The organism is Streptomyces sp. NBC_00568, from assembly GCF_026341855.1.
GTDB lineage: Bacteria > Actinomycetota > Actinomycetes > Streptomycetales > Streptomycetaceae > Streptomyces.
Map to the genome: position 1 here is coordinate 3,738,711 of NZ_JAPENW010000001.1, position 230,686 is coordinate 3,969,396.

Here is a 230,686-nt window from a genome sequence, read left to right on the forward strand (position 1 = left end):
GGCGCGGTTGGCCCTGCGCCTATGGTTGCCCCAGCACTCCAGGACCGCCTGCCGCTCGCGTTAGGACAGCAAGGACAGCGATGCCCCCCAACACCACCGCCTCTTCCGGCCAACAGCCCGGCAAGTCCGGCAGGAAGAAGGGGCGCAAAGCCCGACTGTTCTTGATTGTCCTGGTTCTCGCCATCATCGGAGGCATCGCCTTCGGCGCGTACTGGAGCATCAGCACTGTGCGCGCCTCCTTCCCGCAGACCAAGGGCTCCATCCAGCTCGACGGACTGTCCGGGCCCGTGGACGTGAAGCGCGACGGCAACGGGATCCCGCAGATCTACGCCTCGTCCGACGAGGACCTGTTCATGGCCCAGGGCTTCGTCCAGGCGCAGGACCGGTTCTACGAGATGGACGTGCGCCGTCACATGACCTCGGGCCGGCTGTCCGAGATGTTCGGCCAGGGCCAGGTCAAGAACGACGAGTTCCTGCGCACGCTGGGCTGGGACCGGATCGCGGAGAAGGAGTACGACACCAAGCTGTCGGCCTCCACGAAGAAGTACCTCCAGGCGTACGCCAAGGGAGTCAACGCCTACCTGAACGGCAAGGACGGCGAGGACATCTCCCTGGAGTACGCGGCTCTGGGCTTCACCAACGACTACAAGCCCACGGAGTGGACCCCGGTCGACTCGGTGGCCTGGCTCAAGGCGATGGCCTGGGACCTGCGCGGCAACATGCAGGAGGAGATCGACCGCTCGCTGATGACGAGCAGGCTCGGCCCGAAGCAGATCTCCGACCTGTACCCGGAGTACCCGTACAGCCGGAACAAGACGATCGTCCGGACGGGCTCGTACGACAGTGTCACCGGGACGTACACGCAGGCGGACGCCACCACGGCGGGCGCGGCGGGTGCGGCGGGCACGGGCCTCACGGGCGACACCGATGCGCCCGCCGGGTTCCAGAGCCAGCTCTCGGGGCTCTACGACGTCCTCGACGACCTGCCCACCGCGGTCGGCGTGAACGGCAACGGCATCGGCTCGAACTCCTGGGTCGTCGCCGGAAGCCACACCATCACCGGCAAACCGCTGCTGGCCAACGACCCGCACCTGTCGGCGTCCCTGCCCTCGGTCTGGTACCAGATGGGCCTGCACTGCACCAGCGTCTCCGCCAAGTGCCAGTACGACGTCTCCGGCTACACCTTCGCGGGCATGCCCGGTGTGGTCATTGGCCACAACCAGGACATCGCCTGGGGCATGACCAACTCCGGGGTCGACGTCACCGACCTCTACCTGGAGAAGATCACCGGCCAGGGCTACGAGTACGACGGCAAGGTGCTCCCCTTCGCGATCCGCAAGGAAACGATCAAGGTCGCGGGCGGCACCGCCAAGACCATCGTCGTCCGGGAGACCGAGGACGGGATGCCGCTCCTCTCCGACCGTGACGACGAACTGGTCAAGGTCGGAAAGAAGGCCACCGTCGGCGCCGGGGCGCCCGACCGCGGCGACGGCTACGCGATAGCGCTGCGCTGGACCGCGCTGGACCCGGGCAAGTCCATGGACGCCGTCTTCGAGATGGACAAGGCGTCGAACTGGACAGAGTTCCGCAAGGCGGCCGCGTCCTTCGAGGTGCCGTCCCAGAACCTGGTCTACGCCGACGGAGCCGGCGCCGACGGCAACATCGGCTACCAGCTGCCCGGCAAGATCCCCACGCGCGCCAAGGGCAACGACGGCTCGCTCCCCTCGCCCGGCTGGGACTCCAAGTACCGCTGGACGGGATACATCAAGCAGTCCGCCCTGCCCTACGAGTACAACCCCAAGCGCGGGTACATCGTGACCGCCAACCAGGCGGTCGTGGACCCGGACAAGTACCCCTACACCCTCACCACGGACTGGGGTTACGGCACCCGCAGCCAGCGCATCAACGACCTGATCGAGTCGAAGATCAACGGCGTCGGCAAGATCTCGACCGACGACATGCGGCAGATGCAGCTCGACAACAGCAGCGAGATTGCCAAGCTGATCGTGCCCAAGCTGCTCAAGATCGACGTGCCCGACAAGGACGTCCGCGAGGCGCAGAGGCTGCTGGAGGGCTGGGACTACACCCAGGACGCCGACTCCGCGGCCGCCGCCTACTTCAACGCCACCTGGCGCAACATCCTCAAGCTCGCCTTCGGCAACAAGCTGCCCAAGGAGCTGCGGGTCAAGGGCCAGTGCCTGTGGGTCGACCGGATCGACACCACCGGTCCCGCGGACGAGGACCAGTCGGTACGCGAGTGCGGCCAGCGCGACGCGGACCAGGCGCAGCCGGACGGCGGCGACCGCTGGTTCGAGGTCGTCCGCAAGATCATCGACGACGAGCGCAACTACTGGTGGAAGTCGCCCAAGACGCGCAAGACGCCCACCGACAATCCGATCGACACCCGGGACGAGCTGTTCGGCCAGGCCATGACGGACGCCCGCTGGGAGCTGACCGCCAAGCTCGGCAAGGACATCGACACCTGGAGCTGGGGCCGGCTGCACCGCCTGTTCCTGAAGAACCAGACCCTCGGTACCGAAGGCCCCCGCTTCATCCAGTACATGCTCAACCGCGGCCCCTGGAAGCTCAGCGGCGGCGAGGCGACGGTCAACGCGACCGGCTGGAACGCGGCGGGCGGCTACGGAGTGGTCTGGGTGCCGTCGATGCGGATGGTCGTCAACCTCGGGGACCTCGACAAGTCCAAGTGGATCAACCTCTCGGGTGCCTCCGGGCACGCCTACAGCGCTCACTACACCGACCAGACGGACCTGTGGGCCAAGGGTGAACTCCTGCCCTGGGCCTTCTCGGACAAGGCCGTCGACAACAGGACGAGCGACACTCTGGTCCTGAAACCGTGACGCTCCGACGGGCGTCGAGGTCCTGACGCCCTGAAGCCGGTGCCTGACGGAAGTGGCCCTCCACGCGTGCGTGGAGGGCCACTTCGCGTCCGCCGTCCTCAGCGGAAGCGGCGCACCCCGGAGGGGGTCACCGCCGCGTGGACGGGCCGGTCGTGCGCCTCCGCCGGTACCCGCTCGACGACTTCGGTGTCGTACAGGAGCACCACCAGCGCGGGGTGGGCGCCCGAGCGCTCCAGACGGGCCAGTACGCGGTCGTACGAGCCTCCGCCGCGCCCCAGCCGCATGCCGCGCGCGTCGACGGCGAGACCGGGCAGCAGAACGGCGTCCGCGTCCTGGACGGCCTCCGGCCCCGACCGTTCGCCCGCGGGCTCCAGGAGGGCCATTTTCCCGCCGTGCCGGACGCGTTCGAGGGAGTCCGCTCCCGAATAGGTCCCCCAGTCCAGGTCGTTGTCCGCCATCAGGACCGGCAGGAGCACGCGCACCCCGCGCGCGCGGAGCGCGTCCAGGAGCGCGAGGGTGCCCGGCTCGCTCCCCACGGAGACGTACGCCGCCACCGTTCCCGCGTGCGCCAGTTCGGGCAGTTCCAGGGCGCGGGCGGCGAGAGAGGCGGCGGTTTCCCGCACGTCATCGGCCGTCAACCCGTTTCTCACCGACAGGAATCCTCGCCGCAACATTCGCTTGTCAGGCTCTGGTTGACGTCCGGCGTGGCTCACAGGTGACTCCATGGTTTTTCTAATGGGCTCATATGAGAGCGAATTAACCGGAGCCACAGATTCAGCACATAGCCACCGGTTATGGTTGCGGGCATGACTGAGTCACACCCCAGGATCACTAAGGCTGTCATTCCCGCGGCAGGCCTCGGCACCCGGTTCCTGCCGGCCACCAAGGCCACTCCCAAGGAGATGCTGCCGGTCGTCGACAAGCCGGCGATCCAGTACGTGGTCGAAGAGGCCGTGTCGGCGGGTCTTGACGACGTCCTGATGATCACGGGGCGCAACAAGCGCCCCCTCGAAGACCACTTCGACCGCAACTACGAGCTCGAGTCGGCGCTCCAGAAGAAGGGCGACGCCGACCGGCTCGCCAAGGTCCAGGAGTCCAGCGACCTCGCGACCATGCACTACGTGCGCCAGGGCGACCCCAAGGGCCTCGGGCACGCCGTCCTGTGCGCGGCCCCGCACGTCGGTCGCGAACCCTTCGCCGTCCTGCTCGGTGACGACCTGATCGACCCCCGCGACCCCCTGCTGGCCCGCATGGTCGAGGTCCAGGAGCGGCACGGCGGCAGCGTCATCGCCCTCATGGAGGTCGCGCCCGAGCAGATCCACCTCTACGGATGTGCCGCCGTCGAACCCACCGGCGAGGGCGACCTCGTGAAGGTGACCGGTCTGGTCGAGAAGCCCGACGCGGCCGACGCCCCCAGCAACTACGCGGTCATCGGACGCTACGTCCTCGACCCGCACATCTTCGACATACTGCGCAAGACCGAGCCGGGCCGTGGCGGAGAGATCCAGCTCACCGACGCGCTCCAGCAGCTCGCCTCGGACGAGAAGGTCGGCGGCCCGGTGCATGGCGTCGTCTTCAAGGGCCGCCGCTATGACACCGGGGACCGTGGCGACTACCTGCGTGCCATTGTCAGACTCGCATGCGAACGTGAAGACCTGGGCCCGGACTTCCGGACCTGGCTTCGCAGTTACGTAGCCGAGGAGATGTAGGGACTTTGAGCAGCGCCGCGACCCGCACCGCCGGCCAGGATCACCTCTGGTCGGTGGACGACCACCTGGAGGACATCCTCACCACCGTCCGCCCCCTCGAACCCATCGAGCTGCAACTCCTCGACGCCCAGGGCTGTGTCCTGGTCGAGGACGTCACGGTGCCGGTCTCCCTGCCGCCGTTCGACAACAGCTCGATGGACGGGTACGCGGTCCGGGTCGCGGATGTGGCGGGCGCGAGCGAGGAGTATCCGGCGGTCCTGACGGTCGTCGGTGATGTCGCGGCCGGCCAGGCCGAGCAGCCCTACGTGGGCCCCGGCCAGGCCGCCCGCATCATGACCGGCGCCCCGCTGCCGCCCGGCGCCGAAGCCGTCGTCCCCGTCGAATGGACGGACGGAGGCCTCGGTGAGGGCCCGGTCTCCGGGATGCGCGCGCACAGCGCGTCGCCCGAGGGGTCCTTCGGGCAGGTGCACGTCCACCGCCCGGCCGAGGCACGCGCGCACGTCCGCGCCACGGGCAGCGATGTGAAGGCGGGCGACCGCGCCCTCGAAGCGGGCACCGTCCTCGGCCCGCCGCAGATCGGCCTGCTCGCCGCGATCGGCCGCGGCACCGTGCGGGTGCGCCCGCGCCCGCGCGTGGTCGTCCTCTCCACCGGCAGCGAACTCGTCCAGCCCGACGAGCAGTTGGGCACCGGCCAGATCTACGACTCCAACAGTTTCGCCCTGTGCGCGGCCGCCCGCGACGCGGGAGCCATCGCCTACCGGGTGGGCGCGGTCGCGGACGACGCCGAGACGCTGCGCTCGACCATCGAGGACCAGCTCGTCCGCGCGGACCTGCTGGTCACGACCGGTGGAGTGAGCGTCGGCGCCTACGACGTCGTCAAGGAGGCGCTGTCGTCGGTCGCCGACGAGGACGAGGCGGGCAGCGGCATCGACTTCCGCAAGCTCGCCATGCAGCCCGGCAAGCCCCAGGGCTTCGGCTCCATCGGCCCCGACCACACGCCGCTGCTCGCGCTCCCCGGCAACCCCGTCTCGTCGTACGTCTCCTTCGAGCTCTTCGTCCGCCCCGCGATCCGCACCCTGATGGGGCTGAAGGACGTTCACCGGCCGACGACCAGGGCCACGCTCTCCACGGACAAGGCACTGACCTCGCCCGAGGGCCGTCGGCAGTTCCTGCGGGGGACGTACGCGGACGGTGCCGTGACGCCTGTCGGCGGCGCCGGATCCCACCTGGTCGCGGCCCTCGCGCACGCCGACGCGCTGATCGTCGTCCCCGAGGACGCCACCTCGGTCGAGCCCGGCGCCGAGGTCGAGGTCGTACTGCTCGGCTGAGCGGCCGGGCGGGCGGGGCGCCCGCCGCCGCGGCCCGGGGCGCGGGAGGGGCGCACAGCTCCTCGCGGGGGGCGTAGCGGTGGACGGACGGGCGGTAACGTGTCGCGCACACCAGGCCCACGCGCCGCACCGCGACGGGCCCTGACCGGGAGCGCCCACGCACATGACTGTTCCGTCCCGGGGGGAGACCTCCGGACCCTCTGTGCAGGACCGACTGACCCACATCGACGAGGCGGGTGCCGCCCGTATGGTCGACGTGTCCGGGAAGGACGTGACCGCCCGCACCGCGCGCGCGAGCGGCCGTGTCCTGGTCTCGCCGCGCGTCGTCGAGCTGCTGCGCGGCGAGGGAGTTCCCAAGGGTGACGCCCTCGCCACCGCGCGCATCGCGGGGATCATGGGAGCCAAGCGCACACCGGATCTGATCCCGCTGTGCCACCCGTTGTCGGTGTCGGGTGTCAAGATTGATCTGTCGGTCGCGGACGACGCCGTCGAGATCCTCGCCACCGTGAAGACGACCGACCGCACGGGCGTCGAGATGGAAGCCCTCACCGCGGTCAGCGTGGCGGCCCTCACCGTGATCGACATGGTCAAGGCCGTCGACAAGGGGGCGGTCATCACGGACGTACGGGTGGAAGAGAAGACGGGCGGAAAGTCGGGCGACTGGAGCCGGGCATGAGCGCAGACACCTTCATCGGCGGGGCCCTCACGGCGCCCTACAGCGCCCTGGTGGTCACCGCCTCCAACCGTGCCGCGGCCGGCGTCTACGAGGACAAGGGCGGTCCGCTGATCGCCAAGGGTCTCGCGACGTTCGGCTTCGCGGTCGACGGGCCCCTCGTCGTCCCGGACGGAGACCCCGTGGAGTCGGCGCTGCGCACCGGTGTCGAGGCGGGCTACGACGTCATCGTGACCACCGGCGGCACGGGGATCTCGCCCACCGACCGCACCCCCGAAGCGACCCTGCGGGTACTCGACCACGAGGTCCCGGGCATTCCGGAGGCCATCAGGGCGTTCGGAAGGGACAAGGTGCCCACGGCGGCGCTCTCGCGGGGGCTCGCCGGAGTCGCCGGAGGGACGCTGATCGTGAACCTGCCGGGCTCCACCGGCGGGGTGAAGGACGGCCTGGCCGTTCTGGAACCCCTCCTGATCCACGCCGTCGACCAGATCCGCGGCGGCGACCACCTCAGACCCGTCGGCAGTGGGGGTGCGAGCTGAACAGCCCATCCTGGCCGGTCGAGCTGGTGGACGGCGATGTCGTCCTCCGGCCGATAAGGCTGCGCGACCAGCGGGCCTGGCGTGAGGTGAACCGGCGCAACCGCGACTGGCTGCGCCCGTGGGAGGCGACCATCCCGCCCCCCACGCCGAGCGGCCCGATCGCGCACCGGCCGACGTACCGGCAGATGGTCCGGCACCTGCGTGCCGAGGCCAACGCGGGCCGGATGCTGCCCTTCGTGATCGAGTACCAGGGGCGGCTGGTCGGCCAGTTGACCGTGGCCGGGATCACCTGGGGATCGATGTGCTCCGGGCACGTCGGCTACTGGGTGGACCAGTCGGTGGCGGGCCGCGGAGTGATGCCGACGGCCGTGGCGCTGGTGAGCGACCACTGCTTCCGTACCGTCGGACTGCACCGCATCGAAGTCTGTATTCGCCCTGAGAACGGGCCCAGCCGCAGGGTCGTGGAGAAACTCGGATTCCGCGAGGAAGGGCTTCGCCCGCGCTATCTCCACATCGACGGTGCCTGGCGGGACCATCTCGTCTTCGCGCTCACCGCGGAGGAAGTGCCCGAAGGGCTGCTCGAGCGCTGGCGCCGGGCGCGCGCGGCACAGACCCGTTCGGAGCAGGTGGGATCGGAGCAGGCCGGCCCGCAGAACCCGAGCAAGCCGGGGAACGCCGGAAAATGAAATAGGTGTTCGAAAATGATCGGCAGGCGATCGCCTGGGGGCATTAAATTCGCGCTCCGGGCGGCCTGCTGATCGCATCGGTCACAAAAAAAGCTCGAAATATCAGCCGGATCGTGCGACACACCGGCGCAATTGGCAGATGGCCTCACGCAAACCCCTCTACCGTGTGAGGCGTGAGCAGCAGCGGCCTCATCTACGCAGTCATCGTCGGGGCCTGGGCCGCCTACTTGGTGCCGATGTGGCTCCGTAGGCAGGACGAGCTGAACGAAGCCCGTCCGACGGAACGCTTCAGCACCGCCATCCGGCTGCTTTCCGGACGGGCGGGCATGGAGCGTCGATACGCCAAGGACCTGCGCGCGCGCTCCGCCGAGGAGGGGGAGCCCAGCGCCGACCCGGACGGCGTCACCGATTCGGTGGACGTCCGGGCCTTCGCCGTGCCTCCGACCCGGCCCCAGGCGACCGCCCAGCGCCGTCCGGTCGTCCAGGAGCGGGTGCAGGTGCCGGAACCGGCCCAGGCGGAGCAGAAACCGGGCGCGCGGGCGGCCGGCCGGGAGAGCGGCACGTACGAGACCTCGGGCGCCGCCCGGTCCGTACCGCAGCAGCCGGGACCGTCCGCGCCGAGACCCTCGGTCAAGCCCGCGTCCCAGCAGGCCGCGCCGTCCACGGCGGGGCGCACCCCGGGCGCACGCCGGGCACCCTCGGCGGAGGCTGCAGCGCGTGCCCGGCGTACGAAGGTCCTCGCGCGCCGTCGGCGTACGACGGTCCTGCTCTTCCTCGCCTTCACCCTCGGCGCGATCGTGGCGGCGGTCGGCGGCCTCGCGTTCCTCTGGGCGCCGGGCGCACCGGCCGTGATGCTGAGCTCGTACATCGTGTACCTGCGCGCCCAGGAGCGACGGCGCTTCACCTACACCATGGACCGGCGCCGGGCCGAGGTCGCGGCGCAGCGGCTTCGGGAGCGGCAGCCCCGCCGGCGGGCGGCCGTCGACCCCGGGGCGGACGAAGCGGAGGAGGGCCCAGCGCCCGACACCGATACCGGCCTCTCGGCGCTCGCGGCCGACCGCCGTGCCCTGGTCGAGCAGACCGACCACGCCGAGTGGGTCGACCAGCAGCGCGAGCGTCAGCGCGGCCCCGGCCAGGGGGACAGCTGGGACCCGGTGCCGGTTCCGCTGCCGACCTATGTGACCGCGCCGGTCGCGCCCCGGGCGACGTCCAGCGTCGACCTGGGGGCGCCGGACGCGTGGAGCTCCGCGCGGTCCAGCGCGGTCGAGCCGAGCGCGCACGAGGCGGAGCCGGTGGCCGATGACCCCTCCGACGCCTGTGACGGCGAGGAGGCCGGGGACGACAGCCGCAGCGACGCGCGGCGGGCCGCGTCCGCGCGACGCGCTCGCGAGCGGGGCCGGACGCCGCTGTTCGACCAGTACGACGACGGGGACCGGCCGCGCGCGGCCAACGAGTGACGGGTGCGGCGACGGGTGCTCGCGAGGGGCTGGCTGACCAGCCCGGAACGGATTTCCAAGCACCTCGATCGGGATGCTAGAGTTTCACTCGTTGCAAGGGCCTGTGGCGCAGTCTGGTAGCGCACCTCGTTCGCATCGAGGGGGTCTGGGGTTCAAATCCCCACAGGTCCACCGCAGCCAAGAGGCCCGTTCCCAGCAGTGGGAGCGGGCCTCTTGCCATGTCCTGGAAGCCGGCGGTGGCAACTCCCGCCGGTGGCCCCGGGGCTGGCGGTCCCTCCGGCCGGTGTCCGACGGAGAGAGCCCGGCGAATCCCGGACGGGGCCGTCACGGTCACCGTCGCGCGGCCGGATGGGCACCGCCCCGATGGCTAGAGGGCTTTGGCGTAGCAGAGGCTCAGTTCGTGGAAGCGGTAGTAGCCGAATTTGACGCACGGCTCGTAGCCGCTCGACGTGTAGAGGGCGACCGCCTCGGGCTGCTTCGTGCCGGTCTCCAGGACCATGCGGACGCGGCCGGCCGCGCGGGCGTCGTCCTCCAGCGCGGCCAGGATGCGCCGGGCCAGGCCGAGGCCGCGGGCCTCGGGGACCACGTACATGCGCTTGAGCTCCGCGTCGCCGTCCGTGTAGCCCTCGTCGTTCTCGTCCTGGGTGCGCCAGCCCCCTGTGGCCACCGGGCGGTCCCGCTCGTCGTACGCGATCAGGTACAGGCCGAGCGGCGGGGCGAACATCCTCGCGTCCAGGTGCGTGGCGTCGCCGTCGTCCTCGTAGCGCTCGGCGTATTCGGCCTGAACCTGGTCGTTGAGCTTCACGGCGTCGGGGTGGTCGAAGGGGACCGGGCGGATATGCATGCGAACTACCGTACATCTATGCGTCGGGTGGGATCGTCCCGCTCGGATGATCGAGTTCGGGTCGGCGGTACCGATTAAGTATCGTGCCCCGAGTGCTGACTGTGACCTCTGTGAATGTGAACGGGCTCCGGGCCGCCGCGAAGAAGGGCTTCGTGGAGTGGCTCGCGGAGACCTCCGCGGACGTGCTGTGCCTCCAGGAGGTGCGGGCCGAGCCCGCGCAGCTCTCCGAGGAGGTGCGCGCCCCCGAGGGGTGGCACGTCGTGCACGCCCCCGCCGCCGCCAAGGGGCGCGCGGGTGTGTCCCTTTACACACGCCGCGAGCCCGACCGCGTCCGGATCGGCTTCGGGTCCGAGGAGTTCGACTCCAGCGGACGGTACGTCGAGGCGGACCTGCCCGGTGTCACCGTCGCGAGCCTCTACCTGCCCTCGGGTGAGGTCGGGACCGAGCGGCAGGACGAGAAGGTCCGGTTCATGGGGGAGTTCCTGGCCCACCTGAAGGGGCTCAGGGAGCGGGCCGCCGCCGACGGGCGCGAGGTCGTCGTCTGCGGCGACTGGAACATCGCCCACCAGGAGGCCGACCTCAAGAACTGGCGCGCCAACAGGAAGAACTCCGGCTTCCTGCCCGAGGAGCGGGAGTGGCTGGGCCGGGTCCTGGACGCGGGCGACGGCGGCTACGTCGACGTCGTGCGCGCGCTGCACCCGGATGCCGAGGGGCCGTACACCTGGTGGTCGTACCGGGGGCGGGCCTTCGACAACGATTCGGGATGGAGGATCGACCTTCACGTCGCCACCCCGGGGCTCGCGGGCAAGGCGGTCAAGGGGTTCGTGGAGCGCGCGGCGACGCACGAGGAGCGCTGGTCCGACCACGCGCCGGTCACGGCCGTGTACGACCTCTGAGCTGCCCGGGCCGCGCTCCGGCGGCCCGGTCGCGGTGATCCGCGATCTCCGGGCGGACCGGCTGCGGCGGCTCTAGGCCCGGTGGTCCTTGCGATCCCCGTGATCCCCGTGATCCCTGTGGTCCTTGCGATCCCGGTGCTCCCGGAGCCGTCGGTCCAGCGCCATCGACAGTTCCGCCTCCACCACGTTCTTCGCGAGGGGGCGCAGGCGTTGGAGGTCCTCGGGTGTGCGGTCCTCGGTGAGGACGAGGGTGGTGAAGAGTTCGGCCAGCGCGTCGGTGTGTTCCCGTACGCGGCGCGCGGCCGTCAGGACGTCCGCGAGCGGTATGCCCTCGCGGACCAGGGCGGCCGAGACGTCGAGCAGGCGGCGGCTGATGTGGACGATCTCGCCGCCGTCGGTGCCGAGATAGCCGAGGTCGAGCGCCGCGGCGAGGTTCTCCGGGGTGGCCTGGCCCGCGAAGACGTCGGCGAGTTCCTCGGGGGAGAGGCGGACCGGGGTCTCCTCGGTGGGCTCGCCCAGTCCGAGCAGTTCGCCCACGTCACGGCCGTGGTCGAAGGCCTCGGCGAGTTCGGCGATGCCGTTGAGGGTGTGGCCGCGTTCCAGCAGCGCCGAGATGGTGCGCAGGCGTGCCAGGTGGGTGTCGTCGTACCAGGCGATACGGCCCTCGCGCCGGGGCGGCGGGATGAGCTTGCGCTCCCGGTAGAAACGCAGGGTGCGCACGGTGATGCCGGCCTCCTCGGCCAGTTCCTCCATGCGGTACTCGCGCCCGCCGGGCTCCGGCGTGGACCGGGCGGCGCTCGTGAGCGGGCCGGGGCCGGACTCCCGGGCTCCGCGCGTCCGCGCGTTCGTCCGGCGCGTGCCGGATTCCCGCGTCTCCGCGCTCCGTGCTCGCGCCTCCGCGCCCCGCTGTCCTGATCCCTCGGCCACCTGCGCACCCTACGTCGTACCCCCGGTAACTTTCCCGGACGCGACCCCTACCCATCAGTACGAAGCTGCTCTACTCTCCCGATTGTGCCAGTGTTCACTGGCAGAGTCGCGGGGACCAGGGAGGCGTCGGGATGACCGAGCACGAGCATGTACGGGTGGCGGTGATCGGGTCCGGGTTCGGCGGACTGGGGGCCGCTGTGCGGCTGCGCCGCGAAGGGATCACCGACTTCGTCGTCCTGGAACGGGCCGGCGGCGTGGGCGGCACCTGGCGCGACAACAGCTACCCCGGGTGCGCCTGTGACGTCCCGTCGCACCTGTACTCGTTCTCGTTCGCGCCCAACCCCGAATGGCCGCGCACCTTCTCCGGGCAGGAGCACATCCGCGCTTACCTGGAGCACGTGGCGGACGTCTTCCGGCTGCGGCCCCATCTGCGGTTCGACTCCGAGGTCAAGATGATGACCTGGGACGCGGAGAAGCTGCGCTGGGGGATCGAGACGAGCAGCGGGTTCCTGACGGCGGATGTCGTGGTGTCCGCGACCGGGCCGCTCTCCGATCCCAAGATCCCGCGGATCCCGGGGATCGACACCTTCACCGGCAAGGTGTTCCACTCGGCCCGCTGGGACCACGACTACGACCTGCGGGGCAAGCGGGTCGCCATGGTCGGCACCGGGGCCTCGGCCATTCAGATCGTGCCGGCGATCCAGCCGGACGTCGCCCGGCTGACCCTGTTCCAGCGCACACCGCCGTGGGTGATGCCGCGGGTCGACCGGGCCATCAGCGGTGCCGAGCGATGGCTGCACCGGCAGCTGCCGTTCACGACCCAGGCCAGGCGCGGGCTGCTCTGGGGCATCCGGGAACTCCAGGTGCAGGCGTTCACCAAGCGGCCCGACGAACTCGGCCTGGTCGAGCGGCTCGCCAAGCGGAACATCTCCCGCGCCGTCAAGGACCCGGCCCTGCGGAAGAAGCTGACGCCCGACTACCGGATCGGCTGCAAGCGGATCCTGCTCTCGAACGCCTACTACCCGGCGATCACCCAGCCCAATGTGGACGTCGTGGCCTCCGGACTCGCCGAGATCGACGGCTCCACGGTGGTCGCCGCCGACGGCACCCGGGCCGAGGTCGACGCGATCGTCTTCGGGACCGGCTTCCATGTCACCGACATGCCGATCGCCGATCGGGTCGTCGGAGCGGAGGGCAGGACGCTCGCGCAGGCGTGGGAGTCCGGCATGAAGTCGCTGCGCGGCGCCACCGCGGCGGGCTTCCCCAACTGGATGACGATCATCGGGCCCAACACCGGGCTCGGGAACTCGTCGATGATCCTGATGATCGAGTCCCAGCTGAACTACATGGCCGACTTCGTACGGCAGTTGGACGTCCTCGGGGGACGTGCCGCGCTCGACGCGCGCCCCGGCGCCGTGGACGCCTGGAACCACCGGGTCCAGGAGCGCATGAAGCGCACGGTGTGGAACACCGGCGGCTGCACCAGCTGGTACCTCGACGCCAACGGCGTCAACACGACCGTATGGCCCGGTACGACGACCGAGTTCCGCAACGCCACGCGCCGTGTCGACCTGGCGGAGTACGACGTGTTGCGCGCGACGGAGCCCGCATCCGGAGCCGCGCCCGGGCCGCGTGCCAAGAGCACCCGCAACAAGAAGGTGGAGGCAGGAGCGTGAGCCGACTGACGCAGGAGGCACACGGGGCGTACGCGCCTCCCGTGCCGGCGCTGGAACTGATCGCGCACTCCGCCGACGGCGCCCGGCTGCACGTCGAGGTGCACGGGCCCGAGGACGCGCCCGCCGTCGTCCTCGCGCACGGCTGGACCTGCTCGACGGCCTTCTGGGCGGCCCAGATCCGGGACCTCGCCGCCGATCACCGGGTCATCGCGTACGACCAGCGCGGGCACGGGCGCAGCCCCGCCGGTGAACTCTGCAGCACGGAAGCGCTCGCGGACGACCTGGAAGCGGTGCTCGCGGCCACCCTCGCGCCGGGCGAGAAGGCCGTGCTCGTCGGGCACTCCATGGGCGGGATGACGTTGATGGCGGCCTCGGCGCGGCCGCGGTTCAGGGAGCACGCGGCGGCGGCGCTGCTGTGCAGCACGGGCAGCACGGGGCTGGTCGCGGAGGCGCGCGTGCTGCCGTTGCGCGCCGGGCCGCTCCGGACGCGTGTCACCCAGGCCGTCCTCGGATCGCGCGCGCCGCTCGGGCCCGTCACACCGGTCGCCAAGCGGATCCTCAAGTACGCCACCATGGGCCCCGGTTCGTCTCCGGTGATGGTGGCGGCCTGCGCGCGGATCGTGCACGCCTGTCCGCGCACCGTGCGCCACGCCTGGTCGGCCGTGCTCGCCACGCTCGATCTGGAGCACGGCGTCCGGGAGTTGAGGGTGCCGACGGCGGTGATCGCGGGCACCGTGGACCGGTTGACACCGGTCGTGCACGCGCGTGCTCTGGTGGCGGGCCTGCCGAACTGCGTCGGCAGCACCGAGCTGCCGGGGGTCGGGCACATGACTCCGGTGGAGGCGCCGGAGCTGGTGAGCGCGCGGATACGCGAACTCGTCTCCACGTACATCCGGACCGCCGAGGCGCCGACGGCCGTGGAAGGCCTGGCGGGCGCAGAGATCAAGGAGGGCGCATGAGCAAGGTGAGCCTGGAAGGACAGGTCGCGGTCGTCACGGGGGCGGCGCGCGGTGTCGGTGAGCTCCTCGCGCGCAAGCTCTCCGCGCGCGGGGCGAAGGTCGCGCTGGTCGGACTCGAGGCCGACGCGCTGAAGCAGGTCTCCGAGCGGCTGCACAGCGAGAGCGACCACTGGTACGCCGACGTCACCGACCACGAGGCGATGGCGCGGGTCGCCGAGGAGGTCAAGCAGCGGTTCGGCAAGGTGGACATCGTCGTCGCGAACGCCGGTGTCGCGAGCGGGGGGCCCTTCGTGGACTCCGACCCCGTCGCCTGGCGGCGGGTGATCGAGGTGAACCTGATCGGATCGGCGGTGACCGCGCGGGCGTTCCTGCCGGTGCTGATGGAGAGCCGCGGGTACCTGCTGCAGATCGCGTCGCTGGCCGCGATCACCCCCGCTCCGATGATGACGGCCTACTGCGCCTCCAAGTCCGGTGTGGAGGCGTACGCGCACAGCCTGCGCGCGGAGGTCGGCTACAAGGGCGTACGCGTGGGCGTCGGGTATCTGTCGTGGACCGACACCGACATGGTGCGGGGCGCCGACCAGGACGAGGTGATGCGGGAACTGCGGCAGCGGCTGCCGTGGCCGTCCAACAAGACGTATCCGCTGGGACCGGCCGTCGACCGGATCGTCGCCGGGATCGAGCGCCGCTCCAGCCATGTGTACGCGCAGTGGTGGCTGCGCGGGATGCAGGGCATCCGCGGGTATCTGCCCGGGATCATCGGGGCGGTCGGGCAGCGCGAGATGCGACGCTTCGAACCGCGCCTCGCCAGTGTGCGGACCGGGCTGGTCGGGGCCGGCGGGGCGGCCGACGAACAGGAGCGGAACCCGGCGGCTCCGTGAGCCGTACGGAGCGTCCCATCAGCGGATCTCACGGTGCGTGACTGATCGAAATGCGTGCTCTGTCCCTGCGTGTAAGTCTGGTCGAGGCCCGAAACCCCCTTAACCACAAGGGGGTCGGGGCCGAATCCCTCACCCACTACGGGAGTGAATCGCATGAGCATGCAGGACCAGTTCAAGGACAAGGCCGAGCAGCTTAAGCAGCAGGCCAAGAAGCAGAAGAAGATGGGCGAGCCGCGAGACAAGGCGAGCGAGCGTTCCTCGGTGGGGCGTGACCGCACGATGCCCGAAGCGGACCGTGCTCAGCGCGAGGCCCAGGACCGCTTCGACCAGGACTACGACGCCTGATCGGTTCGCCGGCTCGGCCGAGTGGGGTGCCCTCTCCCAAGAGGGCACCCCACTCTTGCGTTTGCCCTCCGGTGTTCTGCCGTCCGGCATCCTTTCCGGGAGCCGGGAGCCGGGAGCCGGGAGCCGGGAGCCGGGAGCCGGGGGGCACCCGGCTCCCGGAGGCGGTCGGCCCGACCGGAGGCGGTCGGGCCCTTCTCGGGCGCGCTCGGGGTCGCCGTCAGCCCGATCGCGGCGGGAGTTTCGGTCGCGTTCTGTCCGGCACGTTCGAGTGGTCCGGCGGGGACGCCGGGGGATGGGTGCGGAGCAGGTCCAGGGACAGCTGGATGGCGTCGTCCAGCTGGGCGTGGCGGCCCTCCGCCCAGTCGAGGGGCGTGCGCAGGATCTCCAGGTCGGGGGCGACGCCGTGGTTCTCCACGGACCAGCCGTACGCGTTGAACCAGGCGGCGTTCATGGGCACCGTGATGACCGTGCCGTCGCCGAGACGGTGGCGGCCGGTCATGCCGACGACACCGCCCCAGGTGCGCTGTCCCACCACGGGGCCGAGCTTCAGCAGTTTGAAGGCGGCGGTGATCATGTCGCCGTCCGACGAGGTCGCCTCGTCGGCCAGCGCAACCACCGGGCCGCGCGGGGCGTTGGAGGCGTACGACACCGGCTGCGCGTCGCGGGTGAGGTCCCAGCCGAGAATCGTGCGGGTCAGCTTCTCGACGACCAGTTCGCTGATGTGGCCGCCCGCGTTGCCCCGCACGTCGACGATGAGGGCCGGTCGCGAGACCTCCATCCGCAGGTCGCGGTTGAACTGGGCCCAGCCCGAGCCGCCCATGTCCGGGATGTGCAGGTAGCCGCAGTGGCCGCCGCTCAACTCCCGTACGACCTGGCGTCGTTTGGCCACCCAGTCCTGGTAGCGCAGGGGGCGTTCGTCGATCAGCGGGACCACCGCCACCCGACGCGGGCGGCCCTCGCCCTCCGCCGGGATGAAGGTGAGTTCCACCGTCGTGCCGCCCGCGCCCGCGAGCAGCGGATACGGGCCGGTGACCGGGTGCACCGGGCGCCCGTCGACATGGGTGAGGACCGCGCCCTCGCGGATGCCGGTGCCCGCCAGCGGTGAGCGCGCCTTGGAGTCGGACGAGTCACCGGGAAGAATCCGCTTGAGCATCCAACTTCCTTCGCGGCATACGAAGTTGGCGCCCAGCAGGCCCTGCCAGCGCTGGTAGTGGGGCGGTCCCTCGTTGCGGCGCGCGGGGGTGACGTACGCGTGCGAGGTGCCCAGTTCGCCGAGGACCTCGCGCAGCAGGTCCGCGAACTCGTCCGGGGAGGCGACCCGTTCGACCAGGGGGCGGTACTGCTCCAGGATCGCGTCCCAGTCGATGCCGCACATGTTCGGGTCCCAGTAGTAGGCGCGGATGATGCGGCCGGCCTCGTCGTAAGCCTGGCGCCATTCGGCGCGCGGGTCCACCTCGTGCAGGATGCGGCGCAGGTCGATCCAGACGGTCGAGTCGCTGTCGCCGGACTCGGTGGAGGGGACGGCGCGCAGATCTCCCTCGTCGACGACGACCAGCCGGGAGCCGTCGCCGCTCACCGCGAACCAGTCCAGGTGGTCGACGAGTTCGGACTTCTTCGCCTTGGTGATGTTGAAGAACTCCAGGGTCGGACGGCCGGTCGTGTCGTCCGGGTTGGCGAACGTCTCGCCCAGCGCGCCGGAGATCGGCCAGCGCAGCCAGACCAGGCCGCCGCCCGAGACCGGGCGCAGCGCCGAGTACTTGGAGGCGGTGACCGGGAAGGGCGTCACCCGGCTCTCCAGGCCTTCGAGCTCGACGGTCGTCGTGCTGCCGTCGCCGGGTTCCTCCTCGGCCGGGTCGAGGCCGCCGGCGGCGGGCCGCCCGTCCGGGTTCAGCGCGAAGGGGGAAGGCGTGGCCGAGGACAGCGGGACGAGGTACGGACGGCAGCCGAGCGGGAAGGACAGGTCCCCGGTGTGCACGTCGTACACCGGGTCGAAGCCGCGCCAGGACAGGAAGGCCAGATAGCGGCCGTCCCGCGTGAACACCGGATTCTCGTCCTCGAAGCGGCCGTTGGTGACGTCGACGACGAGGCGGTCCTTTATGCGGGCCATCTTGATCTGCCGCAGGGAGCGTCCGATCCCGGGATGCGACCACGTCAGCCAGGCGCCGTCCGGGGAGAAGGCGAGGTCCGTCACCGGGCCGTTGATCGAGCGGATGAGCTCGGTGACCTCGCCTTCCGCGGCCCTCGCTCCGGAGGTGTCGCCGGACTCCGTCCCGGAAGCGTCACCGGACTTCGCTCCGGGGGTGCCGTCGGACTCCCTGTCGGAGGTGCCCCCGGACTCCGTGTCCAGGTCGTCCTCGGACTCCGTGCCGGAGAGACCGGCGGATTCCTCCGTCGCGTCGAGGAGGAGCAGCCGCCCGTCGTTCGAGGCGATGGCGAGACGCTCGCCCCGAGGGTCCGCCACCAGTTCCTGTACGCGGCCCAGCGCGCCGGAGGCGAGGCGGCGCGGGGCGCGGTCGCCGGTCGCGCGCGGCAGATAGGCGATCTCGACGGCGTCCTCGCCGTCCGCGTCGGTGACATAGGCGACCTGGCCGCCCGAGCCGAGCATCTCCGGGAGCCGGACCCGCACGCCGGGGGTGTCCGCGATGGTGCGCGCGGGGCCGTCGCGGTGGGTGAGCCAGTACAGGCTGCCGCGTACGACGACGGCGCTGGCCCGGCCCGTCTCGTCCACGGAGATGCTGTCCACGTGCTGGGTGGCCGGCACCTGGTACGTACGCCGTCCGGCCCGCGGACCGCCCAGGCGGACATCGAGACGGCGCGGAACCGACTCGGGGGCCAGGTTGTCGACGATCCACAGGTCGCCCGCGCACTGGTAGACGACCCGGGTGCCGTCCGACGCGGCGTGCCGGGCGTAGAAGGCGTCGTGGTCGGTGTGACGGCGCAGGTCGGAGCCGTCGTACGCGCACGAGTAGAGGTTCCCGATGCCCTCGTGGTCGGAGAGGAAAGCGATCCGGCCGCCGACGAACATCGGACAGGCGAGGTGGCCCTCGAGGTCGGCGACCAGTTGCCGGCCGTGCAGCCAGAGACGGCCCATCGCCCCGCCCCGGTACCGCTTCCAGGCGGCCGGTTCGTGCGGCGGGGTGCCGGTGAGCAGCAGGGTCCTGTGCCCGCCGTCGATGTCGGCGACGCCGATGTCCGAGACCGGGCCCCAGGGGAGCTTGCGGCCGGGGTCGCCGTCGGTGGGCACGCTGTAGGCCCAGGTGAAGTACGAGAAGGGCTGGCCGTGCGAGGCGACGGCGAGGATGTCGCCGTCGGGGGACCAGCCGCAGACCTGGGTGTCCGCGCTGCCCCAGTAGGTGAGCCGTCGGCCCGATCCGCCGTCCACCGGCGTCAGATGGATCTCGGGGACGAAGCTGCGCCAGCTCGTGTACGCGATGTGCCGGCCGTCGGGGGAGAAGCGGGGGTGGCCGACCTTGGTCCGGTCGACGGTGAGCCGCCAGGCGCGCCCCCGGCCGTCGAGCGGGGCCAGCCACAGGTCGTCCTCGGTGACGAAGCACAACCGGTCGCCGCTCAGGTGCGGGAAACGCAGATAGCCGGGGGAGTTCTCGTCCGTGGTCGCCTTCTCGTACTCGTCGCTCACCTCCCCATGCTTTTCCGCTGGACGGGCCCCGGCAACTCGTGGAACCGGGGGCGCGTTGCGGGATGTGGGTGCGGTCGGTGGTGCGGGAGGTGCGCGCGGGGCACATTCACGACCGGACGCGCCCCCTCATCCGCCGTCTCCCCGCCTCCGCCTCCGTCTCCCCACCTCCCCATTTCCCGCCTCCCGCCTCTCGTCTCTCGCCGCCGTCTCCACGCCTCCGTCGCCGCCTCCCCGCCTCCGCCTCCGCCGCCGTCTCCCCGTCACCTTTCCGTCCCCGCGTCTCCCTTCCGTCCCCGCGTCTCCCTCCCGTCCCTGCGCTTCCCGTCCCCCCACCTCCCGTCCCCCCTCGCTCCTGCCCCGGCACCCCCGCCGCCCACGTCCGACGTGACTCAGCACACGTACGAAACGGTTTCGTTTCGTTGACGTCGGGGGTATCTTCAGAGACATACGAATCCGTGTCGTTCGAAGCAGGAAAGGTGAGTGGGATGGCTGAAGCCGCAACGGTGCGTCGCAGTCGGATCACACCCGAGCGTGAGGCCGAGCTGTACATGGCCGTGCTCGACCTGCTTCGGGAAGTCGGCTACGACGCCCTCACGATGGACGCCGTCGCCGCCCGTACCCGTTCCAGCAAGGCCACCCTCTACCGCCAGTGGGGCGGCAAGGCCGAGCTCGTCGTGAAAGCGCTGCGGCATCAGAAGCCGCTGAAGTTCTCCGACGTGGACACCGGAAGCCTGCGGGGCGACTTCCTGGCCCTCGCCCTCCGGCAGGACGACTGCCAGATGGAGCAGGACTCCGCGCTGATGCGGGGTCTGGCCATGGCGGCGCACGGAAATCCGGATCTGCTGAAGGCGTTCCGGGAGTGGCTGATCGAGCCGGAACTGGAAGAGCTGCGCCGGGTGCTCCAGCGCGGTGTCGAACGCGGTGAGATCCGCGCGGACAATCCGGCGACGCAGTACGTGATGCACATGCTCATCGGTGCCTTCGCGGCTCGCACGATGATCGACGAACTCCCGCCGACGCAGGCCTTCCTGCATTCGTACATCGACGCCGTGGTTCTCCCCGCTCTCGGCGCCTGAATCCCACCCCTTCGCCCTTTCACCACCGCAAGTCGCTGTAGTCGCACCTGACGCGCCGCTCACGTCGTCGGGCTGATCCCCCCTGCCCCCACTCGGGTGATCACACCAGCCCCTGCCATCCCACGACCTGACCGGGAGTACGCCCTCGTGGCCACGTTCCTCTACAAACTCGGCCGACTCGCCTTCCGGCGACGGCACTTCGCCGCCCTGATATGGGTGGCCCTGCTGACGCTCGCAGGCGTCGGCGCCGCCTCCGCGCCCGTCGCCGGATCGTCCTCCTTCTCGATCCCCGGCACCGAGGCCCAGAAGGCCTTCGACCTGCTGGAGAGCCGCTTCCCCGGCATGGCCGCCGACGGAGCGACCGCGCGGGTCGTCTTCAAGGCGCCCGCCGGCGAGAAGATGGCGGACAAGGACAACAAGGCGACGGTCGAGAAGGCCGTCAAGGTCCTCGGCACCGGATCCGAGGTCACCTCGGTCGCCGACCCGTTCAAGACCCACGCCGTGAGCAAGGACGGGTCGATCGCCTACGCCTCGGTGAAGTACGAGGTCTCCGGCATGGAGCTGAAGGACGCCTCGAAGGACGCCCTGAACGCCGCCGCGCAGGACGCGCGGGACGCCGGACTGACCGTCGAGGTGGGCGGTGACGCGCTCCAGGCGACGCCCGAGACCGGTTCCACCGAGATCATCGGCATCGCGATCGCCGCGGTCGTCCTCGTCATCACCTTCGGTTCCCTGATCGCGGCCGGGCTGCCGCTGCTGACCGCGCTGATCGGCGTCGGCATCGGCGTCTCGACGATCACCGCGCTGGCCAGCGTGCTCGACCTCGGCTCCACCACCTCCACCCTCGCGATGATGATCGGCCTCGCGGTCGGCATCGACTACGCCCTGTTCATCGTCTCGCGCTACCGGGCCGAGCTGGCCGAGGGCCGCGAGCGCGAGGAGGCGGCCGGACGGGCCGTCGGCACGGCGGGCTCGGCGGTGGTCTTCGCCGGACTGACCGTCGTGATCGCGCTGGTCGGTCTCTCGGTCGTCAACATCCCGATGCTGACGAAGATGGGTGTCGCGGCGGCGGGCACGGTCGCCATCGCCGTCCTCATCGCGCTGACGATGATCCCCGCGCTGCTCGGATACGCGGGCCGCAGGGTCCAGCCGGCCGGCAAGAAGAGCAGGCTGCTGGGCGGCGCCCGTGCCGCCAAGAAGGCGGGCAAGCCCAACATGGGCACCCGCTGGGCGAGCTTCGTCGTCCGCCGCCCGCTCGCCGTGCTGCTGCTCGGCGTGGTCGGCCTCGGCGCGGCGGCGATCCCGGCGGCCTCGCTCGAACTGGGCCTGCCCGACGACGGTTCACAGCCGACGTCCACCACGCAGCGCCGCGCCTACGACCTGCTCTCCGACGGCTTCGGGCCCGGCTTCAACGGTCCGCTGATGGTCGTGGTCGACGCCAAGGCGAGCGACGACCCGAAGGGCGCGGTCGCCCGGGTGACCGACGACGTGAAGGACCTCAAGAGCGTCGTCTCGGTCAGCCCGGCGACGTACAACAAGGCCGGCGACACCGCGATGATCACGGTGATCCCCGACGCGAAGCCGTCCTCCGTCACGACCGAGAACCTGGTCCACTCCATCCGTGACGCGGGCGGCGAGATCAGGGCCGACACGGACTCGACGGTTCTGGTCACCGGGTCCACGGCCATGAACATCGACTTCTCGCAGAAGCTCAACGACGCGCTGATCCCGTATCTCGCGCTCGTGGTCGGTCTCGCGTTCCTGCTGCTGATCGTGGTGTTCCGCTCGATCCTCGTCCCGCTGAAGGCGGCCCTCGGCTTCCTGCTCAGCGTGATGGCGGCGCTCGGCGCGGTGGTCGCGGTCTTCCAGTGGGGCTGGCTGTCCGGCCTGATGGGCGTCGAGGAGACCGGCCCGATCATGTCGATGATGCCGATCTTCATGGTGGGCGTCGTCTTCGGTCTGGCCATGGACTACGAGGTGTTCCTCGTGACCCGCATGCGTGAGGCCTACGTCCACGGGGAGAAGCCCGGCCAGGCGATCGTGACCGGGTTCAAGCACGGCGCACGGGTTGTCACGGCGGCCGCGGTCATCATGATCGCCGTCTTCTCCGGGTTCATCGGCTCCAGCGAGTCGATGATCAAGATGATCGGCTTCGGTCTCGCGATCGCCGTCTTTTTCGACGCGTTCGTCGTGCGGATGGCGCTCGTCCCGGCGGTGCTCGCGCTGATGGGCAAGAAGGCCTGGTGGCTGCCGAGGTGGCTGGACCGCGCGCTGCCGAACGTGGATGTCGAGGGCGAGGGCCTGCGCGCGCTCGACGAGAAGCCGCGCGACGGTGACGACGACCGGGAACTGGCCCGCGTCTGAGCCTGCGGACCCCGCTCTGAGTCTGCGGACCCCGCTCTGAGTCTGCGGACCCCGCGAGGTCTCACCGGTGATGCACCGGTGAGACCTCGCCGATCACTCGGCGAGGTGCCGACGGGCCGCCAGTGAGCCAGGGCAGTCAGTGAGCCACCGGGGTGGCGGCCGTGTACGTACGGCGGAGAAAGCGCATGAGCGCCTTCGTGTCGAGCTGCACGACCGCCACCCCGTGCGCCGAGTGGAACTCGAGGACGGCCTGGACGCGGCCGCACGGCCAGATGCGGACGTCGCCGCTGCTCACGGGGACGCGCAGGCCCTGTTCGAGGAGTTCGCGGTCGAAGATCCACTCATGGGGGCCGGGCAGCGTGATGTGCACCTGGCGGGGGTCGGTCTCCGGGTCGTACCGGAGGGCCACGGGGACGGCTCGGTGTTCGTCGTCGGCGGAGTCGGCGGTGTCGGTGACGATATGGGCGCGTGCGTACTGTTCGACAGCATGCATGAACCGACTCCTTACGCTGTGTCACATATGTGGAAGCTGTGAATCCGTCACTATTCCAATGTCGCACATCTCACGGAAACCGCTCTCCGGCCGCCCGTGACCATCTCCTTCGAGAACGCCTGCCCGGTCGCGGCGCGCGCATGTGTGCGTCGGCGGTCACATCCGTTCCGCGGGGCGGATCATGCCGACGGTGGCCGTGCGGACGGGGTCGTTCCCGCGGGCCCGTCCGCCGCCGCATCCGCCGCGCCGGCGTGAACTGCTCGCGGGTTCACGCCCGTCGTGGGCTATTCGTGGTCTCATCGCTCTTGCAAGTCATTCGCAACAAGGCACTATCATCGAACGGTGCATGTGCCTGACGGATTCATCAACGCCCCGGTCTCCGCCGTCACGGGAGTGGTCGCCGCCGGCGCCATCGCCGTGAGCCTGCGGGGTGCCCGCCGCGAACTCGACGAACGGACCGCGCCGCTCGCCGGCCTTGTCGCCGCCTTCATCTTCGCCGTGCAGATGCTGAACTTCCCGGTCGCCGCCGGGACCAGCGGACATCTGCTCGGCGGCGCCCTGGCCGCGATCCTCGTCGGCCCCTTCACCGGTGTCCTCTGCGTCTCCGTCGTCCTGCTCATGCAGGGCATCCTCTTCGCGGACGGAGGCCTCACCGCGCTCGGCGTGAACATCACCGACATGGCGATCGTCACCACCGTCGTCTCGTACGCCTTCTTCCGCGGCCTGGTGAAGGTGCTGCCCCGCAAGCGGCGTTCGGTCACCGTCGCGTCCTTCGTCGCCGCGCTGCTGTCCGTTCCGGCCGCCGCCCTCGCCTTCACCTTCCTCTACGCGATCGGCGGCACCACCGACGTCGCGATCTCCAAGGTCGCCACGGCCATGATCGGCGTCCATGTCCTCATCGGCGTCGGCGAGGCCGCGATCACCGCGCTCACCGTCGGCGCCGTCATCGCCGTACGGCCCGATCTCGTGTACGGCGCCCGCGGCCTCCAGCAGCGGCTCAAGCTGCGGGTGAACGGGGAGCTCGTCGACGCACCCACGGCCGCCGCCCCCGTCGCCGCCCGCTCCTCGCACCGCAAGCTGTGGATCACCGGCCTCGTCACCTCCCTGGTCCTCGCAGGATTCGTCAGCTTCTACGCCTCCGCGAGCCCCGACGGCCTGGAGAAGGTCGCGAAGGACAAGGGCATCGACGCGCGAACCGGGAAGCACGCCACGGAGGACTCGCCGCTCGCCGGATACGGCGTCAAGGACGTCTCCGACCCCCGTGTCTCCGGTGGTCTCGCGGGGGTGATCGGCGTCGGTGTCACCGTCGTCGCCGGCACCGGTGTCTTCTGGACGGTCCGCAGGCGCCGTACGTCCGACAGTTCGCCCGTCTCCGTGCCGGAAGGCGTCTGAGGTGGGGGCGGGCCACACGCACAAGCTGTACCGGCACGGGCACTCGCCGGTCCACGCCCTCCCGCCGCACACCAAACTCGCCGCCGCCTTCGGCTTCGTGATCGTGGTCGTCTCCACCCCGCGCGAGGCCATGTGGGCGTTCGCCCTGTACGCCGCGCTGCTCGCGGTGGTGGCCCGCCAGGCCCGCGTACCGGCGGGCTTCCTCCTGAAGCGGCTGCTGATCGAGATCCCGTTCGTGGCGTTCGCAGTGCTGCTGCCCTTCGTGGCGGAGGGCGAGCGGGTGGACGTGCTGGGAATGTCCCTGAGCGTCAACGGCCTGTGGGGTGCCTGGAACGTCCTCGCCAAGGGCACCCTCGGCGTCGCCACCTCCGTCCTCCTCGCCTCCACGACCGAACTGCGTGAACTGCTCCTCGGCCTGCAACGGCTTAGGCTCCCGCCGCTCCTCGTGCAGATCGCGTCCTTCATGATCCGGTACGGCGATGTCATCACCGGCGAGATGCGGCGCATGCGGATCGCCCGGGAGTCGCGCGGCTTCGAGGCGAGCGGCGTGCGGCACTGGGGAGTGCTCGCCAAGTCGGCGGGCGCGCTGTTCATCCGTTCCTACGAGCGCGGGGAACGCGTGCATCTCGCCATGGTGAGCCGGGGGTACGCCGGTTCCATGCCCGTCATCGACGAGGTGACCGCGTCCCGGGCGCAGTGGTCGTACGCCCTCGCCCTTCCGTTCGCCGCCCTTGTCGTATGTCTGTTGGGATGGACGCTGTGATGTCTGCCGGTACACCTGGGGAGACGGCTGTGGAGAGCGCTGAGGGGATGCCCGAGCGGATGACCGAGGGCAGGTCCGGAGGGACGCCCGGGGGGACGCACGCCGTGCCCGCTTCGCTGGAGGTCTCCGGCCTCGCCTTCGCCTACCCCGACGGGCACCAGGCCCTGTTCGGCGTCGACTTCACCATCGGGCGCGGCGAGCGCGTCGCGCTGCTCGGCCCGAACGGCGCCGGCAAGACCACCCTCGTCCTGCACCTCAACGGCATCCTGACCGGCGGCGCCGGGACGGTGACGGTCGCCGGACTCCCGGTCGGCAAGCGGCACATGGCCGAGATCCGGCGCAAGGTCGGCATCGTGTTCCAGGACCCGGACGACCAGCTGTTCATGCCGTCCGTGCGGGAGGACGTCGCCTTCGGTCCTGCCGCCGCGGGGCTGAAGGGTGACGCACTGGAGGAACGCGTCCGTACGGCTCTGGAGCGCGTCGGCATGGAGGCCTTCGCCGACCGCCCGCCGCACCACCTGTCCTTCGGGCAGCGGCGCCGCGTCGCCGTCGCGACGGTGCTGGCGATGGAGCCCGAGATCCTCGTCCTCGACGAACCCTCGTCCAACCTCGACCCCGCCTCCCGGCGCGAACTCGCGGACATCCTGCGCTCGTTGGACGTCACCGTTCTCATGGTCACCCACGACCTGCCGTACGCCCTCGAACTGTGCCCGCGCTCCCTCGTCCTGAGCGACGGCGTGATCGTCGCCGACGGCCGCACCGGCGACCTCCTGTCCGACGACGAGCTCATGCGCACCCACCGTCTGGAGCTGCCCTTCGGGTTCGACCCGCGCTCCGTGACAATGGGGGCGTGACCAAACAAGAGGACGTCGGGCCGCCGGACGGTTCGCTGCTGCTCGACGACCAGTTGTGCTTCGCGCTGTACGCCGCCCAGCGCGCCGTGACCGCCGCGTACCGCCCGCTGCTGGAGGAGCTCGGTCTCACCTACCCGCAGTACCTCGTCCTGCTGGTCCTCTGGGAGCGGGGCGAGACCACGGTCAAGGAACTGGCCGGTGCCCTCCACCTCGACTACGGCACGATGTCTCCGCTGCTCAAGCGGCTGGAGTCGGCGGGGCTGGTGCGCCGTGAGCGCTCGGCGCACGACGAACGCTCCGTGCGCGTCGCCCTCACCGGGCGCGGCGAACTGCTGAGGGAGCGCGCGGAGGAGGTGCCGCAGGCCCTGCTGACGGCGACCGGTATGAGCGGGGCCGACGTCACGCGCCTGCGCGAGGAGCTCCGGCTGCTGACGGAGCGCGCGGAGAGCGCGGCGGCCCGGGGCCGCTGACCTGCCGGGGCTTCGGGACCTCGCCCCGCCCAGGGCTTCGGGCCTTGCCCCGCCCAGGGCTTCGTGACCTTGCGCTGGCGGGGGCTTCGGGGCCCTGCGCTGCCGGCTGTCCGCGGTTTCCGCCCCCCTGGGCATTCCGGACTCCGTACCGGCCAGTACCTTGTGCACGATGTACTTGTGCACTTCTGTGTTGTCCACTCAGGGGGAGGTCCTGCCGTGATCGACGGCGCCGTTGTCGACACCCGTCCGACGAAGATCATGTATGTCGCCGAGGCCACCGCGCACGGCGGCCGGGACGGCTATGTGACCAGCCAGGACGGGCAGCTCGAACTGAAGGTCGCGATGCCGCCGGCGCTCGGGGGCGACGGGAACGGCACCAACCCGGAGCAGCTGTTCGCTGCCGGGTACAGCGCCTGCTTCCACAACGCGCTGGTGCTGGTGGGCCGCCGCGCCGGCTACGACCTCTCGGGTTCCACGGTCGCGGCGAAGGTCGGGATCGGCCCCAACAAACAGCGCGGCTACGGACTGGCGGTGGCCCTGAGCGTCTCGCTCCCCGTCGTCGACCAGGAGGTGGCGACCAAGCTCGTGGACGCGGCGCACGAGGTCTGCCCGTACTCGAACGCCACCCGCGGCAACATCGAGGTCACGATCGTGCTGGGCTAGGGGCCCTAGGAATCGAAGGCCGCGGACGCGTGTTGCACTCAGTGCTGGCAGTGGTGAGGCGACAGGGAGCGCGGGCGTGGACGTGAACGGCACAGTGGCCGAGGGCTTCGAGCCGGTCAGGGAGGCGTTCGCGGGCAACTTCGCGGCGCTGGGGGACCGGGGCGCCGCCGTCACCGTCTACCGCGACGGGCGCAAGGTCGTCGACCTGTGGGGCGGCACCCGCGACGTCGACGGCACCGAGCCCTGGCAGCGCGGCACCGCGCAGATCGTGCGCTCCGCGACGAAGGGCGTCGCCGCCGCCGTACTCCTGCTGCTCGCGCAGCGCGGCCACCTCGACCTGGACGCGCCGGTCGGCGCCTACTGGCCCGAGTACAAGGCGCGCGGCAAGGAGCACACGCGTGTGCGGCACCTGCTCGCGCACCGGGCCGGAGTGCCCGTCCTCGACCGTCCGCTCACCCCCGCCGAGGCCGCCGACCTCGACCTCGCGGCCGCCGCGGTGGCCGCGCAGACGCCGGTGTGGGCGCCCGGGGCCCAGCACGGGTACCACGCGCAGACGTACAGCTGGCTGACCGGCGAGCTGGTCCGGCGGGTGACCGGGCGCACGATCGGCCGGTGGATTGCGGACGAGATCGCCCGGCCGCTGGACCTGGACCTGTGGATCGGGCTTCCGGAGGCGGCGGCGGGCCGGGTGGGGCGGGTCGCACAGGTCGAGGCGCTGTCGACGCCCGGCGGTCTGAAGACCCGTCCGAAGCGGGCGGTCTCCGAGGCGTACGCCGACCCGGACAGCATCACCCGCCGCGCCTTCGCCGCGATCACCCCGATGCCCGACGAGAACGATCCCGCCTACCGCGCGGCCGTCCTGCCCGCCTCGAACGGCATCGCCACGGCCGACGGTCTCGCCCGCTTCTACGCCGCGCTGATCGGTGAGGTGGACGGCGTACGGCTGTTCACGCCGGAGACGGTGGCGGCCGCGCGGGCGGAACAGTCCGCGGGACCCGACCGGGTCCTCGTCGTCAACACCCGGTTCGGCCTCGGCTACATGCTCCACGGCGGGGCGTCGCCCCTGCTCTCCCCGGGCTCCTTCGGCCACCCCGGCCGCGGCGGCGCCCTCGGCTTCGCCGACCCCGAGTCGGGCATCGCCTTCGGATACGTGACCAACGGCTTCCGCACGAGCGTGACGGCGGACGCGCGGGCGCAGGCGCTGGTACGGGCGGTACGGACGGCCGTCGACGCGTAGCCGCCCGACCGAGGACGCCTCCCCCGGAGGAAGCAGGGGGGGTGGGGTGCGGCTGCTCCCGATCCCCGAGCCGGACGGTGATCTTGAAACGCGTGAACCGGCGGGCTCACGCGGGGTAGGTGCCGGGTCGCGCTCGCCGCCCGGCACCTACCCGGCGTGCAGCATCAGCCCGATCCCCACGACCAGCAGGCCCGCCGCCGCGATCCTGGGCGCTCCGAACCGCTCCTTGAAGAACACCGCCCCGATGGCGGCGCCCACGATGATCGAGGACTCCCGCAGGGCCGCGATCGGAGCCAGTTCGGCCCGTGTCTGGGCCCACAGCACCAGCCCGTAGGCCGTGACGGAGAGCGCGGCGCCGAGGAAGCCGACGGCGGCGAACGGCCTGAGCGCCGAGACGGTCCCACCGCGCCAGCGGTACAGCGCGTACGCCGGGATCACCACGCCCTCGATCGCCATCAGCCAGGCGATGTACCCGAGAGAGGTGCCGGACGCGCGTACACCGAGACCGTCGACCACGGTGTACGCGGCGATCGACACGCCCGTCGCGAGGGCGGCGCCGATCGCCGCCCAGTTGGGCCGACGGCCGCGCAGCCCCCACAGGGCGACACCCGTCAGCCCCGCGCAGGACAGCGCGACGCCGGAGGCCGCCCACCCGTCGGGCACCTCGTGCGCGAAGACCGCCGCCAGCACGGTGACGATCAGCGGGGCGGTGCCCCGCGCGATCGGATAGGCCTGCCCGAAGTCGCCGAGCCGGAAGGAACGCATCAGCAGCACGTAGTACGCGATGTGGATGAGGGCCGAGGCGATGAGGTACGGCCAGGCCCCGGACGCGGGGAACGCCACGAACGGCACCATGACCAGGCCGATCAGCATGCCGCCGCCCGCGATCAGCGTGAAGCCGACGAGCTTGTCGGTGATCCGGTGCGCGATCGCGTTCCAGCTGGCGTGGGTGACCGCCGCGAGCAGCACCGCCGCCGTGACGAGGGGGGTCACGCGATGGTCTCGCGCACGTCCACCAGCGTGCCGCCCGCGTGGGCGATCAGGCTCTTCGGGTCCATCGGGAAGATGGTGAACGGGGTGCCCGCCGAGGTCCACACCGTGTCGTGGTCGAGCAGCGAACGGTCCACCAGGACGCGGATCTTCGTACGGTGCCCGAAGGGCGGTACGGCGCCGGTCGCGTATCCCGTCGACTCCCGCACGAGGTGTGCCCCGGCCCGGGTGATCTTCTCGGCGCCCAGCTCCCGCTGTACGAGCTCCATGTCGACCTGCGCCGAGCCGTCCAGCAGCACCAGCACCGGAGCCCCGTCCGCCGCGAAGAACAGCGATGTGCAGATCTGGCTCAGCTCGCAGCCGATCGCGGCGGCGGCCTCGGCGGCGGTGCGGGTCGGGTCGGGGAAGCGACGGACGCGCCCGGTCACCTCGTCGAGCCCCAATTCCCGCAGGGCCTCGGCGAAACGGGGGTGGGCGGCGTACTCGGCGGGGGACCGCTCTTCGCCGGCGTTCTCTTCGGTGGCGTTCATGAACGGCACGCTAGCGGTCGGTGTACGCGCCACGCGACCGGGTCCCGGACAACTCCCCGGGGCCGTTCGGTCCGGGGACGGTCAGCTCCCGGCCTTCAGCAGGGCCGCCACGATCGGGCCCGCCGTACTGCCGCCGTGACCGCCCTGCTGGACGACGCCCGCCGCCGCCAGGTCGCCCTTCCACGCCGTGAACCAGCCGTTCGGCTTCTTCTGGTTGTCGACCTCGGCGGAGCCGGTCTTGGCGCCGTAGTCGGGGCCGAGACCGGACATGGCCTCGGCGGCGGTGCCGGCGGCGGCCGTGTACTGCATGACCTCGCGCAGCTGGGAGAGCGTGGACGCCGACAGGGTGCGGGACGCCGTGGCCAGGGTGCGGTGGTCGACCGACGGGGCCACCAGGTACGGCTGGTGGAAGGTGCCGGACTTGACGGTGGAGGCGACGGACGCCATGTTCAGCGGGCTCATGCGGACCCCGCCCTGGCCCATCAGCGACGCGGCCATCTGCGCCGCGCTCTGCACCGGCACCGCGCCGTCGAACGACGGCACGCCGACGGCCCAGTTGTTCATGCTCAGGCCGAAGACCTGCTGGGCCTGCTTGGTCAGGTCGTCGTTCTCCAGCTTCTTCGCCTGGCTGATGAAGGCCGTGTTGCAGGACCGCGCGAAGCTCGCCTTGAACGTGCCGTTCTTGATCTCGAAGTCGTCGTCGTTGTGGAACTTCCACCCGCCGTACGTCGACGTCTTGGGGCAGGGGTGCGCTTTGTCGGCCGAGGCCAGACCCTTGTCGAAGAGCAGCGACGCGGTGATGACCTTCATCGTGGAGCCGGGCGCGAGGGAACCCTGGAAGGCGGTGTTGAAGCCGTGGCCGCTGTTCGCGACGGCGAGGATCTCGCCCGTCGAGGGGCGCATCAGGACCACGGACGCCTTCTCCTTGGCGGCCACCCGGCGCTCCGCCTCCGCCTGGAGGGTCGCGCTGAGCGTCGTCTTCACGGTGCCCGGGGTGCCCTCGCTGAGCGTCACCAGGGTCTTGTCGGGGGTCTTCTGGGTGCCCTTCTTCGCGGCCTTGCGGATCACGCGCAGCTCGATGCCCGCCTTGCCGCCGGCCGTCTTGCCGTACTTCTCGCGCAGTCCGTCGAGGACCGTCCCCAGGGAGGGGTACTCGGCGGCGGTCAGCTCACCGCCCTCGCTGTCGAGCGCGGTGACCGGCGGGGTCCCCGACGCTCCGGTCACCAGCCGGTCGCCGTCCTGAAGGTCCGGGTGGACGACGGACGGCTTCCAGCCGACCAGCGCCACGCCGTCCTTCGCCCGGCGCACGACCGTCATCTTCGACGTGTACGTCAGGGGCTTGGTCCTGCCCTTGTAGGTGACGGTGGCCTTGACGTCGAACGGGACGTCGGCGCCCGACGGCTTGCCGCGCTTCAGTGCCACGCCGGTGATGTGGGCGTCCTTGCCGTAGCCGGTCAGCGTGGTCGTGGCGGCCGCCGAGTCGTCGGTGGCGGCGGCGGCCGCGGTGACGTCGCCGCTCTGCCAGGCGGTGAGGAAGGCGGAGGACGCCAAACGGATCTCGGCCGCGGACAGCGGGCCCGTCTTGACGGCCTTGCGGGTGGTGGCCGTGGTCCCCTCGTCGGCGGCCGCGCCACTGCCGTACAGGCTGTACGCACCGAACGCCCCGCCGACGACGGCCACGGCGATCACTCCGCCGAGTACGGCGGGCTGCTTGGTCTTCCGCCGCTCGGCGACGCGCCTTCTCTTGCCCACAGCTTTCAGCCCTCCGCCGTCCCCTGATGCCCCGTGACACACCCCCGTGCCTCTCGTTCCTCAACGAGAGGCACCACCCTAGGGTCCCGTCCTGTGCGGGGCGACTTCAGCCGCCCGTTCGTAGCACAGCTGCGACGATCGGACCGGCCGCGTCCCCGCCGTGGCCGCCCTCCTGGGTCATGGCGGCGGCCGCGATGTCGTTCCGGTATCCGGTGAACCAGCTGTTGGACACGGCCTGGCCGTCGACCTCGGCGGAGCCCGTCTTGGCGCCGACGGAGCCGCCGAGGCCGGCCATCACCTGGGCGGCGGTGCCGCTGACCGCCGTGCGGTTCATCATCGAGCGCAGCTGCGCGACCGTACTGCTGGACAGACCCTTCGCGGTGGCCAGTTCACGGTCGTCGAGAGAGCGCGGCACGATGACCGGCTGCCGGAAGACGCCCGTCATCGCGGTCGCCGTCACCGACGCCATGTTCAGCGGGCTCATCTGCACCTGGCCCTGGCCGATCATGTTGGCCGCGGTGTCCGGGCCTCCGGAGGCGGGCACCGAGCCGTCGAAGGACGCGATGCCGGTCTTCCAGTTGTCCTGACCGAGCCCGAAGCGCTGCTGGGCCTCGGTGGTCAGCGAGTCGACCTTCACCTCGTCCGCGTAGTTCACGAACGCGGTGTTGCACGAGCGCGCGAAGCTGTCGGAGAGCGTGGCGTTCTCCTGCGGCTTCATGCCCGTGAGGTTGTGGAAGGTCTGGCTCTGCCAGACCCCGGTGTCCGTGCAGGGCGCGGGACCGTTCGCCGTCGTGATGCCGTTGTCGATGAGGGTCGCCGCGCTGATGATCTTCATCGTGGAGCCGGGCGCGAGCTTGCCGAGGAAGGCCGCGTTGAAGCCGTCCTGGCGGTGGTTGGCGACGGCCAGCACCTCGCCGGTGCTCGGCTTCACCGCGACCACGGAGGACTCGGAGTATCCCGTGACCGCCTTCTCGGCTGCGGCCTGCGCGCTCGCGCTGAGTGTCGTACGGACCTTGCCCGCCCGCCCCTTGGCGAGGGTGACCAGCGTCGTGTCGCCGCCGCTCTCCTCGCCCCCGTGCCGGATCGCCAGCTCGATGCCGGGGGAGCCGCCCGCCGTGTCGCCGTACTTCTCGCGGAGCGCGTCCAGGATCGGCCCCAGCGACGGGTACTTCTCCTTCGTCAGGACAACGTTGTTCCGGTCCACGGCCTCGATGGCCGGGTTCGACGACTCGCCCGTGACCAGGGTGTCCCCGTCCTTCAGCTCCGGGTGGAGGACGGACGGTTTCCAGGCGACCAGCGCCTTCCCGGTGGTCTCTCCCCGGACGACGGTCAGTTCGGAGTCGTACGAGAAGGGCTTGCGCTTCCCGTCGTAGGACACCTCGGCCTTGACGGAGAACGGCACGGTCGCCCCGGACGGCGTGCCCGGCGTGATCCCTACGTGGGTGAGGTGCGCGTCGTCGCGGTAACCGGCGAGCAGTTGCTCGGCGTTCGACGCGTAGTTCGTGTGGGCCGCGGCGTCGGCCGCGTCGCCCTTCTCCCAGGCCGCGAAGAACGCGCGGCTGGTCTCCTTGATCTCGGTGCCGCTCGGTGGTCCGGTCTTCACCGGAGCGGGCCCGTCGGCGCGACCGCCGCCGTCCCCGCTGATCGAGGTCACCACGTTGTAGGCGCCGTACCCGGCGCCGCCCACCATCACCGCGAACACACTGCCGATGACGGCAGCTTTGGCCCCCTTGCGCATCGCGCGATCCCTCCCCGTGAACCCTTCTCCGAACTTCTGAACGCGTTCAGAAAAGCCGGTCCACCCCGCACTGTAGGCGCGGGTGGGGCTCATGGTGCAGACCTTCGCCGAATCGTTAGCCCTATGCATCGATTCACATACGTGACCAATATTCGCCAATGGGGATCACGGCACTTCGTGACCCTCCGCTCCGCCCCGGGCCGAGGCTCTACCAGTTGGTCAGGTCGACCAGCAGATCGCAGTGCGGGTCCTCCGGGGCCGGCCGTTGGTACTGCTCTTCCTCCACGAGGGAGGGGAGTGAGGCGATCAGTGCCGTGGCCGGCGTTTCGGTCAGGCGGATGTCCGCGCCGATGATGCCGGGCCGGTCGGGACGCTGCACGTACAGGCGCAGCAGGCCGTCGCCGTGCATCAGGAAGCCGATCAGGAAGGGGTTCTCGTCGTCGCCGGGGCCGGCCAGGGCGCGCACGACGGTGAGCGCCCTGCCCTGTTCGGGTTCCGGGTCCGGGGTGATCTCCTCCGGGCGCAGGCGGATGAGCGTCATCCCCATGACCTCGTCGACATCACTGCTGCTGTAGATCTGAGGTCCGGTCAGGACGGTACGCAGCAGGCCGGGGATCCAGTAAGGGGTCACGGTGTCGTTGGGGATCTCGTAGAGCAGGTTCATGACGTGCTCGCCCTCTCCGGCCCGGATGGCGATCCGTACGGCGCCGGGCGCGGGCAGGACACCGAGCAGGCGGCAGTGTTCCGCGACCGGGGCGTTCAGGTGGTACAGAAGCCGGCGGGTGACATCCGCCTGCTGCTCTCGGTCCTCCGGGTCTGTCACGGATGCATCCATGCGGGGCAGTTGTCGTTCCGTTGGTTGCGGCGGAAAGCGTTGATGACGCCGATCTTCTGTCCCCTGCCGGCGTCGTACAACCGTCCTTCGCCTGTCGCGTGCCGCCGGCGGCCGAAAACGACCAAGAGGGCCCGGCGGGTTCCCGGGCCCTCTTGGTGTGTCCGTACAGCTAGACCCAGGTGTCCAGCCACATCCGGGATCTCCATTGGTCGATGGGGATCGCCTGGCCCGTGTAGATCGGCCAGAAGTAGATGAAGTTCCAGGCGATCAGGAGGACCAGGACGCCCGCTCCCGCGGCGCCGACGACCCGGCGGCGTTCTCCGGAGCCGGGTGGGCCGAGGATCGCGCCGATCATCATCGTGACCGCGAGGCAGAGGAACGGCACGAAGACGACGGCGTAGAAGAAGAAGATCGTGCGCTCCTGGTACATGAACCAGGGCAGATAGCCGGCCACGATGCCGCAGGCGATCGCGCCCGCCCGCCAGTCCCGGCGGAAGGCCCAGCGCCACAGCACGTAGAGGATCGCGAAGCAGGCGGCCCACCACAGCAGGGGCGTGCCGAGCGCCAGCACCTCACGGGCGCACTTGTCACCCGCGTCGGCGGGGCAGCCGTCCTTGCCGGGCAGCGGGGACTCGTAGAAGTACGAGACCGGGCGGCCGAGGACGAGCCAGCTCCACGGGTTGGACTGGTAGGTGTGCGGCGACGACAGCCCGACGTGGAACTTGTAGACCTCGTGCTCGTAGTGCCACAGGCTGCGCAGCCAGTCCGGGAGGAAGGCGAAGGTGCCGCCCTTGCCGTCCGTCACGGCCCAGTTGCGGAAGTAGCCGCCCTTGCCGTTGTCCGGCGACAGGATCCAGCCGGTCCAGGAGAGCAGGTACACGGACAGGGCGACCGGGACCGTCGCCAGGAACGTGATGCCCGTGTCGTGCTTGAGCGCCGCCAGGTAGGGGTGGCGGGCGCCCGCCACCCGGCGGGAGGCCGCGTCCCACAGGACCGCCATCACACAGAACGCGGCGAGGATGTACAGCCCGTTCCACTTGGTGCCGATGGCCAGGCCCAGCATCAGGCCCGCCGTCCAGCGCCAGGGCCGCCATCCCAGACGGGTGGTCTCGGCGGTGTCCGCGTCGGGGTGGGCCACGCCGTCCGCGTCGGTGGGCAGCGCCGCCGCCAGTCTGGCCCGTGCCTTGTCGCGGTCGACGACCAGCGCGCCGAAGGCCGCCAGCACGAAGAACATCAGCACACCGTCGAGCAGCGAGGTGCGGCTCATCACGAAGTGCAGACCGTCCACCGCCATCAGCGTGCCCGCGAGACAGCCGAGGAACGTCGAACGGAACAGCCGCCGCCCGATCCGGCACAGCAGCAGCACCGACAGCGTGCCGAGCAGCGCCGTCATGAACCGCCAGCCGAAGGGGTTGAACCCGAACATCCATTCGCCGAGCCCGATGACGTACTTGCCGACCGGCGGGTGCACGACATAGGCGGCGTCGGTCGGGATCCGCACGTTGCCATTGCCCTGGAGGACCAGGTCGTTGGCGTCCTTCGCCCAGTTGACCTCGTACCCGCGGTGGATGAGTGCCCAGGCGTCCTTCGCGTAATACGTCTCGTCGAATATCACCGCCTTCGGGCTGCCCAGGTTCCAGAAGCGCATCAGCCCGGCGAGCAGGGTCACCAGGATCGGGCCGCCCCATCCCGACCAGCGGTTGAACCGGTCGGCGACCTCCCGGCGCAGCCCGAGGGCGCCCCAGATCCGGGGGCCGGGCTCGGCGTACGGCGGTACGAGCCGGTCGCGCACATCACTTCTGGGCGGCGCCGTGTAGCCGAATCGGCGCAGCCGCTGCTGCCACGACGGCCGCTGCTCATCGGCGGCCTGGCCCTGCCGGGTGTCCGTGGAGGACGCGGTACTGGTCACCGCGCCATCGTAGGGAACACGTCTGTGGGAGTCCCGTGCCCGGGCCCTTCCGGTCGGATGAGCTTGTCGGGCCGCGCCCCTGCGAGGATGGAACCGTGACAGGAATCCTTGTGTTGGCAGGCACCCCCATCGGCGACATCTCCGACGCTCCGCCACGGCTCGCCGCGGAACTGACCGGGGCCGATGTCATCGCCGCCGAGGACACCCGCAGGCTCCGCCGGCTCACCCAGGCCCTGGGTGTCCAGCCGACGGGGCGCGTCGTGTCGTACTTCGAGGGGAACGAGGCCGCCCGGACCCCGGAACTCGTCGAGGCGCTGGCCGGCGGGGCGCGGGTGCTGCTGGTCACCGACGCCGGGATGCCGTCCGTGTCGGACCCCGGTTACCGGCTGGTCGCCGCCGCGGTCGAGAAGGACATCAAGGTCACCGCCGTACCGGGCCCGTCCGCCGTGCTCACCGCGCTCGCGCTGTCCGGCCTGCCCGTCGACCGCTTCTGCTTCGAGGGCTTCCTGCCCCGGAAGGCGGGCGAGCGGCTGTCCCGGCTGCGGGAGGTCGCCGAGGAGCGCCGGACGCTGGTCTACTTCGAAGCGCCCCACCGGCTCGACGACACCCTCGCCGCCATGGCGGAGGTCCTCGGCACACAGCGCCGCGCCGCCGTCTGCCGCGAGCTGACCAAGACGTACGAGGAGATCAAGCGCGGCCCGCTGGGCGAGCTGGCCGCCTGGGCCGCCGAGGGGGTCCGCGGCGAGATCACCGTGGTCGTCGAGGGCGCCCCCGACAAGGGTGCCGAGGAACTGGACGCCGACGAGCTGGTGCGCAGGGTGCAGGTGCGCGAGGAGGCGGGGGAGCGGCGCAAGGAGGCGATCGCCGCCGTCGCCGCGGAGGCCGGAATTCCCAAGAGGGACGTCTTCGATGCGGTCGTCGCGGCAAAGAACGCCGCACGAAGCGCCCCATAGAAGGGCAAAGGACTATCGTGAAAAGCAAAGCTCAGGCCGGGTAGGAGGAGCCTTCCGACAAGGAAAGGCCAAAACGCCTCCAACACTCGACAGGCCTGATGCTTTCGCGCCGGGAGAAGCGTCCACTGGAAGCAGGGACGCACCCGTCCCTCGCCTTCGGCGCATCGACGGAATTCAGGGGGAATTCCGTCGACGAAGGCGCTTGTCCAGCGGACAAGAGGAGCTGGCATGAGTGAGACCACAGGACGGACCGGCGGTATCGCCGCCGGTCAGGTCACCGAACAGACCGGGCATCGCAGCGCGGCGACGGCCGTTGTCCACGAATCGTATTCCTTCGCCTGCATGCGCTGCGGGCACGGCTGGGAACAGTCGTACGACATCGAGCACCACCGCGACGCGGGAGGTGGCGAGTTCGTGATGTACGTGGCGAACGGGCATGTCGTGCCGTCGCCGCTCAGCCGGCCCACCTGCCTGAACTGCGACAGCCACGTGGTGCGCATCATGCGCGCCGGCCAGGTGTCCTCCGTTCTCGACTCCATGCACTCCATGACGCACCGGCAACCTCGCCCGGCAGCGCCCCGGCGGCCCGGGAAGGGCCCCGAGGAGGCCGCACCGGCCGAGTCCTCCGCCACCCCCGAGGAGCCGCACCACTGGCATCTGTCGGACCTTCTGCACCCGTTCCAGCACCGCAGGGCGGGCTGACCCGCGAGGTGAGGCCGGGCATGCCCCCTTCGTAGGATCGGGGCATGCCTTCCTCCGCTTCCGCCGCCCCCGACAAGAACGCCGCACCCCCGCTCCCCGAGCCCCTGCGTGTTCCCGTCGCCGACTCGCACACCCACCTCGACATGCAGTCCGGCACGGTCGAGGAGGGCCTCGCCAAGGCCGCGTCCGTCGGCGTGACGACGGTCGTCCAGGTCGGCTGCGACGTGAACGGCTCCCGCTGGGCGGCCGAGACGGCGGCCGCGTACGACGCCGTCCACGCTACCGTCGCCCTGCACCCCAACGAAGCGCCCCGGATCGTGCACGGTGACCCCGAAGGCTGGTCCCGGCAGGGGGTCCGGCAGCCGGGTGGAGACGCCGCGCTGGACGAGGCACTCGCGGAGATCGACCGTCTCGCCGCCCTCCCTCAGGTCAAGGGGGTCGGCGAGACCGGCCTGGACTACTTCCGCACCGGCCCCGAGGGCAAGGAGGCGCAGGAGCGCTCCTTCCGCTCCCACATCGAGATCGCCAAGCGGCACGGCAAGGCCCTGGTCATCCACGACCGCGACGCCCACACCGACGTCCTGCGCGTCCTCAAGGAGGAGGGCGCCCCCGAGCGGACCGTCTTCCACTGCTACTCCGGCGACGCCGACATGGCCGAGATCTGCGCTCGCGCCGGCTACTTCATGTCCTTCGCCGGCAACATGACCTTCAAGAACGCCCAGCCCCTGCGCGACGCGCTGGCCGTGGCCCCGCTCGAACTCGTCCTCGTCGAGACCGACGCGCCCTTCCTGACCCCCGCGCCGTACCGCGGACGGCCCAACGCGCCGTATCTCATTCCGGTCACGGTGCGCGCCATGGCCGCGGTGCGCGGCATCGACGAAGACACGCTGGCGACCTCGGTCTCCGCCAACACCGCGCGCGCCTTCGATTACTGACCCATAACGGTCCCCGGGGTTCTCCCTGGTCGAACGAGCGTCTTTCGCAGGGGAGTGTCGCGACACAGCGTAGTCGCGTTGCTTGGGAGAGTGACGACCGCTCCGCTAGGTTCTGGTCGCCCGATCCGGACCCCTGGAGCGTGTCGTCGTGAGCAGCTCGCGGTACGAGCAGTACGAGACGTATGGACCGACCGGTGGCTCAGAAGCCACCACGGTCGTCGTCGGTGTCACCGGCGTCGCCCCCGTGACCGGTGCGCCCGCCGCGCCGGACGCACCGACCGTGCCCCTCGTGCCCCTCGGGCTCGACGGGCTCGAGGGGGACGGCATGGTCCGTGTGTCTGGCGTGTCTGGCGTGTCTGGTGTGACCGGTGTGACGGCGGCTGCGTACGCGGAGCGCTCCGGCTACGCGGAGCGCTCCGGCCACCAGGAGTACTCCGGCCATGCGGACCACGCGCGGTACGAGCCGTACGGCCAGGGCTACCCGGACCCCTACCGCCCGGTGTACGAGGCGCGCACACCCGAGCCCGCCGTGCCCGACGGGCCTCCCGCGCCAGGAGTGCCCGGCGTACCCGGAGCCTTCGGTGCGCGCGGTGCGTTCGCTGTGCGCCGGGTGTCCGGCGCGCCCGACGCGCCGACCGAGCCCCGCCTCCCGCGTCAGTCGGCGGACACCGTGACCGTCGCGAACCCCGCGGGCGGAGGTGCCCTGCCGGGGGCGCGTGAGGCGTACGGGGACGCCGGGAGCCCTGACGGCACGGACAGGCCCGACGGCGTGCGCGCGACCGGCGGGCGGGCCGAGGCGCGCCGCGCGGCCCGCCGCAAGCGCGCCACCGAGCGCCCGGACGCCCTGCGCCGGCTGCTCCCGCAGGCTCTGGTCGTGGCTTTCCTGGCCGGCGGCACCTCCGCCTTCGTCGCCAACGACAAGGCGATCGAGCTCAGCGTCGACGGCAGGCCGCGCACGCTGCACACCTTCGCGGACGACGTGACGGAACTGCTCGCCGACGAAGGCGTGAAGGTGGGGCCGCACGACGTCGTCGCGCCCGCCCCCGGCACGGCCCTCGCCAGCGGGGACGAGGTCGCGGTGCGCTACGGGCGCCCGGTGCACCTCACGCTCGACGGAGACCGGCGCAGGGTGTGGACGACCGCGCACACCGTGGAGGGTGCGCTCAGACAGCTGGGGGTGCGCGCCGAGGGCGCCTATGTGTCCACCTCGCGCTCCCAGCGCATCGGACGCGAGGGCCTGGCGCTCCACGTGCGGACCGAGCGCACGGTCACGATCATGGCCGACGGCCGGGCGCGGACGATCCGCACCAACGCCGCGAGCGTCGGGGAGGCCATCGAGGAGGCCGGGATCACCCTGCACGGACAGGACACGACCTCCGTGGCGGCCGGGAGCTTCCCGCGGGACGGCCAGACGGTCACCGTCCTGCGCGTCACCGGGACCAGAGAGGTCCGCGAGGAGCCGATCCCGTTCGAGGTGCGGAGGACGGACGACTCCTCGCTGTTCAAGGGCATCGAGGTCGTCGAGCGCCCAGGTCGCTTCGGAGCGCGGCGCGTCACGTTCACCCTGCGGACCGTCAACGGTGTCCGGCAGAGGCCGCTCCGCGTCCGGTCCGAGGTGGTGCGGGAGCCGCAGGTCCAGCTGGTCAGGGTCGGTACGAAGCCCCATCCCGTGGCCGTCGACGGCGCCGACCACCTGGACTGGTCCGGCCTCGCCGCGTGCGAGTCGGGCGGCCGCCCCGGCGCGGTGGACCCGTCCGGCACATACGGCGGCCTCTACCAGTTCGACACCCGCACCTGGCACGCCCTGGGCGGCAGCGGGCGCCCCCAGGACGCCCCGGCCGCGGAACAGACCCTCCTGGCGAAGAAGCTGTACGTGCGGCGCGGGGCGAGTCCCTGGCCGCACTGCGGGCCACGGCTGCACGGCTGACCCGAGTCCCCCCGTACCCTGGGCTCGTGACCAGCCCCACCCCCGACGCCCTCCTGGGCCCCGCCGACATCCGCGAACTCGCGGCAGCCCTCGGCGTACGGCCCACCAAGCAGCGCGGCCAGAACTTTGTGATCGACGCGAACACGGTGCGCCGCATCGTGCGGACCGCGGAGGTGCGGCCCGACGACGTGGTCGTGGAGGTGGGACCCGGCCTCGGCTCACTGACGCTGGGCCTGCTGGAGACGGCGGACCGGGTCGTCGCCGTCGAGATCGACGACGTCCTCGCGAGCGCGCTCCCCGCGACGGTGGCGGCGCGCATGCCGGACCGGGCCGAGCGGTTCGCGCTCGTGCACTCGGACGCGATGCACGTCCGGGAGCTGCCGGGCCCGCCCCCGACCGCGCTGGTCGCGAACCTCCCGTACAACGTCGCCGTGCCCGTCCTGCTGCACATGCTCGACACCTTCCCGACCATCGAGCGCACCCTCGTGATGGTCCAGGCGGAGGTCGCCGACCGGCTCGCCGCGGCGCCCGGTTCGAAGGTGTACGGCGTGCCGTCCGTGAAGGCGAACTGGTACGCCGAGGTGAAGCGGGCCGGCTCCATCGGACGCAATGTCTTCTGGCCGGCCCCCAACGTCGACAGCGGGCTCGTGTCGCTCACCCGGCGCGCCGAGCCGATCTCCACGACCGCGGCGAAGAGCGAGGTGTTCTCGGCGGTGGACGCGGCCTTCGCGCAGCGCCGCAAGACCCTGCGCGCCGCCCTCGCCGGATGGGCCGGTTCGGCCCCCGCCGCCGAGGCCGCGCTCGTCGCCGCCGGTGTCTCCCCGCAGGCACGTGGCGAGTCGCTGACGGTCGAGGAGTTCGCCCGGATCGCGGAGAACCGCGGCGAGGTGAACGGCGGGGACACCAAGGGCGCCCGCCGGTACCGCGACGCGAACGCCGACGGCAGCGGCGCCGGGAAGGCCGAGAACGCCGAGAACGAGGAGTCGACCCAGCCGTGACGGTGACGGTACGCGTCCCTGCCAAGGTCAACGTCCAGCTCGCGGTCGGCGGCGCACGCCCCGACGGCTTCCACGACCTGGCCAACGTGTTTCTCGCGGTCGGCCTGTACGACGAGGTCACGGTCACCCCTGCCGACGAGCTGCGCGTCACCTGCGCGGGCCCGGACGCCGCCCAGGTGCCCCTCGACCGGACGAACCTCGCGGCCCGCGCGGCCCTCGAACTCGCCCGCCGGTACGGCATCGACCCCGCCGTCCACCTCCACATCGCCAAGGACATCCCCGTCGCCGGGGGCATGGCGGGCGGCAGCGCGGACGGAGCGGGCGCGCTGCTCGCCTGCGACGCGCTGTGGGGCACGAACGCCTCGCGCGACGAACTCCTCGACATCTGCGCCGAATTGGGCAGCGATGTGCCGTTCTCCCTGGTGGGCGGTGCGGCGCTCGGCACCGGGCGCGGTGAGCAGCTGCGCGCCCTGGAGGTCGGCGGGACCTTCCACTGGGTCTTCGCGATGGCCGAGCGCGGGCTGTCGACCCCGGCGGTCTTCCGGGAGTTCGACCGGATGAACGAGGGCGTACGCGTCCCGGAGCCGGCCGCCTCGCAGGACCTGCTGGACGCGTTGGCGAAGGGGGACGCGGGGGCCCTCGCGCGCACTGTGTCCAACGACCTCCAGCCCGCGGCCCTCTCCCTCTTCCCGGCCCTCGCCGACACCCTCGCCGCGGGCCGCACGGCCGGCGCCCTCGCCGCGCTCGTCTCCGGCTCGGGCCCGACCACGGCGTTCCTCGCCGCGGACGCGGGATCCGCGCGGACGATCGCCGAGGCCCTGCTCGCGTCGGGCACCTGCCGTTCCGCCCGCGTCACCGGGAGCCCGGCGCCCGGCGCGACGGTGCTCTGACGCAGGCCGGACGTCCGCCCTGGTCACCGGCCCCGGCTTCCCGGACGCCCGGCTCCGGCCTCCCTGGGGCACCACCCCGGCCCCCTGGGCGTGCGGCTGGGGCGGGGCGGGGTACGCCACGGCTCGGTGCCCCTGCGGCGCGGACTACCCTTGAGGGTCGATCGTCCCCCTTGTCAGGAGAGAAATGGCCGTCAACCTGGTCAATGTCGAGTCCGTCAGCAAGGTGTACGGCACCCGTGCACTGCTCGACGGAGTCTCCCTCGGCGTCAGCGAGGGGGACCGGATCGGCGTGGTGGGCCGGAACGGCGACGGCAAGACGACCCTGATCCGCATGCTCGCCAAGCTGGAGGAGCCCGACACCGGCCGCGTCACGCACTCCGGCGGCCTCCATGTCGGCGTGCTGACCCAGCACGACTCGCTCGACCCCACGGCCACCGTCCGCCACGAGGTCATCCGCGACATGGCCGACCACGAGTGGGCGGGCAACGCCAAGATCAGGGACGTACTGACGGGCCTCTTCGGCGGTCTCGACCTGCCCGGGTTCCCGCAGGGGCTCGACACGGTGATCGCCCCGCTCTCCGGTGGCGAGCGACGGCGTATCGCGCTGGCGAAGCTGCTCATCGAGGAGCAGGACCTGATCATCCTCGACGAGCCCACCAACCATCTGGACGTCGAGGGCATCGCCTGGCTCGCCAAGCACCTGCGCGAGCGCCGTTCCGCGCTCGTCTGCGTGACGCACGACCGGTGGTTCCTCGACCAGGTCTGCACCCAGATGTGGGACGTGCAGAAGGGCGCGGTCTACGAGTACGAGGGCGGCTACTCCGACTACGTGTTCGCCCGGGCCGAGCGCGAGCGCATCGCCGCGACCGAAGAGGTCAAGCGGCAGAACCTGGTCCGCAAGGAGCTGGCGTGGCTGCGGCGCGGAGCACCCGCCCGTACCTCCAAGCCGCGCTTCCGCGTCGAGGCCGCCAACGAGCTGATCGCCGATGTGCCGCCGCCCCGCGACAAGAGCGAACTGATGAAGTTCGCCAACTCGCGGCTCGGCAGGACCGTCTTCGATCTGGAGGACGTGACCGTGCAGGCCGGGCCCAAGGTGCTGCTCAAGCACCTGACCTGGCAGCTCGGCCCCGGCGACCGCGTCGGCCTCGTCGGTGTGAACGGCGCGGGCAAGACCTCCCTCCTGCGCGCCCTGGCCGAGGCCGCCCGCAGCGAGGGCGAACAGCAGCCCGCCGCCGGCCGGATCGTCACCGGCAAGACCGTCAAGCTCGCCTACCTCTCCCAGGAGGTCGGCGAACTCGACCCGAACTGGCGCGTGCTCCAAGCCGTCCAGGCCGTCCGTGACCGGGTCGACCTCGGCAAGGGGCGCGAGATGACCGCCGGGCAGCTCTGCGAGACGTTCGGCTTCAACAAGGAGAAGCAGTGGACGCCGGTCGGGGACCTCAGCGGTGGTGAGCGCCGGCGGCTCCAGATCCTGCGCCTGCTGATGGACGAGCCCAACGTCCTCTTCCTCGACGAGCCCACCAACGACCTCGACATCGAGACCCTCACCCAGCTCGAGGACCTCCTCGACGGCTGGCCCGGCTCCATGATCGTGATCTCCCACGACCGCTTCTTCATCGAGCGCACCACGGACAACGTGTTCGCGCTCCTCGGCGACGGCACCCTGCGGATGCTCCCGCGCGGGATCGACGAGTACCTGGAGCGGCGCCGGAAGATCGAGGAGGCGGCCGCGGCCGCCGTGCTCGCCGCCGCCCCGGCCCCGGTCAAGGCCGCTTCCTCCGCCGACGCCCGCGCCGCCAAGAAGGAACTCCAGCGGATCGAGCGGCAGCTGGACAAGATCTCCGAGAAGGAGACCAAGCTGCACGCCCAGATCGCCGACAACGCGACCGACTTCGGGAAGGTCGCCCAACTCGACGCCGAGTTGCGCGAGTTGGCCGGGGAGCGCGAGGAACTGGAAATGCGCTGGCTGGAGCTGGCGGAGGACGCGTAACGGCGACGGGCGCACAGCCCTCCTCGACCGGGGTGCCCTCTCGTGCGAACGAAGGCACCCGGGCGGTGGTTCGCGAGGGCGCTCACCGGGCGCGCTCGCCAGGCGCGCACGGCCCCTCAGGAGGGCGTGCGCCTCGCGCTCGACGCTCCGGGGTTCCAGGACGCGCCCCTCGTCACGGCGCCCCTCGCGGCGATGAAGGCACCGTGCGTGCCCGGCGTGAAGGGCGCGTGAAGGCGCGTAACGACGGCATCACAGCCCGGTCCTCCCTTGGGAACAGGGCGCGCACCGGCCCCCTGCCCGCGCCCCCCCAAGTGATAGAAAGAGCCGTCTGAGAACAGTCTGAGAACCACCCGGAGCGGCGCGAATCCAGCGCCCCCGGTGGGGCGCCACATCAGTGAAGAGGGGGAAGCGCTGATGAGTCAGCCGCCGAATCAGCCGCCGCAGGGCGGTTTCGGAGCACCGCAGGACCAGCCGCCGACGGGCGGTGCGAACCCGCCGCAGGACCCGCGGTCGCAGGGTGGTTTCGGCGCGCCCCAGGGCGTACCGCAGGGCACGCCGCCCAACACGCCTCCCGCGCCGCAGGGCCCGCCCCCTGCCCCCGCGGGCCCGCCCCAGCCCACTCCGCCCGCCGGGGCCCCGCAGCCCGGCTACGGGTACCCCCAGCAGCCCGGCCCCTACGCCCAGCCGGGCCCGTACGGCCAGCCGCAGCAGCCGGGGCCCTACGGGCAGCCCGGGCCGTACGGATACGGGCAGCAGCAGCCGGGGTACGGGTATCCGTCCCAGGCGCCGTACCCGGGCGCGCCCGGCACCCCGCCGCCCGGCGGTCCGGGCGGGGGCTCGAAGAACCCCTTCAAGGGCCGGCCCGCGCTCGTCATCGCCGCGGCGGTGGCCGGACTCCTCGTCGTCGGCGGCACCGTATGGGCCGTCACCAGCGGGGGTGACGACGGGAAGAAGCCCGTCGCGAAGGAGTCCCCGAGCCAGAGCCCGAAGACCTCCGCGTCGGACGATCCGGTCAACCCCGGTGACGGCAGCGGTGACGGCGGTGAGGACGAGGAGAACCTGAACGCGGACCGCAAGCCGGGCGAGGCCAAGGTGCTCTGGTACAAGTCGGCGCCCGACGCGCCCGGTTCCGGCGCCGACGCCCCCGGCCTGTGGGTCACCGACAAGGCCGCGGTGAAGGCGGCGTACAAGCAGCTCTTCGCGTTCAATGTCGGGGACGGAAAGCCCGCGTGGGACGCGCTGACGTTCCCGCAGAAGATCTGCGCGGTCACCCCGCAGAAGACGGCCGACGACAAGGTCGTCATCGCCTACATGAGCGGCTCCAGCAGCAGCGCCAAGTGCAACCAGCTCCAGCAGATCGACCTGAACACCGGCGCCAAGGGCTGGACCGGGAAGGTCGCGGACGGCGCCCTGTTCGACAGCGCGATCTCGATCGACCTGTCCATCGCCGGCGACACGCTGACGGTCGGCCGCTCGATGTCGGGAACGGGCTACGACGTCTCCAGCGGCAAGAAGCTGTGGGACAAGGAGAAGTACGGCGCCAGCTGCTACCCGGCGGGATTCGCGGGCGGCTCCAAGCTGGTGGCCGTCTCGTCCTGCGGGGCCGGCAGCGACACCGAGCACGACGAGGTGCAGGAGCTGGACCCGGCCACCGGCAAGGCCAAGTGGACGAAGAAGATCCCCGAGGGCTGGCGGGTCGAGCGCGCCTACTCCGTGGACCCGGTCGTGATCTACATGACCAACGAGAAGAAGAAGACCGTCAACGTCACCACGCTGACGGACAACGGCGACCTGCGCTCGCAGCTCAAGAGCGACGACGGCTTCGCGCCCGAGTGCGGCTTCGCGATCCTCAGCCGTGACCTGACCGGATGCTTCGGCGCCGTCGCCGACACCGACACGCTCTACCTGCCGACGGACGAGAAGACCGGAGCCAACGAGATCGTCGCGTTCAACCTGGCGACCGGCAAGGAGAAGTGGCGCGTCAAGTCCCCCGTGGACGCGGCGATGATGCCGCTGAAGATGGACGGCACGAACCTCATCGCCTATGTCGAGGCGTCGTACGACGGCGGCGGCCGCATCGTGTCGGTTCCGACGACCGGCGGCAGCCACACGCTCACCAAGCTGCTCCAGAACCCGCAGGGCACCGCGAACATCGAGAACGGCTTCTACTCGAAGGCCGTCGACTACGTGGACGGACGCTTCTACATCTCCACCACCCGGCTGACGGGCAATGACGAGGCGAAGGAGAAGCTGATGCTGGCCTACGGCAAGTGACCCTCGCCCAGACCCAGTTCCTTCGCGCCCCGCACGCACACCGGCCCGTCGTCCCAACGCATCCCGAGGTAGTCACGTCATGAGCCAGCCGCCCCCGCCACCGCCGAACCAGCCCCCGCCCGGTGGTTTCGGCGCACCGCAGGACCCGCCCCCCGGTGGTTTCGGCGCACCGCAGGACCCGCCCCCCGGTGGTTTCGGCGCACCGCAGGACCCGCCCCCGGGCGGTTTCGGAGCGCCGACGCCTCCGCCGCCCGCGCAGGGTCCGGGCTACGGCTACCCGCAGACGCCCCCGCCCCCGCAGACCGCTCCGCCCGCGAGCCCGCCGCAGCAGCCGTACGGCTACCCGCAGACGCCGCCCCCGGCCCAGCCGGGCTACGGCTACCCGGGCCAGCCGCAGGCCCCGTACGGCGCCCCGGGTCAGCAGCCGTACGGCTACCCGCAGCCGCAGACCATGCCGATGCAGCCGCAGGCTCCCAAGGGCGGCGGCGTGCGGAAGCTCAACAGCCAGATGCTCATCATCGTGGCGGCCGTGGTGGCCGTCGCGCTGATCGTCGGCGGCGGCGTCCTGTACACGAACACCTCCGGCAAGGACGACAAGAACAACTCCGGGGGATCGAGCGGCGGCACCGGCGGCAAGGGCGACGACGCCAAGGGCGGTGACGACAAGGGTTCCGGCGGCAAGGAGAAGGCGCCGGCCAACACCAGTTCCTCGCTGCTGTTCCAGATCCCCGCGCCGGCCGTGCCCAAGGGCGACACGAGCGTGACCACGGCCGGCTCCTGGCTCACCGACAAGGTGTACGCCAAGAGCGGCGTGGCCGAGATCAACGGCTACGACCCGGACTCGGGCGCCAAGAACTGGACGCTCAAGCTCCCCGGCCCGGTGTGCCAGGCGAGCCGTCACACCACGGACGCCGACCGCACGGCGATCATCTACGAGCCGGCCATGCCCACCAAGGCGCAGCCCTCGCACGGGTGCAGCCGGCTCGCCGCCATCGATCTCGACACCGGCAAGAAGCTGTGGACCCGGACGATCAAGTCCGGTGATGAGCCGATCAACATCGACAACGTGACGGTCAGTGGCAACACGGTCGCCGCGGGCAGCACCAGCGGCGGCGGTGCGTTCGACATCTCCACCGGCAAGGCCCTGTGGGCTCCGAAGTCGGGCGACAGCTGCTACGACGCCGGTTACGGCGGCGGGGACAAGCTGGTCGCGGTCCGCAAGTGCGGCGAGTACGGCAGCACGCGCCAGCTGCACATCCAGACCATCGACCCGAAGACCGGGAAGGTGATCTCCGAGTACAAGATGTCGCCCGGCATCGAGTACGCCAGCGTCGTCTCCACCGACCCGCTGGTCGTGGCCGCCGACGTCGGCGACTCCGCCGGTGACGGCAGCGGCATCTCGGACTTCTTCTCCATCGACAACAAGACCGGCAAGCTGCGGTCGAAGGTCTCCGCGCCCGGCAAGACGTACGCGGCCCGCTGCGACGGCATCTCGAGGATCGAGTACTGCTCCGGGCTCGCCGTCGGCAACGACAAGCTGTACATCCCGACGGAGGAGCACGACGGCACCGGCGAATACAGCCGGACCAACGAGATCGTCTCCTTCGACCTGGCCACCGGAAAGCAGACCGGCCAGCGCGGGGACGCGGGCGACGGCTACACCATCACCCCGCTGCGCATGGACGGCACCAGCCTTCTCGCGTACAAGCGGCCGCCGTACGACAAGGGCGGGCAGATCGTCTCGATCGACGGAACCTCCTTCAAGGCGACCAAGCTCATGGAGAACCCGGCGACCGAGGCGACGCGCGACGCGGAGTCCAGCATGCTCCCGGAGTACTCCGAGATCCTCTACGGCGACGGCCACCTCTACATGTCCCAGGTCTACGCGGGCAAGCCGTCCTCCGTGGACGACAAGGAGTACCTGGCGATCGCCTTCGGAACGAAGTAGCCGGTCCTTTCGGAGCGTTCGCCTTCGAAATGATCACCATGGAACGGTCATCTTTGGAGTGAAGTAAGGCGATCATCTTCGAAAGAATGCGTTGATCGTTCTCCGACGGAATTCGTTCGGTCCGAGACAACGTGTGCGGCCCCGTCCCTGCTCAGGGGCGGGGCCGCACACGTACCCCTCATCCCTCCCTAATGGGAGGGATTTCGATATTCCGGGGCACTTCTCTCCAGTAGGGGAAGCGCAACGTCGAACAAGCGTGTAGCTTCCGGGGGATGGAGAGCCGGGGGGCTCCTAATCCACGGGGAACCAGTGGGGATGCTTGGGGGGACTGGGGGGTTGCCTGATGGGAGTGCGGCTCATGGTGGTCGACGACCACCGACTGCTCGCCGAGGCGTTGGCCTCGGCTCTGAAACTGCGCGGGCACCGGGTGCTCGCCGCGGCGGCGCCCGCCGCGGGGGCGGCGGAGCTGGTGATCACACGGGCACCCGAGGTGTGCCTGATCGGCACGGCGACACCCGCCGAGCCGGGAATCTTCGACCCGGTGGTGCGGATCAAACGGGAGCGCCCCCAGGTGGCGGTCCTGGTGCTCGGCCCGGTACCGAACCCGCGCGGCATCGCCGCCGCGTTCGCCGCCGGAGCCTCCGGTTACGTACGCCATGACGAACGCATAGAGGGCGTCGAGCGCGCGATCATGAAGGCGAGGGCGGGCGAGGCGGCGGTGGCCCCGCAACTGCTCCAGGGCGCGTTCAGCGAACTGCTCAACCCCGCCGGCCAGCCCGACGACGAGGGCCAGCGGCTGCTCCAGATGCTCACACCCCGCGAGGTGGAGGTCCTGGTGAGGGTCGCCGACGGGGAGGACACCCGGCTCATCGCGGCCGGCATGGGCATCGCCCCGTCGACGGCTCGCACCCATGTCCAGCGGGTCCTGATGAAACTGGGCGTGGGCTCCCGTCTCGAAGCGGCGGCGCTCGCCGCCCGCACGGGCCTGCTGGACCGGGCGGGACCGCTCCCGGCGTCGGCACCGCACGGAGGCGCGGACGACTCCCTCTGAGGCGTATCCCTCCGAGACGTACGGCGTGCACGGGCCCCTGAACCTTCGGGGCCCGTCCACGGGTCTCCCGGGTCTACGAGGAGGAGTCCGGGTCTACGAGGAGGGGGGCTTCCCCTCCTCGAAGCTCGCGAAGTACGCGGCGGCCATGTCCTCGTCCCCGTGGCCCAGAGCGCCCGCGCGGCCAAGGCGTTCGGCGGCGGCTTCGGCGACGTCGAGACGGACACCGTGCCGCCGCCCGTCCCGCACGATCAGACGGGCGTCCTTCTCGGCGGTGGTGACCGCGAAGCTGGCCGGGGACAGCCGGTCCTCCAGGACGAGGGCCGCCTTCGCGTGCAGATAGCCCATGTCGAGCGGGCCGCCGGCGATGAGGTCGAAGAAGCTGCGCGGGTCCACGCCGAGGCCCTGCGCCAGGGCGAGGACCTCGCCGGTCGCGGCGGTGGCGGCCAGGACCCAGCTGTTGGCAACGAGCTTGAGCCGGGTGGCGCTGCCCGCCGAGCCGTCCTCGCCGGTCCACACGGTACGGGCGCCGACGGCGTCGAAGACGGGTGTCACGGTGTCCCGCGCCGCGCTCGGACCGGCGGCGAGCACGGTCAGCCGGCCGGCCTCGGCGGGTGCGCGCGTCCCGAGGACGGGAGCGTCGAAGAAGACGAGCCCGTGCGCGCGGGCGAAGTCGGCCAGCTCGCCGAGTGCCTCGGTCCCCGCGGTCGTGGACTGCACCCAGACGACCCCGGCGCGCAGCCCGGGTGCCGCCCGGCGCATGACATCGAGGGCGGCGGGGCCGTCGTACAGCATGGTCAGGACGACATCGGCGCCCTGTACGGCCTCCTCCGGGGTGTCCGCGACGTGCACGCCGTCGGCGGCCAGCGGCTCGGCCTTGGCACGGCTGCGGTTCCAGACGCGGACGCCGTGTCCGGCGCGGGCGAGGTTACGCGCCATGGCGGCACCCATGATTCCGGTGCCGAGGACGCTGACGGTGAGTTTTTCGGTCATGCGGTCAGCTTCCCTCCTCTGCGGCAGGCCCGGCATCACCTGCGGACGTGGTGCCCGATGTCCTCCGCCGCTCACACCGCAGGTGCGCCGAGTCCGCCGGACTTTATGTGGTGGACGAGTTGGGCGAGGGGACCGGGGGCGGTCGAGAGGTGGGTCGCGGGGGTGTCGCTCTCGCGGAGGTGGATGGTGCCTGGGGTGGCGGCGAGTTCGACGCAGTCGTTGCCTTCACCGCCGCCGGAGAAGGATGACTTCTGCCAGTTGGCGGGGATGGTCATGACGTCGCCTCACAGTTCCTTGGCCATCTTCCGGATGAAGTCGCGTGAGTGCCCGGGGCTCAGCGATGCTTCCTCAACTTTACGGAAGAGTGTTCGGAAGTGGGCCAGTTGGGCCTCGGAATCGACGAACGCGGTGCCGTGTGGTGCGTCGCGTACGACGGTGTCCAGGCGGGGCACGGGACCTCCGAGGTAGCCCATCGCGCTGCCGCCGCCCGCGAAGCCGTCCATGTCGAAGGGGATGACCCGAACGGTGACGTGCTCCCGTTCGGAGTACTCCAGGATGCGTTCCAATTGAGCTCGCGCGACCGGACGGTCGCCTACACGGATCCGCAGCGCGGCCTCATGGATCACGGCTTCGTACGTGATCGGTCCGGGTCGTTCGATGACCACGCGACGTCGCATTCGGTGGCTCACCCGAGGGTCGACCTCGCTCCGAGGCAGCTCCGGTGCCATGTAGGAGAAGAGGGCGCGCGCGTAGTCCTCCGTCTGGAGAAGTCCCGGAACGTGGATGACGGCCACGTCGTGCCGGAACGCCGCGTGATGGTCGAGCTCGGACAGGTCGAGAAAGGGGGTGGGGAGCACACCTCGGTACTCCTCCCACCAGCCCCGCGTACGGTCCGCCGCCATCCCGACCAGTGCCTCGATCAATTCCTGGTCCGTGCAGGTGCAGTGAGCCGCCAACCTGCGCAGGCGTTCTTCGCTGATACCAGAGCTGCCCGCTTCGATCTGGCTCATGTGGGTCGAGCTGGAGCCGAGCAGCCCGGCCACCTCCCGCGCCGACTTGCCTGCGGCCTCCCGCAGTCTGCGCAGCTCGGTACCCAGACGTACCTGTCGTGCCGTGGGCTGGTTCCGCATCGTCATCCGGTGCCGCCTCCTCAACGACCCTGAGAACGGGTGGGGTTGACCTCCCCGTTCGGGTGTCAGATTACGTGAGTGGCTTGCCGGGGTAGGAATTTCTACCCTACCGTCAGTGACGCGACGCACACGCTGCGGAACCCCGGGACTCCGGAAGCGCACCACTCCGTCCTGCCACGGCGGCGTGACACTGCCACCGCCCGCGCCCACGGCGACCTCTCGACTCCCCACACCAGAATCGGAGTTCACGCATGTCCGGAACCGAACCCTGGACCTATGTGCTGCACATCCCCCAGGACGACCGTGCGGTGACCGTCTGCCGTCGTACCGTCCGTCTGATCCTGACCCTGCACGGTCTGATCCGTCTCGTGGACGTGGCCGAGCTGCTGGCGGCGGAGCTGGTCTCCAACGCCGTACGGCATACGAAGGGGCCCGCGGCGCTGCGGCTGCACTGGCGGGACGGGGTGCTGCGGATCGGCGCGTGGGACGCGAGCCCGGTGCCGCCGTCGCACGACCTGGTGGCGGTACCCGACGCGGAGGCGGGCCGGGGTCTCGTCCTCGTCCGGGCCTGCGCGGACGACTGGGGCTGGCATCCGCTGCGGCAGGGCGGCGACATCGGCAAGTACGTGTGGTGCGACCTCGTTGCCGCCTAGGGGCGGAGCATCTCCGTCATGGGCGACTGCGACGGGGTCAGGCCCGGCAGCAGCCAGGGCTGGAAGAGGCTCAGTACCGCGAGTACCAGGAAGGCGGCCCCGACGACCTGCGAGAAGACGGGGCCCAGCCGCCAGAGCTTCTCCACGAAGATCACCACGGCCACCGCGGCCATCGCCAGGACGTTCATGACGCCCAGCGGGACGAGCACGACCATCAGCCCCCAGCAGCAGCCCACGCAGTACGCCCCGTGGTGCGCCCCGACCCGCAGATCGCGGGCCCGGGGCCGGAAGCCCGCGTAGCGCACGAGCTGGCCCATCGGGCTCCGGCAGTGCCGCAGGCAGATGTCCTTCCACGGGCCGAACTGGTAGAGCCCGGCGACCAGGAAGGCCCCGGCGCCGATCCAGCGCCCGGTGCCCGGGTGCTCGTCCACCAGGGCCCCGGTCCCGGCGAGGAGCCCGTAGGCGATCAGGCCGAAGGCCGTCCAGGCCAGCAGGTATCCGCCGGCGAACTGGGCGGTACGAGCCACCCGCACGACTCCCGTGGGCGACTGGCGCCCGATGGCCCGCGCCCAGGTGAGGGCCACCGGGGCCACCGACGGGAACATCATGGCGATCATCATGACCAGCCACAGCAGCAGGAACAGCGGGACGCCCATACCCATGGTTCCCGGCTCGACCCCCATGTCACGGGCCTGGTCGACCACCAGCACCCAGGCGAGGAGGGCGATCGACGCCATCACGGACCAGGCGAACGCAAGCTGCCGGGCCGACAGCAGATTTGCCGGACGCAGAGGGGGTGACAGGGCCTTCCGGTCGAGGCGCACACCTCCAGCACATCACGGCGGACCCGCGCGTGCGCGCGGGAACGCGTGTATGCGGAAGACACCTCCTCCGGGTGACCCCTGCGGTGGGACAATCGGAGTGAATGCGCACGACCCGGGCGTGGGCCGGCGATGGCTCCCGGGGGCTCTGCCGTCCTCCCGAGACCGACGCCCCGGCACGGTCACGAGGAGGCAGGGAGATGTCCGAGACGACGGCGACCGTTCCCCGGTGGCACGCGGCGGGCGACTGGTTCGACACCTGCAAGTGCAACGTGCCCTGCCCCTGCTCGTTCGCACAGCTGCCCACCCACGGCGATTGCGACGGCATCCTGGCCTGGCACATCCGCGAGGGCCGCTACGGCGATGTACGGCTGGACGGCCTGAACGTGCTGATGGTGGCCTCGTTCGTCGGCAACATCTGGGCCGAGCACACGGACACGTACGCCGCGGTCTTCGTCGACGAGCGCGCCGACGACCCCCAGCGCGAGGCGCTTCAGATGATCTTCGGTGGGCAGGCGGGCAGCTGGCCCGCCGAGATGGTGACCATGATGGGCGCCGAGATGCGCGGCATGGAGTTCGCCCCCATCGAGATCGAGGTCGCCGACGACCTCGCGAGCTGGCGGGCCGTGGTACCGGGCCGGGTCGAGGCGAGCGCGGTCGCGCTCACGGGACCCACGACCCCGGAGGGCGCGCGCGTCCAGTCGACCAACCTGCCGGGTGCGGAGACCGGACCGGGCCAGGTCGCGACCTGGGGCCGCTCGACGGTGGACCGCGCCGATGCCCACGGCTTCCTCTGGAGCCGCGAAGGCCGGTCCAGCAAGCACATCACCTTCGACTGGACCGGGCCCGGCTAGCCAGGTCGTCTCTTTCGGATACGCCGCGGGGCGCGGTGCCCGGGGGCACCTCCCAGCGGTGGCTGGGGGAGCGTCGCGGGTCAGCAAGATCCGGAAAAGACGGCCCGGCCGCGAAAGCGCCAAGGGCCGGAGTCCTCTCGGTGAACCCCGGCCCCCCGCAAGGGCGCTACTCCTCCGGCCCCTCGTCCTCGGACGCCGGTACCGGTACCGCCAGTGGGCGCAGCCACAGCCACACCAGGAAGAACAGGCCGAGGGCGAGCATGCCGAGGCCGGTCCAGAGGTTGATGTTGACGCCGTCCGCCTTGGCGAGGGCGGCGTCGGAGGCCGTGATGCCGGCGATGGTGACGATGACGCCGTAGACCACGAACAGGCCGCCGATGATGCGGCGGATGTCGAACAGACTGGCGGCGGTCGCGGACTTCTTCTCGAGTTCCGAGACCTCGCGCTGGGCGTCGCTTTCCGAATAGTCGGACATGGTTTCTTGATTCTCCCTCGTCGGAACGGGTCGGGACTCGTCAGAACGAGAACGGGATGTAGCAGGCGGTCGCCAGGATCAGCGCGCCCCAGCCCAGCAGGGCGGGCTTGCGGTACCAGGCGTCGTCGCCGGGGGCCGGCGGCTCGGCCATGCCGGGGGACACGGTGCCGTAGACCAGGCCCTGCAATTCCGCCGCGGGCTTCGGGGCGGTGAAGAGCGAGACCCCGACCATCACCACGCCGCCGGCCACGAAGGCGACGATCGCGGAGACGAAGTTGGCGCCCTGGTCGGAGGGGAAGCCGACGATGTCCTGCTTGTAGAGGACGAAGTAGTTCACCATCGCCGCCGTGGTGCCGGCCAGCAGGCCCCAGAAGCCCGACTTCACCGATGCCCGCTTCCAGAACATGCCGATGATGAAGACCGCGAACATCGGCACGTTGAAGAAGGAGAAGAGCGTCTGGAGGTAGCTCATGATGTTGGAGAAGGACGAGGCGAGGAAGGCCGTGCCGATCGACGCCAGGACGCCGATCACCGTGATGAGACGGCCGAAGCGGACGTAGTAGGAGTCCTCGCGGTCCGTCACCACGTACTTCGCCCAGATGTCCGTGGTGAACACCGTGTTGAAGGACGAGACGTTGGCCGCCATGCCCGCCATGAAGGCGGCCAGCAGACCGGTCACCGCGATGCCGAGGACACCGTTCGGCAGCAACTCCTGCATCAGGTAGGGGATCGCGTCGTTGTACTGGAGGTCCGAGCCGCTCGTGCCGATCTTCGGGACCAGGACGGCCGCCACCAGGCCCGGGATCATCACCAGGAAGACGATGAAGATCTTCGGGTAGGCCGCGATGAGCGGGGTGCGCTGGGCCGCGGAGAGGTTCTTGGCCGACAGCGCGCGCTGCACCTCGGCGAAGTTCGTCGTCCAGTAGCCGAAGGACAGCACGAAGCCCAGACCGAGCACGATGGTCAGCCAGTTGGCGCCGAGCGGGTTGTCGCTGCCGATGCCCGTGCCGCCCCAGGCCGTCGTGAAGTCGGCGCCGTGGGTCTTGTCCAGGGAGTCCGTCAGGCCGTCCCAGCCGCCCACCCGGTTCAGGCCGAGCGCGGCGATCGGGATCAGCGCCGCGAGGATCACGAAGAACTGGAGCACTTCGTTGTAGATCGCGGAGGAGAGACCGCCGAGGGTGATGTAGGCGAGGACGAAGAAGCCGGCGACCACGATCGCGACCCACTGCGGCCAGCCGAGCAGGGCCTCGACGACGATCGCGAGCGAGTAGAGGTTGACGCCGGCGATGAGGACGGCGGCGAAGGCGAACAGGATCGAACTCAGCAGGTGCGCCCATTTGTCGAAGCGCAGGAGCAGGAACTCCGGCACCGAGCGGACCTTGGAGCCGTAGTAGAACGGCATCATCACCAGGCCCAGGAAGACCATCGCCGGGATGGCGCCGATCCAGTACCAGTGCACGGTGTAGACGCCGTACTGGGCGCTGTTGGCGGCCATGCCGAGGATCTCGGTGGCGCCCAGGTTGGCCGAGATGAAGGCCAGGCCGGTGATCCAGGCGGGCAGTGAGCGCCCCGACAGGAAGAAGTCGAGGCTCGTCTTCACCGAGCGGCGGGCCGCGAAGCCGATGCCCAGGACGACCACGAAGTAGATGCCGAGGATCGTGTAGTCGAGTGCGTTCGTGGGGAGACGCAGCTCGGCGGCGAGCAGGGTGCCCGGTTGTGGCAGGTGTGTGGGGGACTGCATCAGAACTCGCTTCGTCGCGTGAACGTATCGGACCGGAACCTACGCCTCCGCATCTAAGAAATGAACACTTCTGATGGTGTCCTTTGTTTGATTGTGATGTTGACTGCGGTGGTGGCTTGTGGTTTGTTGTGTTCGGTTATGTTTGAAGGTTCGGGTGTGGATGGGGAGTCCGACTGTGAAGAAGACCTCGACCCGGCTGGCCGACGGTCGTGAGCTCATCTACTACGACGCGGGCGACGACACGGTGCGCGACGCGGTGGACCGGCGCCCGCTCGACCCGACCGTCACCACTTCGGAGGTGCGTCGCGACCCGCTCCTCGGCGACTCGGTGGCGATCGCCTCGCATCGGCAGGGACGCATCTACCACCCGCCGGCGAACGAGTGCCCGCTGTGCCCGTCCTCCGGTGGCCGGTTGAGCGAGATCCCCGACTCCTCGTACGACGTCGTGGTCTTCGAGAACCGCTTCCCTTCGCTGGCCGGCGACTCCGGCCGCTGTGAGGTCGTCTGCTTCACCTCCGACCACGACGCGTCCTTCGCCGATCTGACGGAGCGACAGGCCGGGCTGGTCCTGGAGGCGTGGACCGACCGCACCGCCGAACTGTCGCATCTGCCTTCCGTCCAGCAGGTCTTCTGCTTCGAGAACCGTGGCGCCGAGATCGGTGTGACACTCGGTCACCCGCACGGGCAGATCTACGGCTACCCCTTCACCACCCCCCGTACCGCACTGATGCTGCGCTCGCTCGCCGCGCACAAGGCGACCGGCGGCGCGAACCTGTTCGACGAGGTCGTCGCGCGCGAACTGGCGGACGGCTCACGGGTCGTCCTGTCGAGTGACCACTGGGTCGCCTTCGTTCCGTACGCCGCCCACTGGCCGTACGAGGTCCACCTCTACCCGCGCCGCCGCGTGCCCGACCTGCTGGGGCTCGACGAGGACGCGCGCACAGAGTTCCCCCAGGTCTATCTGGAACTCTTGAGGCGCTTCGACCGGATCTTCGACGGCCCGGACGGTGGAAAGGAAGGGGCGGGCGAGCCGCCGACGCCGTACATCGCGGCCTGGCACCAGGCACCCTTCGGCCCGCTGGAGGAGTTCGAAGGCGTCAACCGGGACGACTTCGCGCTCCACCTCGAGCTTTTCACCATTCGCCGCACTTCCGGCAAGCTGAAGTTCCTCGCGGGTTCCGAGTCCGGCATGAACGTGTTCATCAACGACGTGCCGCCGGAGACCGCGGCTCAGCGACTGCGAGAGGTAGCGAGTTCATGAGTGGGAAGTACCTGGTCACCGGTGGAGCCGGCTATGTGGGCAGTGTGGTCGCGCGCCACCTGCTCGAGGCGGGCCACGAGGTCACCGTCCTCGACAACCTCTCGACCGGGTTCCGCGAGGGCGTCCCCGCCGGTGCCGCCCTCGTCGAGGGCGACATCCGCGACGCCGCCAAGTGGCTGGACCCCTCGTACGACGCCGTCCTGCACTTCGCCGCGTTCTCGCAGGTCGGCGAGTCCGTGGTCAAGCCCGAGAAGTACTGGGACAACAACGTCGGCGGCACCATGGCGCTGCTCGCCGCGATGCGCGAGGCCGGCGTGCGCAAGCTCGTCTTCTCCTCCACGGCCGCGACGTACGGCGAACCCGAGACCACCCCGATCGTGGAGTCCGCGCCGACCAGGCCCACCAACCCCTACGGCGCCTCCAAGCTCGCCGTCGACCACATGATCACCGGCGAGGCCGCGGCGCACGGACTCGGCGCCGTCTCCCTGCGGTACTTCAACGTGGCGGGCGCGTACGGCGAAAGCGGCGAGCGCCACGACCCCGAGTCCCACCTCATCCCGCTCGTCCTCCAGGTCGCCCAGGGCCGCCGCGACGCGATCTCCGTCTACGGCGACGACTACCCGACCCCGGACGGCACCTGCATCCGTGACTACATCCACGTCGCGGACCTCGCCGAGGCGCACCTGCTGGCGGTCGCCGCCGCGACCCCCGGCGAGCACCTGATCTGCAACCTCGGCAACGGCAACGGCTTCTCCGTCCGCGAGGTCATCGAGACGGTGCGCCGGGTGACCGGGCACCCGATCCCCGAGGTCGTGGCACCGCGCCGCGGCGGGGACCCGGCGGTGCTGGTCGCCTCGGCCGACGCCGCCCGGGAACGGCTCGGCTGGAACCCGTCCCGCGCGGATCTCGCGGGGATCGTCGCGGACGCGTGGGAGTTCGCACAGAACGTAGCGAAGGGGTAGCAGGTGGAGCAGGTGGGGGTACGTGAGGGCTTCGAGGAGCTGTACGGTGCCGCGCCCGAGGGCGTCTGGGCGGCGCCGGGCCGGGTCAACCTGATCGGCGAGTACACGGACTTCAACGAGGGGTTCGTGATGCCGCTCGCGCTGCCGCACACGGCGGTCGCGGCGGTGTCCCGCCGGTCCGACGGGGTGCTGCGGCTGCACTCGGCGGACATCGACGGACCGGTCGTCGAGCTGCGCGTCGACGAGCTGGTGCCCCGGTCGGACACCGGCTGGGCCGCGTACCCGGCGGGCGTGGTGTGGGCGCTGCGCGAGGCGGGTCACGCCGTCGGCGGCGCGGACATCCATCTGGCCTCCACGGTCCCCACCGGCGCAGGGCTGTCCTCCTCGGCGGCCCTGGAGGTCGTCACGGCTCTCGCCCTCGACGACCTGTACGAACTCGGGCTCACCCGCCCCGAACTGGCACGCCTGGCACAGCGCGCCGAGAACGACTTCGTCGGTGTGCCGTGCGGTGTCATGGACCAGACGGCGTCGGCGTGCTGCACCGAGGGCCACGCCCTGCACCTCGACTGCCGCGATCTGTCCATCCGCCAGGTCCCGTTCGACCTCGCCTCCCAGGGCCTCGAACTCCTGGTCGTCGACACCCGGGTGAAGCACGCGCTCGGGGACGGGGCCTACGCGGAGCGGCGCGCGGGCTGTGAGGAGGGGGCACGGCAGCTGGGTGTGTCCCATCTGCGCGATGTCGCGTACGAGGACCTCGAAGCGGCCCTCGCCCGGCTCTCCGACGAGCGCGTCCGCCGTTACGTCCGCCATGTCGTCTCCGACGACCACCGGGTGGACCGGGTCATCACCCTGCTGGACGCGGGCGATGTCCGGGCGATCGGGCCCGTCCTGACGGACGGTCACGCCTCGCTGCGCGACGATCTGCGGATCTCCTGCGACGAGCTGGACCTCGCGGTCTCCACCGCGAACGCCGCGGGTGCGCTGGGTGCGCGTATGACCGGCGGTGGTTTCGGGGGCTCCGCCGTCGTGCTGGTGGAGTCGGCCGACGTCGACACCGTCACCAAGGCGGTCATGGAGGCCTTCGCCGCGGCAGGCTTCACGGCACCCAGGGTGTTCCCGGCGGTTCCTTCGGCCGGGGCCCGGCGTATCGGCTGACCCTCCGGGTTCTCTTCGCCTCCTCCGCCCCTTCCCGTCCCGTGTTCAGGGGGCTCCGCCCCCTGAACCCCCGCTCCTCAAACGCCGGAGGGGCTGAAATTCTCGCCGGAGAGGGGCGAGAGCCGCTTCGTCAGCGTGTACTCCGTGATCCCCGGTGGGTAGTCGGGGATCACGCACACCACCTCGTACCCCCGCTTCCGGTAGAAGTCCGGGGCCTGGAAGTCCCAGGTCTCCAGGCGGGCGGCGTGGCAGCCCCGCTCCTCGCGTGCGACGCGCTCGGCCTCCGCCAGGAGGCGGCTGCCGAGGCCCGTGCCCCGGGTCCGGGCGTCGACCCACAGGTATGTCACGTGGAGCCAGGTCGTCCAGGTGTGGCCCGCCAGACCGCCGGCCAGCTCGCCGGCCTCGTCCAAGGCCCAGAGATGGAGCGGACGTTCACGTTCCCCCGGGGTTCCGCGCAGGGCGCGCAGCACCGGGGAGGCCGCCGTGTTCGTGTCCAGCAGGCGTCTGCGGAGCAGATCCCGACGGTCTTTGTCGTCTCCTGTCTCGATACGAAACATACGGCTCACCATAAACGCGCTGGCCAACCAGTTCTGCAAATTACCTTCCGCTCCCCGCCCCCGGCCTTACCCTGATGAACAGTGCCGGTGGGGGCCGGTGCTGATCAGGGGGCGAGACGGTCGGGTACGACGCCCGAAGTGGGGGTAGCACTTCCAGCACGGCGGCGGCCGTGCGGCTGCGGCACCCCGTATTCCGGGTCGCAAGCGGGCTCGGGATCACTTCGGGCGCCGTACCTGCACGGACCGTCCCCCGACAGTGGGGGTTTCAGTGGTTCGCATCCGAGTACTGGTCGTCGACGACCATCGCATCTTCGCCGAGTCGCTCGCCGCCGCTCTCGCGGCCGAGCCCGACGTCGACGTGTCCGCGGCGGGCAGCGGCCCCGCCGCGCTGCGCTGCCTCGAGCGCGCGGCGGCGGAAGGCCGCCGCTTCGACGTGCTGCTCGTCGACGCGGACCTGGGCGGCAATCTGCCCGGCATGCGTCCGGCGGTGCCCGTCCAGGAAAGCAACGAGGACGGCCTGGTGGACGGCATCTCGCTCGTGGCCGGGGTGCGTTCCGGGCAGCCGAGCGTACGGATCGTCGTGCTGGCCGAGAAGGACGATCCGCGCCGTGCCGCGCTGGCCCTGCAGGCCGGGGCCTCGGGGTGGGTCGCCAAGGACTGCTCGCTGTCGCGGCTGCTCACCGTCATACGGGGTGTGCTGCGCGACGAGACCCATCTGCCCCCCGCCCTGCTCACGGGGGTGCTCCGGGAGCTCACCGCCGCGCGCAAGCACCGGACCGAGAGCGAGCGGCTCGTCGAGTCGCTGACGCCCCGGGAGCGTGAGGTGCTGCGGTGCATGGTCGCCGGACTGGGGCGCAAGGCGGTGGCCGAGCGGCTGTTCCTCTCGCCGCACACCGTCCGCACGCATATGCAGAACGTCCTCGGGAAGCTCGGGGTGCACTCCACCCTCGCCGCCGTGGCACTGGCCAGGCGCGCCGGGGTCGGGCCCGTCGACCTAACCGGGGATGTTGTCGAACGGGGCGGTCAACTGGCGTAGCAGTCCGGCCAGTTCACCGCGCTGAGCCCTGCTCAGTTCCGCGAGGATCGCCCGCTCCTGATCGAGCAGACCGGCCAGCGCCTGGTCGGCGCGGTCGCGTCCCTCGTCCGTGAGACGCACGAGCACGCCCCTGCGGTCGCTCGGGTCCGGGAGGCGCTCCACCAGGCCCTTCTTGGTCAGGCGGTCGATGCGGTTCGTCATCGTGCCCGAGGTGACAAGCGTCTGGGTGAGCAGCTGTCCGGGGGAGAGCTGATACGGGGATCCCGCGCGCCGCAGCGCCGTCAGGACGTCGAACTCCCAGGGCTCCAGGCTGTGCTCGGCGAACGCCAGCCGGCGCGCGCGGTCCAGGTGCCGGGCCAGCCTGCTCACCCGGCTGAGCACCTCGAGCGGTTCCACGTCGAGGTCCGGGCGCTCCCGGCGCCACGCAGCGACCAGCCGATCGACCTCGTCCTCCATGACGATCAGTGTAGTGGTTGTGTCGACATGAAGTCTCTTGATGTGGAGTCTCTTGACGTCAAGAGACTTTGTCTGTGAGGCTGGAGATCCAGAACGGTCCGGCCACCGCCGCCCCTTTTGCGGTCCGCGACCTCTCCGGCGACTTCCGAGGAGACCACCCATGGCTGCCGCAACCACCCCCACCTGGGACCCCGGCCAGTATCTGCGCCACTCCCGGCACCGGGCCCGCCCCTTCGCCGACCTCCTCGCCCAGGTCCCGGAACTCCCCGGCGACCCGGCCCGCATCGCCGACCTCGGCTGCGGTCCCGGCAACGTCACCACCCAGCTCGCCGCCCGCTGGCCCACCGCCCGCATCACCGGCTACGACAACTCCGCCGAGATGCTCGCCCGGACCGAGGAACACGCCGGCCCCACGGCCGGCGGCGGACGGCTCGACTTCGCCCACGCCGACCTCACCGACTGGGCCCCCACCGAGACGTACGACCTGATCGCCTCGAACGCCGCCCTCCAGTGGGTGCCGGGACACCTGGAGTCGCTCCCCGGCTGGCTCGACGCCCTCGCGCCCGGCGGCACCCTCGCCTTCCAGATGCCCCACAACATCGACGCCCCGCTGCACGTCCTGATGCGCGAACTCGCCGCCTCCGCCCGCTGGAAGGACCTCCTCGGCGACGCCCTGCGCCCCACCGACTCGGTCCACGACCCGCTCGTCTACTTGGACCGGCTCGAGGCCCTCGGCTGCGCGACGGACGTCTGGGAGACGACGTACATGCAACTGCTGACCGGGCAGGACGCGGTGCTCGACTGGGTGAAGGGCACCGGACTGCGGCCCGTTCTGACCGCCCTCGCGGACGACCCCGAGGCCCGGGACGCCTTCGTCGCCGCATACCGGGACCTGCTGCGCGACGCCTACCCGGCGCAGCCCTACGGCACGGTGCTGCCGTTCCGCCGACTGTTCGCCGTGGCCCGGAAGAAGGCCTGATGCTCGCCGCCGTCGACCACGTCCAGCTCGCCGCCCCACCGGGCTCCGAGGACCGCCTGCGCGCGTACTACTCAGACGCCCTCGGAATGACCGAGATGCCCAAGCCACCCGTCCTCGCCGCCCGCGGCGGCTGCTGGTTCCGGGCCGGAGCCGTCCAGCTGCACCTGGGGATCGAGACCGGCTTCCGGCCCGCGAAGAAGGCCCACCCCGGACTGCGCGTCACCGGCATCGACGCCTTCGCCGCGCGGATCGCCGCGACCGGCGCACCCGCCATCTGGGACGACGCCCTGCCCGGCCACCGGCGCTTCTACTCCGAGGACCCCGTCGGCAACCGCCTCGAATTCCTGGAACCGCTCCCCGGCCCGGACTGAGCCGGGGCGGGAAGCGACAGCGGCGGGGCGCTAAGCCTTGCGATGCCCGATCAACCGCGGCTTCGGCTCCAGCCCGTCCAGGCCGTGCCACGCCAGATTCACCAGGTGCGCGGCCACCTCCGCCTTACGCGGCTTGCGGACGTCCAGCCACCACTGGCCCGTCAGCGCGACCATGCCCACCAGGGCCTGGGCGTACAGCGGAGCCAGCTTCGAGTCGAAGCCGCGGCTCTTGAACTCGCGGCCCAGGATGTCCTCCACCTGGGTGGCGATGTCCGAGATGAGCGACGCGAAGGACCCCGTCGACTGAGGGATCGGGGAATCGCGCACCAGGATGCGGAAACCGTCCGTGTACTCCTCGATGTAGTCGAGGAGGGCGAACGCGGCCTGCTCGCACAGCTCGCGCGGGTGGCCCGCCGTCAGCGAACTGGTCACCATGTCCAGCAGCCGGCGCATCTCGCGGTCCACCACCACCGCGTACAGACCCTCCTTGCCGCCGAAGTGCTCATAGACCACCGGTTTGGAGACGCCGGCCTTCGCCGCGATCTCCTCCACCGACGTGCCCTCGAACCCCTTGGCCGCGAACAGGGTGCGGCCGATCTCCAGCAGCTGCTGACGGCGCTCGGCGCCGGTCATGCGGGTGCGGCGCGCACGCCGCGGCTTCTCATTGCTGCTCGGGGTGCTGCTGGAGTCGGTCGCCACGCCGTCAATCATGCCGCTTCAGCGGTTTCCGTCTTGCCTCGGGAGCCGTTCCCGTCGGCGTTCCGGCGGGAATCGATACGAGAGCGTGACGGCCAGCGCACGTCGTACGCCCAGCCGAGCTGCTCGCACCAGCGGATGATCCGGGCCGACGAGTCGATCTGGCCCCGGTCCACACCGTGCCGGGCGGACGTCGGGTCGGCGTGATGCAGGTTGTGCCAGGACTCGCCGCACGAGAGCACGGCCAGCCACCACACGTTGCCCGAGCGGTCACGCGACTTGAACGGGTGCTTGCCGACCGCGTGGCAGATCGAGTTGATCGACCAGGTCACATGGTGCAGCAGGGCCACCCGGACCAGGGATCCCCAGAAGAATCCGGTGAACGCGCCCCACCACGACATCGTCACCAGACCGCCGATCAGCGGCGGCAGAGCCAGCGAGAGCAGCGTCCAGAGAATGAACTGACGCGAGATCGCACGGATCACCGGGTCCTTGACCAGATCCGGCGCGTACTTCTCCTGCGGAGTCCGCTCCTCGTCGAACATCCAGCCGATGTGCGCCCACCACAGGCCCTTCATCAGCGCCGGAACCGTCTCGCCGTAACGCCACGGCGAATGCGGGTCACCGTCCGCGTCGGAGAACTTGTGGTGCTTGCGGTGGTCGGCGACCCAGCGCACGAGAGGGCCCTCGACCGCCATGGACCCCGCGATCGCGATCGCGATCCGCAAGGGACGCTTCGCCTTGAAGGAACCATGCGTGAAGTAGCGGTGGTAGCCGATCGTGATGCCGTGGCAGCCCAGATAGTAGAAGAAGACCATCAGGCCGAGATCCAGCCAGCTCACTCCCCATCCCCAGACCAGCGGCACAGCCGCCAGCAGCGCGAGGAACGGAACGGCGATGAAGAGAAGGAGCGTGATCTGTTCGAGTGACCCCTTCTTCTCCCCGCCGAGCGTGGCGGCGGGCAGCCGGGTGTCGTCGTTGTCCGCCTGCGGGGCGTCGTCGATCACATCGGAACTCGTGGTCATGGGCGTCCCCTGTGGGGTTCGAGGGTGAGGAAGCGTGGGGAAGAGTGACCGGGTGCGGCCCCCGGAGTTCCCCCGTCGTCCGACGGGAATCCCTACGGGTCCGTAACCTACGGCGTCGTAAGTATGTCAGCGCGTCGCCCGGCGGCAAGAGCCCGAGAGCTGCGCGTCCGCGAGGACACCTATCCTTGGAGTCGGTCGGACAGCGCGGTCCGTTCTGATTTCTTCCCGGATGCCACCTCCCTAAGCGGCACCCGCCGCGCGCGGTCGCCACCCGGGTTCCCTCCCAGACGAGCTTCAGACGAGATTCCCCACTCTTCAGACGAGCTTCAACACTGCAAGGAGCCGCACCTGTGAGCAGTGCCGACGACCAGACCACGACCACCAGCAGCGAGCTGCGCGCCGACATCCGCCGCCTGGGCGATCTGCTCGGTGAGACCCTCGTTCGGCAGGAGGGCCCCGAGCTCCTGGAACTGGTCGAGAAGGTCCGCCGCCTGACCCGCGAAGACGGCGAGGCCGCCGCCGACCTGCTGCGCGGCACCGAACTGGAGACCGCCGCCAAGCTGGTCCGCGCCTTCTCGACGTACTTCCACCTCGCCAACGTCACCGAGCAGGTGCACCGCGGCCGCGAGCTGCGCGCCAAGCGCGCCGCCGAGGGCAGCCTCCTCGCCCGTACGGCCGACCGGCTCAAGGACGCCGACCCCGAGCACCTGCGCCAGACGGTCAAGAACCTCAACGTCCGCCCGGTGTTCACCGCCCACCCCACCGAGGCGGCCCGGCGTTCGGTCCTCAACAAGCTGCGGCGCATCGCCGCGCTCCTGGAGACCCCGGTCATCGAGGCCGACCGCCGCCGCTACGACACCCGCCTCGCCGAGAACATCGACCTGGTGTGGCAGACCGACGAGCTCCGGGTCGTCCGCCCCGAGCCCGCCGACGAGGCCCGCAACGCCATCTACTACCTGGACGAGCTGCACGCCGGCGCCGTCGGCGACGTCCTCGAGGACCTCACCGCCGAACTCGAGCGCGTCGGCGTCGTCCTCCCGGACGAGACCCGGCCCCTCACCTTCGGCACCTGGATCGGCGGCGACCGCGACGGCAACCCGAACGTCACCCCCGACGTCACCTGGGACGTCCTGATCCTCCAGCACGAGCACGGCATCAACGACGCCCTGGAACTCATCGACGAACTCCGCGGCTTCCTGTCGAACTCCATCCGCTACACGGGCGCCACGGAGGACCTGCTGGAATCCCTCCAGAGCGACCTGGAGCGCCTGCCGGAGATCAGCCCCCGCTACAAGCGCCTCAACGCCGAGGAGCCCTACCGCCTCAAGGCCACCTGCGTCCGGCAGAAGCTGGAGAACACCAAGCAGCGCCTGGCCAAGGGCACGCCCCACGAGGACGGCCGCGACTACCTCGGCACCGCCGAACTGCTCCGCGACCTCACCCTCATCCAGACCTCGCTGCGCGAGCACCGCGGCGGCCTGATCGCCGACGGCCGGATGAACCGCACCATCCGCACCCTCGCGGCGTTCGGCCTCCAGCTCGCCACCATGGACGTACGCGAGCACGCGGACGCCCACCACCACGCCCTCGGCCAGCTCTTCGACCGCCTCGGCGAGGAGTCGTGGCGCTACGTGGACATGCCGCGCGACTACCGCGCGAAGCTCCTCGCCAAGGAACTGCGGTCCCGTCGCCCCCTCGGCCCGACCCCCGCGCCGCTCGACGCCGCCGGCCAGAAGACCCTCGGCGTCTTCGAGACCGTCAAGAGGGCCCTGAAGATCTTCGGGCCCGAGGTCATCGAGTCGTACATCATCTCGATGTGCCAGGGCGCCGACGACGTCTTCGCCGCCGCCGTCCTCGCCCGCGAGGCCGGACTGCTCGACCTGCACGCCGGCTGGGCGAAGATCGGCATCGTCCCGCTCCTGGAGACCACCGACGAGCTCAAGGCCGCGGACACGATCCTCGAGGACATGCTCTCCGACCCCTCGTACCGCCGCCTCGTGGCGCTGCGCGGGGACGTCCAGGAGGTCATGCTCGGCTACTCCGACTCCTCCAAGTTCGGCGGCATCACCACCTCGCAGTGGGAGATCCACCGCGCCCAGCGCCGCCTGCGCGACGTCGCCCACCGCTACGGCGTACGCCTGCGCCTCTTCCACGGCCGCGGCGGCACCGTCGGCCGCGGCGGCGGCCCCTCGCACGACGCGATCCTCGCGCAGCCCTGGGGCACCCTGGAGGGCGAGATCAAGGTGACCGAGCAGGGCGAGGTCATCTCCGACAAGTACCTGGTCCCCTCGCTCGCCCGCGAGAACCTCGAACTGACGGTCGCCGCGACCCTCCAGGCGTCCGCCCTGCACACCGCGCCCCGCCAGTCCGACGAGGCGCTGGCCCGCTGGGACGCGGCGATGGACGTCGTCTCCGACGCCGCGCACTCCGCCTACCGGCGGCTCGTCGAGGACCCCGACCTGCCGACGTACTTCCTCGCCTCCACACCGGTCGACCAGCTCGCCGACCTGCACCTGGGCTCGCGGCCCTCCCGCCGCCCCGGCTCGGGCGTCTCGCTCGACGGACTGCGCGCCATCCCGTGGGTCTTCGGCTGGACCCAGTCCCGGCAGATCGTGCCCGGCTGGTTCGGCGTCGGCTCCGGCCTCAAGGCACTGCGCGAGGCCGGCCTTGACACCGTGCTCGACGAGATGCACGAGCAGTGGCACTTCTTCCGGAACTTCCTCTCGAACGTCGAGATGACCCTCGCGAAGACCGATCTGCGGATCGCCCGCCACTACGTCGACACCCTCGTCCCCGACGAGCTCAAGCACGTGTTCGCACTCATCGAGGCCGAGCACGAGCTCACCGTGCGCGAGGTGCTGCGCATCACCGGCGGCGACAAGCTGCTCGACTCCAACCCGGTGCTCCAGCAGACCTTCGCCATCCGCGACGCCTACCTGGACCCGATCTCCTACCTCCAGGTCGCCCTCCTCAAGCGCCAGCGCGACGAGGCGGCGGCCGGCCAGGACCCGGACCCGCTGCTCTCGCGGGCCCTGCTCCTGACGGTCAACGGTGTCGCGGCGGGACTGCGCAACACCGGCTGAGCATGAGAGAAGGCGCCCTCCGCACTCGTACCCGTACGAGCGCGGAGGGCGCCTTCACGCCTGGAGGGGCCACGCGAGGCATGCCTACAGGGCCACGAAGGTGAGTGTCAGCAGCGCGAGCCCCGTCCCCGCCATCAGCCACGCCGTCCGCGTCAGCCGCAGACCGCCCGCGACCACCACCGAGGCCAGCAGCAGAGCGCCAGCCAGAGGGACCCAGGCATAGAGCAGACCGGCCGGACCACTGCGCACCACCTCGTCGCTGCCCGGCTTCACCGTGACCGTGTACGTCCGGCCCTTCTTCACCGCCACCGACTGCTCGATGACCACCCGGGCCCGCACCCGCGAACCGTGCGACGCAGGCGTGTACGGCCCCGTGCACGCCCCGTCCGAGCACGCCGTCACCACGATCGTGCCGTGCTCCCGGCCCTTGCCCAGCATCACGTGCTGCGCGGTGCCCCAGGAGGCCCAGACACCCGCGATCAGGATGAGCCCGGTCACCACACCCATCGCCGCGAGCTGCCCGAAACGCAGCGCCGCGAACGCGCTCTGACTGGAGGTGACGGCACGCATGGCGGGGATCATTGGCCATGGCCGCGCGCTCGGTCAACCCCGACGGGGGACAAGTCGGCAGTTGTACGCGTACATCGCCCCTCAGGAGTTGTACGTGCCCTGAGCCCGCTCCAGACCCTCGATCACCAGACACTCCACCGCGTCCGCCGCCCGGTCCACGAAGTAGTCCAGCTCCTTGCGCTCGGCCGACGCGAAGTCCTTCAGCACGAAATCCGCGACCTGCATACGCCCCGGAGGGCGCCCGATACCGAACCGCACCCGGTGATACTCCGCGCCCATCGCCTTCGTCATGGACTTCAGCCCGTTGTGGCCGTTGTCGCCGCCGCCCAGCTTCAGCCGCAGCACGCCGTAGTCGATGTCGAGCTCGTCATGGACCGCCACGATGTTCGCCGTCGGAACCTTGTAGAAGTCCCGCAGCGCGGTCACCGGACCACCCGACAGGTTCATGTACGACATCGGCTTGGCCAGGATCACCCGGCGGTTCCCCGGACCGGGCGGCCCGATCCGCCCCTCGATCACCTGAGCCTGCGCCTTGCCCGCCCGCTTGAACTTCCCGCCCACCCGCTCCGCCAGCAGATCGGCCACCATGAAGCCCACGTTGTGCCGGTTCATGGCGTACTCCGGGCCCGGGTTGCCGAGGCCCACGATCAGCCAGGGCGCGTTGGCGTCGGTCGTCACGTCCGTGTCTCCCATGTGTCCTTGATACGCGGCAGCCGCCGCCCCTGACAGGAGCGGCGGCTGACACAGATGAAGATTCCGGGGGGATCAGGCCTCGGCGGCCGCGTCGCCCTCGCCCTCGGCGGCCGGCTCCTCGGCCTGCGCCGACAGCACCTGGATGACGACCGCGTCCTCGTCGATCGCCAGCGTGGTGCCCTTGGGGAGCTTGATGTCCTTGGCGTGGATGGAGGCACCGGCCTCCAGGCCCGCGATGGAGACGGTGACCGATTCCGGGATGTGGGTGGCCTCGGCCTCGACCGTCAGGGTGTTCAGCACGTTCTCGACGAGGAAGCTGCCCGGGGCCAGCTCGCCCTCGGTCTGCACGAAGACCTCGACGGTGACCTTCTCGCCGCGCTTCACGAGGAGCAGGTCGACGTGCTCGAGGTGGCCCCTGATGGCGTCGCGCTGGACAGCCTTCGGGATCGCGAGCTCGGTCTTGCCGCCCAGGTCCAGGGAGAGCAGGACGTTCGGCGTACGCAGCGCGAGAAGCAGCTCGTGGCCCGGCAGCGTGATGTGGACCGGGTCCGTGCCGTGGCCGTAGACGACCGCGGGGACCTTGCTCTCGCGGCGGATGCGGCGGGCGGCGCCCTTGCCGAACTCCGTGCGGGACTCGGCGGCGAGCTTGACCTCGGACATGTTCACTCCTCGTAGATCTGGGGAAAGTGGTCACCCGGCCAAACCATCGGCCTGCTACGAAGAGCGCGTCGATAACGGACCGCCGCACAAAAAAGTGCGGCCTCCCTCGCCGAGCAACTTTGGCAGTCTACTCGGCAGGGAGGCCACACCCAAAAGGATCTCTACTGCTCCTCGAACAGGCTCGTCACCGAGCCGTCCTCGAAGACCTCACGCACCGCGTTCGCGATGGTCGGCGCGATCGACAGCACCGTGATCTTGTCGAGCTCCAGCTCGCCCGGCGTCGGCAGGGTGTCCGTGAAGATGAACTCGCTGACCTTGGAGTTCTTCAGACGGTCGGCCGCCGGACCGGAGAGCACACCGTGCGTGGCCGTCACGATGACGTCCTCCGCGCCGTGCGCGAACAGCGCGTCGGCGGCGGCGCAGATGGTGCCACCGGTGTCGATCATGTCGTCGACGAGCACACAGACGCGGCCCTTCACGTCACCGACCACCTCGTGGACGGTGACCTGGTTCGCGACGTCCTTGTCGCGGCGCTTGTGCACGATCGCCAGCGGAGCGTCGAGACGGTCGCACCAGCGGTCGGCCACACGCACCCGGCCGGCGTCCGGGGACACGACCGTGAGCTTGGACTTGTCGACCTTGGCGCCCACGTAGTCGGCGAGGATCGGCAGCGCGAACAGGTGGTCCACCGGGCCGTCGAAGAAGCCCTGGATCTGGTCCGTGTGCAGATCGACCGTGAGGATGCGGTCCGCGCCGGCCGTCGCCATCAGGTCGGCGACAAGACGCGCCGAGATCGGTTCACGTCCGCGGTGCTTCTTGTCCTGACGGGCGTAACCGTAGAAGGGCACGATCACCGTGATGCTCCGAGCGGAGGCCCGCTTCAGAGCGTCGATCATGATCAGCTGCTCCATGATCCACTTGTTGATGGGAGCCGTGTGGCTCTGCATCAGGAAGCAGTCGGCGCCGCGGGCGGACTCCTGATAGCGAATGTAGATCTCGCCGTTCGCGAAGTCGAAGGCCTTCGTCGGGACAACCCCGACACCCAGCTTGTGGGCGACCTCCTCGGCAAGCTCGGGGTGGGCGCGGCCGGAGAAGAACATCATCTTCTTCTCGCCGGTCGTCTTGATCCCGGTCACAGCACTGTCTCCTCAGAGGTCTTCTCAGTGGGCATGAGAGTCTTCTCAGCTGGGTTGCGAGAGGGCGTCTCAGCTGGGTGCGGGTGTGCACTTATCACGGTACGCCGTCCCAGACGCACCGCTTTCCGGTCAGCCTTCGCTTTCCGTCACCCGGGAAGCCGTCTCCGCGGCCTTCGCCGCCGCGCTTCCCGGACGCTTGCGAGCCACCCAGCCCTCGATATTCCTTTGCTGGCCACGGGCCACGGCCAGCGAGCCGGGCGGCACATCCTTGGTGATGACCGAGCCCGCCGCGGTGTACGCGCCGTCCCCGACCGTGACAGGAGCCACAAACATGTTGTCCGAACCCGTACGGCAGTGCGAGCCGATCGTCGTGTGGTGCTTGTCCTGCCCGTCATAGTTCACGAAGACACTGGCGGCACCGATGTTCGAGTACTCGCCGATCGTCGCGTCACCCACGTACGACAGGTGCGGGATCTTCGTGCCCTCGCCGATCGTGGCGTTCTTCGTCTCGACGTACGTACCGACCTTGGCCTTCAGACCGATCCGCGTGCCAGGACGCAGGTAGGCGAACGGGCCGACCTTCGCCTGCGGACCCACCTCGGCGGTGTCGGCCACGGTGTTGTCGACGCGGGCACCGGCACCCACCCGGGTGTCCTTCAGGCGGCAGTTGGGCCCCACCTCGGCGCCCTCGGCGACATGCGTGGCGCCCTGGAGCTGCGTCCCGGGGTGGACGATCGCGTCCTGCTCGAAGGTGACCGTCACATCGACCCAGGTCGTCGCCGGGTCGATGACGCTGACGCCGGCCAGCATGGCCGCGGTGAGCAGCCGGTCGTTCAGGATGCGGCGCGCCTCGGCGAGCTGCACGCGGTTGTTGATGCCGGCGATCTCGCGGTGGTCGGCGGCGACGGCCGCACCGACGCGGTGCCCGGCCTCGCGCAGGATGCCGAGAACGTCCGTCAGGTACTCCTCGCCCTGGCTGTTGTCCGTGCGGACCTTGCCGAGCGCGTCCGCGAGCAGCTGCCCGTCGAAGGCGAAGACACCCGAGTTGATCTCACGGATCGCGCGCTGTGAATCGCTCGCGTCCTTGTGCTCGACGATCGCGGTGACCGCGCCGCTGGCGCCGTCCCGCACGATGCGGCCGTAACCGGTGGCGTCGGGGACCTCGGCGGTCAGCACGGTGACGGCGTTGCCGTCGGCGGCGTGGGTCGAGGCGAGCGCGCGCAGGGTCTCGCCGCTGAGCAGGGGGGTGTCGCCGCAGACCACCACGACGGTGCCGTCCACACGGTCGCCGAGCTCCTCGAGGCCCATCCGTACGGCGTGCCCGGTGCCGTTCTGCTCGGCCTGCACCGCGGTCCGGACGCCCGGGTCGATCTCCGCGAGGTGCGCGACGACCTTCTCGCGGGCGTGCCCCACGACGACGACCAGGTTCTCGGGGTCCAACTCGCGTGCGGCGGCGAGTACATGACCGACGAGGGAGCGTCCGCAGATGTCGTGCAGGACCTTGGGTGTGGCCGATTTCATACGGGTGCCCTCACCCGCTGCGAGAACGACGACGGCTGCCGGGCGATTGGCGCTCACGGGGTATGCCCTTCGGCTTCGGATGACTGGGGTGTGGACATCCGCAGGATACCGGGGCGAATCAGGAGGGACATGAGAGTGGGCCCTGACAGTGCTGTCAGGGCCCGAACCAAGGCCTTGTGTGCTGTGGCTCCCCCGCAAGGATTCGAACCTTGTCCTACTAGTACCAAAAACTAGTGTGCTGCCAGTTACACCACGGGGGATGGCCCTTGAGACCTTACCCGAGTCGGGTCTGGGTCTGGGCCACGATTCTGCCCCACCAGCCTTCGATGCGGCAGTACAACTCGGCTCCTTGCAGAACCCGCACGACGAGGCAGCCGCGGTACGCGGCGCCGACGTTCTTGCGGACGGTTCTGGGGTTGTGCTTCTTGAGCGTCGTCGACTGGAGGGCGGTGGCGTTGATGCCGACGAGGTCGGCCCAGTACCGCTCGGCGGCGGCCACATCCGCGGTCTCATGGATCATGACGCGGAAGCGCAGCCGTTCTCGTGGCACGTCCAGCAGATCCAGCCACGCGAGGTATACCTGAATCACGCCGGGATCGCTGTTGATGAAGACGACGGATTCCCGGCGTTGGTACGGTTTGCTCTTCTGTCCCTCGGCCCAGTAGAGGGCAACTCCGGCCATGAACAGTTCCCGGTCGGACAGTTCTCCGATGGACTCTGCGGCCTGCCGCTTGGTTTTCTCACGTTCCTGATCCTGCTCGGCGCGTAGCCGCGCGAGCCCCGCGTTCATGCGGGCTCGCTGTTCTTCCGGGGTGCAGCGGGGTGCCGGACGGGGCAGATCCCGTACCCAGAGCGACACGGAACTCTTCGAGCAGCCCAGTTCCGTCTGGATCTCGTTGTACGTCCAGCCCTGTCCCCGAAGCTCACGTGCCCTTTCTCGCAGGGCGTCCTTCGCGTTCGGGCGCTTCGTCCACTCCGGGGGCGGCTCGCCCGCGACAAGGCGTTGCAGGGTCTCCTTGTTGTGGACCTGAAGTTCGTCCCGGATCTGCCGGAGGCTGAGTCCCGCCCGGCGCAGCGTGATCGCTTGTTCGCGCAAGGTTTCGAAATCCGCGTACTTGCTCGGTGAATGTGTCATGGGCATACCGTCCGGCCGGAATGCGGGCTTCCGGGGTCGAACGGTGATCGATTCAGCAGTTCGAGGTATATCGGTTGGTTTCGCTTCTGTTCGAGGGTGGGGTGTGGTGTAGGCCAGTAGCAGAAACTCACCGGAAATGGGCCGGGGGGCGACCGTAGGCTGGAGCCATGACCACGACGGGGGAAGAGCACACCGCGGCCGGGACCGGGCCGTGGTGGTGGGTCGGATGGCGGAGTGCGGTGCTGGACGCGGGGCTGGCTCTGGCGTCCGCGGTCGAGTGCGGCGCCGAAGGGGTTCGGTTCGCGCACGACGCGGGACTGCCCGTTCCGGTGGGCGTCGGGTTCGGGATGATCGCCGGGTCCGTGCTGCTGGTGCGGAGGAAGTGGCCGATCGCGGTCGTCCTGGTGTCCATCGCGATCACGCCCGCCCAGATGGGTTACCTGATGGGACTGGTCGGGCTGTACACGCTCGCCGCGTCCGAGCTGCCGCGGCGCATCATCGCGGCGCTGGCGGGGATGTCCTTCGCCGGCATGCTGATCGTCACGTTCGTCCGGGCGCACCAGAGCGTGGTGCGCGGGGATGTGCCGATGGGGGACTGGCTGGTCCCGTTCGCCTCGATCACGACGGCGATCGGGATGACGGCGCCGCCGGTGCTGCTCGGGTTGTACATGGGGGCCCGGCGGCGGTTGATGGAGAGCCTGCGGGAGCGGGCGGACTCGCTGGAGCGGGAGTTGCAGCTGCTCGCGGAGCGGGCGGAGGAGCGGGCGGAGTGGGCGCGGAACGAGGAGCGCACCCGGATCGCGCGCGAGATGCACGACGTCGTCGCGCATCGGGTCTCTCTGATGGTCGTGCACGCGGCGGCCCTGCAGGCGATCGCCCGGAAGGATCCCGAGAAGGCCGTGAAGAACGCCGCGCTGGTGGGGGACATGGGCCGGCAGGCGCTCACGGAGCTGCGGGAGATGCTGGGGGTGCTGCGTACCGGGGACGGGCTGGGGGCGCGGGTGCCGTCGGTGCCGCTGGCGGCGGTGGGGGCGGCCGCGGCCGCGGCGGCGTCGCGGGCCGCGGACGATTTCGGGGCCGGTGAGGGGCCGTCTCTGGCGGAGATCGATGAGCTGATCGGGCAGTCGGCCGCGGCGGGGATGGTCGTGGATCTGTCGGTCGAGGGGGACACGCGTGCGTACGCCCAGGAGATCGAGCAGACCGCCTACCGGGTGGTGCAGGAGGCGTTGACGAACGTCCACAAGCACGCGGCGGGGGCGAAGACGTACGTCCGGGTGGCGCATCGGGTGTCCGAGATCGCGATGCAGGTGGAGAACGAGTGTCCGCCGGAGGTGGGGGCGGGGTCGTCCGTGCGGTTGCCCAGTGGGGGGAACGGGTTGCTGGGGATGAAGGAGCGGGTGGCCGCGTTGGGGGGCGTGTTCGTGTCGGGGCCCACGGATGCGGGTGGGTTTCGGGTGTCGGCGGTGATACCGGCGTAGCCGCCGGGGTTCTCCCGGGTGCGGGTGCCTCTGTGGTCCCGGGTGCGGGGTCCGGTTCGGTTCGTGCGGGCCGGTGGGTGGGGCCGAGTGCGGGCCGGTGGGTGGGTCGGGGCCGTGCCGGTACATCCCAGTCCGTCGCCGCTGGATCAGACGTGGGCTACCTGTGCGAACTGCTGCTCGATCCGAACGTAAGCGACGGACATAGGGATGTACCGCCACGGCCCCTCCCGCCGCATCCCGGCTGCGGGTGCAAGATCCAGCCCCTCCGGCGTTTGAGGAGCGGGGTCTGGGGCGGAGCCCCAGGGGTGGGTCGGGTAGGGGCGGAGGGGGCGAAGGAAGGGCTGGGGCCGTCAGGTGGAGGTGAGGCGGGTGGGGGCTGTGCCGGTGAGGAGGGTGGTGATGGCGGCGTCGATGTGGGGGCCGAGGAACCAGTCGCCGGTGTGGTCCAGGGTGTAGACCCGGCCCTCGGCGTCGATGGCGAGCAGGGCGTGGGAGTCGGACTCCTCGCCGAGGGGGCAGACCTCCGTGTCGAGGGCGCGGCCGAGGTCGCCGAGGGTGCGGGCCATGTGCAGCCCGTGCAGGGGGTCGAGATGGAGCAGGGCGGGGGCGAGCTGGCGCCCGGGCCCCGTGGCGCCGACGCGCAGACCCCCGAACTCCGCCCATGCCTCGACCGCCGCGGGGAACACGGCGTGCCGGTGTCCGGCCGGCGACGCGTGTCCGCGCAGCGCGTCGGCCCAGTACTCGGCCTGCTTTATGTCCCAGCGTCCGGGCTGCCATCCGGCGGTGCGCAGTGCGGCGTCCACGGGTTCGGAGAAGCGTGACGTGGGTGCCCCCTGCCCGGGTGGAGAGGGGAGCTTGGTGGAGGAGCGGTCGGAGTGCATCTGCCCTTCGTTCGTCGAGGGATGGGACATCGGCGTCGCGGGACGCCGTCAGAGGTACGTGTGCGGGGACGGGGGAGTTCAGGCGTCCGGTGCCGCCGGGTCGACGATGCGTACGCCGAAGTGGTCGCTGAGCGCTGTGCAGGAGCGGCAGGGCGCGGCGAAGCTGCCGTGCAGCGGGTCGCCGTCCTCGCGGATGCGGCGCGCGGTGAGCTTGGCCTGCTTGAGGGCTTTGCGGGCCTCGCCGTTGGTCATCGGTTTGCGGGCCGCGCGCTTGCTGCGTTCGGCGTCGATGGTGGCGATGTGCCGGGAGATCAGGATGGCCTCGGCGCAGCGGCCGGTGAAGCGGTCGCGTTGTGCGTTCGTGAGGGTGTCGAGGAAGTCCTGGACGAGCGGGTGAAGGGCGGGGGGCTGGTCGCCGCGGGCGGCGGTGCCGGTGAGGGTGGCGCCGCGGACGGAGAGGGCGGCGGCGACGGTGGGGAGTATGCCGTCGCGGCGGTGCAGCAGGATGGGGGCGTGGGTCGCCTCGGTGCTGCTCCAGCCGACCCGGGGGTCCCCGGACGTGCCCGTATGCGTCGCATTCATGATCATTTTTCCCTCCCATGCATCCCCCGGTGCGGAGACAGACTGCCAAATGCCGTGGCGGGAGCGGAAGCTGGGGCGCCGCGACACGCCAGGTCTTCGGCTTACGGTCACGGCGGGGTGACGGCAGGTCACGGAACCGGAGGCCCGGTGACCGGTGTCGTACAACCGAATAGGCTGTCGACATCCGCGATCCATCCAGCTACTGAGAACGCCGCAGGGGGCAACCGCCATGACGACAGGTCGGCTCGGGCAGCAAGCCGCGCCGCCGAACGCGGCCTACGCCGGGCAAGTCGTGCACTTCCCGGATCCGGTCCGGGCCGCCCGCCACCCCAGAGGTGTGCGGATCGACGAGCGCGGCTATCCCGACTTCTCGCTCTACGCGCGCGGCGCTGCGGAGATCGCCGAGCCCCCTGAGGGTTTCGGCGTCGACGAGTTGCGGTTGACGGATTACGTCTCCGCGAACGCCGCTCTCGCCGCGTCGGGGCACGAGCTGTGGGACACGATTCCGTCGGTGGCGACGCCGCACGGCTGGACGTGGCATCACGTGGCGGGTACCCGGCGGCTGGAGTTGGTGCCCGTCGAGGTGAAGGCGTTGCTGCGGCATCACGGTGGTGTCGCGACCACGGCTGTCGACCATTCGAAGCGGGGGACGCGGCCGTTGCAGGAGACGCGGCCCGCGCACTTCGGGCTGCCGAGGTCGTCGGTCGCGGTGACGGAGCAGCAGGTGCTGGGGGTCGAGGAGGATCTCGGCTACCGGCTGCCGGGTGCCTATCGGTCGTTCCTGAAGGCGGCGGGCGGCTGCGCGCCGGTCGGCGCGGCGCTCGACGCCGAGCTGGGGCTGCTGGTGGACCAGCCGTTCTTCACCGTGCGCGACGAGGCCGCCGTCAATGACCTCGTGTATGTCAACAAGTGTCTGCGCGACCATCTGACCAAGGATTACCTGGGTGTCGGGTTCGTGCAGGGCGGTCTGCTGGCCGTGAAGGTGAAGGGCGACGCGATCGGTTCGGTCTGGTTCTGCGCGTTCGACGACGCCCGTGACCAGGACGCCTGGCCGCCGGCCGAGCGGGTGCAGCGGCTGCTGCTGCCGTGCGGTGACGACTTCGACCAGTTCCTGTCCCGGCTGGCCGGCAATCCGCCGGAGCTGGAGACGGTGGCGAATCTGATGGTGGACGGCGGTTTCGCGTACGCCGTGCCCGTCTCTTCGGTGTCTTCGGCGTCTTCGGTGGGGGAGTGAGGTTGCGATGGTGACCTTCGCGCAGGCGCAGGAGCGCGCGGAAGAGTGGATCAACGGGGATGTGCCCGGGTATCAGCACCGTGAGGTGCGGGTGCGCGAGTTCGAACTCGGGTTCGTCGTGTGGGCGGAGGACCGTGCCGAGGGGCCGCGTTCCGACGGGGGCGGGCAGCGGCTCGTCATCGCGCGGGACAGCGGGGAGGCCACGCTGTGGCCCGCGCTGCCGGTGGGTGAGGTCATCCGCCGGTACGAGGAGGAGTACGGGGTGCCGGACGGGCCCCCGGAACCGGCGCCGGCGCCCGCGGCCCGGGTCGACCTGAATCAGACGTCGTTCCTGCTGAGTCCTCCGGAGTGGTTGCAGGAGGCCGCGGACCGGATGGGGATTCCGGACCGGCGCACGGGCTCGGGATCGTCTCCCTCCGACGGGGAGGGATCCCGTCCGGCCGCCGCTTCGAACGGAGCTTCCGGGAGCGGGAGTTCGCTTCCGGGTGCGCCGGGAGACGCGGGGGCGCACGCGGTGCCGTCCGCTCCCTTCTCGGCCACTCCCGCGCCGGGTGTGCCGTCGGCTCCCGGTGGGGCCACGCCGTGGCCGGCCGCCGCGACCGACGACGACGTGGTCCCGGTTCCGCAGGACGCGCGGCCCGACGTACCCGCGGACGCGACCCCGTGGGCGGGGACGGACACGAACGGCGATGCCGGGGACGACCGTTCCGTACCGCTGCCGGCGACCGTGTTCGCGCCGCAGCTGACGGATGTCGGCGACTCCGACACCCCGCCGCCCGCCGCGGCACCGGACGCCAAGACCGCCCTGATCTCCGGGGGCAGCCAGCTTCCGCGTACGACGCTGTCCCCCGTGGCCGGCGACCCGAACTCTCCCGCGCCGTCCGGTGCTTCGCAGGGCCATGGCCTGCCCGGCGGTCCGCCGCCCGCGCAGGGGACCGGTGCCCACCAGGGCACACCGCCGCCCGGTGCGCCTTCGTACGGCTATCCGCAGGGTCCGGGCGCGGGTCCGGGGACGCCTCCGCCCGGTGCGCCCGTTCCCGGTGGCCCGCAGGGGACGCCTCCTCCGGGAGCGTCCGGGTACGGCTTCCCCCAGGGGCCCGGCACGCCGCCGCCGGCTCCGGGTGCCCCCGGTACGCCGCCGCCCCCCGCGCCTTCGCGCCCGCTGCCGCCCAACGCCGGTGACATCGCCGACGCCGCGACCAGCAAGGCGCAGGCGCCGCCCCGCGGGGCCCGCGGGGGCGGGGCGAGTGCTCCGCATCCGCCGAGCGCCCCCGGGGTGCCGGGTGCGCGGCCGGGCAGCACGCCTCCGCCGTCCGGGCCGGGTGCTCCGGGTGCGTCCGCGGGCGGCTATGTGCCGACGCAGCTGGTTTCGCAGCTCGGGCCGGACGGGCCCGACGGTGCCCCGGGTGCGCCCGGTACCCCTGACGCTCCCCGGCCTCCCGGCGCCACGCCGCCGGGCGGTGGGGTCCACCACGCCGCGACGATGCTCGCGGGTCCCTCGGTGGGCGGTCCCGGTGCGCCGCAGCCTCCGGGTGCCCCTGGCGCGCCGTGGCAGCAGGGCGCTCCCGCCGGCCCGAACCCGCCGGGCGCTACGCCTCCGGGTGAGGTGCACCACGCCGCGACCATGCTGGCGGGTCCCTCGGTGGGCGGTCCCGGTGCGCCGCAGCCTCCGGGTGCCCCTGGCGCGCCCGGTGCGCCCCAGCCTCCCGGGGGCACGCCTCCGGGTGGGGTGCACCATGCCGCGACGATGCTGGCGGGGCCTTCCGTCGGGGGTCCGGGTGCGCCGCAGCCTCCGCAGGCTCCCGGTGTGCCGCCGGGCGTGCCTCAGCCGATGCCCGGCCAGCCGATGCCGGGGCAGCAGCCGCCGGCCTACGGCTATCCGCAGGCCGGGCTGCCGACCGTCGGGCCCGGCTACCAGGCCGTGTTGCGCTACCGGGCGCACGACGGGTCGGAGCAGCAGCTGATCCGGCGGTCCGCGCCGGGCACGCCGCATCCGGAGTGGCAGATCCTGCACGAGCTGCGCGCGATGAACGTGCCGCCGCAGCAGGTGCTGGAGCTGCACACGGAGTTGGAGTCCTGTGAGCTGCCGGGCGCGTACTGCGCGCGGATGATCAGGGAGACCTTCCCGCAGGCTCGGATCACGAGCATCGCGCCGTACGGCACGGACCACGCGAGCCGGCAGCAGGGGATGCATCAGCTCCTCGCGCACCAGGGCGAGTTGCACCAGGTGGCGGACGGCCCGGCGCGTCCGGCACCGGTACGGGCGCCGATTCCGCCGGTGCAGCCCGCGCCGCCGATCCCGCCGGAGGCGATCGGGCAGGAGCTGGCGGCGGCGTTCGGGCCGGGGCTGTTCCGGTTCGACCAGGCGGCCGTGTCGCGGCAGGGGGTGCCCAACATCGTGGCGCACACCCTGGTCGTGGCCGGACTGCCGGTCGACATGGGGCCGTTCTTCTGGGCGCAGGCCCAGCCGGGCCGTCCGGTGCCGACGCTCGCCGAGCTGGCGCAGGAGCGTGGCGTGGCGGCCGCCCCGGACGCGGGTTCCTACCTCGTCATGGGCAGCGACTTCGGCAAGGCGATCTGTGTCCAGTACGGGACGGCGAACATCGTCGCCGTGCCGGTGGAGGCCGGTCCCGGGGGTGGGCCGGTGCCGCCGCAGTTCGTGAACACCGGACTGCCCGAGTTCGCGCGCTGTCTCGCGCTGCTCGGCCGGATGTGGCGGCTGAGGTTCGGCCTCAACCAGGAGCAGGCGGGCCGCTGGACCGTCGACTTCCAGGCGCAGCTCGCCGCGCTCGACCCGGCGGCGCTCGGTTCCCCGGAGAGCTGGTGGTCGGTCCTGCTGGAGGAGATGTGGGACGGGCTGCTCTAGGACCTGTCCCGGCCGCGGTCCGGTAGGAGAGCGGCGGGACGGCCAGGACGACGGCAGGACGGATGAGGCGCTCGACCCGCGTGACGGGTCGGGCGCCTCGTCCGTGTGCGCGGCGCGTGCGGCCCGTACACCGTCGAAGGCCGCGCGCGGCCCGTACACCGTCGAAGGTGGCGTCGAGCGGGACCGTACGAAGGGTCGGACCGTGTTTCTCCGGGTGTCGTTCCGGCATCGCGCTTCGGGCCTCTGACCTCAAATGACTCGCCTGGGATCCATCTCTGGCCGAACGGGTGGGCGGAGTGTCGCGTTATGAACACTTCCGTGCGATCCATCAAGATGTGCGCGAAATCGTCTTTTCGTGTGTGTCGGGCGGAGAGGGGTCCAAGGATGAGCAGCACATCGGTGTCGCCGCACGGCTTCGTGGCCGTACGGGGGCGCGGCTACCGTCCCGAGCAGGTCGACGCGTACGCCGCGGCGCTCTCCCGGGACCGCGACGCCGCGTGGGAGCGGGCCGCCCGGCTCACCGTGCTGGCGAAGGACATGGAGGCGGAGTCGGAGCGGTTGAGGGAGGCCGTGACACGGCTCGCGCCGCAGACGTACGAGGAACTCGGCGAGCGGGCGCGGCGGATCTTCCAGCTCGGCGAGGAGGAGGCCGAGGCCCTGCGGGACGAGGCGCGGCGGGAGGCCCGGGCGGCCGTGGAGGAGGCCGAGGCCGCGGGGCGCGAGGTGCGGGAGGCCGCGCGGGCGTACGCCGACGAGGTGCACGCAGAGGCCGAGGAGCGGGCCCGGCAGCGGCTGCTCGCCGCGCGCGGTGAGGCCGACGAGGTACGGATCTCCGCGCGGCGGGACGTCAAGGAGAACCGGGGAGAGGTGCTGGCCGCGCTGCGCGAGGTGCGCGGGCGCACGGAGGCGCTGCTCACCGGTCAGGACAAGGAGCACACGGCGCGCTGGGCGGAGGCCGAGCGGGCCGCCGCCGAGCGCGAGGCCGCGTTCGACGCGCACCAGGCCGAACGCGTGGCGCGCGCCGAGGAGTCGGCCGCCGAGGCCGAGCGGGCCCTCGCCGAGGCCGCGGAGTCGGACCGCCACCGGCAGGAGGACGCGGCGGCGCGGGCCGCCGAGCTGCTCGCCGAAGCCCGGGTCCAGGAGGAGCGGATCGCCCGGGAGACCGAGCGGGTGCTGCGGGAGCACGGGGAGCGGTGGGACGACGTACGGGCCCATATGGACCACGTACGCAGCAGTCTCACGTCGCTCACGGGGCGGGCTCCCGCGGAGTAGTGAGCGGGTCTCCGCCAGTCAGCGTCCTCTGCGCACCGCCCCCGCCAGGATCCATCCCTCCACCGCCTCGTACTGCTTGCGCTGTTCCTCCGCCTTGCGGCGGCCCGAGGCCACCGTTCCGAGCCACCCGTAGGCGAACCCCAGCGGGATCGACACGAGGCCGGTCGTGGTGAACGGGAACCAGTTGAAGTCGGCGTCCGGGAACGCGGCGGCGGGGGAGCCGGAGACGAGGTTGGTGCCGGGCATGAGGAGGAGGACCGTGAGGGTGCCGCCGATGAGGGTGGCGAGGAGGCCGGTGCGGGTGTAGCGGCGCCAGAAGAGGCTGTAGACCAGCGCGGGCGCGATCGCGGAGGCTCCGATGCAGAAGGACAGGGTGACCAGGGGCTGCAGGCTGCGGTGCTGGGCGAGGGTGGCGAGCAGGATGGCCGGCGCCCCCACGGCCAGCGCCGAGATGCGGGCGAGGAGCATCTCGCGGCGCGGTGACATGCGGTCGTCGTGGCGGCGGCCCCGGAAGAGCCGGCTGTGCGCGAACACGTCGTGGGCGAGGGAGTTGGCGCAGGCCAGGATCATCCCGGCGACGGAGGCGAGCAGGGTCAGGAAGATCGCTGTCGTCACGGTGGTGAACAGGAGCGTCTCGGCCGTGGAGACGGACGCGCCGAAGACGGCCTTGGAGCCCAGCAGATAGGCCGTGTTGCCCTGGGGATCGGCCGCGGCGATCACGTCGCGGCCGACCATGGCCGTGGCGCCGAACCCGATGACGCTGATGATCAGCACGAACAGCGCCACGCACGGCACCGCCCAGGACAGGGACCGGCGCACCTGGCGGGCGCTGTCCGCCGTGTACATGCGCATGGTGATGTGGGGGAGGCAGGCGCCGCCGAGGACGACCGTCAGCTCCGAGGTGATCATGTCCAGGCGGGGGCTGGAGCCGCCGGTGAACTGGAGTCCCGAGTGGAGGAAGGCGGGGCCCACGCCGCTGTTCCCGGCGGCGGCGTCGAGGAGCGCGCCGGGGTTCCAGTCGAAGCGCTGCAGGACGAGCACGGCGACCACCGCGCCCGAGCCGAGCAGCATCACGATCTTCAGGATCTGGATGAGGGCGGTGCCCTTCATGCCGCCGATCGCCGCGTAGCTGATCATCAGCGCGCCGAGGCCGATGACGCAGCCGGTCTTGAGGGAGTCGTTGGAGAAGCCGAGGATGAAGGCCAGCAGGTCGCCCGCGCCCGCCAGTTGGACCAGCATCAGCGGCAGCAGCGCCACGATGGTCACCGCGCAGGCCGTGTTGCGGACGGCGCGGCCCGGTGTCCGGCGCGCGAGCGCGTCGCCCATGGTGAACCGGCCCGCGTTGCGCAGCGGTTCGGCCAGCAGGAACATCAGCAGCATCAGGGACAGGGCCGTGCTGAGGGCGAGGACGACGCCGTCGTAGCCGGCCAGCGCGATGACGCCGCCGGTGCCGAGCACGGTCGCCGCGGAGATGTAGTCCCCGGCGATGGCGAGGCCGTTGCGCATCGGTGAGAGCGATCCGTAGCCGGTGTAGAACTCGTCGAGGTCGTCACGGTCCGGGCCGGTCATCACGCACAGCAGCAGGGTGATCGTGGCCACGGCCGTGAACGCCACGAGTGACATGGTCTGCGCGGAAGTGCTGAACCCCGTCATCGTGCGGTCCCTCGCTTCGCTTCCAGTTCTGCCTGCTTGCGGAGCCGGTCCGCGATCGGGTCGACGCGTCGGCGCGCGGTGTGCTCGTACAGTCCGATGGCCAGGCAGGTGACGGGGACCTGGAGCAGACCGAGCAGCAGGCCGGTCGACAGTCCGCCGGACACCGTGCTCGTCATCAGTGCCGGCGCGAAGGCCGACAGGAGGAGGAAGACGGTGAAGTAGCCGAGCGCGGTGAGGGTCGCGACGCGCCGCTGCCAGCGGTAGGCGCCGCGCAGGAGCCTGATGTCGCTGTGCCGGCCGAGCGGTTGGTGACGCGGCATGCGCGGTGGCGCGGGCGCGGGCGGCCGGGGCTGGGGCTGCCAGGGGTAGGTCAGCCGGGAGGGGGCGGGGCCGGGCGCCGGATATCCGGGTTGCTGGGGCTGCTGGGTGTACGGCGGGTACGGGGGGTTCCGCGGGACCTGCTGCGGCGGGTACTGCGGGGCTTGCTGTGGCGGGTACTGCGGCTGGTGCGGGCGCTGCTGACGTGGCCTTGGGTGCTCGGGGGACGAGAACGCGTCGGGCATCCCGGTTCTCCTTGCGTGGCTCGGGTCCGGTGCGGGACCGCAGGGAGCGGGGGGTGAGCAGCGCACGCTACTCGTAGGTAGCAGGGACGCGCGAGCGTTTCACCAAACTGGGCGGTCGGTACGCGCTTACTTCGTTGACCTGGAGTGTTACCCGCGTTTACCTGTGGAGTTCCCCTGGAGTTCGCGTGGGGGAAGGGAGTGGCCGCGGTGACCGATGGGTGGTCTTCGTACCGCGGTCGGTCCGCGGGAGCGCGCCGAGGACGCGCGAGGCGTCGGGGTGCCGTCGGAAGCGGGCGTGCCGCCGGCTCGTGAGCCGGTGTCAGTCCGTGGGGTCCGTGAGCACCGGGAAGCGGCGCGGTGCGACGAACAGCAGGACCAGGAAGGCGAGGGCGGCGGCGCAGGCGGCCCCCAGATAGACAGCGTGGACCGCGTCCGCGACCGCGTGGCGCAGCTGCCCGGCCGGTGCGCCCGCGTCCAGGGCGCGGGTCACCGCGTCGAGATCCCCGGCGCCGCCGAGCCGCGCGGCCAGCACCCCGTTGGCGACGGCGCCGAACAGGGCGGCGCCCATGGTCTGTCCGGTCTGCCGGCAGAAGAGGACGGAGGCGGTGGCCGTGCCGCGTTCGGCCCACCCGACGGACGACTGGACGCCGATGATCAGGGGGAGCTGGAAGAGCCCGAGCGCGCCGCCCAGCAGCAGCATCAGCAGGGCCGGCTGCCACGGCTCGCCCGGATAGGGCAGGAAGGGGAAGGCGAGCAGGAGCAGGCTCGCCGTGCCGATGCCGAGCATGGCGGTGTTGCGGAAGCCGATGCGGCGGTAGACGTGCTGGCTCAGTGCCGCGGACACCGGCCAGCTCAACGTCCATACGGAGAGCACGAATCCGGCGGCGACCGGGGCGAGGCCGAGGACCGCCTGCGCGTAGGTGGGCAGGAAGACGGTCGGCGCGACCATGAGCAGGCCCAGCGCGCCGAGCGCCAGATTGACCGCGGCGATCGTCCGGCGGCGCCACACCCAGCCCGGGATGATCGGCTCGGCGGCCCGCCGCTCGACGGCCACGACGACCGCGACGAGGACAAGCCCCGTCCCGAACAGGGCGATCGAGGGTGCCGAGAGCCAGTCCCAGGCGACGCCGCCCTGCACCAGCGCGGTCAGCAGGACGCCGCCGCAGGCGAAGACGGCGAGGGCGCCCGCCCAGTCGATCCGTGGCCGCCGGGTGAGCGGGGCCCGCTGCGGTTCGTGCAGATGACGGGCGATCAGCCACAGGGCGAGGGCGCCGACCGGCAGGTTGATGAGGAAGATCCACCGCCAGTCGGCGTACGCCGCGAGGACTCCGCCCAGGGCGGGACCCGCGATCGCCGAGGTCGCCCACACGGTGGACAGCTTGGCCTGGATCTTCGGGCGCTCCTCCAGCGGGTAGAGGTCGGCGGCGAGTGTCTGCACGGTGCCCTGGAGGGCGCCGCCGCCCAGGCCCTGCACGACGCGGAAGGCGATGAGCGCGGCCATGTTCCAGGCGGTGGCGCAGAGCAGCGAGCCGAGGAGGAAGACGGCGGCGCCGGCCACCAGGACCGGTTTGCGGCCGAAGGTGTCGGAGAGCTTGCCGTAGACGGGGAGCGTGACCGTGACGGCCAGCAGGTAGCCCGAGAACAGCCAGGAGAAGACGGAGAATCCGCCGAGGTCGCCGACGATCTGCGGAACGGCGGTCGACACGATGGTGGAGTCGAGCGCGGCCAGACCCATCGCCAGCATGAGCGCCGCGACGACGGCGCGGCGCCGCCGGGTCTCGGCGCCGGTCGCCCGGGGCGGGTCCGCCCGCACGACCGGTATCTCGGTGTCCCCCTCGCCCACGGGATTCCTTCCCCCTGCATCTATCTGCCGGGACCAGCTTCCCACTTGAGCCTCACCTTGGGGGAGGGTGGACGCTGAGTGGGCCCGAGGGTGGAGGTGAACCCTGGGAACTTGTCCACCGGAAGGTGGAGGCCCCTAGGGGGATCTCCGTACTGCGGCTCGGGGAGGGTTCGTCCCACCGGAGGATGAGGCGGGGCGGTGGCCGTCCTTAACCTGGCTTTACGCCGCCGGGAGGGCGTCAGGTCGTACGGACCGCACCAACGGGGGTGGGGTTTTCCCCAGCAGAAGACGGGGCCGTGCACCAGCGCGTCCGACCCCCTCCCGGCACCAGACTTACGGACGTGGCCGACGCACCGCGTCCCAAGGGACGCGGGCCTTTTGGCCCTTCGCAACCGCTCGCCGACTTTCGCCGCCCAGCAGTTTCCCCTGCTGACCGACTTAGGAGACATACCGTGACATCGGCTGTAAGCATTCCCAGGCACGAGGGCACTGGAGGGCGTACGGCCGTTGCCGCGCGGGCGCGGCAGGTCGTCAAGGCGTACGGGTCGGGGGAGACCCGTGTCGTCGCCCTCGACCACGTCGACGTGGACATCGCGCGGGGGCGGTTCACCGCGATCATGGGCCCCTCGGGGTCCGGCAAGTCCACGCTGATGCACTGCCTCGCCGGGCTCGACACCGTCACCTCCGGCCAGATCTTCCTCGACGAGACCGAGATCACCGGACTCAAGGACAAGAAGCTGACGCAGCTGCGCCGTGACCGGATCGGCTTCATCTTCCAGGCGTTCAACCTGCTGCCGACGCTGAACGCCCTGGAGAACATCACGCTCCCGATGGACATCGCGGGCCGCAAGCCCGACAGGGCCTGGCTGGACCAGGTCGTCAAGACCGTCGGGCTCGCGGACCGGCTCAAGCACCGCCCGAACCAGCTCTCCGGCGGCCAGCAGCAGCGCGTCGCGGTGGCCCGTGCCCTGGCGGCCCGCCCCGAGATCATCTTCGGCGACGAGCCGACCGGGAACCTCGACTCCCGGGCCGGCTCCGAGGTGCTGGGCTTCCTGCGCCGCTCGGTGGACGAGCTCGGCCAGACCATCGTGATGGTCACGCACGACCCGGTGGCGGCCTCGTACGCGGACCGCGTGCTGTATCTCGCGGACGGCCGGATCGTCGACGAGATGCACCAGCCGACGGCCGATCAGGTCCTGGACCGCATGAAGGACTTCGACTCCCGCGGGCGGACGTCATGACCGTCCTCAGGACCTCGATGCGCAACTTCTTCGCGCACAAGGGACGCATGGCGCTCTCCGCCGTGGCGGTCCTGCTGTCGGTGGCCTTCGTCTGCGGCACGCTCGTGTTCACCGACACGATGAACACGACCTTCGACAAGCTCTTCGCGGCCACCTCCTCCGATGTGACGGTGAGCGCGAAGAGCGCCTCGGACACCGGCGAGACGACCTCCGGGAACGGCAAGCCGCCGGTCATGCCGGCCTCCGTGCTCACCGAGGTCCGCGCGGCGCAGGGCGTGAAGTCGGCGGAAGGCACTGTCTTCTCCAGCGCGGTGACCGTCGTCGACGCCGACAAGGACAGTCTGTCGCCCTCCAGCGGCGCACCCACCATCGTCGGCAGCTGGAACGCCAACGAAGCCCGCACCATGAAGGTCACCTCCGGTGCGGCGCCGAAGGGCTCCGACCAGGTGATGGTCGACAAGGACACCGCCGACAAGCACCACCTGGGGCTCGGTGACGAGATCGGCGTGATCAGCGCCGTCGGCACGCACACCGCGAAGATCTCCGGCATCGCCACCTTCACCGTCACCAACCCCGGCGCGGCGATCTTCTACCTGGACACGCCGACCGCCCAGAAGACGCTCGTCGGCCAGACCGGCGTGTACACCAACGTGAACGTCACCGCCGCCGCCGGAGTCAGCGACGCCCGGCTCAAGCAGGACGTGACGGCTGCGACCGGCGGCCACTACAAGGTGCAGACCGCCAAGGAGACCGCCGACGCCAACAGCCAGGACGTGGGCGGCTTCCTGGACGTCATGAAGTACGCGATGCTCGGCTTCGCCGGGATCGCCTTCCTGGTCGGCATCTTCCTGATCATCAACACCTTCTCGATGCTCGTCGCCCAGCGCACCCGCGAGATCGGTCTGATGCGGGCCATCGGCTCCAGCCGCAAGCAGGTCAACCGCTCGGTCCTGGTCGAGGCACTGCTTCTCGGCACGGTCGGCTCCGTTCTCGGTGTCGGCGCGGGCGTCGGCATCGCCGTCGGCCTGATGAAGCTCATGGGCATGACCGGCATGAACCTGTCCACCGACGACCTGACGGTGACCTGGACGACCCCGGTGATCGGCATGGTGCTGGGCATCGTCGTCACGGTCCTGGCGGCCTATCTGCCCGCCCGCCGGGCCGGCAAGGTCTCCCCGATGGCCGCCCTGCGCGACGCCGGCGCCCCCGCCGACGCGAAGGCCGGAGTCGTACGGGCCGTGCTCGGCCTGCTCCTCACCGGCGCCGGCGGCTTCGGCCTCTACCTCGCCGCCGACGCCACCAAGGCGAGCGAGGGCTCGATGTGGCTCGGCCTCGGAGTGGTGCTCAGCCTGCTCGGGTTCGTCGTCATCGGCCCGCTGCTCGCGAGCGGTGTGGTGCGCGTCCTGGGCGCGGTCCTGCTGCGGGGGTTCGGCCCGGTGGGACGCCTGGCCGAGCGCAACGCCCTGCGCAACCCGCGCCGCACCGGCGCCACCGGCGCCGCCCTCATGATCGGCCTCGCGCTGGTCGCCTGCCTGTCGGTGGTCGGCTCCTCCATGGTCGCCTCCGCGACCGACGAGCTCGACAAAACCGTCGGCACCGACTTCATCATCCAGAATGACGGCGGTCAGCCGATCACGCCCCAGGCCGTGCAGGCCGTGAAGAAGACACCGGGGCTGTCCCGGGTCACCGAGTACCGGGTCACCGAGGGCGACTACACCACCCCCGACGGCAAGACGCTCAAGGACACCGACATCACGGCGGCCGACCCGTCGTACGCCACCGACCTGCGGACCAAGACCGTCGCAGGCGACCTGAAGGACGCCTACCTGCCCGACTCGATGTCCGTGCACGACAAGTTCGCCAAGGACCACGGCATCCACCTCGGGTCGAAGATCAAGGTCGCCTTCAAGGACGGCGCCACCGCGAACCTGACGGTCCGCGCCATCACCAGCAGCGACGCGGTCATCGACAAGGGCTCGAAGTACATCTCCATCGCCACGCTCGCCAAGTACGTGCCGGCCGACAAGATGCCGCTGGACGAGCTGGTCTTCGCCTCGGCCAAGGACGGACAGCAGGACAGCGCGTACAAGGCCCTGAAGTCCTCCCTGCACGACTACCCGCAGTACCAGGTCCGCGACCAGACCGACTACAAGCAGGCCATGAAGGACCAGATCGGCCAGCTCCTGAACCTGATCTACGGCCTGCTGGCCCTCGCGATCATCGTCGCGGTGCTCGGCGTGGTGAACACCCTCGCCCTGTCCGTGGTCGAGCGCACCAGGGAGATCGGCCTGATGCGGGCCATCGGCCTCTCGCGCCGCCAGCTCCGCCGCATGATCCGGATGGAGTCCGTGGTCATCGCCCTCTTCGGCGCGCTGCTCGGCCTCGGCCTGGGCATGGGCTGGGGCGCGACGGCCCAGAAGCTCCTCGCCCTGGAGGGCCTGAACGTCCTGGAGATCCCCTGGCCGACGATCATCGGGGTCTTCGTCGGATCCGCCTTCGTGGGCCTGTTCGCCGCCCTGATCCCGGCGTTCCGGGCCGGCCGGATGAACGTACTGAACGCGATCGCCACCGACTAGCCGCGGCGGACGGTCGGAACGAGCCACCGCGTACGGGGGTTGCGGGGGACGGGCCCGGCCCGGGGAGAGTCACTCTCCTCGGGCCGGGCCCACGGCATGTCCCGGGCCGTCCCCGGAGTGCCCGTCCCGGACCGTTCCCGGAGCGCGGGGTCCGGTCCGGCGCCCGACGCCGGACCGGCGGCAGCCCTGCGACCGGCCGCGCCGGCGGCGTGTGCGGAGGGTCACCGGTAGCGGGCCGGGCCCTCAACGGACGGCCACGCGCGAGCGGGCGCGGAGTCGTAGGCTGGGTTACCCCCGGCCCGTCCCACGTGTCGGGCGTCTCGCGTTGCCCACTCCCCGGGATGGAAGCCCTTCATGAGCCTGCACGGTCTGCTCGACGCCGTCGTCAAGGACGCCGCCCTCAAGGAAGCGGTGAAGGCCGCCGCCGACGGCAACCGGATGTACGTCGACCTGGTCGGCCCACCCGCGGCGCGCCCCTTCGCCATCGCCGCGCTCGCCCGCGAGACCGGCCGCACGGTGCTGGCGGTGACGGCCACGGGACGCGAGGCCGAGGACCTGGCCGCGGCTCTGCGCTCCCTGCTCCCGCCGGACGGCGTGGCGGAGTACCCGTCGTGGGAGACGCTGCCGCACGAGCGGCTCTCGCCCCGGTCCGACACCGTCGGCCGGCGCCTCGCCGTGCTGCGGCGCCTTTCCCACCCCCGCCCCGACGACCCCGAGACCGGCCCGGTGTCCGTCGTCGTCGCTCCCGTCCGCTCGGTCCTCCAGCCGCAGGTCAAGGGCCTCGGCGACCTGGAACCCGTCGTCCTGCGCTCCGGAAGTACGGCCGACCTGGGCGAGACCGTCGAGGCGCTCGCGGCAGCCGCGTACTCCCGCGTCGAACTCGTCGAGAAGCGCGGCGAGTTCGCCGTCCGCGGCGGCATCCTGGACGTCTTCCCGCCCACCGAGGAGCACCCGCTGCGGGTGGAGTTCTGGGGCGACGACATCGAGGAGATCCGCTACTTCAAGATCGCGGACCAGCGCTCCCTGGAGGTCGCCGACCACGGCCTGTGGGCCCCGCCCTGCCGCGAACTGCTGCTCACCGAGGACGTGCGGGCGAGGGCCGCGGCGCTCGCCGAGGCCCACCCGGAACTGGGCGAACTCCTCGGCAAGATCGCCGAGGGCATCGCCGTGGAAGGCATGGAATCGCTCGCCCCGGTCCTTGTCGACGACATGGAGCTGCTGCTCGACGTCCTGCCCAAGAACGCGATGGCCGTCGTCTGCGATCCGGAGCGGGTACGGACGCGGGCGTCGGACCTGGTGGCGACCTCACAGGAGTTCCTTCAGGCGTCCTGGGCCGCGACGGCCGGGGGCGGCGAGGCGCCCATCGACGTCGGCGCCGCCTCCCTGTGGTCCATCGCGGACGTACGGGACCGGGCGCGCGAGCTGGACATGATGTGGTGGTCGGTGTCGCCGTTCGCCGCGGACGGGGAGCTCACGGACAGCTATGCCGGAGGCGTGGGAGACACCCTCAAGCTGGGCATGCACGCCCCCGAGACCTACCGGGGCGACACCGCCCGCGCGCTCGCCGACACCAAGGGCTGGCTGGCCGACGGCTGGCACACGGTCTACGTCACCGAGGCGCACGGCCCGGCGGCCCGCACCGTCGAGGTGCTGGGCGGCGAGGGCATCGCCGCCCGCCTGGACACCGACCTCACCGAGATCGGCCCGTCCGTCGTGCACGTGGCGTGCGGCTCCATCGACTACGGCTTCGTCGACCCGGCGCTCAGACTCGCCGTCCTGACGGAGACCGACCTCTCCGGCCAGAAGGCGGCGGGCAAGGACGGCGTCCGGATGCCGGCCCGCCGCCGCAAGACGATCGACCCGCTCACCCTGGAGACCGGCGACTACATCGTGCACGAACAGCACGGTGTCGGCCGCTACATCGAGATGGTGCAGCGCACCGTCCAGAGCGCGACCCGCGAGTACCTGGTCGTCGAGTACGCCCCCGCCAAGCGCGGCCAGCCCGGCGACCGCCTCTACATCCCCACCGACCAGCTGGAGCAGATCACCAAGTACGTCGGCGGCGAGGCCCCGACGCTGCACCGCCTGGGCGGCGCCGACTGGACCAAGACCAAGGCGCGCGCGAAGAAGGCGGTCAAGGAGATCGCCGCCGACCTGATCAAGCTGTACTCGGCGCGGATGGCGGCCCCGGGCCACGCCTTCGGCGCCGACACGCCCTGGCAGCGCGAGCTGGAGGACGCGTTCCCGTACGCGGAGACGCCCGACCAGCTGACCACGATCGCCGAGGTCAAGGACGACATGGAGAAGACGGTCCCGATGGACCGCCTGATCTGCGGCGACGTCGGCTACGGCAAGACGGAGATCGCCGTCCGCGCCGCGTTCAAGGCGGTGCAGGACGGCAAGCAGGTCGCGGTCCTGGTGCCCACGACCCTGCTCGTCCAGCAGCACTTCGGCACGTTCTCCGAGCGCTACTCGCAGTTCCCGGTCAACGTCCGCGCGCTGTCCCGCTTCCAGACGGACACCGAGGCCAAGGCCGTCCTGGAGGGGCTGCGCGAAGGCGCGGTGGACCTCGTCATCGGCACCCACCGCCTGTTCTCCTCCGAGACGAAGTTCAAGGACCTGGGCCTGGTCATCGTCGACGAGGAGCAGCGCTTCGGCGTCGAGCACAAGGAGCAGCTGAAGAAGCTGCGCGCCAACGTCGACGTCCTGACGATGTCCGCGACGCCGATCCCCCGCACCCTGGAGATGGCGGTCACCGGCATCCGCGAGATGTCGACGATCACCACCCCGCCGGAGGAACGGCACCCGGTGCTGACCTTCGTCGGCCCGTACGAGGAGAAGCAGATCGGCGCGGCGATCCGCCGTGAACTGCTGCGCGAGGGCCAGGTCTTCTACATCCACAACCGGGTCGAGTCCATCGACCGCGCGGCCGCCCGGCTCCGGGAGATCGTCCCGGAGGCGCGGATCGCGACGGCCCACGGCCAGATGGGGGAGCAGGCCCTGGAGCAGGTGGTCGTCGACTTCTGGGAGAAGAGGTTCGACGTGCTGGTGTCCACGACGATCGTCGAGTCGGGCATCGACATCTCGAACGCGAACACCCTGATCGTGGAGCGCGGCGACAACTTCGGTCTCTCGCAGTTGCACCAGCTGCGCGGCCGGGTCGGCCGCGGCCGGGAGCGCGGCTACGCCTACTTCCTGTATCCGCCGGAGAAGCCCCTCACGGAGACGGCCCACGAGCGTCTCGCGACCATCGCCCAGCACACCGAGATGGGCGCGGGCATGTATGTGGCGATGAAGGACCTGGAGATCCGCGGCGCGGGCAATCTGCTCGGCGGCGAACAGTCGGGTCACATCGCCGGCGTGGGCTTCGACCTGTACGTACGCATGGTGGGCGAGGCGGTCGCGGACTACCGCGCCTCGCTGGAAGGCGGGGTGGAGGAGGAGCCGCCGCTCGAGGTCAAGATCGAGCTGCCGGTCGACGCGCACGTCCCGCACGACTACGCGCCGGGCGAGCGGCTGCGTCTCGCCGCGTACCGGTCCATCGCCTCCGCGAACACGGAGGAGGACGTCAAGGCCGTACGGGAGGAACTCGTCGACCGCTACGGCAAGCTCCCGGAGCCGGTCGAGAACCTGCTCCTCGTGGCGGGCCTGCGGATGCTCGCGCGCGCCTGCGGGGTCGGCGAGATCGTCCTGCAGGGCAACAACATCCGCTTCGCGCCGGTGGAGTTGAGGGAGTCCCAGGAGCTGCGCCTGAAGCGTCTGTACCCGGGAACCGTCATCAAGCCGGCCGCCCACCAGATCCTCGTCCCCCGCCCGAAGACCGCGAAGGTCGGCGGAAAGCCGCTGGTCGGGAGGGAACTGCTCGGCTGGACCGGGGAGTTCCTGGCTTCGATCCTGGGGTCCTAGGCCCCGGGGCCGTCAGGGGACCCGGCCGCGGGGATGGCCACGCTCCGGGGATCGCCGGCCGCCGGGCCATCCGGCGGAACCGGTCCGGGGACGGCCGAGCTCTCCGCCGGAACCGGGTCCGGGGACGGCCGAGCCCTCCGGCGGACGGCTCCTGTGGGGTGGGACGTCCGCCCGGAGCCTTCCGCCGGTCAGGGCCGCGGGGAGCGGAACAGCATGCCCGTCAGGGCGTGGAAGACCTCGCCGGGGTCCTGCTCGCCCACCTGGGCGTCCAGATTGTGGCTGAGCAGGAGCGTGGCGAAGCCGTGGGCGAGGGACCAGGCCGCGACGCCGGCGAGGCGGGCGTCGGGGCCGCGGCCCTCCGAGGGGAGCGCGGAGACGGCGGCGCGCAGACGCTCGCCCGCGAGCGCTCTCGCCGCGGTGAGCTCCACGTCGTTCTCGCGGAGCAGCTCCGGGGAGAACATGACCTGGAAGTGGGCGGGATGCTCCCGCGCGAAACGTACGTAGCGCACGCCCGCGTCCCGCAGGTCGTCGGCCGCGTCGAGCGCGGTCGCCAGGAGGCCGTAGCCCTCCGCCGCGATGGCGGTGAGCAGGCCGGTGCGGTCCTTGAAGTGGTGGGCCGGGGCGGCGTGCGAGACGCCCGCGCGGCGGGCCAGGTCGCGCAGGCTCAGCGCGGAGGGCCCCTCGACGGCGATGACGTCGAGAGCGGCGCCGAGGATGGCGCGGCGCAGGTCCCCGTGGTGGTACGGGCGCGCGGAGCCGCTGGTCTTCGCGGGATTCATGACAGCAGCGTACGCCGAATCTAGTCATTGCCAAGTTCGAAGGCTCCCGGTTCTCGGGCCGATGGATCTAGTCATTGACAAGTTGGGTCGGGTCGGGCAATCTTGGCAGTGTCAAGTTGTGGAGCGTGTCGTTACGTGACGAGGGGTGGAGTCATGTCGGGGAACGTCAGCGAGACAAGCGGGGCGAGCGTGGCGGAGGAGGGCGCGGGCGTCGAGCTCGGCCGGGTGCGCCAGCTCTGGCATCTGCTGGAGCCCCTGCACGCCGTGCTGTATTACGCGCCGGAGGCCTTCGAGGAGGCGGCGGCGCTCGGATACGGGACCGAGGAGCGCTGGCCCAGCTACTTCCCCTACCGCGCGGCGCCGTTGGGGGCCGTCGGCGGCGGGCGGGTGGCCTCCGCCTTCTACAGCTTCAGCCCGCGCATGGTCGACGAGCACATCAAGTCGGCGTGGGAGAAGGTGAGTCCGGACCAGGTGCTCGCGGCGCGCGAGCGGGCCGTCGACCGGGCGTACCGCGCGATATTCGGCGACCGCGTCACCAGCCCCGAACTCGCCGAGGCCGCCGCGCTGGCCCGCCGCGCGGCCGAGGCCGTGAATGCGGCGGGGCGTCAACTCGCCGCCGCGAATGCTGACTTGGTGTGGCCCGAGGCCCCGCACCTCCAGCTGTGGCATGCGGCGACGATCCTGCGCGAACACCGCGGCGACGGCCACCTCGCGGCCCTGCTGGTCGCCGGGCTGGACCCGGTCGAGTCCCTGGTCTCCTTCGCGGCGATAGGGGCGGCCTCCGTGGAGCGTTTCGAGAGCCGCGGCTGGAGCCCCGAGGAGTGGGGAGCGGGGAGAGATCGCCTGATCGCCCGTGGCCTGGTGGACGAGGACGGTGTCGCCACGGACGCCGGCCGCGAACTGCGCCGCCAGGTCGAACTGCACACCGACCGACTCGCCTCCGCCCCATGGCAGTCGCTCGGCCCGGACGTCGTCGCCCGCCTCGCCGATCTGCTCGGCGAGTTCTGGGTCGCGGTGCTGGGCTCGGGACTGCTGCCGTCGGAGACGACGCTGGGGATCGGCAAGGTCTGACGGCCGATCGGCAAGGTCTGACGGCGACGGTCGGTCGGGAACGCGCGGGCAAGGGCCGGGAGCACCCCAACGCCCCCGGCCCACCCGGCGAAGGATCGGTGCCAGCCCCCGGCGAGAGTGCAACGCCCGCAGCCCCAGCCCGCGGAGGTGTAACGACTCCAGCCCCACCCGGCGAGGGTGCGACGACCGCCGGCCTCACCCGGCGAGAGTGCAACGCCCCCAGCCCCAGCCCGCGGAGGTGTAACGACTTCAGCCCCACCCGGCGAGGCGCCGTGATGGGGCTGAAGTGGACGTACTGGGAGTGGACGTACTGGGCGCACCAACCGCACCGCGCTCGCCGCCACTGATCGGCTTCATCGGCCGGTCGGCGGACCTGTTGGGGGAGCCGACCTGCCGCCTCGGTTCCGAGTGGAGTGGCTCGGCGCCTTCACACGGCACCTCGGGTGCGGTGCGCGGCGGCCGACGGCGGGCCGATCGGTGCGCGTTCTCGGATCGCTCCGGCTACGGCTGTCCGGGCCGGTCACGGTTGCGGTCCATGCCCATCGCGCCTTCGGCCTTCTGTTGCGCGTCGTCGACCTTGTCCGTGTATTTGTCGCCGGTCTTCTTGTTGACCTGCTTCTCTGCGGCGTCGGACATGTCTCCTGCCTTGTCCTGTGCCGCCCGGCTGCTCTTGAACCTGTCGAAGATGCCCATCCAGAGCTCCTTCCGGGGGTGACTCACGACCGACGATACGCCCGGCATGCCCCGATTGCCCATCGATGCCTGGTAGGGCCGAGGAATGGCGGCCGCTACCTTGGGCAGACGGGAAACACGCCCGAGCGGGGCGGATCCGGGGAGGCGAAGGGGAGGGGCGTCGTGGCGCGTCTGAGGGGTGGGGCGGCTGCTGCCGCGGTGGTGCTGGTCGTCATAGGGGCCGGAGTCAGCGGCTGCAAGAAGGATGCCATCGGTTCCGCGGGACCGGAGGAGACGAAGGCCGGCGGCGGTGGCGCCGCACTCACCGCCGTGGACTCACTGACCGTCAAGGGGCGCGCGCCCAAGACCGGGTACAGCAGGGAGCGGTTCGGTACGGCGTGGGCCGACACCGACTCGAACCACTGCGACACCCGCGACGACATCCTCAAGCGGGACCTGAAGGAAGTGAAGTTCAGCGACGGCACGTGCAGGGTGTCCCGTGGGGTCCTCGAACCGGATCCGTACGGCGGCAAGGACGTCACCTTCACCCGCGGGCGCAGCCTGGTCGACATCGACCACCTCGTCGCGCTCTCGGACGCCTGGCAGAAGGGCGCCAAGTACTGGGACGCGAGCAAGCGGATCGCGCTGGCCAACGACCCGCTCAACCTCCGTGCCGTCGGCGCCAGCGCCAACCGCAGCAAGGGTGACGGCGATACGGCGACCTGGCTCCCGCCCAACAAGGGGTACCGCTGCACGTATGTCGCCGCACAGGTGGCCGTGAAGAAGAAGTACGGGCTGTGGGTCACCGGCGCCGAGAAGGCGGCCATGAAGAAGGTGCTGGCCGGCTGCCCGGGCCAGAAGCTCCCCTCGGGCGGAAACTCGACGACGGCGCCGAAGAGGTTCCACGCGAACTAGGCGTAAGGGGGCGCGCGTTGACGTGTACCCCCGGCCAAGCCTGGTGGGATGCGCCTGTGACCGAGGCCGAGGCCGGGACCGAGGCCGGGACCGGGACCCGATGCACGGCGTGTCAGGCCTCGTTGCGGAGCCGGGCGAATTCGGGTTTCAGCCGATCGTCGTCGCCCCGCACGTCCAGGGCGGCGGACTGTCGGCCCGGATGCTCTCCGCGATGCGGGACAACGCCCGGGCACGCGGCTTCGACGAGGTGGCGGCCCCCGTCCGCCCCAGTGCTGCGGCACTCCGTCTGAGCTCGACGCGGGGGCGGTGAACGGCGGGTCGTCAGCTGCCCAGCTTGTCCAGGTCGAGGATCTGCCCGGCGGGCTTGTCGGCGGCGACCGGCTTGTCGTACTCGCTGAACGTGATCGTGCCCGGGTCCTTGGCGGAGGTGCTGTCGACCCGCAGCAGGTAGGGCTTGCCCTGGGTGGCGACGTACAGGGTGTACCGGTCCTTGCCGTCCTTCTCGTGCAGGACGATCGCCGGGGTCCCGTCGACGGTGGTCGTCCTGCCGCGGGTGGCATCGGAGTTCACGTCCCCCGCCTCGGCGAGCACGGAGTCGAGGTCGCAGAAGCCCGCGATGTCCTTGGCGTCGGAACCGGTCGCGGACATCTTGGTCCACTTGCCGGCCAGCATGTCCACGACCCCGTCCGTCTCGGCCTTGGAGTCGCTCCCGGCCTGGGCGCGCAGGAACGCCTCGTCGTACTTCATGTAGACGGTGTCGCCGGTCTTGATGAGGTCGGCCTTGCCCTGGCCCTTCATGTTCATCGTTCCGGCGCACTCGCCCTTCTTGTCGAGTGCCATGTCGATCCGGATGGTGCCGCCGTCCTCGTCGTCGGGTACGTCGCCCTTCATCCGGAGCGAGGTGGCACCCGTGGTGGCCTTCACGGCCCGGTCGGCGATCTCGCCCCCGGACAGCCCGGCGAACGGTCCCTTCGGCTTGCTGTCCGCTTTGGTCTCGCCGGGCAGGCAGCCGGTGAGGCCCGCGGTGGCCGCGGCGGCGAGGCAGAGAGCGGCAAGTGCGGTGCGACGCATGAGAGTTCCTTGGCGTGGTGTCGGGTGATGGAGAGGGTGGGGGGAGCGGTTTCCGGGGTGGCGGGACGGCGTCAGCCCGTCTTCTTCCAGTCCCCGCAGCCCGCCGTCTTGAAGTAGGCGTCGCCGGCGCCGATGGTGACGACGGCGGTGCCGGACACGTTGTTGTTGGCCACGATGGAGTTCATGGAGTGCGAGGCGTCCTTGTCGCGCTCCCAGTAGCAGGAGTCGTCGGCGTTGCCGCTGGACTTGTAGGTGCCGGGGGCGATGTCCGCGCCGACTCTGTACATGCCGCCGTCGCCCTTCATCCGCGTGGCGGGCGATCCGGACGCCTTCGCGTCGACGGCCTCCCAGTCCTCGCAGTCCTTGGTCTGGAAGAGCTTGTCGCTCGCCTTGACGGTCACGTAACTGGTGCCGCTGACGTTGTCGTTGGCGATCAGGGAGTCCATCTCGCCCGAGGCGTCCTTGGCGCGCGCCCAGTAGCACATGCCGTCGGTGTTGCCCGTGGTCCGGTAGGTGCCGGGCTTGATGTCGCTGCCGACCTGGAAGTCGCCGTCCCCCTCGAAGGCGACCTTCTTCGCGGCCTTGTCCGCCGTGCCGCCCTTCTTCGTGTCCGCCTTCTTGCCGGACTCGTGCTGGGCGGCGGAGGTTTCCTTGCCGTTGTCGCCGGAACCGCTGTCTCCGTTGTTGCTCCCGTTCGCCGACACGGCACCGATCACGACGATGCCGACCACGGCCCCCAGTCCCAGCTTGACCTTGATGCCCATGACTGCGCCCTCCCCTGGCTGTGAACAGATTGCGCGAACACGCACGGCGACCGGTTCGTCCCGGCGACTTGCCCGTTCGATGGGTCAATAACAGCAGAGCGTGTGAACCGAGTCAACACGATGCACGAGAAAGGCTGTGTACACGGGCGTGAAGGGGTAGATCTTGCATTCGTCGGTATGCTCGGCGTCACAGACCGGGACGGTGGGCCACGGGTGTCACGAGCCGTGTGGCGCGTGCGGGCCGGACCGGCGCCACGGGTGCCACGAACGTCCGGACGCCGCAGCAGGGACGGGTGTCTCGGGCCGCAGATGTGCCACAAGGGCCCACAGGGGTCGCCGACCAGAACGAGGGGAGCCGGGCGGGTGCAGCACAACGCGACAGAGGTGACCGCCGCCGGAATCGCACGGCTCGCCGGAGTCGGCCGCGCGGCCGTCAGCAACTGGCGCCGCCGGCACGCCGACTTCCCCAAACCGGTCGGCGGCACCGAGAGCAGCCCCTCCTTCGCCCTCGCCGAAGTCGAGGCCTGGCTGCGCGACCAGGGCAAACTCGCCGAGGTCCCGCTGCGCGAACGCGTCTGGCAGCAGCTCGCAGGCCACCCCGAAGGCCCGGTCACCGCACTCGTCCACGCCGGATGCGTGCTCCTGCTCATCCACGACCGCCCCACCGACTGGCTGGAGCTGAGCGCGGGATCCGACGAACGGCTCGCCGCCCTGCTGCCCGCCGCCCTCGACCAGGTGATCACCCCGCGCTTCGGCGTCCCGCGCGAGCGCGCTGTGAACACACCGACCGGCCCCGCGCTGCTCGCCTCCGCCCCGCTGCTGCGCGGAGCCGCCGAGCTCGCCGCGGAACTGGGCGCCCGGCAGACGTACGAGTTCCTGCTCGGGCGCCACCTCGACGCCAACCCGCGCCAGTACACGCTCACGCCGGGCGACCTCGCCGCGCTGATGGCCGAGCTCGTCGGACCGGCCCGCACGGCGCTCGATCCGGCGTGCGGTACCGGTGCGCTCCTGCGCGCCGTGGCGCCCCGGCCGGACCAGGAGCTCTACGGCCAGGACAGCGCGCCCGAGCTCGCGGCGCTCTCCGGGCTGCGGCTCGCGCTCCAGGGGAAGGCAGCCGTCCGCACCGCCGCCGGCGACAGCCTCCGCGCGGACGCGCACCCCGTGCTCAAGGCCGACGTCGTCCTGTGCCACCCGCCGTTCAACGAGCGGAACTGGGGGCACGACGAGCTCGCCTACGACGCCCGCTGGGAGTACGGCTTCCCGGCCCGTACGGAGTCCGAACTGGCCTGGGTGCAGCACGCGCTGGCCCACCTCAAGGACGGCGGCGCCGCCGCCGTCCTCATGCCGCCGGCCGCCGCCTCGCGCCGCTCGGGCCGCCGTATCCGCGCCGACCTGCTGCGCCGCGGTGCCCTGCGTGCCGTGATCGCCCTGCCGGTCGGCGCGGCGCCCCCGTACAACATCCCGCTGCACATCTGGGTGCTGCGGCGCCCCGAGAAGGCGCCCGCGCAGCCCGAGCTGCTCGTCGTCGACAGCGGCGCGTCGGCCGGGGAGGGCCGCGGCGGCCTCGACTGGGCGGCCGTTCGCAGCGCGGTGCTCGAGGCGTGGCGGCCCTTCGAACGGACCGGCACCGCGCCGGAGCGGCCGGGCTTCAGCCGTTCGGTCCCGGTCATCGAGCTCCTCGACGACGACGTCGACCTGGCACCCGCGCGCCATCTTCCGCCGGCCGCCGCCGGAGGCGGCACCGAGCGGCTCGCGAGCGTGCGGGAGCACCTCGGCGACACCCTGCGCCTCACCGCCGATCTCACGCCCGCCGAGGCGCAGCGCATGCCCCCCGTGCGCTGGCCGCTGATCACCGTCGGTGAACTCGCGCGCGGGGGAGCCCTCTTGCTGCGCACGGGCGGGAACAGCGCCCCCGGGCGCGCGGCGGTGCTCACCGACCATGACGTGCTCGCCGGAACCGCGCCGTCCGGAAGCCTCCCCGAGGGGGAGGAGGAAGCCGTCCTCGTCGAGACGGGCGATGTCGTGGTCCCCGTGCTGGGCGGCGGTTCCATGGCGCGCGTGGTCGACGAGGACACGGCGGGCGCCGTCCTGGGGCGCAATCTCACGCTCCTGCGCCCCGATCCGGCCTCCCTGGACCCGTGGTTCCTCGCGGGCTTCCTGCGCGGCACCGCGAACAACCGGCAGGCCAGCAGCTACGCGTCCACCGCCACCCGGCTCGACGTGCGGCGCCTGCAACTGCCCCGGCTCGCGCTGGACGACCAGCGCCGCTACGGGGAACGCTTCCGCGCGCTCGCCGAGTTCGAGGAGGCGCTGCGGCGCGCGGGGCGGCTCGGGGAGCAGCTCGTGCGGGGGATGTACGACGGTCTGACGGACGGGACGGTCACGCCGGGCTGACGGAACGGGAGTTTCCCGCAGGGGCTCCCGGAGACCGCCGGGGCACGCGAAGCGATCAGCACGACAACGGTTCGGTACAACCCGGGACCGGTTGTCCTCGTCGGCCTATACGCTCGGACTCCCAACTCGTACGTCCGTCCCCATCAGGCCTCCAGGAGCAGTCATGCACGGCCACGGCTACGCGCCGCCTCCGCCGAAGCGCCCCTCGACCGGGGTGCTGGTCGTGCTGCGCGTGATCTTCGCAGCGGTGCCGCTCCTGAGCATCGGCTTCCTGGCGTGGGTCGCCACGCTGCGCGTCGCGCTCGTGACCCGCAAGGCCGCCGACTGGTGGATCTTCGTGGGTTCGCTCGCGGCCATGGGGATCAGCTTCGGCTACCTCAGCACCGACCACACCGACGACTTCAGCAGCCCGAACGGCAACGTCGGAATGATCATCCTGCTGCTGAACGCCGCTGCCTGCACGGGCTACTTCCTGTTCGCGGACATCCGCCACTACAGCCGGCCGCGCCCGTTCGTCTATCCGCAGACCGCCCACCCGGCCGAGGGCTACGGGTATCCGCAGGCCGCGTCCCCGTACGCGACCCCGGTCCCCCAGCAGCCGGTGGCGCCCGTGCAGCAGGTCCCCGTGATGCCGCCTCCGCCGCAGCGGCCCGCGCCCGCGCGGATCGACCAGGTGCGGGCCGAGCTCGACGAACTCAGTGACTATCTCCGTAAGCGCGACGGTCAGCACGAAGACGGCAGGGACGGCAGATGAGTGTGGCGACGAGCCGTGTGATCGCGGACCGCTACGAACTGTCCACGCTCATCGGGCAGGGCGGCATGGGTCAGGTCTGGACCGCCTACGACCAGCGCCTGGACCGGCGGGTCGCGGTCAAGCTGCTGCGTCCCGACAAGGTCGCGGGCCAGGAGGCGGACGAGCTGCGCCGCCGCTTCGTGCGGGAGTGCAGGGTGACCGCGCAGGTCGACCACCCCGGTCTGGTCACCGTCCACGACGCGGGCAGCGTGGGCGAGGAACTGTTCCTCGTCATGCAGTACGTGGACGGGGCGGACCTCTCCGACCATCTCGCCGAGCACGACCCGTATCCCTGGCAGTGGGCGGTCGCGGTCGCCGCCCAACTGTGCGCGGTGCTGAGCGCGGTGCACGCCGTCCCGATCGTGCACCGCGACCTCAAGCCGCGGAACGTGATGGTCAAGCAGGACGGCACGGTCACCGTGCTCGACCTGGGCGTCGCCTCCGTCATGGACACCGACACCACGCGGCTGACCCACACCGGCTCCCCGATCGGCAGCCCCGCCTACATGGCCCCCGAGCAGGCGATGGGCGGCGCGGTCGGCCCGTACACCGACCTGTACGCGCTCGGTGTGCTGCTGCACGAACTCCTCAGCGGTGACGTGCCGTTCTCCGGTTCGACCGCGCTCGGCGTGCTGCACCGGCACCTCTACGAGCCGCCGCTCCCGGTGCGCCGACTGCGCTCCGAGGTGCCTCCCGCGCTGGAGGACCTCGTGCTGCGCCTGCTCTCGAAGGACCCGCAGCACCGGCCGGCGTCCGCGCAGGAGACGTACGAGCAACTGCTCCCGCTGCTGCCGGCCCGCGGCATGCCCACCGGTGCCCCGCTGGACCCCACGCGTCCCTTCCTGCGCCCGCACGCGCCGTGGCCGGACCGGGCGCGCACGCCGGCGACCCAGCCGCAGGCCGCGCCCGCGGTGGAGAAGCCCGATGTCGCGGGCGCCGTCGACGAGGTCAAGCGGCTGCTGGGCGAGGGCCGCATCACGCAGGCCGTGGACATCCTCGGTTCGATCCTCCCGGCGGCCGCCGCCGAGCACGGGGAGCACTCGCCCGTCGTGCGCACGCTGCGCAAGCAGTACGCGGCCACGCTCATGGACGACGGTCAGTACCGCCGCGCGCTGCCCGAACTGCGCCGTCTCGCCGACGAGCGCGCCGCCGAGGCGGGCCAGGCCGACCCGCAGTCCCTGCGCTTCCGCTACGACGCGGCCCAGTGCCTGGAGCAGCTCGGGGAACCCGCCGCCGCGCTGGCGGAGTACCGCGCCCTGCTGCCGTACTACGAGAACCAGTACGTCGCCGGGGACCCGGAGATCTCCCTCGAAGTCCGCCGCAGGATGGGCCACTTGCTGCTCGCCCTCGGTGACCGCGGCGCCGCCCACGACACGCTGGCCAGACTCCTGCACGACGTGGAACGGCTGCGCGGCCCCGGGTACCCCATGGCTGCGGAGATCCGGCGGACCCTCCAGTGGCTGGGGCAGGTGAGGGGCTAGGCCCCGGAACCGGGTGCTCCTGCCGGTCCAGCCTCGAAGGCTTTGCGCCGGCTTGGCCGAAGCTTGTGATGATCGAGGTGCGCTGTTTCCCGAACGGGGGCGGCGCGCTCGGTACGGTGCGATCCGCTTTCGTGCGCCGCACGCGCGCGGCGCCCACTCGATGCGCGCCGCACGCCCGCGTGACCCGCGCACCCGACACATGAACCATGGGGTGGGAGTTTCATGTCCAGCCATCGGCATTCCAAGAAGCGCAGATACGCGGCATGGGCCGCGGCGGGCGCCGCTGTGGTCGCCGGCGCGGGGGCAGCCGCGCAGAACTCGATGGCCGCGACCACGTGGCCCGCGCAGAAGACCTTCACGGGCCGCGCCTTCGACACCTGCGCCGCGCCCTCGCTGAACGCGATGAAGGCCTGGCACACCGGCTTCTACGGAGCGGCCGCCGTGTACATCGGCGGCAAGAACCGCGGGTGCAGCCAGCCCAACCTGACCGCGTCCTGGGTGAAGTCGGTCAGCACGGTGGGCTGGAAGCTGATCCCGCTGTACGTCGGCGCCCAGCCGTCCTGCCAGACCGGGAGCAGCCCCGAGAAGCTCACCGCAGCGACCGCCGCGTCCCTGGGCGCGACCGACGGCGCGGACGCGGTCGCCAAGGCCTCCGCCCTCGGTATGAAGGCCGGCAGCCCGATCTACCTCGACATGGAGTCGTACGACGTCACGAACAAGGCGTGCAACGACGCCGTGCTGACGTACGTGCGCGCCTTCGACAAGGCCCTGCACGCCAAGACGTACCGCACCGGCTACTACGGCTTCACCAGCTCCAGCGCCAAGGCCGTCGCGACCGCGACCGACAAGACGGATCTGCCGGGCAACCTCTGGTACGCGCTGTGGGACAAGAAGAACACCACGACCACCGACTGGCCGTGGGGCGCCACCCAGTTCACCGGCCACAGCCGCGCCCACCAGTACATGGTCAACAGCAAGGAGTCCCGCGGCGGTTACACGATCACCGTGGACCGGGACGCGTGGGACGCGCCCGTGGCGATCACGGGCTGAGGACGATGTGACGTGCGGCGGTGCCCGAAGTCGTCGCGAATCGTTGGTCGAATGGCTGGCCGAGAGGCGGGCCACTGCCTACCATCGATCACCGCAAGACTTTGTGCACCGCCGCACAATCTCCTCGGGAGGCTTCCTTGCACCGCCGCCGTCGCACCGCGCTCGTTCTCTCCGCCGCGATCGTCGCGGCGGCCCCTCTCCTCACCGGCTGTGGCAGTGAGGCCCATCCGGGCGCCGCGGCCGTCGTCGACGGCCGGCGGATCACCGTCGCGCAGCTGGAGAGCCGGGTGAACGAAGTGCGCTCGGCGCAGCGGGCCGCCAGCAAGGACGACGCCCAGTACGAGCAGGTCGTCGCCAACACCGGCACCCTCACCCGCGACACCCTGCACGGCATGGTCCTGGACCGGGTGCTGGACCGGGCGGCGAAGAACGCCGGGGTGAGCGTGACCCGCAAGGACTCCCAGCAGATGCGGGCGGCCCTCGAACAGCAGGCGGGCGGCTCGGAAGCGCTGGAGACGGCCTGGCTGACGAACTACGGCGTGGCCCCGCAGCACCTCGACGACAGCCTGCGCACCGAGATCGAGGCCCGGAAGCTCGCCTCCGCGCTCGGTGCCGACATGAACACCACCGACGGCAAGGCCGCCTTCTGGAAGGCGATGTCCGCCGCCTCCAAGCAGCTCGACGTCGACCTGAACCCGCGTTACGGGTCCTGGGACGTCCAGAAGAGCAGCCGCGTCGACGCGAAGACGCCGTGGCTGCGGGAGGTCACGGCGACGGGGACCCAGCAGCCGGCGTGACCGTCTCCGGGCCGTCGGCCGACCGACGGTGCCCCCGGGCCTGTGGACGGCTTCGGGGGCTGTCGGCGGTGTGGGTTACGTTCGAGGGGTGAACGCAACCAGCAGCTTCGACGGCGACGAGCGGACCGCTGCCGACGCGACCGTCGTGGACCCAGGCCCCGGCCGTATCGTCCTGCTCACCACCAGCCACCGAGTCGCGCCCGGGCTGTTGTCCTGGCCCGCCTGGCAGGCGCTGCACGGCGCCGACCGGGTTCTGTGCGCGGACGGCGCGCACCCGCAGATCCCGTATCTGCGCGAGGCCGGCATCACCGTCGACGAGGAGTCCCCGACCGCGGAGGACCTGGTCGACGCGTGTGCCGGCGGCCGTTCGCTGGTGGTCGTGGCCACCGGCGAGGGCGAGCCCCGCCTCACCGACGGCCTGGCCCGGCTGGCCGGCTCGGGCCGCGTACAGATGCCGGACCTGGAGCTGCTCCCCGCCTCGTACGACCTGCCGGGCGCCCGCCTGCTCGACCTCGTCCAGGTGATGGACCGCATCCGTGCCGAGTGCCCCTGGTCGTCCCAGCAGACCCACAAGGGCCTGGCGAAGTACGGCATCGAGGAGGCGTACGAACTCGTCGAGGCCATCGAGGAGGGCGACCGGGACGAGCTGCGCGAAGAGCTCGGTGACGTCCTGCTCCAGGTCGTGTTCCACTCCCGGATCGCCGAGGACGACGAGGAGGCCCCCTTCTCGATCGACGACGTGGCCGGCGGCATCGTCGCCAAGCTGATCCACCGTCACCCCCATGTCTTCGGCGACGAGACGGCCACGACGCCCGAGGAGGTCAAGGCGCACTGGCTGCGCACCAAGGCCGAGGAGAAGCGGCGCACTTCGGTCACCGACGGCGTCCCGCTGGGTCAGCCGGGCCTGGCCCTGTCGGCCAAGTTGTCGTCCCGGGTGCGTACGGCGGGACTCGAGGTCCCGCTGCCCGCCGGGGAGGGCGTGGGGTACGAGCTGCTGGCGATGGCCGCGCGCGCCGAGGCCGAGGGCGTGGACCCGGAGGCGGCGCTGCGGGCGGCGGCCCGGGCGTACCGGGACGCGATCCGCGTGGCGGAGGGCTTCGTGGGGACGGACCAGGACGGGGACCAGGACGAGGAAGGGTGAGGGGCGAAGACGGGGAGGGCGAAGGGGAGGACTGACGGCGGCCGGAGTCACGGCCCCGTGGCGCGGTCCGCCGGGTTGTGCCAGTTCGGCACGGGGCGGTCGAGCAGCCACTCCGCCGCGCCCAGCGGGCGGGGCCGGCTCTCTCCGGTCGGCGGCAGCAGGTCGTGGAAGACACGGTCGGCCGGTGCGCCGAGGGCGGGAAGGGCCTCGCCGACCTCCTCGACGAGATCGGGCGGACCGGCGATGTAGACGTCGTGCCGGGTCCAGCCGGCCCGGTTGCCCAGCGCGGTGAGCAGCCGTTCCGTCGCCTGCGCCTTGGGGCGGCCGGGCGCGGGCGTGATGAAGGTGACGGCGAGCCGGGGGAGCCGGGCCCGCAGGCGTTCGACGGCGGGCCGGTCGTAGAGGTACGCGATGTCGCGGGCGACGAGGAACAGGCGGGCCTCGTGGGATGTGTCGAGCTGTTCCAGCAGGGCCTTCACCGGGGCCCAGCCCGTGCCGGCCGCGATGAGGGTCAGGGGCCGGTCGGCCGGCGTCCGCAGGGTGAGGCCGCCGCCGGGCGCGCCCAGCCGCAGTACGTCGCCCACGCGGGTCTGCCGGACGAGGGCGGTGGAGAGCACCCCGTCCTCGACGCGGCTGATGTGCAGGTCGACGGTGCGGTCGGCGCGGGGCGCGTTGGCGAGGGAGTAGGGGCGCCAGACGCACGGCAGCTGGGGCATGTTGACGCTGACGTACTGACCGGGGGAGTAGGTGAGCCGCTGCCGTGGCCGCAGGGTGAGGACGACGAGGTCGTCGCCGTGCCGGGTGCGGGCGACGACCTCCGCGTCCCACCAGCGGGGCTCGCCGTGGTGCTGGGCCTCCCAGGCGCCCTGCAGCATGAGGTGAGTGATCGCCTCGTACGCCTCGGCCCAGGCCTTCTCGGCCTCGGCGCTCCAGGCGGAACCGGCGACGAAGGCGAACGCGGCGATCAGGCTCGCCCCCACGGCGGCGTAGTGGTCCGGCTGCGCCAGGTACTTCCGGTGGTCCCGGCCGAGATCCCTCAGGTACCGGGGCAGTTCCGGATCCTCCAGCCCGTCCATGACGAACGTGAGCGCCGCGAAGAGCCGGTCCCGCTGCCGCTCCATGTCCTGCGGGAGGTCCGCCGGGAACAGCCCGCGGAGCTCCGGGTGGTGGCGGAACAGATGCGAGTAGAAGTACTTGACCGCGAACTCGGCCCGTCGTTCCACGACCGCGAAGCTGGATCTGAGTATTTCGGGGTCCACTGCGTGAATGTAGGGAGGTGCCGAGCGGCCGAGTCAAACAGCCGGCCATGTCTGGACAGCCTGGGGTGAAAAGGGCAGGGGCGCTCTCCGTCGCCGCCGGGCTTCCCCGGTACCGCCCGATCGCCGGTCGGCCCGGGCGTCCCCGCGTCCTGCGGATACCGTCGAGGGGTGACCGAGCACGAATCCCCCGCCAGCGCCGCCCCCGAACTCTTCACCTGGGAGTTCGCCACCGATCCCTACCCGGCCTACGCCTGGCTCAGGGAGCACGCGCCGGTGCACCGCACCCGGCTGCCCAGCGGAGTGGAGGCCTGGCTCGTCACGCGGTACGCCGACGCCAGGCAGACGCTCGCCGACCAGCGGCTGTCCAAGAATCCCGCGCATCACGACGAACCCGCGCACGCGAAGGGCAGGACCGGGATCCCCGGGGAGCGCAAGGCCGAGCTGATGACGCATCTGCTGAACATCGATCCGCCGGACCACACCCGGTTGCGGCGGCTCGTCAGCAAGGCCTTCACCCCCCGGCGTGTCGCCGAGTTCACCGCGCGGGTGCAGGAGTTGACGGATCAGCTCATCGACCAGTTCGCGGCCAGGGGCTCGGCCGACCTCATCCACGAGTTCGCCTTCCCGCTCCCCATCTACGCCATCTGCGACATGCTGGGCGTCCCGCGTGAGGACCAGGACGACTTCCGGGACTGGGCCGGGATGATGATCCGGCACGGCGGCGGGCCGCGGGGCGGGGTCGCCCGGTCCGTCAAGAAGATGCGTGGCTATCTCGCCGAGCTCATCCACCGCAAGCGCGAGGCGCTGTCCGAGGTGGCCGGACCCGGCGAGGACCTCATCTCCGGGCTCATCCGCGCCTCCGACCACGGCGAGCATCTGACCGAGAACGAGGCCGCCGCCATGGCCTTCATCCTGCTCTTCGCCGGTTTCGAGACCACGGTCAATCTCATCGGGAACGGGATGCACGCCCTCCTCACCCACCCCGAGCAGCGGGCCCTTCTCCAGGCCTCCCTCGCGGCCGGGGAGAGCGGACTGCTCGAGACGGGCGTCGAGGAACTCCTGCGCTACGACGGGCCCGTCGAGCTGGCCACCTGGCGGTTCGCGACCGAGGACGTGCGGATCGGCGGGCAGGACATCGCGGCCGGCGATCCCGTGCTCGTGGTCCTCGCCGCCGCGGACCGCGACCCCGAGCGGTTCGAGCGGCCGGACACGCTCGATCTCGCACGGAGTGACAATCAGCACGTGGGCTACGGCCACGGCATCCACTACTGCCTGGGCGCGCCGCTGGCCCGTCTGGAGGGGCAGACCGCGCTCGGCACGCTCCTCACCCGCCTCCCCGACCTTCAACTTGCGGGAGATCCGGCTGATTTGCGTTGGCGTGGAGGGCTCATTATGCGCGGATTGCGCACGCTTCCGGTGGAGTTCACCCCGGTCAAATAGTCCTTGATCGGTCCATCGGCGACCCTTCGCCACCCCTGTCGAAGGGGTTCTTCCGAATACCGGAAAGAGCACCCTTCCGGCTACCGGAACATGACGATCCATCAAATCTGTGATCTTCACGTGATCTGTACTGCATCGACTTGTGACAAGCGTTCGAGTCCGGCTACGTTCACCCATCAACGCGGCACCTGCGCTTCTTACTTCGCAGGCTGCCCGTTGTCACCTGCTGTCACGCGAAAGGCTTCCGCATGCTCTCCGGGAACGGCCGTCACCGTCGCCCCCGTCAGGCCCCGGCCCTCATCGTTGCCGCAGGGGTGACCGGATCGGCGATCGCCATCCCGTTGCTCGCCGCGACGAGTGCGAGCGCGGCCGACGGAACCACCTGGGACCGGGTGGCACAGTGCGAGAGCGGCGGCGCGTGGAGCGCCGACAACAGCAACGGGTACTACGGCGGGCTACAGCTGAGCCAGGACGACTGGGAGGCGTACGGCGGTCTCGACTACGCCCCGAGCGCCGACCAGGCCAGCCGTTCGCAGCAGATAGCCGTGGCCGAGAAGGTGCTCGACGACCAGGGGCTCGCGGCCTGGCCGACCTGCGGACCGCTCTCCGGGCTCAGCGCGGACTCGGGCGACGTGCATGTCGACACGGGCGTGGCTGACGACTCGTCGGCCGGCAGGAGCGAGTCGAGCGGCTCCGTTTCGTCCGGATTGTCGACTACGCCCAACTCGTCCCCTTCCTCCATCCCGTCCGGTTCATCCGATTCGGACGACTCCTCGGACGTGACCGACAACACCGCGAAGCCCAGCGCCTCGCAGGGTTCCGGCAGCTCGGACAAGGCGACCGGCAAGGGTGGCAAGTCGGACAAGTCGGGGCAGAGCGGCACCTCTTCGGATGCCTCCGACGACACGAGCGCCAGCACCGGGCGCCACCGCGGCGGCAGTGCCGACGAGGACGCGGCGGCCGGCGCGGCCGACGACCGCACCGACAGTGCCGCCGGGCGGCACGCCTCGCGCGGCTCGAGCGCCTCGCGCGACGCCGCGGACGACTCGTACGTCGTGGACTCCGGGGACAGTCTCTGGAGCATCGCCGACGCCCTTGACCTCGAGGGTGGATGGGGCGGCCTGTACGTCGCGAACGAGGACACGGTCGGTGCCGATCCCGACCTCATCGTTCCCGGTCAGAGCCTGTCTGTTGCTACCGAAACGGTCGAAAAGTAGCGGGAGTTCACGTCACGGTTCGCTGTGGAATGTCCGGTTTGGCGCGAGTGAGAGATGGGTCTCAGAAGCCCTGATCGTCTTTGAAAATCCGCCGATCGACTGCTTACGGTCGTGACCGCTCGCCACAGCGGGCCCCGACGGTCACAACGCCGAATCCTGCCAGCGGCCGTACGGGAACAGTCGTCGCGTCATGCGCCGTAGGCAGGAGCGGGGGACCCAAGGTAAGCGCCGCGTCCGGGAGTTGAGAGACACCCGGAACGGCTTGGGGTTAAGCCGCGTGTCGGACGTCCTGGAGACGGGACCTGAGACACGCGGCCGGGCAACTCAACCGGCCCGAACCCGACAGCTCACCTCGCAGGCGTCGGTGAGGGGATCACTCCATGCTGTTTTCCAGCAAGGGCAAGCACCGCCGTCCGAACAAGGCCACCCGCGTCGCCACGCTCGCCGGTGTCACCGGTGTCGCCATCGCCGCTCCGCTGATGGCGGCCGGCAACGCCTCCGCCGCCACCGCCTCCGAGTGGGACGCCGTCGCCCAGTGCGAGGCCGGTGGCAACTGGTCGATCAACACCGGCAACGGCTACTACGGCGGCCTGCAGTTCTCGGCCTCCACCTGGGCCGCGTACGGCGGCACCGCCTACGCCTCCACCGCCGACCAGGCCTCGAAGTCGCAGCAGATCGCCATCGGCGAGAAGGTCCTCGCCGGGCAGGGCAAGGGCGCCTGGCCGACCTGCGGCGTCGGCCTGTCGAGCGCCGCGTACAGCGGTGACACCTCGACCCCGTCGACCCCCTCCAGCTCCTCCTCGAGCGGCTCGCAGAGCACCACCACCACCCGTACGACGGAGCAGCCCGCCTCCCGTTCCGCGGAGCGCCCGGCAGCCCAGAAGACCGTCACCACCCCGACCGGCAAGAAGGTCAAGAAGGGCGACGGCGAGTACAAGGTCGTCAAGGGCGACACCCTCAGCTCGATCGCCGAGAAGAAGCACGTCAAGGGCGGCTGGCAGAAGCTGTTCAAGCTCAACAAGGACATCGTCGCCGACGCCGACTTCATCTACCCGGGCCAGCAGCTGCACCTCGGCTGAGCACGGCCGCGTACCGGCCCCACGTGGTCGCCCTCGGCGGACGGCGACCGCATCCGGGCCGCGCGGCCTCCATGTGGAAGGCCCGCTGAGGGTCCCCGTCCCCACGGACTCCCCGCTCCGGTGCTTGTTCCCCCGCATGCACCGGAGCGGGGTTTTTCATTTCTTTTTTTGTTCCGTTCAGGAACAATATGTACCCTCAGTTCTGCCCAAGGGGTGGGGGATCGGCTGGCCGATCCCCCCGGGCCGGTTAGGCTCATCCCGCAGGGCTGGCAAGTCCTGCGTACCCGCGTCACATCCCAGAAGGAGATGCTCGTGCCGTCCATCGACGTCGTCGTAGCCCGGGAAATCCTGGACTCCCGAGGCAACCCCACGGTCGAGGTCGAGGTCGGCCTCGACGACGGCAGCACGGGTCGTGCCGCCGTTCCGTCCGGCGCTTCCACCGGCGCCTTCGAAGCCATCGAGCTCCGCGACGGTGACCCGAACCGTTACCAGGGCAAGGGTGTCGAGAAGGCCGTCCTCGCCGTCATCGAGCAGATCGGCCCGGAGCTCGTCGGCTACGACGCCACCGAGCAGCGCCTGATCGACCAGGCGATGTTCGACCTGGACGCCACCGACAACAAGGGCTCGCTCGGCGCCAACGCCATCCTCGGCGTCTCGCTCGCCGTCGCGCACGCCGCTTCCGAGGCGTCCGACCTGCCGCTCTTCCGCTACCTGGGCGGCCCGAACGCGCACCTGCTGCCCGTTCCGATGATGAACATCCTGAACGGCGGGTCGCACGCCGACTCGAACGTGGACATCCAGGAGTTCATGATCGCCCCGATCGGCGCGGAGTCCTTCTCCGAGGCCCTGCGCTGGGGCACCGAGGTCTACCACACCCTCAAGTCCGTCCTGAAGTCCAAGGGCCTGTCCACCGGCCTCGGCGACGAGGGCGGCTTCGCCCCGAACCTGGACTCCAACCGCGCCGCGCTCGACCTCATCCTCGAGGCCATCAAGCAGGCCGGTTACGTCCCCGGCGAGCAGGTCGCGCTCGCGCTCGACGTCGCCGCGTCCGAGTTCTACAAGGACGGCAAGTACGAGTTCGAGGGCAAGTCCCGCTCGGCCGCCGAGATGACCGAGTACTACGAGGAGCTCGTGGCGGCCTACCCGCTCGTCTCCATCGAGGACCCGCTCTTCGAGGACGACTGGGCCGGCTGGAAGGTCCTCACCGACCGCCTCGGCGACAAGGTCCAGATCGTCGGCGACGACCTGTTCGTCACCAACCCGGAGCGCCTGGCCCGCGGCATCGAGGAGGGCACCGCCAACGCGCTGCTCGTCAAGGTCAACCAGATCGGTTCGCTGACCGAGACCCTGGACGCCGTCGAGCTCGCCCAGCGCAGCGGTTACAAGTGCATGATGTCCCACCGCTCCGGCGAGACCGAGGACGTCACCATCGCCGACCTGGCCGTCGCCACCAACTGCGGCCAGATCAAGACCGGCGCCCCGGCCCGCTCCGAGCGCGTCGCCAAGTACAACCAGCTGCTGCGCATCGAGGAGATCCTCGACGACGCCGCGGTGTACGCCGGCCGCTCGGCGTTCCCCCGCTTCAAGGACTGACCCCGCAAGGCTCAGGAAGCGTCGTCCGTACGTCCCCGCACTCGGTCCCGTACCGTGTGCGGGGACGTACGCGCGTGACGGGCCCCTACCGGCGGGCCAGTACTGGGGAGGCGGGACTCATGGCCGTGAAGGACCGGGACCGGTTCTCCACCTCGACCAGGCTGAAGCTGCTCGGCGAGCAGACGGCGGCCCGGGTCTACCGCTCCCAGACCAAACGGCAGGCGCGCCGCTCCCGGCTGACCGGCCGGGCCGCGCTGCTGGCCCTCGTCCTGTGCTCCCTGATCGTCGCCCTCGCCTACCCGATGCGGCAGTACGTCTCCCAGCGCGCCGAGGTCGCCGACCTGGAGCGCCAGCGGGAGCAGGCCCGGCAGCGGGTCGAGCAGCTGCGCGACCTCAAGGCGCGCTGGCAGGACGACGCGTACGCCGAGCAGCAGATCCGGCAGCGGCTGCACTATGTGATGCCGGGCGAGACCGGCTACGTCGTGATCGACCCGGACGCGGCGAAGCAGGCCCGCGCCGCCAAGGGCACCACCGACCGCCCCTGGTACACCAATGTCTGGGACGGCGTGGACAAGTCCGACGCCGCCGACCAGTGACGACCCATGAACTGACCAGAAAGACACGTGACTCACGGCATGGAAACGCCACCGCCCACCACCCCGCGCACCGAGCCCACCGACGCCGACGTCGAGGCCTTCAAGCAGCAGCTCGGCCGGCCGCCGCGCGGGCTGCGCGCGATCGTGCACCGCTGCCCCTGCGGTCAGCCGGACGTGGTGGAGACGGCCCCCCGCCTCCCCGACGGGACACCGTTCCCGACCACGTACTACCTGACGTGCCCGCGGGCCGCGTCGGCGATCGGGACGTTGGAGGCCAACGGGGTCATGAAGGAGATGACCGACCGGCTGGCCACCGACCCCGAACTGGCCGCGGCCTACCGCGCCGCCCACGAGGACTACATCGCGCGCCGTGACGCCATCGAGGTACTGGCGGGCTTCCCGAGCGCGGGCGGCATGCCGGACCGGGTGAAGTGCCTGCACGTCCTGGTCGCCCACTCGCTGGCCGCGGGTCCGGGCGTGAACCCGCTCGGCGACGAGGCGATCGCGATGCTGCCGGAGTGGTGGCGCAAGGGCGCGTGCGTGACGCTCCCCGCGGAAGGCGGCGCGAAGAGCGGCGCGAAGAGCGAGGCGAAGGACTCCGGGGACTCCGGGGACACGGCGCAGGACGTCGTGCGGGGTGAGGGCGGGTGACCCGGGTCGCCGCCGTCGACTGCGGTACGAACTCGATCCGGCTCCTCGTCGCGGACGCGGACCCGCGGACCGGGGAACTCGTCGAGCTGGACCGCAGGATGATCATCGTGCGGCTCGGCCAGGGCGTCGACCGCACCGGCCGGCTCGCCCCCGAGGCGCTGGAGCGGACGTTCGCCGCCTGCCGTGAGTACGCGGCGGTCGTCAAGGAGCACGGCGCCGAGCGGCTGCGGTTCGTGGCCACCTCCGCCTCCCGGGACGCCGAGAACCGGGACGAGTTCGTGCGCGGGGTGCTGGACATCCTCGGCGTCGAGCCGGAGGTCATCACCGGGGACCAGGAGGCGGAGTTCTCCTTCACCGGGGCGACCAAGGAGCTGACCGGGCGGGACGACCTGGCCAAGCCCTACCTGGTCGTGGACATCGGCGGCGGCTCGACCGAGTTCGTCGTCGGGGCCGACCGGGTGGACGCGGCACGCTCCGTGGACATCGGCTGCGTACGGATGACGGAACGGCACCTCGTGCACGACGGTGCCGTGACCGACCCGCCCACCGCGGAGCAGATCGCGGCCATGCGCGCCGACATCGAGGCGGCCCTCGACCTCGCCGGGGAGACGGTCCCGCTGCGCGAGGCGCGCACGCTGGTCGGGCTGGCCGGCTCGGTCACCACGATCGCGGCGATCGCGCTGGGCCTCGACGCGTACGACTCCGCGAGGATCCACCACTCCCGGGTCTCCGTCGACCGGGTCCGCGAGATCACCGAATGGCTGCTGCGCTCCACCCACGCCGAGCGCGCGGCCGTCCCCTCCATGCATCCGGGGCGCGTCGACGTGATCGCCGCGGGTGCGCTCGTGCTGCTCTCGATCATGGAGCGGACCGGGGCCCGGGAGGTCGTCGTGAGCGAGCACGACATCCTCGACGGCATCGCGTGGTCGGTGGCCTAGGTCTCGTTCGCTACCGATCAGTAGCCTCGGCTGAGCAGGTCGGATAACGTATGAGCGCGCCTGAGGGGGTTGCGGAACCCCCTCGGCGGGACCTCGCCGGGAAAGTTCGTGAAGTTCTTCACAAGGAAAAAGGCCCTGCCGGGCGAGGAAGGGGCCACTTGGGCCCTTCCCCGGCGCTCGGGCGGTCCGGGAGCATGCTCGACGGAGCATTGCGGCCGTGTTTCCGGGCGGTGAAACAGGGGTGTGGTCGCTGGGCTGAACGGGTTGGACCGCAGCTCACGTGGTGTTGACAACGGTACGAACCGTACGGTGGTTCCCCCGGGTCACCATGACCTCGATCACGTGGGCGGCGGAGTGTAGCAGAGCCCCTGCCCAAGCTTGTGAAGGGGCGCACGAGCGACCCCCCGGGAGCGGGTGGATACTCGATGGCATGAGCACCACGGAGCGTCCCAGGATCCTCGTAGTAGGCGGTGGGTACGTAGGCCTGTACGCAGCTCGGCGCATCCTCAAGCAGATGCGCTACGGAGAGGCGACCGTCACGGTCGTCGACCCCCGGTCGTACATGACCTACCAGCCCTTCCTCCCCGAAGCCGCCGCAGGCAGCATCTCGCCGCGGCATGTCGTCGTCCCGCTGCGACGTGTACTTCCCAAGGCGGAGGTCGTCACGGGCCGGGTCACCACCATCGACCAGGACCGCAAGGTCGCCACGGTCGCCCCCCTCGTGGGCGAGGCGTACGAGCTGCCCTTCGACTACCTCGTCATCGCGATGGGCGCGGTCTCCCGCACCTTCCCGATCCCCGGCCTCGCCGAGCAGGGCATCGGCATGAAGGGCATCGAGGAGGCCATCGGCCTGCGCAACCACGTCCTCGAGCAGCTCGACAAGGCCGACTCCACCACGGACGAGGACGTCCGCCGCAAGGCGCTGACCTTCGTCTTCGTGGGTGGCGGCTTCGCCGGCGCCGAGACCATCGGTGAAGTCGAGGACATGGCCCGCGACGCGGCCAAGTACTACAGCAGCGTGTCCCGCGAGGACATGCGCTTCATCCTCGTCGACGCCGCGGACAAGATCCTTCCCGAGGTCGGCCCCAAGCTCGGCCAGTACGGCAAGGAGCACCTGGAGAGCCGCGGTGTGGAGATCTACCTCTCCACCTCGATGGACTCCTGCGTCGACGGTCACGTGGTGCTGAAGAACGGCCTCGAGGTCGACTCCAACACGATCGTCTGGACGGCCGGCGTCAAGCCGAACCCCGTTCTCTCCCGCTTCGGTCTGCCGCTCGGCCCGCGTGGCCACGTGGACACCCAGACCACCCTCCAGGTGCAGGGCACGGACTACATCTGGGCCGCGGGCGACAACGCCCAGGTGCCGGACGTCGCCGCCCGCAAGGCCGGTGTCGAGAACGCCTGGTGCCCGCCGAACGCCCAGCACGCGCTGCGTCAGGCCAAGATCCTCGGCGACAACGTGATCTCCGGTATGCGGGGCTTCCCGCAGAAGGAGTACTCGCACGCCAACAAGGGCGCCGTGGCCGGTCTCGGTCTGCACAAGGGCGTCGCGATGATCGTCATGGGCAAGATGAAGATCAAGCTCAAGGGCCGTCTCGCCTGGTACATGCACCGTGGCTACCACGGTCTGGCCATGCCGACCTGGAACCGCAAGATCCGCGTCTTCGCGGACTGGACGCTCGCGATGTTCCTCAAGCGCGAGGTCGTCTCCCTCGGCGCCATGGAGTCTCCTCGCGAGGAGTTCTACGAGGCCGCCAAGCCGGCCCCGGCCGCGGCCGCCCCGGCGCCCGCTGTCAAGACCGAGGAGAAGGCCAAGGCCTCCTGACCTCCGGTCACCGAACGCCCCGAAGGGGCCGCCCGCCATCCGTGGTGCGGGCGGCCCCTTCGGCGTTCTCCCGGCACGAAAAGCATGGTGAGTACACGTATTTTGCGAATCCGTAACGCGGAAGGGGGACTGCGCGCGGGGCGGGTAGGTGTTTACGTGGGTGTCGGAGCGTTCGGGAGTGTTGTCTCGGAGGTGTACGCCATGCAGGAAGCCGCGCCGCGGCTGAACAGCCTTGTCGAACAGTTGCTGGGAGCCCCGCTCCCCTTGCGCATCCGCGCCTGGGACGGTTCGGAAGCGGGCCCGCCGGGGGCTCCGGCGCTCGTCGTCCGCAATCGGCGAGCCCTGCGCCGTCTCCTGTGGAAACCGGGCGAGTTGGGTCTCGCGCGCGCCTGGGTCTCCGGGGACCTGGGAGTCGAGGGCGACCTGTACACCGCCCTGGACCTGATCTCCGGGCTCGTCTGGGACCGCGGCGAGGACGCCCGGGGGCTCCGGGAGGCGCTGCGCGACCCCGAGGTACGCGCCGCGGTGCGCGGACTGGTGAGGATGGCCGGGCCACCGCTGCCGCCGGCCCCGCCCGTCGAGGAGGTGCGCAGACGCCGCCACCTGCACACCAAGCGCAGCGACCGGCGGGCCATCAGCCACCACTACGACGTCGGCAACGACTTCTACGAGATCGTCCTCGGCCCGTCCATGGTCTACTCGTGCGCCTACTGGGACGAGGGCGGCACTCTGGAGGGGGCCCAGCGCGACAAGCTCGAACTCGTCGCCGGGAAGCTGGGCCTGAAGCCCGGTCAGCGGCTCCTCGACGTCGGCTGCGGCTGGGGCTCGATGGCCATCCACGCCGCCCGCGATCACGGCGCGACCGTGGTCGGGGTGACGCTGTCGCAGGAACAGGCCGCGTACGCCCGTAAACGGGTCGCCGACGAGGGCCTGACCGACAAGGTGGAGATCCGGGTCCAGGACTACCGGGACGTCACCGACGGGCCCTACGACGCGATCTCCTCCATCGGGATGGCCGAACACGTCGGCGCCGAGCGCTACCTCGAGTACGCCGAGGTGCTGAACCGTCTGCTCAAGCCCGGCGGGCGGCTGCTCAACCACCAGATCGCGCGACGGCCGCAGCGCGACGAATCGACGTACTCCGTCGACGAGTTCATCGACGCCTACGTCTTCCCCGACGGTGAGCTCGCGCCCATCGGGACGACCGTGACGCAGCTGGAACGGGCCGGCTTCGAGGTGCGCGACGTCGAATCCATCCGCGAGCACTACGCGCTCACCCTGCGCGGCTGGGTCGCCAACCTGGAGGCCGGGTGGTCCCGCGCCGTCCGGCTCGCCAGCCCCGGCCGGGCCCGTGTCTGGCGCCTGTACATGGCGGCCAGCGCGGTCGCCTTCGAGCGCAACAACATCGGCGTCAACCAGGTCCTGGCGGTGAAGACCCCGGACGGAAGCGGCGCCTCCGGGATGCCGCTGCGGGCGAGAACCTGGAACTGACGCGGACAGCCCGAGACAGGGAAGGGGCCACGTTCCGGACGGAACGTGGCCCCTTCCCTGCGCGACCGGGCCGCTGGTCCGGCCCGCCGCTCCTTCCCGCTACTCCGACTTGATCGCCGTCAGCATGTTCAGACGGGCCGCCCGGCGGGCCGGCCACAGCGCCGCGAGGACGCCGACCGCCGCCGCGAGGAGCAGGAAGACCGCCATCCGGCCCCAGGGCAGGACCAGTTCGTACGTCGACATCCTGCTGCCCAGCAGTTCGCCGGCCGCCCAGCCGAAGAACACGCCGAGACCGATGCCGAGGACACCGCCGAAGAGCGAGATGACCAGGGACTCCAGACGGACCATCCGCTTGATGCCCTTGCGGTCCAGGCCGATCGCGCGGAGCATCCCGATCTCCTGCGAGCGCTCGAAGACCGACATCGCGAGGGTGTTGATGACACCGAGGACGGCGACGATCACCGCCATCGCCAGCAGCCCGTAGAGCATGTTCAGCATCAGCGTGAACATCTGCGCGATGCTGTCGGAGAGGTCCTGCTTGTCCTGGACCTTGATCGCCGGGTTGTCGCCGAGGGCCTTCTCCAGCTTGTCCTTGGCCGCGGCCGAGGCACCGCCCGCCGTCTTCACCATGACCTGCATGTCGGAAGCCTCGCTCTGGTGCGGGGCGAGCGTGGCGTTGTCCAGGATGATGCCCTGGATCATCTCGTTGCCCTCGTACACCCCGGCGACGGTCAGGCTCCCCTTCTTGCCGTCCTCGTAGGAGGCCCGGAAGTCCGAACCGGCCTTCCAGCCGTGGGACTCGGCGGTGTCCGCGTCCACCACGACCCGAGCGCCGCCGACCTCGAAGGAGCCGTCCGTGACGGCGAGGTCGGTGAGCTTGCCGATGGCCGCGCCGTTGACGCCGGTCAGGAACTCGGTCCGGCGGTCGATGCGGGAGGGCGCGTTGCGCAGCGAACTGGCGTCGGTGACCCCGTCGACCGCGGTGAGCTTCTTCTCGACGTCCGGGGAGAGCGAGTTGCCGTTCGCCATCGAGACGACGTAGTCCGCCTTGATCGCCGAACTGGCCATCTTGTCGATCGACTTCTGCAGGCTGCCCGCCATCACCGTCATGCCGGTGATCAGGGTGAGGCCGATCATCAGCGCCGAGGCGGTGGCGGCCGTACGGCGGGGATTGCGCACCGAGTTCTGCCGCGCCAGCTTGCCGGAGATCCCGAAGACACGCAGGACGGGAGCCGCCGCGGCGATCAGCGGGCGGGACAGCAGCGGGGTGAGGACGAAGACGCCGATGATGAGCAGCACCGCGCCGAGGCCCATCGGGGCCTGGCCGTCCGAGCCGTCCATCGTCGTCGCGTAGAGGACCACGGCGACACCGGCGGCCGCGAACAGGGCGCCGATCGTGTTCCGCAGGACCAGGGACTTCGTCGTCGCCTTCGCGTGGACGCTGCTCATCGCGGCGACCGGCGGGATCTTCGCGGCGCGGCGGCCCGGCAGCCAGGCGGCCAGCATGGTGATGAGGACGCCGACGAGCAGCGCCGTGGCGATCGTGCCGGGTGAGACGACCAGCGGGCCGTCCGGCACCGTGGCGCCGAGCGTGCCCATCAGGGACCGCATTCCGGCGCCGATGCCGATGCCCGCCGCGAGCCCGCCGACAGCGGCGACCGCGCCGACCACGAACGCCTCGATCAGCACCGACCGGGTGACCTGGCGGCGGGAGGCGCCGACGGCGCGCAGCAGTGCCAGCTCCTTGGTGCGCTGGGCGACCAGCATGGTGAAGGTGTTGGCGATGATGAACGTGCCCACGAACAGCGCGATCCCGGCGAAGACCAGCAGGCCCGTCTTCATGCCGCTCATCGCCGAGGAGATCTGCTCGGCCTGGTCGTCGGCGAGCTGCCGGCCGGTGGTGGTGGAGGCGACGTCCTTCGGCACGACGTCGTCGAGGGCGTCGCGCAGCGCGGTCTGGCTGGTGCCCGGCGCGGCCTTCACGTCGATCTCGTCGTAGGAGCCGACCGAGTGGAACAGCCGCTGCGCGGTCGCCGTGTCGAACAGGGCGAGGCTGCCGCCCGCGGCCACATTGCCGTCGTCGGTGGTGAAGATGCCGGTCACGACGGGCTTGAGGACGGGGCCGTCGACCGACAGGCGCACGGTGTCACCGACCTGGTAGCCGGCCCGCTTCGCGGTCTCGGCGTCGATCGCGACCTCACCCGCGCCGTGGGGCGCGTGCCCGGTCGTCAGCGGGTAGCGGGGGTCCTTCCCGCCGTCCTTCCCGCTCCAGTAGTTGCCGCCCTGCGACTGGAAGCCGCCGCCGATGAGCTTGCCGTCCTTGTCGGCGATGGCGGTGAAGCCGTTGACGACGCCGATCGCGGAGGCGGTTCCCGGCACTCCGGCGGCCTTGTCGAGCAGCGGCGGCGTCAGCTTGTGGGTCCTGCCGAGGGTGTCGCCGGTGTCCGCCGCGCTCTCCGGCCGGATGGCGACGTCGACCTGGCCGAAGCCCTTGGCGGAGCTCTTCTGGTAGGCGTCCGAGATGGTGTTGGTGAAGACCAGGGTTCCTGACACGAACGCCACGCCGAGCAGCACGGCGAGGACGGTCATCAGGAGCCTGGCCTTGTGCGCGAATACGTTGCGCAAGGCGGTACGGAACATGGGTCTTCTCAGTCCAGGAGTCGCAGGAGGGCGCGCGAGGCCGCGGGCGGGGCACCCGGAGGGCGCGTCAGGCCGCGGGCGGGCACGGGGAGCGTGCGGAGGTGTGGGAAGGGCACGGAACGTCGCGCGGAGCATGGTGGAGGGGCGAGGGGCGAGGGGCGTGGGGCGTGGGTGCCGGTGTGAGCGGTCCGGCGGGGTGTCAGCTGGTGCGGCCCTTGCCGTCGAACTCGAGGGTCTGGGGGTTTCCCCCAGGAAGATTCCGCATGCGGTCCAGGACGGAGGCGGCGGTCGGCTCGTGGACCTCGTCGACGATCCGTCCGTCGGCGAGGAAGATCACCCGGTCCGCGTAGGCGGCGGCCACCGGGTCGTGGGTCACCATGACCACGGTCTGGCCCAGTTCCCGTACGGAGTTGCGCAGGAAGCCGAGGACCTCCGCGCCCGAGCGCGAGTCGAGGTTTCCGGTCGGCTCGTCGCCGAAGATGATGTCGGGGCGGGAGGCGAGGGCGCGGGCCACCGCGACGCGCTGCTGCTGGCCGCCGGAGAGCTGGGAGGGCCGGTGGCTCAGACGGTCGGCGAGGCCGATCATCTTGATGACGGTGTCCAGCCACTCCTTGTCGGGCTTGCGGCCCGCGATGTCCATCGGGAGCGTGATGTTCTCCAGGGCCGTCAGCGTCGGCAGCAGGTTGAACGCCTGGAAGATGAAGCCGATCTTGTCCCGGCGGAGCTTGGTGAGCTGCTTGTCCTTCAGGGAGCCGAGCTCGGTGTCGCCGATGCGCACCGAGCCGGAGGAGAAGCTGTCCAGTCCCGCCACACAGTGCATCAGCGTGGACTTGCCGGACCCGGAGGGGCCCATGATCGCGGTGAACTCGGCCTGCCGGAAGCCGACGCTGACCCGGTCGAGGGCGACCACCTGGGTCTCGCCCTGCCCGTAGACCTTCGACAGTTCCGTGGCGCGGGCTGCGACCGCGGTGCTTGTGCCGGCGAGGGGAGTGGTGGTCACGGGAGGGTGCTCCTGTCGGTACGACGACGTCGATGACGTTGATGGGGTCGTGTTCCATCGTCCGTGCCGATCCGCGCGATGTAGTCAGCCGCTGTTCCGGTTCCGGGGGCAGACTGCGGTCGGACCGGGAGCCGTTGAGTCATACCTGGGGATGACGGACCTCCCCTGAGGGCCCTCCGGGTAGGGGCGCGCCGCGATGCCCCTCGGGGAGCGTTCGGGCAAGGCACCGCGAAGGCCTTCGGGGTCCTTCGGGCAGGGCGTCGCGAAGGCCTTCGGGGTCTGGCGGGGAGGGTGTCGCGGAGGCTCGGGGAACGTGCGTCGCGCGGTCGCTCTCCCGGGAGTTCGCCGGGGGGCGTGCTCCGTGGCTCGTCCCGACGGTGTTCGGACGGTGAAATTCCGTCAATCCGCGTACACGGGCCCGGCGCGTCCGAAAGGCTGTTGGCAAGTGCTGATGGCCCGTACCGGGTGCTGATGCACCCTCAGACATCAATAAAATAAGACAACATCGGTCCGCCTGCCCGCTGTTCGGGGGAAGCACCCCGATAGGCTCGGAATCTCGACGCGGAGCTCATGGCCTGCCCGGATGGTGGAATGCAGACACGGCGAGCTTAAACCTCGCTGCCCCTCGCGGGCGTACCGGTTCAAGTCCGGTTCCGGGCACTTCCGATCTTCACCGACGCGCACCACCCGGTCGTCACCGGTGTGCACCACCCAGTCGTCACCGGCGCCCGCGACATGCGTCCCGCCCGTCGCGGCCGCACGCTCATCTCATGATCGGCAGCGCTCCGTCCGGTCCTCCTGAGAGCCACTCGGTGAGCGGCCCGGCCGTTGACAGTGGCTTTGTGGCGGCGGAGACTCACGGGGGTTGATTGGTGAAAGAAATTTCACTGGGCGAACAGTGAGGGAGGTGGTGGCGATGCGTACCACCGTGGGGATCATCGGGGCCGGGCCGGCCGGGTTGCTGCTGGCCAGGCTGCTGCACCGCGCCGGGATCGAGTGCGTGGTCCTGGAGAGCCGGGACCGCGCGTACGTGGAGCAGCGGCAGCGGGCCGGGATCCTGGAGCAGGGGACCGTGGACGTGCTGCGGGCCGCCGGGGCCGGGGAGCGGATGGACCGGGAGGGGCTGCGGCACGACGGCATCGAGCTCCGGTACCGGGGAGAGCGGCACCGGATCGACTTCCCGGCGCTCACCGGCGGGCGCTCCGTGATGGTGTACGCGCAGACCGAGGTGTGCAAGGACCTCATCGCGTTGCAGCTCAAGGAGGGCGGGCCGCTGCTCTTCGGGGCCGAGGCGCTGGCCGTCGAGGGCGCCGAGGGGGACCGGCCCCGTGTGCGGTTCATGTACGAGGGGCGCGAGGACGTCCTGGAGTGCGACTACGTCGTCGGGTGCGACGGCTTCTGGGGCGTCGCCCGCAAGGCGGTGCCCGCCGGGCTCTCCCGCACCTTCGAGCGGTCGTACCCCTTCGGCTGGCTCGGCATCCTCGCCGACGTCCCGCCCTCGCACGACGAACTCGTCTACGCCCGCCACGACCGCGGCTTCGCCCTGCTCAGCATGCGGTCGCCCGTCGTCTCCCGCCTCTACCTCCAGGTGCCCGGGGGTACGGACGCCCAGGCGTGGAGCGACGAGGAGATCTGGGACGAGCTGGAGCGGCGCCTGGAGACGGCGGACGACTGGCGGCTGGCGCGGGGCGCGATCACCGCCAAGTCCGTCACGCCCATGCGGAGCCACGTCCACGAGCCGATGCGGCACGGCCGGCTCTTCCTCGCCGGGGACGCCGCCCACATCGTGCCGCCGACCGGCGCCAAGGGCCTCAACCTCGCCGTCGGCGACGTCGTCACCTTCGCCGGCGCCCTGATCCACCTCACGGACACCGGATCGGCCGAGCGGCTCGACGCCTATTCGGAGACCTGTCTGCGCCGGGTCTGGCAGGCCGAGCGGTTCTCGTACGACATGACGACCCTGCTGCACCGCGACCCCGCCGCGCCCCCCTTCGAGGACCGCGTCCAGCTGGCCCGCCTGGAGAGGATCGCGAGCTCGCGCGCGGCCGCGACGGACCTCGCGGAGGGGTACACGGGGTTTCCCCTCGGGGACCGGGAGTAGGACGACAGGAATAAGAAGGGATCAAGGCGGCTTGAGAGGGCACGAGAGCTCTCGGAAGCCGGTGTCACGGCTTCGTACCAGTGCGGGCGTACCTGGGGGCACGCGCGTACGGTGGCACAACAAGGGAAAGATCCTCCCCAAGCACTAGGGTCAATCCTTTGCCTACCTATTACTCTTGAGCCAAGGCCACGCAGGGTGGCCATGGAGGAGTGAAATGAGGAGCAGTAACCCGGTCTTCTCGCGACGGGGGTTCAGCCGCGACAACGGCTACGCGGGCTTCAACGCGGCGCCGCAGGCCGGGGGACCCGCTGTCGGCACGCAGGGGAACCCGTACGCCCAGGGCAACCCGTACGCCCAGCAGGGCGGCAACCCCTACGCGCAGAACCCGTACGCACAGCAGGACCTTCAGCACGGCGCTCCGCCGCAGGCCCCGGTCACCACCGGCCGTATGACGATGGACGACGTCGTCATGCGCTCGGCCATGACGCTCGGCACCGTCGTCGTCGGCGCCGTCCTGGCCTGGGCGCTGCTGCCGGTCTCGTCCACGAGCTACGGCCTGGCCATCGGCTCCGCGCTGGTCGCCTTCGTCCTCGCGATGGTGCAGTCCTTTAAGCGCACCGCCTCACCCGCGCTGATCCTCGGCTATGCCGCCTTCGAGGGCGTCTTCCTCGGGGTCATCAGCGAGATGTACAACTCGCAGTGGTCCGGCGCGCCCTTCCAGGCGGTGCTCGGCACCATGGCGGTCACCGGCGCGACCCTGCTCGTCTACAAGGCGGGCTGGATCCGGGTGACCGCGCGGTACGCGCGCATCGGCCTGACCATCGCCATCGCCTTCATCGTCGTCATGGCGGTGAACCTGCTGCTGGTCGCCTTCGGTGTCGCACCGGACGGCGGACTGCGCAGCAGCGGCCCGCTGGGCGCGATCGTCGGCATCCTGGCGATCCTGATCGGCGCGTTCTTCCTGACCCTGGACTTCAAGCAGATCCAGGACGGCATCGCCTACGGCGCGCCGAAGGAAGAGGCCTGGCTGGCCGCGTTCGGCCTGACCATGACCCTCGTCTGGATCTACGTCGAGATGCTGCGGCTGGTCGCCATCTTCAGCGGCGACGACTAGAGGCACCGGCGGCCGGACAGGCCGTCATGTGACCTGAAGGGCCCGCGAACCCACCGGTTCGCGGGCCCTTCGTCGTCGGGTGCCGGTCTCTCGGTGGTGCGCGCTCACAGCAGTTTGCGCGCGGCCCTCCTCAGGTCGTACTCGTGAATGATCGCCTTGGCGTGGCCGTACGCGAGATCGTGCTCGGCGCGGAGCCAGCTGACCTTTTCCTCGAAGCGGAAGAGGGCGGGTCCTTCGTCGACGGTGCGAAGCCAGTCGGAGATCTCACGACCGGTGCAATGAGGGATGCGGGCGAGCAGGTTGCGATGGGTCTCCTCGGAGAAGACTTGGGACATCGGCGCCTCCGAACGCAAAGGGGATGTAAGCCGGTCCTTCACGCCACCGTGCCTGAGGGTTGGGTCGTTGGCAACAGTCCCGCAGCTGCGCGTAGTCTCGCGGCGTGCTGGATACAACGCCGTTGACCCGTGCCGTGGACCACTTCGCCGACCGGTTGCGGGCCGCACCGCAGAGCCGTCTGCAACGAGGTGCCGCGGCTGAGGCACTAGGGCTGGCCAGGGACTTCGCGCTGCGCACCCAGCGGGTCGAGGACCCGTCCGGGGAGCCCCGGGAGATGCCCGACGCCGGGATGTTCGCCGCCGCCGATCAAATCACGGTCGCCGCGCACGACTTGGCGCTCGTACTGAAGAACGAGGAGGAACTGGCGGAAGCGGTCACGCTCGTGGCGGCGGCACAGAAACGCGCCGGGGTCTGATCCGTCGATCGACTCCGGCGCGGTCGCCCGGCCCCCAGGTGTGTCGGTCCGCCCCCTCGGCGGTTCGGGCCGCCGTTCCGGGGCGTGGGTCACGGCGACGTCGTGACGCCGTGGGTCACGGCGTCATCGTGACGCCGTGGGTCACAGCGACGCTATGACGCGGTCCGCCAGGATGTACACGTTCTCCTCGCCGAAGGCGAAGGTCAGGGCGTACGCGCCCGAGACACCGGAGCCGCCGAGCAGGACCGGGGTCTCACCGGCATCCAGAGCCGCGGCGAGCCGCTCCGCGGTCTCGCGGTGGCCCGGGGTCATGCACAGCGTCGTACCGTCGGCGAAGACGTAGACGTCGAGGGTGCCGAGCGGGCCGGGGCGGACGTCCGCCAGTTCCGTACAGGACTCGGCGAGCTCCTCCAGGCAGGCCACCGTGCGTTCGTGGTCGTTGACCACGGGTGACTGGACCGGGACGAAGTCCGGGTGCGAGGGGTGGCGGCGACGGGCCGCGGCGAGCTCGGGGGAGTCGCCGGCGGTGCCGGTCTGGAGGAACTCCTCGACCTCCGGCTCGGCGAGCGCCTCGGCCACCGGCTCCAGGTGCTCCAGGCCCACGAAGTCCGAGTGGCGCGGCAGGAACAGTTCGCTGTCCGGGAGCCCGAGCAGCGACGGCGCGTCGGAGGCGTCACGCGCCTCCTGGGCGGCCCAGAAGGCCCGCGCCTCGGCGAGCTCCCGCTCCCGCTCCTCGGCGAGCGCCTCGGTCACGGCCATGCGTATCTCATCCGCGTCGGCGGCTACGCGTGCCGCGGGCACGAAACCCCGCGCGTCACCGGCGCGGCTCTCGGCGAGTTCGCTGTGCAGAGCAGCGACCTGGCGTCGCAGACCCTGCAGGGTGCGCAGAACGGCGACGCCCACGGCCGCTGTGGCGGCGACGGCGAGCAGCAAAGCAATCGGCATGGCGCTCACTGACGTACTCCCGGTTCAAAGTCGGCCCCCGACTTCCTACATCAGCTTGAAGGGAGAACCATCAAACTGTCAGTGCGTAACGTCACGAATAGGACAGGACTTTGGGCCTGGGGTTTAGCTGCTCAACCACTCTGACCTGCTGGAATACCCTTTCGAAGGGACATAGGTCACATCTTGGGGTGGATTGGATCACAAATCGGCCCAGAGTCCCGGTGGTTACGGGCTTCTGGGCCGATTCGGTCACGGTGCGTTCAACTCCCGTTACGGGAGCGGGTCATCGTTCTCAGCTGAGGCGCTCGATGACCATCGCCATGCCCTGGCCGCCGCCGACGCACATGGTCTCCAGGCCGAACTGCTTGTCGTGGAACTGGAGGCTGTTGATGAGGGTGCCGGTGATGCGGGCGCCGGTCATGCCGAAGGGGTGGCCGACGGCGATGGCGCCGCCGTTCACGTTCAGCTTGTCCAGCGGGATGTTCAGGTCGCGGTAGCTCGGGATCACCTGGGCGGCGAAGGCCTCGTTGATCTCGAACAGGTCGATGTCGTCCACGGTGAGGCCGGCGCGGTGCAGCGCCTGCTTGCTGGCCTCCACCGGGCCGAGGCCCATGATCTCGGGGGAGAGGCCGGTGACACCGGTCGAGACGATGCGGGCGAGCGGGGTCAGGCCGAGCTCGCGGGCCTTCGTGTCGGACATGATCACGAGGGCGGCGGCGCCGTCGTTCAGCGGGCAGCAGTTGGCCGCGGTGACCATGCCGTCGGGGCGGAAGACCGGCTTGAGGCCCTGGACGCCCTCCAGCGTCACGCCCCCGCGCGGGCCGTCGTCCTTGCTGACGACCGTCCCGTCCGGGGTCGTGATCGGGGTGATCTCGCGCTCCCAGAAGCCGTTCTTGATGGCTTCCTCGGCGAGGTTCTGCGAGCGCACGCCGAACTCGTCCATGTCCTGGCGGGTGACGCCCTTGAGGCGGGCCAGGTTCTCGGCGGTCTGGCCCATCGCGATGTACGCGTCCGGGATCAGGCCGTCCTCACGCGGGTCGTGCCACGCCGAACCCTCCGACTGCGCGACCTCGAGCGTGCGGGCCTCGGCGTCGGCGAAGAGGGGGTTGTGGGTGTCGGGCATGCCGTCGGAGGTGCCCTTGATCGACCGCGACACCATCTCGACGCCCGCCGAGATGAAGACGTCGCCCTCGCCGGCCTTGATGGCGTGCAGGGCCATGCGGGAGGTCTGCAGGGAGGAGGAACAGTAACGGGTGATGGTGCAGCCCGGGAGGTGGTCCATCCCCATCTGCACGGCCACGATGCGGCCGAGGTTGTGGCCCTGCTCGCCGCCGGGGAGGCCGCAGCCGAGCATCAGGTCGTCGATGTCCCTCGGGTCCAGCTCGGGGACCTTGGCGAGGGCGGCCTGAATGATCGTGGCGGTCAGGTCGTCGGGGCGCACGTCCTTCAGGGAGCCCTTGAAGGCGCGGCCGATCGGGGAGCGGGTGGCTGAGACGATCACGGCTTCGGGCATCACGGCTCCATTGGCGTACGGGAAGTGTGCAGGGCTGGTTGGGAAGTTACCCGTACGTACCGTCGAGGTCACCGGTCTGGGTGTGTGACACCGGCCGCACTTTTCTAAGCGCTTGCTTTTTGCTGGCGGGGGCGCCTTTTGGGGTGGGCCCGTTGCGCGGGGGCGGGCCGAGGGGTTGGCCCCCTCTGTGCTGGGCCCTACTGGGGCTCTGCCCCAGACCCCGCTCCTCAAGCGCCGGAGGGGCTGATTTTTCCCCGGCCGGGATGAGGAACCTCAGGGCCCCCGGACCCCAGGGGGCTGGACTTTTGGCGCCGGCCGGGGTGGGAGACCCAGGGGCGCGGGGAACTGCGCGACCAGCCCCCACGCACCCGCAGCCGGGGACGCGCTCCTGGTGACGCCCCCGGAACCCGTGGGTCCGGCCCCGGGAGGCTGGATTTCCGGTCCCGGCCGGGGTGAGGTGCCCAGGGGCGCGGGGAACTGCGCGACCAGCCCCACGCACCCGCAGCCGGGGACGCGCTCCTGGTGACGCCCCCGGAACCCGTGGGTCCGGCCCCGGAGGCTGGACTCTTGGTGCCGGCCGGGGTGGGAGACCCAGGGGCGCGGGGAACTGCGCGACCAGCCCCCATGCACCCGCACCCGGGAACGCGGCCCGGAGCCCTTCCCCCGGGGAGTCAGGGGGACGGGGCCGGGGCCGGGTCTGTGGCGGGGAGGCGGCGGCGTCGGCGGCGTTTGAGGAGGGCCCAGGGGCCGCGAGGGCCCGTGGGCATGGCGGCGGCCACCTCGGTGCCGGGCTCGGACGCGGCCTCGGCGGCCGCCCGGGCGACGGGCAGGAACCCCTCGTGGCGCGAGACGTCCGGACGCTCCTCCTCCGCCGGCCAGAGGCCAAGCGCCGCACAGACCGTGGGCAGCAGAGCCATGGCCGCCGTGGCGTACCCCTCCGCCGAGGGGTGGTAGTGGTCGGGACCGAAGAGCTCGCGCGGGTTCGCCGCGAACTCCGGGCCCAGCAGGTCGCCCAGCGACACCGTACGGCCCCCCTGCTCGACCGTTCCGATCGTCTGGGCGGCGGCCAGCTGACGGGACGCGCGCCGGGCCAGCCAGCGCAGCGGCTGCTGGACCTGCTCGACCGTGCCCAGGTCGGGACAGGTGCCGACGACGACCTCCGCACCGGCCGTGCGCAGCCGGCGTACGGCCGCGGACAGGTGACGTACGGAGCGCGTCGGCGGCATCCGGTGCGTGACGTCGTTCGCCCCGATCATGATCACGCAGATGTCGGGCAGCCGGGCGGTGTCGGTGACGGTGAGCGCGACCTGGCGGTCCAGGTCGTCCGACTGGGCGCCGGGCAGCGCCACATTGCACAGCTCCACCGGCCGCTCGGCCACCGCCGCGAGCCCGGAGGCCAGCAGCGCGCCCGGTGTCTGGCGGGCCCGGCGCACCCCCTGGCCCGCGGCCGTGGAGTCGCCGAGCATCGTCAGGCGCAGCGGGGGTTCGTCAGGGGAGGCACCGGCGTAGTCGTACCCGTAGAGACCGTCCGCGCGCGGGGCGTAGGGAGCGTGCCCGTTGCCCACATGCCGTTTCACCATCTGCACCTCGGCCAGCACCAGGCCGACGGCCGCCGCACCCACCAGCCCGACCCCGCCACCGCCGTACGCCGCTCCCGCAGCGATCCGCCGGGCCACCCTCGCCCTCGACAAGCTCGACATCCGTCGCCGCCACCTCCTTGTAGCCGTACAACCACTGCTTGCCCCGAAGGGCGGGTCGGCCAATCTCAACGGCGCGTGAACGGCTGCGCAGGGCCGTAGGCTGACGGGACCATTCCTGTTGAAAACGCAGCTCCGGAGACAACGGTGCAATTCCACGACTCGATGATCAGTCTCGTCGGCAACACCCCGCTGGTGAGGCTCAACAACGTGACCGCGGGCATCCAGGCGACCGTCCTGGCAAAGGTCGAGTACTTCAACCCCGGCGGATCCGTGAAGGACCGCATCGCCCTGCGCATGATCGAGGCCGCGGAGGAGAGCGGCGCCCTCAAGCCCGGCGGCACGATCGTCGAGCCGACCAGTGGGAACACCGGTGTGGGGCTCGCCATCGTGGCGCAGCAGAAGGGGTACAAGTGCATCTTCGTGTGCCCCGACAAGGTCTCCACCGACAAGATCAACGTGCTGCGCGCGTACGGGGCCGAGGTCGTGGTCTGCCCCACCGCCGTCGACCCGGAGCACCCGGACTCGTACTACAACGTCTCCGACCGGCTGGTGCGGGAGACCCCGGGAGCCTGGAAGCCCGACCAGTACTCCAACCCCAACAACCCCCTCTCGCACTATCACTCGACCGGCCCCGAGCTGTGGGAGCAGACGGAGGGGAAGATCACCCACTTCGTCGCGGGTGTGGGCACCGGCGGCACGATCTCCGGTACCGGCCGGTATCTGAAGGACGCCAGTGACGGCAAGGTGCAGGTCGTCGGCGCCGACCCCGAGGGGTCCGTGTACTCCGGCGGTTCCGGCCGGCCCTACCTGGTCGAGGGCGTCGGCGAGGACTTCTGGCCGACCGCGTACGACCGTACGGTCGCGGACGAGATCGTCGCCGTGTCCGACAAGGACTCCTTCCAGATGACGCGCCGGCTGGCCAAGGAGGAGGGGCTGCTCGTCGGCGGCTCCTGCGGCATGGCCGTGGTCGCCGCGCTGCGCGTCGCCGAGCGTCTGGGCCCCGACGACGTCGTCGTGGTGCTGCTCCCCGACAGCGGGCGCGGCTACCTCAGCAAGATCTTCAACGACGAGTGGATGGCCGACTACGGCTTCCTGGAGGACACCGGCCCGAGCGCCCGCGTCGCCGACGTGCTGAACGACAAGGCGGGCGGCTCCATCCCCTCGCTCGTCCACATGCACCCGGAGGAGACCGTCGGCGAGGCCATCGAGGTGCTGCGCGAGTACGGCGTCTCGCAGATGCCGATCGTCAAGCCGGGCGCCGGTCACCCGGACGTGATGGCCGCCGAGGTCATCGGGTCGGTCGTTGAGCGGGAGCTCCTCGACGCGCTGTTCACCAAGCGGGCCTCGCTGGAGGACCCGCTGGAGAAGCACATGTCGTCACCGCTGCCCCAGGTCGGTTCCGGTGAGCCGGTCGGCGACCTGATGTCCGTGCTCGGTGGCGCCGACGCCGCGATCGTGCTCGTCGAGGGCAAGCCCACCGGTGTCGTCAGCCGGCAGGACCTGTTGTCCTTCCTGGCCAAGGGCGGCACCAGGGCGTAGCCGGGGTGCCGCGGGTGCCGCCAGGGGGCGGCGCCCGACGGGGCCCGGGGGCGCACGGGTGACGGCCGGGGGTGGCGCCGGGCGCACAACATTCGGTCGTCCGCGCCTGCGACAGGATATTTGTTCGAACTGTCGGATCCGTGGTGGATCTTCCGGCTCGGTCCGGGGTGAACTTCGCGGAAGTGGTACGAGCGCGTCACGTCCGCGCAGCACCCGCTTAACACGGGTCCGGCACATTGGTGGGTGTCGGCAGGGCGGGAGCGGCTCCCCGCCCCGGCCGACGCCAAAACGGCGCCAAGGACCTCCGGAGCGGCTCCCGGACCTCCATGGACGCCTAGGACGCGCAAGCCCGGTCCTGACCCGGCCCGCGTCCCTCGCGGGGACCGCCGTCGTCCCGCCCCCCGGTAACGGGGGTGCGGCGGTCCCCGCGCAACACGTCGGAGGGCCCGGCACTTGTCTCAAGTGCCGGGCCCTTTCGTGCGTCCCGAGTGAGTGCCGGGCCCTGTCGTGCGTCCCGCGCCGTCGTCCCGTTCCGGCGTCCCGCGCGGCGCACGTCCTTCGTGCGGACGGCGCTTCGCGGCGCCCGTTCGCCCGTGACGTCCATTACGGCGGCCGCTAGTCCTCCCAGTCCGACTCCGGCCGGGTCTTACGGCGGCCGAAGAAGCTCGGGGAGAGGCGCGCGGCCTGGACCACGTTCACCCCGACGATGCCGACCCAGGCGACGAGCAGCCCGGGCAGGTGCGCGACTCCGCCGCCGATCGCGGACAGCGGGATCGCGAGGACGAGCGAGACGATCCCGAAGCCGAAACGCTCGCCCCAGGAGTCGGACGACTGGGGTGACCGCGCGCCGCGCGCCACCACCATCTGCTGTTCGGCGAGCTGGCGCCGCACCCGGCGGTCGACCGCGCCGTCGAGACGCTGCTCGACCTTCTCCAGGAACGAGTCGACCAGCGCGGACTCGTACTCGTCGCCGAGCTCCCTGCGCGCGTGCAAGGTGGCGTCGAGTTCCTTCTTCAGTTCGGCGTCGCCGTGGCGGGCTTCCATACCGGTCATGCCGTTCACATTAGGCAGCGGCGGCCTCCGGGGCACTGGGGATAGCCCCCCTCTTGCGGCTGGGCCGAGCCCCCGGGCGGGTGCCGGAGGATGTCCCTTGCCCGCCCTGCATACCGTCATGCAGAGTTGTCGGTGCGTGAATAGATGGTCGATGGCCGGCCTCGATCGCCGGGACCTGTGGCCACCGGGCAAGATCCCGTGTCCGGCCTGAGGAGTCCGGACGGAGGAGCCGGACGGAGAAGGGTGTGCGAGTGGTGTCGTCTCGGAGCGTGGACACGTCGCGTGCGATGACGCCTCCGGCGCACCTCGCGCTCGTGGTCCTGGACGGCCGCAGCACCGGTGTCGACGACGTCGTACGGCTCGCCGACGGTGCCGCGCGGCCGGTTCCCGGCACCGATGCGATGAAGCGGGTCGAGGACGCCTGGTGCGCCGCCCGGCAGATCGCCGCCACCGGCCGTGTCTACGGCCGCTCCACCGGCGTCGGCGCGAACCGCAGCGAGGACGTGCCGTCCGAGGCGGCCGCCGACCACGGCCTGCGCCTGCTGCGCAGCCACGCCGGCGCCATCGGGGAGGAACTGTCCGCCCGCCAGGTCCGCGCGATGCTCGCCGTCCGCGCGAACCAGCTCCTAGCGGGCGGCGCCGGACTGCGGCCCACCGTCGTGACGGCGCTGTGCGAGGCGCTGGAGAACGGCGCGTACCCGGTCGTCAACGAGTTCGGCTCGGTCGGCACCGGGGACATCGCCGCACTGGCCCAGGTGGGCCTGGCCCTCGCGGGGGAGCACCCCTGGCGGGGTCCGGACGGTTCGGTGTCCGGTGGAGCGGGGGTGAACGGGTCGGTGACGGAGGGACGGCCGGCGGAGGAGGAGCCCCGTCAGGGCGCGGACGGCCCGGCATCCGGTGGGGCAGGGGTCAGGGCGCCGCGGGCGGGGGAGCGGTCCCGGCGGCTCGCGGAGGGTCCGGCGGCGCCGGGTGCGCGGTCCGGTGGGTGGGCGGCCCCGGAGGCGCAGCCGCTCGACAACAACGACGCGCTCGCGCTCATCAGCAGCAACGCGCTCACCCTCGGGCAGGCCGCGCTCGCGCTGCACGAACTGCGCGGGCTGATCGGCGCCACACAGGTCGTCGCCGCCCTGTCGCTGCTGGCCGTCGACGGGTCCCACGAGGCGTACGCGGCGCCCGTGCACGCGGCCCGGCCGCACCGGGGCTCCGTCGAAGCGGCGCGCCGGATGCGGGAGTTGATCGGGGCCGCGGACCGGCCCACGCCACCGCTCGGGCGGATCCAGGACCCGTACGGCTTCCGCTGCCTCCCGCAGATTCACGGCCCCGCGCACGACGCGGCGGACGCGCTGGAGGCGGTCCTCGCGGTGGAGATCAACGCCGCCGCCGAGAACCCGCTCATCTCCCCCGAGGACATGGCCGCGTACCACCACGGCGGCTTCTACCAGGCCCAACTCGCCCTCGCCCTGGACCACTTCAGACTCGCCGTCACCCAGGTGGCGCGCCTGTCCACCTCCCGCCTGTCCACCCTCAACGAACCCGCCTACACACGGCTGCGCCCGTTCCTCGCCGACCACGAGCCGGCGTCCTCCGGCGTGATGATCCTGGAGTACGCCGCCGGTGCCGCACTCGGTGACCTGCGGGCCTTCTCCGCGCCCGCGTCGCTCGGCCACGCTGTACTCTCCCGGGGCGTCGAGGAACAGGCGAGCTTCGCCTCGCTCGCCGCACGCCAGACGCTGCGGGCGTGCGGTGCGTACCGTCTCGTCGTCGGCTGCGAACTGGTCGCCGCGGTACGGGCGCTGCGCCAGCGTGATCTGCGGCCCGACCCGGAGCTGCCGGCCGGGCGGGCACTGGAACTGGCCGAGGCGGTGCTCGACGCGGAGCAGGCCGACCGGCCACTCACGGACGACGTGACGGCGGCCGCCGCACTGCTCGACCGGTTCACGGACATCTGGAGGGGGAGCACGTCATGAGCGCGGGCACAGACAGGAACGCGGGCGGAAGCGCGGACGTGGACAGCACCGCGAACAGGGACGGGAACAGGGACGTGAACGTGAACGGGGACGCGAACGGGGACGCGAACGGGGACGTGAACGGTGACGCCGCCGTGGGGAGTGGCGCGACGGTGAGCGACAGCCCCGCCGGGCGTCTCCAGGCCCTCTTCGAAGGGCGCCGGCTCACCCCGACCCAGCGGCGCATCGCGCACAGCATGGTGCGGCGCGCCGCCGACGTGCCGTTCCTGTCCAGCGTCGAACTCGCCGAGCTCGCCGGAGTCAGCCAGCCCTCCGTCACCCGCTTCGCGGTCGCCCTCGGCTTCGACGGCTACCCGGCGCTGCGCAAGCACCTGCGCGAGGTCGCGCCCGCCGAACCGGCCACCGACACCACCTCGTACAACGAGTACCAGCAGGCCGTCGAGGCCGAGATCGAGAACCTCCGTCACCTGGCCGAGGTGCTCGCCGATCCGCGCCCGGTCGCGAGGGCGGGGCGTCTGCTGGCCGCGTCCCGTCCGCTGCCCGTCCTCGGACTGCGCGCCGCCGCCTCCCAGGCCTACGGCTTCGCCTACTTCGCCGCCAAGGTCCACCCCGACGTACGGCTGCTGCACGAGGGCGGCACGATGCTCCAGGACCGCGTCGACGCGGCCGTCCGGGCCGGGGCCACCGCCCTGCTGTGCTTCGCGCTGCCCCGGCATCCGCGCGAGGTCGTCGACGCCCTCGGCTACGCGAAGGAGGCCGGGCTGACCGTCGTCACGGTCGCCGACTCGGCGTTCGCGCCGGTGGCGAAGGTGTCCGACCTGCTGCTCCCCGCCGCCGTCGGCACCGGTCTCGCCTTCGACACGGCCTGCGCGCCGATGCTGCTGGGCCGCGTCCTGCTGGAGGCCATGTGCGACGACCTGCCGGACGCGCAGGCGCGGCTGGAGCAGTTCGACGCGCGGGCCGCGGTGCGGGGACTGTTCGTGGAGTAGGCGGGACGCGGGCCGCCGCGCGGGACTGTCCGAGGAGCGGGTGCCGGGTGCGGACTTCGGCGTTTCTCAGACTCGTCTCACCTTCCGCGGCTAGCCTGCGCGCCCAGAGACACACGGGCGCGGCGGCGGTCGGCGACGGGCCCGTGGACGCGAAGGCGCTGAGACGGGAGGCAGATCGTGGCGCGCGGAGGACAGGGCTTGGCCCGCATGGCCGTCGTGGTGAGGGCCGGAGCCGCACCGCTGTGGTGGTGCGGGGTGGTGGCCGCCGGAATCGGGGTTCTGGTCCCCGGACTGACCGGGCGCAGGATCGGCGTCCTGGCGGGCGCCGCGCTGTTCATCGTCGCGGCGGCCGTGGTGGCGTACGGGCGCAGGAAGCGATACGCCGCCCTGGTCCGCTCCGCCGACCACGCCGGTAAGCACGATGTGCTCCAGGACCGTGCCGTGACGCTTCGCAACTGGCGCCGGGGCCACCGCTGGTGGCTCCTCCTCGCGTTCGCGGCCGCGCTGGGCAGCTCGTTCGCCGTGCCCGCCGCGGGCGGCATGCTGCTAGCCGGCGCGGGCGTCGGACTGTGGCTGAAGGCCCGTCGGCTCGGGCGGCTCGAACATGCCGAGCAGGCGCTGATCTGGGTGCGCGTCGACTGGCTGGGCCCGCGTGCCGGTGCCCCCGTGGGCAAGCCGGTCCGGGCCGTCCGGGCCACCGGAGTGGCAGCGGGCGACGCCGCGCCCGGTGGGGCGCGGCGTCGCTGACCGGGCCGGAACTAAACCTCCAGGTCGGCCTCGATCCTCTTCAGTTGGTGTCGGGCCATCGCCAGGTTGGCGCGCTTCTGGTCGAGCACCAGGTACAGGAACAGGCCGTTTCCGCCACGCCCCTTGATCAGCCGGATCAGGTGGTACTGGTCGGAGAGCGTGATCAGGATGTCCTCGATGTCGCCCTTCAGCCCCAGGTGCTCCATGGTCCGGAGTTTGGCCCGGACGACGTCGGTGTTGCCGGCGGCCGCGACGGTGAGGTCGAATCCCTTGCTGCCACCGATCGTGCCCAGCGCCATTCCGCTGGTGTAGTCGACGAGGGCGGCTCCGGTCGCGCCCTCGATGGACGCCAGTGCCTCTTTGAGCGCGGTCTCGGTGTTCGTCATGGTGCGTTGCTCCTTCAACTCTCGGATGTTCTCGGGTGGTTGGTGGCAGGGGTAGAGGTGGTGCGCGCGGCGGCGGTGCCCCGCGCGGTGCGAGTGCGTGAAGTACCCGACGTGGTTTTCGCGGGTGTCTTGGGCGGCTCGGCGACCGGCTCGCCGCGTGCCGTGGCGGCGTCGACGAGCTCGCCGATCCGGGTGCTGGAACGCCGCCCCTCCAGGTGCAGCCGGCCGACATTGACACGGTCCTGGGCCAGCAGCGTCAGGACGGCGGAGCCGCCTGCCGCGTAGGTCGCCACGTAGCCGTGCACGCCGCGTACCAGCAGCTCACGCAGGTCGCCGTGCCCGGTGGACTCGGCCATGCGGATGGCGACCCCCAGGGCGGCCGCGGTGAGCGCGGCCAGGCCGTCCGGCTCCACACCGGGCGTGTCGTGGGCGAGGACGAGACCGTCGGCGCTGGCCGCGAGCGCTCCGGTCAGCTGGGGCACACGGGCCCTCAACCGATGGAGTTCGTCGAGGACTTCGGGCTCCGCCGCCATCAGCAGTCTCCTCTCGGCACGCTGTCGTAGCGCGCGGATCACAAGGCCTCCCGCGGGTTGGGACTCACAAGGCCTCCAGCGCGTCTCTGAGTCGTCGCAGCAACGCGACGTCGGGATCGGCGGAGGTCTGGGTGAGCACGCTGGGAGGGGGAAGCGGCTGCGGCGCGGGCGCGGCCGTCACGAGCCCGGCGGCGGCGAGTCGGCGCAGGTCGACGAGCGTGTGGAAGGCGGGCCGCCCCAGCGCGAGGGAGACGTCCGCCGCCGTGCGAACGCCGTCCACCCGGCCGAGGACGGCCTCCTGGCGCTGCGGCACCGTCGGCCCCGCGGTGAGCGAGGCACGCCGCAGCGGTGCGGTGTCGGTCGCGGGGTCGGGCCATATGCGGTGCAGCAGTTCGCGCCGGCGCACCGTCTCGCGCTCCAGCGCGGCCACCGTCACGGGGCGGAGGGGGCCGAACCAGTGCGCGGCGCCGTACCGGAAGCGGGTCGGGGTGCTGCTCGGTCCGAGGACGAAGTACGCCGCGTCGTACAGCGAGCCGAGGTGGCACAGCTCGAGCGCGCCCTCCGCTATCCGCCCGCTGTCGATCAGGAACCGGCCGACCCGGCGGCGTGCTCCGGCCGCGGCGACCGCCTCCCGCCACACCTCGGCGTCCAGCACCCCGCGGACGGAGAACAGGACGTCGAGTCCGGGCGTGGCCGGGCTCTCGGCGTGCACCACCTCGCCGTCGGCGAGGTAGAGGGTGCCGCGCTCGCGGATGAGGACGCCGGTGGCCCGCTCGTCGGCGAGCCGGCTGAGCATCGGAGAGGCGCCGGCGGCTGCGCTCGGCGCCCTGTCCCGGACCGGGAGCCGGGGCGGGGGAGGTGTTCTGACCGTCGTCATACGAGCACCAGCCGTCCGGCCATCTCGCCGAGCCGGATGCGTGCCAGGGCGAGATTGCCGTCCGAGCGGCCCAGCCACAGGTGCAGGAACACGCTGCTGTCGAAGGTGGTCCGGACGAACCGCAGGACGTGATAGCTGTCGCGGTTGCTGATGATCAAGTCCTCGATGGGGGTCTCCTGGTCGGACCACTCGGACCAGTCGGAGCCGTCCTTCGGGGCGAACGAGCGGTTCTCCGCGGCGAGCCGGGCCAGCTCGGCGGCCTCCGCCGCGGTCGTCTCGTGGTCGTCGCCCGGTGCGTCACCGACCGTGCCCAGGGCCAGGCCGCTGGTCCAGTCGACCACCGAGGCACCCCGCGCACCGGGCAGTGTCATGGCTTCCAGTAGGCACTCGTCGATTCCGGGCACCGTGTCTCCCCTCCCGCCAAGGGTTCGGCCGAGTGACGCCGAAGTTACGCACTGTGTGCGCGGGAGGGGAGTGATCGGGCATTTTCCTGTGGAACATGCCCCTGATGGCTAAGGTGGGTCAACTGACCACATTTTCCGGCGTGCGGAATCCACCGGTGGCCGATTCGTGCTGCCCCGGGGTGCGCGGCAGGGGCGCCGACAAGTGCGCTGGGGCGCACGCGGCATTCGGATGCGCCCCAGGCCCCCGGGCGGGCCTCCTGCCCGTCCCCGGAGCGCCGGCGGTGGCTACAGCGCGGTGAGCGACGGCCCGTGTGCGCCGCCCGACTCCGCGACGATCTCGTCGAGCGTCTGCGGCTCCCGTACGACCGCGAAACGCACGCCGGCCGCGCCGTCACCGGCCGGTGCGAAGCCGTAGATGCCGGGCCGGGCGAGGGAGTTGTACGCGTAGTGGTGGGCGAAGTAGTACGCGCCGGTGTCCAGCGCGGCCACGTGGTCGCCCTGTTCGAGCAGCGGCAGCGCGCGGCCCTTCGCGAGCAGGTCGCCCGCGAAGCAGGCGGGGCCCGCGACGTCCTGGACGACGTCCGGCCCGGTCCTGGGGCGGCCCTTCGCGTCGTACGCGGCGATCCGCAGCGGCCAGGCCTCCGGCGCGTACACCGTGCGGGCCGCCACCTGCACCCCCGCGTGGGTGACCGCGACCGCCCGGCCCCCGGCGGACTTCGCGTACTCGACCCGCGCCAGTACCGTCCCGTGCTTGGCGAGCAGTGACCGCCCGAACTCGGTGACCAGTCCGTACCGCCCGTCGAACAGTCCCGGCACCACCTCCGAGAGCAGCCGCGCGTACTGCGCGTACGTCGGGGCCGTCGCGTCGGAGCCGAAGTCGACCGGCAGTCCGCCGCCGATGTCGATCGTGTCGACCTGCCGCCGCCCGGCCTGCCGGTTGATCTCCTCCGCCAGCGCGTACGTCTCCGCCACGCCCTGTGCCATGAGGGAGAGGGGCATGCCCTGCGAGCCCGAGTGCGCGTGCAGCCGGGTCAGCCAGGGGCGGTCGGCGTACGCCCGCACGATCCACGCGCGGGCCCCCTCGTCCCGTAGCGCGACCCCGAACTTGGAGGTCGCCGTGGCCGTCGACAGTGCCTCGATCGAACCCCCGCCGACCTGCGGGTTCACCCGGAGCCCGATGGGGGAGCTGGTGACCGCCGAGCGCACCATGGCGTCGATGCGGTCCAGCTCCTGCGGATTGTCCGCGTTGACCGCGATGCCCAGCGCCAGCGCCTCGCGCAGTTCGCCGGGCGTCTTGGCGGGCGAGTCGAGCACGGTCAGGGCGGGCGGTATCCCGGCCGCCCGGGCCAGCGCGAGTTCTCCGGGGCTCGCCACCTCCGCGCCGATGCCCTGCTCGCGCAGCAGCCGCAGTACGGGCACCAGGGGTGTCGCCTTCACCGCGAAGGCGTGCAGCACGGGAGTGCCGGGAGCGGTCACCGCGTCGAAGGCTCCGCGCAGCGCGGCGGCCGAGGCCCGGATGCCGGGGACGTCGAGGAGCGCGACGATGGGGTGATCCGGGGTGAGGAGGCCCTGCTCCACGGCGGCACGCACGGCGTCGTCCCGCCGGGAGACCCGCTCGGAGTCCGGCTCGCCCCCGCTCGCGTCCACCACCCGGCCCCCGCCTGCCGTCCGGCCCCTGCCCGCTGTCCCGCCGCCGTCCGCCGTGGCCCCGGCCCCGTCCGTCGTCCCGCCGCCGCTCGCCGTCGTCCCGGCCCCGTCCGTCGTCCCGCCGCCGCCCACCGTGGTCTCGCCCCCGTCCGTCGTCCCGCCCCCGTTCGCCGTCGTCCCGTCCCCATGTGCCGTCGAGTCGCCCGAAGGCCTCCCCGAAGCCCCTGCCGAAGACATCGCAGCCCCGCTCGCCCCGTCGCCCGCCGGATCCCCTGCCCTGTCCATGTCTGCGCCCATGCATCCCAGCCAAACATCCGTGAGGAGCGCGCGCGGGCCCGTGCATCTATTGACTAGCTCTATTCAAAGAGTCAGGATGTGAATATCTGAAGCAACAGTCCGCTAGGAGGCAGACCATGTCAGGACCCCGCCCCGTCCGAGCGCCGCGCGGTACGGAACTGAGCGCCCTGGGATGGCAGCAGGAAGCCGCCCTTCGGATGCTGCAGAACAACCTCGACCCCGAGGTCGCCGAGCACCCCGACAAGCTCGTCGTCTACGGCGGCACCGGCAAGGCCGCCCGCGACTGGCGCTCCTTCGACGCCATGGTCCGCACGCTGCGCACGCTCAAGCAGGACGAGACGATGCTCGTCCAGTCCGGCCGCCCCGTCGGTGTCATGCAGACCCACGAGTGGGCCCCGCGCGTCCTCATCGCCAACTCCAACCTGGTCGGCGACTGGGCCAACTGGGAGGAGTTCCGGCGCCTGGAGCAGCTCGGCCTCACCATGTACGGCCAGATGACCGCCGGTTCCTGGATCTACATCGGCACCCAGGGCATCCTCCAGGGCACCTACGAGACCTTCTCCGCCGTCGCCGCCAAGAAGTTCGGCGGCACGCTCGCCGGGACGATCACGCTGACCGCCGGCCTCGGCGGCATGGGCGGCGCCCAGCCGCTCGCCGTGACGATGAACGACGGCGTCGCGATCTGCATCGACGTCGACCCGCGTGCCATCGAGCGCAGGATCGAGCACCGCTACCTGGACGTGCGGGCCGACTCCCTGGAGCACGCCCTCCAGCTCGCCGTCGAGGCCCGCGACCAGCGCAAGCCGCTCTCCATCGGCCTGCTCGGAAACGCCGCCGAGCTGCTGCCCCGCATGCTCGCCGAGGGCGCCCCCATCGACATCGTGACCGACCAGACCTCGGCCCACGACCCGCTCGCCTACCTCCCCGTCGGCATCGACTTCGACGACATGGCCGACGCGGCCGCCAAGGACCCGGCGGGCTTCACCACCCGCGCCCGGGAGTCCATGGCCAAGCACGTCGAGGCCATGGTCGGCTTCATGGACGCCGGCGCCGAGGTCTTCGACTACGGCAACTCCATCCGCGGAGAGGCCCAGCTCGCCGGGTACGACCGCGCCTTCGCCTTCCCCGGCTTCGTCCCCGCCTACATCCGCCCGCTCTTCTCCGAGGGCAAGGGCCCCTTCCGCTGGGCGGCCCTGTCCGGCGAGGCCTCCGACATCCACAAGACGGACAAGGCGATCCTCGACCTCTTCCCGGAGAACGAGTCCCTGCACCGCTGGATCAAGCTGGCCGGCGAGCGCGTCCACTTCCAGGGTCTGCCCGCCCGTATCTGCTGGCTCGGCTACGGCGAGCGCGACAAGGCCGGCGAGCGCTTCAACGACATGGTGGCCTCCGGTGAACTCGCCGCCCCCCTCGCCATCGGCCGCGACCACCTCGACTGCGGCTCCGTCGCCTCCCCGTACCGCGAGACCGAGGCCATGCTCGACGGCTCCGACGCGATCGCCGACTGGCCGCTGCTGAACGCCATGGTGAACGTCGCCTCCGGCGCCTCCTGGGTCTCCATCCACCACGGCGGCGGCGTCGGCATGGGCCGCTCCATCCACGCGGGCCAGGTCTCCGTCGCCGACGGCACCAAGCTCGCCGGCGAGAAGATCCGCCGCGTCCTGACGAACGACCCCGGCATGGGCGTCATCCGTCACGTCGACGCCGGCTACGACATCGCCGAGTCCGTCGCGGACGAGCGCGGTGTGCGCATCCCGATGCGCGAAGGTGACGACGCGTGACTTTCCACAGCATGTGGGCGGAGCTGCTGCCGATCGGCCGCAGCTCCGCCTCCGGCGGCTACCGCCGGTTCGCCTGGAGCGGCGCCGACACCGAGTGCCGCGCCTGGTTCCGGCAGCAGGCCGAGTCCCGCGGGCTCACCTACGAGCTCGACCGCAACGGCAACCAGTGGGCCTGGCTCGGCGACCCCGCCGCCGGGGACGCCGTGGTCACCGGATCGCACCTGGACTCCGTGCCCGACGGCGGCGCCTTCGACGGCCCCCTCGGCGTCGTCTCCTCCTTCGCCGCGCTCGACGAACTCCGCGCCCGTGGCCTGCGGTTCACCAAGCCCCTCGCCATCGTCAACTTCGGGGACGAGGAGGGAGCCCGGTTCGGGCTGGCCTGCGTCGGCTCCCGGCTGGCCGCCGGGCAGCTCACCGTCGAGCAGGCGCACCGGCTGACCGACGCCGACGGCATCACCCTGCCGCAGGCCATGGAGCGCGCCGGGTACGACCCCGGCACCATCGGCCCCGACCCCGAGCGGCTCGGCCGGATCGGCGCCTTCGTCGAACTGCACGTCGAGCAGGGCCGCGCCCTCGACATCGGCGGCGACCAGGTCGGCATCGCCAGCGCCATCTGGCCGCACGGCCGCTGGCGCTTCGACTTCCGGGGCGAGGCCAACCACGCGGGCACGACCCGGCTCGTGGACCGTCACGACCCGATGCTGCCGTACGCCGAGACCGTCCTCGCCGCCCGCCGCGAGGCCCGGCTCGCGGGCGCCGTCGCCACCTTCGGCAAGATCGCGGTCGAGCCGAACGGCGTGAACGCCATCCCCTCCCTCGTCCGCGGCTGGCTCGACTCCCGCGCCGCCGACCAGGCGACCCTCGACACGGTCGTCACCGGCGTCGAGAAGGCGGCCCGCGAGTACGCGGACGCCCAGGGCGTCGAACTCGACGTGATCCGCGAGTCGTTCACCCCCGTCGTCGAGTTCGAGCACGCCCTGCGCGACGAACTCGCCCGCATCCTGGGCAAGGAACGGGACGCCGTGCTGAGCGTCCCCGTTCTCGGGACGGGCGCCGGACACGACGCCGGAATCCTCTCCGGCACCGTCCCGACCGCCATGCTGTTCGTACGCAACCCCACGGGTGTCTCGCACTCCCCGGCCGAGTTCGCCGCCGAGGACGACTGCGTGGCCGGGGTGACCGCACTCGCCGACGTACTCGAAGGGCTGGCCTGCAGGTGACGCAGACGTACTGGCTGGAACACGCCTGGCTCGACACCCATGTCGAGCCGGGCGTCGCCGTGACCGTGTCGACCGGCGGCTCCGGAGCCGGGACGGACGGCCGCGTCACCGATGTCCGCACGGGCGTCGACACCCCGCCGCCGGGCGCCGAGATCCTCCGCGGACTCACCCTCCCGGGCCTCGCCAACGCCCACTCGCACGCCTTCCACCGCGCCCTGCGCGGCACCGTCCAGGTCGGCTCCGGCACCTTCTGGACCTGGCGCGAGATCATGTATTCCTTCGCCGACCGGCTGACCCCGGAGACCTACCACGCGCTCGCCCGCGCGGTGTACGCGGAGATGGCGCTCGCCGGAGTCACCGCCGTCGGCGAGTTCCACTACGTGCACCACGCCCACGACGGCACCCCGTACGCCGACCCCAACGCCATGGGCGAGGCACTCATCGCCGCCGCCGCCGAGGCCGGCATCCGCATCACCCTGCTCGACACGGCCTACCTCTCCGCCGGCTTCGGGCAGCCGCCCAACCCGCACCAGCGGCGCTTCTCCGACGGCACCGCCGACGCCTGGGCGGAACGCTCTTCACTTCTCAAGGACCGGGATCACGCACGGATCGGCGCGGCGATCCACTCCGTACGGGCCGTGCCCGCCGGACAGCTCGCCACCGTGGCACGCTGGGCCGAGGAGCGGCGCGCCCCGCTCCATGTGCACCTGTCCGAGCAGACGGCGGAGAACGAGGCCTGTCAGGCCACCCACGGCCGCACGCCCACCCGCCTGCTCGCCGACCACGGCGTCCTCGGACCGCGCACCACCGGCGTCCACAACACGCACCTCACCGACGAGGACATCGCCCTGATCGGCGGCTCCGGCACCGGCACCTGCATGTGCCCGACCACCGAACGCGACCTCGCCGACGGCATCGGCCCCGCCGTCGCCCTTCAGCGCGCGGGCTCATCCCTCTCGCTCGGCTCCGACAGCCACGCCGTCATCGACCTGCTCGAAGAGGCCCGCGCGATGGAGCTGAACGAGCGGCTGCGCACCCGCACCCGCGGTCACTGGACGGCCGCCTCCCTGCTGCGCGCCGCCTCCGCCGACGGTCACGCGGCCCTCGGCTGGGACGACGCGGGCAGCATCGAGACGGGCGCGCTCGCCGACTTCACGACGATCGCCCTCGACTCGGTCAGAACAGCGGGACCGGTGCCACGCCTCGGCGCCGAGACGGCCGTATTCGCGGCCACGGCCGCCGATGTCCGGCACACGGTCGTGGCGGGCCGGCATGTCGTACGCGACGGCGCGCACACCCTCGTACCGAATGTGCCGGCAGCTCTCGCGGACGCCGTCGAGGCCCTGCGCGCCTGACAACCGCACGCGGGTGAGGCCCCGCGCGCCCGACGCCCCCCACCAGCAGTCCCGCCACCCCTGAGGACGCCATGAGCAGCACGACCGTCATCACCAACATCGCCAGTCTGGTCACCAACGATCCCTCCCTCGGCGACGGCTCTCCCCTCGGCCTGATCCAGGACGCGGCCCTCGTCATCGACGGCGACCGCGTCGCGTGGACCGGTGAATCAAGCAAAGCACCCGCCACTGACAACCGGGTCGACGCCGGTGGCCGCGCGGTGATCCCGGGCTTCGTCGACTCCCACTCGCACCTGGTGTTCGCCGGTGACCGCACCCAGGAGTTCAACGCCCGGATGTCCGGCCGCGCGTACAGCGCGGGCGGTATCCGCACCACCGTCGCCGCCACCCGCGCCGCCTCCGACGAGGAGCTGGAGCGCAACCTCACGCGCTACCTCCGCGAGGCGCTCCGCCAGGGCACCACGACCTTCGAGACCAAGTCGGGCTACGGCCTGACCGTCGAGGACGAGGCCCGCGCGCTGCGCATCGCCGCGTCGCACACCGACGAGGTCACCTACCTCGGCGCGCACATCGTCTCGCCCGACTACGCCGACGACCCGGCCGGCTATGTCGCCCTGGTGACCGGCGAGATGCTCGACGCCTGTGCCCCGTACGCCCGTTGGGTGGACGTCTTCTGCGAGAAGGGCGCCTTCGACGGCGACCAGGCACGGGCGATCCTCACGGCGGGCAAGGCGAAGGGCCTGCACCCGCGCGTGCACGCCAACCAGCTCTCCTACGGCCCCGGAGTCCAGCTCGCCGTCGAGCTGGACGCGGCGAGCGCCGACCACTGCACACACCTGACGGACGCGGACGTCGACGCCCTCGCGAGCGGCGACACCGTGGCGACCCTGCTCCCCGGCGCCGAGTTCTCCACCCGCGCCGAGTGGCCGAACGCCCGCAGGCTGATCGACGCGGGAGTCACGGTCGCGCTGTCCACCGACTGCAACCCCGGCTCGTCCTTCACCTCGTCCGTGCCCTTCTGCGTCGCGCTCGCCGTACGGGACATGCGGATGACCCCGGACGAGGCCGTGTGGTCGGCGACGGCGGGCGGCGCGAAGGCGCTGCGCCGGGACGACGTCGGCCGGCTCGCGCCGGGCGCGTACGCGGACCTGGCCCTGCTGGACGCCCCGAGCCACGTCCACCTCGCCTACCGTCCGGGCGTCCCGCTGGTCACCGGCGTCTGGCGGCGCGGCGTCCGCGAGGTCTGAGGGGCGAAGCCCCGGGCGTCGGGAGACCGGCGTCAGGAGACCGGCGTCGGGAGCCGGAGGGTCGGGAGACCGGGCGCCGGAGGTCTGAGGGGCGCGGTTCGAGGGGGCGCGGTCCGAGGGCGGAGGGGCGAGGGGTGTTCGTCAGGCGGCGCCCGCGCGCCATCGCTGTCCCGTGCCGCCGTTCAGCGGCACCAGCGACAGCCCGCCGTCGCCGTCCGGCGTGACCGCTGTCTCGATGGCCACGGCCGGGCGGATGACGCCGTCGCCGTCGACGGTGAACCGCAGGTTGTCGCCGTGGTCGCCGTCGAGCGAGGAGCACGCCCAGATGCCCACGCCCTTGTCGACGGAGCCGCGGCTGTCCAGGCAGAAGTCGTCGTCGGCGGCCGACCGGAGCGCACGGAGGCCGGTGTCGACGCGCCAGCGCTGGGTGGAGGAGGAGGTGCAGGGCGCCGTGACGACGTCCGTGCCCTTCTCGAGGTCACCGTCGCGGATGTCCAGGCACAGGCCCGAGGCGACGTTCACCACCTGGGCGTAGCCGCTGCCCGGAGGCCGGAACGTGACGGTCGGGGTCGGCTTCGGGCTCGAAGGCTTCGGCGGCTTCGGCGACTTCGAACGGTGGGTCGGGGAGGGTGACGCGGAGGTCGCCGAGGGCGAGGGCGCGGCGGCCGACGGGGTGACCGGCACCGTCGCCGTCACCGTCACCGGGGGCCGGCCGGACGGTGTGGAGACCGAGCCCGCCGTGTCCGTGGAGGGCGTGCCGGTCGTGGAGAGCAGGAAGAACAGGACCGGTGCCAGGGCCACGCCGAGCGCCGCGGCCGAGGTCAGGACGAACCGTCGGGACGGCGGCCAGGGCAGTCCCGACGCCCTGTGCCCGGCGGGGGGCAGGGGCGGGACGGGCCGCGTCCCGGACACGTCGTCCGCGGCGTACGCCGTACCGGCCCAGGGCAGCAGGCCCTCGGCCAGGGCGGAGCGGGGGTGGTCGCGCAGGGCGGTCAGTTCCTCGTACGCGGTCGAGCAGTGCCCGCAGTGCGCCATATGGGCGTGCAGGTCCTTGCTGGAGCGGGGGTTGTCGGGCCGCACCGACTCCTCGATCAGCCGGCGGAAGTCTCCGCAGCGCGGATCGTCGGAGGCGGCCAGCCGGGACTTCAGGCAGGCCTGGCCCAGCGACTGGAGCGCCTGGTCCGTGCCGTAGGTGATGTCGCCGGGGGCGAGACCGAGCAGGACCGCCGTGCGTTCCGCGGGCTCGCGCTCGACGATCGCGTACCAGATGAGGCCCTGGGCCCGGGACGGGAGGGACTGGAAGGCGGGGAGCAGGGACGGGACGGGACCGTCGGGGCCCGCCGTGCTGAGGACGAGGAGCAGGCCGGGGTCCAGCCCCGCGGCCCGCTGGTCCCGGGCCCACGAGGCGGCCACCCGCCCGGCCAGCAGCAGGAGTTGGTGCCGCCAGGGGACGTTCGGGTCGATGCCGCGCGCCGTCTCGCGGGCCGCGAGGGTGAAGGTCTGCGCCGCGAGCTGTCCGGCTCCGGACTCACCGGTGGTGCACAGCCGCGCGTAGGCGAGGACCGAGGCGCGGTGGCGTCCGCGGAGCTCCTGGAGGGCGGCGTAAGCGGTCGAGGTGCCGCCCCGCAGCAGCTCGGTCAGCCGGGTGTCGGACGCGTCCGCGGGCAGTCCGTTGCCCTCGGCCGCGTCGTTTCTGTCGGCCGGGTCGCCCTGCGCCATGTTCGTCCGCCTCCTTGCACGTGGTGCTCCACTCGCCCCGTCCTGACGTACCAGCCAGTTTGGGGTGCCCATAGTGGCGGGGATGGCCCTCCGGGGAAAGAGTTGAAGAGTGGAATTTCGCGGACCGGCGCCGAACTGTTCCGTCCGGTGCCGAAGTTCCTGAGCGGCACCGGACTTCCTGCGTGGTGCGGAAGTCATCCGCGCGGCGCGGAAAGTCATCTGTGCGGTGCGGAAGTTCCCCGGGGACGGCGCGGAAGTTCTCCGGAGACGGCGCGGGCGGCCGGAGGGAGACCGGGGCGGCCGGAAGACGGAGCGGCCCGGCGCCGTCGGCGCCGGACCGCTCCGATGCGCGGCCTCACGGGCCGCGAAGCCCTGTCACTCCTCGACGGTCAGGCCTTTCCGGAGTCGCACGAGGGTGCGCGACAGCAGCCGGGAGACATGCATCTGGGAGATGCCGAGTTCGTCGCCGATCTCGGACTGGGTCATGTTCGCCACGAACCGCAGCGAGAGGATCTGCCGGTCGCGCTGCGGGAGTTCCGCGATCAGCGGCTTGAGGGACTCCACGAACTCGATGCCCTCGAGTCCGTTGTCCTCGTAGCCGATGCGGTCCGCGAGCGCGCCCTCGGAGTCGTCCTCCTCGGGCTGGGCGTCCAGCGAACTGGCCGTGTAGGCGTTCGACGCGGCCATGCCCTCGACGACCTCGTCGTTGCTGATGCCGAGGCGTTCCGCCAGCTCACCCACGGTGGGGGCACGGTCCAGCTTCTGGGCGAGCTCGTCGCCGGCCTTGGCCAGGTCGAGCCGGAGCTCCTGGAGCCTGCGGGGTACCCGCACCGACCAGGAGGTGTCGCGGAAGAAGCGCTTGATCTCGCCGATGATCGTCGGCATCGCGAAGGTGGGGAACTCGACGCCGCGGCTCAGCTCGAACCGGTCGATCGCCTTGATCAGGCCGATCGTGCCGACCTGGATGATGTCCTCCATCGGCTCGCTGCGGGAGCGGAAGCGGGAGGCGGCGAACTTCACCAGCGCGAGGTTGAGTTCGACGAGCGTGTTGCGGACGTAGGCGTAGTCGTGCGTGCCCTCTTCGAGGGACTCGAGCCGCGCGAAGAGCGTCTTGGACAGGGCGCGTGCGTCCACCGGCCCCACCTCGCCGTACGGGGGGATCTCCGGCAGTCCGGCGAGTCCGTCGACTTCGTCGGTTCCGGCGTCGTCGACGTGCTCCGGGCGTGCCAGAGAAGGTGTCGACGTCGCCGTCTGGGTCTGCGATGCGTCGAGCCGGGGTGACATGGTGTCCTCCATCGTTCTCGGCATATGGCCGCCGATGCCAATACGTGCACTGCGGTGTGCGGCGCCTCCAAAGCCGGCCGTGTCGGATAGGTGTCTCTACTAGCCCTACCCGCTTTCGTGAACCCGCCGCAAGTGCCTTCTGTGGCGAAATGTCCACTTCAGGGGGGTTGTTCGGGTGTCGGGTGACGTAGAGAAGGCGTAGTGTTCGAGTGCGTACATCGGTAGTAGCGACGCTCGGGAGAGAGACGGCATGGACCGCGGGACGGTCGGCAGCGCACAGTCTGGCCGGCTTCTTGTCGAGGTGCGGGAAGAGGGCACAAGTGCCGTCGTGACCCCCGCGGGTGAGTTGGATCACCACACGGCCGATTTGTTGCGTGAGCCACTCGAAGGGTGCCTCGAAAAGGGGTACGCGCGGCTCGTCGTCGACTGTTCGCGCCTGGAGTTCTGTGACTCCACCGGACTCAATGTGCTGCTCGGTGCCCGGCTGAAGGCCGAGGCCGCGGGCGGCGGGGTCCATCTGGCCGCGATGCAGCCCGTGGTGGCCCGGGTCTTCGAGATCACCGGGGCGGAGGCCGTCTTCACTGTCCACGACACGCTCGAGGCGGCCCTGGCCGACTGATCCGGCGGGCCTTTGATCATGAAGCCGTTATGTCCCGGATGCCCCTGCGTGATCGACGCGTTACTCGCGTCACAGGTTCCGTGCCGAAAAAGTGGGTGTTCGGACGGTTCCGTCGGGCAGGAGACATCCTGGACGGGTCGGCGGCGCACGTGTCGGCTGCCGGCGCGGCGCAAGTCGTTGATCCACAAGCGGCGAAAGCCGTTGATCCATCCGTACTGAGTACTGCGTACTGAGTCTTGAATCGTGAACCGGTGAATCGGTGAGGTGAAGCGCTGATGAGCACCACCCGGCCCTGCTCGCCGGGCGACCGCGGCCCGGAGTCGGGCGACGGCGGCGCTTCCGGGGTGTCCGCGGCAGGCGTGACACCCGTGGACGGCGGGGCGCCCGGCGACGCCGCCTCCCCGGACGGCGCGGCCCTCGCCCCCACCGGCCGTCAGGCCCGGAGACTGGACTTCGACGGCGAGAGCGGCGTCGTGCCGCTCGCCCGCGACTTCGCCCGCCAGGCCCTGTACGCGTGGGGCTGGCTGCCCGCCGCGAGCGCCGACCGGCGGGCGGCCGCCGAGGACGTCCTGCTGGTCGTCTCCGAGCTGGTCACCAACGCCTGTCTGCACGCCGAGGGCCCGGACGAACTCCGGATCTCCTGCGACAACAAGGTGCTGCGCATCGAGGTCTCCGACCGGGGCGCGGGCCAGCCCGCCCCGCGGACCCCGCACCGCGCCGGGCGCCCCGGCGGCCACGGCATGTTCATCGTGCAGCGGCTCTGCCTGGACTGGGGCGTCGTGCGGACCCCCGGTGTCGCGGGCAAGACCGTATGGGCGGAGCTCGGCGCACCCGCCTAGGGGTCGCCGTTCGGAACACCCTGGACCCTGGGTCCGGGTGGTCCGAACGAGGGCGCCTGCCCTCCCCTCCCGCTGTCCTCGCCGCCCCCGGCCGTCCTGCCGAAGCGCGCCGTCCGGGGCCCGCCTTCGGTTACCCGCGGTTCGAACCCTTCTTCGTACGTCACCCGGTGCGCGCCGGATCCCCACGGATCCGGCGCGCACTTTGTCTTCCCTCCACAAGTCCCCGGGCGTACCTTGACGGCCGATCTGATGTTCCGTCAGGAAATCGCCAAGGATGCCGTCAGGAATGAGGGGCAGGCCCGTGTCGTACCGGACGTACCAGAAACGAACCGCCGCGCTCGCGTTCGCCGCGGCCCTGGCCGGCTCGGCGGTGCTGATGGCCGCCCCCGCAGCCCAGGCCGACGTGGTGGACGTCAACTACCAGTGCAAGACGCCGATCGGAGACAAGAGCGCCGTCTCGCCCATCGACATCAAGGGCGTCAAGAGCGGCAGCGGCTACAAGCTCACCATGTCCTGGCAGAAGGGTGTCTCCTCCAGCCCGGTCGAGCTCGGCAAGGGCGCGATGACGCCGAGCGCCGTCATCAAGGTGGGCGGCGCGGACAGCGGGACGGTGGCGGTCAGCGGACCGGCCAACGCGGCCGCGATCCCCGCCAACACCCCCATAAAGATCAATGACTTGAGCGGCACGTACACGCCGAAGAAGTCCGGCAAGGTCACGTTCACCGCGGGCATCCTCACCATCAAGGCCCTCGGCACCACGACGACGTGCACGCCCTCCAACAGTCCCAAGCCCTCGCTGACCCTCGACGTCACGGCCGCCGGCGGTTCGGGATCGTCGAGTTCGGGATCGTCGAGTTCGGGTTCCGGCGGGACCCAGAGCGGCGCCGACTCCGGCGGTCAGCTTCCGCAGACCGGCCCCGAGGACTCCGCGATCGCCCTCGGCACCCTCGGCGGCACGGTCCTGCTCGCGGGCGCGGCGGGCGTGCTGTGGCTGACTCGCAGGCATCAGGCGGTCCGCCGCTGACCTTCCCGCACCACGACCTGGAGCCGCCGCATGCCGTACGCACTCCCCGCTGCCCGCGTGCTGGGCCTGACCCTGGTGCTGCTGAGCGCGGCACCGACGGCCCTGGCCGCCGAGGGCTGGTCCGTCGTGCCGGCCGCGGGCGGGGCGGCCGACGGGCGGCCCTCCGTCTACGCGGAGGGCACGCCCGGCACGGTCCTCCAGGACTCCGTGTCCGTCCTCAACCCGGGCACACGCCCCCTCACCGTCCGGCTGCGCGGCGCCGACGCGGACAACACCGCGGACGGGGCCTTCACCGTTCGCGAACGGCCGACGGACACGGGCGCGTGGATCGCCTTCGCCGGACGCGCGGACGGCCGCCGGACCGCGGTGCGGGACCTGTCCGTACGGGTACCGCCGCGCACCCGCGCCGATGTGCCGTTCACCCTCGCCGTGCCGGCCGGCGCGGCGCCCGGCGACCATCCCGGCGCGATCGTCGTGAGCGGCGGCGGCCGCACCGCGGCGGTCCGGGTCCAACTGCGGGTGGCGGGGCCGGCGTTGTCGGCGCTGACAGTCGAGCACGTCAGGGTGCGCGGCGGCCGGATCTCCTACGAACTGGTGAACCGCGGCACCACGGTCCTCGCTCCGCGGCTCGCCGTGCGCGCCGACGGTGTCTTCGGCACCCTGCTCGACCGTGCCCCGCGCACCCTGCCCGTCGAGCTCCTGCCGGGCCGCCGCGTCACGCTCCGCGAGCCGTGGACCGGCCCTCCGGCGCTCGACGCGGTCGACGTGCGGCTGACGGTGACGGCGGCGGGCGGCGTGCGCTCCACGGCGACCGCGTCGGTCCGGTTCGTGCCGTGGGGCGCGGTGGCCGGGGCCGGGGGTGCCCTGGCGGCGGTGGGCGCCTTCTTCGCCGTACGGCGTCGGAGGCGGACCGGGGTGTGGGGGCCAGGGCGTCGCGGGCGCCGGACGGGTGACGGTGGGGCGAGCGAACAGCCCCGCACGGAGGTCGAGTTGACGGGAGCGGTGTCGTGAGCGTCCTGGGCGGCAAGCTACGGATGGCGGTGCTGGGGGCGGTGCCGGCCCTCGTCCTGGTCCTGTTGGCGGGGACGGCCTCGGTGTCCCCGGCGTCCGCCGCCGCGCGACCGAGCGTGAAGCTGTCCAAGTCCGAGGCCGGGAGCGGTGGTTCGATCACCGTGACCGGAAGCGGCTGGCGACCCGGGGCGCTGCTGATGATGATGATCTGCGGGCAGTCCGTTCCCTCGCGCGGGGTGATCGGCGGCACCAACTCCTGTGCCAACGCCGACGGCCGGGCCGTCACCACCGACGCCAAGGGCGGCTTCAGAAAGAAGCTGCCGGTCGCCGAGCCGCCCAAGCCGTGCCCCTGCGTGGTGCATGTCGCCACCGTCACGGGTGAGAAGGCCGAGGCGGACGCCCTCTTCATGGTGGCCGGGCACTCGGTCGAGCCGCTGCCGAAGGAGGAGAGCGGCGGCCGTCTCTCGGTGCTGACCGACACCCGGCTCGACGGGTCGAGCGGTCTGCTGACCTGGTTCGGCTCACCTCCCGCGCGCACCCTCGTCTTCACCGTCGGCAACGTCGGCACCGCCCCCGTGAAGAACCCCGTCTTCCATGTCGGCACCGCCCACGGGGTGTTCGCCCCGCAGTGGGAGGAGCAGGAGTGGCGCGGCTCCATCGCGCCCGGCCGCAAGGCGCGGATCCAGCTCCCGGTCGAGCTGGCGGCCGGGGCACACGGCGACTACACGGTCTCGCTGAAGTACGGCGGGAAGGTGCTCGCCGAGCAGCCGTGGGGCGTGGGCCGGCCCTGGGGCGTCACCCTCTTCTGGATCCTGCTCTGCGTGGTCGTCCCGGCCGCGGTGTTCCGGGTCGGCATGGCCGTGGTCGACCGGGTGCGCCCGCACCGGTCGACCGGGCGGGCCGGCCGGCACCGGGGTCTCCGGCTGGCCGACCTCACCCCGCGCCTGCCCAGGGCGGGCTCCACCCCGCAGACACCGGCGAGCGCCTCGGCCTCCCCGGCCCCGGCCCTGCCGTGGTTCACCCCGGACAACGATCCGGGGACCGCGACGAACGGTCAGCTCTCCGCACCGCAAGAGAACGGTCCGACGACGCAGACGAGAAAGGGACACACGTGAGCACGCAACGGAGAGTGGTACCGCCCGGCGGACGCAGAGCCGGCGCGGCCGGGGTCGCGCTGATGCTCGGCGGTGCGGGCATCCTGCTGGGCGTGGCCGCCGCCCCGGCCCAGGCCGCCGAGGTGTCGTACAAGACGGAGTGCGTTCCGCCCCCCATCTCCGGGCTGCCCCCGGTGCAGGGCACCACGAAGGTGGAGATCACCGCGCCCGCCGAGGCGAAGGTGGGCGACGAGGTCACCATCACCTGGAAGTTCGCCCAGGCGGCCTCGAAGAACCCCGACGTCCTCGACCTCGACAAGGACACGGTCAAGCCCACCGGCACCCTCAAGGCGGGCGGCGCTCAGACGGCGGACATCGCGATGGAGGGACCGCGCCAGAACCCCGCGATCCCGAAGAACAGCGACATGAAGCTGTCGGACATGACGGGCAGGCTGAAGCTGACGGCGGCGGGTGATGTCACGCTCACCCCGGACGCGTACGACATCAATGTCAGCAAGCCGATCTCCACCGACACCAAGTGCACGCCCAAGGAGACGGTGAAGTCCTCCGCGACCATCAAGGTGACGGGTGGCGGGGGCGGTTCGGGCGGCACGACGGGCGGCATCCCGACGACGACCCCGACCCTCCCGACCGGTCTGCCGACCCTGCCGACCGGCTCGGCCACCCCGTCGCCGAGCGGCAGCGGGACCGGCGGCGGTGACAGCGGCGGCTCCGACGGGGGCGGCGGCGGGCAGACCGACTTCACGGGCAAGGAGGTGTCCGTCCCCTACGCGTGCAAGACGCCCATCGGGGACAAGGACGCCACCTCTCCCGTGCAGATCAACGCCAAGAAGAACGGCGGGAGTTACGACCTCACCGTGCAGTTCAAGAAGTCCGTGATGGACAGCCCGGCCGACATCCCCGCCGACTCGGTCAAGCCGTCGATGGAGGTGGCCCTCGGGGGCGCCGACAAGGGCACCGTGCATGTCGAGGGCCCGACCAACTCCGCGGCGATCAAGTCCGGCGACCCGATCGAGGTCCCCGACCTCACGGGCACCTACAAGCCGGGCGCGACCGGTGAGTCGACCCTCTCCCCGGGCGTGCTGACGGTGAAGGCCCTGGGCACGACGACGACCTGTACCCCGACCAAGTCCGAGGTGTCCCTGACCCTGGACACCTCGGAACAGGCGAGCGGAGCGTCGGGCGGCGGGTCCACCTCGTCCGGCTCCGGTTCCGCCGGCGGCTCGGGCGGCCTCGCGGAGACGGGCTCCGAGAGCCACAGCGCGCTCAAGGCGCTCGGACTGGTGGCGGGCACGGTCATCCTGCTGGGCGGCGCGGTGTTCACCTTCATGCCGGGGCGGCGGACGCGCTGACGGGCGAGAACCCCGCTCGGCACGTCGTTCACGGGCGGTTCCCGCGGCTCCTCCCCGGGCCGGCCGCCCGCCGAGACGGCGAAGGGCCGCCGCACCGGACGGTGCGGCGGCCCTTCGCCGTGGGTACGGCCCGACGTCAGCGGACGTCGCCCATGAGCTGCTTGACCTTCTTGCGGTACATCCACACCGCGACACCGGCGATCACGGCGAGCGTGGCCTCCAGGGCGACGATGCCCGTCTTGTTGAGGTCGACCTCGGCGATGGAGAGCAGACCGGTCGTGGCGTCACCGGCGGTGACGGCCAGGAACCAGACACCCATCATCTGGGAGGCGTACTTCGCCGGAGCCATCTTGGTGGTGACGGAGAGGCCGACCGGGGAGAGCGTCAGCTCACCGACGGTCTGCACGAAGTAGATCGCCACCAGCCACATCGCGGCCGCCTTGTGACCGCCCTCGGCGATCGTCAGCGGGGCGAGGAAGAGGAAGAACGACGCACCGACCAGGATCAGGCCCGAGGCGAACTTCGTGGCCGTGCTCGGCTCCTTGCCCCGCTTGTTCAGCCACAGCCACGCCCAGGCGAAGACCGGGGCGAGCGCCATGATCATGACCGGGTTGACGGACTGGTACCAGGAGACCGGGAACTCCCAGCCGAAGATGGTGTTCTCGGCGGACGAGTCGGCGAAGATCGACATCGTCGAGCCGCCCTGGTCGTAGATCATCCAGAAGACGGCCGCGGCCACGAAGAACCAGATGTACGCGGACATCTTCGACTGGTCGGCACGGTCCAGGGACTTGTCCCGCTTGATGCGCCCGATGACCATGACCGGGATGACCAGGCCGGCGATCGTGATCGGGACCAGCAGCCAGTTCAGCGTGTAGTGGCCCGAGAAGCCGACGATCGCGTAGAAGACGACGGCGACGGCGGCCCACAGCGCGGACTTGCGCAGCGTCGTGGCCTTCTCCTCGGCCGACAGAGGCGTGGGGACCTCGTGCGAGCGGGCGCTGAGGTGACGGCCGCCGAGCAGGTACTGGGCGAGACCCAGCGCCATGCCGAGCGCGGCGAGGGCGAAGCCCAGGTGCCAGTTCACGTTCTCACCGACGGTGCCGATGATCAGCGGAGCGGCGAAGGCACCGAGGTTGATGCCGATGTAGAAGAGCGTGAAGCCACCGTCGCGGCGCGGGTCGTCCGGGCCGTCGTAGAGGTGGCCCACCATCGTGGAGATGTTGGCCTTCAGCAGACCGGAACCTATGGCGACGAGACCGAGGCCGCCGTAGAACGTGCCGGAGGAGGGCAGAGCCAGCGTGAGGTGGCCCAGCATGATGATCAGACCTGCGACGGCGACCGTCTTGCGGGGGCCGAGGACGCGGTCGGCGAACCAGCCGCCCGGCAGGGCGAGCAGGTACACCAGGGAGAGGTACACCGAGTAGATCGCGGTCGCGCTGGCCGCGCTGAGGTGCAGACCGCCAGGTGCCACCAAGTACAGCGGGAGCAGTGCCTTCATGCCGTAGTAGGAGAAACGCTCCCACATCTCGGTCATGAAGAGAGTGGCCAGTCCGCGGGGGTGGCCGAAGAAGGTCTTCTCGGAACCGGGGGTGCCCGGAGTCACCGAGTCCTTCGTCAGGCTGGACGCCATGGTCGTTCCTTGCTGGTCGGGACGCGCTGTGGGGGTCCTCCCGCTCGACCGGAGCCGAGAGCCTGGAGGAGTCGCGCGCCCATGGGGGGCGGCCGGCACCGGCGGGGTTCGGCGTCCGTCCCCACGCCCACGGGGAGTCCGCTCCGGATTGCGAAGCGGTGGACGGCGACCACCGGGATCCACGCCCGTCACGCTTCAGCGCGCTCGGGCCCGGCCACAGGTCATTCCTTTCAAGGCTGGCGAATACCAGCCCGCACACAAAAGAGACCTTCAGCATCAAGCCGGCGCCAAAGGTCCTCATGCGGTGCTACAGGCGTCTGGTCACCATACGACATCGCAATGCGGCATATGGAAGGACTTGAGAGATGGATCACAGGCGATCATGGAACCGCGGGCGATCATTCGAAGGTCCGCCACACGATTGCATCCCACACCCACAGGTAAGAAACACTCCGATGGCGGGTGTGAATCACGGAGGCCGATCACTGCCCGGGCGCCGCGCGCGGCGGACTACCATCACCCCATGACCCGTGTACTGCTCGCCGAGGACGACGCGTCCATCTCGGAGCCGCTGGCCCGTGCCCTGCGCCGGGAGGGTTACGAGGTCGAAGTGCGCGAGGACGGACCCACCGCGCTCGACGCCGGCATGCAGGGCGGTGTCGACCTGGTCGTCCTGGACCTCGGGCTGCCCGGCATGGACGGCCTGGAGGTCGCCCGCCGGCTCCGCGCCGAGGGGCACACCGTGCCCATCCTCATCCTGACCGCGCGCGCCGACGAGGTGGACACCGTCGTCGGTCTCGACGCGGGCGCCGACGACTACGTGACCAAGCCGTTCCGGCTCGCCGAACTCCTCGCCCGGGTACGGGCCCTGCTCCGGCGCGGCTCGGCCGAGCCCCAGCAGCCGCCCGCCACCCACGGCGTGCGCATCGACGTCGAGTCGCACCGCGCCTGGATGGGCGACGAGGAACTCCAGCTCACGGCCAAGGAGTTCGACCTCCTGCGGGTGCTGGTCCGTGACGCCGGCCGCGTGGTCACCCGCGACCAGCTCATGCGCGAGGTCTGGGACACCACCTGGTGGTCGTCCACCAAGACCCTCGACATGCACATCTCCTGGCTGCGCAAGAAGCTCGGCGACGACGCGGCGAACCCCCGCTACATCGCGACGGTACGAGGCGTCGGCTTCCGCTTCGAGAAGAGCTGAGGCTCCACCCGACCGGGCACCGGCCGGAAGCGCCGGCTCCCGGCGCGAGGCCGACCGGAACCCCGGCCCCCGCATCCCCCGCGAGGACACGGCCCCGCGGCGTCGGCCGGGCCGGGTCCGGAACCCCGCGCAGGGGACCCGGCGGGGCGGTGACGGCCCTCCCGGCCCGGACAGCGTGTCGCGTGTACGGGGTTCACGCCGCCAGAGCCCGGCTCCTCCTCCGGCACCCGTGCACCGGACGGGGCGGGGCGGCGGCGGGAAACCGCGCCCCGGCCCGGCGCCCCGCCGGGGCGACCCGGCGAACGTGCACACTGGTCCCCGTACAGCCACCTGCCCGGAGGGCCCCGTGCGTCGCCGTCTGATCCAGTCCACCCTCGCCGTCGTGCTCGTCGTGATCGCCGTCTTCGGCGTCTCCCTCGTCATCGTCGAGACCCGCACGATCAGCAACAGCGCCCAGGAGCGCGTGGACTCCGAGGCGCTGCGCCTGGCCAGCATCGTGGACAGCCGCATCCTCGGCGACGAGAACATCTCCAGCGCCACGTTCAAGAACCAGGTCACCGACCAGCGCTACGCCGTCATCAGGATTCCGGGCCGCGATCCCATCGAGATCGGCAAGGAGCCCACCGGCGACGTCATCCACTACACCGCCAAGGGCGAGGAGGGCGAGACGGTCACCGTCCAGGAGCCCCGCTCCTCGGTGACCAAGGAAGTCGGCCGCACGCTCCTGATCATCGGCGCGGTCGCCCTGCTCGCGATCATCGCCGCCGTCCTGCTGGCCGTCCGCCAGGCCAACCGGCTCGCCTCCCCGCTCACCGACCTCGCCGAGACGGCGGAACGGCTGGGCTCGGGCGACCCCCGCCCGCGCCACAAGCGGTACGGCGTCCCCGAGCTGGACCGGGTCGCCGACGTCCTGGACGGCAGCGCGGAACGCATCGCGCGGATGCTCACCGCCGAGCGCCGGCTCGCCGCCGACGCCTCCCACCAGCTGCGGACGCCCCTCACAGCGCTCTCCATGCGTCTGGAGGAGATCACCCTCACCGACGACCCCGACACGGTGAAGGAGGAGGCGACGATCGCGCTGACGCAGGTGGAGCGCCTCACCGACGTGGTCGAGCGCCTGCTCACCAACGCCCGCGACCCGCGCACCGGCTCCGCCGTCTCCTTCGACCTCGACGAGGTCATCAAGCAGCAGCTGGAGGAATGGCGCCCGGCCTACCGCAGCGTGGGCCGCGCGATCGTCAGCTCAGGCAAGCGCCATCTGCAGGCGGTGGGCACCCCGGGCGCGGTCGCCCAGGTCCTCGCGGCACTGATCGAGAACTCCCTCATGCACGGCGGCGGCACGGTCGCCCTGCGTACCCGCGTCACCGGCAACCAGGCCGTCGTCGAGGTCACCGACGAGGGCCCCGGTGTCCCCACCGACCTCGGCGCCCGCATCTTCGAGCGCACCATCAGCGGCCGCAACTCCACCGGCATCGGTCTCGCCGTCGCCCGCGACCTCGCGGAGGCCGACGGCGGCCGCCTGGAGATGCTCCAGGCCCAGCCCCCGGTCTTCGGTCTGTTCCTGTCCCGCACCCCGCTGAAGCGGCCGACGCGGACCCCGGAGGACGGCGAGGAGCGGACGGTCAGGTAGGAGCGGGCGGAGAACCACCCCTCACCGGGCCGGTCCACCTGTCCCCGTGTCCGCCCGGGTCAGTTCACCCGTGCCCCGGCCCGCCGCGGCTCGGGCTCCTCGTCCAGGAACGATTCCGCACTGGCCACCGCTTCCCGGGCCGGAAGCGTCCGGAACACCCAGGTGCGGTAGGACCAGAAGCGGAAGAGGGTCGCGACGCCGATGCCGAGGAACTTGAAGACGTTGCTCTGCAGCGGGCTGTCCCAGCCGAAGCCGTACGTCGCCGCGTAGAGCACGCCGTTCTCGATGACCAGTCCCACCGCGCTGAACAGCAGGAAGAGCGTCAGCTCCTTGGTGCGGCCACCCTTGTCGCGGTCCCGGTAGGTGAAGTAGCGGAACCCGATGTAATTGAAGACGATGGCGACGACGGTGGCGATGACACTGGCCCGCACGACCTGCAGGTCCGTGACATGGCGTACGAGGTTGAACACGAGCAGGTTGACCAGCAGGCCCGCGCCACCCACCGCACCGAACTTGGCGACCTCACGGAAGAGCAGGTCGAAGCGGCGGCGAAACGCGCTGCGAGGCCTCGATCGAGGCCCCGAGGTAGCACTGCCCATGGTGTCGCCAGCCCCCGTCGGTGGGTCATGTCGTCAACTGCGTGGATGGATACGTCAACCACCCAATGCTAACCAGCGGCCCCGCGCGGCGCCCGTGCATGGGTTCACAGGTAAGAAAAGACGAGGTCACCGGCACGGAAAATCGGGCGTACCGGTGCGGAAACCAGCCACCGCGGCGTGGCCGATACTCTTGGAGCGTGACGTTCCCGGTAGTCGGCATGGTCGGCGGGGGTCAGCTCGCTCGTATGACACACGAGGCGGGCATCCCGCTCGGCATCAAGTTCAAGCTCCTCAGTGACACTCCCCAGGATTCCGCGGCGCAGGTCGTCGGTGATGTCGTCGTCGGCGACTATCGCGACCTCGACACGCTGCGTGACTTCGCGCGGGGCTGCGACGTGATCACCTTCGATCACGAGCACGTCCCGACCGAGCACCTGCGGGCCCTGGAGGCGGACGGCATCCCCGTCCGCCCCGGCCCGGACGCGCTCGTGCACGCCCAGGACAAGGGCGTCATGCGCGCGAAGCTCGACGCGATCGGCGTGCCCTGCCCGCGGCACCGCATCGTGACCGACGTCGAGGACGTCGCCGCGTTCGCGGCGGAGGGCCTCGCCGAAGGGGCCGGGGGTGACGGTTTCCCGGTCATCCTGAAGACCGTCCGCGGCGGCTACGACGGCAAGGGCGTGTGGTTCGTGCGCTCCCTGGAGGAGGCCGCCGACCCGTTCCGCGCGGGCGTGCCCGTCCTCGCCGAGGAGAAGGTCGACTTCGTACGGGAGCTCGCGGCGAACGTCGTCCGCTCCCCGCACGGCCAGGCGGTCGCGTACCCCGTCGTCGAGTCCCAGCAGGTCGACGGCGTCTGCGACACGGTGATCGCCCCGGCGCCCGGCATCGACGAGGAGCTGGCCCTCAAGGCCGAGGAGCTGGCCCTGCGCATCGCCAAGGAGCTCGGCGTCGTCGGGCACCTGGCCGTCGAGCTCTTCGAAACCCACGACGGACGCATCCTCGTCAACGAACTGGCCATGCGCCCGCACAACTCGGGCCACTGGACCCAGGACGGCGCGATCACCTCGCAGTTCGCCAACCACGTCCGCGCGGTCCTCGACCTCCCGCTCGGCGACCCGCGCCCGCGGGCCAGGTGGACCGTCATGGCGAACGTCCTCGGCGGCGACTACCCCGACATGTACTCCGCGTACCTGCACTGCATGGCCCGCGACCCGCAGCTCAAGATCCACATGTACGGCAAGGACGTGAAGCCCGGCCGTAAGGTCGGCCACGTCAACACCTACGGCGACGACCTGGACGACGTGCTGGAGCGCGCCCGTCACGCTGCCGGCTACCTGAGAGGGACCATCACCGAATGAGCCCGGTTGTAGGCATCGTCATGGGTTCGGACTCCGACTGGCCGGTCATGGAGGCCGCCGCGCAGGCGCTCGACGAGTTCGAGATCCCCTACGAGGTGGATGTCGTCTCCGCGCACCGCATGCCGCACGAGATGATCGCGTACGGCGAGCAGGCCGCGGAGCGCGGGCTCAAGGCGATCATCGCGGGCGCCGGCGGCGCGGCCCATCTGCCGGGGATGCTGGCGTCCGTCACCCCGCTGCCCGTCATCGGGGTGCCCGTCCCGCTCAAGTACCTCGACGGTATGGACTCGCTGCTCTCCATCGTGCAGATGCCGGCCGGTGTGCCCGTCGCGACCGTCTCCGTGGGCGGCGCCCGCAACGCCGGTCTGCTGGCCGCCCGGATGCTGGCCGCCCACGACGAGGAACTCCTCGGCCGGATGCGGGAGTTCCAGCAGGAGCTGAACGACCAGGCCACCGAGAAGGGCAAGCGGCTGCGCGCCAAGGTCGAGGGCGCCGGCGGCGGTTTCGGCTTCGGGAAGTGACGCGGATGTCCTCGCCCTCCCTGTCCTCGCTCGACATGGCCCGTGCCCTGCTCGACGAGTTCCCCGTCGTCGACGGACACAACGACCTCCCCTGGGCGCTGCGCGAGCAGGTCCGCTACGACCTCGACGCCCGGGACATCTCCGCCGACCAGAGCGCCCACCTGCACACGGACCTGGCTCGGCTGCGCGCAGGCGGCGTCGGCGCCCAGTACTGGTCGGTGTACGTCCGCTCGGACCTGCCCGGCGCGGTCACCGCGACGCTCGAACAGATCGACTGCGTACGGCAGCTGATCGACCGTCACCCGGCCGACCTGCGTGCCGCGTTGACCGCCGCAGACATGGAGGCGGCGCGCGGCGAGGGCCGTATCGCCTCCCTCATGGGCGCGGAGGGCGGTCACTCGATCGACAACTCCCTCGCCGTCCTGCGCGGGCTGTACGCCCTCGGCGTCCGCTACATGACCCTCACCCACAACGACAACATCGCCTGGGCGGACTCGGCGACGGACGTTCCCGTGGTGGGCGGCCTGTCGGCCTTCGGACGTGAGGTCGTACGGGAGATGAACCGCGAGGGCATGCTCGTGGACCTCTCGCACGTGGCCGCCACGACCATGCGCGACGCGCTCGACACCTCCGTCGCGCCGGTGATCTTCTCCCACTCCTCGGCGCGCGCGGTGTGCGACCACCCGCGCAACATCCCGGACGACGTGCTGGAGCGGCTGCCCGCCAACGGCGGCGTGGCCATGGTGACGTTCGTACCGAAGTTCGTCCTCCAGGCGGCGGTCGACTGGACGGCCGCGGCGGACGAGAACATGCGCGCGAACGGCTTCCACCATCTCGACACCACCGCCGAGGGCATGAAGGTCCACCGCGTCTTCGAGGAGGACAACCCGCGCCCCATCGCCACGGTGTCGACGGTCGCCGACCACCTCGACCACATGCGTGAGGTCGCGGGCATCGACCACCTCGGCATCGGCGGCGACTACGACGGAACGGCGTTCACGCCGGACGGCCTGGACGACGTCTCCGGCTACCCGAACCTGATCGCCGAGCTCCTCGACCGCGGCTGGTCGCGCACGGACGTGGCCAAGCTGACCTGGCAGAACGCCGTGCGCGTGCTGGGCGCGGCGGAGGACGTGGCCCGCGACCTGCAGTCCAGGCGGGGCCCGTCGAACGCGACGCTGGAACAGCTGGACGGCTGACGGCCGACCGCTGACGGGGCTCCAGGGCCCCAGGGCTTCCGAAGGCGCCCGGGCCGAACGCCCGGGCGCCTTCGGCATGCGCCCGACGGCTGTGCCGGGTAGCTTCGGGCCGGCGCCCGCTCCGACCGCACGGGTGCGCCGGTCCGCGCCGGCACCGACGCGCGGGACGCGCCCATGGACGTACCCCCGAACGCGCCGTCCACCAGGAAGCCCCCCGGGCCCCGTGTCACGGTGGCGGTACCGCGATCACCGCCGTCCACCTCACGGAGCCTGTCATGGCAGACCTGCAGGACGAACTGCACACCGCCGTCGAGGTGGGAGAGCTCGACCCGCCCGCTGCCTGGCCCGAGTCCGAGCCGCTGCCCTCCGACGCCCGCCTCGGTGGCGGCACCCGTCTCCTCGCCGGTGCCGGCCCCGGTGTCCCGGACCGCGGCCCGGTGGCCGATCCGGGAGCCGACCCGTTGGCGCGGGCCCGCGCGTTCCTGGCGGAGAACCCCATCGCCGACGGGTACAGCGGGCTGGCGTGGGCGCTGCGTCATCTGCCCTGGTTCGATCTCGAGCTGGGCGAGAGCGCCGTGGACACCGACGTACCGCGCCTGCGCGAAGGGCACGTGGGCGCCCTGTTCTGGTCGCTGCACCTGCCGGAGGGCCTCGCCGGGGACCGGGCCGTGGGCGCCACCCTGGAGCAGCTGGACCTGGTGAAGACGGTGGTCGACGCGCACCCCGAGGGCCTGCGCATGACGCGCGGTGCCGGCGAGATCGCCGACGCCCGCAACTGCGGCCGCGTCGCGGTCGTCCTCGGCCCCGCCGGAGCGGCCGCGCTCGGCGACTCGCTCGGCATCCTGCGCGCCCTGCACACGCTCGGCCTGCGCGTCCTCACGCTCGCCGGCGCCTCCTGGGCGAGCGAGGCGGGCCTGACCCGGTTCGGCCAGGAGGTGCTTCGCGAGATGAACAGGCTCGGTGTGCTCGCCGACCTCTCGGGCACCTCGGACGCCACGATCGGCCGTGCCCTCGCCGCTTCCAAGGCCCCGGTCCTGTTCACCCGCTCGGCCGCCCGCGCGCTGCGCCCTCACCCGTCGAACCTCCCCGACGAGATCCTGGCCGAACTGGGCGCCGCCAAGGGCCTGTGTCTGGTTCCGCTCACCGCCGAGCAGACCGGCCCGTCCGTACGGGACGTCGCCGACCACCTCGACCATGTCCGCAGGCTCGCGGGAGCGGAGTGCGTCGGGCTCTCGGGCACGTACGACTCGGGGGCCGCGCACCCGCAGGACCTCGCCGACGCGTCCTGCTATCCGCATCTGATCGCTGAGCTCATCACCCGCGGCTGGTCCGCGTCCGACCTCGCCCTGCTCACCTGGGGCAATGTCCAACGCGTCCTGCGCGGCGCGGACTTCACGGCCCGCGCCGCCCAGCAGCGCCGCGAGCCGTCCTCCGCGAAGATCGCCGACCTGGACGGCTGACCGTCGCCGGCCCGGACGGCTCACAGCGGCCCGCCCCGCTCACCCCGGGGGAGCGGGGTGAGCGGGGCGGCAGGCTAGAACGTGTCCTGGGCCGGGTCGATCTGGCAGAGGCAGAACGGATGCCCCGCCGGATCGGCGTACACCCGGAAGTTCTTCTTGCCGTCCTCGTCGTCCAGGTCCAGCGGGCGGGCGCCCAGCGCGAGCACCCGCTCCTGCGCGGCGTCGACGGCCTCCCAGGTGGACCCGGCGTCGAAGTCGAGGTGGAACTGCTGCGAGTCCCGGTCGGCGCTCGGCCACTTCGGCGGAACGTGTCCGGGCGCCCGCTGGAAGGCCAGCCGCGGCCCGTCCGGGACCCGGAGGACGACCCAGTCGTCGTCCTCCGCTTGTGGCTCGCCGCCCGCGACGCGCGCGTAGAACGCGGCGAGTGCCCGGGGATCGGGGCAGTCGAGGACGACGGAACGCAGACGGGCGACGGGCTGCTCCATGACGTACTCCTTGCTCGGGTGTGCTCAGCAGGCGCAGAGGCAGAACGGGTGCCCCGCCGGGTCGGCGTACACACGGAACGAACGCGACCTGTCCTCGGTGTCCAGCGGCTGTGCGCCGAGCGCCAGCACCCCCTTCTCGGCCACGTCCAGGTCCTCGACGGTCAGGTCCAGATGGAACTGCTGCGGGGCGTCGGGCGCGGGCCACCGCGGCGGCACGTGTCCGGGGGCGGCCTGGAACGCCAGCGTCCGGCCGCCGGGCAGCTCCAGGTCGGTCCAGTCGCCGTCGCCCGTGACCGAGCCGCCGAGCACCTCGGCGTAGAACGCGGCCAGCGCGCGCGGGTCGGGACAGTCCAGGACGACGGCACCCAGCTTGGCGAGAGCCATGACTTCCTCCGTGGGATTCCAGCAACACCGATGAGTTACCCGTAACCAGGTTCAAGAGGTAACGGTTACTGCATGCTCCCGCATAAGAGGTAACGTGGCAAGCATGAATGACCGAGCGCCCGCACCCGGCGGCCTGGCCCTGGTCCAGGCCCTGGTGAACACCCTGGACCTCGAGTTGGGCGCCGACTCCCTGGACACGGCCGAGGGGCTGGCGCGCTTCGGCCTGGCGGCGGGCGAGGCGGAGGGGGCGCGCGAGCTGCGCGAGTCGCTGCGGGCGGTGTGCCTGGCGCACGCGGGGCATCCGGCGCACCGGGAGGTGACCCCGCTCGGGGAGCTCCTCGCCCGGGCGCCCCTGTGCGTGACGGTCGACGAGGAGGGCGGCGGCGCGCGTCTGGTCCCCGCCACCGCGGGGACCTCCCCGGCCCCCCTGGCCTCCCGGATCGCCGCCGCCATCGCCGAATCGCTGGTCGAGGGCGGCTGGCCGCGTCTGAAGGCCTGCGAGGCCCCGACCTGCCACTGGGCCTACTACGACCGCTCGCCCGCGGGGCGCGGCCGCTGGTGCTCGATGTCGGTGTGCGGGGCGCGCGCCAAGATGCGCCGCTACCGCGCCAAGTAGCCCCCGGTCACGGGAAGCCGGACGGGGAGCGGCGCGGGGAGCCGGACGGAGTCCGGCGGTCGCCGGTCGGCGCACAGCGAAGTGGTGCAGAATGCAACCGACGCCGGTCCGGCCGACTGAGCCTCGGCCGGACCGGCGTCGCCCGCGACAGCCCGCTCAGGCGGTGGGACGGCCCATCGCCCGGTACGTCCAGCCCGCCCGGCGCCACACCTCCGGGTCCAGCGCGTTCCGCCCGTCCAGGAGCACCCTGGACGTGACCGCCTCGCCCAGCACCGCCGGGTCCAGCTCGCGGAACTCCCGCCACTCCGTCAGGTGCAGGACGACATCCGCGCCCCGTACGGCCGCCACCGCGGAGTCGGCGTACCCGAGCGTCGGGAAGAGCCGCTTGGCGTTCGCCATGCCCTTCGGGTCGTAGACGGTGACCTGGCCGCCCTGGAGGTGGATCTGCCCGGCGACGTTCAGGGCCGGGGAGTCGCGCACGTCGTCCGAGTCCGGCTTGAAGGTCGCGCCGAGCACGGCGACCCGCTTGCCGAGGAACGAGCCGCCGCCGAGCGCCTCGCGGGCCATCTCCACCATCTGGCCGCGGCGCCGCATGTTGATGGCGTCGACCTCGCGCAGGAAGGTCAGCGCCTGGTCGGCGCCCAGCTCACCGGCGCGCGCCATGAAGGCGCGGATGTCCTTGGGCAGACAGCCGCCGCCGAAGCCGATCCCGGCCCGCAGGAACTTCTTCCCGATCCGCTCGTCGTGCCCTATGGCCTCGGCCAGCTTGGCCACGTCACCGTCGGCGGCCTCGCAGACCTCGGCCATCGCGTTGATGAAGGAGATCTTCGTGGCGAGGAAGGAGTTCGCGGACGTCTTCACCAGCTCGGCGGTCGGGAAGTCGGTCACGACGAAGGGCGAGCCGTCGGCGACCGGCGTCACGTAGACCTCGCGCAGCAGCTTCTCGGCACGCTCGCTGCGCACGCCCACCACGATCCGGTCGGGGTGCAGCGTGTCGTTCACGGCGAAGCCCTCGCGCAGGAACTCGGGGTTCCAGGCCAGCTCGGCGTCCTCGCCGGCGGGCGCGAGCTCGACGAGCCGCGCCGCCAGCCGATCCGCCGAGCCGACGGGCACGGTGGACTTGCCGACGACGAGGGCGGGGCCGCGCAGGTGCGGCGCCAGCGACTCGAAGGCCGCGTCGACGTACGACATGTCACAGGCGTACTCGCCGTGCTTCTGAGGCGTGTTCACGCAGACGAAGTGGACGTCTCCGAAGGCCCCGACCTCGGCCCAGTCCATGGTGAAGCGGAGCCGGCCCGTGGAGCCCTCGATCCCGGCCACGTGCTTGCGCAGCAGTTCCTCGAGACCGGGCTCGAACATCGGGACCTCGCCCCGCTGGAGCATCTCGATCTTCTCCGGCACCACATCGAGCCCGAGCACCTCGAAGCCGAGCTCGGCCATGGCCGCGGCGTGGGTGGCGCCGAGGTAGCCGGTGCCGATCACGGTGATCTTGAGGGCCATGGGTGCTCCTGAGGTGTGCGGCGTAGGTGCGCGCCCGAGCATAGTCGGGGCGTGGGGGAGCGCTTTCACGGGCACTTTTCCCCCTGTCGCCAAGCTCACGTATCCCTCCCGCGAGCGGGCCCTTAAAATTTGTGTTACTTAACGGTAGTTAGCGTCGCCAGCACAGCATCCCTTGGAGCGTGAGAGACCTTGGCCGGATCGGCTGATTTCGACCTGTACCGCCCGTCCGAGGAGCACGACATGCTCCGGGACGCGATCCGCTCGCTGGCCGAGGCGAAAATCGCGCCGTACGCCGCGGCGGTGGACGAGGAGGCCCGCTTCCCGCAGGAGGCGCTGGACGCCCTGGTCGCGGGCGACCTGCACGCCGTGCACGTCCCCGAGGAGTACGGCGGCGCGGGCGCCGACGCCCTCGCGACGGTGATCGTGATCGAGGAGGTGGCCCGCGTCTGCGTGTCCTCCTCCCTGATCCCCGCGGTGAACAAGCTGGGCTCGCTGCCGGTGATCCTCTCCGGCTCCGAGGAGCTGAAGAAGAAGTACCTGGGCCCGCTCGCCAAGGGCGACGGAATGTTCTCGTACTGCCTCTCCGAGCCGGACGCCGGTTCGGACGCGGCCGGCATGAAGACGAAGGCCGTGCGCGACGGCGACTTCTGGGTCCTGAACGGCGTCAAGCGCTGGATCACCAACGCGGGCGTCTCCGAGTACTACACGGTCATGGCGGTGACCGACCCGACGAAGCGCTCCAAGGGCATCAGCGCGTTCGTCGTCGAGAAGTCCGACGAGGGCGTCTCCTTCGGCGCTCCGGAGCGCAAGCTCGGCATCAAGGGCAGCCCGACCCGCGAGGTCTACCTCGACAACGTGCGCATTCCCGCCGACCGCATGATCGGCGAGGAGGGCACCGGCTTCGCGACCGCCATGAAGACCCTGGACCACACCCGCATCACCATCGCGGCCCAGGCCCTCGGCGTCGCCCAGGGCGCCCTCGACTACGCCAAGGGCTACGTCAAGGAGCGCAAGCAGTTCGGCAAGCCGATCGCCGACTTCCAGGGCGTCCAGTTCATGCTCGCGGACATGGCCATGAAGATCGAGGCCGCCCGCCAGCTGACGTACGCGGCCGCCGCCAAGTCGGAGCGCGGCGACAAGGACCTCACCTTCCAGGGTGCCGCCGCCAAGTGCTTCGCCTCGGACGTCGCCATGGAGGTCACCACGGACGCCGTCCAGCTCCTCGGCGGCTACGGCTACACCCGTGACTACCCGGTCGAGCGCATGATGCGCGACGCCAAGATCACGCAGATCTACGAAGGCACGAACCAGGTCCAGCGCATCGTGATGGCGCGCAACCTGCCGTAGTACGCCGCCGGGCGGCAACAGAAGGTGAGAGGCACGCGGTGCGCCTCTCACCTTTTCGTTTTCCGTCCTGCCGTCCGGGAGGGGAGCGGCGGGTGCCGGGAGTTCATGCGCGGAGTGTGTCCGCTGGAGTACCCTCTGTGCCCTCGGTCACGCGTCTGGTGCGTGTGAACCGGCGGGGGCACGGGGGCACGTGACACGGGTGGGGATCCATGGCTGCCGTCGACGCACCCCCGCGTCCGTCGTGCTGTGGGGGTGGGCATGCCGTCAGGCGCCCTGATGGACCGTCATGTGATCGCGCAGAGCATCGAGGATCTCGCGGAGCGGCCGGCGCTCGGAAACCGGAAGGAAGAGCTGGCGGCGCTCGCGGCGGCGCTCCGGGACCAGGACGTCACCGCGCTGGACCCCTGGTCCGAACTCGATCTCCTCGCCGCCTACGCCCGTCCCGAGAGCCTCGGGGCGACCGGTGACCGGGACGGGGAGCACCAGGTCTGGTCCTACGCCGAAGCGGTGCTGGGCGCGCTGGTCTTCGTCCCCCTGATGCTCACCTGGTACGGGCTGACCCGGGCGTCGAGCGCGTACGGGGCACTGACCGGCGCCGATCCGAAAGCCGCCTCCCGGCCCTTCCTGCAGCTGTGGCAGTCCGGGTTCGAGGGGCACCTCACCGGCGCGTTCACCTTCGGCCATGTCGCGATGAGCGCCACCGTCGCCATCGTGGTGCTCTTCACCCTGGTCCTCGTGCACGGTGTGCGGCGGTCCGCCGTCGCCCGCCGCGAGGAGGACGCCGAGCGCGGCTCCGGGCAGCTGATGGCGGCGCTCGTGCCGGTCCTGACCCGTGCCCAACTCGTCCTGAACCAGCAGCGGTCGGGTTCCCCGCAGCGCTTCGCGGCCGAGCTCACCGGAGCCGCCGCGACCCTCAAGGGACTGGGCGACAAGGCTGTCCGGGTCCACGAGGACCTGGCGGCGGCCGCCTCGGCCGTCGGCGAGGCGGTGGAGTCGGCCGAGCGTAGGCTGGCCGGGGTCGACACCTCCGTCAAGCCCCTGGAGGCCGCGGTGGGGCGTGTCGAGGCCGCCGTCAGCGACGGCGGAGCTCGGGTCGGCAAGGCCCTCGAGGACGTCCGCGACGCGAGCGGTGAGGTACGGCTCGCGGTGGCGGGCGCCGGGGACCGTGTCGAGGACTCCGTCACCGTGCTGGCCGCCTCCCAGCGTGCCTACGTCACCGGCATCGAGGTGGCCTCGGACATCTCCGCCCAACTTCTGGGCCGATACGGCGAGGTGGCGGAGGGGACGGCCCGCGCGGTCGAGGAGTCCCAGCACGCGGTGCGCGAACTGAGCGCCCAGAGCGATGCGTTGCGCGCTACGGCCGATGAATTCGCCCGGCTCGTCGACGAGTTGCGGGCGGACCGTCGGATGCATGCCGACCCGGCGGACCAGCCGGCCTGGGCCGGCCGCGCCCATGGGGCGGAGAGCGGTGCCGACCGCGGCGGCCGCCCCGCCGACACCGACCGCGGCGGCCATCCCGACGACACCGACCGCCCCGCCGACGGGACCGACGGTCCTGCCGCCCCCCGCCCGCGCGACCCCCGCCGGGAGCCGCCGCACCTGCCTCCCGCGTCCCTGACCGAGGCCCGATGAAGCGGGGTGGAAGGTTCCAGCCGCTGCACCTGGCGGGCTGGCTGTTCGCGGACATGCTGCTCGTCCTCGCCCTGGTGGCCATGGGGGACCGGGGTGATCCCCAGGCGGCGGAGCGGCGCCCCGGCCCTTCGTCCTCAGCGTCGGCCGCCGCGAAGAAGAAGCCGCGGCACACCGGCCCGCGCGCGGTGGTCCGCACACCGGTCAGGGTGGCCGTCGACGCGCCCGCCGGGGACGAGGCGGGCATCGTGCGCGCGCTGCGCGGGGCGACCGCGCGCTACCGGGGCCGGCAGGCCGCCTTCGTGCTGACCTTCGGACGCCACACCGACCCGGGCGCCGGGGGCCGCTACGCGCACGACGTCAACGCCCTGCTGGAGAAGGCCCGTCCGGACATGTTCCGCGCCGCCACCACCCGCGACTTCTGGAAGGGCGGCGCCTCCTCGGGGCACGCCGACATCGAGATCTACTTCTACACGTACTGACCCGGAGGTACGAGAAACCTTGCAGATCCTGCCTTTCTACCTGCTCTGCGACGAGTCCGGGTCGATGATCGGCGAGCCGATCGACGCCATCAACGGCGCGCTCCCGGACCTGCACCACGAGATCAGCACCAACCCGACGGTCGCCGACAAGACGCGCTTCTGCCTCATCGGCTTCTCCGACACCGCCACCGTGCTGCAACCGCTCGTCGACCTCAGCGACCTCGACTCGGTCCCCGCGCTCGCCGCGGGCGGGCTCACCTCGTACGGCGACGCGTTCCACATCCTGCTGCGCTGCGTCGAGGACGATGTGGCGGGGCTGAAGGCGGAGGGCCACGAGGTCTACCGCCCCGTGGTCTTCTTCCTGTCCGACGGCATTCCCACCGACCCGGACTGGGACCAGGCGTACAAGGAGCTCACCCAGTCACGGTTCTGCCCGAAGATCATCGCCTTCGGCATCGGCGAGGCGCAGGAGTCGACGATCGCGCGGGTCGCCAACTTCCGGGCGTTCATGCAGAAGGACTCCTCGGTGTCACCGGCCCAGGCGCTGCGCGAGTTCGCCTCCAGCCTCACGCGGTCGATCGTCCGGTCCGCCGGGAGCATCGGGGCGGACGGCGGCAACGGGTTCACGCTGGCCGTGGACGACACCGTGCCCGGCTTCTCCATCGTCTCTCTCGACAAGCTGTGAGGTCGCACCGATGGGGAACGACATGAACGCCGCCGGACCGTCCCGGACCAGCCCGCGGGAGCCCGCCACGCGGGAGTCGGACGGGGGCCGGGCACGTGCGGGCAGGCCGGACGGGGGCCGGCCCGATGCGGCCAGCGGAGATCCGGATGCCCGGCAGCCGGATCTCCGCTGGCCGGACGCGCGGGAGCCCGACCCGCTGGACGCGACCTGGCAGAGCGTCGACCAGTTCTTCACCGACCAGCCGGAGCCCGACGCGGCCGTCACCGCGCCCGAGCCGTCCGCGGCACCGCCCACCGGGCCGACCCGGCAGTCAGCACCGGACGCGTCGACCCGGCCGTCACCACCGGACGCGTCGTCCGGGCCGGCCCGGCAGGCACCACCTCACCCGTCCTACGGGCCGGCCCGGCAGGCACCACCCGACCCGTCCTACGGGCCGGCCCGGCAGTCGCCACCACCGGAGGCGTCGTACGACACGACGCCGCCGGGGCCGCTGCCCGGCCTCGCCCAGCAGCCGCCGCGGCCCCGGTTCGAGAAGTCGCCGCCGCCCTCGTCGTACGAACCGACGCCGGCGTCCCCCCTGCCCGGCTTCGCCCGGCAGGCGCCGCCGCCCCCGCACGCCTGCGGGTCGCCCGGGCCCGGGTCCGGACCGGCAACCGGACCCGCTCCCGAGCAGCCCGCCGCGCGCGGCACGGCCGTCCCGACGCTCGGCGCGCCGTTCCACTCCGGCCCCAAGCCCCCGCTGTACGCGCCCGAGCCCCTGGAACTCCCCTCGGTCCGGCAGGACCCGACCGCCGCGCTGACGCCCGACATGGTGGTGGACGGCGCCGGGTACGGCGCCCTGACGGTGCGGGCGGCGTCCGTGCGCGGCGACTCGCACCGCTATCAGGGCGAGCCGCGCCAGGACTCCCTGGCCGTGGTGCGCCTCGGGGCGCCCGGCGCCGACGGGTTGCTGCTGCTCGCGGTGGCGGACGGCGTGGGGTCGGCGGCCCGTTCGCACATCGGCTCCCAGGAGGCCTGCCGGCTCGCCGCGATCGAGCTGGACGGCCTGTCCGCGGAACTCTCCGAAGCCCTGCGCTCCGGCGATCAGCCCCGGTTCGCCGTGCTGGCGGACACCGCGGTGGGCCGGGTCGCGACGCTCCTCGCGCACCGCGCCCGCGAGCACGGCGACGACCCCGCCGCCTACGCCACCACCCTGCGCGCCCTGCTCGTCCCGCTCGACCTACGCGTCCGTACCCGCGGCTTCCTGGCCGTCGGCGACGGCGGCACGGCGCTGCTGCGCGACGGCGCGTGGAACCTGTCCCTCACGGACCCCGAGCACGACGGGGACGGAATGATCGACACCCGCACGGCCGCCCTGCCGCACGGGCACCGCGCCCGCGCCCGGTTGCTCGCCCCGGCCCTGCCCGGCGACGTGCTCGTGCTGTGCACGGACGGCCTGTCCACGCCCCTCGCGGGGGACGCCGGGATGCGGGACTTCCTGGCGTCCGGATGGGGGATGGGGACCGTGCCGGCACCGGCCGACTTCCTGTGGCAGCTGCAGTACCGCGTGAAGTCGTACGACGACGACCGCACCGCCGTCGTCCTGTGGGAGGCCGCCCCGTGAGCCCCGCCGACGGCGCGGACGTGTCCCTCGGCTCGCTCACCCTCGGGGTGCGCGTCGGTGACGGCGGTCAGGGCGAGGTGTACGACGTCATCGGTCCGGGCGGGCTGCTGTACAAGAGCTACCGCGAGCCGGGGAAGGCCGCCGGCGGGGAACTCGCGGCGCTCGTCGCCCTGCGTCAGGGGCTCGCCCCCGCCGACCGGGACCGGCTGGACCGGGAGACGGCGTGGCCGCTGTGCCGGGTCATGGACGGCGGAAGGACGACGGGCTTCCTGATGAACCGCGCGCCGGACTCCATGACCTGGCGCACCGCGCGCGGCGAGGCCCGGCTGACCGACCTGTCCTATCTGCTCCGGGCTCCCAAGTCGGCCTGGCAGACCGTCGCCCAGCCGTCACCGGCCGAGCGGTACGCGCTGGTGGTCGCCGTCGTCGGGCTCTTCCAGTGGCTGCACACCCTGGGGCTGGTGGTCGGCGACGTGTCCCAGGCGAACGTGCTGTGGACCGTCCGGCCCGCACCCGGCCCGTATCTCCTGGACTGCGACGGCGTACGCCTGGTCGGCAGGCCCCCGGTCCTGGAACAGGCGGACACCCCCGACTGGCACGACCCGCTGGCCGCCCCCGGCACCGTCACGGTGGACAGCGACCGCTACAAGGTGGCCCTGGTCGTCGGCCGTGTCCTGAGCCAGGACGCCTACCTGGCCCCCGGCAAGCCCCTGCATCCGCTGACCGGCGTACTCGACGACCGGCGGGCCGAAGCGGTCCGCGCCCTGTGGGAGCAGGCGTCCGGCCCCCGTGGCACCCGCCCCCACCTCGCCCAGTGGTGCACCGCCCTGGCGGGCCGCGACACCATCCGCCTGATGGCCGCGGAGCCCGCTCCGCGGCCCGTCGTCGACCGCTCCAAGTTCGACGGCCCACGCACCAGGGGCCGCATCACCCTGCGCAACTGACCCACCGGCAACAGGAAAGGGGCCGGGGCGGGGGTCAGGTCATGACCGCCCCGGTTCTCACAGCCCCCGCAGCGCCCGCCGCAGATCCCCGGCTTCCCGGTAGTGCACGGTGCGCATGCCCAGCGCGGTGGCCGTCTCGACGTTCTCCCAGGTGTCGTCGACGAACAGACACCGGTCGGCGGGGACGCCGGCGCGGGCGACGGCGAGGTCGTAGATGCGGTGGTCGGGCTTGGCGAGGCCCACGCGGGCGCTGCTGACGACATGGTCGGCGAGGTCGGTGAGGCCCAGCGCCGCCAGGTCCCGCTCCAGCTGGACGGACGCGTTGGTGACGAGGACCAGGGGCATCCGGGCGCGGGCCCGCCGCAGCAGCGCCACCACGTCCTCGTCGGCGTGGAACGGGGACCGGGCCAGCGCGGTACCCAGTTCCAGGGCCGTCGCCCCGGACACGAGCCCGGTCAGGGAGCGCGCGGTCGACCGCGCCCACTGGTCGGGCGTGATCCGGCCGAGTACCAGCGGAAGCGCCGTCTCCGGCGCGAAGGCCACCTTCATGGTGGTGCCCTCGGCCAGCCCGGCGGCCCGTTCCAGGGCCGCCAGGGGCGAAGGGTCGTAGATCCGGATCACGTTGTCGACGTCGCAGAGCACGGCGTCGAAGGGCCGTCCGGTGGAGACGGGGGACACGGTGGTGCTCAGTTGCCCGACACCGTGACCTTCTCGTCGTTCTTGAGCTCGTCCACCAGCGTCTTCACCTTCGCCTTGTCCCAGACGAGGTTGCCGCCGGAGGAGCCGGAGATCGGCATGTTCATGGACTTGCCCTCGCCGCCGGTGACGCCCTTCATGGCCCAGAACATGTCGGCCAGGTCCCACAGGCTCATGTCCTTGTCGACGACCAGCGAGTCGAGGCCCGCGCCCATCGTCGGGTAGAGCTTGAAGGGGTTCAGGACGGTCGACGGGGTCGCGACCTGGTGGGCCAGGGCGGCCAGGAACTTCTGCTGGTTCTTGGTGCGTTCCAGGTCGGAGGCGGCGAAGGCGTGCCGGGTACGGACGAAGGCGAGGGCCTGCTCGCCGTTCAGCGTCTGCTTGCCCGCCTTGAAGTCGGCGCCCGAGTACTTGTCCTTGAAGCCCTTGTCGAGGGTCATCTCGACACCGCCGACGGCGTCGACGATGCTCGCGAACCCGCCGAAGCCGATCTCCACGTAGTGGTCGATGTGCAGACCGGTGTTGGCCTCGATGGTGCGTACGAGCAGCTCGGGTCCGTCCATGGCGTAAGCGGCGTTCAGCTTCAGGTGCTTGCCGGTGCCCTGGTACGTCTTGCCGGATTCGGAGCCCTTGAACGTGGGGATCTCGACGTCGGAGTCACGGGGCAGCGAGACCAGCGTCGAGCCGTTGCTCCCGGTGTGCAGGATCATCATCGAGTCGGTGCGCTTGCCCTCGGCAGAGCCGGTGTGCAGCTTCTTCTTCTCCTCGGCGGACATGCCGGCGCGGCTGTCGGAACCGACGATCAGATAGTTCGTGCCCTCGCCGGTCTCCGGCCGGTCTATGACCTTGGAGAGATCCACGTCACGGTGGAGCTTGGAGTCCGCCCAGAAGTACGTGCCGACGGAGACCACGACCAGCGCGGTGACCAGCGTGATCGCGGTCCACTTGATCCGGCGCCGCCAGTTCGGCGCGGGACGGCGCGGGTACGCGCCGCCGTCGCCGGGGCCCTGCGGATCGCCGGGCCCGCCCGGGGTCCCGTACACATGGCCCGTGTTGTAGCCGGAGTCGTAGCCGTCGTCGTAGCCCTGACCGTCGACGTAGGACGGCTGCCGGGGCACCCCGCCGCCGTACGGAGGCGCGTCCTGGCCCGGTGCGGGTGCCGGTCCGCGGCGGACCTGGCGCATGACGCGGGCGCTCTCAGGCTGTGCGCCTGCGCTGCCGCGTCCGTAGCGGTTGCTGCGGTTGTCGTCGGACCACCCGTCGGGCCAATCGTTCATGCGGACCAGTGTGCCGCTCTCCACCATGTGTCTTACAAGAGAGCAGGGAGATCTGGGTCACGCCTGTTGCAGAGCTGATGCAAAGAGACCGACGCGTGCCCGGCATAAGGTGGAGGACATGACAGACCAGGCCCCCAACCCGGAAAACGATATTCCGGGCAAGCCGACCTCCGCGTCCCGAACCACCCTCAGCCACATCATGACCCACAACGACACGAACCTTCTGGGCTCGGTGCACGGTGGAGTGATCATGAAGCTCGTCGACGACGCGGCGGGAGCGGTGGCCGGGCGGCACTCCGGCGGGCCCGCGGTCACCGCCTCGATGGACGAGATGGCCTTCCTGGAACCCGTCCGCGTGGGCGACCTGGTCCATGTGAAGGCCCAGGTCAACTGGACCGGCCGCACCTCGATGGAGGTCGGTGTCAGGGTCCTCGCCGAGCGCTGGAACGAGTCCACACCGCCCCAGCAGGTCGGCTCTGCCTATCTCGTCTTCGCCGCGGTCGACGCCGACGGCAAGCCCCGCCGGGTCCCGCCGGTCATCGCCGAGACCGAGCGCGACGAGCGCCGCTACCAGGAGGCGCAGATCCGCCGCACCCACCGCCTGGCCCGCCGCCGCGCGATCATGGAACTCCGTGAGAAGCGCGCGGCGGAAGGCCTCGACGACTAGGACCTGTCCGGTCGGTCACGGACCAGGACCCGTCACGTCGGTCACGGTGGAGGGGCGGGGGTCAGGGGCCGGGAGGCCCGGGTCGGGCGCCCGCGGTCACGGACACACCACCTGGTCTCCCGTCACCACCCCGAACTCCCCCTGGTGCTGATCCTCCGCCCGTACCCGTGTGACCTGCCTGAAGTCCGCACCGGCGATCACCTTCAGCAGCGGGCCCTGCCCGCGAACGGCGCGCAGTTCGGAACCGGGCAGCGCGGTCGCGAGGGACTTCGCCGAGCGGTCCCAGCGGGGGTCGTACGCCACGACGGTGCGCCGGACCGCGTGGTCCTTGGCCGTCGTGGGCCGGCCCGTCGTCCGGAACCCGGTGGCGGAGAGCGCGCTGTCGACCCGCTTGCCGAGGCCCGTCGTGGCGGTCCCGTTCTCGACCTGGACCCGGATCTGCTGCGGGGCCACCGCGACCCGGACGGCCTTGGGCCGCGGGGCCCGGCGCTCGGCGAGCGGCTTGTCGTCGCGCAGGGCCCGGAAGAGCTTCCCGGCCTTCTTCTCGTCCCACTTCAGGGTCGAGCCGATGCCCTTGACGACGTATCCCATCTGTCCGATCGGCACAGTCGTGAACTCGGACGAGGACGGGGAGAAGTTCCGCATCGCCCGGCCCAGATCCAGCAGTTCGTCCGTGCCGAAGCCCTTGTCGGCCCGCACCGAGCCCAGCACCGCACGGGTCACGTCGCGGAACTTCATCGGGTTCAGCAGCACCCCGGACGAGGTGGCGTGCTCGACGAGCGCCGCCAGGAAGCGCTGCTGGCGCTGCATCCGGCCGAGGTCGGAGGAGCCGTCGGCGTGCCGGGACCGTACGTACTGCAGGGCCTGTCCGCCGCCCAGCAGATGCGAGCCCGCCGCCAGGTCGAGGCCGGTGTAGCTGTCCTTGAGCGGCTGCGCGGTGCAGATGCGGACGCCGCCGAGCACGTCCACCGTCTTCATGAAGCTCGTGAAGTCGACCTCCAGATAGTGGTCGATCTTCACGTGGGTCATGTTCTCGACGGTCCGCACGGTCAGGTTCGGGCCGCCCTCCGCGTACGCCGCGTTCAGTTTGAGGGGGTGGGGGCCGTGCCGTCTGCCGGTGACCGCGTCGGTGTGCTCGGGCGTCTCGGCGTACGAATCGCGCGGGAGGCTGACGATGCTGGCGTGCTCCCGGTCCTCCGAGATGTGCACGATCATGATCGTGTCGGTGCAGTGGCAGGGCGCGCCGCCGAGCCGGTACTTCCGCCGCTCCGCCTCGGTGATCTTGTCCCGGCCGTCGGTGCCGACCAGCAGCACGTTCATGCCGTTGCCGGCCTGGGGCCGGTTCTTCATGTCCTTGAAGGGGTCGACCCGGGCGATGTCCGCGTCCAGACTGGTCACCACCGCGTGCCCGATGCCCGCCGAGGCGAGGACCACCACGGAAATGGTGGTCACCACCCGCATGGCCCAGCGTGGCTTCCTGCGCCGTACGGGGCGCGCGAGCCGTCCGTCGGGCCGTCGGGCGGGTCGCCGTGCGGGAGAAGGCCGTGGGGGGCGCTGAGGGCGGACGGGGGAGCGGGGCGGCGTGGGCAAGGGGGACACCTCCGCGAGGCTGGACGGGGGAGTGATGCGTTCCGCGAGGCCGGCCGGGGCCGCGTTCCGCTGGCGTGGGGATCCGTGAGCACGGTAGGCCCATACGATCTGCGGCCCGGTTCTTACGCCGGGCGCCGCGCGCCGGTGTCCCCCGTTCGCGGTAACGTGAGCTCCGATGAGCGAGAAGTCTGACGTGCGGTCCCCCGCCGTTTCTGTGATCATGCCCGTCCTCAACGAGGAGCGGCATCTGCGCGGGGCCGTCCAAGCGATCCTGGCGCAGGAGTACGACGGCGAGATGGAGGTCGTGATCGCCATCGGTCCCTCAACGGACCGGACGGACGAGATCGCCGCCGAACTCGTCCGAGAGGACCCGCGGGTCCACACCGTGCCGAACCCGACCGGGCGCACGCCCGCGGCGCTGAACGCCGCGATCAAGGCGTCCCGGCACCCCGTCGTCGTGCGCGTCGACGGGCACGGCATCCTCTCCCCGAACTACATCGCCACCGCCGTACGGCTCCTGGAGGAGACCGGCGCGCAGAATGTCGGCGGCATCATGCACGCCGAGGGCGAGAACGACTGGGAGCACGCCGTGGCCGCCGCCATGACGTCGAAGATCGGTGTGGGCAACGCGGCCTTCCACACGGGCGGCGACGCGGCCCCGGCCGAGACCGTGTATCTCGGGGTCTTCCGGCGCGAGGCCCTGGAGCAGCAGGGCGGCTACAACGAGGAGTTCATCCGTGCCCAGGACTGGGAGCTGAACTTCCGGATCCGGGAGGCGGGCGGGCTCATCTGGTTCTCGCCCGAGCTGAAGGTGTCCTACCGGCCGCGGCCGTCCGTCAAGGCCCTCGCCAAGCAGTACAAGGACTACGGCCGCTGGCGGCATGTCGTCGCCCGCTACCACGAGGGCTCCATCAACCTGCGCTACCTCGCCCCGCCGACCGCCGTCTGCGCGATCGCGGCGGGCGTGCTCGTCGGCGCGGCGCTGACCCCGTGGGGCTTCGTCGTCCCGGCCGGCTATCTCGCGGCCATCGGGCTGGGCTCGCTGCCCGCCGGCAAGGGGCTGCCGCCGAAGGCCCGCCTCCAGATCCCCGTGGCCCTCGCGACGATGCACATGTCGTGGGGCTGGGGCTTCCTCACCAGTCCGAAGGCGCTGGCCAGGAAGGTCATCGCGTCCCGGCGTCCCGCGGTCCTCAGCGGCTCGAACTGAGCCCACCCGGCTCCGGATGAGACCGCTGGTGGCTTCAACCGGGCCGACCTGTACATGAGTTGGGCCCCTCTCGAAGTCGAGAGGGGCCCAACTGTCTTCGCTGTCGGTCCTGTTACCAGGTGAAGTCCGGGTTGACCTTCATGCACTTGCCGGCGTTCAGCTCATCGGACGACGGCGTCGAGTCGTCGTCCGACGGTGCCTTGTACGCCGTGCCGTCCCGCCAGTCGGCGCCGACGACGAGCGTGACGCCGGAGACGTTCGCGGACTTCTCCACCGCGCTCGTCGGAATCCCGAGGGACTTGGCGACCCGCAGGGCGTCCCCCTCCAGATCGTCGCTCGGGTAGCGGATCACCGTGGTGTCGTCGGCGGTCGCCACCGCCAGGTCGGCCTTCGACGCCGTGAAGCCCTTGCCGACGAGCAGCTCGGTCACCGCGTTCGCGCGCCCGGGCACCGGCGCCAGCGTGCTGGTGCGGGTGCCGTTCTGCACCTGCACCGCGATCTTGTCGTCCGCGGCGGCCGGGTCCGACGACGTCCTCTCGGTGGCCTTCTTCTTGCCCTTGCCGTCCAGCGCGATGTCCTCGCGCATCAGCCGCCAGACACTGTCCGCGGCCTTGACCTTGGGAAGCACCCGGTTGCCGTCGGCGGAGTACACCCACGGCATCGTCATCATGTTGATGCGCTTCGCGGGGACCTTCTTCAGCTCTTTGCTCAGGTCGTAGAGCTTGGTCACCGTGCCCAGGCCGTCGTCGACGGTCAGCGCCTCGGTGGCCGTCTCCGCGAGGCTCTTCAGCTTGCCCGGGTTGCTCAGCGTGGCGTTGTCGCGCAGCTGCTTCACCATCGAGTTCATGTACTGGTGCTGGGCCCTGGTCCGGCCTATGTCGCTGCCGTCCTCGAAGCCGTACCGCGTCCGCAGCCACTGCAGGGCCTGCTTGCCCTTGATGGACGTCGTGCCCTTCTCGAGCTTCAGCCCGGAGCCGTGGCCGGTGGAGGTGTGCGAGTAGATGTTGGCGTCCACACAGACGGGGACGCCGCCGATCGCGTCGGCCATCGACACCACGCCCGCGAAGTCGACCATGATGAAGTGGTCGATGTGGATGTCGGTCAGCTTCTCCCAGGTGGCGACCGTGCAGCCGGGGCCGCCGCGGCGCAGCGAGTCGTTCGTGATCACGGTGGTGCTCGCGGCGTACGCCGTCCCGGTGTCGGGGTCGGTGCACGTGGGTATGTCCAGCAGCGTGTCGCGCGGCATGCTCACGACCGACATGTTGGTGCGGTCCGCCGACAGGTGCAGCAGCATCTGGACGTCCGCGCGGGCCGGCCCGTCGAACGTGTCCTTCGCGCCCCCGAGCTTCTGGTTCGCGGCCGAGTTCCGGGCGTCCGAACCGATCAGCAGAATGTTCAGCGGGGTCTGGCCCGCCGCGTTCGGTTTCGACTTGGCGGCGCGGTCCTTCGCGTCGCCGATGTTCAGGTCGTCCTTCTTGATGTTGGCGTTCAGATGCCGGTAGTAGAGGTAGCCGGCGCCGGCGGTGCCGAGTATCAGGAGCGCGAGCACCATCGCCGACCAGCGCAGTATTCGACGTCTGCGTCGGGGACGGCCGCCTCCCCCGTGCCGCCGTCCGCCACCGCCTCCGCCGTGCCGGCCCTGCCCCTGCGGACCGGTCGGCGCCGTGTCGTCGGCCGGACGAACGCCGTCGCCGTCACGCTCGCCGTCGAGCCGGGTGGGACCGCCGTCAGCCGTCCGGACGGGCTCGCCGCCCTCCTCGTACATGCTGTCGTCCCAGCCCAGTTCCCCGGCCCGCGGTTCACGCGGCCGTGCTCCCTCCCCGCGCACACTGCTTTGCGCCATCTCCCCAGCCCCTCCCCACCCTGCGCCTGACAAACGGGTCCGTCGTACGTCCGGCCGGACGCTTTCACGCCCGGCCGCACGTTTCTCGCGTCCTGTAGGACGCTCGACGGACCCGTCAGGTCATCACTTGGCGCACACCGATTTGTCCGCAGTGGACTTGTCCACGTCGGGCGCCTTCGTCGGAGTGGTCAGTGACACTCCGGCGCCCTTGAAGTCCTTGCCCAGGGTCAGCACGATCGCGGGCAGCCCCTGTGCGTTCTTCTCGCTCTCGCCGGGCTTCATCGCCGAAGCGGGCAACCCCATCAGATCCGCCAGCTTGCGTGCCTGGTCGGCCTGGTCGGGAGAGTACTCCAGCGTCGTCCTGCTGAGGGTTTCGTCAGCGTTTCCGAGCTGGCTGGACTTGAGCACGCCCTCATCATTCTGCAGCCAGTTAAGAGTTTCCTGTGCGGAGCCGGACTCGGCGCCGCCGTTGTAGATGTCGACGCGGATCTCGGAGGCGTCGGAGCGGGAGCCCTTGAGGCGGGCGGCCACCGCGGCCTTCTCCTTCTTCGCCTTCTGCTTCACGGCGGTGAAGGAGACGTCGTTCTTGATGGCGTCGAAGACGGGCTGGGACGCCGTCGGGCTGACCACGACCGTGACGGGCGTCTTCTCGGCCGGGTTGTCGATCACCGGCACCGTGGTGAAGGTGATGTTCTTCGTCGGCACCTTCTTCAGCTCCATGGCCATGTCCTTGAGCGTGTCGACCTTGCCGATGCCGGTGTCCACGGTCAGCGCCTTGGTGGCGGCCTCCGCCAGCTTGTACAGCTTGGTGGGGCTGGTGAGGGTGTTGCTCGAACTCATCTTGCGCATCAGGGAACCCAGGAACTGCTGCTGCACCTTGATGCGGTCGAGGTCGCCATGGTTGCCGAAGCTGTGCCGGGTGCGCACGAACGCGAGGGCCCGCTCGCCCTCGAGGGTGTGCTCGCCGGCGGAGAGCTTGAGGTGCGAGTCGGGGTCGTTGACGTCCTTGGCGACGCAGACCTCGACACCGCCCACCGCGCTGGTGAGCGTCTTGACGGCGTTGAAGTCGGCCATCATGAAGTGGTCGGGGGTGATGCCGGTGACCGCCTTGACCGTGTCCATCGTGCAGCCGGGGTTCCGGCCCCCCTGGCCGAGGCTCGTGTTGAAGCGGACGTTGTCCGTACCGTTGATGATCTTCTCGGAGCCGTCCTCCTGCTTCGTCTTGCAGTCGGGGACGTCGACGATGAGGTCGCGCGGAATGCTCATCGCGGTCGCGTTCGTCCGGTCCTTGGAGACGTGCAGCAGGATGTTCGTGTCGGCGTGGCCGACGCTGTTCTTGTCGCCGTAGCCCTCGTTGCCCGCACCGGTGCGCTTGTCGGTGCCGATGATGAGGAGGTTGAAGGCCTCGTCCTTGCTGAAGCCGTCCTTGGCCGAATCGCCGACGTCCTCCGTCTGGACGTTGCCCTCGAGGTGCTTGAGATAGGCGTACGCGGCGCCCGAGACAGCCACCAGCACCAGCGCCATGGTGCCGCCGGTCCAGAGCACTATCTTCTTGGCCTTCGACTTCTTGGGCGGCCTGGTACGCCCGCGCCGCCGCCCCGGAAGGGGCTCCGGCGGTTCGCCGCGGCGTCTGCGCGGCCCCGGCACATCGGGTCCGGGCGCGTCACTGTCCCGCCCCGGCGCGTTGCGGTCCCGGCCCGGTGTCGCGCGATCCCTGGCGGGCGCGGTTCGGGTGCGTGCCGCTGCGGAGGGATTAGCCCTCCGCGGTCGCGGCACTCCCGACTGCGCTCCGGAAGGGGTCAGTCGCAGTTCGTATTCACCGGTGTTCGGGTTGAGCACCCACTGGTCTGCGGGATCGATGTTGTCCGCCCGCCCACGGCCTTGCGCGTCCACGGTTGTCTGAATCCTCCGTCGGGGCCACGCGGCGCCTTTCCCCCTCAAAAGGCGCTCGGGTCTCGGTCAAACAGTGCGCGGCCTCCAGGACGAACCTCGTGGCCGGGTGCACCGGATCGCTCACACTATCCGCCCAGTTCAGCGTCGAGCGACGACCGTGACAAATTCAACGTCCCTACAACTGGGCAATCCGTCCCATTTCTCGGAGACTTCTTAGCTCAGCTGTTCCCCACCTTGGTGAGCGCTTTACCCGCAGGCGTCCTCGGCCGCCGTGTTACCCCGGAAAGTCGGTGCCGGATCGGGTGTCCCGGCGAGTACGACAGGCCCTATTGCCCTCGACTTTCCGTTGCCGGACGACTCCTCTTCGTAACCATGGGGGGAGTTCCCGTACGGGCTTGCGGAAAGCGCCGATTGACCCTGGGCGAGCTTCTGGGGCGGTTCCTTCGCGACCGCCACCGGCTCGTCGGCGCGCAGCCGTGCGAAGAGCCGGGCCGCCTCGGGCTCCACGAGCTGGTCGCGGTTGGCGTTGAGGACATAGGACGTCCGGGGCACCGTCAGGAACTGCACGCTTTCGGTGGGTATGTCGCGCATGCCGCGCACCAGGTCGTACAGGCCGCGCAGGCTCGCGAGCCCGGGGTCGGTGGTCAGCGACGAAGTGGCCGCGTCCAGCACCGGATACAGCTTCGCCGGGTTGAGCAGGACGTCGTTGCTGCGCACCTTGTTGACGAGCGCGCCGAGGAACCGCTGCTGCCGGTCCATGCGGTCGGTGTCGCTGCCGTCGCCGATGCTCTTGCGGGCGCGGACGTAGCCGAGGGCCTGCTCGCCGTTGAGCACGACCTTGCCCGCGGGCAGCCGCAGCTTCGCCGCCTTGTCGTCGATCGGCTCGCTCAGGCACACCTCGACACCGTCCACGGCGTCGACCATGTCCTTGAAGCCGTGGAAGTCCACCACCATGTGGTGGTCGACGCGGATGTTCGTGAGCTTCTCGACGGTACGGATCGTGCAGGCCGAACCGCCCACCTGGAAGGCGTAGTTGAACATCGCGAACATGGGCTCGGTGCGGGTGCCGCCGGGGCGCCGGCAGCTCGGCACGTCCACCATCAGGTCGCGGGGCAGCGATATGGCGGTCGCGCTCCGCCGGTTCGCGGAGAGGTGCAGCAGGATCGTGGTGTCGGACCGCTCGGTCCCGGAGTCCCGTCCGTACTTCTTGTTCCCGGCCCCCGAGCGCGAGTCCGACCCGATCAGCAGGATGTTCTGCGCGTCGCGCACCAGCGCGGTGGGCCGTTCCTTCTCGTACCGGGCGAGCTCGGCGGCCGCGTCGTTGTCGGCCGTGATGTTCCCGTTCAGCTTCTCGTACGCGGCCCAGCCGACCCCGACGGCGCCGAGGACCACCACGGCCACCCCGGTCGCCGTATAGCGCAGCCAGCGGCGCCGCCTGCGTATGACCCCGGCCCCGGTGGGCGACGCTCCCAGTCCCGGCCCTTCCCGGCGCCCGGAGGACGGGCCTGCGGTGTCGGTCACGTCGGAACCACCGCCCCTCATGGCGTACGAGCGTGTCTGGCTGCTCCTACGACCATGTCCCGAAGTGGCTGGTGAGGGGGGCCGGTGATGGGCCGAACGGGGGACGCGCCGACCCGCGGGGCAGGCCCCGCACGAGCCATCCGCACGGCCCGGTCCCTGCCCGCACGGGCCGTACGGCCCCTGCCCGCACGTCCGACGCGCGGCCGGGCGGTGTCCGGCTAGCGGGCCGTCGCCGTCACTCGCTCGCTCTCGATCCGCTGGGCGACCGAGTCGTCCCCCAGCCGGTCGAGGTGGCGGCACAGCACCACCGATCCGCCGGCGGCGAGCGGCGCGTACAGGCCGGAGGACAGGCCTTCCCACGTGTCGTACGGGAGTGCGGACAGGATGCGGGACCCCGGTCCCGTCAGATCCAGCTGGGGAGCGTCGGCGCGGGCCTGCTCCACGACCTCCGCGCCCGTGTAGGCGGCCCCGGCGACGATCAGCGCCCGCTCCTCCGGATCGACGGGTGTGTACGGCGTGAACCGGTCGCCCTGGCTCGGCACCTCCACGGCGTAGTCGGCGTACCCCGCGGGCGGTGTCGGGAAGCGGCGGCCGAGCGGCGCGAGCGAGAGGGCGACGCGCTCACCGGAACAGGCGAGCCCGGCCTCGAACTGTCCGGGGCCCGCGACGACGTGGTCCGCGGCGGCCGGGTCGCCCCCGACATCCGCGACGACGCCCACCGAGGAGCAGGCGAGCAGCCAGACCGCCGTCTGCCAGTGCGCGGGCAGCAGCAGCGCGACCCGCTCGCCGGGCTCGGCGGACAGCTCGCCCTGGAGCAGGTTGGCGGTCTTGGCCACCCAATTGGCGAAGGTGGCCACGGACAATTCGACACGTTCGCCCGTCGCGTCGTCGTAGAAGGTCACCAAGGGGCGTGCCGGGTCCGCGGAGAGTGCGGATCGCAGCAGGTCGGCGGGGGTGCGGTCGGTGGCATTCACGCGGGCAAGCGTACGCGGGGCCGCCGGGCGGCGCGGACCGCGCGCGCCACCGGTTCGGCCGAGCCTCTCCGACTGCCCGTCAATTCCGCGATGGACAGATATATATGACTATGTCCAGGATCAGGAGCATGCGTGGATTCCTTGCTTCCTCGATCGGCGTCACCTGCGCGGCGGCTCTCGCCCTTCCGCTCGCCCTGCCCGCCCCGGCACAGGCCGGGCCGTCGGCGGCGACCTCCGAGACCGCCGTCCCCGGCAGCACACAGTCCCTGCCACTCGTCCCGCTCACCGGTGAACGGGCTCTCGGCCCAGCCGCCCCCGAACAGGGCCTCGCCCGCCGGGACGTACGGCCGTTCTCCCTGATCGGCGTCGTCTGGGACGACCCGAGCAGTGAGCTGAACGGTCGTGTCCAGGTCCGTACCCGGGCGGCCGGCAGCGGCCACTGGTCGGGCTGGCAGGACGTCGAGACCCATAACCACGAACACGCCGCCGACCCGGACACCGCCGAGAGCGCGTCGCACCGGGTGCGCGGCTCCACCGCCCCGCTGTGGGTGGGCGACTCGGACGGCGTCGAAGTCCGCGTCGACGCGGAGCGCGTGGCGCGGGAGATCGCGGAGAGTCCGGAGAAGGGTGCGCGGGACAGCCCGTGGGAGGACCGCGCGACCGCCCTGGCGGACTCCCCGCTCCCCAGGGGCCTGCGCCTCGAACTGGTCGATCCCGGCGGGGATCCCCCGGGCGCGGACGCGCGCGGTCCCGGACGGGAGGGGGGCGCTCCGGCGGACGCGCGCGCGGGGAGCGGACGCGCGGGCGCGTCGGACGGGGCAGGGGGCGTGGGCGCCACCGAGATCGCCGCGCTCACCCAGGAGGAGACGGAGCGCGAATACTTCCCCGAGACCGCCTACGAGAAGCGCGCGCAGCCGTTCATCGGCCCGCGTCCCCGCATCGTCACGCGCCGCGGCTGGGGCGCGAACGAGAACCTGCGCGAGCGCGGCTTCGTCTACACGAAGAAGGTCAAGGCGGCCTTCGTGCACCACACGGCGTCGGGCAACAAGTACAGCTGCTCGCAGGTTCCTTCGCTCATCCGCGGTATCTACCGCTACCACGTGGTGAGCAGCGGCTGGCGCGACATCGGCTACAACTTCCTCGTCGACAAGTGCGGAAACATCTACGAAGGCCGGGCCGGGGGCGTCGCGAAGGCCGTCAAGGGCGCCCACACCCTCGGCTTCAACACGAACAGCATGGGGATCGCCGTCCTCGGCAACTTCGCCGGCACGAAGCCGCCCGACGCCGCGCTCAAGGCCATCGCGCGGCTCACGGCATGGAAGCTCGGTCTCTACGGCGGCAATCCGCGTGGCAAGACATACCTGACGTCGGCCGGTGGCAATCTCTACCGAAAGGGAAAGAACGTACGACTGAACGTGATCTCCGGCCATCGGGACGGGTTCGCCACGGAGTGCCCCGGACGGCTCCTCTACGGCAAGCTCGGCTCGGCCAGGAAGACGGCGGCCCGCTACCAGGGCCGGTAGGCAGGACCCGGAACCGGCCCGGCCGACACGGCTCGGCCGGGCCGGAACCGGCAGAGATCACCTGAAGTCACGACAGAGGCCCGTCGAAGGACACCGCACGGCCATCGAAGGCGCCATCGAACGGTCTGCATACACTGGCCGGCCGAAAGAAAGTTCGGCCGGTCCCGGCAGGAAGCAGAGACGACAGGTGACAGAAGCGATCCTCCTGGTCGGCGGCAGAGGCACCCGGCTGCGCCCCCTCACGGTGCACACGCCCAAGCCGATGGTTCCGGCGGCCGGGGTCCCCTTCCTCACGCACCAGCTGGCGCGGGCGCGCGCGGCGGGCGTCGAGCACATCGTGCTGGCGACGTCCTACCTCGCCGAGGTCTTCGAGCCGTACTTCGGTGACGGCTCCTCACTGGGCCTCCACCTCGAGTACGTCACCGAGGAGGAGCCGCTCGGCACGGGCGGCGCCATCCGCAATGTCGCGTCCCGGCTGCACTCGGGGCCCGACGACCCGGTCCTGATCTTCAACGGCGACATCCTCACCGGCCTGGACATCCCGGCCCTGGTGGCGACCCACGAGACGACGGGCGCGGACGTCTCCCTCCACCTCACCCGGGTGGAGGACCCCCGCGCGTTCGGGCTGGTGCCCACCGACTCCACCGGGCGTGTCACGGCCTTCCTCGAAAAGCCGCAGACCCCCGAGGAGATCGTCACCGACCAGATCAACGCGGGGGCGTACGTCTTCCGCCGCTCGGTCATCGACACGATCCCCGCCGGCCGTCCGGTCTCGGTCGAGCGCGAGACCTTCCCGGACCTCCTGGCCACCGGTGCCCACCTCCAGGGCATGGTGGACTCCACCTACTGGCTGGACCTGGGCACCCCGCAGGCCTTCGTCCGCGGCTCCGCCGACCTCGTCCTCGGCCGCGCCCCGTCCCCGGCCGTTCCCGGCCGCTGCGGTGACCGCCTGGTCCTGCCCGCGGCGACGGTGGCGCCCGACGCCAAGCTCACCGGCGGCACGGTGGTCGGCGAGGGCGCCCGCATCGGCGAGGGCGCCCGGATCACCGGCAGCACCGTCCTCGCCGGAGCCGTCGTCGAACCCGGCGCGGTCGTCACCGACTCCTTCGTCGGCGTCGGCGCCCGGATCGGCGAGCGCACGATCCTCACCGGCGCGGTCATCGGCGACGGCGCGGTCGTCGGCCCCGACAACGAACTCCGCGAGGGAGTCCGCGTCTGGTGCGACGCCCGCATCCCGGGCGGCACACTGCGCTTCTCGTCGGACCAGTAGAAGCCCCGCCCTGAAACGCCGGAGGGGCAAGTTTCAGCCCCTCCGGCACTCTTCGGCTGTGCGGCAAGCTTCAGCCCCTCCGGCGCACTTTTCGGCTCCGGGGAAAGTTTCAGCCCCTCCGGTGTTTGAGGAGCGGGGTCTGGGGCGGAGCCCCAGGGACGGGACGGGCAGGGGCGGAGGGGGCGAAGACTTGCCGGGGCGGAAGAGAATGTTCGCCACGGGCGCCCACGCACGGAAGCCACACCTGCCCGGAGCCCGGCGGAGCACGGGCCCGGAAGCCGGGCGCTGTGGGAAGACCGGCGGAGACGGTGGAGGCCAGCCGCCCTACAGCCGCCCGATGTCCCCGCGAGGCATCTTCGGCGTACGCCGCGGCGGCGTACGCCCGGCCAGCAGAATCAGCCGGGCGGCCCGATGCCGCTGCCCGGCATAGGGCTCCAGCAACTCCAGCATGGCGGAGTCGTCCGCGTCCCGGTCCCCCGCCAGCGCGTACCCGACGATCCCCGGCAGATGAAGATCCCCCACGGTCACGGAATCCGCCGCACCATGACTGCGCTGCACGACTTCCGCGGACGTCCACGGCCCGATCCCGGACACCAGCTCCAGCCGCTCCTGCGCCCGCACGGGATCGAGCCCCACCGCCTCCTCCAGCCGCGCGGCGACCCGCACGGCCCGCAGAATCGTGGAGGCCCGCTTGTCGTCGACCCCGGCCCGGTGCCACTCCCAGGACGGGATCAGGGCCCACGTCCGCGGCGCCGGCATGACGTACATCCGCTCGGGCGCGGGCCCCGGCGCGGGCTCCCCGAACTTCCGGACGAGCAACCGCCACGCGCGGTACGCCTCGTCGGTGGTGACCTTCTGCTCGAGGACGGACGGGATCAGCGACTCCATCACCAGCCCGGTCCGCAGCAGCCGCAGGCCGGGCCGCCGATGCCGGGCGAGCGCGACGAGCCGGTGCCGTGGTTCGAAGGCGTCGGGATCGTCCGCGGCGCCGAGCAGTTCGGGCAGCCGGTCGAGCATCCACTCGGCTCCCGGCCCCCAGGCCTCGCCCCGGACCACCCCGCCGCGCAGCGCGACCCGAAGTGTCCCGGGCCCGGCGGGCGTACGGCTGACCCGCCACACGGAGCCGTCGGGTGTCGTCCTGAACGTCGGATCACCCGGTCCGCGCCGCAGCGGCCCGAGCACGAGCCCCAGATCGAGCGGTCCTTCGGGCGTCCAGGCACGGGCGCGTCCGGGCTCGGCCGTCTGACGGGGCACTCCGCCCGGAACGCCGCCGGGCGCCCCTCCGGGCACCACGACATGCCCGCCGCGCACGGTCGTACGCGTCGGCCGGGGAGCGAAACGTCCAGCCACGGATGAGGTCCTAGAGGTACTCGGGGTGCTTTACGAGAGTAGGCGCTCCACCCCCGCCTACGGCATCGAACGGCTCGGCCGGCCGCCCCGGGACGAGCCACGCCGCGCCGTACCGGACGGAGCGGCGCCTCAACCGGTCAGCGCCGTACCGGACGGAGCGGCGCCACAACCGGTCAGCGCACCTCGATGAAGGCGGCGGCGTCCCGCTCCGGCCTGGCCCTGGGCTCCTCCGCCGCGTGCCCGACGGCAACGGCCCCCATCGGGTCCCAGCCCTCCGGCAGCTCCAGCACCTCGCGCACGACATCACGGCAGAACATCGTCGACGACACCCACGCGGACCCGAGCCGCTCCCCGGCCAGCGCGACCAGGAGGTTCTGCACGCCCGCCCCGGTGGCGACCACGAACATCTCGCGCTCGGCGCCGTCCCGCCGCGCGTCCCCGTAGCTGTGCGACCCGTCCATCACCAGACAGGGCACCACCAGATACGGCGCCTTGCGCAGCACGTCACCCCGGCGGACCCGCTTGGCGATGGACTCCTCGCTCTTCCCGTCACCCCGCAGATCCGCGATCCACGCGTCCCGCATGGCGTCGAGCAGCCGCGTCCGCGACTCCTCGGACTCCAGGAGCACGAACCGCCAGGGCGTGGTGTGGTGCGGCGCCGGTGCGGTCACCGCCGCGGCGACCGCACGGCGTACGGCACCGGGGTCGACGGGCTCGTCGGTGAAGGCCCGTACGGTACGCCGCTGGGTCACCGCCTCCCGTACGGCCTCCGAGGTGCCCAGCCGGAACATGTCGTCGCGCGCGTCACGCACCATCGCCCGCGCGCCGTCGCCGTCGTCCTCGGTCACCAGGTGGGCGAGCCCGCGCACGACGGCGACGGGCAGCCCGGAGGCCTTGCCCTTGACCAGGTCACCGGCGGCGGCGAGCTCGTCGGCCGTGGCGACGACGGTCGCGCCGAGCGGATTGCCGTGCGCGTCGGTCCCGCCGCGCAGATCGTCCAGCACATGGACGCCCGCGGCGCCGATGGCGACATCGGTGAGCCCGGTGCGCCAGGGCCGCCCGAACGTGTCCGTGATCACGACGCCGACGTCGACCCCGAGGGTGTCCCGCAGCCCCTCGCGGATCGCGCGCGCGGAGGCGTCGGGGTCCTCGGGCAGCAACAGCACGGTCCCTGCGGGGGTGTTGGAGGCGTCGACCCCGGCGGCGGCCATCACCAGACCCTGCCGGTTCTCGACGATGCGCAGCGGGCCGCGCCGTGCCACGACCCGCACGGTCTCGGCGTCGATGGCGGCCTCGCGGTCGGTGGCCTCGACGATCCGGCCCTCAGCCTTCGACACGATCTTGGAGGTGACGAGGAGTACGTCCCCGTCGACGAGCCCGGGCCCGGCCGCGGCGATGAGCTTCGCCAGGTCGTCCCCCGGGCGGACCTCGGGCAGCCCGTCCAGCGCGCGGACCCGGTAGCCCGCGCCCGCGTGCCGCTCCGGGCGCGCCCCGCCGGAGGGCGCCGAGGCGTCCACGGTGTTCACGGTGTCCGTACCTCCTCCGCCAGCGTCAGCGCCTCACGCGCCATCCGCGCCGTGGCGTCGAGGTCGGACATCATCAGCGGTACGGCCCGGCACCGGATGCCGGCGGCCTCGACGCGCTCGACGCACGAGGCGTCCACCGTGTCGACGAGCCAGCCGTCGAGGAGACCCGAGCCGTAGTGCTCGGCGACCGCGGCGGCGGTGGACTCGACGCCCACGGCGGCGAGCACCTTGTCGGCCATGCCGCGCACCGGCGCGTCGCCGACGATGGGGGAGAGGCCGACGACGGGCACGCCCGCCTCGGCGATGGCCTCCCTGATGCCGGGCACGGCGAGGATGGTGCCGACGGAGACGACGGGGTTGGACGGCGGGAAGAGGATGACGTCCGCCTCGGCGATGGCTTCGAGCACGCCCGGGGCGGGCTTCGCCTGCTCGGCGCCGACCGGGACGATCGCCTCGGCGGGCACGGAGGCCCGCAGCCGCACCCAGTACTCCTGGAAGTGGATCGCCTTGCGCTCGCCGGCGGCCCCGGCCGGGTCGCCTTCCGGCAGCGTGACGGCGACATGGGTCTCGACGCGGTCGTCGGACATGGGGATGAGACGCACGCCCGGCTTCCACCGGTCGCACAGGGCCTCGGTGACGGCGCTGAGCGGATAGCCCGCGCTCAGCATCTGTGTCCGCACGATGTGCGTCGCGAAGTCGCGGTCGCCGAGCCCGAACCACTCGGGTCCGACCCCGTACGCCGCGAGCTCCTCCTTCAGACGGAAGGTCTCGTCGGCCCGCCCCCAGCCCTGCTCCTCGTTGATACCGCCGCCGAGCGTGTACATCACCGTGTCGAGGTCCGGGCAGACCTTCAGCCCGAAGAGGTGGATGTCGTCGCCGGTGTTGCCGATGACCGTGATGTCCGCGTCCGGCACGGCCCGCTGGAGACCACGCAGGAACCGTGCACCACCGATACCGCCTGCCAGAACCACAATGCGCATGGGGTTCAGTCTCGCAGGCGGGTACGACAACGCGTCAGCCGGTTGCGGGACCTCCGGGACGGCGGGTCCGCGCCCCGGCGCGAACGTGTCACACGGTTTCGGCCACCGCGCAACGCGCCGCGTGCATCGGCATCTCGGTGAGACCCGGGTAGTAGACGTGCAGACTGACGGCCGGCTCGAGCGAGTCGTTGACGACTTCGTGGATGTAACCGGGCGCGAACACACGCTGCGCGCCGGAGCCCAGGGCGCGTGTGCCGCGCTCGGTGCGTTCGGTCAGCGCGCCGTCGAGGACGGTCAGCACGCCGGAGGAGCCGCCGTGGTCGTGCAGCCCGCTGCCCTGTCCGGGCACCCAGGACAGGAGCCACACCTCATAGCCGGGCCCCGTGCGCAGCCGGTGGTACCAGCGTGAGGCGGCGTCGTACCGGACGAGGTGCTCCCACTGGGACCGGTCGGCGGCGATCGAGCGCGCCAGGCCGACGAACTCGGCCACGGTGGCGGGGTGTTCGCGCGGCGGCTGGAGCAGGTGCGGGACTTCGAGGATGTCGCCGGCGATCTGGAGGTCGCTGTCGCTGTTCATGGATGCGGTGGTTCCTCGGCGGGAGAGTGCTGGGGTGTCGCTGGCCATTTCCGCCCGGGTCACGAGCGGGGATTCCGTCCGGGTCACGGGCGGGGAGAGGAGCCCTGGTACGGGCGGTCGCCCCGGTGCGGGGCGGGGATTCGCCTCAGTGGCGGCGAGGCAGCCGGAGCGTGGTGAGGCTCAACAGCTGGAACAGCAACAACAGCTACAGCGAACGTGGGCAGCACCGTGGGACCCGGCGGTGCGGGTCGAGGTGAGTGCCAAGTTCACGAGCATGCCCACAAGGACACCGGTTCATACCCCCACTGTCAACTTCATGTCCGCTATGTGGGAGATGTTTCACCTCATCCGGTTCATCTGGCAGGCGAAAGGTTTGTTCAGGAGCCTCCCCGGACACATGGCGCACAACCGGGTGAACAAACCTCGCCGCGGCCCCGTGATCCAAATGTGATCAGATTCGCTTCGGAGCCCGCGTCGGAACGAGATCGAACTCCTGGACGTCCTCCCCTGCGAGGAGGCGGGCGTCTGACCTGGACCTCTTGGGCTGTCAGGGTTTATGACGATTTGAACACTTTCCGCATAGCCTTGGTTCCGCAGAGTGAATAAGGGGCCCAATAGCAGATCTCGGCTTGACTGGCCCGGATCGGCACACTTGTAATTTCACTCGTGTCGTTCAGCCGAAATCGGTAACGGCAGCATCACGGGGACGCGAAAGACAGACGAGGGGCGCACATGACCGAGCTGGTGCAGCAACTGCTGGTCGACGACGCGGACGAGGAACTCGGCTGGCAGGAGCGCGCGCTGTGCGCCCAGACCGACCCCGAGTCCTTCTTCCCCGAGAAGGGCGGCTCCACCCGCGAGGCCAAGAAGGTCTGCCTCGCCTGTGAGGTCCGCTCCGAGTGCCTCGAATACGCGCTCGCCAACGACGAGCGGTTCGGCATCTGGGGCGGTCTGTCCGAGCGGGAGCGGCGTCGTCTGAAGAAGGCCGCTGTCTGAAATCAGTCGCACAGGAAAACGGACGCGGAACAGTCGTCCGCACACGTGGGTGCCGCCGAACAAACGGCACACACACTTACGTAACGAACGGCCCGTCGCATGTGGGTTATCCACAGGCGGCGGGCCGCCGTCTTGCCCAGCCGTTAGTGTGGGCCCTCGTCCGAGACGTCCCGCTGTCCCCGCCGGACACAGACGTCCACCGCAGTCCATCGAACCGGGGCCCGTACCTCGATGTCCGTGCACAGCCATTCGGCAGCCCGTCACGACGCCGCTGCCGCCCCTGAGTTCCCGCGCCACGTGGTGACCGCGGTGCTCGTCTCCCATGACGGCGCCCGCTGGCTGCCCGAGGCGCTCGCCGGGCTGCTCGGCCAGGAACGCCCCGTGCAGAACGCGGTGGCCGCCGACACCGGCAGCGCGGACGACTCCGCCGAGCTGCTCACCGAAGCGCTCGGCGCCGACCACGTGCTGCACCTGGCGCGGCGCACCGGCTTCGGCCAGGCCGTCGAGGAGGTGTCCCGCACCGCCGGTGTGCTGACCCCCGACGACCTGCCGTACCTCAAGCGTCCGAGCGGCTGGGACCCCGTCACGCGCAGCTGGCGCGACGACGCCTACGACATGCCGGACCTCCCGCACGGCGAGCCCGTGCAGTGGCTCTGGCTGCTGCACGACGACAGCGCCCCGGAACCCGACGCCTTGGCACACCTGCTGAGGGTCGTGGAGAACGAGCAGGAGCTCGGCCACGACGTGGCCGTCGTCGGCCCCAAGCTCCGCGGCTGGTACGACCGCAGGCAGCTCCTCGAGGTCGGCGTCACCATCGCCAACTCGGGCCGCCGCTGGACCGGCCTGGACCGCCGCGAGCAGGACCAGGGCCAGCACGACCACGTCCACCCCGTCCTGTCCGTGTCCACCGCCGGAATGCTGATCCGGCGCGACGTCTTCGAGGAGCTCGGCGGCTTCGACCGCCGACTGCCCCTGATGCGTGACGACGTCGACCTGTGCTGGCGCGCCCAGGCCGCCGGCCGCCGTGTCCTCGTCGCCCCGGAAGCCGTCGTACGGCACGCCGAGGCCGCCTCCCGCGAGCGCCGCACCGTCGACTGCGTGGGCCGCACCTCCGCGTCCCCGCACAAGGTCGACAAAGCGGGCGCCGTCTACACCCTCCTTGTCAACGCGCGCACCGCGCAGCTCCCCTGGATCCTGATCCGGCTCGTGCTCGGCACCCTGCTGCGCACCGTCGCCTACCTCGTGGGCAAGGTCCCCGGACAGGCCGTCGACGAGATCCGCGGTCTCCTGGGCACCCTGCTGCGCCCCGAGCGGATCATCGCCGGGCGGCGCAGGCGCGGCCGACCGCAGGTCGACAAGGGCGAGCTGCGGGCCCTGTTCCCGCCGCCGGGCGCCACTCTGCGGGCCACCGTCGAACAGGTCGCCGGCAATATGGTGAACCGCTCCGACACCGAGCTCGTCACGGGCGCGGGACGGCACGGAGGCGCCGTCGAGTCCGGACCGGGCGACGACGACGGCGACTTCCTGCAGATCGAGCAGTTCGCCCGGATCAAGCGCATCGCGCGCAACCCCGGCCCGATGCTCTTCCTGGTGCTCCTGTTCGTCTCCCTCCTCGCCTGCCGCGACCTGCTCGGCGGCGGGGCCCTCGCGGGCGGCGCCCTGCTGCCCGCGCCCTCCGACGCCTCCGAGCTGTGGGCGCGCTACCTGGACGGCTGGCATCCGGTCGGCGCGGGCGACACCCGGTCCGCCCCGCCCTACCTCGCGCTCCTCGCCCTGCCGGCCTCCGTGCTCCTCGGTTCCACCGGGCTCGCGGTCACCGTGCTCCTCGTGGGATCCGTGCCGCTGGCCGGCTTCGCCGCCTACTTCGCCTCGCGCCCCCTCGTCGAGTCGCGCCTGCTGCGCGCCTGGGCATCCGTCGCGTACGCCTTCCTGCCCGCCGCCACCGGCGCGCTCGCGGGCGGCCGCATCGGTACGGCCGTCCTCGCGATCCTGCTGCCGCTCACCGCGCGCGCGGGCATCGCGGCGAGCGGTCTCGCGCACGCCTCCAAGGCGCGCGGCAGCTGGCGCGCGACCTGGGCGTACGCACTGCTGCTGACGTTCACCACGGCGTTCACGCCGATCGTGTGGCCCATCGCGCTGGTCCTCGGCATCGCACTCCTCGTCGTACGCCGCAGGGAGATCCCCGCCTACGGGCTGCGCTTCCTGGCCCAGCTCGGCACCCCGCTGCTGGTCCTCGCCCCCTGGTCGCTGACCCTGCTGCCGTTCGGCTTCTTCAAGGAAGCCGGCCTGGAGTACGGCAGCGGCGCGGCCTCCGCGCTCGACCTGCTCGGCGCCAGCCCCGGCGGCCCGGGCACCGTCAGCGGACTGATGCTCTTCGGCGTCGTGCTCGCCGCGCTGGCCGCCCTGACGCGCACCGAGCGCCAGGCGGGGATCTGGACCGCCTGGGCCGTCGCCGTCGTGGCACTCGTCTTCGCGGTCCTGTCCAACAGCTCCACCTGGGCCGGACCCGCGACCCTCGTCTACGGCCTCGCGCTGCTGGCCGCCGCGGCCGTCGGCGCCGACGGGGCACGCGCGCGTGTGGCCGAGCAGAGCTTCGGCTGGCGCCAGCCGGTGGCCGCGCTCATCGCCTTCGCCTGCGCCGCGGGCCCGCTGCTCGTCGCCGCCGGGTGGATCATCCGCGGCGCCGACGGACCCCTGGAACGCCGCGACCCGGTACAGGTGCCCGCGTTCGTCGCCGAGGAGAGCGGCACCCGTGACCAGGCCCGCACCCTCGTCCTCGACAGCCGCTCGGCTGCCAAGGTCGGCTATGTCCTCGTCCGCGGTTCCGGCGCCCGTCTCGGCGACGCCGAACTGGCTTCGGCGAGCGGCGAGAACAAGAAACTCGACAAGGTCGTCGCCAACCTCGTGGCGGGCTCCGGCGCCGACCAAGCCGACGAACTCGGCGGCTTCGCCGTGCGTTACGTCCTGGTCCGCAAGGGCGCGCCCCGCGAGGTGAGCCGTGTCCTGGACGCCACCCCTGGCCTGACCCGGCTGAGCCAGCGGGACGGCAGCGCCCTGTGGCGCGTCGACCAGCAGGTCGCGCGGGCCGCCATCGTCCCCGCCTCCGGTGACCCGGAGTCCATCGCCGCCGGACCCGTCGAGGTGCACACCACCGTCCCCGCCGGAGCCGACGGCCGCGTCCTGCGTCTCGCCGACAGCGCCGACGCGGGGTGGACGGCGACCCTCGACGGCAAGCCGCTCACCCGCACCACGGTCGACGGCTGGGCCCAGGGCTTCGAACTGCCCTCCGGCGGCGGCAGGCTGGACGTCACCTTCGACGCCCCGCTGAGCCACACCGCGTGGCTGTGGGCCCAGGGCGGGCTCGCCCTCGTCCTCGTCGTGCTCGCCCTGCCCGGGCGGCGCCGGGACGTGGACGACGACCTCCCCGAGGAGGAGGCCGTGCCCGCCCAGGACGTCACGGGCGACGGCCGCCGCGCCCGCCGTCTGCGCGCTCAGGCCGAGGCGGAGGCCGAGGCCGAGCAGTCGGCCGAGGACCTCGACGGCGAGTCGCCCGCGGACGAGGAGTTCCCGGCCGCCGCCGTCCCCCACCAGCAGGCGTACGGCGAATGGGACAGCCCGAGCTACGCGGGCGCCGAGTACGGCACGTACGGCGAAGAGCAGTACGAGGGCCGGCAGCAGTACCCGGCGGGCACCTACGAGCAGCCGTACCAGGCCGACCCCTACCAGGGCGGCCAGTACGACCCGTACGCCTACGGAGGCACGACGGCGTACGACCAGACGTACGGCCAGGGCTACGACGCGAACGGCCAGGCCTTCGACGCCCGGGGCCAGGGCTACGAAACGGGCGACCAGCGCTACGACCCGGCGTACGACCCCACGCGGCCCCCGCACGGCACCGACAGTGAGCGCCCCGACGGGAGCCAGCAGTGAACCGCACCACCCTGTCCCTGATCGCCGGCGCGACCGCGCTCGCCGCCGTCACCGGATTCGCGACCCTCAAGACGCCGGACGCCTCCGGCGACGACACGACCAGGACGGCCGCGCGGCTGCCCGTGGAGCGCACCAGCCTGCTCTGCCCGCAGCCGAGCACCTCCGACATCGCCGACACCGCGTACACGTCGTTCACGCCCGTCGCGGAGGGCGCCGGCGACCGCGGCAAGGCCGAACTCCAGGCCGCCACCGCGGAGTCGGACGACAGCACCGACGGCAAGAAGACCGGCGGCAAGGCCGCCAAGCCCGTCGTCCGTCCCAAGGAGCCCGGCAAGCCCGCGACCGGCGACACCTCGGGCGCGCAGACACCCGCCCTCGTCGGCACCGCCGAGGGCAAGTTCGCGCCCGGCTGGACGGTTCAGGAGACCACGGACGTCGCCGTGGGCACCGGGCGCGGCCTGCTCGGCACCAACTGCACCGCCCCCGACACCGAGTTCTGGTTCCCGGGCGCCAGCACCGCCGAGGACCGCAGCGACTATGTGCACCTGACCAACCCCGACGACTCCGCGGCCGTCGTCGACATCGATCTGTACGGCAAGGACGGCAAGCTCAAGTCCTCGGTGGCCGACGGGATCACGGTCCAGCCGCACGCCAGCGAGCCGATCCTGCTGAGCACACTGGCCGGCGATCCGCAGACCAACCTGACCGTGCACGTGACGGTCCGCAGCGGTCGCGTGGGAGCCGCCGTGCAGGCACTGGACGACAAGATCGGCGGCGACTGGCTGGCCGCCTCCACGGACCCCGCCGGAACCCTCGTCCTGCCGGGCATCCCCAAGGACGCGACCTCCGTGCGCCTGGTCGCCTTCACACCCGGCGACACGGACGCCGACCTGAAGGTGCGCCTCGCCTCGCCCACCGGGCTGATCACCCCGGCGGGGAGCGAGACGCTGCACGTGAAGGCCGGTATGACCGCCGCCACCGACCTCGGGGACGTCACCCGCGGCGAAGCGGGCTCCCTGGTGCTCACCCCCACCAGCTCGTCCGTGCCGGTCGTCGCGGCCCTGCGGGTCGTGCGCGGCAAGGGCGACAAGCAGGAGACCGCGTTCATTCCGGCCACCGCCCCGGTCTCCGCGCGCGCGACGGCCGCCGACAACAGCGCCAAGGGCTCCACGCTCGCCGTGACCGCCCCCGGCGAGGGGGCCAAGATCAAGGTCACCGCGTCCGCGGGCTCCGAGGGCGGTAAGGCCGTGACGAAGACGTTCACCATCAAGGGCGGGACCACCCAGAATGTCGAGGCGCCCGTCCCGAGCGGCCTCAAGGGCACGTACGCCCTCACCGTCGAGCCGGTCTCCGGAGGCCCGGTCTACGCCTCCCGGATGCTCGCGTCGACACAGGACGGCGTTCCCGGCTTCACCGTCCAGACCCTCCCGGACGACCGCGGCACGGTCGCGGTGCCGGAAGCGGCACAGGACCTCTCGGTGCTGCTCAAGCAGTGATCCGGCACCGGTGATCCGGCACCGGTCATCCGGCCGGACGGTCCGGGCCCGCGGGGCCCGGTCCGTCCTCAGTCCTCGCCGTACCGCGGATCCACCGTCTCCGGTGTCAGACCCAGCAGTTCCGCGACCTGTTCCACGACGACCTCGTGCACCAGGGCGGCGCGCTCGTCGCGGCCCTTGGTGCGGATCTCGACCGGGCGGCGGTACACGACCACGCGCGCGGGATGTCCCTCGCGCGCCGCGATGGTGCCGCCCAGGGGCACCGCCTCGTCGCTCCACCCCTCGCCCGAGCCCTCCAGGCGGGGGACCTCGAGGACCATGAAGTCGATGTCCGCGAGCTGTGGCCAGCGTCGCTCCAGCCGCTCCACGGAGTCCTGCACCAGATCCGCGAACACTTCGGAACGGCTCGCCGCGAGCGGCACCTGGGGCGGCGCCACGGGGCCGCGCATGCCCCTGCCATGGCGGTCACGACGGCGGGGACCGGCTGCTGCGGCGCGGGGCGGTACGGGGTTGTCCATCACTGACGAAGAGTAGTCCCCGCCCGGCCCGGCCGCCCGGCCCCACGCGGCCGTCGCCGAGGGGCGGGGGACGGAGATCCCCCGGTTCCGAATCCGTTCCGGATGTCGCCCGATGACCATTCCAGCCAAGCTTGGGCTCGATTCCGTATCCTTCCAAGACCGTCTTTGACATGGCAATTGACATGGTTCGCACCAAGTAGTGACCGGATCCAGGTCTGTTCGGCATTCCGGCCCGTGATCTCGCCCCAGGTCAGGGCCTGATGGCCGGAGAGCGGTGTGGGGCGTCTCACAGCACGACACGGTGGGGTGACCTGGGGGAGAGTCGTCGCGGCCCGCTCAAGAGTGCGGTACCGTCCAACGTCGTGAGCCCTGTACGTCGCTGTTCGCGCACCGCTTGCGGCCGTCCCGCCGTCGCGACGCTGACGTACGTCTACGCCGACTCGACCGCGGTCCTCGGCCCGCTCGCCACCTACGCCGAACCCCACTGCTACGACCTGTGCGCCGAGCACTCCGAGCGCCTCACCGCGCCGCGCGGCTGGGAGGTCGTCCGGCTCGCCGACACCTCCGGTCCCTCGCGCCCCAGCGGCGACGATCTCGAGGCGCTGGCGAACGCGGTGCGCGAGGCGGCCCGTCCGCAGCAGCGCGCGGCGGAGTCCGGCAGCGCCCGCTCGGCGGACCCCATGGAGGTCGCGCGCCGCGGCCACCTGCGGATCCTGCGCTCGCCCGACAACTGAGCACCGCTCCACGCGCGACCGCACCCGTTCTCTTCTCCTCTCCGCACCCCGTTCCCCTTCGGCGGCCCGCCCCCTCTCCGTGAGCCCGTCGACCGGCCTCCGGCGTCGCGCCCCCGGTTCGCGGCTTCCCGGCCCTGCGGCCCGCGGCTTCCCGGCCCGCCCGCCCCACGCCCTTCCCGGACGCCGATTCCACTGAGCGACGCCCACCCATTGACGGGAAGTTGTCGCGGACACGACCATTCCGTCTGCCGTGAGAAATCGCTTTCCACATCACGGAAACCGGGGAGGTGTCCGTGTACGTCCAGGAGCTGCAACCCGTCGCCGACTCGCTCGGCCTGTCCGCCCTCGTGGCCGCCCTGCCCCTCGTGATCGTGCTGATCCTGCTCGGCGGCATCCGCGTGAAAGCCCACCTGGCGGGCCTGACGGGCCTTCTGGCGGCCTCGCTGGTCGCCTGGCTCGCGTACGGCATGCCGGTGACCCAGACGCTCTCCGGCGCCGCTCAGGGCGCCGTGTTCGGTCTTTTCCCCATCCTGTGGATCGTCGTCAACGCCCTGTGGGTGTACCGGATGACCGTCCGCACCCGGCACTTCGACATCCTGCGTCGCTCGTTCGGGCGGCTGTCCGACGATCCGCGCATCCAGGCACTTGTGGTCGCCTTCTGCTTCGGAGCCCTGCTGGAAGCCCTCGCCGGCTTCGGCGCACCCGTCGCGATCTGCTCGGTGATGCTGGTCGCCCTCGGCTTCGACCCGGTGCGCGCGGCCGTCGTCGCACTCGTCGCCAACACCGCGCCGGTCGCCTTCGGCGCGATGGGCACACCGGTCGTGACACTCGCCCAAGTCACCGGCCTGCCCCTGGACTCCGTCGCCTCCGTGGTCGGCCGGCAGACCCCGCTGCTCGCGCTGGTCGTGCCCCTCGTCCTCGTCGGCCTGGTCGACGGCAGGCGCGGACTGCGCGAGACCTGGGGGCCCGCCCTGGCGTGCGGAGTGGCCTTCGCCGCCGCCCAGTTCGCCGCCTCGAACTACGTCTCCGCGCAACTCGCCGACATCGGCGCCTCCTTGGCCGGTGCCGCGGCCCTGGTCGCGGTACCCGGCGCGCGTGTGCCCGCCACCGGGTCCGTACGCGCCTCGGTCCTGACCGGTGCGCGCAGCGAGGACCTCGACGAGGACGACCCGCGCCGCGAAGTCGTGCGCGCCTACGCCCCGTACGCCCTCATCGTCACCATCTTCTCGATCGCCCAGATCCCGGCCGTGAAGGAGTGGCTGGCGCGGGCGACACGGACGTACGACTGGCCCTTCCTGGACGTCGTCGACCCCAGCGGCAAGCCGGTGGGCGGGAACGTCTTCACCTGGCCGATCGTGGCGACCGGCGGCACCCTCGTGCTGCTCGCCGGGCTCTGCACGGCCGTGGTGCTCGGGGTGCACGCGCGCGTGGCGGTCCGGGAATGGCTGGCGACCGTCCGCGAGTTGAGGTTCGCGATCCTCACCGTGACGTCCGTGCTGGCCCTCGCCTACGTCATGAACCTCTCCGGACAGGCCGCGACGATCGGTCACTTCGTGGCGGCGGCCGACGCCGGACTCGCCTTCCTCTCGTCCGTTCTGGGCTGGTTCGGCGTGGCGGTGTCCGGCTCCGACACCTCGGCGAACGCGCTCTTCGGGGCCCTCCAGGTGAGCGCCGCCCGCGAGTCGGGGCTGTCGCCCGAACTCCTCGCCGCCGCCAACAGTTCGGGCGGCGTCCTCGGCAAGATGATCTCGCCGCAGAACCTGACCATCGCCTGCGCGGCCGTCGGGCTCGCGGGCCGCGAGGGCGATCTGCTGCGCAAGGTACTGCCCTGGAGCCTCGGGCTGCTGCTCGTCATGTGCCTCATCGTGGTGGGGCAGAGCTCACCGGTCCTGTCCTGGATGCTGCCCTGAGAGGACTCGGCCACCCCCTTGAGACGGGCGGGTTTCCCCCGGATGACGTGGACTGTCCGCAGGTCACGGATGCGCTCCACTCGGGCTCGTCACGGCTCGCCGTCAGCCCGGACGGGTAGTTTGGGGTGACCGAAGTGGACTTCTGGAGGGTTGGCCGTGACTGCTGATCTGTCGCAGCTCGTGAAGGCGTACGACGTACGCGGGGTGGTCCCGGACCAGTGGGACGAGCCGCTTGCCGAGCTGTTCGGCGCCGCCTTCGTCCAGGTGACGGGAGCCGACGCCATCGTGATCGGGCACGACATGCGGCCGTCGTCGCCCGGACTGTCCCGCGCCTTCGCGCGCGGTGCGGCGGCACGCGGGGTCGACGTGACCGAGATCGGCCTGTGCTCCACGGACCAGCTGTACTACGCGTCGGGCGCGTTCGGCCTGCCGGGCGCCATGTTCACCGCCTCGCACAACCCGGCCCAGTACAACGGCATCAAGATGTGCCGGGCCGGCGCGGCCCCCGTCGGCCAGGACACCGGCCTCGCGGAGATCCGCCAACTCGCCGAGTCCTGGCTCGACTCCGGTGCCCCGGCCTCGGACGCGACGCCCGGAACGATCACGCGGCGGGACACGTTGGAGGACTACGCGGCGTACCTCCGCGCCCTTGTCGACCTGACCTCGATCCGCCCCCTGAAGGTCGTCGTCGACGCGGGCAACGGCATGGGCGGACACACCGTCCCCACCGTGTTCTCCGGCCTGCCGCTCGAGCTCGTCCCGATGTACTTCGAGCTGGACGGCACCTTCCCGAACCACGAGGCCAACCCGCTCGACCCGGCGAACATCGTGGACCTCCAGAAGCGTGTCCGCGAGGAGGGCGCCGACCTCGGCATCGCCTTCGACGGCGACGCCGACCGCTGCTTCGTCGTCGACGAGCGGGGCGAGCCGGTCTCCCCGTCCGCGATCACGGCGCTGGTCGCCGCACGCGAACTGGCCAAGCACGGCGGCGGCACGGTCATCCACAACCTCATCACCTCCTGGTCGGTCCCCGAGGTCGTCCGCGAGCACGGCGGCACCCCGGTCCGCACCCGCGTCGGCCACTCCTTCATCAAGGCCGAGATGGCGAGCTCCGGCGCGATCTTCGGCGGCGAACACTCCGCCCACTACTACTTCCGCGACTTCTGGAACGCCGACACCGGCATGCTGGCCGCCCTCCACGTCCTCGCCGCCCTCGGCGGTCAGGACGGCCCGCTCTCCGGGCTCGTCGCGGAGTTCGACCGCTACGTCGGCTCCGGCGAGATCAACTCCACCGTCGACGACCAGGCGGCCCGCCTCGCCGCCGTCAGGGCCGCCTACGAGGACCGCGAGGGCGTCACCATCGACGAACTCGACGGTCTGACGGTGACCGCCGAGGACGCCTGGTTCAACGTCCGCCCCTCCAACACCGAGCCCCTGCTCCGCCTCAACGCGGAGGCCCGCGACGAGGCGACGATGACGAAGGTGCGGGACGAGGTGCTGGAGATCATCCGAGGCTGAGGGTTCCTCGCCGGCCCGTCGGCGGCCGACTGCCGACGAGCCGGCGAGGACGAACACGGGGCACGGGCCGCGAAGGGCCCGCGCACCCGCCCGCACGCCCCCACCAACCGGTGCCGCACCCCGGCATCCGGCTTCCCGCAGCGGTACCCTGACCAGGCCGCATCCACCGTTCGGAAGGACACCCCATGCCGCTCGAAGCCGGCCTCCTGGAGATCCTCGCCTGCCCGGCCTGCCATGCCCCGCTCAAGGAGCAGGAGACCGAGCTGATCTGCACGGGAGCGGACTGCGGCCTCGCCTACCCGGTCCGCGACGGCATCCCCGTCCTTCTGGTCGACGAGGCCCGCCGCCCCGCGTAAGCGACACGGCCGCCCCGTCGGCAACGGCGCCGCGACAGCTGCGCCGGCCCCGCCCGCGGGCATACCGACGGCGCGGCAGGCACGACGACACCCGACGACAGGCGACAGCGCCGCCGCCCGCACGGACAACGGCGACGCCGCCGCACCGATCGGCGACCGGCGCACACCCGGCCGGCACCCGGTCCGACCCAGCGCCGCTCGGCAGCTCGCGCGAGCGACCCCGTCCAAGCGACCCCGGCGGCTCACGCGCAAGCGCCGCCCCGGCGACCGGAGGCTCCCGACCCCATGCTCGACGAATCGCTCCTCGACGATCCCGAAGCGCTCGCCCGGGCCGACCGGCGGGCGCTGCTCCGTGGCGCGGCCGAGGCCGGCGCCCGGGTGCGCACCGCGGTCCGGCACACCACCGAGGCCGGCGTCTCCGAGCTGAAGCCGGACGGCCGCCCGCGCGCCGTCCTGATCGCCGGCCCCGGCATGGCCGCCACCGGCGTCGCCGAACTGCTCGGCACCCTCGCCGGAGCGAGCTGCCCCCTCACCCGGCTCACCCCCACGGGAGTCGCTCCCGCCGGGGGCGCCCTGCGCTGGGAACTGCCCGGCTGGGCGGGCCCCGTCGACCTCCTGCTGATCGCCACGCCCGACGGCAGCGAACCCGGCCTGGAACTGCTCATCGAGCAGGCCTACCGGCGCGGCAGCACCGTCGCCGCCGTGGCCCCCGGCGGCTCCCCCCTCGCCGAGTGGGTGGAAGGCAGCCACGGCCTCTTCGTACCGATGGCGACCGCCCCGTACGAGCAGGACGAGCCCCTGGCGGCCTCGGCCCCCGGCGTGCTCTGGGCCCTGCTCACCCCGCTGCTCGCCCTCCTCGACCGCACCGGCCTGGTCTCGGCCCCGCCGGAGGCCCTGCAGAAGGTCGCCGACCGCCTCGACCGCGTCGCCGAGCGCTGCGGCCCCGCCATCGCGGCGTACAGCAACCCGGCCAAGACCCTCGCCGTCGAACTGGCCGAGGCGCTCCCGGTGATCTGGACGGAGGGCACCTCGGCGGGCCCGGCCGGCCGCCGTTTCACCGCCGCGCTCGCCGAACTCGCCGGGCGCCCCGCGCTCACCGCCGAACTCCCCGAGGCGCTCGCCTCGCACAGCGTGCTGCTCGCCGGCGCGCTCGCCGCCGGCGCGGACCCCGACGACTTCTTCCGCGACCGCGTCGAGGAGGCCCAGGCGCTGCACGCGCGCGTGGTGCTCCTCCGCGACCGGCCGATCGGCGGGATCAGCGCCGCACCCGCCGCCCGCGAACTCGCCCTCGGCCACGACACCGCGATCAGTGAGCTCGAACCCGAGGAGGGCGGTGAACTGGAGACCCTCGCGGAGCTGATCGCCATCACGGATTTCGCCGCCGTTTACCTGGCGCTCGCCTCGGGGGCCTGATCTTGGGCGGGACCCCCGGCCGGCGCCCGTCGCCGCCGGATCCCGCGACCGGCGCCCCTGACGCCACGCCTCCCGATCAACGCCCGCACGGAGCGGGCCGAGCAGCGCACGTATGGAGAAGAAGACAGCCATGGACCGCCTCGACAACACCGTCCGCCCCTACGCCTGGGGTTCGACCACCGCCATCCCGCGGCTGCTCGGCCTGGAGCCGACCGGCGAGCCGCAGGCGGAGATGTGGATGGGCGCCCACCCGGGCGCACCCTCGCGCACCGAGCGCGGTCCGCTCAACGAGGTCGTCGCCGAGGACCCGGAGAAGGAACTCGGCCGCGCCGCCGTCGCCAGGTTCGGCCCCCGCCTGCCGTTCCTCCTGAAGATCCTTGCCGCCGGAGCACCCCTCTCCCTCCAGGTGCACCCCGACCTCGAACAGGCACGGGAGGGCTACGAGGACGAGGAGCGCCGCGGAGTCCCGGTCGACGCCCCGCACCGCAACTACAAGGACGCCAACCACAAGCCCGAACTGATCTGCGCTCTCACCGAGTTCGACGGCCTGTGCGGCTTCCGCGCCCCCGAGGAGGCCGCCGGACTCCTCGCGGCCCTCGACGTCGACTCCCTCAAGCCGTACGTCGACCTGCTGCGCGCCCACCCGGAGGAGGCGGCGCTCCGCGAGGTCCTGACGGCGGTACTGAGCGCCGACCCCGACGACATGGCCCGTACGGTCACCGAGACCACGGCCGCCTGCGCCCGCCTCGGCGGCGACTACGCCCCGTACGCCGACCTCGCCCACCACTACCCGGGCGACCCCGGCGTCATCGCCGCGATGCTCCTCAACTACGTCCAGCTGCAGCCCGGCGAGGCCCTGTTCCTCGGTGCGGGCATCCCGCACGCGTACCTGAACGGACTCGGCGTCGAGATCATGGCCAACAGCGACAACGTCCTGCGCTGCGGTCTGACCCCCAAGCACGTCGACGTCCCCGAACTCCTGCGCGTGGTCCGCTTCGAGGCGGGCGACCCCGGAGTCCTGCGCCCCGAGGCGTCCCCCGACGGCGAGGAGGTCTACGCGACCCCCACCGACGAGTTCCGCCTCTCCCGGTATGTCGTCGCCGAGGGCGCCGACCCGCACGACCTCACCCGCGAGACCCCGCAGATCCTGCTCTGCACCTCGGGTTCCGTGCGCGCCGAAGGCATCGACCTGACCCCCGGCGGATCGGTCTTCGTACCGGCCGGCGAAAAGGCCGAAGTGTCCGGGTCCGGCACGATCTTCCGTGCGACAGTGGTGGCCTGACGGGGCGACTGTGCTGGCCTGAGGAACCGCTGACGGACCGGGCTGCAAGAATGGCGCACCGCAAAGGGCGGGCAAAGCCCGGACCGGGGTACCAGGGTACGAACGTGGTCCGGACGGCGTACGAAGGGACAGCAGGAGCAGATGAGCGCTTCAGGCGGCACCAAGGCGATCGTGGCGGCACTCGGTGCCAACCTCGCGATCGCGGCAGCGAAGTTCGTGGCGTTCGCGTTCAGCGGCTCCTCCTCGATGCTCGCCGAGGGCGTTCACTCGGTCGCAGACTCCGGCAACCAGGCGCTGCTCCTGGTCGGCGGAAAGAAGGCGCAGCGCGAGGCGACCCCGCAGCACCCGTTCGGCTACGGCCGCGAGCGCTACATCTACGCCTTCCTCGTCTCGATCGTCCTGTTCTCCGTCGGCGGCATGTTCGCCGTCTACGAGGGCTACGAGAAGATCAAGCACCCGCACGAGATCGAGCACTGGTACTGGCCGGTGGGCGTGCTGGTGTTCGCGATCATCGCCGAGAGCTTCTCCTTCCGTACGGCCATCAAGGAGTCCAACGAGCTGCGCGGCTCGCACTCCTGGTCCCAGTTCATCCGCCGCTCCAAGGCCCCCGAGCTGCCCGTCGTCCTCCTGGAGGACTTCGGCGCCCTCATCGGTCTGGTCCTCGCGCTCGGCGGCGTCGGCATCGCCCTGCTCACCGGCAACGGCGTCTGGGACGGCATCGGCACGGTCTGCATCGGTGTCCTGCTCATCCTGATCGCGCTGGTCCTCGCCGCCGAGACCAAGTCCCTCCTGCTGGGCGAGTCGGCGGGCCCCGAGGACACCGAGAAGATCGAGGCGGCGATGGTCGACGGCGCCACGGTCACCGGCATCATCCACATGCGCACGCTCCACCTCGGTCCGGAGGAGCTCCTGGTCGCGGCGAAGATCGCCGTCAAGCACGACGACACGGCCGCCCAGGTGGCCACCGCGATCGACGCCGCCGAGTCCCGCATCCGCACCGCCGTCCCGATCGCCCGGGTCATCTACCTGGAGCCGGACATCTACAGCGAGACCGAGGCGGCCAAGGGCCCGGACCGCGAGGCGACTCCCGGCGGACCGTCGCAGTCGCCGGCCGATCACTGACACCACCCGCCCGTACGCCGTCGGGGCCCGCCTGAGATCTCAGGCGGGCCCCGACGGCGTTCATCTCCGCCGTTCAGCCCTGCCGATCGGTTCCGTTGTTCAGCTCCGCCGGCCAACTCACCCGACCCGGTCCGCGGTACGGCCCACGGCGGCATCACGCGTACCACCCGGCCCCGTGACGGCCCGGTGCAGGGCCGCCGGACCCCGCCCTGTCCGGAGGCGGACTGGGGAGGGACGGGCCCACCGGTGTAGCTTGGTCGGTGAGCCAGACGTCGCTGCTGATGGCGGTCGGGCGGTCCCACCGCGGACCGGCCGAGGGAGAGAGGGCCTCCGACGGACTGCGCTGCGCGCACCGGCACTCCTGTGCCCTGCCGGGGCACGTCCGTGCCCCGTCGGGCATGCGTTCCCGCCCACCGCCGCGCAGAACAGCCCTACCCACCTCGCCCCGATTCCGAGGAGCAGCTCGTATGACGACTGTCGACAACCGACAGGACTTCAAGGTCGCCGACCTCTCCCTGGCCGCCTTCGGCCGCAAGGAGATCACCCTCGCCGAGCACGAGATGCCCGGCCTGATGTCGATCCGCAGGGAGTACGCCGAGGCGCAGCCCCTCGCGGGCGCCCGCGTCACCGGCTCCCTGCACATGACGGTGCAGACCGCCGTCCTCATCGAGACCCTGGTCGCCCTCGGCGCCGAGGTCCGCTGGGCCTCCTGCAACATCTTCTCCACCCAGGACCACGCCGCCGCCGCCATCGCGGTCGGCCCGAACGGCACGCCCGAGAACCCGCAGGGCGTCCCGGTCTTCGCCTGGAAGGGCGAGACCCTGGAGGAGTACTGGTGGTGCACGGAGCAGGCGCTGACCTGGCCGAACACCCCCACCGGCGGCCCGAACATGATCCTGGACGACGGTGGTGACGCCACCCTCCTCGTCCACAACGGCGTCCAGTACGAGAAGGACGGCAAGGTCCCCTCGGTCGACACCGCCGAGTCCGACGAGCACCGCGTCGTCCTCGAGCTCCTGCACCGCACCATCACGGACGGCTCGCAGAAGTGGACCCAGCTCGCCTCGGAGATCCGCGGCGTGACCGAGGAGACCACGACCGGCGTCCACCGCCTGTACGAGATGTACCGCGACGGCACCCTGCTGTTCCCGGCGATCAACGTGAACGACGCCGTCACCAAGTCGAAGTTCGACAACAAGTACGGCTGCCGCCACTCCCTGATCGACGGCATCAACCGCGCCACCGACACCCTGATCGGCGGCAAGACCGCCGTCGTCTGCGGCTACGGCGACGTGGGCAAGGGCTGCGCGGAGTCCCTGCGCGGCCAGGGCGCCCGGGTGATCATCACCGAGATCGACCCGATCTGCGCCCTGCAGGCGGCGATGGACGGCTACCAGGTCACGACCCTCGACGAGGTCATCGACAAGGCCGACATCTTCGTCACCACGACGGGCAACAAGGACATCATCATGGCCTCGGACATGGCCAAGATGAAGCACCAGGCGATCGTCGGCAACATCGGTCACTTCGACAACGAGATCGACATGGCCGGCCTCGCCAAGATCCCCGGCATCGTCAAGGACGAGGTCAAGCCCCAGGTCCACACCTGGAAGTTCTCCGACGGCAAGGTCATCATCGTGCTGTCCGAGGGCCGCCTGCTGAACCTGGGCAACGCGACCGGCCACCCGTCCTTCGTGATGTCCAACTCGTTCGCGGACCAGACCCTGGCCCAGATCGAGCTGTTCACCAAGCCCGAGGAGTACCCGACCGACGTCTACGTGCTGCCCAAGCACCTCGACGAGAAGGTCGCCCGTCTCCACCTCGACGCGCTCGGCGTGAAGCTCACGACGCTCCGCCCCGAGCAGGCCTCGTACATCGGTGTCGAGGTCGACGGTCCGTACAAGTCGGACCACTACCGCTACTGAGCACGCCCGCCGAGCAGCGGTACCACCGCTCGGCGTCCGGATGTCAGCAGGCCCTCGCCGTCCCGGCGGGGGCCTGTCCCCGATGAGGACCTGAACGCCCATGCCCCGCGGCCGCTATTCGCTCCATGATCCGCACGACCACACCCCCCTCGCCGAAGAACACTTCCACTGCGCGCCCGGCCCTTCCGGCTGGCGCTACGTCTCCCAACTCACCACCCCCTCCGGCACAGAGCCCGACAGCGCCTCCCGGCAGGGCACGGTCACCGGCTCCGTCGACCTCACCCTCGACGAACTCGGCCGCCCCATCCGCCTCGAACTGCACGCCGCCGACTGGCAGGTACGGGCCGCCGCCCTCGACGGCGTGACCTGGGTCCGCACCGACCCGACCGGCACCGAGGCCACGGAAGGCAATGTGCCCGCCCATGCCTTCACCGGCACGTCCCCCGCGTTTCTCGTCGCCACCGCCCGTCTCCTTCGCCTCACCCCCTCGGCCGACGCCCCGGCCACCCGCGTACGCCTCGTCGCCTTCACCGACCCGGTCCTCGCCCCGCGCACCCTCGACCAGTCCTGGGCCTTGATCGCAAGCGAAACACACGCCACTGACAACGGTCCGCTGACCGTGGACGAATACCGGGTCACAGCGCTGGACACGGGGGAGCAGCACGCCGTGCACATCGCGGGAGACGTGGTGCTCGCGGCTCCCGGCATCGAACTGGAGCACCTCGAATCACCCCCGTCGGTGTTCACCTGACGGCGCGTTCGCGCTGCCGGGCCGGCCTGGGACGCCGGGCCGGCGGTGCACGGGCTACGCGGGCGGCGCGAATCCGGTCGTCGGACGCTCAGCCTGGGCGCCCTGCTCGGCCGGACCGACCGGGCCGACCGGGCCGACCGGGCCGACCGGGCCGACCGGGCCGACCGGACCGACCGGACCGACCGGGCCGACCGGGCCGGCCGTGGGCGGGGAGGTCTGCGAGGCCGCGGGCTGTTGAGCGGTGACTGGATACCCGGCGGGGACCGGGCCGACCGGATACCCGGCGGGGCCCGGTCGGCCGGCGTGGGGGCCGGGTCCCGGCTGGAAGGGATGGCCGACAGGGGCACCTGGTCGGCCGGGACGGCCGACGGGACTGCCCGGCTGGAAGGGATAGCCGGCTTGGGCGGGATACCCGGGCTGGGCGGGATACCCGGCTTGGACGGGATACCCGGGCTGGGCGGGGTAGCCACCGGGGCCCGGCGCCGCGAATGCGCCCGGCGCGCTTCCGAACGCCCGACGGGCCTCCCGGGTCTGCCGCTCCTGCACCACGGCCGCCAGATACGCCCCCGCCGGCACACCCTGCGGCGCCGGAACTCCGGTACGAGCGGCGAGGTCCAGGGCGAGCCGCTCCGCCATCGCCCCACCGACCTGCGGATCCAGCTGCCGCATCCGCGTCAGGTACTGGCGAATGGCCAGCCACAGCCCGTCCGGAACGGCGGACAGATCGAGCTCCGCGAACCGCCCCGCCAGCCAGGGCGGCGGCGGAGGAACGAACGGCATCCGTCCCACCGGTATCCGTTCCCGTACGACGAGGGTCCCCCCGAAGACGTCACCGAGCCGCCGCCCTCGCTCCGACACCAGCGAGGCGATGCAGGCGACGATTCCGAAGGTCATCAGGATCTCGACCACACCCACGGCTCCGCGCACCAGCGCGTGCCGGAACCGGATCGGCCCGCCGTCGTCCCGCACCACCCGCAGCCCGCACGCCAGCTTCCCCAAGGACCGGCCGTGGCTGAGCGTCTCGACGGCTATCGGCCCCCCGATCAGCACAAGAAGGAAGCTCGCGATCGACACCGCGATCTGCGCCGCCTCGTCCAACGCGGCGGTCGACGCGACCAGACCGATGGTCACGACGATGTAGACCGTCATCGCCACGGCCAGATCGAGCAGCACGGCCAGCGCCCGGCTCGGCAGTTTCGCGGGGCGCAACTCCAGCGCCACCGCCTCGCCCGTCACTAGCTCACTCACGCTCGCCGTCCTTCCCCTGACCTGCCCCGAGAACAGCCAGTCTGCCAAGCTGAGGGCACATCGCGCCGCAGTAAGACAAGCTGACATCCAAGATGAGCAGCCGACGAGCAGCCGAGGAGCAGCCAAACCGATGGACCTCGACGTCTTCGTCTCCTCCCACCGAGCCGAGTGGGACAGACTCGACGCCCTGCTGCGCCGCCAGCGCCGCCTCACCGGAACCGAGGCCGACGAACTCGTCACCCTGTACCAGCGGACCGCCACCCATCTCTCGCTGATCCAGTCCAGCGCGCCGGACCCCCAGCTCACCGGGCGCCTCAGCCAGCTCGTGGCCCGCGCGCGCGGAGCCGTGACAGGCACCCGCCGGGCCTCCTGGCGCGATGTCACCCGCTTCCTGACGCACGGATTCCCGGCAGCGGTCTACCGCTCCCGCCACTGGTGGGTGCCCACGGCGCTCCTGTCCACGGCGATAGCGGCCCTCCTCGGGTGGTGGATCGGCACCCACCCCGAAGTCCAGGCCTCCATCGCCGCCCCCAGCGAACTGCGTGACCTCACCCGGCCCGGTGGCGAGTACGAGACCTACTACTCCAGCCACCCCGCGGCCTCCTTCGCCGCCCAGGTGTGGACGAACAACGCCCAGGCCGCTGCGATGTGCCTGGTGCTGGGCGTCTTCCTGGGCATCCCGGTCCTCTGGATCCTCTTCCAGAACATGCTCAACCTGGGCGTCGGCATCGGCCTGATGTCATCGGCCGGCCGCCTCGACACCTTCCTGGGGCTCGTCCTCCCGCACGGTCTGCTGGAACTGACAGCCGTCTTCGTCGCCGCGGGCACGGGACTGCGACTGGGCTGGACCGTGATCGACCCGGGCCCGCGATCCCGTCGGACCGCCCTGGCGGAAGAGGGCCGCGCCGCGCTGGGTATGGCGATAGGCCTGGCCCTGATCCTCTTCGTCTCCGGTGCCATCGAAGGCTTCGTCACGCCGTCGGGTCTCCCCACGTGGGCCCGAATCGGCATCGGAATCGCGGCTGAACTGGCCTTCCTTCTGTACGTCTATGTCCTTGGGGGTCGCGCGGCACGCTCCGGCGACACCGGTGACGTCGAGGCATGGGAGCGCAGCGCCACTGTCCCGACGGCCGCCTGATGTGCGTACACACCCGCTGACCTGCTAGTCTCCTCTTCGCCCCGGAAAACCGTTGACAGAGGTAGACTGGGGAGGTAGATTCGAACAGTTGCCTAGAACTGGACACGTCCGGCGGCAGCGGTTAGAGTCTGCTCGCTTCTCAAAGTAATCGACACGTCGATTCAGAAGAAGCCTCTCCTGATGATTCAGAAATGGGCGCCGGTCAATCCGGTCCACGGATTCTGATAAAGTCGGAGCCGCTGGAAAGGGAAACGCGAAAGCGGATTACCTGGAAAGCACCGAGGAAATCGGGCCCGAAAGGATCTGATAGAGTCGGACTCGCCGGAAAGGGAAACGCGGAAGCGGGAACCTGGAAAGCACCGAGGAAATCGGATACGGAAACGGTCTGATAGAGTCGGAAACGCAAGACCGAAGGGAAGCGCCCGGAGGAAAGCCCGAGAGGGTGAGTACAAAGGAAGCGTCCGTTCCTTGAGAACTCAACAGCGTGCCAAAAATCAACGCCAGATTTGTTGATACCCCGTCTCCGGCCGATCGGTCGGGACGAGGTTCCTTTGAAAAAGTCCTGCCGGGCACTGCCTGGTAGGCGCATCAGCGAGGACGCTGTGAACGACCGGTCCTATTCCGACCGGTTGTTCCGCTCTCGTGGTGTCGTCCCGATTACGGGAAAACATTCACGGAGAGTTTGATCCTGGCTCAGGACGAACGCTGGCGGCGTGCTTAACACATGCAAGTCGAACGATGAAGCCCTTCGGGGTGGATTAGTGGCGAACGGGTGAGTAACACGTGGGCAATCTGCCCTTCACTCTGGGACAAGCCCTGGAAACGGGGTCTAATACCGGATAACACTCCTGCCTGCATGGGTGGGGGTTAAAAGCTCCGGCGGTGAAGGATGAGCCCGCGGCCTATCAGCTTGTTGGTGAGGTAGTGGCTCACCAAGGCGACGACGGGTAGCCGGCCTGAGAGGGCGACCGGCCACACTGGGACTGAGACACGGCCCAGACTCCTACGGGAGGCAGCAGTGGGGAATATTGCACAATGGGCGAAAGCCTGATGCAGCGACGCCGCGTGAGGGATGACGGCCTTCGGGTTGTAAACCTCTTTCAGCAGGGAAGAAGCGAAAGTGACGGTACCTGCAGAAGAAGCGCCGGCTAACTACGTGCCAGCAGCCGCGGTAATACGTAGGGCGCAAGCGTTGTCCGGAATTATTGGGCGTAAAGAGCTCGTAGGCGGCTTGTCACGTCGGTTGTGAAAGCCCGGGGCTTAACCCCGGGTCTGCAGTCGATACGGGCAGGCTAGAGTGTGGTAGGGGAGATCGGAATTCCTGGTGTAGCGGTGAAATGCGCAGATATCAGGAGGAACACCGGTGGCGAAGGCGGATCTCTGGGCCATTACTGACGCTGAGGAGCGAAAGCGTGGGGAGCGAACAGGATTAGATACCCTGGTAGTCCACGCCGTAAACGGTGGGAACTAGGTGTTGGCGACATTCCACGTCGTCGGTGCCGCAGCTAACGCATTAAGTTCCCCGCCTGGGGAGTACGGCCGCAAGGCTAAAACTCAAAGGAATTGACGGGGGCCCGCACAAGCAGCGGAGCATGTGGCTTAATTCGACGCAACGCGAAGAACCTTACCAAGGCTTGACATACACCGGAAAGCATTAGAGATAGTGCCCCCCTTGTGGTCGGTGTACAGGTGGTGCATGGCTGTCGTCAGCTCGTGTCGTGAGATGTTGGGTTAAGTCCCGCAACGAGCGCAACCCTTGTTCTGTGTTGCCAGCATGCCCTTCGGGGTGATGGGGACTCACAGGAGACTGCCGGGGTCAACTCGGAGGAAGGTGGGGACGACGTCAAGTCATCATGCCCCTTATGTCTTGGGCTGCACACGTGCTACAATGGCAGGTACAAAGAGCTGCGAAGCCGTGAGGCGGAGCGAATCTCAAAAAGCCTGTCTCAGTTCGGATTGGGGTCTGCAACTCGACCCCATGAAGTCGGAGTTGCTAGTAATCGCAGATCAGCATTGCTGCGGTGAATACGTTCCCGGGCCTTGTACACACCGCCCGTCACGTCACGAAAGTCGGTAACACCCGAAGCCGGTGGCCCAACCCCTTGTGGGAGGGAGCTGTCGAAGGTGGGACTGGCGATTGGGACGAAGTCGTAACAAGGTAGCCGTACCGGAAGGTGCGGCTGGATCACCTCCTTTCTAAGGAGCATCTAGGCCGCCAGGCATTGCCTGGTGGTCCAGGGCCATTACGTCGGCACACGTTCGACGGTGGTTGCTCATGGGTGGAACGTTGATTATTCGGCACTCTTGACTGTCTTCTCCTTCCAGTACTGCTCTTCGGGGCGTGGAAAGAATGAGGGAAGCGGTAAGGGTGTCGGGCACGCTGTTGGGTGTCTGAAGGTACGGCCGAGAGGCTGCCTTCAGTGCCGGCCCCAGTGCACTCCGGTTTCTTCCGGGGGTGATGGGTGGTTGGTCGTTGTTTGAGAACTGCACAGTGGACGCGAGCATCTGTGGCCAAGTTTTTAAGGGCGCACGGTGGATGCCTTGGCACCAGGAACCGATGAAGGACGTGGGAGGCCACGATAGTCCCCGGGGAGCCGTCAACCAGGCTTTGATCCGGGGGTTTCCGAATGGGGAAACCCGGCAGTCGTCATGGGCTGTCACCCTTGCCTGAACACATAGGGCAAGTGGAGGGAACGCGGGGAAGTGAAACATCTCAGTACCCGCAGGAAGAGAAAACAACCGTGATTCCGGGAGTAGTGGCGAGCGAAACCGGATGAGGCCAAACCTTGTATGTGTGAGACCCGGCAGGGGTTGCATGCAAGGGGTTGTGGGATCTCTCTTTCACAGTCTGCCGGCTGTGAGGCGAGTCAGAAACCGTTGATGTAGGCGAAGGACATGCGAAAGGTCCGGCGTAGAGGGTAAGACCCCCGTAGTCGAAACATCAACGGCTCGTTTGAGAGACACCCAAGTAGCACGGGGCCCGAGAAATCCCGTGTGAATCTGGCGGGACCACCCGCTAAGCCTAAATATTCCCTGGTGACCGATAGCGGATAGTACCGTGAGGGAATGGTGAAAAGTACCGCGGGAGCGGAGTGAAATAGTACCTGAAACCGTGTGCCTACAAGCCGTGGGAGCGTCGCGCATTGAGTTTACTCAGTGCGTCGTGACTGCGTGCCTTTTGAAGAATGAGCCTGCGAGTTTGCGGTGCGTTGCGAGGTTAACCCGTGTGGGGAAGCCGTAGCGAAAGCGAGTCCGAATAGGGCGATTCAGTAGCGCGCTCAAGACCCGAAGCGGAGTGATCTAGCCATGGGCAGGTTGAAGCGGCTGTAAGAGGTCGTGGAGGACCGAACCCACCAGGGTTGAAAACCTGGGGGATGACCTGTGGTTAGGGGTGAAAGGCCAATCAAACTCCGTGATAGCTGGTTCTCCCCGAAATGCATTTAGGTGCAGCGTCGTGTGTTTCTTGCCGGAGGTAGAGCACTGGATAGGCGATGGGCCCTACCGGGTTACTGACCTTAGCCAAACTCCGAATGCCGGTAAGTGAGAGCGCGGCAGTGAGACTGTGGGGGATAAGCTCCATGGTCGAGAGGGAAACAGCCCAGAGCATCGACTAAGGCCCCTAAGCGTACGCTAAGTGGGAAAGGATGTGGAGTCGCACAGACAACCAGGAGGTTGGCTTAGAAGCAGCCACCCTTGAAAGAGTGCGTAATAGCTCACTGGTCTAGTGATTCCGCGCCGACAATGTAGCGGGGCTCAAGCGTACCGCCGAAGTCGTGTCATTGCAGCAATAGGGCCAACGCCCGCTGTGATGGGTAGGGGAGCGTCGTGTGCCGGGTGAAGCCGCGCCGGAAGGCAGTGGTGGACGGTTCACGAGTGAGAATGCAGGCATGAGTAGCGATACACACGTGAGAAACGTGTGCGCCGATTGACTAAGGGTTCCTGGGTCAAGCTGATCTGCCCAGGGTAAGTCGGGACCTAAGGCGAGGCCGACAGGCGTAGTCGATGGATAACCGGTTGATATTCCGGTACCCGCTGTGAAGCGTCAAACATTGAACCAGGCGATGCTAAGTCCGTGAAGCCGCCCCGGAGCCTTCGGGCAAAGGGGAGTGGTGGAGCCGACGGACCAGACCTGCAGTAGGTGAGTGATGGGGTGACGCAGGAAGGTAGTCCATCCCGGGCGGTGGTTGTCCCGGGGTAAGGGTGTAGGCCGTGTGATAGGCAAATCCGTCACACATCAAGGCTGAGACCTGATGCCGAGCCGATTGTGGTGAAGTGGATGATCCTATGCTGTCGAGAAAAGCCTCTAGCGAGTTTCATGGCGGCCCGTACCCTAAACCGACTCAGGTGGTCAGGTAGAGAATACCGAGGCGTTCGGGTGAACTATGGTTAAGGAACTCGGCAAAATGCCCCCGTAACTTCGGGAGAAGGGGGGCCATCACTGGTGATCCGATTTACTCGGTGAGCTGGGGGTGGCCGCAGAGACCAGCGAGAAGCGACTGTTTACTAAAAACACAGGTCCGTGCGAAGCCGTAAGGCGATGTATACGGACTGACGCCTGCCCGGTGCTGGAACGTTAAGGGGACCGGTTAGTCACTCTTCGGGGTGGCGAAGCTGAGAACTTAAGCGCCAGTAAACGGCGGTGGTAACTATAACCATCCTAAGGTAGCGAAATTCCTTGTCGGGTAAGTTCCGACCTGCACGAATGGCGTAACGACTTCTCGACTGTCTCAACCATAGGCCCGGTGAAATTGCACTACGAGTAAAGATGCTCGTTTCGCGCAGCAGGACGGAAAGACCCCGGGACCTTTACTACAGTTTGATATTGGTGTTCGGTTCGGCTTGTGTAGGATAGGTGGGAGACTTTGAAGTCATGGCGCCAGCCATGGTGGAGTCGCCGTTGAAATACCACTCTGGTCGTGCTGGATGTCTAACCTGGGTCCGTGATCCGGATCAGGGACAGTGTCTGATGGGTAGTTTAACTGGGGCGGTTGCCTCCTAAAGAGTAACGGAGGCGCCCAAAGGTTCCCTCAGCCTGGTTGGTAATCAGGTGTTGAGTGTAAGTGCACAAGGGAGCTTGACTGTGAGACCGACGGGTCGAGCAGGGACGAAAGTCGGGACTAGTGATCCGGCGGTGGCTTGTGGAAGCGCCGTCGCTCAACGGATAAAAGGTACCCCGGGGATAACAGGCTGATCTTCCCCAAGAGTCCATATCGACGGGATGGTTTGGCACCTCGATGTCGGCTCGTCGCATCCTGGGGCTGGAGTCGGTCCCAAGGGTTGGGCTGTTCGCCCATTAAAGCGGTACGCGAGCTGGGTTTAGAACGTCGTGAGACAGTTCGGTCCCTATCCGCTGTGCGCGTAGGAATATTGAGAAGGGCTGTCCCTAGTACGAGAGGACCGGGACGGACGAACCTCTGGTGTGCCAGTTGTCCTGCCAAGGGCATGGCTGGTTGGCTACGTTCGGGAGGGATAACCGCTGAAAGCATCTAAGCGGGAAGCCTGCTTCGAGATGAGTATTCCCACCCCCTTGAGGGGTTAAGGCTCCCAGTAGACGACTGGGTTGATAGGCCAGATCTGGAAGGCGGGCAACCGCTGGAGGTGACTGGTACTAATAGGCCGAGGGCTTGTCCTCAGTTGCTCGCGTCCACTGTGTTGGTTCTGAAACCACGAACAACCGTCGTAGCTATGCCACGGCTCCGGTTGACAGTTTCATAGTGTTTCGGTGGTCATAGCGTGAGGGAAACGCCCGGTTACATTCCGAACCCGGAAGCTAAGCCTCACAGCGCCGATGGTACTGCAGGGGGGACCCTGTGGGAGAGTAGGACGCCGCCGAACAAATTTTGAAGAAAACCCCCGTACCGGGAAACCGGTGACGGGGGTTTTCTGCGTTTGGGGTCCCTTTTCCGGAACCTCAAAAGGCCGGCCCTTTCTGCTTTCGCTTACAAGCGGCCTGCGGACTTCAGCGCCAGATAGGCGTCCGCGAGAGCCGGCGCCAGGTTGTCCGGGGTCGCGTCGACGACCGTGACTCCACGGCGTTGCAGCTGCTCGGCCGTGCGTCGCCGCTCCGCCTCGGCCTGGGCAGCCGCCGCCGCCTCGTACACCGCGTCGGTGTTTCCCCTGGCCTTCGCCATGCGCGCGATGTGCGGGTCCGCGACCGATGCCAGCAGCACCGTATGGCGCTGGGTGAGACCGGAGAGGACGGGGAGCAGGCCCTCTTCGATGGGGGCCGCGTCGAGGCTCGTCAGGAGCACGATCAACGAGCGGCGTGGGGCCGTACGCCGGGCTGTGGCGGTCAGGCCACGGGCGTCCGTTTCCACGAGCTCCGGTTCCAGGCCGGCCATCGCGTTGACCAGGGACGGGAGGACGTCGCCTGCCGCGCTGCCCTGGACGAGGGCGCGTACCCGGCGGTCGTAGGCGAGGAGGTCCACGCGGTCGCCGGCGCGGGAGGCCAGGGCGGCGAGGAGCAGGGCCGCGTCCATGGAGGCGTCGAGGCGGGGGGCGTCACCGACGCGGCCCGCGGAGGTGCGGCCGGTGTCGAGGACGAGAAGGATGTGGCGGTCGCGCTCGGGACGCCAGGTGCGTACGGCGACCGTCGTCCGGCGGGCTGTGGCGCGCCAGTCGATGGAACGGGTGTCGTCGCCGGGGACGTACTCGCGCAGGCTGTCGAACTCCGTGCCCTCACCGCGCGTCAGCACGCTGGTGCGGCCGTCGAGTTCGCGGAGCCGGGCCAGCTTGGAAGGGAGGTGCTTCCGGCTGGTGAAGGGGGGCAGGACGCGTACGGTCCAGGGGACCTTGTGGCTGCCCTGGCGGGAGAAGAGGCCGAGGGGGCCGTAGGAGCGGATGGTGACGCGGTCGGCCTGGCGGTCGCCGCGGCGCGTGGGGCGCAGACGGGTCGTCAGGCGGCGGCGTTCGCCGGCGGGGACCGTCAGGCGCTGACGGGACGCCGTGACCTCGGTGCCGGGTTCCCAACTGCTCGGCGGCCAGGCGTCGCGGAGGTGCGCGCGCAGGGGGCGGCCGGAGGGATTGGTGACGGTGAGGGTGACGTCCGCGGACTCGCCGAGGCGTACCGAGGTGTCGCCGGAGCGGGTCAGGCCGAGGCGCCGTACGGGAGCCGCGAGGGCGGCGTCGCAGGCGCAGGCCAGGGCCAGGGGGGCGTTCACGGCGAGGATGCCTGTCCAGCTGGGCTCCCAGATGCCGACGGGGAGTGCGCCCAGGGCCGCCAGGAGGGCGGCGCGTCCGGTGAGTGCCATCAGCGGGGGACGGGGACGTGGGCGAGGATCGCGTTGATGACGGAGTCGGCCGTCACGCCCTCCATCTCGGCCTCGGGGCGGAGTTGGACGCGGTGGCGGAGGGTGGGCAGGGCCAGGGCTTTCACGTCGTCGGGGATGACGTAGTCGCGGCCGGTCAGCCAGGCCCAGGCGCGGGCTGTGGCGAGCAGAGCGGTCGCGCCGCGCGGGGAGACGCCGAGCGTGAGGGACGGCGACTCGCGGGTGGCGCGGCAGATGTCGACGACGTAGCCGGTGATCTCGGGGGAGACGGATGTCTTGGCGACCGCGGCCCGGGCGGCTTCGAGGTCGGCGGCGCCGGCCACGGGGCGCAGGCCGGCGGCGCGCAGGTCGCGCGGGTTGAAGCCCTCGGCGTGGCGGGTGAGGACGTTGATCTCGTCCTGGCGGGAGGGCAGAGGGATCGTCAGTTTGAGCAGGAAGCGGTCCAGTTGGGCCTCGGGGAGGGGATACGTTCCCTCGTACTCGACCGGGTTCTGGGTCGCGGCGACCAGGAAGGGCTCGGGGAGCGGCCGGGGTGTGCCGTCGACCGTGACCTGGCGTTCCTCCATCGCCTCCAGCAGCGACGCCTGGGTCTTGGGAGGCGTGCGGTTGATCTCGTCGGCGAGCAGGAGGTTGGTGAACACCGGGCCGGGCTGGAAGGAGAACTCGGCGGTACGTGCGTCGTAGACGAGTGAGCCGGTGACGTCGCTCGGCATGAGGTCGGGGGTGAACTGGACGCGCTTGGTGTCGAGTTCCAGTGCGGACGCGAGCGCGCGGACGAGCAACGTTTTGGCCACTCCGGGGACTCCTTCGAGGAGAACGTGTCCGCGGCAGAGGAGGGCGACGACGAGACCGGTCACGGCGGGGTCCTGGCCGACCACGGCTTTGGCGATCTCGGCGCGCAGGGCTTCCAGGGAGGAGCGGGCGGTGTCCGCGTCCCCGGAGTACCCGGCGTACCCGGCGTTGTCAGTGGTCGGGTCCATCATGAAATGCGTACCTCTCTTTCGAGGGCGTCGAGTTGGTCGGCAAGGGAGACGAGGGCCGCGTCGTCGCGGGGCGGCGGCCCGAAGAGGAGCGGGAGCAGGGCCTGTCCGTCGCCGTCGAGGCGGGCGGAGAGGGCGGGGAGCAGGGCTTCGGGCGCGTGGGCCTGGGCCGGGGGCACGCCGATGAGGGGGGCGAGGCGGGTGCGGGTGGCGGAGCGCAGAGCGGAGGCCGCGCGGTCGCGGGCGTTGGCCTTGCGGTAGAGGCGGGCGCGGCCTTCGGCGGTCTCGGAGGCGCGGATCGCGACGGGGAGGCGTTCGGGTACGAGGGGGCCCATTCGGCGTGCCCGCCACAGGGCGGCCAGGATCGCCGCGATGAAGAGCTGCAGTGTGCCCCAGAGCCAGCCCGAGGGGAGCAGGTCGAAGAAGCTCTGGTCGCCCGCGTCGGTGGCCGAGTCGTCGGAGAGCGAAGGGAGGTACCAGACGAGGTGGGAGCGGGAACCGAGGAGTTGGAGAGCGAGCGAGGCGTTGCCCTGCTCGTCGAGGCGGTCGTTGTAGAGGATGTCGGGGGCGCCGAGCACGATGGTGTCGCCGCTTCCGGAGGCCGCCGGTACACGCAGGAGCGTGGGGAGGCCGTCGCTGGGGTAACAGGCGTCGGTGCCCGGGGCGCCCGAGGTGTAGCGGACGCCGCCCGTGTCGGCGCTGCCCGCTCGGCGGGCGGCGGGCAGGGCGCAGTCGGGGGAGAGCGTCGAGTCGAAGCTGACCGCTGGATCGGCGGAGACTCCGGGGGCGAGGGTGCCGACGGAGGGCGATCCGGGGGCGATCAGCACCGTACGGCCGTTAGAGGTCTCCGTCGTCCTCTTCAGGAGCGTCTGCTGACGCTTGGTCAGCAGGTCGGGAGCGGCGATCAGCAGGGTGGTGTCGGGGGCGGCGGCCGCGCGGGCCTTGTCGAGGGTGGTGACCACGCGCGTGGAGACCCCCTGGTCGGCGAGGAGTTCGGCGACGGCCCGGCTGCCGTAGGGGTCGGCGGAGCGCGGGTCGAGGCGGCCGTGCCGGGCGTCCGAGCGGACCGCGGCCATCACGACGGCGGCCACCAGCAGAAGGACGAGTGCGAGGACGACTCCGCGCGCGCGGGTCCACCACTGGCGGGCGGTGGGCGAGGCCGAGGTGGAGGTGGAGGCGAGGGCGGCCTCGGTCATGAGGCGGCCCCCTGGCGGCTGTCGCGGTCCGTGTTCCGGTTCGTGCTGTGGGCGCTGTCCGTGAGTACGGGCTTGGTGCGTTCCAGGTCGCTGTCGAGCTCGGTGAGGCGCTGGTACGCGCGCGGGTCGCCGGCCCGGCCGCCGTACGTGACGTCGTCGAAGTCCCTTGCCGCGGCGCGCAGTCGGTCCGTGTGGGCGGGCAGGGTGCGGCTCGCCTCCGCGGCTGCCTCGTCGGCCGTGCGGCCGGGGCGCGGGTCGAGCAGGGCGCGTTCCTCCAGGGAGCGGACGATGGCGCGCATCCGCTCCTGGACGGCCTGGCTCCAATGGCCCTGGGCGGCCTGGGCCTCGGCGGCGGCGCGGTGTTCGGCGGCGCTCCTGGGGCGGTCGTCGAAGAGCGTGGCGGAGGAGGCCGGGGTACGGTGCGGGGTGCCCAGGCGCCACCACAGGGCGGCCACGACCGCCAGCACGGCGAGGACGATGACGAGGAGTCCGAGCGTCCCGCCGGGTGTCGCGGCGGAGGCGGCGCCGAACAGTTTGTCGACCCAGTCCCAGAACGCGTTCAGGGCGCGCTGGGCCAGGCCGGGGTCGTTCTCGTGGTACATCCGCTTGGACAGCTCGCGTCTGGCCGCCTCCCGCGCGGGATCGCGCGGCGTCGTCACCGGTGGTTCGTCGCCGCGCGTCAGCGCGAGGACGGCTGTAGCGCCGGTGTGCGGTCCTGCGAGCAGTGCTGTGAGGACGCCCCCCGCCCCGTTCACCGCATCAACTCCCCGGTGTGGTGCCGGAAGCCCCGGTGCCGTAGCCCTGGACACCGGCGGCTCGGGCCAGGTCGAGGTCGAGGGCCTCGCGGCGGATGCGCTGGTCGATGTACAGGAGCACGGTGACACCTGCGGTGATCGGGATGGTGAGCATCGCTCCGATTACCGAGCCGACACCGCTGACGATGAGGAAGGTCCAGCCGACGTCGCCGGCGTTGTCGAAGAAGCCGGAGAGACCGTCCCCGCTCAGTGCCGCGGCCAGGACGGCGAAGGGGATCACGATGATCGACGCCACGATGTTGGCGATGATCGTGGCGAGGAGCTGGATGCCGAACACCCGCCACCAGGAGCCGCGTACGAGTTTCGCGGAGCGGCTCATCGACTTCAGGATGCCCTGCTTCTCCAGCATCAGGGCGGGAGAGGCGAGCGAGAAGCGGATCATCAGCCAGCCGGCGACGACGCCGCCGGCCAGTGCGCCGAGGACGGCGAACGCGGCGCCGGCGTCACCCGAGCCGCCCAGAGCCGCGAGCAGACCGGGGAGGGCGCCGACGCCGACGATCACGACGGCGATGAGCGGCAGCAGGAGGGTCAGGCCGAGCAGCTTCGGCAGCTGGGGACGGGCGTCCCGCCATGCCTCGCTCGTGGTGACCGGCTTGCCGAGCACCGCGCGGCTGGTCACCGACGTGAGCAGGGCCGTCGCGACGATGGTGCCGAGCAGGGTGATGATCAGGACGGCACCGGTGCTCAGCATGGTGTCGCCGAGAGCCCGGCTCAGTTCCTCGACGGTGGCGCTCGGGTCGTTGAGGACGTCCGTATCGGCGTTGTCGTCGAGGACGAAGCCCTGGAGCAGGATGACCGCGATCTGCGTGACGACGGCGACGGTCAGCGAGATGCCGAGGACCGTGCGCCAGTAGGCGCGCATGGTCGAGACGGCACCGTCGAGGATCTCGCCGACGCCGAGCGGGCGCAGCGGGATGACGCCGGGCTTGGCGGCGGGCGGTGGTCCGCCCCAGTTGCCGCCCCAGCCGGCGGGGCCACCGGGGCTGCCGTATCCGTGGCCGGGGCCTCCCCAGCCGCCGTGTCCGCCGCCCTGGCCGCCGGGCTGCTGACCACCCCAGCCCGGACCGGGCGGAGGGGGCGGCGGGGCCTGGCCGGGGCCTTGTGTGCCGGGAGCGGACCACTGGGCGGGTGGGGGCTGCTCCTTGGACCACTTCGAGGGCTGCTCGGGTTGGTTCGCTCCGCCCTGGCCGACGGGCTGCGGGGTGCCGGAGGAGTCCGGCTCCTCTCCGCCGGAGGGGGCAGATCCGGGCGAGGCCCAGCCCGGAGTGTCGTTCATCGTCGCTCCTTCACGGTGCCCGTCCCGCGGTCGCGGCGGCAGGTTGGCAGCCATCGTGCCACGGTGTGCCCGGCAGGGGACCGGCCCCCGTATGCGCTGCACACCTTCAATTGTCCGCCGGGTACGGGGCAGACTGGGCGGATGGCTGATCACTACGCGCAATCCCGCGAGGACGGCGGGCCGACGGAGATACCCGCGATCCGCTGGCACGAGCCGCCCGAAGGCCCTGTTCTGGTCCTTCTCGACCAGACGCGGCTTCCTGCCGAGGAGGTCGAGCTGGTGTGCACCGACGCGCCCGCGCTGGTGGAGGCGATCCGCACGCTCGCGGTGCGCGGGGCGCCGCTGCTCGGGATCGCCGGGGCGTACGGCGTCGCGCTCGCCGCCGTACGCGGCTTCGACGTGGACGAGGCCGCTCTCGCGCTGGCCGGTGCCCGGCCGACCGCCGTGAACCTCGCGGTCGGGGTGCGCCGGGCGCAGGCCGCCTACCGGGCGGCGCTCGCCGGGGGCGGCGATCAGGAGGCGGCCGCCGCGGCCGCGCTCGCCGCGGCGCGGGCGCTGCACCGGGAGGACGCCGAGGCCAGCGCGCGCATGGCCGAGCACGGGCTGGCGCTGCTCGACGAGCTGCTGCCGGGCGGCGGGCACCGGGTGCTCACGCACTGCAACACCGGGGCGCTGGTGTCCGGCGGGGAGGGCACGGCGTTCGCCGTGGCGCTCGCGGCGCATCGGGCGGGGCAGCTGCGCCGGCTCTGGGTGGACGAGACGCGGCCGTTGCTGCAGGGCGCTCGCCTGACGGCGTACGAGGCGGCTCGCAACGGAATGGCGTACACCTTGCTCACCGACAGCGCGGCGGGTTCGCTGTTCTCGACCGGTGAGGTGGACGCGGTGCTGATAGGTGCCGACCGCATCGCGGCCGACGGTTCGGTGGCGAACAAGGTGGGGAGCTATCCGCTCGCGGTGCTGGCGAGGTACCACCATGTGCCGTTCATCGTGGTGGCGCCGGTGACGACGATCGACCCGGACACGCCCGACGGGGCGTCCATCGAGGTCGAGCAGCGCGCCGGTCATGAAGTGACGGAGATCACAGCACCACAGGTGCCGGTGGTGGGAGTCGAGGCGGGAGGCGGTATACCTGTGGCACCCCTGGGGACCCAGGCGTACAACCCGGCGTTCGATGTGACGCCGCCGGAGTTGATCACGGCGATCGTCACCGAAGAGGGCGTTGTTTCGCCCGTGACGGCTGAGGCTCTCGCCGAGCTGTGTGACTTGTCACGCCAGGTAACGATTTAGTTAATGGGATGATGTCGTTTATGAAGGGACGAGTCCTTGTCGTCGATGACGACACCGCACTGGCCGAGATGCTCGGCATTGTGTTGCGTGGTGAAGGTTTTGAGCCGTCTTTCGTAGCCGACGGCGACAAGGCGCTGGCCGCTTTCCGCGATGCCAAGCCCGACCTGGTGCTCCTGGACCTGATGCTGCCCGGACGGGACGGCATCGAGGTATGCCGCCTGATCAGGGCGGAGTCCGGGGTACCGATCGTGATGCTCACGGCGAAGAGCGACACCGTCGATGTCGTGGTCGGCCTCGAATCGGGCGCCGACGACTACATCGTGAAGCCGTTCAAGCCAAAGGAGCTGGTGGCGCGGATCAGGGCGCGGCTGCGCCGTTCGGAGGAGCCGGCACCCGAACAGCTGTCGATCGGCGATCTCGTGATCGACGTCGCCGGTCACTCTGTGAAACGGGAAGGCATGTCCATCGCGCTGACGCCGCTGGAGTTCGACCTGCTGGTCGCGCTGGCGCGCAAGCCGTGGCAGGTGTTCACGCGTGAGGTCCTGCTGGAGCAGGTGTGGGGCTACCGGCACGCGGCGGACACCCGTCTGGTGAACGTGCATGTCCAGCGGCTGCGCTCCAAGGTCGAGAAGGACCCGGAGCGTCCGGAGATCGTGGTGACCGTCCGAGGTGTCGGTTACAAGGCAGGGCCGAGCTGACATGTCACGGGACAGTGCCGCTTCGGCGCCCGCTGAGCAGGGGGACCGTTCGGGGCGGCCTGTCGGCCGGAACATGACGGGTTCACGCTGGGAACGGTTCTTCGAGGGAGGGCTGCTCCAGGGCGGAGTCCAGGGCAGCCCGGTCCTTCGGCTGTTCATACGCTGGGTGCGTCGTCCGCTGCTGCCCGTGATGCGGCTGTGGCGGCGCAACATCCAGCTCAAGATCGTCGTGACGACGCTGCTGATGTCGCTCGGTGTCGTCCTGCTGCTCGGCTTCGTCGTGATCGGGCAGGTGCGCAACGGTCTGCTCGACGCCAAGGTGAAGGCCTCGCAGAGCCAGGCCACCGGTGGTTTCGCGGCGGCCAAGCAGCAGGCGGACGGGGGAGTGACCGCGAACGGCGACGACGGCTCGACCGCCGACGGCCGCTCGTCCAAGAACGTCAGCCAGTGGATGACCGACCTCGTCGTGTCCCTGTCCAGTGGTGGACAGGGCGCGTTCGACGTCGTGACGCTCAACTCCACCGCGGCCGGCGACGGCAGCGGTGGCCTCGCGCCGCGGTACTCGGGTCAGGTCGACCCGACGGTGAGCGTGCCCGAGAATCTGCGCGCCCGGGTCGACGAGAGCACGGCCGCGGCGCAGAGCTACACCCGTGTCGTCTACAAGGACGGCCGCGAGTCCCAGCCGGCGCTGGTCATCGGCAAGCAGGTCAACGACCCCAACGGGGACGCGTACCAGCTCTACTACCTCTTCCCGCTGACGCAGGAGGAGAAGTCGCTGAGCCTGGTCAAGGGGACGCTCGCGACGGCGGGACTGTTCGTCGTGGTGCTCCTCGGCGCCATCGCCTGGCTCGTGGTGCGCCAGGTCGTCACCCCTGTGCGGATGGCGGCCGGGATCGCCGAACGGCTCTCCGCCGGACGCCTCCAGGAACGTATGAAGGTCACCGGCGAGGACGACATCGCGCGCCTCGGCGAGGCCTTCAACAAGATGGCGCAGAACCTCCAGCTGAAGATCCAGCAGCTGGAGGACCTCTCGCGGATGCAGCGGCGGTTCGTCTCCGACGTGTCGCACGAGCTGCGGACGCCGCTGACGACCGTGCGGATGGCGGCCGATGTCATCCACGACGCGCGTGTGGACTTCGACCCGGTGACCGCGCGGTCGGCCGAGCTCCTCGCCGACCAGCTGGACCGGTTCGAGACGCTGCTCGCGGACCTGCTGGAGATCAGCCGGTTCGACGCGGGCGCGGCGGCGCTGGAGGCCGACGCGATCGACCTCAGAGAAGTCGTACGACGGGTGGTCGGCGGAGCCGAGCCGCTCGCCGAGCGCAAGGGCACGCACATACGCGTCGTCGGCGACCAGCAGCCGCTGATCGCCGAGGCGGACGCCCGGCGGGTCGAGCGTGTGCTGCGCAACCTCGTCGTCAACGCCGTGGAGCACGGCGAGGGCAAGGACGTCGTCGTCAGGCTCGCCGCAGCGGGCGGAGCGGTCGCGATCGCGGTCCGCGACTACGGCGTCGGGCTCAAGCCCGGCGAGGCGACCCGGGTGTTCAGCCGCTTCTGGCGGGCGGACCCGGCCCGCGCGCGTACCACCGGCGGCACGGGTCTCGGCCTGTCCATCGCTCTGGAGGACGCGCGGCTGCACGGCGGCTGGCTGCAGGCCTGGGGCGAGCCGGGCGGCGGTTCGCAGTTCCGGCTGACCCTGCCGCGGACGGCCGACGAGCCCCTCAGGGGATCGCCGATACCGCTGGAACCCAAGGACTCCCGGCGCAACCGCGGACTCGACGACGCCGGTCTGCCGCACGGCGGCAGCACCAAGCTCGCGACGGTACCCGTACAGCAGCCCGGAGCCGGGACGGGTTCCATACCGCCGCCCGGGGCCATGGCCTCACGGCTGGCCGGGGCGTCGCCCACGGCCGATCCGACGGCGCTGCCGGGCAACGGCGCGCGCGTGGTGCCCCGGCCCGCCGGGGCGGTGCGCCGCCAGGAGGAGACATCCGGCACCGGCCGGGAACGGACCGCACAGGAGCGGGGGCGGGACGGCGAGAGGCCGGAGGAGCTCGGACATGGGGAGGCATTTCGTGGGCGCTGACCGCGGGGGGAACGGTGTCCGCGGACGCCGTCCGGTACGCGTCGTGGTGTACGCCGGCTGTGGAGCCCTGCTGCTGGCGGGGTGTGCCTCGATGCCGGACAACGGGGACCTGCGCGGGGTCGAGTCGACGCCGCGCCAGGACTCGCAGGTCCGCGTCTACGCCATGCCGCCGCATCCCGGCGCCTCGGCGGCGGAGATCGTGCAGGGCTTCCTCGAGGCGCTGACCAGCGACGACGCCAAGTACGAGACGGCCGGCAAGTACCTCACCGACGGCGCCCGCAAGGCGTGGGATCCGTACCGTTCCACGACGGTCCTCGCGGACGCGCCGAACTCGGTGGGGCTGCCCTCGGAGGCCAAGGACGGCAGTCGCGACGTCGCGTTCCGGCTGAGCGGCAGCAAGGTCGCCAAGGTGGACGTGCGGCACGCGTACGAGCCGGACGCCGGCGAGTACAGCGGGTCGGTGCATCTGACCAGGCTGAAGAGCAACAAGCAGTGGCGCATCGACGCGCTGCCGCAGGGTGTCGTGATGGGCACGTCCGACTTCCAGCGCAACTACGTGTCCGTGAACAAGTACTTCTACGCG

189 protein-coding genes, 3 tRNA genes, 3 rRNA genes, 1 pseudogene and 1 riboswitch (1 of these 197 running past the window's edge) are annotated in these 230,686 nt (G+C 71.1%); of the genes and pseudogenes, 121 read left to right on the top strand and 75 right to left on the bottom strand.

Features of this window, described 5'->3' with window-relative positions; genetic code table 11:
• The first annotated feature begins 80 nt into the window (after positions 1 to 80).
• The gene (locus tag OOK38_RS16365) at positions 81 to 2,858 is read left to right on the top strand and encodes a penicillin acylase family protein (RefSeq protein ID WP_266759705.1); all 2,778 of its coding nucleotides are present in this window, start codon (positions 81 to 83) and stop codon (positions 2,856 to 2,858) included.
• A 98-nt stretch (positions 2,859 to 2,956) separates the two neighbouring features.
• On the opposite strand, the gene OOK38_RS16370 is transcribed toward OOK38_RS16365, so the two are convergent.
• Positions 2,957 to 3,583: a 5-formyltetrahydrofolate cyclo-ligase gene (locus tag OOK38_RS16370; protein WP_266759703.1), complete on the bottom strand. Its 627-nt coding sequence runs from the start codon at positions 3,581 to 3,583 to the stop codon at positions 2,957 to 2,959.
• A gap of 81 nt (positions 3,584 to 3,664) precedes the next feature.
• Here OOK38_RS16370 and galU point away from each other — a divergent pair, with 81 nt between their 5' ends.
• The 7 genes from galU to OOK38_RS16405 all read left to right on the top strand — a co-directional run bounded on the left by galU (position 3,665) and on the right by OOK38_RS16405 (position 9,421).
• Positions 3,665 to 4,567, top strand: a complete 903-nt coding sequence (gene galU, locus OOK38_RS16375; protein WP_266759701.1) for a UTP--glucose-1-phosphate uridylyltransferase GalU — start codon at positions 3,665 to 3,667, stop codon at positions 4,565 to 4,567.
• 5 nt (positions 4,568 to 4,572) lie between these two features.
• Positions 4,573 to 5,895 (top strand): gephyrin-like molybdotransferase Glp, encoded by a 1,323-nt coding sequence (gene glp, locus OOK38_RS16380; protein WP_266759699.1) that lies wholly within the window; start codon positions 4,573 to 4,575, stop codon positions 5,893 to 5,895.
• Between the two features lie 163 nt (positions 5,896 to 6,058).
• On the top strand, positions 6,059 to 6,571 hold the full coding sequence (moaC, locus tag OOK38_RS16385; protein ID WP_266759697.1) for a cyclic pyranopterin monophosphate synthase MoaC: 513 nt from the start codon (positions 6,059 to 6,061) through the stop codon (positions 6,569 to 6,571).
• Entirely contained in the window at positions 6,568 to 7,107 is a 540-nt protein-coding gene (locus OOK38_RS16390; protein WP_266848553.1) for a molybdenum cofactor biosynthesis protein B, read from the top strand. The genes moaC and OOK38_RS16390 overlap by 4 nt, the downstream gene beginning before the upstream one ends.
• 26 nt (positions 7,108 to 7,133) lie before the next feature.
• Positions 7,134 to 7,793 (top strand): GNAT family N-acetyltransferase, encoded by a 660-nt coding sequence (locus OOK38_RS16395; RefSeq protein WP_266759693.1) that lies wholly within the window; start codon positions 7,134 to 7,136, stop codon positions 7,791 to 7,793.
• Between the two features lie 173 nt (positions 7,794 to 7,966).
• Entirely contained in the window at positions 7,967 to 9,250 is a 1,284-nt protein-coding gene (gene glpR / locus OOK38_RS16400; protein WP_266759691.1) for a gephyrin-like molybdotransferase receptor GlpR, read from the top strand.
• 97 nt (positions 9,251 to 9,347) lie between these two features.
• A tRNA-Ala gene (locus OOK38_RS16405) sits at positions 9,348 to 9,421 on the top strand.
• Positions 9,422 to 9,617: 196 nt separating this feature from the next.
• On the opposite strand, the gene OOK38_RS16410 is transcribed toward OOK38_RS16405, so the two are convergent.
• Positions 9,618 to 10,094, bottom strand: a complete 477-nt coding sequence (locus tag OOK38_RS16410) for a GNAT family N-acetyltransferase (protein ID WP_266848554.1) — start codon at positions 10,092 to 10,094, stop codon at positions 9,618 to 9,620.
• 92 nt (positions 10,095 to 10,186) lie between these two features.
• Here OOK38_RS16410 and OOK38_RS16415 point away from each other — a divergent pair, with 92 nt between their 5' ends.
• Positions 10,187 to 10,990: an exodeoxyribonuclease III gene (locus tag OOK38_RS16415; RefSeq protein ID WP_266848556.1), complete on the top strand. Its 804-nt coding sequence runs from the start codon at positions 10,187 to 10,189 to the stop codon at positions 10,988 to 10,990.
• 72 nt (positions 10,991 to 11,062) lie between these two features.
• Here OOK38_RS16415 and OOK38_RS16420 read toward each other — a convergent pair whose 3' ends face one another.
• Positions 11,063 to 11,743, bottom strand: a complete 681-nt coding sequence (locus tag OOK38_RS16420; protein WP_266765729.1) for a MerR family transcriptional regulator — start codon at positions 11,741 to 11,743, stop codon at positions 11,063 to 11,065.
• Positions 11,744 to 12,048: 305 nt separating this feature from the next.
• Here OOK38_RS16420 and OOK38_RS16425 point away from each other — a divergent pair, with 305 nt between their 5' ends.
• From OOK38_RS16425 to OOK38_RS16440, 4 genes are all read left to right on the top strand, one after another.
• Positions 12,049 to 13,593, top strand: coding sequence for an NAD(P)/FAD-dependent oxidoreductase (locus tag OOK38_RS16425; protein WP_266759686.1), 1,545 nt, complete (start codon positions 12,049 to 12,051; stop codon positions 13,591 to 13,593).
• Complete coding sequence (locus OOK38_RS16430) at positions 13,590 to 14,552, top strand: alpha/beta fold hydrolase (protein ID WP_266759685.1); 963 nt, start codon at positions 13,590 to 13,592, stop codon at positions 14,550 to 14,552. The genes OOK38_RS16425 and OOK38_RS16430 overlap by 4 nt, the downstream gene beginning before the upstream one ends.
• Positions 14,549 to 15,433 (top strand): SDR family oxidoreductase, encoded by an 885-nt coding sequence (locus OOK38_RS16435; RefSeq protein WP_266759683.1) that lies wholly within the window; start codon positions 14,549 to 14,551, stop codon positions 15,431 to 15,433. The genes OOK38_RS16430 and OOK38_RS16435 overlap by 4 nt, the downstream gene beginning before the upstream one ends.
• A gap of 153 nt (positions 15,434 to 15,586) precedes the next feature.
• Positions 15,587 to 15,778, top strand: a complete 192-nt coding sequence (locus tag OOK38_RS16440) for a hypothetical protein (protein ID WP_266759681.1) — start codon at positions 15,587 to 15,589, stop codon at positions 15,776 to 15,778.
• Between the two features lie 217 nt (positions 15,779 to 15,995).
• On the opposite strand, the gene OOK38_RS16445 is transcribed toward OOK38_RS16440, so the two are convergent.
• Positions 15,996 to 19,415 carry a S41 family peptidase gene (locus tag OOK38_RS16445; RefSeq protein WP_266759680.1) on the bottom strand — a complete coding sequence of 1,140 codons (3,420 nt, stop codon included), beginning with the start codon at positions 19,413 to 19,415 and terminating at the stop codon, positions 15,996 to 15,998.
• 485 nt (positions 19,416 to 19,900) lie between these two features.
• Here OOK38_RS16445 and OOK38_RS16450 point away from each other — a divergent pair, with 485 nt between their 5' ends.
• Entirely contained in the window at positions 19,901 to 20,491 is a 591-nt protein-coding gene (locus OOK38_RS16450; RefSeq protein WP_266759678.1) for a TetR/AcrR family transcriptional regulator, read from the top strand.
• A gap of 147 nt (positions 20,492 to 20,638) precedes the next feature.
• Positions 20,639 to 22,855, top strand: a complete 2,217-nt coding sequence (locus OOK38_RS16455; protein WP_266759677.1) for an MMPL family transporter — start codon at positions 20,639 to 20,641, stop codon at positions 22,853 to 22,855.
• A gap of 136 nt (positions 22,856 to 22,991) precedes the next feature.
• Here the strand turns inward: OOK38_RS16455 and OOK38_RS16460 are convergent, their stop codons facing one another.
• Complete coding sequence (locus tag OOK38_RS16460; protein ID WP_266759676.1) at positions 22,992 to 23,348, bottom strand: SsgA family sporulation/cell division regulator; 357 nt, start codon at positions 23,346 to 23,348, stop codon at positions 22,992 to 22,994.
• Positions 23,349 to 23,690: 342 nt separating this feature from the next.
• On the opposite strand from OOK38_RS16460, the gene OOK38_RS16465 reads away from it, so the two are divergent.
• The 6 genes from OOK38_RS16465 to OOK38_RS16490 all read left to right on the top strand — a co-directional run bounded on the left by OOK38_RS16465 (position 23,691) and on the right by OOK38_RS16490 (position 28,727).
• A complete protein-coding gene (locus tag OOK38_RS16465) occupies positions 23,691 to 24,740 on the top strand; it encodes an energy-coupling factor ABC transporter permease (RefSeq protein WP_266848557.1) in 1,050 nt (349 codons plus the stop codon).
• Position 24,741: 1 nt separating this feature from the next.
• On the top strand, positions 24,742 to 25,503 hold the full coding sequence (cbiQ, locus tag OOK38_RS16470; RefSeq protein WP_266759672.1) for a cobalt ECF transporter T component CbiQ: 762 nt from the start codon (positions 24,742 to 24,744) through the stop codon (positions 25,501 to 25,503).
• A gap of 59 nt (positions 25,504 to 25,562) precedes the next feature.
• Entirely contained in the window at positions 25,563 to 26,357 is a 795-nt protein-coding gene (locus tag OOK38_RS16475; protein WP_266765728.1) for an energy-coupling factor ABC transporter ATP-binding protein, read from the top strand.
• The gene (locus OOK38_RS16480; protein ID WP_266759670.1) at positions 26,354 to 26,827 is read left to right on the top strand and encodes a MarR family winged helix-turn-helix transcriptional regulator; all 474 of its coding nucleotides are present in this window, start codon (positions 26,354 to 26,356) and stop codon (positions 26,825 to 26,827) included. Before OOK38_RS16475 ends, OOK38_RS16480 begins: the two co-directional genes overlap by 4 nt.
• 258 nt (positions 26,828 to 27,085) lie before the next feature.
• Complete coding sequence (locus OOK38_RS16485; RefSeq protein ID WP_266765727.1) at positions 27,086 to 27,490, top strand: organic hydroperoxide resistance protein; 405 nt, start codon at positions 27,086 to 27,088, stop codon at positions 27,488 to 27,490.
• Between the two features lie 76 nt (positions 27,491 to 27,566).
• On the top strand, positions 27,567 to 28,727 hold the full coding sequence (locus OOK38_RS16490) for a serine hydrolase domain-containing protein (protein ID WP_266759669.1): 1,161 nt from the start codon (positions 27,567 to 27,569) through the stop codon (positions 28,725 to 28,727).
• A 147-nt stretch (positions 28,728 to 28,874) separates the two neighbouring features.
• On the opposite strand, the gene OOK38_RS16495 is transcribed toward OOK38_RS16490, so the two are convergent.
• The 6 genes from OOK38_RS16495 to OOK38_RS16520 form a co-directional block, all read right to left on the bottom strand.
• On the bottom strand, positions 28,875 to 29,720 hold the full coding sequence (locus tag OOK38_RS16495; RefSeq protein WP_266759667.1) for a DMT family transporter: 846 nt from the start codon (positions 29,718 to 29,720) through the stop codon (positions 28,875 to 28,877).
• Entirely contained in the window at positions 29,717 to 30,247 is a 531-nt protein-coding gene (locus OOK38_RS16500) for a YbaK/EbsC family protein (RefSeq protein ID WP_266759665.1), read from the bottom strand. Before OOK38_RS16500 ends, OOK38_RS16495 begins: the two co-directional genes overlap by 4 nt.
• 81 nt (positions 30,248 to 30,328) lie before the next feature.
• The gene (locus tag OOK38_RS16505) at positions 30,329 to 31,999 is read right to left on the bottom strand and encodes a penicillin-binding transpeptidase domain-containing protein (protein WP_266759664.1); all 1,671 of its coding nucleotides are present in this window, start codon (positions 31,997 to 31,999) and stop codon (positions 30,329 to 30,331) included.
• 106 nt (positions 32,000 to 32,105) lie between these two features.
• Positions 32,106 to 33,737 carry a penicillin-binding transpeptidase domain-containing protein gene (locus tag OOK38_RS16510; RefSeq protein WP_266848559.1) on the bottom strand — a complete coding sequence of 544 codons (1,632 nt, stop codon included), beginning with the start codon at positions 33,735 to 33,737 and terminating at the stop codon, positions 32,106 to 32,108.
• A 208-nt stretch (positions 33,738 to 33,945) separates the two neighbouring features.
• Positions 33,946 to 34,560: a hypothetical protein gene (locus OOK38_RS16515; protein ID WP_266759662.1), complete on the bottom strand. Its 615-nt coding sequence runs from the start codon at positions 34,558 to 34,560 to the stop codon at positions 33,946 to 33,948.
• 181 nt (positions 34,561 to 34,741) lie between these two features.
• Entirely contained in the window at positions 34,742 to 36,481 is a 1,740-nt protein-coding gene (locus tag OOK38_RS16520; RefSeq protein WP_266759660.1) for a dolichyl-phosphate-mannose--protein mannosyltransferase, read from the bottom strand.
• A gap of 95 nt (positions 36,482 to 36,576) precedes the next feature.
• Between OOK38_RS16520 and rsmI the strand changes: the two genes are divergently transcribed.
• The 11 genes from rsmI to OOK38_RS16575 all read left to right on the top strand — a co-directional run bounded on the left by rsmI (position 36,577) and on the right by OOK38_RS16575 (position 50,149).
• A complete protein-coding gene (gene rsmI / locus OOK38_RS16525) occupies positions 36,577 to 37,434 on the top strand; it encodes a 16S rRNA (cytidine(1402)-2'-O)-methyltransferase (RefSeq protein WP_266759658.1) in 858 nt (285 codons plus the stop codon).
• A 228-nt stretch (positions 37,435 to 37,662) separates the two neighbouring features.
• A complete protein-coding gene (locus tag OOK38_RS16530) occupies positions 37,663 to 38,136 on the top strand; it encodes a hypothetical protein (protein WP_266759657.1) in 474 nt (157 codons plus the stop codon).
• Between the two features lie 44 nt (positions 38,137 to 38,180).
• Positions 38,181 to 39,071, top strand: a complete 891-nt coding sequence (locus OOK38_RS16535; RefSeq protein ID WP_266848560.1) for a TatD family hydrolase — start codon at positions 38,181 to 38,183, stop codon at positions 39,069 to 39,071.
• 370 nt (positions 39,072 to 39,441) lie between these two features.
• Complete coding sequence (locus tag OOK38_RS16540; RefSeq protein WP_266849349.1) at positions 39,442 to 40,998, top strand: resuscitation-promoting factor; 1,557 nt, start codon at positions 39,442 to 39,444, stop codon at positions 40,996 to 40,998.
• Between the two features lie 26 nt (positions 40,999 to 41,024).
• Positions 41,025 to 41,996 carry a 16S rRNA (adenine(1518)-N(6)/adenine(1519)-N(6))-dimethyltransferase RsmA gene (gene rsmA / locus OOK38_RS16545; protein ID WP_266759653.1) on the top strand — a complete coding sequence of 324 codons (972 nt, stop codon included), beginning with the start codon at positions 41,025 to 41,027 and terminating at the stop codon, positions 41,994 to 41,996.
• Positions 41,993 to 42,886, top strand: coding sequence for a 4-(cytidine 5'-diphospho)-2-C-methyl-D-erythritol kinase (locus OOK38_RS16550; protein WP_266759651.1), 894 nt, complete (start codon positions 41,993 to 41,995; stop codon positions 42,884 to 42,886). Before rsmA ends, OOK38_RS16550 begins: the two co-directional genes overlap by 4 nt.
• A 184-nt stretch (positions 42,887 to 43,070) precedes the next feature.
• Positions 43,071 to 44,876: an ABC-F family ATP-binding cassette domain-containing protein gene (locus OOK38_RS16555; protein WP_266759649.1), complete on the top strand. Its 1,806-nt coding sequence runs from the start codon at positions 43,071 to 43,073 to the stop codon at positions 44,874 to 44,876.
• A gap of 42 nt (positions 44,877 to 44,918) precedes the next feature.
• Positions 44,919 to 45,107, top strand: coding sequence for a hypothetical protein (locus tag OOK38_RS16560; protein ID WP_266759647.1), 189 nt, complete (start codon positions 44,919 to 44,921; stop codon positions 45,105 to 45,107).
• A 183-nt stretch (positions 45,108 to 45,290) separates the two neighbouring features.
• On the top strand, positions 45,291 to 47,150 hold the full coding sequence (locus tag OOK38_RS16565) for a PQQ-binding-like beta-propeller repeat protein (protein WP_266759645.1): 1,860 nt from the start codon (positions 45,291 to 45,293) through the stop codon (positions 47,148 to 47,150).
• Positions 47,151 to 47,229: 79 nt separating this feature from the next.
• On the top strand, positions 47,230 to 49,098 hold the full coding sequence (locus OOK38_RS16570; protein WP_266759643.1) for a PQQ-binding-like beta-propeller repeat protein: 1,869 nt from the start codon (positions 47,230 to 47,232) through the stop codon (positions 49,096 to 49,098).
• A 343-nt stretch (positions 49,099 to 49,441) separates the two neighbouring features.
• Positions 49,442 to 50,149, top strand: coding sequence for a response regulator transcription factor (locus tag OOK38_RS16575; protein WP_266848562.1), 708 nt, complete (start codon positions 49,442 to 49,444; stop codon positions 50,147 to 50,149).
• A gap of 93 nt (positions 50,150 to 50,242) precedes the next feature.
• Here the strand turns inward: OOK38_RS16575 and OOK38_RS16580 are convergent, their stop codons facing one another.
• The 3 genes from OOK38_RS16580 to OOK38_RS16590 form a co-directional block, all read right to left on the bottom strand.
• Positions 50,243 to 51,139 carry an NAD(P)-dependent oxidoreductase gene (locus tag OOK38_RS16580; protein WP_266759639.1) on the bottom strand — a complete coding sequence of 299 codons (897 nt, stop codon included), beginning with the start codon at positions 51,137 to 51,139 and terminating at the stop codon, positions 50,243 to 50,245.
• 71 nt (positions 51,140 to 51,210) lie between these two features.
• Entirely contained in the window at positions 51,211 to 51,414 is a 204-nt protein-coding gene (locus OOK38_RS16585; protein WP_266759638.1) for a DUF397 domain-containing protein, read from the bottom strand.
• A 9-nt stretch (positions 51,415 to 51,423) separates the two neighbouring features.
• The gene (locus OOK38_RS16590; protein ID WP_266759637.1) at positions 51,424 to 52,275 is read right to left on the bottom strand and encodes a helix-turn-helix transcriptional regulator; all 852 of its coding nucleotides are present in this window, start codon (positions 52,273 to 52,275) and stop codon (positions 51,424 to 51,426) included.
• A 245-nt stretch (positions 52,276 to 52,520) separates the two neighbouring features.
• Between OOK38_RS16590 and OOK38_RS16595 the strand changes: the two genes are divergently transcribed.
• Entirely contained in the window at positions 52,521 to 52,922 is a 402-nt protein-coding gene (locus tag OOK38_RS16595; protein WP_266759635.1) for an ATP-binding protein, read from the top strand.
• Here the strand turns inward: OOK38_RS16595 and OOK38_RS16600 are convergent.
• On the bottom strand, positions 52,919 to 53,746 hold the full coding sequence (locus OOK38_RS16600; RefSeq protein WP_266759633.1) for a DUF2182 domain-containing protein: 828 nt from the start codon (positions 53,744 to 53,746) through the stop codon (positions 52,919 to 52,921). The genes OOK38_RS16595 and OOK38_RS16600 overlap by 4 nt on opposite strands.
• 197 nt (positions 53,747 to 53,943) lie before the next feature.
• Here OOK38_RS16600 and OOK38_RS16605 point away from each other — a divergent pair, with 197 nt between their 5' ends.
• Positions 53,944 to 54,597, top strand: a complete 654-nt coding sequence (locus OOK38_RS16605) for a DUF1326 domain-containing protein (RefSeq protein ID WP_266759631.1) — start codon at positions 53,944 to 53,946, stop codon at positions 54,595 to 54,597.
• 166 nt (positions 54,598 to 54,763) lie between these two features.
• On the opposite strand, the gene OOK38_RS16610 is transcribed toward OOK38_RS16605, so the two are convergent.
• Together OOK38_RS16610 and OOK38_RS16615 are read right to left on the bottom strand one after the other, a co-directional pair.
• On the bottom strand, positions 54,764 to 55,072 hold the full coding sequence (locus OOK38_RS16610; protein ID WP_266759629.1) for a hypothetical protein: 309 nt from the start codon (positions 55,070 to 55,072) through the stop codon (positions 54,764 to 54,766).
• 40 nt (positions 55,073 to 55,112) lie between these two features.
• Positions 55,113 to 56,813, bottom strand: coding sequence for a sodium:solute symporter family protein (locus OOK38_RS16615; RefSeq protein ID WP_266759628.1), 1,701 nt, complete (start codon positions 56,811 to 56,813; stop codon positions 55,113 to 55,115).
• Between the two features lie 175 nt (positions 56,814 to 56,988).
• On the opposite strand from OOK38_RS16615, the gene galT reads away from it, so the two are divergent.
• The 3 genes from galT to galK are packed head-to-tail and all read left to right on the top strand — an operon-like array spanning position 56,989 to position 60,191.
• On the top strand, positions 56,989 to 58,074 hold the full coding sequence (gene galT / locus OOK38_RS16620) for a galactose-1-phosphate uridylyltransferase (RefSeq protein WP_266759627.1): 1,086 nt from the start codon (positions 56,989 to 56,991) through the stop codon (positions 58,072 to 58,074).
• Entirely contained in the window at positions 58,071 to 59,036 is a 966-nt protein-coding gene (gene galE / locus OOK38_RS16625; RefSeq protein WP_266759626.1) for a UDP-glucose 4-epimerase GalE, read from the top strand. Before galT ends, galE begins: the two co-directional genes overlap by 4 nt.
• A gap of 12 nt (positions 59,037 to 59,048) precedes the next feature.
• The gene (galK, locus tag OOK38_RS16630; RefSeq protein ID WP_266765725.1) at positions 59,049 to 60,191 is read left to right on the top strand and encodes a galactokinase; all 1,143 of its coding nucleotides are present in this window, start codon (positions 59,049 to 59,051) and stop codon (positions 60,189 to 60,191) included.
• 77 nt (positions 60,192 to 60,268) lie between these two features.
• On the opposite strand, the gene OOK38_RS16635 is transcribed toward galK, so the two are convergent.
• Positions 60,269 to 60,760 carry a GNAT family N-acetyltransferase gene (locus OOK38_RS16635; RefSeq protein ID WP_266765724.1) on the bottom strand — a complete coding sequence of 164 codons (492 nt, stop codon included), beginning with the start codon at positions 60,758 to 60,760 and terminating at the stop codon, positions 60,269 to 60,271.
• 256 nt (positions 60,761 to 61,016) lie between these two features.
• Between OOK38_RS16635 and OOK38_RS16640 the strand changes: the two genes are divergently transcribed.
• Positions 61,017 to 61,784 (top strand): response regulator transcription factor, encoded by a 768-nt coding sequence (locus tag OOK38_RS16640; RefSeq protein WP_261703947.1) that lies wholly within the window; start codon positions 61,017 to 61,019, stop codon positions 61,782 to 61,784.
• Here OOK38_RS16640 and tamR read toward each other — a convergent pair.
• Positions 61,743 to 62,240 carry a MarR family transcriptional regulator TamR gene (tamR, locus tag OOK38_RS16645; protein ID WP_266759625.1) on the bottom strand — a complete coding sequence of 166 codons (498 nt, stop codon included), beginning with the start codon at positions 62,238 to 62,240 and terminating at the stop codon, positions 61,743 to 61,745. The genes OOK38_RS16640 and tamR overlap by 42 nt on opposite strands.
• A 160-nt stretch (positions 62,241 to 62,400) precedes the next feature.
• On the opposite strand from tamR, the gene OOK38_RS16650 reads away from it, so the two are divergent.
• Positions 62,401 to 63,219: a trans-aconitate 2-methyltransferase gene (locus OOK38_RS16650; protein WP_266759623.1), complete on the top strand. Its 819-nt coding sequence runs from the start codon at positions 62,401 to 62,403 to the stop codon at positions 63,217 to 63,219.
• Entirely contained in the window at positions 63,219 to 63,590 is a 372-nt protein-coding gene (locus OOK38_RS16655; RefSeq protein ID WP_266759621.1) for a VOC family protein, read from the top strand. The genes OOK38_RS16650 and OOK38_RS16655 overlap by 1 nt, the downstream gene beginning before the upstream one ends.
• Before the next feature lie 30 nt (positions 63,591 to 63,620).
• On the opposite strand, the gene OOK38_RS16660 is transcribed toward OOK38_RS16655, so the two are convergent.
• Together OOK38_RS16660 and OOK38_RS16665 are read right to left on the bottom strand one after the other, a co-directional pair.
• Positions 63,621 to 64,301, bottom strand: coding sequence for a TetR/AcrR family transcriptional regulator (locus OOK38_RS16660; protein WP_261703951.1), 681 nt, complete (start codon positions 64,299 to 64,301; stop codon positions 63,621 to 63,623).
• Positions 64,298 to 65,311 (bottom strand): fatty acid desaturase, encoded by a 1,014-nt coding sequence (locus OOK38_RS16665; RefSeq protein WP_266759618.1) that lies wholly within the window; start codon positions 65,309 to 65,311, stop codon positions 64,298 to 64,300. The genes OOK38_RS16660 and OOK38_RS16665 overlap by 4 nt, the downstream gene beginning before the upstream one ends.
• A 350-nt stretch (positions 65,312 to 65,661) precedes the next feature.
• On the opposite strand from OOK38_RS16665, the gene ppc reads away from it, so the two are divergent.
• Entirely contained in the window at positions 65,662 to 68,394 is a 2,733-nt protein-coding gene (gene ppc, locus OOK38_RS16670) for a phosphoenolpyruvate carboxylase (RefSeq protein WP_266759616.1), read from the top strand.
• A gap of 84 nt (positions 68,395 to 68,478) precedes the next feature.
• Here the strand turns inward: ppc and OOK38_RS16675 are convergent, their stop codons facing one another.
• From OOK38_RS16675 to OOK38_RS16705, 7 genes are all read right to left on the bottom strand, one after another.
• Positions 68,479 to 68,976, bottom strand: a complete 498-nt coding sequence (locus tag OOK38_RS16675) for a hypothetical protein (protein WP_266759614.1) — start codon at positions 68,974 to 68,976, stop codon at positions 68,479 to 68,481.
• A 69-nt stretch (positions 68,977 to 69,045) separates the two neighbouring features.
• On the bottom strand, positions 69,046 to 69,657 hold the full coding sequence (gene pth / locus OOK38_RS16680; RefSeq protein ID WP_266759612.1) for an aminoacyl-tRNA hydrolase: 612 nt from the start codon (positions 69,655 to 69,657) through the stop codon (positions 69,046 to 69,048).
• Positions 69,658 to 69,729: 72 nt separating this feature from the next.
• Positions 69,730 to 70,317 (bottom strand): 50S ribosomal protein L25/general stress protein Ctc, encoded by a 588-nt coding sequence (locus OOK38_RS16685; RefSeq protein ID WP_266759611.1) that lies wholly within the window; start codon positions 70,315 to 70,317, stop codon positions 69,730 to 69,732.
• Between the two features lie 161 nt (positions 70,318 to 70,478).
• Positions 70,479 to 71,453 (bottom strand): ribose-phosphate diphosphokinase, encoded by a 975-nt coding sequence (locus OOK38_RS16690; RefSeq protein ID WP_266759609.1) that lies wholly within the window; start codon positions 71,451 to 71,453, stop codon positions 70,479 to 70,481.
• A gap of 129 nt (positions 71,454 to 71,582) precedes the next feature.
• Entirely contained in the window at positions 71,583 to 73,031 is a 1,449-nt protein-coding gene (gene glmU, locus OOK38_RS16695; RefSeq protein ID WP_266759607.1) for a bifunctional UDP-N-acetylglucosamine diphosphorylase/glucosamine-1-phosphate N-acetyltransferase GlmU, read from the bottom strand.
• Between the two features lie 127 nt (positions 73,032 to 73,158).
• A tRNA-Gln gene (locus OOK38_RS16700) sits at positions 73,159 to 73,234 on the bottom strand.
• A gap of 14 nt (positions 73,235 to 73,248) precedes the next feature.
• Positions 73,249 to 74,109: a hypothetical protein gene (locus tag OOK38_RS16705; protein WP_266759605.1), complete on the bottom strand. Its 861-nt coding sequence runs from the start codon at positions 74,107 to 74,109 to the stop codon at positions 73,249 to 73,251.
• A 167-nt stretch (positions 74,110 to 74,276) separates the two neighbouring features.
• Here OOK38_RS16705 and OOK38_RS16710 point away from each other — a divergent pair, with 167 nt between their 5' ends.
• Positions 74,277 to 75,587, top strand: coding sequence for a sensor histidine kinase (locus tag OOK38_RS16710; RefSeq protein WP_266759604.1), 1,311 nt, complete (start codon positions 74,277 to 74,279; stop codon positions 75,585 to 75,587).
• A 350-nt stretch (positions 75,588 to 75,937) separates the two neighbouring features.
• Here the strand turns inward: OOK38_RS16710 and OOK38_RS16715 are convergent, their stop codons facing one another.
• A complete protein-coding gene (locus OOK38_RS16715; protein WP_266759603.1) occupies positions 75,938 to 76,468 on the bottom strand; it encodes an SUKH-3 domain-containing protein in 531 nt (176 codons plus the stop codon).
• A 78-nt stretch (positions 76,469 to 76,546) separates the two neighbouring features.
• Positions 76,547 to 77,050, bottom strand: a complete 504-nt coding sequence (locus tag OOK38_RS16720) for a YwqJ-related putative deaminase (protein ID WP_266759602.1) — start codon at positions 77,048 to 77,050, stop codon at positions 76,547 to 76,549.
• 229 nt (positions 77,051 to 77,279) lie between these two features.
• On the opposite strand from OOK38_RS16720, the gene OOK38_RS16725 reads away from it, so the two are divergent.
• From OOK38_RS16725 to OOK38_RS16735, 3 genes are all read left to right on the top strand, one after another.
• Positions 77,280 to 78,284, top strand: a complete 1,005-nt coding sequence (locus tag OOK38_RS16725; RefSeq protein WP_266759601.1) for an SMI1/KNR4 family protein — start codon at positions 77,280 to 77,282, stop codon at positions 78,282 to 78,284.
• Positions 78,285 to 78,291: 7 nt separating this feature from the next.
• Positions 78,292 to 81,150: an SUKH-4 family immunity protein gene (locus OOK38_RS16730; protein ID WP_266759600.1), complete on the top strand. Its 2,859-nt coding sequence runs from the start codon at positions 78,292 to 78,294 to the stop codon at positions 81,148 to 81,150.
• 384 nt (positions 81,151 to 81,534) lie between these two features.
• Positions 81,535 to 82,422 (top strand): cellulose-binding protein, encoded by an 888-nt coding sequence (locus tag OOK38_RS16735; protein ID WP_266759599.1) that lies wholly within the window; start codon positions 81,535 to 81,537, stop codon positions 82,420 to 82,422.
• A gap of 18 nt (positions 82,423 to 82,440) precedes the next feature.
• Here the strand turns inward: OOK38_RS16735 and OOK38_RS16740 are convergent, their stop codons facing one another.
• The 3 genes from OOK38_RS16740 to OOK38_RS16750 all read right to left on the bottom strand — a co-directional run bounded on the left by OOK38_RS16740 (position 82,441) and on the right by OOK38_RS16750 (position 86,451).
• Positions 82,441 to 84,075: a cation acetate symporter gene (locus OOK38_RS16740; protein ID WP_266759597.1), complete on the bottom strand. Its 1,635-nt coding sequence runs from the start codon at positions 84,073 to 84,075 to the stop codon at positions 82,441 to 82,443.
• Positions 84,072 to 84,449 (bottom strand): DUF485 domain-containing protein, encoded by a 378-nt coding sequence (locus OOK38_RS16745; protein ID WP_266765723.1) that lies wholly within the window; start codon positions 84,447 to 84,449, stop codon positions 84,072 to 84,074. The genes OOK38_RS16740 and OOK38_RS16745 overlap by 4 nt, the downstream gene beginning before the upstream one ends.
• Before the next feature lie 508 nt (positions 84,450 to 84,957).
• Positions 84,958 to 86,451: an MFS transporter gene (locus tag OOK38_RS16750; protein WP_266765722.1), complete on the bottom strand. Its 1,494-nt coding sequence runs from the start codon at positions 86,449 to 86,451 to the stop codon at positions 84,958 to 84,960.
• Between the two features lie 482 nt (positions 86,452 to 86,933).
• Between OOK38_RS16750 and OOK38_RS16755 the strand changes: the two genes are divergently transcribed.
• From OOK38_RS16755 to mfd, 3 genes are all read left to right on the top strand, one after another.
• The gene (locus OOK38_RS16755; RefSeq protein WP_266759595.1) at positions 86,934 to 87,722 is read left to right on the top strand and encodes an ABC transporter ATP-binding protein; all 789 of its coding nucleotides are present in this window, start codon (positions 86,934 to 86,936) and stop codon (positions 87,720 to 87,722) included.
• Positions 87,719 to 90,298: an ABC transporter permease gene (locus tag OOK38_RS16760; RefSeq protein WP_266759593.1), complete on the top strand. Its 2,580-nt coding sequence runs from the start codon at positions 87,719 to 87,721 to the stop codon at positions 90,296 to 90,298. Before OOK38_RS16755 ends, OOK38_RS16760 begins: the two co-directional genes overlap by 4 nt.
• A gap of 354 nt (positions 90,299 to 90,652) precedes the next feature.
• The gene (gene mfd, locus OOK38_RS16765; RefSeq protein ID WP_266759591.1) at positions 90,653 to 94,204 is read left to right on the top strand and encodes a transcription-repair coupling factor; all 3,552 of its coding nucleotides are present in this window, start codon (positions 90,653 to 90,655) and stop codon (positions 94,202 to 94,204) included.
• 188 nt (positions 94,205 to 94,392) lie between these two features.
• On the opposite strand, the gene OOK38_RS16770 is transcribed toward mfd, so the two are convergent.
• Positions 94,393 to 94,983 (bottom strand): TetR/AcrR family transcriptional regulator, encoded by a 591-nt coding sequence (locus tag OOK38_RS16770; RefSeq protein WP_266759590.1) that lies wholly within the window; start codon positions 94,981 to 94,983, stop codon positions 94,393 to 94,395.
• A 153-nt stretch (positions 94,984 to 95,136) separates the two neighbouring features.
• Here OOK38_RS16770 and OOK38_RS16775 point away from each other — a divergent pair, with 153 nt between their 5' ends.
• Entirely contained in the window at positions 95,137 to 96,054 is a 918-nt protein-coding gene (locus OOK38_RS16775; protein WP_266759589.1) for a hypothetical protein, read from the top strand.
• A 501-nt stretch (positions 96,055 to 96,555) separates the two neighbouring features.
• On the opposite strand, the gene OOK38_RS16780 is transcribed toward OOK38_RS16775, so the two are convergent.
• Positions 96,556 to 96,747 carry an antitoxin gene (locus OOK38_RS16780; RefSeq protein ID WP_266759587.1) on the bottom strand — a complete coding sequence of 64 codons (192 nt, stop codon included), beginning with the start codon at positions 96,745 to 96,747 and terminating at the stop codon, positions 96,556 to 96,558.
• Between the two features lie 162 nt (positions 96,748 to 96,909).
• Between OOK38_RS16780 and OOK38_RS16785 the strand changes: the two genes are divergently transcribed.
• Both OOK38_RS16785 and OOK38_RS16790 read left to right on the top strand, forming a co-directional pair.
• Positions 96,910 to 97,641: an HNH endonuclease family protein gene (locus tag OOK38_RS16785; RefSeq protein ID WP_266759585.1), complete on the top strand. Its 732-nt coding sequence runs from the start codon at positions 96,910 to 96,912 to the stop codon at positions 97,639 to 97,641.
• Positions 97,642 to 97,795: 154 nt separating this feature from the next.
• Positions 97,796 to 97,915 (top strand): annotated as a pseudogene (locus OOK38_RS16790) (N-acetyltransferase); the annotation flags it as partial.
• Positions 97,916 to 97,962: 47 nt separating this feature from the next.
• Here the strand turns inward: OOK38_RS16790 and OOK38_RS16795 are convergent.
• The gene (locus OOK38_RS16795; RefSeq protein ID WP_266759583.1) at positions 97,963 to 98,712 is read right to left on the bottom strand and encodes a hypothetical protein; all 750 of its coding nucleotides are present in this window, start codon (positions 98,710 to 98,712) and stop codon (positions 97,963 to 97,965) included.
• Positions 98,713 to 98,783: 71 nt separating this feature from the next.
• Positions 98,784 to 99,476 (bottom strand): hypothetical protein, encoded by a 693-nt coding sequence (locus OOK38_RS16800; protein WP_266848564.1) that lies wholly within the window; start codon positions 99,474 to 99,476, stop codon positions 98,784 to 98,786.
• A 363-nt stretch (positions 99,477 to 99,839) separates the two neighbouring features.
• Between OOK38_RS16800 and OOK38_RS16805 the strand changes: the two genes are divergently transcribed.
• The 6 genes from OOK38_RS16805 to OOK38_RS16830 all read left to right on the top strand — a co-directional run bounded on the left by OOK38_RS16805 (position 99,840) and on the right by OOK38_RS16830 (position 107,132).
• A complete protein-coding gene (locus tag OOK38_RS16805) occupies positions 99,840 to 101,870 on the top strand; it encodes an N-6 DNA methylase (RefSeq protein WP_266759579.1) in 2,031 nt (676 codons plus the stop codon).
• Between the two features lie 163 nt (positions 101,871 to 102,033).
• The gene (locus tag OOK38_RS16810; protein ID WP_266759577.1) at positions 102,034 to 102,624 is read left to right on the top strand and encodes a hypothetical protein; all 591 of its coding nucleotides are present in this window, start codon (positions 102,034 to 102,036) and stop codon (positions 102,622 to 102,624) included.
• Positions 102,621 to 104,144 carry a serine/threonine-protein kinase gene (locus tag OOK38_RS16815; RefSeq protein WP_266759575.1) on the top strand — a complete coding sequence of 508 codons (1,524 nt, stop codon included), beginning with the start codon at positions 102,621 to 102,623 and terminating at the stop codon, positions 104,142 to 104,144. The genes OOK38_RS16810 and OOK38_RS16815 overlap by 4 nt, the downstream gene beginning before the upstream one ends.
• Positions 104,145 to 104,366: 222 nt before the next feature.
• Complete coding sequence (locus tag OOK38_RS16820) at positions 104,367 to 105,194, top strand: glycoside hydrolase domain-containing protein (RefSeq protein ID WP_266759573.1); 828 nt, start codon at positions 104,367 to 104,369, stop codon at positions 105,192 to 105,194.
• Positions 105,195 to 105,331: 137 nt separating this feature from the next.
• Complete coding sequence (locus OOK38_RS16825; RefSeq protein ID WP_266759571.1) at positions 105,332 to 105,991, top strand: SurA N-terminal domain-containing protein; 660 nt, start codon at positions 105,332 to 105,334, stop codon at positions 105,989 to 105,991.
• A 145-nt stretch (positions 105,992 to 106,136) separates the two neighbouring features.
• On the top strand, positions 106,137 to 107,132 hold the full coding sequence (locus OOK38_RS16830) for a nucleoside triphosphate pyrophosphohydrolase (protein ID WP_266765721.1): 996 nt from the start codon (positions 106,137 to 106,139) through the stop codon (positions 107,130 to 107,132).
• Between the two features lie 47 nt (positions 107,133 to 107,179).
• Here the strand turns inward: OOK38_RS16830 and OOK38_RS16835 are convergent, their stop codons facing one another.
• Positions 107,180 to 108,391 carry a globin domain-containing protein gene (locus OOK38_RS16835; protein WP_266848566.1) on the bottom strand — a complete coding sequence of 404 codons (1,212 nt, stop codon included), beginning with the start codon at positions 108,389 to 108,391 and terminating at the stop codon, positions 107,180 to 107,182.
• A 168-nt stretch (positions 108,392 to 108,559) separates the two neighbouring features.
• On the opposite strand from OOK38_RS16835, the gene OOK38_RS16840 reads away from it, so the two are divergent.
• The 9 genes from OOK38_RS16840 to OOK38_RS16880 all read left to right on the top strand — a co-directional run bounded on the left by OOK38_RS16840 (position 108,560) and on the right by OOK38_RS16880 (position 119,221).
• Positions 108,560 to 109,831, top strand: coding sequence for a cytochrome P450 (locus tag OOK38_RS16840; protein ID WP_266759568.1), 1,272 nt, complete (start codon positions 108,560 to 108,562; stop codon positions 109,829 to 109,831).
• 248 nt (positions 109,832 to 110,079) lie between these two features.
• Positions 110,080 to 111,048, top strand: a complete 969-nt coding sequence (locus OOK38_RS16845; RefSeq protein ID WP_266759566.1) for a transglycosylase family protein — start codon at positions 110,080 to 110,082, stop codon at positions 111,046 to 111,048.
• A gap of 183 nt (positions 111,049 to 111,231) precedes the next feature.
• Positions 111,232 to 111,424, top strand: a riboswitch (cyclic di-AMP (ydaO/yuaA leader).
• 4 nt (positions 111,425 to 111,428) lie between these two features.
• Positions 111,429 to 112,127: a transglycosylase family protein gene (locus OOK38_RS16850; protein ID WP_266759564.1), complete on the top strand. Its 699-nt coding sequence runs from the start codon at positions 111,429 to 111,431 to the stop codon at positions 112,125 to 112,127.
• A gap of 306 nt (positions 112,128 to 112,433) precedes the next feature.
• Positions 112,434 to 113,720: a phosphopyruvate hydratase gene (eno, locus tag OOK38_RS16855; protein WP_261703999.1), complete on the top strand. Its 1,287-nt coding sequence runs from the start codon at positions 112,434 to 112,436 to the stop codon at positions 113,718 to 113,720.
• A gap of 119 nt (positions 113,721 to 113,839) precedes the next feature.
• Positions 113,840 to 114,316 carry a septum formation initiator family protein gene (locus OOK38_RS16860; RefSeq protein ID WP_266759561.1) on the top strand — a complete coding sequence of 159 codons (477 nt, stop codon included), beginning with the start codon at positions 113,840 to 113,842 and terminating at the stop codon, positions 114,314 to 114,316.
• 39 nt (positions 114,317 to 114,355) lie between these two features.
• Complete coding sequence (locus tag OOK38_RS16865) at positions 114,356 to 114,967, top strand: DUF501 domain-containing protein (RefSeq protein ID WP_266759560.1); 612 nt, start codon at positions 114,356 to 114,358, stop codon at positions 114,965 to 114,967.
• On the top strand, positions 114,964 to 115,905 hold the full coding sequence (locus OOK38_RS16870; protein ID WP_266759558.1) for a Ppx/GppA phosphatase family protein: 942 nt from the start codon (positions 114,964 to 114,966) through the stop codon (positions 115,903 to 115,905). Before OOK38_RS16865 ends, OOK38_RS16870 begins: the two co-directional genes overlap by 4 nt.
• Before the next feature lie 430 nt (positions 115,906 to 116,335).
• Positions 116,336 to 117,730: an NAD(P)/FAD-dependent oxidoreductase gene (locus tag OOK38_RS16875; protein WP_266759556.1), complete on the top strand. Its 1,395-nt coding sequence runs from the start codon at positions 116,336 to 116,338 to the stop codon at positions 117,728 to 117,730.
• A 201-nt stretch (positions 117,731 to 117,931) separates the two neighbouring features.
• Complete coding sequence (locus tag OOK38_RS16880) at positions 117,932 to 119,221, top strand: cyclopropane-fatty-acyl-phospholipid synthase family protein (protein WP_266759554.1); 1,290 nt, start codon at positions 117,932 to 117,934, stop codon at positions 119,219 to 119,221.
• Between the two features lie 99 nt (positions 119,222 to 119,320).
• On the opposite strand, the gene OOK38_RS16885 is transcribed toward OOK38_RS16880, so the two are convergent.
• Positions 119,321 to 121,861, bottom strand: a complete 2,541-nt coding sequence (locus tag OOK38_RS16885) for an ABC transporter permease (RefSeq protein ID WP_266759552.1) — start codon at positions 121,859 to 121,861, stop codon at positions 119,321 to 119,323.
• Positions 121,862 to 122,060: 199 nt separating this feature from the next.
• Positions 122,061 to 122,861 (bottom strand): ABC transporter ATP-binding protein, encoded by an 801-nt coding sequence (locus OOK38_RS16890; RefSeq protein WP_266759550.1) that lies wholly within the window; start codon positions 122,859 to 122,861, stop codon positions 122,061 to 122,063.
• Between the two features lie 577 nt (positions 122,862 to 123,438).
• Between OOK38_RS16890 and OOK38_RS16895 the strand changes: the two genes are divergently transcribed.
• The 3 genes from OOK38_RS16895 (at position 123,439) to OOK38_RS16905 (ending at position 126,076) form a co-directional block, all read left to right on the top strand.
• Positions 123,439 to 123,521, top strand: a tRNA-Leu gene (locus OOK38_RS16895).
• Positions 123,522 to 123,777: 256 nt separating this feature from the next.
• Complete coding sequence (locus OOK38_RS16900; RefSeq protein WP_266759549.1) at positions 123,778 to 124,962, top strand: 4-hydroxybenzoate 3-monooxygenase; 1,185 nt, start codon at positions 123,778 to 123,780, stop codon at positions 124,960 to 124,962.
• 214 nt (positions 124,963 to 125,176) lie between these two features.
• Complete coding sequence (locus OOK38_RS16905) at positions 125,177 to 126,076, top strand: Bax inhibitor-1/YccA family protein (RefSeq protein ID WP_266759547.1); 900 nt, start codon at positions 125,177 to 125,179, stop codon at positions 126,074 to 126,076.
• A 104-nt stretch (positions 126,077 to 126,180) separates the two neighbouring features.
• On the opposite strand, the gene OOK38_RS16910 is transcribed toward OOK38_RS16905, so the two are convergent.
• Complete coding sequence (locus OOK38_RS16910; RefSeq protein WP_103550712.1) at positions 126,181 to 126,411, bottom strand: DUF4287 domain-containing protein; 231 nt, start codon at positions 126,409 to 126,411, stop codon at positions 126,181 to 126,183.
• A 104-nt stretch (positions 126,412 to 126,515) separates the two neighbouring features.
• Here OOK38_RS16910 and OOK38_RS16915 point away from each other — a divergent pair, with 104 nt between their 5' ends.
• On the top strand, positions 126,516 to 126,827 hold the full coding sequence (locus tag OOK38_RS16915) for a hypothetical protein (protein ID WP_266759545.1): 312 nt from the start codon (positions 126,516 to 126,518) through the stop codon (positions 126,825 to 126,827).
• Between the two features lie 141 nt (positions 126,828 to 126,968).
• On the opposite strand, the gene OOK38_RS16920 is transcribed toward OOK38_RS16915, so the two are convergent.
• From OOK38_RS16920 to OOK38_RS16930, 3 genes are all read right to left on the bottom strand, one after another.
• A complete protein-coding gene (locus OOK38_RS16920; protein WP_266759543.1) occupies positions 126,969 to 127,772 on the bottom strand; it encodes a hypothetical protein in 804 nt (267 codons plus the stop codon).
• Between the two features lie 292 nt (positions 127,773 to 128,064).
• Complete coding sequence (locus tag OOK38_RS16925; RefSeq protein WP_266759541.1) at positions 128,065 to 129,285, bottom strand: acetyl-CoA C-acetyltransferase; 1,221 nt, start codon at positions 129,283 to 129,285, stop codon at positions 128,065 to 128,067.
• A gap of 671 nt (positions 129,286 to 129,956) precedes the next feature.
• Positions 129,957 to 130,985 carry an SGNH/GDSL hydrolase family protein gene (locus OOK38_RS16930; RefSeq protein ID WP_266759539.1) on the bottom strand — a complete coding sequence of 343 codons (1,029 nt, stop codon included), beginning with the start codon at positions 130,983 to 130,985 and terminating at the stop codon, positions 129,957 to 129,959.
• Between the two features lie 144 nt (positions 130,986 to 131,129).
• Here OOK38_RS16930 and OOK38_RS16935 point away from each other — a divergent pair, with 144 nt between their 5' ends.
• The gene (locus OOK38_RS16935) at positions 131,130 to 132,524 is read left to right on the top strand and encodes a cystathionine beta-synthase (protein WP_266759537.1); all 1,395 of its coding nucleotides are present in this window, start codon (positions 131,130 to 131,132) and stop codon (positions 132,522 to 132,524) included.
• 615 nt (positions 132,525 to 133,139) lie between these two features.
• On the opposite strand, the gene OOK38_RS16940 is transcribed toward OOK38_RS16935, so the two are convergent.
• Positions 133,140 to 133,568 carry a hypothetical protein gene (locus OOK38_RS16940; RefSeq protein ID WP_266765720.1) on the bottom strand — a complete coding sequence of 143 codons (429 nt, stop codon included), beginning with the start codon at positions 133,566 to 133,568 and terminating at the stop codon, positions 133,140 to 133,142.
• Between the two features lie 296 nt (positions 133,569 to 133,864).
• On the opposite strand from OOK38_RS16940, the gene OOK38_RS16945 reads away from it, so the two are divergent.
• The 3 genes from OOK38_RS16945 (at position 133,865) to OOK38_RS16955 (ending at position 137,280) form a co-directional block, all read left to right on the top strand.
• A complete protein-coding gene (locus OOK38_RS16945) occupies positions 133,865 to 135,544 on the top strand; it encodes an aromatic amino acid ammonia-lyase (protein ID WP_266765719.1) in 1,680 nt (559 codons plus the stop codon).
• Entirely contained in the window at positions 135,541 to 136,533 is a 993-nt protein-coding gene (locus OOK38_RS16950; RefSeq protein ID WP_266759535.1) for a MurR/RpiR family transcriptional regulator, read from the top strand. Before OOK38_RS16945 ends, OOK38_RS16950 begins: the two co-directional genes overlap by 4 nt.
• A 207-nt stretch (positions 136,534 to 136,740) precedes the next feature.
• Positions 136,741 to 137,280 carry a hypothetical protein gene (locus OOK38_RS16955; RefSeq protein WP_266765718.1) on the top strand — a complete coding sequence of 180 codons (540 nt, stop codon included), beginning with the start codon at positions 136,741 to 136,743 and terminating at the stop codon, positions 137,278 to 137,280.
• 11 nt (positions 137,281 to 137,291) lie between these two features.
• On the opposite strand, the gene OOK38_RS16960 is transcribed toward OOK38_RS16955, so the two are convergent.
• From OOK38_RS16960 to OOK38_RS16980, 5 genes are all read right to left on the bottom strand, one after another.
• Positions 137,292 to 137,666, bottom strand: coding sequence for a hypothetical protein (locus OOK38_RS16960; RefSeq protein ID WP_266759533.1), 375 nt, complete (start codon positions 137,664 to 137,666; stop codon positions 137,292 to 137,294).
• Positions 137,667 to 137,680: 14 nt separating this feature from the next.
• Positions 137,681 to 138,199, bottom strand: a complete 519-nt coding sequence (locus OOK38_RS16965) for a roadblock/LC7 domain-containing protein (protein WP_266759531.1) — start codon at positions 138,197 to 138,199, stop codon at positions 137,681 to 137,683.
• Between the two features lie 64 nt (positions 138,200 to 138,263).
• A complete protein-coding gene (locus OOK38_RS16970; protein WP_266759529.1) occupies positions 138,264 to 139,076 on the bottom strand; it encodes a transcriptional regulator in 813 nt (270 codons plus the stop codon).
• The gene (locus OOK38_RS16975) at positions 139,073 to 139,480 is read right to left on the bottom strand and encodes a hypothetical protein (protein ID WP_261704018.1); all 408 of its coding nucleotides are present in this window, start codon (positions 139,478 to 139,480) and stop codon (positions 139,073 to 139,075) included. The genes OOK38_RS16970 and OOK38_RS16975 overlap by 4 nt, the downstream gene beginning before the upstream one ends.
• A gap of 285 nt (positions 139,481 to 139,765) precedes the next feature.
• Positions 139,766 to 141,364: a diaminopimelate decarboxylase gene (locus tag OOK38_RS16980; RefSeq protein WP_266759526.1), complete on the bottom strand. Its 1,599-nt coding sequence runs from the start codon at positions 141,362 to 141,364 to the stop codon at positions 139,766 to 139,768.
• A gap of 176 nt (positions 141,365 to 141,540) precedes the next feature.
• Here OOK38_RS16980 and hutU point away from each other — a divergent pair, with 176 nt between their 5' ends.
• The 4 genes from hutU (at position 141,541) to hutI (ending at position 147,027) form a co-directional block, all read left to right on the top strand.
• Positions 141,541 to 143,205, top strand: coding sequence for a urocanate hydratase (gene hutU / locus OOK38_RS16985; RefSeq protein ID WP_323178807.1), 1,665 nt, complete (start codon positions 141,541 to 141,543; stop codon positions 143,203 to 143,205).
• Positions 143,202 to 144,425: an allantoate amidohydrolase gene (locus OOK38_RS16990; protein WP_266759524.1), complete on the top strand. Its 1,224-nt coding sequence runs from the start codon at positions 143,202 to 143,204 to the stop codon at positions 144,423 to 144,425. The genes hutU and OOK38_RS16990 overlap by 4 nt, the downstream gene beginning before the upstream one ends.
• Entirely contained in the window at positions 144,422 to 145,780 is a 1,359-nt protein-coding gene (locus OOK38_RS16995) for a formimidoylglutamate deiminase (RefSeq protein ID WP_266759522.1), read from the top strand. Before OOK38_RS16990 ends, OOK38_RS16995 begins: the two co-directional genes overlap by 4 nt.
• 71 nt (positions 145,781 to 145,851) lie before the next feature.
• Positions 145,852 to 147,027 carry an imidazolonepropionase gene (gene hutI / locus OOK38_RS17000; protein WP_266759520.1) on the top strand — a complete coding sequence of 392 codons (1,176 nt, stop codon included), beginning with the start codon at positions 145,852 to 145,854 and terminating at the stop codon, positions 147,025 to 147,027.
• A gap of 141 nt (positions 147,028 to 147,168) precedes the next feature.
• Here hutI and OOK38_RS17005 read toward each other — a convergent pair whose 3' ends face one another.
• Complete coding sequence (locus OOK38_RS17005; RefSeq protein WP_266759518.1) at positions 147,169 to 148,746, bottom strand: RICIN domain-containing protein; 1,578 nt, start codon at positions 148,744 to 148,746, stop codon at positions 147,169 to 147,171.
• 375 nt (positions 148,747 to 149,121) lie between these two features.
• Positions 149,122 to 150,042, bottom strand: a complete 921-nt coding sequence (locus OOK38_RS17010; protein ID WP_266759516.1) for an RNA polymerase sigma factor SigF — start codon at positions 150,040 to 150,042, stop codon at positions 149,122 to 149,124.
• A 238-nt stretch (positions 150,043 to 150,280) separates the two neighbouring features.
• Here OOK38_RS17010 and OOK38_RS17015 point away from each other — a divergent pair, with 238 nt between their 5' ends.
• The 6 genes from OOK38_RS17015 to OOK38_RS17040 all read left to right on the top strand — a co-directional run bounded on the left by OOK38_RS17015 (position 150,281) and on the right by OOK38_RS17040 (position 155,990).
• Positions 150,281 to 150,649 (top strand): STAS domain-containing protein, encoded by a 369-nt coding sequence (locus tag OOK38_RS17015; RefSeq protein WP_081221611.1) that lies wholly within the window; start codon positions 150,281 to 150,283, stop codon positions 150,647 to 150,649.
• Between the two features lie 275 nt (positions 150,650 to 150,924).
• Positions 150,925 to 151,488 (top strand): ATP-binding protein, encoded by a 564-nt coding sequence (locus OOK38_RS17020; protein WP_266759513.1) that lies wholly within the window; start codon positions 150,925 to 150,927, stop codon positions 151,486 to 151,488.
• Positions 151,489 to 151,774: 286 nt separating this feature from the next.
• Complete coding sequence (locus tag OOK38_RS17025; RefSeq protein ID WP_266848568.1) at positions 151,775 to 152,512, top strand: LPXTG cell wall anchor domain-containing protein; 738 nt, start codon at positions 151,775 to 151,777, stop codon at positions 152,510 to 152,512.
• 30 nt (positions 152,513 to 152,542) lie between these two features.
• Positions 152,543 to 153,523: a hypothetical protein gene (locus OOK38_RS17030; RefSeq protein ID WP_266848570.1), complete on the top strand. Its 981-nt coding sequence runs from the start codon at positions 152,543 to 152,545 to the stop codon at positions 153,521 to 153,523.
• 5 nt (positions 153,524 to 153,528) lie between these two features.
• Positions 153,529 to 154,638, top strand: a complete 1,110-nt coding sequence (locus OOK38_RS17035) for a hypothetical protein (protein ID WP_266765716.1) — start codon at positions 153,529 to 153,531, stop codon at positions 154,636 to 154,638.
• Between the two features lie 62 nt (positions 154,639 to 154,700).
• Positions 154,701 to 155,990, top strand: a complete 1,290-nt coding sequence (locus OOK38_RS17040) for a hypothetical protein (protein WP_266765715.1) — start codon at positions 154,701 to 154,703, stop codon at positions 155,988 to 155,990.
• 136 nt (positions 155,991 to 156,126) lie between these two features.
• On the opposite strand, the gene OOK38_RS17045 is transcribed toward OOK38_RS17040, so the two are convergent.
• Positions 156,127 to 157,623: an oligopeptide:H+ symporter gene (locus OOK38_RS17045; RefSeq protein ID WP_266759508.1), complete on the bottom strand. Its 1,497-nt coding sequence runs from the start codon at positions 157,621 to 157,623 to the stop codon at positions 156,127 to 156,129.
• A gap of 523 nt (positions 157,624 to 158,146) precedes the next feature.
• On the opposite strand from OOK38_RS17045, the gene OOK38_RS17050 reads away from it, so the two are divergent.
• Together OOK38_RS17050 and OOK38_RS17055 are read left to right on the top strand one after the other, a co-directional pair.
• A complete protein-coding gene (locus tag OOK38_RS17050; RefSeq protein WP_037628240.1) occupies positions 158,147 to 158,824 on the top strand; it encodes a response regulator transcription factor in 678 nt (225 codons plus the stop codon).
• A gap of 346 nt (positions 158,825 to 159,170) precedes the next feature.
• Positions 159,171 to 160,454, top strand: coding sequence for an ATP-binding protein (locus tag OOK38_RS17055; RefSeq protein ID WP_266759506.1), 1,284 nt, complete (start codon positions 159,171 to 159,173; stop codon positions 160,452 to 160,454).
• Positions 160,455 to 160,513: 59 nt separating this feature from the next.
• Here the strand turns inward: OOK38_RS17055 and OOK38_RS17060 are convergent, their stop codons facing one another.
• On the bottom strand, positions 160,514 to 161,053 hold the full coding sequence (locus OOK38_RS17060) for a GtrA family protein (RefSeq protein WP_266759505.1): 540 nt from the start codon (positions 161,051 to 161,053) through the stop codon (positions 160,514 to 160,516).
• 197 nt (positions 161,054 to 161,250) lie between these two features.
• Here OOK38_RS17060 and OOK38_RS17065 point away from each other — a divergent pair, with 197 nt between their 5' ends.
• The 4 genes from OOK38_RS17065 to OOK38_RS17080 all read left to right on the top strand — a co-directional run bounded on the left by OOK38_RS17065 (position 161,251) and on the right by OOK38_RS17080 (position 165,591).
• Positions 161,251 to 162,411: a 5-(carboxyamino)imidazole ribonucleotide synthase gene (locus OOK38_RS17065; protein ID WP_266759504.1), complete on the top strand. Its 1,161-nt coding sequence runs from the start codon at positions 161,251 to 161,253 to the stop codon at positions 162,409 to 162,411.
• Positions 162,408 to 162,932 (top strand): 5-(carboxyamino)imidazole ribonucleotide mutase, encoded by a 525-nt coding sequence (purE, locus tag OOK38_RS17070; protein WP_266759502.1) that lies wholly within the window; start codon positions 162,408 to 162,410, stop codon positions 162,930 to 162,932. Before OOK38_RS17065 ends, purE begins: the two co-directional genes overlap by 4 nt.
• A gap of 5 nt (positions 162,933 to 162,937) precedes the next feature.
• The gene (locus OOK38_RS17075; RefSeq protein ID WP_266759500.1) at positions 162,938 to 164,131 is read left to right on the top strand and encodes a dipeptidase; all 1,194 of its coding nucleotides are present in this window, start codon (positions 162,938 to 162,940) and stop codon (positions 164,129 to 164,131) included.
• A gap of 275 nt (positions 164,132 to 164,406) precedes the next feature.
• The gene (locus OOK38_RS17080; protein ID WP_266759498.1) at positions 164,407 to 165,591 is read left to right on the top strand and encodes a dipeptidase; all 1,185 of its coding nucleotides are present in this window, start codon (positions 164,407 to 164,409) and stop codon (positions 165,589 to 165,591) included.
• Positions 165,592 to 165,665: 74 nt separating this feature from the next.
• On the opposite strand, the gene OOK38_RS17085 is transcribed toward OOK38_RS17080, so the two are convergent.
• A complete protein-coding gene (locus OOK38_RS17085) occupies positions 165,666 to 166,076 on the bottom strand; it encodes a VOC family protein (RefSeq protein ID WP_266759496.1) in 411 nt (136 codons plus the stop codon).
• Between the two features lie 24 nt (positions 166,077 to 166,100).
• Positions 166,101 to 166,460, bottom strand: coding sequence for a VOC family protein (locus tag OOK38_RS17090; protein WP_266759494.1), 360 nt, complete (start codon positions 166,458 to 166,460; stop codon positions 166,101 to 166,103).
• A gap of 103 nt (positions 166,461 to 166,563) precedes the next feature.
• Between OOK38_RS17090 and OOK38_RS17095 the strand changes: the two genes are divergently transcribed.
• On the top strand, positions 166,564 to 167,076 hold the full coding sequence (locus tag OOK38_RS17095; protein WP_266759492.1) for a CGNR zinc finger domain-containing protein: 513 nt from the start codon (positions 166,564 to 166,566) through the stop codon (positions 167,074 to 167,076).
• A 156-nt stretch (positions 167,077 to 167,232) separates the two neighbouring features.
• On the opposite strand, the gene OOK38_RS17100 is transcribed toward OOK38_RS17095, so the two are convergent.
• On the bottom strand, positions 167,233 to 168,576 hold the full coding sequence (locus tag OOK38_RS17100; RefSeq protein WP_266759490.1) for a UDP-glucose/GDP-mannose dehydrogenase family protein: 1,344 nt from the start codon (positions 168,574 to 168,576) through the stop codon (positions 167,233 to 167,235).
• Positions 168,577 to 168,765: 189 nt separating this feature from the next.
• On the opposite strand from OOK38_RS17100, the gene OOK38_RS17105 reads away from it, so the two are divergent.
• From OOK38_RS17105 to OOK38_RS17130, 6 genes are all read left to right on the top strand, one after another.
• Entirely contained in the window at positions 168,766 to 169,923 is a 1,158-nt protein-coding gene (locus OOK38_RS17105; RefSeq protein WP_266759488.1) for an acyl-CoA dehydrogenase, read from the top strand.
• Between the two features lie 258 nt (positions 169,924 to 170,181).
• On the top strand, positions 170,182 to 171,555 hold the full coding sequence (locus OOK38_RS17110; RefSeq protein WP_266759486.1) for a methyl-accepting chemotaxis protein: 1,374 nt from the start codon (positions 170,182 to 170,184) through the stop codon (positions 171,553 to 171,555).
• Positions 171,552 to 172,034 (top strand): hypothetical protein, encoded by a 483-nt coding sequence (locus OOK38_RS17115; RefSeq protein WP_266759484.1) that lies wholly within the window; start codon positions 171,552 to 171,554, stop codon positions 172,032 to 172,034. The genes OOK38_RS17110 and OOK38_RS17115 overlap by 4 nt, the downstream gene beginning before the upstream one ends.
• Before the next feature lie 19 nt (positions 172,035 to 172,053).
• Positions 172,054 to 172,719, top strand: coding sequence for a VWA domain-containing protein (locus OOK38_RS17120; RefSeq protein WP_266759483.1), 666 nt, complete (start codon positions 172,054 to 172,056; stop codon positions 172,717 to 172,719).
• A gap of 10 nt (positions 172,720 to 172,729) precedes the next feature.
• Positions 172,730 to 174,322, top strand: a complete 1,593-nt coding sequence (locus OOK38_RS17125; protein WP_266759481.1) for a PP2C family serine/threonine-protein phosphatase — start codon at positions 172,730 to 172,732, stop codon at positions 174,320 to 174,322.
• Positions 174,319 to 175,266 carry a hypothetical protein gene (locus tag OOK38_RS17130; protein ID WP_266759479.1) on the top strand — a complete coding sequence of 316 codons (948 nt, stop codon included), beginning with the start codon at positions 174,319 to 174,321 and terminating at the stop codon, positions 175,264 to 175,266. The genes OOK38_RS17125 and OOK38_RS17130 overlap by 4 nt, the downstream gene beginning before the upstream one ends.
• A 57-nt stretch (positions 175,267 to 175,323) precedes the next feature.
• On the opposite strand, the gene OOK38_RS17135 is transcribed toward OOK38_RS17130, so the two are convergent.
• Positions 175,324 to 175,944 (bottom strand): HAD family hydrolase, encoded by a 621-nt coding sequence (locus tag OOK38_RS17135; RefSeq protein ID WP_266759478.1) that lies wholly within the window; start codon positions 175,942 to 175,944, stop codon positions 175,324 to 175,326.
• Positions 175,945 to 175,952: 8 nt separating this feature from the next.
• A complete protein-coding gene (locus tag OOK38_RS17140; protein ID WP_266759476.1) occupies positions 175,953 to 177,239 on the bottom strand; it encodes an LCP family protein in 1,287 nt (428 codons plus the stop codon).
• 118 nt (positions 177,240 to 177,357) lie between these two features.
• Here OOK38_RS17140 and OOK38_RS17145 point away from each other — a divergent pair, with 118 nt between their 5' ends.
• Complete coding sequence (locus OOK38_RS17145; protein ID WP_266759474.1) at positions 177,358 to 177,906, top strand: acyl-CoA thioesterase; 549 nt, start codon at positions 177,358 to 177,360, stop codon at positions 177,904 to 177,906.
• Between the two features lie 96 nt (positions 177,907 to 178,002).
• Here the strand turns inward: OOK38_RS17145 and OOK38_RS17150 are convergent, their stop codons facing one another.
• The gene (locus tag OOK38_RS17150; RefSeq protein WP_266759473.1) at positions 178,003 to 179,367 is read right to left on the bottom strand and encodes an LCP family protein; all 1,365 of its coding nucleotides are present in this window, start codon (positions 179,365 to 179,367) and stop codon (positions 178,003 to 178,005) included.
• A gap of 304 nt (positions 179,368 to 179,671) precedes the next feature.
• Between OOK38_RS17150 and OOK38_RS17155 the strand changes: the two genes are divergently transcribed.
• Positions 179,672 to 180,703: a glycosyltransferase family 2 protein gene (locus tag OOK38_RS17155; protein ID WP_266759471.1), complete on the top strand. Its 1,032-nt coding sequence runs from the start codon at positions 179,672 to 179,674 to the stop codon at positions 180,701 to 180,703.
• A gap of 112 nt (positions 180,704 to 180,815) precedes the next feature.
• Here the strand turns inward: OOK38_RS17155 and OOK38_RS17160 are convergent, their stop codons facing one another.
• The 4 genes from OOK38_RS17160 to OOK38_RS17175 form a co-directional block, all read right to left on the bottom strand.
• Positions 180,816 to 182,546: an LCP family protein gene (locus tag OOK38_RS17160; protein WP_266759469.1), complete on the bottom strand. Its 1,731-nt coding sequence runs from the start codon at positions 182,544 to 182,546 to the stop codon at positions 180,816 to 180,818.
• A gap of 123 nt (positions 182,547 to 182,669) precedes the next feature.
• Positions 182,670 to 184,439 carry an LCP family protein gene (locus tag OOK38_RS17165; protein ID WP_266759467.1) on the bottom strand — a complete coding sequence of 590 codons (1,770 nt, stop codon included), beginning with the start codon at positions 184,437 to 184,439 and terminating at the stop codon, positions 182,670 to 182,672.
• Between the two features lie 246 nt (positions 184,440 to 184,685).
• Positions 184,686 to 185,981: an LCP family protein gene (locus OOK38_RS17170; protein ID WP_266759465.1), complete on the bottom strand. Its 1,296-nt coding sequence runs from the start codon at positions 185,979 to 185,981 to the stop codon at positions 184,686 to 184,688.
• A gap of 197 nt (positions 185,982 to 186,178) precedes the next feature.
• Positions 186,179 to 186,934, bottom strand: a complete 756-nt coding sequence (locus tag OOK38_RS17175) for a TIGR03089 family protein (protein ID WP_266759463.1) — start codon at positions 186,932 to 186,934, stop codon at positions 186,179 to 186,181.
• A gap of 128 nt (positions 186,935 to 187,062) precedes the next feature.
• Between OOK38_RS17175 and OOK38_RS17180 the strand changes: the two genes are divergently transcribed.
• Together OOK38_RS17180 and OOK38_RS17185 are read left to right on the top strand one after the other, a co-directional pair.
• Complete coding sequence (locus OOK38_RS17180; RefSeq protein ID WP_266759461.1) at positions 187,063 to 188,457, top strand: N-acetylmuramoyl-L-alanine amidase; 1,395 nt, start codon at positions 187,063 to 187,065, stop codon at positions 188,455 to 188,457.
• 187 nt (positions 188,458 to 188,644) lie between these two features.
• Positions 188,645 to 189,727: an NDP-sugar synthase gene (locus OOK38_RS17185; RefSeq protein WP_266759459.1), complete on the top strand. Its 1,083-nt coding sequence runs from the start codon at positions 188,645 to 188,647 to the stop codon at positions 189,725 to 189,727.
• 324 nt (positions 189,728 to 190,051) lie between these two features.
• On the opposite strand, the gene OOK38_RS17190 is transcribed toward OOK38_RS17185, so the two are convergent.
• The 4 genes from OOK38_RS17190 to OOK38_RS17205 all read right to left on the bottom strand — a co-directional run bounded on the left by OOK38_RS17190 (position 190,052) and on the right by OOK38_RS17205 (position 194,160).
• Positions 190,052 to 191,077, bottom strand: a complete 1,026-nt coding sequence (locus tag OOK38_RS17190) for a DNA-3-methyladenine glycosylase (protein ID WP_266759457.1) — start codon at positions 191,075 to 191,077, stop codon at positions 190,052 to 190,054.
• 173 nt (positions 191,078 to 191,250) lie between these two features.
• Positions 191,251 to 192,594: a coenzyme F420-0:L-glutamate ligase gene (locus OOK38_RS17195; protein WP_266765714.1), complete on the bottom strand. Its 1,344-nt coding sequence runs from the start codon at positions 192,592 to 192,594 to the stop codon at positions 191,251 to 191,253.
• Positions 192,595 to 192,599: 5 nt separating this feature from the next.
• Entirely contained in the window at positions 192,600 to 193,583 is a 984-nt protein-coding gene (cofD, locus tag OOK38_RS17200) for a 2-phospho-L-lactate transferase (RefSeq protein ID WP_266759455.1), read from the bottom strand.
• 88 nt (positions 193,584 to 193,671) lie between these two features.
• Entirely contained in the window at positions 193,672 to 194,160 is a 489-nt protein-coding gene (locus OOK38_RS17205; protein ID WP_266759453.1) for a cysteine dioxygenase family protein, read from the bottom strand.
• Between the two features lie 732 nt (positions 194,161 to 194,892).
• On the opposite strand from OOK38_RS17205, the gene OOK38_RS17210 reads away from it, so the two are divergent.
• The 3 genes from OOK38_RS17210 (at position 194,893) to OOK38_RS17220 (ending at position 200,582) form a co-directional block, all read left to right on the top strand.
• Positions 194,893 to 195,156: a WhiB family transcriptional regulator gene (locus OOK38_RS17210; RefSeq protein ID WP_003975777.1), complete on the top strand. Its 264-nt coding sequence runs from the start codon at positions 194,893 to 194,895 to the stop codon at positions 195,154 to 195,156.
• Between the two features lie 231 nt (positions 195,157 to 195,387).
• Complete coding sequence (locus tag OOK38_RS17215) at positions 195,388 to 199,086, top strand: glycosyltransferase (protein ID WP_266759451.1); 3,699 nt, start codon at positions 195,388 to 195,390, stop codon at positions 199,084 to 199,086.
• Positions 199,083 to 200,582 carry a DUF5719 family protein gene (locus OOK38_RS17220; protein WP_266759450.1) on the top strand — a complete coding sequence of 500 codons (1,500 nt, stop codon included), beginning with the start codon at positions 199,083 to 199,085 and terminating at the stop codon, positions 200,580 to 200,582. The genes OOK38_RS17215 and OOK38_RS17220 overlap by 4 nt, the downstream gene beginning before the upstream one ends.
• Positions 200,583 to 200,650: 68 nt before the next feature.
• On the opposite strand, the gene OOK38_RS17225 is transcribed toward OOK38_RS17220, so the two are convergent.
• The gene (locus OOK38_RS17225) at positions 200,651 to 201,100 is read right to left on the bottom strand and encodes a metallopeptidase family protein (RefSeq protein WP_266765713.1); all 450 of its coding nucleotides are present in this window, start codon (positions 201,098 to 201,100) and stop codon (positions 200,651 to 200,653) included.
• Between the two features lie 260 nt (positions 201,101 to 201,360).
• Here OOK38_RS17225 and OOK38_RS17230 point away from each other — a divergent pair, with 260 nt between their 5' ends.
• The 9 genes from OOK38_RS17230 (at position 201,361) to OOK38_RS17270 (ending at position 212,111) form a co-directional block, all read left to right on the top strand.
• On the top strand, positions 201,361 to 201,834 hold the full coding sequence (locus OOK38_RS17230; protein WP_266759448.1) for a DUF3499 domain-containing protein: 474 nt from the start codon (positions 201,361 to 201,363) through the stop codon (positions 201,832 to 201,834).
• A 293-nt stretch (positions 201,835 to 202,127) separates the two neighbouring features.
• A complete protein-coding gene (locus OOK38_RS17235; RefSeq protein WP_266759446.1) occupies positions 202,128 to 203,744 on the top strand; it encodes an L-lactate permease in 1,617 nt (538 codons plus the stop codon).
• 156 nt (positions 203,745 to 203,900) lie between these two features.
• A complete protein-coding gene (locus tag OOK38_RS17240) occupies positions 203,901 to 205,262 on the top strand; it encodes a phosphomannomutase/phosphoglucomutase (protein WP_266759444.1) in 1,362 nt (453 codons plus the stop codon).
• Positions 205,263 to 205,447: 185 nt separating this feature from the next.
• Positions 205,448 to 205,618, top strand: coding sequence for a Trm112 family protein (locus tag OOK38_RS17245; RefSeq protein ID WP_078943765.1), 171 nt, complete (start codon positions 205,448 to 205,450; stop codon positions 205,616 to 205,618).
• Positions 205,619 to 205,903: 285 nt separating this feature from the next.
• A complete protein-coding gene (locus OOK38_RS17250; protein WP_266759443.1) occupies positions 205,904 to 207,031 on the top strand; it encodes an SIS domain-containing protein in 1,128 nt (375 codons plus the stop codon).
• 130 nt (positions 207,032 to 207,161) lie between these two features.
• On the top strand, positions 207,162 to 208,313 hold the full coding sequence (gene manA, locus OOK38_RS17255; protein ID WP_266765712.1) for a mannose-6-phosphate isomerase, class I: 1,152 nt from the start codon (positions 207,162 to 207,164) through the stop codon (positions 208,311 to 208,313).
• Between the two features lie 141 nt (positions 208,314 to 208,454).
• A complete protein-coding gene (locus OOK38_RS17260) occupies positions 208,455 to 209,435 on the top strand; it encodes a cation diffusion facilitator family transporter (RefSeq protein WP_266759441.1) in 981 nt (326 codons plus the stop codon).
• A 467-nt stretch (positions 209,436 to 209,902) separates the two neighbouring features.
• Positions 209,903 to 211,360: an adenosylhomocysteinase gene (gene ahcY, locus OOK38_RS17265; protein WP_266759439.1), complete on the top strand. Its 1,458-nt coding sequence runs from the start codon at positions 209,903 to 209,905 to the stop codon at positions 211,358 to 211,360.
• Between the two features lie 100 nt (positions 211,361 to 211,460).
• Entirely contained in the window at positions 211,461 to 212,111 is a 651-nt protein-coding gene (locus OOK38_RS17270) for a hypothetical protein (protein ID WP_266759437.1), read from the top strand.
• A gap of 54 nt (positions 212,112 to 212,165) precedes the next feature.
• Here the strand turns inward: OOK38_RS17270 and OOK38_RS17275 are convergent, their stop codons facing one another.
• Positions 212,166 to 213,359 (bottom strand): RDD family protein, encoded by a 1,194-nt coding sequence (locus OOK38_RS17275; RefSeq protein WP_266848572.1) that lies wholly within the window; start codon positions 213,357 to 213,359, stop codon positions 212,166 to 212,168.
• A gap of 130 nt (positions 213,360 to 213,489) precedes the next feature.
• On the opposite strand from OOK38_RS17275, the gene OOK38_RS17280 reads away from it, so the two are divergent.
• From OOK38_RS17280 to rrf, 4 genes are all read left to right on the top strand, one after another.
• Positions 213,490 to 214,497 carry a stage II sporulation protein M gene (locus OOK38_RS17280; protein ID WP_266759433.1) on the top strand — a complete coding sequence of 336 codons (1,008 nt, stop codon included), beginning with the start codon at positions 213,490 to 213,492 and terminating at the stop codon, positions 214,495 to 214,497.
• A gap of 670 nt (positions 214,498 to 215,167) precedes the next feature.
• A 16S ribosomal RNA gene (locus OOK38_RS17285) occupies positions 215,168 to 216,693 on the top strand.
• A gap of 313 nt (positions 216,694 to 217,006) precedes the next feature.
• Positions 217,007 to 220,129: ribosomal RNA gene (locus OOK38_RS17290) — 23S ribosomal RNA — on the top strand.
• Positions 220,130 to 220,215: 86 nt separating this feature from the next.
• Positions 220,216 to 220,332: ribosomal RNA gene (gene rrf, locus OOK38_RS17295) — 5S ribosomal RNA — on the top strand.
• The 16S, 23S and 5S rRNA genes sit together here, the layout of an rRNA operon.
• A gap of 104 nt (positions 220,333 to 220,436) precedes the next feature.
• On the opposite strand, the gene OOK38_RS17300 is transcribed toward rrf, so the two are convergent.
• Genes OOK38_RS17300 through OOK38_RS17320 form a run of 5 tightly spaced genes read right to left on the bottom strand, consistent with a single transcriptional unit; the run spans position 220,437 to position 226,032 of the window.
• A complete protein-coding gene (locus tag OOK38_RS17300) occupies positions 220,437 to 221,747 on the bottom strand; it encodes a DUF58 domain-containing protein (protein WP_266759431.1) in 1,311 nt (436 codons plus the stop codon).
• Positions 221,747 to 222,745 (bottom strand): MoxR family ATPase, encoded by a 999-nt coding sequence (locus tag OOK38_RS17305; protein ID WP_266765711.1) that lies wholly within the window; start codon positions 222,743 to 222,745, stop codon positions 221,747 to 221,749. The genes OOK38_RS17300 and OOK38_RS17305 overlap by 1 nt, the downstream gene beginning before the upstream one ends.
• Entirely contained in the window at positions 222,745 to 223,941 is a 1,197-nt protein-coding gene (locus OOK38_RS17310) for a DUF4350 domain-containing protein (protein WP_266759429.1), read from the bottom strand. The genes OOK38_RS17305 and OOK38_RS17310 overlap by 1 nt, the downstream gene beginning before the upstream one ends.
• A complete protein-coding gene (locus tag OOK38_RS17315) occupies positions 223,938 to 224,696 on the bottom strand; it encodes a DUF4129 domain-containing protein (RefSeq protein WP_266759427.1) in 759 nt (252 codons plus the stop codon). Before OOK38_RS17315 ends, OOK38_RS17310 begins: the two co-directional genes overlap by 4 nt.
• 4 nt (positions 224,697 to 224,700) lie before the next feature.
• Positions 224,701 to 226,032: a hypothetical protein gene (locus tag OOK38_RS17320; protein ID WP_266759425.1), complete on the bottom strand. Its 1,332-nt coding sequence runs from the start codon at positions 226,030 to 226,032 to the stop codon at positions 224,701 to 224,703.
• Between the two features lie 141 nt (positions 226,033 to 226,173).
• On the opposite strand from OOK38_RS17320, the gene mtnA reads away from it, so the two are divergent.
• The 4 genes in view from mtnA to OOK38_RS17340 are tightly spaced (at most 8 nt apart) and all read left to right on the top strand, a layout consistent with a single transcriptional unit that may run on beyond the window.
• Positions 226,174 to 227,319: an S-methyl-5-thioribose-1-phosphate isomerase gene (mtnA, locus tag OOK38_RS17325; RefSeq protein WP_266759423.1), complete on the top strand. Its 1,146-nt coding sequence runs from the start codon at positions 226,174 to 226,176 to the stop codon at positions 227,317 to 227,319.
• Between the two features lie 8 nt (positions 227,320 to 227,327).
• Positions 227,328 to 228,017 (top strand): two-component system response regulator MtrA, encoded by a 690-nt coding sequence (gene mtrA, locus OOK38_RS17330; RefSeq protein ID WP_192582811.1) that lies wholly within the window; start codon positions 227,328 to 227,330, stop codon positions 228,015 to 228,017.
• A 1-nt stretch (position 228,018) separates the two neighbouring features.
• On the top strand, positions 228,019 to 230,103 hold the full coding sequence (gene mtrB, locus OOK38_RS17335) for an MtrAB system histidine kinase MtrB (protein ID WP_266759420.1): 2,085 nt from the start codon (positions 228,019 to 228,021) through the stop codon (positions 230,101 to 230,103).
• Positions 230,093 to 230,686 carry the 5' end (the start) of an LpqB family beta-propeller domain-containing protein gene (locus OOK38_RS17340; RefSeq protein WP_266765710.1) on the top strand. It continues 1,251 nt past the right edge of the window, so only the first 594 of its 1,845 coding nucleotides appear in the window; its start codon is at positions 230,093 to 230,095; its stop codon lies beyond the right edge, outside the window. The genes mtrB and OOK38_RS17340 overlap by 11 nt, the downstream gene beginning before the upstream one ends.

Bases quoted from the DNA above. Each gene is read 5' to 3' on its own strand.
- OOK38_RS17140 (WP_266759476.1), bottom strand. From the start codon at position 177,239: ATGAACGATTGGCCCGACGGGTGGTCCGACGACAACCGCAGCAACCGC.
- moaC (WP_266759697.1), top strand. From the start codon at position 6,059: ATGACTGTTCCGTCCCGGGGGGAGACCTCCGGACCCTCTGTGCAGGAC.
- OOK38_RS16500 (WP_266759665.1), bottom strand. From the start codon at position 30,247: ATGAACGCCACCGAAGAGAACGCCGGCGAAGAGCGGTCCCCCGCCGAG.
- OOK38_RS17170 (WP_266759465.1), bottom strand. From the start codon at position 185,981: ATGAGGGGCGGTGGTTCCGACGTGACCGACACCGCAGGCCCGTCCTCC.
- OOK38_RS17300 (WP_266759431.1), bottom strand. From the start codon at position 221,747: ATGGCACTCACCGGACGCGCCGCCCTCCTGGCGGCCCTGGGCGCACTC.
- OOK38_RS16425 (WP_266759686.1), top strand. From the start codon at position 12,049: ATGACCGAGCACGAGCATGTACGGGTGGCGGTGATCGGGTCCGGGTTC.
- OOK38_RS16780 (WP_266759587.1), bottom strand. From the start codon at position 96,747: ATGGGCATCTTCGACAGGTTCAAGAGCAGCCGGGCGGCACAGGACAAG.
- OOK38_RS16860 (WP_266759561.1), top strand. From the start codon at position 113,840: ATGGCCGTGAAGGACCGGGACCGGTTCTCCACCTCGACCAGGCTGAAG.
- OOK38_RS16485 (WP_266765727.1), top strand. From the start codon at position 27,086: ATGTATGTCGCCGAGGCCACCGCGCACGGCGGCCGGGACGGCTATGTG.
- OOK38_RS16955 (WP_266765718.1), top strand. From the start codon at position 136,741: ATGGCCGTCGTGGTGAGGGCCGGAGCCGCACCGCTGTGGTGGTGCGGG.
- OOK38_RS16960 (WP_266759533.1), bottom strand. From the start codon at position 137,666: ATGACGAACACCGAGACCGCGCTCAAAGAGGCACTGGCGTCCATCGAG.
- OOK38_RS16440 (WP_266759681.1), top strand. From the start codon at position 15,587: ATGAGCATGCAGGACCAGTTCAAGGACAAGGCCGAGCAGCTTAAGCAG.
- OOK38_RS16575 (WP_266848562.1), top strand. From the start codon at position 49,442: ATGGGAGTGCGGCTCATGGTGGTCGACGACCACCGACTGCTCGCCGAG.
- OOK38_RS16925 (WP_266759541.1), bottom strand. From the start codon at position 129,285: ATGCCCGAAGCCGTGATCGTCTCAGCCACCCGCTCCCCGATCGGCCGC.
- OOK38_RS16760 (WP_266759593.1), top strand. From the start codon at position 87,719: ATGACCGTCCTCAGGACCTCGATGCGCAACTTCTTCGCGCACAAGGGA.
- tamR (WP_266759625.1), bottom strand. From the start codon at position 62,240: ATGGAGGACGAGGTCGATCGGCTGGTCGCTGCGTGGCGCCGGGAGCGC.
- OOK38_RS17020 (WP_266759513.1), top strand. From the start codon at position 150,925: ATGAGCACCACCCGGCCCTGCTCGCCGGGCGACCGCGGCCCGGAGTCG.
- mtrB (WP_266759420.1), top strand. From the start codon at position 228,019: ATGTCACGGGACAGTGCCGCTTCGGCGCCCGCTGAGCAGGGGGACCGT.
- OOK38_RS17115 (WP_266759484.1), top strand. From the start codon at position 171,552: ATGAAGCGGGGTGGAAGGTTCCAGCCGCTGCACCTGGCGGGCTGGCTG.
- OOK38_RS17205 (WP_266759453.1), bottom strand. From the start codon at position 194,160: ATGAACAGCGACAGCGACCTCCAGATCGCCGGCGACATCCTCGAAGTC.
- OOK38_RS16945 (WP_266765719.1), top strand. From the start codon at position 133,865: ATGACGCCTCCGGCGCACCTCGCGCTCGTGGTCCTGGACGGCCGCAGC.
- OOK38_RS16710 (WP_266759604.1), top strand. From the start codon at position 74,277: ATGACCACGACGGGGGAAGAGCACACCGCGGCCGGGACCGGGCCGTGG.
- OOK38_RS17095 (WP_266759492.1), top strand. From the start codon at position 166,564: ATGAATGACCGAGCGCCCGCACCCGGCGGCCTGGCCCTGGTCCAGGCC.
- OOK38_RS16615 (WP_266759628.1), bottom strand. From the start codon at position 56,813: ATGCAGTCCCCCACACACCTGCCACAACCGGGCACCCTGCTCGCCGCC.
- OOK38_RS16410 (WP_266848554.1), bottom strand. From the start codon at position 10,094: ATGCATATCCGCCCGGTCCCCTTCGACCACCCCGACGCCGTGAAGCTC.
- pth (WP_266759612.1), bottom strand. From the start codon at position 69,657: ATGGGAGACACGGACGTGACGACCGACGCCAACGCGCCCTGGCTGATC.
- OOK38_RS17270 (WP_266759437.1), top strand. From the start codon at position 211,461: ATGCCCCGCGGCCGCTATTCGCTCCATGATCCGCACGACCACACCCCC.
- OOK38_RS17060 (WP_266759505.1), bottom strand. From the start codon at position 161,053: ATGGGCAGTGCTACCTCGGGGCCTCGATCGAGGCCTCGCAGCGCGTTT.
- mtrA (WP_192582811.1), top strand. From the start codon at position 227,328: ATGATGTCGTTTATGAAGGGACGAGTCCTTGTCGTCGATGACGACACC.
- mtnA (WP_266759423.1), top strand. From the start codon at position 226,174: ATGGCTGATCACTACGCGCAATCCCGCGAGGACGGCGGGCCGACGGAG.
- OOK38_RS16655 (WP_266759621.1), top strand. From the start codon at position 63,219: ATGCTCGCCGCCGTCGACCACGTCCAGCTCGCCGCCCCACCGGGCTCC.
- OOK38_RS16665 (WP_266759618.1), bottom strand. From the start codon at position 65,311: ATGACCACGAGTTCCGATGTGATCGACGACGCCCCGCAGGCGGACAAC.
- OOK38_RS16735 (WP_266759599.1), top strand. From the start codon at position 81,535: ATGAGCAGCACATCGGTGTCGCCGCACGGCTTCGTGGCCGTACGGGGG.
- OOK38_RS17305 (WP_266765711.1), bottom strand. From the start codon at position 222,745: ATGGACCCGACCACTGACAACGCCGGGTACGCCGGGTACTCCGGGGAC.
- OOK38_RS17225 (WP_266765713.1), bottom strand. From the start codon at position 201,100: ATGGACAACCCCGTACCGCCCCGCGCCGCAGCAGCCGGTCCCCGCCGT.
- mfd (WP_266759591.1), top strand. From the start codon at position 90,653: ATGAGCCTGCACGGTCTGCTCGACGCCGTCGTCAAGGACGCCGCCCTC.
- OOK38_RS16595 (WP_266759635.1), top strand. From the start codon at position 52,521: ATGTCCGGAACCGAACCCTGGACCTATGTGCTGCACATCCCCCAGGAC.
- OOK38_RS16880 (WP_266759554.1), top strand. From the start codon at position 117,932: ATGCAGGAAGCCGCGCCGCGGCTGAACAGCCTTGTCGAACAGTTGCTG.
- OOK38_RS16565 (WP_266759645.1), top strand. From the start codon at position 45,291: ATGAGTCAGCCGCCGAATCAGCCGCCGCAGGGCGGTTTCGGAGCACCG.
- OOK38_RS16950 (WP_266759535.1), top strand. From the start codon at position 135,541: ATGAGCGCGGGCACAGACAGGAACGCGGGCGGAAGCGCGGACGTGGAC.
- OOK38_RS16865 (WP_266759560.1), top strand. From the start codon at position 114,356: ATGGAAACGCCACCGCCCACCACCCCGCGCACCGAGCCCACCGACGCC.
- OOK38_RS16905 (WP_266759547.1), top strand. From the start codon at position 125,177: ATGAGGAGCAGTAACCCGGTCTTCTCGCGACGGGGGTTCAGCCGCGAC.
- OOK38_RS17180 (WP_266759461.1), top strand. From the start codon at position 187,063: ATGCGTGGATTCCTTGCTTCCTCGATCGGCGTCACCTGCGCGGCGGCT.
- hutI (WP_266759520.1), top strand. From the start codon at position 145,852: ATGAGCAGCACGACCGTCATCACCAACATCGCCAGTCTGGTCACCAAC.
- OOK38_RS16910 (WP_103550712.1), bottom strand. From the start codon at position 126,411: ATGTCCCAAGTCTTCTCCGAGGAGACCCATCGCAACCTGCTCGCCCGC.
- OOK38_RS17250 (WP_266759443.1), top strand. From the start codon at position 205,904: ATGCTCGACGAATCGCTCCTCGACGATCCCGAAGCGCTCGCCCGGGCC.
- OOK38_RS17025 (WP_266848568.1), top strand. From the start codon at position 151,775: ATGAGGGGCAGGCCCGTGTCGTACCGGACGTACCAGAAACGAACCGCC.
- OOK38_RS16535 (WP_266848560.1), top strand. From the start codon at position 38,181: ATGCCTTCCTCCGCTTCCGCCGCCCCCGACAAGAACGCCGCACCCCCG.
- manA (WP_266765712.1), top strand. From the start codon at position 207,162: ATGGACCGCCTCGACAACACCGTCCGCCCCTACGCCTGGGGTTCGACC.
- OOK38_RS16580 (WP_266759639.1), bottom strand. From the start codon at position 51,139: ATGACCGAAAAACTCACCGTCAGCGTCCTCGGCACCGGAATCATGGGT.
- OOK38_RS16800 (WP_266848564.1), bottom strand. From the start codon at position 99,476: ATGGGCATCAAGGTCAAGCTGGGACTGGGGGCCGTGGTCGGCATCGTC.
- OOK38_RS16705 (WP_266759605.1), bottom strand. From the start codon at position 74,109: ATGACACATTCACCGAGCAAGTACGCGGATTTCGAAACCTTGCGCGAA.
- OOK38_RS16530 (WP_266759657.1), top strand. From the start codon at position 37,663: ATGAGTGAGACCACAGGACGGACCGGCGGTATCGCCGCCGGTCAGGTC.
- OOK38_RS17160 (WP_266759469.1), bottom strand. From the start codon at position 182,546: ATGGCGCAAAGCAGTGTGCGCGGGGAGGGAGCACGGCCGCGTGAACCG.
- OOK38_RS17045 (WP_266759508.1), bottom strand. From the start codon at position 157,623: ATGGCGTCCAGCCTGACGAAGGACTCGGTGACTCCGGGCACCCCCGGT.
- OOK38_RS16965 (WP_266759531.1), bottom strand. From the start codon at position 138,199: ATGGCGGCGGAGCCCGAAGTCCTCGACGAACTCCATCGGTTGAGGGCC.
- OOK38_RS16420 (WP_266765729.1), bottom strand. From the start codon at position 11,743: ATGGAGGAACTGGCCGAGGAGGCCGGCATCACCGTGCGCACCCTGCGT.
- OOK38_RS17230 (WP_266759448.1), top strand. From the start codon at position 201,361: ATGGCCGGAGAGCGGTGTGGGGCGTCTCACAGCACGACACGGTGGGGT.
- OOK38_RS16510 (WP_266848559.1), bottom strand. From the start codon at position 33,737: ATGCGCAAGGGGGCCAAAGCTGCCGTCATCGGCAGTGTGTTCGCGGTG.
- OOK38_RS17050 (WP_037628240.1), top strand. From the start codon at position 158,147: ATGACCCGTGTACTGCTCGCCGAGGACGACGCGTCCATCTCGGAGCCG.
- OOK38_RS17010 (WP_266759516.1), bottom strand. From the start codon at position 150,042: ATGGAGGACACCATGTCACCCCGGCTCGACGCATCGCAGACCCAGACG.
- OOK38_RS17005 (WP_266759518.1), bottom strand. From the start codon at position 148,746: ATGGCGCAGGGCGACCCGGCCGACAGAAACGACGCGGCCGAGGGCAAC.
- OOK38_RS17215 (WP_266759451.1), top strand. From the start codon at position 195,388: ATGTCCGTGCACAGCCATTCGGCAGCCCGTCACGACGCCGCTGCCGCC.
- OOK38_RS16970 (WP_266759529.1), bottom strand. From the start codon at position 139,076: ATGACGACGGTCAGAACACCTCCCCCGCCCCGGCTCCCGGTCCGGGAC.
- OOK38_RS16810 (WP_266759577.1), top strand. From the start codon at position 102,034: ATGCACGGCCACGGCTACGCGCCGCCTCCGCCGAAGCGCCCCTCGACC.
- OOK38_RS16875 (WP_266759556.1), top strand. From the start codon at position 116,336: ATGAGCACCACGGAGCGTCCCAGGATCCTCGTAGTAGGCGGTGGGTAC.
- OOK38_RS17110 (WP_266759486.1), top strand. From the start codon at position 170,182: ATGCCGTCAGGCGCCCTGATGGACCGTCATGTGATCGCGCAGAGCATC.
- OOK38_RS16725 (WP_266759601.1), top strand. From the start codon at position 77,280: ATGACGACAGGTCGGCTCGGGCAGCAAGCCGCGCCGCCGAACGCGGCC.
- OOK38_RS16460 (WP_266759676.1), bottom strand. From the start codon at position 23,348: ATGCATGCTGTCGAACAGTACGCACGCGCCCATATCGTCACCGACACC.
- hutU (WP_323178807.1), top strand. From the start codon at position 141,541: ATGTCAGGACCCCGCCCCGTCCGAGCGCCGCGCGGTACGGAACTGAGC.
- OOK38_RS17280 (WP_266759433.1), top strand. From the start codon at position 213,490: ATGGACCTCGACGTCTTCGTCTCCTCCCACCGAGCCGAGTGGGACAGA.
- OOK38_RS16555 (WP_266759649.1), top strand. From the start codon at position 43,071: ATGGCCGTCAACCTGGTCAATGTCGAGTCCGTCAGCAAGGTGTACGGC.
- OOK38_RS16610 (WP_266759629.1), bottom strand. From the start codon at position 55,072: ATGTCCGACTATTCGGAAAGCGACGCCCAGCGCGAGGTCTCGGAACTC.
- OOK38_RS16450 (WP_266759678.1), top strand. From the start codon at position 19,901: ATGGCTGAAGCCGCAACGGTGCGTCGCAGTCGGATCACACCCGAGCGT.
- OOK38_RS17310 (WP_266759429.1), bottom strand. From the start codon at position 223,941: ATGACCGAGGCCGCCCTCGCCTCCACCTCCACCTCGGCCTCGCCCACC.
- OOK38_RS16815 (WP_266759575.1), top strand. From the start codon at position 102,621: ATGAGTGTGGCGACGAGCCGTGTGATCGCGGACCGCTACGAACTGTCC.
- OOK38_RS16685 (WP_266759611.1), bottom strand. From the start codon at position 70,317: ATGTCCGAGGTCAAGCTCGCCGCCGAGTCCCGCACGGAGTTCGGCAAG.
- OOK38_RS16940 (WP_266765720.1), bottom strand. From the start codon at position 133,568: ATGGAAGCCCGCCACGGCGACGCCGAACTGAAGAAGGAACTCGACGCC.
- OOK38_RS17150 (WP_266759473.1), bottom strand. From the start codon at position 179,367: ATGCGGGTGGTGACCACCATTTCCGTGGTGGTCCTCGCCTCGGCGGGC.
- OOK38_RS16795 (WP_266759583.1), bottom strand. From the start codon at position 98,712: ATGCGTCGCACCGCACTTGCCGCTCTCTGCCTCGCCGCCGCGGCCACC.
- OOK38_RS16570 (WP_266759643.1), top strand. From the start codon at position 47,230: ATGAGCCAGCCGCCCCCGCCACCGCCGAACCAGCCCCCGCCCGGTGGT.
- OOK38_RS16845 (WP_266759566.1), top strand. From the start codon at position 110,080: ATGCTCTCCGGGAACGGCCGTCACCGTCGCCCCCGTCAGGCCCCGGCC.
- OOK38_RS16920 (WP_266759543.1), bottom strand. From the start codon at position 127,772: ATGCCGATTGCTTTGCTGCTCGCCGTCGCCGCCACAGCGGCCGTGGGC.
- OOK38_RS16730 (WP_266759600.1), top strand. From the start codon at position 78,292: ATGGTGACCTTCGCGCAGGCGCAGGAGCGCGCGGAAGAGTGGATCAAC.
- OOK38_RS17015 (WP_081221611.1), top strand. From the start codon at position 150,281: ATGGACCGCGGGACGGTCGGCAGCGCACAGTCTGGCCGGCTTCTTGTC.
- OOK38_RS17245 (WP_078943765.1), top strand. From the start codon at position 205,448: ATGCCGCTCGAAGCCGGCCTCCTGGAGATCCTCGCCTGCCCGGCCTGC.
- OOK38_RS16930 (WP_266759539.1), bottom strand. From the start codon at position 130,985: ATGTCGAGCTTGTCGAGGGCGAGGGTGGCCCGGCGGATCGCTGCGGGA.
- OOK38_RS16475 (WP_266765728.1), top strand. From the start codon at position 25,563: ATGACCGAGGGCAGGTCCGGAGGGACGCCCGGGGGGACGCACGCCGTG.
- cofD (WP_266759455.1), bottom strand. From the start codon at position 193,583: ATGCGCATTGTGGTTCTGGCAGGCGGTATCGGTGGTGCACGGTTCCTG.
- OOK38_RS17155 (WP_266759471.1), top strand. From the start codon at position 179,672: ATGAGCGAGAAGTCTGACGTGCGGTCCCCCGCCGTTTCTGTGATCATG.
- OOK38_RS16370 (WP_266759703.1), bottom strand. From the start codon at position 3,583: ATGGAGTCACCTGTGAGCCACGCCGGACGTCAACCAGAGCCTGACAAG.
- OOK38_RS16675 (WP_266759614.1), bottom strand. From the start codon at position 68,976: ATGATCCCCGCCATGCGTGCCGTCACCTCCAGTCAGAGCGCGTTCGCG.
- OOK38_RS17320 (WP_266759425.1), bottom strand. From the start codon at position 226,032: ATGAACGACACTCCGGGCTGGGCCTCGCCCGGATCTGCCCCCTCCGGC.
- OOK38_RS16900 (WP_266759549.1), top strand. From the start codon at position 123,778: ATGCGTACCACCGTGGGGATCATCGGGGCCGGGCCGGCCGGGTTGCTG.
- OOK38_RS17145 (WP_266759474.1), top strand. From the start codon at position 177,358: ATGACAGACCAGGCCCCCAACCCGGAAAACGATATTCCGGGCAAGCCG.
- OOK38_RS16980 (WP_266759526.1), bottom strand. From the start codon at position 141,364: ATGTCTTCGGCAGGGGCTTCGGGGAGGCCTTCGGGCGACTCGACGGCA.
- OOK38_RS17075 (WP_266759500.1), top strand. From the start codon at position 162,938: ATGTCCTCGCCCTCCCTGTCCTCGCTCGACATGGCCCGTGCCCTGCTC.
- OOK38_RS17210 (WP_003975777.1), top strand. From the start codon at position 194,893: ATGACCGAGCTGGTGCAGCAACTGCTGGTCGACGACGCGGACGAGGAA.
- OOK38_RS17100 (WP_266759490.1), bottom strand. From the start codon at position 168,576: ATGGCCCTCAAGATCACCGTGATCGGCACCGGCTACCTCGGCGCCACC.
- OOK38_RS17090 (WP_266759494.1), bottom strand. From the start codon at position 166,460: ATGGCTCTCGCCAAGCTGGGTGCCGTCGTCCTGGACTGTCCCGACCCG.
- OOK38_RS17040 (WP_266765715.1), top strand. From the start codon at position 154,701: ATGCTCGGCGGTGCGGGCATCCTGCTGGGCGTGGCCGCCGCCCCGGCC.
- OOK38_RS16390 (WP_266848553.1), top strand. From the start codon at position 6,568: ATGAGCGCAGACACCTTCATCGGCGGGGCCCTCACGGCGCCCTACAGC.
- OOK38_RS16720 (WP_266759602.1), bottom strand. From the start codon at position 77,050: ATGAATGCGACGCATACGGGCACGTCCGGGGACCCCCGGGTCGGCTGG.
- OOK38_RS16605 (WP_266759631.1), top strand. From the start codon at position 53,944: ATGTCCGAGACGACGGCGACCGTTCCCCGGTGGCACGCGGCGGGCGAC.
- OOK38_RS16650 (WP_266759623.1), top strand. From the start codon at position 62,401: ATGGCTGCCGCAACCACCCCCACCTGGGACCCCGGCCAGTATCTGCGC.
- OOK38_RS16820 (WP_266759573.1), top strand. From the start codon at position 104,367: ATGTCCAGCCATCGGCATTCCAAGAAGCGCAGATACGCGGCATGGGCC.
- OOK38_RS16585 (WP_266759638.1), bottom strand. From the start codon at position 51,414: ATGACCATCCCCGCCAACTGGCAGAAGTCATCCTTCTCCGGCGGCGGT.
- OOK38_RS16365 (WP_266759705.1), top strand. From the start codon at position 81: ATGCCCCCCAACACCACCGCCTCTTCCGGCCAACAGCCCGGCAAGTCC.
- OOK38_RS16770 (WP_266759590.1), bottom strand. From the start codon at position 94,983: ATGAATCCCGCGAAGACCAGCGGCTCCGCGCGCCCGTACCACCACGGG.
- galU (WP_266759701.1), top strand. From the start codon at position 3,665: ATGACTGAGTCACACCCCAGGATCACTAAGGCTGTCATTCCCGCGGCA.
- OOK38_RS17080 (WP_266759498.1), top strand. From the start codon at position 164,407: ATGGCAGACCTGCAGGACGAACTGCACACCGCCGTCGAGGTGGGAGAG.
- OOK38_RS16775 (WP_266759589.1), top strand. From the start codon at position 95,137: ATGTCGGGGAACGTCAGCGAGACAAGCGGGGCGAGCGTGGCGGAGGAG.
- OOK38_RS16660 (WP_261703951.1), bottom strand. From the start codon at position 64,301: ATGATTGACGGCGTGGCGACCGACTCCAGCAGCACCCCGAGCAGCAAT.
- OOK38_RS16435 (WP_266759683.1), top strand. From the start codon at position 14,549: ATGAGCAAGGTGAGCCTGGAAGGACAGGTCGCGGTCGTCACGGGGGCG.
- galE (WP_266759626.1), top strand. From the start codon at position 58,071: ATGAGTGGGAAGTACCTGGTCACCGGTGGAGCCGGCTATGTGGGCAGT.
- ahcY (WP_266759439.1), top strand. From the start codon at position 209,903: ATGACGACTGTCGACAACCGACAGGACTTCAAGGTCGCCGACCTCTCC.
- OOK38_RS16635 (WP_266765724.1), bottom strand. From the start codon at position 60,760: ATGGTGAGCCGTATGTTTCGTATCGAGACAGGAGACGACAAAGACCGT.
- OOK38_RS17030 (WP_266848570.1), top strand. From the start codon at position 152,543: ATGCCGTACGCACTCCCCGCTGCCCGCGTGCTGGGCCTGACCCTGGTG.
- OOK38_RS17125 (WP_266759481.1), top strand. From the start codon at position 172,730: ATGGGGAACGACATGAACGCCGCCGGACCGTCCCGGACCAGCCCGCGG.
- OOK38_RS16850 (WP_266759564.1), top strand. From the start codon at position 111,429: ATGCTGTTTTCCAGCAAGGGCAAGCACCGCCGTCCGAACAAGGCCACC.
- OOK38_RS16885 (WP_266759552.1), bottom strand. From the start codon at position 121,861: ATGTTCCGTACCGCCTTGCGCAACGTATTCGCGCACAAGGCCAGGCTC.
- OOK38_RS17260 (WP_266759441.1), top strand. From the start codon at position 208,455: ATGAGCGCTTCAGGCGGCACCAAGGCGATCGTGGCGGCACTCGGTGCC.
- OOK38_RS16740 (WP_266759597.1), bottom strand. From the start codon at position 84,075: ATGACGGGGTTCAGCACTTCCGCGCAGACCATGTCACTCGTGGCGTTC.
- OOK38_RS16590 (WP_266759637.1), bottom strand. From the start codon at position 52,275: ATGACGATGCGGAACCAGCCCACGGCACGACAGGTACGTCTGGGTACC.
- purE (WP_266759502.1), top strand. From the start codon at position 162,408: ATGAGCCCGGTTGTAGGCATCGTCATGGGTTCGGACTCCGACTGGCCG.
- OOK38_RS17085 (WP_266759496.1), bottom strand. From the start codon at position 166,076: ATGGAGCAGCCCGTCGCCCGTCTGCGTTCCGTCGTCCTCGACTGCCCC.
- OOK38_RS16715 (WP_266759603.1), bottom strand. From the start codon at position 76,468: ATGCACTCCGACCGCTCCTCCACCAAGCTCCCCTCTCCACCCGGGCAG.
- eno (WP_261703999.1), top strand. From the start codon at position 112,434: ATGCTCGTGCCGTCCATCGACGTCGTCGTAGCCCGGGAAATCCTGGAC.